The sequence below is a fragment of the Streptomyces sp. NPDC048441 genome (genome assembly GCF_043200235.1).
Lineage (GTDB): Bacteria > Actinomycetota > Actinomycetes > Streptomycetales > Streptomycetaceae > Streptomyces.
Genome location: NZ_JBICXM010000005.1, coordinates 113,987 through 341,912 on the forward strand (window position 1 = coordinate 113,987; position 227,926 = coordinate 341,912).

205 protein-coding genes, 1 tRNA gene, 2 pseudogenes and 2 riboswitches (2 of these 210 cut by a window edge) are annotated in these 227,926 nt (G+C 69.9%); of the genes and pseudogenes, 126 read left to right on the forward strand and 82 right to left on the reverse strand.

Translation table 11 applies throughout. The annotated features are described in order from the left end of the window. Both trpD and ACGFSB_RS14190 read left to right on the forward strand, forming a co-directional pair. Window positions 1-66, forward strand: the 3' end of a protein-coding gene (gene trpD / locus ACGFSB_RS14185) for an anthranilate phosphoribosyltransferase (protein WP_393398280.1). 999 nt of this gene lie to the left of the window's left edge; 66 of the gene's 1,065 nt are visible here — the last part of the coding sequence; its start codon lies off the left edge, out of view; the stop codon is at window positions 64-66. Window positions 67-160: 94 nt separating this feature from the next. Next, window positions 161-277, forward strand: a riboswitch (SAM riboswitch). 181 nt (window positions 278-458) lie between these two features. Continuing rightward, a complete protein-coding gene (locus ACGFSB_RS14190; RefSeq protein ID WP_393398282.1) occupies window positions 459-1,832 on the forward strand; it encodes an aminotransferase class V-fold PLP-dependent enzyme in 1,374 nt (457 codons plus the stop codon). Window positions 1,833-1,847: 15 nt separating this feature from the next. Here the strand turns inward: ACGFSB_RS14190 and ACGFSB_RS14195 are convergent, their stop codons facing one another. Genes ACGFSB_RS14195 through ACGFSB_RS14205 form a run of 3 tightly spaced genes read right to left on the reverse strand, consistent with a single transcriptional unit; the run spans window position 1,848 to window position 4,093 of the window. Beyond that, entirely contained in the window at window positions 1,848-2,129 is a 282-nt protein-coding gene (locus ACGFSB_RS14195; protein WP_361045586.1) for an Lrp/AsnC ligand binding domain-containing protein, read from the reverse strand. 39 nt (window positions 2,130-2,168) lie between these two features. Beyond that, the gene (locus ACGFSB_RS14200) at window positions 2,169-3,455 is read right to left on the reverse strand and encodes a hypothetical protein (RefSeq protein WP_393398284.1); all 1,287 of its coding nucleotides are present in this window, start codon (window positions 3,453-3,455) and stop codon (window positions 2,169-2,171) included. After that, entirely contained in the window at window positions 3,452-4,093 is a 642-nt protein-coding gene (locus ACGFSB_RS14205) for a TetR/AcrR family transcriptional regulator (RefSeq protein ID WP_393398286.1), read from the reverse strand. The genes ACGFSB_RS14200 and ACGFSB_RS14205 overlap by 4 nt, the downstream gene beginning before the upstream one ends. Window positions 4,094-4,218: 125 nt before the next feature. Between ACGFSB_RS14205 and ACGFSB_RS14210 the strand changes: the two genes are divergently transcribed. Then, complete coding sequence (locus ACGFSB_RS14210) at window positions 4,219-5,400, forward strand: cytochrome P450 (RefSeq protein WP_393398288.1); 1,182 nt, start codon at window positions 4,219-4,221, stop codon at window positions 5,398-5,400. On the opposite strand, the gene ACGFSB_RS14215 is transcribed toward ACGFSB_RS14210, so the two are convergent. From ACGFSB_RS14215 to ACGFSB_RS14235, 5 genes are all read right to left on the reverse strand, one after another. Continuing rightward, window positions 5,387-6,766, reverse strand: a complete 1,380-nt coding sequence (locus ACGFSB_RS14215) for a cytochrome P450 (protein ID WP_393398290.1) — start codon at window positions 6,764-6,766, stop codon at window positions 5,387-5,389. The two genes, ACGFSB_RS14210 and ACGFSB_RS14215, sit on opposite strands and share 14 nt — an antisense overlap. A gap of 49 nt (window positions 6,767-6,815) precedes the next feature. Then, entirely contained in the window at window positions 6,816-8,174 is a 1,359-nt protein-coding gene (locus tag ACGFSB_RS14220) for a cytochrome P450 (protein ID WP_393398292.1), read from the reverse strand. 14 nt (window positions 8,175-8,188) lie between these two features. Further along, window positions 8,189-9,106, reverse strand: coding sequence for a terpene synthase family protein (locus ACGFSB_RS14225; protein WP_393398294.1), 918 nt, complete (start codon window positions 9,104-9,106; stop codon window positions 8,189-8,191). After that, the gene (locus tag ACGFSB_RS14230; RefSeq protein WP_393398296.1) at window positions 9,103-10,053 is read right to left on the reverse strand and encodes a polyprenyl synthetase family protein; all 951 of its coding nucleotides are present in this window, start codon (window positions 10,051-10,053) and stop codon (window positions 9,103-9,105) included. The genes ACGFSB_RS14225 and ACGFSB_RS14230 overlap by 4 nt, the downstream gene beginning before the upstream one ends. Window positions 10,054-10,234: 181 nt before the next feature. Further along, entirely contained in the window at window positions 10,235-11,209 is a 975-nt protein-coding gene (locus ACGFSB_RS14235) for a cytochrome P450 (RefSeq protein WP_393398298.1), read from the reverse strand. A gap of 435 nt (window positions 11,210-11,644) precedes the next feature. Here ACGFSB_RS14235 and ACGFSB_RS14240 point away from each other — a divergent pair, with 435 nt between their 5' ends. Then, window positions 11,645-12,796, forward strand: a complete 1,152-nt coding sequence (locus ACGFSB_RS14240) for an acyl-CoA dehydrogenase family protein (RefSeq protein ID WP_393399019.1) — start codon at window positions 11,645-11,647, stop codon at window positions 12,794-12,796. Between the two features lie 60 nt (window positions 12,797-12,856). Here the strand turns inward: ACGFSB_RS14240 and ACGFSB_RS14245 are convergent, their stop codons facing one another. Beyond that, window positions 12,857-13,603, reverse strand: a complete 747-nt coding sequence (locus tag ACGFSB_RS14245) for a rhomboid family intramembrane serine protease (protein ID WP_393398300.1) — start codon at window positions 13,601-13,603, stop codon at window positions 12,857-12,859. Window positions 13,604-13,741: 138 nt separating this feature from the next. Here ACGFSB_RS14245 and ACGFSB_RS14250 point away from each other — a divergent pair, with 138 nt between their 5' ends. From ACGFSB_RS14250 to ACGFSB_RS14270, 5 genes are all read left to right on the forward strand, one after another. Beyond that, a complete protein-coding gene (locus ACGFSB_RS14250) occupies window positions 13,742-13,981 on the forward strand; it encodes a hypothetical protein (protein WP_190081342.1) in 240 nt (79 codons plus the stop codon). Between the two features lie 34 nt (window positions 13,982-14,015). Next, window positions 14,016-15,365 (forward strand): NYN domain-containing protein, encoded by a 1,350-nt coding sequence (locus ACGFSB_RS14255; RefSeq protein ID WP_393398303.1) that lies wholly within the window; start codon window positions 14,016-14,018, stop codon window positions 15,363-15,365. Between the two features lie 292 nt (window positions 15,366-15,657). Then, a complete protein-coding gene (locus ACGFSB_RS14260; protein WP_393398305.1) occupies window positions 15,658-16,689 on the forward strand; it encodes a C40 family peptidase in 1,032 nt (343 codons plus the stop codon). Between the two features lie 232 nt (window positions 16,690-16,921). Beyond that, window positions 16,922-17,953 carry an NlpC/P60 family protein gene (locus ACGFSB_RS14265; RefSeq protein ID WP_393398307.1) on the forward strand — a complete coding sequence of 344 codons (1,032 nt, stop codon included), beginning with the start codon at window positions 16,922-16,924 and terminating at the stop codon, window positions 17,951-17,953. A gap of 38 nt (window positions 17,954-17,991) precedes the next feature. After that, window positions 17,992-19,179, forward strand: coding sequence for a hypothetical protein (locus tag ACGFSB_RS14270; protein ID WP_393398309.1), 1,188 nt, complete (start codon window positions 17,992-17,994; stop codon window positions 19,177-19,179). On the opposite strand, the gene ACGFSB_RS14275 is transcribed toward ACGFSB_RS14270, so the two are convergent. Then, on the reverse strand, window positions 19,136-20,365 hold the full coding sequence (locus tag ACGFSB_RS14275; RefSeq protein WP_393398311.1) for a glycosyltransferase 87 family protein: 1,230 nt from the start codon (window positions 20,363-20,365) through the stop codon (window positions 19,136-19,138). The genes ACGFSB_RS14270 and ACGFSB_RS14275 overlap by 44 nt on opposite strands. A 143-nt stretch (window positions 20,366-20,508) precedes the next feature. Between ACGFSB_RS14275 and ACGFSB_RS14280 the strand changes: the two genes are divergently transcribed. After that, window positions 20,509-21,651 (forward strand): glycosyltransferase family 4 protein, encoded by a 1,143-nt coding sequence (locus ACGFSB_RS14280; RefSeq protein WP_393398313.1) that lies wholly within the window; start codon window positions 20,509-20,511, stop codon window positions 21,649-21,651. 199 nt (window positions 21,652-21,850) lie between these two features. Here ACGFSB_RS14280 and ACGFSB_RS14285 read toward each other — a convergent pair whose 3' ends face one another. Next, window positions 21,851-23,647, reverse strand: a complete 1,797-nt coding sequence (locus ACGFSB_RS14285; RefSeq protein WP_393398315.1) for an AMP-dependent synthetase/ligase — start codon at window positions 23,645-23,647, stop codon at window positions 21,851-21,853. A gap of 328 nt (window positions 23,648-23,975) precedes the next feature. Here ACGFSB_RS14285 and ACGFSB_RS14290 point away from each other — a divergent pair, with 328 nt between their 5' ends. The 6 genes from ACGFSB_RS14290 (at window position 23,976) to ACGFSB_RS14315 (ending at window position 28,894) form a co-directional block, all read left to right on the forward strand. Further along, a complete protein-coding gene (locus ACGFSB_RS14290) occupies window positions 23,976-24,725 on the forward strand; it encodes a metallophosphoesterase (protein WP_393399022.1) in 750 nt (249 codons plus the stop codon). 94 nt (window positions 24,726-24,819) lie between these two features. Continuing rightward, the gene (locus ACGFSB_RS14295; RefSeq protein ID WP_393398317.1) at window positions 24,820-25,257 is read left to right on the forward strand and encodes an SRPBCC family protein; all 438 of its coding nucleotides are present in this window, start codon (window positions 24,820-24,822) and stop codon (window positions 25,255-25,257) included. A gap of 103 nt (window positions 25,258-25,360) precedes the next feature. Then, complete coding sequence (locus ACGFSB_RS14300) at window positions 25,361-26,491, forward strand: ArsA-related P-loop ATPase (RefSeq protein ID WP_393398319.1); 1,131 nt, start codon at window positions 25,361-25,363, stop codon at window positions 26,489-26,491. A gap of 73 nt (window positions 26,492-26,564) precedes the next feature. Continuing rightward, the gene (locus ACGFSB_RS14305; protein ID WP_393398321.1) at window positions 26,565-27,035 is read left to right on the forward strand and encodes a DUF5304 domain-containing protein; all 471 of its coding nucleotides are present in this window, start codon (window positions 26,565-26,567) and stop codon (window positions 27,033-27,035) included. Window positions 27,036-27,089: 54 nt separating this feature from the next. Beyond that, window positions 27,090-28,031 (forward strand): ROK family glucokinase, encoded by a 942-nt coding sequence (locus ACGFSB_RS14310; protein WP_393398323.1) that lies wholly within the window; start codon window positions 27,090-27,092, stop codon window positions 28,029-28,031. 74 nt (window positions 28,032-28,105) lie between these two features. Then, window positions 28,106-28,894: an endonuclease/exonuclease/phosphatase family protein gene (locus ACGFSB_RS14315; protein WP_393398325.1), complete on the forward strand. Its 789-nt coding sequence runs from the start codon at window positions 28,106-28,108 to the stop codon at window positions 28,892-28,894. Here ACGFSB_RS14315 and ACGFSB_RS14320 read toward each other — a convergent pair. Both ACGFSB_RS14320 and ACGFSB_RS14325 read right to left on the reverse strand, forming a co-directional pair. Beyond that, window positions 28,891-29,523: a hypothetical protein gene (locus ACGFSB_RS14320; RefSeq protein WP_393398327.1), complete on the reverse strand. Its 633-nt coding sequence runs from the start codon at window positions 29,521-29,523 to the stop codon at window positions 28,891-28,893. The two genes, ACGFSB_RS14315 and ACGFSB_RS14320, sit on opposite strands and share 4 nt — an antisense overlap. Further along, the gene (locus ACGFSB_RS14325; RefSeq protein ID WP_393398329.1) at window positions 29,516-30,295 is read right to left on the reverse strand and encodes an alpha/beta hydrolase; all 780 of its coding nucleotides are present in this window, start codon (window positions 30,293-30,295) and stop codon (window positions 29,516-29,518) included. Before ACGFSB_RS14325 ends, ACGFSB_RS14320 begins: the two co-directional genes overlap by 8 nt. Before the next feature lie 159 nt (window positions 30,296-30,454). On the opposite strand from ACGFSB_RS14325, the gene ACGFSB_RS14330 reads away from it, so the two are divergent. The 5 genes from ACGFSB_RS14330 to ACGFSB_RS14350 all read left to right on the forward strand — a co-directional run bounded on the left by ACGFSB_RS14330 (window position 30,455) and on the right by ACGFSB_RS14350 (window position 35,441). Beyond that, window positions 30,455-31,210 carry a lysophospholipid acyltransferase family protein gene (locus tag ACGFSB_RS14330; RefSeq protein ID WP_393399024.1) on the forward strand — a complete coding sequence of 252 codons (756 nt, stop codon included), beginning with the start codon at window positions 30,455-30,457 and terminating at the stop codon, window positions 31,208-31,210. Between the two features lie 35 nt (window positions 31,211-31,245). Then, on the forward strand, window positions 31,246-32,466 hold the full coding sequence (macS, locus tag ACGFSB_RS14335) for a MacS family sensor histidine kinase (RefSeq protein ID WP_393398331.1): 1,221 nt from the start codon (window positions 31,246-31,248) through the stop codon (window positions 32,464-32,466). Continuing rightward, complete coding sequence (locus tag ACGFSB_RS14340) at window positions 32,463-33,146, forward strand: response regulator (protein ID WP_393398332.1); 684 nt, start codon at window positions 32,463-32,465, stop codon at window positions 33,144-33,146. The genes macS and ACGFSB_RS14340 overlap by 4 nt, the downstream gene beginning before the upstream one ends. 133 nt (window positions 33,147-33,279) lie before the next feature. Next, window positions 33,280-34,317 (forward strand): 6-phosphofructokinase, encoded by a 1,038-nt coding sequence (locus tag ACGFSB_RS14345; RefSeq protein WP_393398334.1) that lies wholly within the window; start codon window positions 33,280-33,282, stop codon window positions 34,315-34,317. Window positions 34,318-34,433: 116 nt separating this feature from the next. Further along, window positions 34,434-35,441, forward strand: coding sequence for a 2-hydroxyacid dehydrogenase (locus ACGFSB_RS14350; protein WP_393398336.1), 1,008 nt, complete (start codon window positions 34,434-34,436; stop codon window positions 35,439-35,441). Here the strand turns inward: ACGFSB_RS14350 and ACGFSB_RS14355 are convergent. Together ACGFSB_RS14355 and ACGFSB_RS14360 are read right to left on the reverse strand one after the other, a co-directional pair. Further along, complete coding sequence (locus ACGFSB_RS14355) at window positions 35,438-37,300, reverse strand: anthranilate synthase family protein (RefSeq protein WP_393398338.1); 1,863 nt, start codon at window positions 37,298-37,300, stop codon at window positions 35,438-35,440. The two genes, ACGFSB_RS14350 and ACGFSB_RS14355, sit on opposite strands and share 4 nt — an antisense overlap. A 114-nt stretch (window positions 37,301-37,414) precedes the next feature. Beyond that, window positions 37,415-37,558 (reverse strand): trp operon leader peptide, encoded by a 144-nt coding sequence (locus ACGFSB_RS14360; protein WP_393398340.1) that lies wholly within the window; start codon window positions 37,556-37,558, stop codon window positions 37,415-37,417. A gap of 20 nt (window positions 37,559-37,578) precedes the next feature. On the opposite strand from ACGFSB_RS14360, the gene ACGFSB_RS14365 reads away from it, so the two are divergent. Continuing rightward, the gene (locus tag ACGFSB_RS14365) at window positions 37,579-38,931 is read left to right on the forward strand and encodes a class II 3-deoxy-7-phosphoheptulonate synthase (protein ID WP_393398342.1); all 1,353 of its coding nucleotides are present in this window, start codon (window positions 37,579-37,581) and stop codon (window positions 38,929-38,931) included. Between the two features lie 174 nt (window positions 38,932-39,105). Further along, complete coding sequence (locus tag ACGFSB_RS14370) at window positions 39,106-39,345, forward strand: bacterioferritin-associated ferredoxin (protein ID WP_393398344.1); 240 nt, start codon at window positions 39,106-39,108, stop codon at window positions 39,343-39,345. A gap of 16 nt (window positions 39,346-39,361) precedes the next feature. On the opposite strand, the gene bfr is transcribed toward ACGFSB_RS14370, so the two are convergent. Further along, window positions 39,362-39,841, reverse strand: a complete 480-nt coding sequence (gene bfr / locus ACGFSB_RS14375) for a bacterioferritin (RefSeq protein ID WP_351162452.1) — start codon at window positions 39,839-39,841, stop codon at window positions 39,362-39,364. A gap of 165 nt (window positions 39,842-40,006) precedes the next feature. Here bfr and ACGFSB_RS14380 point away from each other — a divergent pair, with 165 nt between their 5' ends. Beyond that, window positions 40,007-40,639, forward strand: a complete 633-nt coding sequence (locus ACGFSB_RS14380; protein ID WP_393398346.1) for a sulfite oxidase-like oxidoreductase — start codon at window positions 40,007-40,009, stop codon at window positions 40,637-40,639. An 18-nt stretch (window positions 40,640-40,657) separates the two neighbouring features. On the opposite strand, the gene ACGFSB_RS14385 is transcribed toward ACGFSB_RS14380, so the two are convergent. From ACGFSB_RS14385 to thiO, 6 genes are all read right to left on the reverse strand, one after another. Then, window positions 40,658-41,185 (reverse strand): DUF4396 domain-containing protein, encoded by a 528-nt coding sequence (locus tag ACGFSB_RS14385; protein ID WP_393398348.1) that lies wholly within the window; start codon window positions 41,183-41,185, stop codon window positions 40,658-40,660. 110 nt (window positions 41,186-41,295) lie between these two features. Further along, entirely contained in the window at window positions 41,296-42,180 is an 885-nt protein-coding gene (locus tag ACGFSB_RS14390) for a deoxyribonuclease IV (RefSeq protein ID WP_393398350.1), read from the reverse strand. 110 nt (window positions 42,181-42,290) lie between these two features. Then, window positions 42,291-44,246 carry a Stk1 family PASTA domain-containing Ser/Thr kinase gene (gene pknB, locus ACGFSB_RS14395; RefSeq protein ID WP_393398352.1) on the reverse strand — a complete coding sequence of 652 codons (1,956 nt, stop codon included), beginning with the start codon at window positions 44,244-44,246 and terminating at the stop codon, window positions 42,291-42,293. Between the two features lie 111 nt (window positions 44,247-44,357). Further along, window positions 44,358-45,152 (reverse strand): thiazole synthase, encoded by a 795-nt coding sequence (locus ACGFSB_RS14400; protein ID WP_393398354.1) that lies wholly within the window; start codon window positions 45,150-45,152, stop codon window positions 44,358-44,360. A gap of 7 nt (window positions 45,153-45,159) precedes the next feature. Further along, on the reverse strand, window positions 45,160-45,387 hold the full coding sequence (gene thiS / locus ACGFSB_RS14405) for a sulfur carrier protein ThiS (RefSeq protein WP_393398356.1): 228 nt from the start codon (window positions 45,385-45,387) through the stop codon (window positions 45,160-45,162). Beyond that, window positions 45,384-46,583: a glycine oxidase ThiO gene (gene thiO, locus ACGFSB_RS14410; RefSeq protein WP_393398358.1), complete on the reverse strand. Its 1,200-nt coding sequence runs from the start codon at window positions 46,581-46,583 to the stop codon at window positions 45,384-45,386. Before thiO ends, thiS begins: the two co-directional genes overlap by 4 nt. Further along, window positions 46,581-46,694, reverse strand: a riboswitch (TPP riboswitch). (Overlaps the previous gene by 3 nt.) A gap of 130 nt (window positions 46,695-46,824) precedes the next feature. On the opposite strand from thiO, the gene ACGFSB_RS14415 reads away from it, so the two are divergent. The 5 genes from ACGFSB_RS14415 to ACGFSB_RS14435 all read left to right on the forward strand — a co-directional run bounded on the left by ACGFSB_RS14415 (window position 46,825) and on the right by ACGFSB_RS14435 (window position 51,162). After that, on the forward strand, window positions 46,825-48,045 hold the full coding sequence (locus ACGFSB_RS14415; protein WP_393398360.1) for an NAD(P)/FAD-dependent oxidoreductase: 1,221 nt from the start codon (window positions 46,825-46,827) through the stop codon (window positions 48,043-48,045). Window positions 48,046-48,112: 67 nt separating this feature from the next. Further along, entirely contained in the window at window positions 48,113-48,478 is a 366-nt protein-coding gene (locus ACGFSB_RS14420; protein ID WP_393398362.1) for an Rv2175c family DNA-binding protein, read from the forward strand. An 88-nt stretch (window positions 48,479-48,566) separates the two neighbouring features. Then, window positions 48,567-49,217: a thiamine phosphate synthase gene (gene thiE / locus ACGFSB_RS14425; RefSeq protein WP_393398364.1), complete on the forward strand. Its 651-nt coding sequence runs from the start codon at window positions 48,567-48,569 to the stop codon at window positions 49,215-49,217. Between the two features lie 89 nt (window positions 49,218-49,306). Beyond that, window positions 49,307-50,227, forward strand: coding sequence for a methylenetetrahydrofolate reductase [NAD(P)H] (metF, locus tag ACGFSB_RS14430; protein WP_393398366.1), 921 nt, complete (start codon window positions 49,307-49,309; stop codon window positions 50,225-50,227). A gap of 44 nt (window positions 50,228-50,271) precedes the next feature. Further along, window positions 50,272-51,162, forward strand: a complete 891-nt coding sequence (locus tag ACGFSB_RS14435) for a hypothetical protein (RefSeq protein ID WP_393398368.1) — start codon at window positions 50,272-50,274, stop codon at window positions 51,160-51,162. A gap of 31 nt (window positions 51,163-51,193) precedes the next feature. On the opposite strand, the gene ACGFSB_RS14440 is transcribed toward ACGFSB_RS14435, so the two are convergent. The 5 genes from ACGFSB_RS14440 to ACGFSB_RS14460 form a co-directional block, all read right to left on the reverse strand. After that, window positions 51,194-52,729, reverse strand: a complete 1,536-nt coding sequence (locus ACGFSB_RS14440; RefSeq protein WP_393398370.1) for a phytoene desaturase family protein — start codon at window positions 52,727-52,729, stop codon at window positions 51,194-51,196. A gap of 45 nt (window positions 52,730-52,774) precedes the next feature. Then, window positions 52,775-53,389, reverse strand: coding sequence for a DUF4126 domain-containing protein (locus tag ACGFSB_RS14445; protein WP_393398372.1), 615 nt, complete (start codon window positions 53,387-53,389; stop codon window positions 52,775-52,777). A gap of 375 nt (window positions 53,390-53,764) precedes the next feature. Next, entirely contained in the window at window positions 53,765-54,382 is a 618-nt protein-coding gene (locus ACGFSB_RS14450) for a TetR/AcrR family transcriptional regulator (protein WP_393398374.1), read from the reverse strand. 50 nt (window positions 54,383-54,432) lie between these two features. Continuing rightward, entirely contained in the window at window positions 54,433-56,517 is a 2,085-nt protein-coding gene (locus ACGFSB_RS14455) for a YhgE/Pip family protein (protein ID WP_393398376.1), read from the reverse strand. Further along, entirely contained in the window at window positions 56,489-57,283 is a 795-nt protein-coding gene (locus ACGFSB_RS14460) for an ATP-binding cassette domain-containing protein (RefSeq protein WP_393398378.1), read from the reverse strand. The genes ACGFSB_RS14455 and ACGFSB_RS14460 overlap by 29 nt, the downstream gene beginning before the upstream one ends. Window positions 57,284-57,466: 183 nt before the next feature. Between ACGFSB_RS14460 and ACGFSB_RS14465 the strand changes: the two genes are divergently transcribed. The 3 genes from ACGFSB_RS14465 to ACGFSB_RS14475 all read left to right on the forward strand — a co-directional run bounded on the left by ACGFSB_RS14465 (window position 57,467) and on the right by ACGFSB_RS14475 (window position 59,600). Continuing rightward, window positions 57,467-57,991, forward strand: coding sequence for an SAV_6107 family HEPN domain-containing protein (locus ACGFSB_RS14465; protein ID WP_393398380.1), 525 nt, complete (start codon window positions 57,467-57,469; stop codon window positions 57,989-57,991). Between the two features lie 147 nt (window positions 57,992-58,138). Then, window positions 58,139-58,915, forward strand: coding sequence for a class I SAM-dependent methyltransferase (locus tag ACGFSB_RS14470; protein WP_393398382.1), 777 nt, complete (start codon window positions 58,139-58,141; stop codon window positions 58,913-58,915). 274 nt (window positions 58,916-59,189) lie between these two features. After that, complete coding sequence (locus tag ACGFSB_RS14475; RefSeq protein WP_393398384.1) at window positions 59,190-59,600, forward strand: DUF3040 domain-containing protein; 411 nt, start codon at window positions 59,190-59,192, stop codon at window positions 59,598-59,600. A 108-nt stretch (window positions 59,601-59,708) separates the two neighbouring features. On the opposite strand, the gene ACGFSB_RS14480 is transcribed toward ACGFSB_RS14475, so the two are convergent. From ACGFSB_RS14480 to ACGFSB_RS14495, 4 genes are all read right to left on the reverse strand, one after another. After that, window positions 59,709-62,141, reverse strand: coding sequence for a DUF3488 and DUF4129 domain-containing transglutaminase family protein (locus ACGFSB_RS14480; RefSeq protein ID WP_393398386.1), 2,433 nt, complete (start codon window positions 62,139-62,141; stop codon window positions 59,709-59,711). Between the two features lie 73 nt (window positions 62,142-62,214). Then, window positions 62,215-63,582, reverse strand: coding sequence for a DUF58 domain-containing protein (locus ACGFSB_RS14485; RefSeq protein ID WP_393398388.1), 1,368 nt, complete (start codon window positions 63,580-63,582; stop codon window positions 62,215-62,217). Next, window positions 63,582-64,601, reverse strand: coding sequence for an AAA family ATPase (locus ACGFSB_RS14490; RefSeq protein WP_393398390.1), 1,020 nt, complete (start codon window positions 64,599-64,601; stop codon window positions 63,582-63,584). The genes ACGFSB_RS14485 and ACGFSB_RS14490 overlap by 1 nt, the downstream gene beginning before the upstream one ends. A gap of 225 nt (window positions 64,602-64,826) precedes the next feature. Next, on the reverse strand, window positions 64,827-65,459 hold the full coding sequence (locus tag ACGFSB_RS14495) for a beta-class carbonic anhydrase (protein WP_393398392.1): 633 nt from the start codon (window positions 65,457-65,459) through the stop codon (window positions 64,827-64,829). 356 nt (window positions 65,460-65,815) lie between these two features. Here ACGFSB_RS14495 and rsmH point away from each other — a divergent pair, with 356 nt between their 5' ends. The 16 genes from rsmH (at window position 65,816) to ACGFSB_RS14575 (ending at window position 83,479) form a co-directional block, all read left to right on the forward strand. Then, a complete protein-coding gene (gene rsmH, locus ACGFSB_RS14500) occupies window positions 65,816-66,772 on the forward strand; it encodes a 16S rRNA (cytosine(1402)-N(4))-methyltransferase RsmH (RefSeq protein WP_393398394.1) in 957 nt (318 codons plus the stop codon). Window positions 66,773-66,794: 22 nt separating this feature from the next. Continuing rightward, window positions 66,795-67,349 (forward strand): hypothetical protein, encoded by a 555-nt coding sequence (locus ACGFSB_RS14505; protein WP_393398396.1) that lies wholly within the window; start codon window positions 66,795-66,797, stop codon window positions 67,347-67,349. A gap of 5 nt (window positions 67,350-67,354) precedes the next feature. Beyond that, complete coding sequence (locus ACGFSB_RS14510) at window positions 67,355-69,316, forward strand: peptidoglycan D,D-transpeptidase FtsI family protein (protein WP_393398398.1); 1,962 nt, start codon at window positions 67,355-67,357, stop codon at window positions 69,314-69,316. A 21-nt stretch (window positions 69,317-69,337) separates the two neighbouring features. Next, window positions 69,338-70,990, forward strand: coding sequence for a UDP-N-acetylmuramoyl-L-alanyl-D-glutamate--2,6-diaminopimelate ligase (locus ACGFSB_RS14515; protein WP_393398400.1), 1,653 nt, complete (start codon window positions 69,338-69,340; stop codon window positions 70,988-70,990). Between the two features lie 4 nt (window positions 70,991-70,994). Then, window positions 70,995-72,407, forward strand: a complete 1,413-nt coding sequence (gene murF, locus ACGFSB_RS14520) for a UDP-N-acetylmuramoyl-tripeptide--D-alanyl-D-alanine ligase (protein WP_393398402.1) — start codon at window positions 70,995-70,997, stop codon at window positions 72,405-72,407. Continuing rightward, complete coding sequence (mraY, locus tag ACGFSB_RS14525) at window positions 72,404-73,474, forward strand: phospho-N-acetylmuramoyl-pentapeptide-transferase (protein WP_393398404.1); 1,071 nt, start codon at window positions 72,404-72,406, stop codon at window positions 73,472-73,474. The genes murF and mraY overlap by 4 nt, the downstream gene beginning before the upstream one ends. Continuing rightward, the gene (gene murD / locus ACGFSB_RS14530) at window positions 73,474-74,898 is read left to right on the forward strand and encodes a UDP-N-acetylmuramoyl-L-alanine--D-glutamate ligase (protein ID WP_393398406.1); all 1,425 of its coding nucleotides are present in this window, start codon (window positions 73,474-73,476) and stop codon (window positions 74,896-74,898) included. The genes mraY and murD overlap by 1 nt, the downstream gene beginning before the upstream one ends. 80 nt (window positions 74,899-74,978) lie before the next feature. Beyond that, the gene (gene ftsW, locus ACGFSB_RS14535) at window positions 74,979-76,301 is read left to right on the forward strand and encodes a putative lipid II flippase FtsW (RefSeq protein ID WP_393398408.1); all 1,323 of its coding nucleotides are present in this window, start codon (window positions 74,979-74,981) and stop codon (window positions 76,299-76,301) included. A gap of 6 nt (window positions 76,302-76,307) precedes the next feature. Further along, window positions 76,308-77,402, forward strand: a complete 1,095-nt coding sequence (murG, locus tag ACGFSB_RS14540) for an undecaprenyldiphospho-muramoylpentapeptide beta-N-acetylglucosaminyltransferase (protein ID WP_393398410.1) — start codon at window positions 76,308-76,310, stop codon at window positions 77,400-77,402. A 24-nt stretch (window positions 77,403-77,426) separates the two neighbouring features. Further along, window positions 77,427-78,224, forward strand: a complete 798-nt coding sequence (locus ACGFSB_RS14545; protein WP_393398412.1) for a cell division protein FtsQ/DivIB — start codon at window positions 77,427-77,429, stop codon at window positions 78,222-78,224. A 274-nt stretch (window positions 78,225-78,498) separates the two neighbouring features. Further along, a complete protein-coding gene (gene ftsZ / locus ACGFSB_RS14550; protein ID WP_393398414.1) occupies window positions 78,499-79,716 on the forward strand; it encodes a cell division protein FtsZ in 1,218 nt (405 codons plus the stop codon). Continuing rightward, window positions 79,713-80,444, forward strand: a complete 732-nt coding sequence (pgeF, locus tag ACGFSB_RS14555; protein WP_393398416.1) for a peptidoglycan editing factor PgeF — start codon at window positions 79,713-79,715, stop codon at window positions 80,442-80,444. The genes ftsZ and pgeF overlap by 4 nt, the downstream gene beginning before the upstream one ends. Window positions 80,445-80,450: 6 nt before the next feature. Continuing rightward, window positions 80,451-81,170: a YggS family pyridoxal phosphate-dependent enzyme gene (locus tag ACGFSB_RS14560; protein ID WP_393398418.1), complete on the forward strand. Its 720-nt coding sequence runs from the start codon at window positions 80,451-80,453 to the stop codon at window positions 81,168-81,170. Window positions 81,171-81,296: 126 nt separating this feature from the next. Beyond that, window positions 81,297-81,941 (forward strand): cell division protein SepF, encoded by a 645-nt coding sequence (locus ACGFSB_RS14565; RefSeq protein ID WP_393398420.1) that lies wholly within the window; start codon window positions 81,297-81,299, stop codon window positions 81,939-81,941. Between the two features lie 70 nt (window positions 81,942-82,011). Then, on the forward strand, window positions 82,012-82,296 hold the full coding sequence (locus ACGFSB_RS14570) for a YggT family protein (protein WP_393398422.1): 285 nt from the start codon (window positions 82,012-82,014) through the stop codon (window positions 82,294-82,296). A gap of 46 nt (window positions 82,297-82,342) precedes the next feature. Then, window positions 82,343-83,479: a DivIVA domain-containing protein gene (locus ACGFSB_RS14575; protein ID WP_393398424.1), complete on the forward strand. Its 1,137-nt coding sequence runs from the start codon at window positions 82,343-82,345 to the stop codon at window positions 83,477-83,479. 191 nt (window positions 83,480-83,670) lie between these two features. Here ACGFSB_RS14575 and ileS read toward each other — a convergent pair whose 3' ends face one another. Together ileS and ACGFSB_RS14585 are read right to left on the reverse strand one after the other, a co-directional pair. Further along, a complete protein-coding gene (ileS, locus tag ACGFSB_RS14580; RefSeq protein ID WP_393399027.1) occupies window positions 83,671-86,811 on the reverse strand; it encodes an isoleucine--tRNA ligase in 3,141 nt (1,046 codons plus the stop codon). A gap of 366 nt (window positions 86,812-87,177) precedes the next feature. Next, the gene (locus ACGFSB_RS14585) at window positions 87,178-87,369 is read right to left on the reverse strand and encodes a DUF1059 domain-containing protein (protein ID WP_087883719.1); all 192 of its coding nucleotides are present in this window, start codon (window positions 87,367-87,369) and stop codon (window positions 87,178-87,180) included. Window positions 87,370-87,683: 314 nt separating this feature from the next. On the opposite strand from ACGFSB_RS14585, the gene ACGFSB_RS14590 reads away from it, so the two are divergent. The 5 genes from ACGFSB_RS14590 (at window position 87,684) to ACGFSB_RS14610 (ending at window position 91,850) form a co-directional block, all read left to right on the forward strand. Then, complete coding sequence (locus ACGFSB_RS14590) at window positions 87,684-88,568, forward strand: TraR/DksA C4-type zinc finger protein (protein WP_393398427.1); 885 nt, start codon at window positions 87,684-87,686, stop codon at window positions 88,566-88,568. Window positions 88,569-88,659: 91 nt separating this feature from the next. Next, complete coding sequence (gene lspA, locus ACGFSB_RS14595; RefSeq protein WP_393398429.1) at window positions 88,660-89,361, forward strand: signal peptidase II; 702 nt, start codon at window positions 88,660-88,662, stop codon at window positions 89,359-89,361. 68 nt (window positions 89,362-89,429) lie between these two features. Continuing rightward, the gene (locus tag ACGFSB_RS14600; protein ID WP_393398431.1) at window positions 89,430-90,371 is read left to right on the forward strand and encodes an RluA family pseudouridine synthase; all 942 of its coding nucleotides are present in this window, start codon (window positions 89,430-89,432) and stop codon (window positions 90,369-90,371) included. Further along, window positions 90,368-90,838, forward strand: a complete 471-nt coding sequence (locus ACGFSB_RS14605; RefSeq protein WP_393398433.1) for a GNAT family N-acetyltransferase — start codon at window positions 90,368-90,370, stop codon at window positions 90,836-90,838. Before ACGFSB_RS14600 ends, ACGFSB_RS14605 begins: the two co-directional genes overlap by 4 nt. A gap of 241 nt (window positions 90,839-91,079) precedes the next feature. Further along, window positions 91,080-91,850: a heparin lyase I family protein gene (locus tag ACGFSB_RS14610; RefSeq protein ID WP_393398435.1), complete on the forward strand. Its 771-nt coding sequence runs from the start codon at window positions 91,080-91,082 to the stop codon at window positions 91,848-91,850. An 18-nt stretch (window positions 91,851-91,868) separates the two neighbouring features. Here ACGFSB_RS14610 and ACGFSB_RS14615 read toward each other — a convergent pair whose 3' ends face one another. Both ACGFSB_RS14615 and ACGFSB_RS14620 read right to left on the reverse strand, forming a co-directional pair. After that, on the reverse strand, window positions 91,869-94,265 hold the full coding sequence (locus ACGFSB_RS14615; RefSeq protein ID WP_393398437.1) for a hypothetical protein: 2,397 nt from the start codon (window positions 94,263-94,265) through the stop codon (window positions 91,869-91,871). Beyond that, window positions 94,262-96,043: a hypothetical protein gene (locus ACGFSB_RS14620; RefSeq protein ID WP_393398439.1), complete on the reverse strand. Its 1,782-nt coding sequence runs from the start codon at window positions 96,041-96,043 to the stop codon at window positions 94,262-94,264. Before ACGFSB_RS14620 ends, ACGFSB_RS14615 begins: the two co-directional genes overlap by 4 nt. A gap of 293 nt (window positions 96,044-96,336) precedes the next feature. On the opposite strand from ACGFSB_RS14620, the gene ACGFSB_RS14625 reads away from it, so the two are divergent. After that, window positions 96,337-97,926 carry a Na+/H+ antiporter gene (locus ACGFSB_RS14625; RefSeq protein ID WP_393398441.1) on the forward strand — a complete coding sequence of 530 codons (1,590 nt, stop codon included), beginning with the start codon at window positions 96,337-96,339 and terminating at the stop codon, window positions 97,924-97,926. A 46-nt stretch (window positions 97,927-97,972) separates the two neighbouring features. Here ACGFSB_RS14625 and ACGFSB_RS14630 read toward each other — a convergent pair whose 3' ends face one another. Continuing rightward, window positions 97,973-99,064 carry a mechanosensitive ion channel family protein gene (locus tag ACGFSB_RS14630; protein ID WP_393398443.1) on the reverse strand — a complete coding sequence of 364 codons (1,092 nt, stop codon included), beginning with the start codon at window positions 99,062-99,064 and terminating at the stop codon, window positions 97,973-97,975. Window positions 99,065-99,094: 30 nt separating this feature from the next. Here ACGFSB_RS14630 and ACGFSB_RS14635 point away from each other — a divergent pair, with 30 nt between their 5' ends. Beyond that, a complete protein-coding gene (locus ACGFSB_RS14635) occupies window positions 99,095-99,670 on the forward strand; it encodes a dienelactone hydrolase family protein (RefSeq protein WP_393398445.1) in 576 nt (191 codons plus the stop codon). Between the two features lie 24 nt (window positions 99,671-99,694). Here the strand turns inward: ACGFSB_RS14635 and ACGFSB_RS14640 are convergent, their stop codons facing one another. The 4 genes from ACGFSB_RS14640 to ACGFSB_RS14655 all read right to left on the reverse strand — a co-directional run bounded on the left by ACGFSB_RS14640 (window position 99,695) and on the right by ACGFSB_RS14655 (window position 104,489). Then, window positions 99,695-101,362 carry an alkaline phosphatase D family protein gene (locus tag ACGFSB_RS14640; protein ID WP_393398447.1) on the reverse strand — a complete coding sequence of 556 codons (1,668 nt, stop codon included), beginning with the start codon at window positions 101,360-101,362 and terminating at the stop codon, window positions 99,695-99,697. A gap of 157 nt (window positions 101,363-101,519) precedes the next feature. Continuing rightward, the gene (locus ACGFSB_RS14645) at window positions 101,520-102,338 is read right to left on the reverse strand and encodes a thioredoxin domain-containing protein (RefSeq protein ID WP_393398449.1); all 819 of its coding nucleotides are present in this window, start codon (window positions 102,336-102,338) and stop codon (window positions 101,520-101,522) included. A 44-nt stretch (window positions 102,339-102,382) separates the two neighbouring features. Beyond that, window positions 102,383-103,069, reverse strand: coding sequence for a hypothetical protein (locus ACGFSB_RS14650; protein WP_393398451.1), 687 nt, complete (start codon window positions 103,067-103,069; stop codon window positions 102,383-102,385). Between the two features lie 79 nt (window positions 103,070-103,148). Beyond that, on the reverse strand, window positions 103,149-104,489 hold the full coding sequence (locus ACGFSB_RS14655) for a DUF2252 domain-containing protein (RefSeq protein ID WP_393398453.1): 1,341 nt from the start codon (window positions 104,487-104,489) through the stop codon (window positions 103,149-103,151). Between the two features lie 247 nt (window positions 104,490-104,736). On the opposite strand from ACGFSB_RS14655, the gene dnaE reads away from it, so the two are divergent. Next, complete coding sequence (gene dnaE, locus ACGFSB_RS14660; protein WP_393398455.1) at window positions 104,737-108,273, forward strand: DNA polymerase III subunit alpha; 3,537 nt, start codon at window positions 104,737-104,739, stop codon at window positions 108,271-108,273. An 84-nt stretch (window positions 108,274-108,357) separates the two neighbouring features. Here the strand turns inward: dnaE and ACGFSB_RS14665 are convergent, their stop codons facing one another. Next, window positions 108,358-108,549, reverse strand: coding sequence for a hypothetical protein (locus tag ACGFSB_RS14665; protein ID WP_393398457.1), 192 nt, complete (start codon window positions 108,547-108,549; stop codon window positions 108,358-108,360). Between the two features lie 246 nt (window positions 108,550-108,795). Here ACGFSB_RS14665 and ACGFSB_RS14670 point away from each other — a divergent pair, with 246 nt between their 5' ends. The 4 genes from ACGFSB_RS14670 to ACGFSB_RS14685 all read left to right on the forward strand — a co-directional run bounded on the left by ACGFSB_RS14670 (window position 108,796) and on the right by ACGFSB_RS14685 (window position 112,750). After that, window positions 108,796-110,049: an NYN domain-containing protein gene (locus tag ACGFSB_RS14670; protein WP_393398459.1), complete on the forward strand. Its 1,254-nt coding sequence runs from the start codon at window positions 108,796-108,798 to the stop codon at window positions 110,047-110,049. 87 nt (window positions 110,050-110,136) lie between these two features. After that, a complete protein-coding gene (locus tag ACGFSB_RS14675; protein ID WP_393398461.1) occupies window positions 110,137-111,171 on the forward strand; it encodes an ABC transporter ATP-binding protein in 1,035 nt (344 codons plus the stop codon). Between the two features lie 40 nt (window positions 111,172-111,211). Beyond that, window positions 111,212-112,030: an ABC transporter permease gene (locus ACGFSB_RS14680; RefSeq protein WP_393398463.1), complete on the forward strand. Its 819-nt coding sequence runs from the start codon at window positions 111,212-111,214 to the stop codon at window positions 112,028-112,030. Window positions 112,031-112,087: 57 nt separating this feature from the next. Next, window positions 112,088-112,750 (forward strand): DUF2567 domain-containing protein, encoded by a 663-nt coding sequence (locus ACGFSB_RS14685; protein WP_393398465.1) that lies wholly within the window; start codon window positions 112,088-112,090, stop codon window positions 112,748-112,750. A 137-nt stretch (window positions 112,751-112,887) separates the two neighbouring features. Here ACGFSB_RS14685 and ybaK read toward each other — a convergent pair whose 3' ends face one another. The 4 genes from ybaK to ACGFSB_RS14705 form a co-directional block, all read right to left on the reverse strand. Then, window positions 112,888-113,391, reverse strand: a complete 504-nt coding sequence (ybaK, locus tag ACGFSB_RS14690) for a Cys-tRNA(Pro) deacylase (RefSeq protein WP_393398467.1) — start codon at window positions 113,389-113,391, stop codon at window positions 112,888-112,890. Window positions 113,392-113,422: 31 nt separating this feature from the next. Next, window positions 113,423-114,163, reverse strand: a complete 741-nt coding sequence (locus ACGFSB_RS14695; RefSeq protein WP_393398469.1) for an LON peptidase substrate-binding domain-containing protein — start codon at window positions 114,161-114,163, stop codon at window positions 113,423-113,425. A gap of 11 nt (window positions 114,164-114,174) precedes the next feature. After that, a complete protein-coding gene (locus ACGFSB_RS14700) occupies window positions 114,175-115,182 on the reverse strand; it encodes a hypothetical protein (protein WP_393399030.1) in 1,008 nt (335 codons plus the stop codon). 137 nt (window positions 115,183-115,319) lie between these two features. After that, window positions 115,320-116,834: an oxidoreductase gene (locus tag ACGFSB_RS14705; RefSeq protein WP_393399033.1), complete on the reverse strand. Its 1,515-nt coding sequence runs from the start codon at window positions 116,832-116,834 to the stop codon at window positions 115,320-115,322. Window positions 116,835-117,060: 226 nt separating this feature from the next. On the opposite strand from ACGFSB_RS14705, the gene hisD reads away from it, so the two are divergent. The 10 genes from hisD (at window position 117,061) to ACGFSB_RS14755 (ending at window position 124,849) form a co-directional block, all read left to right on the forward strand. Continuing rightward, complete coding sequence (gene hisD / locus ACGFSB_RS14710) at window positions 117,061-118,413, forward strand: histidinol dehydrogenase (protein ID WP_393398471.1); 1,353 nt, start codon at window positions 117,061-117,063, stop codon at window positions 118,411-118,413. Continuing rightward, on the forward strand, window positions 118,410-119,516 hold the full coding sequence (locus ACGFSB_RS14715) for a histidinol-phosphate transaminase (RefSeq protein ID WP_393398473.1): 1,107 nt from the start codon (window positions 118,410-118,412) through the stop codon (window positions 119,514-119,516). Before hisD ends, ACGFSB_RS14715 begins: the two co-directional genes overlap by 4 nt. After that, on the forward strand, window positions 119,513-120,106 hold the full coding sequence (gene hisB, locus ACGFSB_RS14720) for an imidazoleglycerol-phosphate dehydratase HisB (RefSeq protein ID WP_361045394.1): 594 nt from the start codon (window positions 119,513-119,515) through the stop codon (window positions 120,104-120,106). Before ACGFSB_RS14715 ends, hisB begins: the two co-directional genes overlap by 4 nt. A 4-nt stretch (window positions 120,107-120,110) precedes the next feature. Next, entirely contained in the window at window positions 120,111-120,275 is a 165-nt protein-coding gene (locus ACGFSB_RS14725) for a hypothetical protein (protein ID WP_202121127.1), read from the forward strand. 17 nt (window positions 120,276-120,292) lie between these two features. Continuing rightward, window positions 120,293-120,934, forward strand: coding sequence for an imidazole glycerol phosphate synthase subunit HisH (gene hisH, locus ACGFSB_RS14730; protein ID WP_393398476.1), 642 nt, complete (start codon window positions 120,293-120,295; stop codon window positions 120,932-120,934). Window positions 120,935-120,951: 17 nt separating this feature from the next. Next, window positions 120,952-121,680, forward strand: coding sequence for a bifunctional 1-(5-phosphoribosyl)-5-((5-phosphoribosylamino)methylideneamino)imidazole-4-carboxamide isomerase/phosphoribosylanthranilate isomerase PriA (priA, locus tag ACGFSB_RS14735; RefSeq protein WP_393399035.1), 729 nt, complete (start codon window positions 120,952-120,954; stop codon window positions 121,678-121,680). Further along, window positions 121,677-122,087 (forward strand): RidA family protein, encoded by a 411-nt coding sequence (locus tag ACGFSB_RS14740; RefSeq protein ID WP_393398478.1) that lies wholly within the window; start codon window positions 121,677-121,679, stop codon window positions 122,085-122,087. The genes priA and ACGFSB_RS14740 overlap by 4 nt, the downstream gene beginning before the upstream one ends. Beyond that, window positions 122,084-122,839, forward strand: coding sequence for an imidazole glycerol phosphate synthase subunit HisF (gene hisF, locus ACGFSB_RS14745; RefSeq protein WP_393398480.1), 756 nt, complete (start codon window positions 122,084-122,086; stop codon window positions 122,837-122,839). Before ACGFSB_RS14740 ends, hisF begins: the two co-directional genes overlap by 4 nt. Before the next feature lie 142 nt (window positions 122,840-122,981). After that, a complete protein-coding gene (locus ACGFSB_RS14750; protein ID WP_393398482.1) occupies window positions 122,982-123,587 on the forward strand; it encodes a helix-turn-helix domain-containing protein in 606 nt (201 codons plus the stop codon). A gap of 14 nt (window positions 123,588-123,601) precedes the next feature. Next, entirely contained in the window at window positions 123,602-124,849 is a 1,248-nt protein-coding gene (locus tag ACGFSB_RS14755; protein ID WP_393398484.1) for an MFS transporter, read from the forward strand. A 27-nt stretch (window positions 124,850-124,876) separates the two neighbouring features. On the opposite strand, the gene ACGFSB_RS14760 is transcribed toward ACGFSB_RS14755, so the two are convergent. Both ACGFSB_RS14760 and ACGFSB_RS14765 read right to left on the reverse strand, forming a co-directional pair. Beyond that, window positions 124,877-125,278: a VOC family protein gene (locus ACGFSB_RS14760; RefSeq protein WP_393398486.1), complete on the reverse strand. Its 402-nt coding sequence runs from the start codon at window positions 125,276-125,278 to the stop codon at window positions 124,877-124,879. Next, entirely contained in the window at window positions 125,278-125,913 is a 636-nt protein-coding gene (locus ACGFSB_RS14765) for a TIGR03085 family metal-binding protein (RefSeq protein ID WP_393398488.1), read from the reverse strand. Before ACGFSB_RS14765 ends, ACGFSB_RS14760 begins: the two co-directional genes overlap by 1 nt. 81 nt (window positions 125,914-125,994) lie before the next feature. On the opposite strand from ACGFSB_RS14765, the gene hisI reads away from it, so the two are divergent. The 11 genes from hisI to lgt all read left to right on the forward strand — a co-directional run bounded on the left by hisI (window position 125,995) and on the right by lgt (window position 134,881). Continuing rightward, window positions 125,995-126,375 (forward strand): phosphoribosyl-AMP cyclohydrolase, encoded by a 381-nt coding sequence (hisI, locus tag ACGFSB_RS14770; RefSeq protein WP_393398490.1) that lies wholly within the window; start codon window positions 125,995-125,997, stop codon window positions 126,373-126,375. Window positions 126,376-126,435: 60 nt separating this feature from the next. Continuing rightward, entirely contained in the window at window positions 126,436-127,938 is a 1,503-nt protein-coding gene (locus tag ACGFSB_RS14775) for an anthranilate synthase component I (protein ID WP_393398492.1), read from the forward strand. Beyond that, complete coding sequence (locus tag ACGFSB_RS14780; RefSeq protein ID WP_393398494.1) at window positions 127,922-128,605, forward strand: TIGR02234 family membrane protein; 684 nt, start codon at window positions 127,922-127,924, stop codon at window positions 128,603-128,605. The genes ACGFSB_RS14775 and ACGFSB_RS14780 overlap by 17 nt, the downstream gene beginning before the upstream one ends. Window positions 128,606-128,732: 127 nt before the next feature. After that, complete coding sequence (locus ACGFSB_RS14785; protein ID WP_393398496.1) at window positions 128,733-128,975, forward strand: HGxxPAAW family protein; 243 nt, start codon at window positions 128,733-128,735, stop codon at window positions 128,973-128,975. Between the two features lie 97 nt (window positions 128,976-129,072). Continuing rightward, the gene (locus ACGFSB_RS14790; RefSeq protein WP_393398498.1) at window positions 129,073-129,531 is read left to right on the forward strand and encodes a DUF2752 domain-containing protein; all 459 of its coding nucleotides are present in this window, start codon (window positions 129,073-129,075) and stop codon (window positions 129,529-129,531) included. A gap of 195 nt (window positions 129,532-129,726) precedes the next feature. Continuing rightward, on the forward strand, window positions 129,727-130,536 hold the full coding sequence (gene trpC / locus ACGFSB_RS14795; protein ID WP_393398500.1) for an indole-3-glycerol phosphate synthase TrpC: 810 nt from the start codon (window positions 129,727-129,729) through the stop codon (window positions 130,534-130,536). Between the two features lie 9 nt (window positions 130,537-130,545). Then, window positions 130,546-130,710, forward strand: coding sequence for a tryptophan biosynthesis modulator TrpM (gene trpM / locus ACGFSB_RS14800; RefSeq protein WP_393398502.1), 165 nt, complete (start codon window positions 130,546-130,548; stop codon window positions 130,708-130,710). Window positions 130,711-130,872: 162 nt separating this feature from the next. Further along, window positions 130,873-132,159 (forward strand): tryptophan synthase subunit beta, encoded by a 1,287-nt coding sequence (trpB, locus tag ACGFSB_RS14805; protein WP_393398504.1) that lies wholly within the window; start codon window positions 130,873-130,875, stop codon window positions 132,157-132,159. Continuing rightward, window positions 132,156-132,971 carry a tryptophan synthase subunit alpha gene (gene trpA / locus ACGFSB_RS14810; protein ID WP_393398506.1) on the forward strand — a complete coding sequence of 272 codons (816 nt, stop codon included), beginning with the start codon at window positions 132,156-132,158 and terminating at the stop codon, window positions 132,969-132,971. Before trpB ends, trpA begins: the two co-directional genes overlap by 4 nt. 63 nt (window positions 132,972-133,034) lie before the next feature. Then, complete coding sequence (locus ACGFSB_RS14815; RefSeq protein WP_393398508.1) at window positions 133,035-133,811, forward strand: DsbA family protein; 777 nt, start codon at window positions 133,035-133,037, stop codon at window positions 133,809-133,811. Between the two features lie 104 nt (window positions 133,812-133,915). Continuing rightward, window positions 133,916-134,881 carry a prolipoprotein diacylglyceryl transferase gene (gene lgt, locus ACGFSB_RS14820; RefSeq protein WP_393398510.1) on the forward strand — a complete coding sequence of 322 codons (966 nt, stop codon included), beginning with the start codon at window positions 133,916-133,918 and terminating at the stop codon, window positions 134,879-134,881. A 63-nt stretch (window positions 134,882-134,944) separates the two neighbouring features. Here lgt and ACGFSB_RS14825 read toward each other — a convergent pair whose 3' ends face one another. The 7 genes from ACGFSB_RS14825 to ACGFSB_RS14855 are packed head-to-tail and all read right to left on the reverse strand — an operon-like array spanning window position 134,945 to window position 142,734. Continuing rightward, window positions 134,945-135,778 carry an HpcH/HpaI aldolase/citrate lyase family protein gene (locus ACGFSB_RS14825; protein WP_393398512.1) on the reverse strand — a complete coding sequence of 278 codons (834 nt, stop codon included), beginning with the start codon at window positions 135,776-135,778 and terminating at the stop codon, window positions 134,945-134,947. 11 nt (window positions 135,779-135,789) lie between these two features. Beyond that, the gene (locus ACGFSB_RS14830; RefSeq protein WP_393399038.1) at window positions 135,790-137,004 is read right to left on the reverse strand and encodes a CaiB/BaiF CoA transferase family protein; all 1,215 of its coding nucleotides are present in this window, start codon (window positions 137,002-137,004) and stop codon (window positions 135,790-135,792) included. Between the two features lie 2 nt (window positions 137,005-137,006). Beyond that, a complete protein-coding gene (rbsK, locus tag ACGFSB_RS14835; RefSeq protein ID WP_393398514.1) occupies window positions 137,007-137,912 on the reverse strand; it encodes a ribokinase in 906 nt (301 codons plus the stop codon). Further along, window positions 137,909-139,339, reverse strand: coding sequence for an ADP-ribosylglycohydrolase family protein (locus ACGFSB_RS14840; protein ID WP_393398516.1), 1,431 nt, complete (start codon window positions 139,337-139,339; stop codon window positions 137,909-137,911). Before ACGFSB_RS14840 ends, rbsK begins: the two co-directional genes overlap by 4 nt. Beyond that, window positions 139,336-140,517 (reverse strand): ADP-ribosylglycohydrolase family protein, encoded by a 1,182-nt coding sequence (locus ACGFSB_RS14845; protein WP_393398518.1) that lies wholly within the window; start codon window positions 140,515-140,517, stop codon window positions 139,336-139,338. The genes ACGFSB_RS14840 and ACGFSB_RS14845 overlap by 4 nt, the downstream gene beginning before the upstream one ends. After that, window positions 140,459-141,730 (reverse strand): ADP-ribosylglycohydrolase family protein, encoded by a 1,272-nt coding sequence (locus ACGFSB_RS14850; protein WP_393398520.1) that lies wholly within the window; start codon window positions 141,728-141,730, stop codon window positions 140,459-140,461. The genes ACGFSB_RS14845 and ACGFSB_RS14850 overlap by 59 nt, the downstream gene beginning before the upstream one ends. Next, the gene (locus tag ACGFSB_RS14855) at window positions 141,727-142,734 is read right to left on the reverse strand and encodes an ADP-ribosylglycohydrolase family protein (protein WP_393398522.1); all 1,008 of its coding nucleotides are present in this window, start codon (window positions 142,732-142,734) and stop codon (window positions 141,727-141,729) included. The genes ACGFSB_RS14850 and ACGFSB_RS14855 overlap by 4 nt, the downstream gene beginning before the upstream one ends. Window positions 142,735-143,005: 271 nt before the next feature. Here ACGFSB_RS14855 and ACGFSB_RS14860 point away from each other — a divergent pair, with 271 nt between their 5' ends. From ACGFSB_RS14860 to ACGFSB_RS14870, 3 genes are all read left to right on the forward strand, one after another. Further along, on the forward strand, window positions 143,006-143,737 hold the full coding sequence (locus tag ACGFSB_RS14860; protein ID WP_393398524.1) for a VIT1/CCC1 transporter family protein: 732 nt from the start codon (window positions 143,006-143,008) through the stop codon (window positions 143,735-143,737). 319 nt (window positions 143,738-144,056) lie between these two features. Next, complete coding sequence (gltB, locus tag ACGFSB_RS14865; protein ID WP_393398526.1) at window positions 144,057-148,628, forward strand: glutamate synthase large subunit; 4,572 nt, start codon at window positions 144,057-144,059, stop codon at window positions 148,626-148,628. Beyond that, the gene (locus ACGFSB_RS14870; protein ID WP_393398528.1) at window positions 148,621-150,081 is read left to right on the forward strand and encodes a glutamate synthase subunit beta; all 1,461 of its coding nucleotides are present in this window, start codon (window positions 148,621-148,623) and stop codon (window positions 150,079-150,081) included. The genes gltB and ACGFSB_RS14870 overlap by 8 nt, the downstream gene beginning before the upstream one ends. A 101-nt stretch (window positions 150,082-150,182) precedes the next feature. Here ACGFSB_RS14870 and ACGFSB_RS14875 read toward each other — a convergent pair whose 3' ends face one another. Next, on the reverse strand, window positions 150,183-150,722 hold the full coding sequence (locus ACGFSB_RS14875) for a cupin domain-containing protein (protein WP_393398530.1): 540 nt from the start codon (window positions 150,720-150,722) through the stop codon (window positions 150,183-150,185). Further along, on the reverse strand, window positions 150,719-151,789 hold the full coding sequence (locus ACGFSB_RS14880) for a type III polyketide synthase (protein WP_393398532.1): 1,071 nt from the start codon (window positions 151,787-151,789) through the stop codon (window positions 150,719-150,721). Before ACGFSB_RS14880 ends, ACGFSB_RS14875 begins: the two co-directional genes overlap by 4 nt. A gap of 239 nt (window positions 151,790-152,028) precedes the next feature. Between ACGFSB_RS14880 and ACGFSB_RS14885 the strand changes: the two genes are divergently transcribed. The 3 genes from ACGFSB_RS14885 (at window position 152,029) to ACGFSB_RS14895 (ending at window position 154,911) form a co-directional block, all read left to right on the forward strand. Next, window positions 152,029-153,333, forward strand: a complete 1,305-nt coding sequence (locus ACGFSB_RS14885; protein WP_393398534.1) for a carboxyl transferase domain-containing protein — start codon at window positions 152,029-152,031, stop codon at window positions 153,331-153,333. Between the two features lie 14 nt (window positions 153,334-153,347). After that, window positions 153,348-153,557 (forward strand): acyl-CoA carboxylase subunit epsilon, encoded by a 210-nt coding sequence (locus ACGFSB_RS14890; RefSeq protein WP_393398536.1) that lies wholly within the window; start codon window positions 153,348-153,350, stop codon window positions 153,555-153,557. 139 nt (window positions 153,558-153,696) lie between these two features. Continuing rightward, window positions 153,697-154,911 (forward strand): cytochrome P450, encoded by a 1,215-nt coding sequence (locus ACGFSB_RS14895; RefSeq protein WP_393398538.1) that lies wholly within the window; start codon window positions 153,697-153,699, stop codon window positions 154,909-154,911. Here ACGFSB_RS14895 and ACGFSB_RS14900 read toward each other — a convergent pair. After that, window positions 154,889-155,908: a DUF1259 domain-containing protein gene (locus ACGFSB_RS14900; protein ID WP_393398540.1), complete on the reverse strand. Its 1,020-nt coding sequence runs from the start codon at window positions 155,906-155,908 to the stop codon at window positions 154,889-154,891. The genes ACGFSB_RS14895 and ACGFSB_RS14900 overlap by 23 nt on opposite strands. Window positions 155,909-156,039: 131 nt before the next feature. Between ACGFSB_RS14900 and ACGFSB_RS14905 the strand changes: the two genes are divergently transcribed. The 4 genes from ACGFSB_RS14905 (at window position 156,040) to ACGFSB_RS14920 (ending at window position 160,029) form a co-directional block, all read left to right on the forward strand. Continuing rightward, entirely contained in the window at window positions 156,040-156,687 is a 648-nt protein-coding gene (locus ACGFSB_RS14905) for a class I SAM-dependent methyltransferase (protein ID WP_393398542.1), read from the forward strand. 190 nt (window positions 156,688-156,877) lie between these two features. Continuing rightward, window positions 156,878-158,179 carry a sugar ABC transporter substrate-binding protein gene (locus tag ACGFSB_RS14910; RefSeq protein ID WP_393398544.1) on the forward strand — a complete coding sequence of 434 codons (1,302 nt, stop codon included), beginning with the start codon at window positions 156,878-156,880 and terminating at the stop codon, window positions 158,177-158,179. Window positions 158,180-158,200: 21 nt separating this feature from the next. Then, entirely contained in the window at window positions 158,201-159,199 is a 999-nt protein-coding gene (locus tag ACGFSB_RS14915) for a carbohydrate ABC transporter permease (RefSeq protein ID WP_393398546.1), read from the forward strand. Continuing rightward, complete coding sequence (locus ACGFSB_RS14920) at window positions 159,196-160,029, forward strand: carbohydrate ABC transporter permease (RefSeq protein ID WP_393398548.1); 834 nt, start codon at window positions 159,196-159,198, stop codon at window positions 160,027-160,029. Before ACGFSB_RS14915 ends, ACGFSB_RS14920 begins: the two co-directional genes overlap by 4 nt. 27 nt (window positions 160,030-160,056) lie before the next feature. Here the strand turns inward: ACGFSB_RS14920 and ACGFSB_RS14925 are convergent, their stop codons facing one another. Then, the gene (locus ACGFSB_RS14925) at window positions 160,057-160,956 is read right to left on the reverse strand and encodes a chitosanase (RefSeq protein WP_393398550.1); all 900 of its coding nucleotides are present in this window, start codon (window positions 160,954-160,956) and stop codon (window positions 160,057-160,059) included. Window positions 160,957-161,079: 123 nt separating this feature from the next. Here ACGFSB_RS14925 and ACGFSB_RS14930 point away from each other — a divergent pair, with 123 nt between their 5' ends. Both ACGFSB_RS14930 and ACGFSB_RS14935 read left to right on the forward strand, forming a co-directional pair. Next, window positions 161,080-161,298 carry a hypothetical protein gene (locus ACGFSB_RS14930; protein WP_393398552.1) on the forward strand — a complete coding sequence of 73 codons (219 nt, stop codon included), beginning with the start codon at window positions 161,080-161,082 and terminating at the stop codon, window positions 161,296-161,298. Window positions 161,299-161,319: 21 nt separating this feature from the next. Next, a complete protein-coding gene (locus ACGFSB_RS14935; RefSeq protein ID WP_393398554.1) occupies window positions 161,320-162,420 on the forward strand; it encodes a hypothetical protein in 1,101 nt (366 codons plus the stop codon). 58 nt (window positions 162,421-162,478) lie between these two features. Here ACGFSB_RS14935 and ACGFSB_RS14940 read toward each other — a convergent pair whose 3' ends face one another. Genes ACGFSB_RS14940 through ACGFSB_RS14950 form a run of 3 tightly spaced genes read right to left on the reverse strand, consistent with a single transcriptional unit; the run spans window position 162,479 to window position 165,349 of the window. Then, window positions 162,479-163,480, reverse strand: coding sequence for an alpha/beta hydrolase (locus tag ACGFSB_RS14940; RefSeq protein WP_393398556.1), 1,002 nt, complete (start codon window positions 163,478-163,480; stop codon window positions 162,479-162,481). Beyond that, entirely contained in the window at window positions 163,477-164,217 is a 741-nt protein-coding gene (locus ACGFSB_RS14945; RefSeq protein ID WP_393398558.1) for an SDR family NAD(P)-dependent oxidoreductase, read from the reverse strand. The genes ACGFSB_RS14940 and ACGFSB_RS14945 overlap by 4 nt, the downstream gene beginning before the upstream one ends. A gap of 1 nt (window position 164,218) precedes the next feature. Next, window positions 164,219-165,349 carry an LLM class flavin-dependent oxidoreductase gene (locus ACGFSB_RS14950; RefSeq protein WP_393398560.1) on the reverse strand — a complete coding sequence of 377 codons (1,131 nt, stop codon included), beginning with the start codon at window positions 165,347-165,349 and terminating at the stop codon, window positions 164,219-164,221. Between the two features lie 117 nt (window positions 165,350-165,466). Between ACGFSB_RS14950 and ACGFSB_RS14955 the strand changes: the two genes are divergently transcribed. Next, the gene (locus ACGFSB_RS14955) at window positions 165,467-166,114 is read left to right on the forward strand and encodes a helix-turn-helix transcriptional regulator (protein ID WP_393399040.1); all 648 of its coding nucleotides are present in this window, start codon (window positions 165,467-165,469) and stop codon (window positions 166,112-166,114) included. On the opposite strand, the gene ACGFSB_RS14960 is transcribed toward ACGFSB_RS14955, so the two are convergent. Next, window positions 166,084-166,599 (reverse strand): flavin reductase family protein, encoded by a 516-nt coding sequence (locus tag ACGFSB_RS14960; protein WP_393398562.1) that lies wholly within the window; start codon window positions 166,597-166,599, stop codon window positions 166,084-166,086. The two genes, ACGFSB_RS14955 and ACGFSB_RS14960, sit on opposite strands and share 31 nt — an antisense overlap. A gap of 152 nt (window positions 166,600-166,751) precedes the next feature. Between ACGFSB_RS14960 and ACGFSB_RS14965 the strand changes: the two genes are divergently transcribed. Further along, complete coding sequence (locus ACGFSB_RS14965) at window positions 166,752-168,410, forward strand: AMP-binding protein (RefSeq protein WP_393399042.1); 1,659 nt, start codon at window positions 166,752-166,754, stop codon at window positions 168,408-168,410. Window positions 168,411-168,552: 142 nt separating this feature from the next. Then, entirely contained in the window at window positions 168,553-169,335 is a 783-nt protein-coding gene (locus ACGFSB_RS14970; protein ID WP_393398564.1) for a 2-keto-4-pentenoate hydratase, read from the forward strand. Here the strand turns inward: ACGFSB_RS14970 and ACGFSB_RS14975 are convergent. Together ACGFSB_RS14975 and ACGFSB_RS14980 are read right to left on the reverse strand one after the other, a co-directional pair. Then, window positions 169,284-169,505 (reverse strand): annotated as a pseudogene (locus tag ACGFSB_RS14975) (hypothetical protein); the annotation flags it as partial. The gene ACGFSB_RS14970 and the pseudogene ACGFSB_RS14975 sit on opposite strands and share 52 nt — an antisense overlap. Then, window positions 169,496-169,723, reverse strand: a pseudogene (locus ACGFSB_RS14980) (RNA-guided endonuclease TnpB family protein); the annotation flags it as partial. The pseudogenes ACGFSB_RS14980 and ACGFSB_RS14975, both read right to left, overlap by 10 nt. Window positions 169,724-169,798: 75 nt before the next feature. Here ACGFSB_RS14980 and ACGFSB_RS14985 point away from each other — a divergent pair. Genes ACGFSB_RS14985 through ACGFSB_RS15005 form a run of 5 tightly spaced genes read left to right on the forward strand, consistent with a single transcriptional unit; the run spans window position 169,799 to window position 174,139 of the window. Next, the gene (locus ACGFSB_RS14985) at window positions 169,799-170,692 is read left to right on the forward strand and encodes an acetaldehyde dehydrogenase (acetylating) (RefSeq protein ID WP_393398566.1); all 894 of its coding nucleotides are present in this window, start codon (window positions 169,799-169,801) and stop codon (window positions 170,690-170,692) included. Further along, window positions 170,689-171,717 carry a 4-hydroxy-2-oxovalerate aldolase gene (gene dmpG / locus ACGFSB_RS14990; protein ID WP_393398568.1) on the forward strand — a complete coding sequence of 343 codons (1,029 nt, stop codon included), beginning with the start codon at window positions 170,689-170,691 and terminating at the stop codon, window positions 171,715-171,717. Before ACGFSB_RS14985 ends, dmpG begins: the two co-directional genes overlap by 4 nt. 11 nt (window positions 171,718-171,728) lie before the next feature. Further along, window positions 171,729-172,901, forward strand: coding sequence for a Rieske 2Fe-2S domain-containing protein (locus tag ACGFSB_RS14995; RefSeq protein ID WP_393398570.1), 1,173 nt, complete (start codon window positions 171,729-171,731; stop codon window positions 172,899-172,901). A gap of 1 nt (window position 172,902) precedes the next feature. Continuing rightward, entirely contained in the window at window positions 172,903-173,136 is a 234-nt protein-coding gene (locus ACGFSB_RS15000) for a hypothetical protein (protein WP_393398572.1), read from the forward strand. Further along, complete coding sequence (locus ACGFSB_RS15005) at window positions 173,129-174,139, forward strand: 2Fe-2S iron-sulfur cluster-binding protein (RefSeq protein WP_393398574.1); 1,011 nt, start codon at window positions 173,129-173,131, stop codon at window positions 174,137-174,139. Before ACGFSB_RS15000 ends, ACGFSB_RS15005 begins: the two co-directional genes overlap by 8 nt. Window positions 174,140-174,160: 21 nt before the next feature. Here the strand turns inward: ACGFSB_RS15005 and ACGFSB_RS15010 are convergent, their stop codons facing one another. Beyond that, on the reverse strand, window positions 174,161-175,057 hold the full coding sequence (locus ACGFSB_RS15010) for an IclR family transcriptional regulator (protein ID WP_393398576.1): 897 nt from the start codon (window positions 175,055-175,057) through the stop codon (window positions 174,161-174,163). Between the two features lie 356 nt (window positions 175,058-175,413). Between ACGFSB_RS15010 and hsaA the strand changes: the two genes are divergently transcribed. The 6 genes from hsaA (at window position 175,414) to ACGFSB_RS15040 (ending at window position 181,426) form a co-directional block, all read left to right on the forward strand. Further along, a complete protein-coding gene (gene hsaA, locus ACGFSB_RS15015; protein WP_393398578.1) occupies window positions 175,414-176,586 on the forward strand; it encodes a 3-hydroxy-9,10-secoandrosta-1,3,5(10)-triene-9,17-dione monooxygenase oxygenase subunit in 1,173 nt (390 codons plus the stop codon). Further along, on the forward strand, window positions 176,583-177,455 hold the full coding sequence (gene hsaD / locus ACGFSB_RS15020; protein ID WP_393398580.1) for a 4,5:9,10-diseco-3-hydroxy-5,9,17-trioxoandrosta-1(10),2-diene-4-oate hydrolase: 873 nt from the start codon (window positions 176,583-176,585) through the stop codon (window positions 177,453-177,455). Before hsaA ends, hsaD begins: the two co-directional genes overlap by 4 nt. Window positions 177,456-177,478: 23 nt before the next feature. Continuing rightward, window positions 177,479-178,375: a VOC family protein gene (locus tag ACGFSB_RS15025; protein WP_393398582.1), complete on the forward strand. Its 897-nt coding sequence runs from the start codon at window positions 177,479-177,481 to the stop codon at window positions 178,373-178,375. Then, window positions 178,363-178,866, forward strand: coding sequence for a flavin reductase family protein (locus tag ACGFSB_RS15030; protein ID WP_393398584.1), 504 nt, complete (start codon window positions 178,363-178,365; stop codon window positions 178,864-178,866). The genes ACGFSB_RS15025 and ACGFSB_RS15030 overlap by 13 nt, the downstream gene beginning before the upstream one ends. Then, entirely contained in the window at window positions 178,863-180,587 is a 1,725-nt protein-coding gene (locus tag ACGFSB_RS15035) for an FAD-dependent oxidoreductase (protein ID WP_393398586.1), read from the forward strand. Before ACGFSB_RS15030 ends, ACGFSB_RS15035 begins: the two co-directional genes overlap by 4 nt. A 113-nt stretch (window positions 180,588-180,700) precedes the next feature. Continuing rightward, entirely contained in the window at window positions 180,701-181,426 is a 726-nt protein-coding gene (locus ACGFSB_RS15040) for a vWA domain-containing protein (protein WP_393398588.1), read from the forward strand. A 12-nt stretch (window positions 181,427-181,438) separates the two neighbouring features. On the opposite strand, the gene ACGFSB_RS15045 is transcribed toward ACGFSB_RS15040, so the two are convergent. Continuing rightward, window positions 181,439-182,386 carry a tyrosine-protein phosphatase gene (locus ACGFSB_RS15045; RefSeq protein WP_393398590.1) on the reverse strand — a complete coding sequence of 316 codons (948 nt, stop codon included), beginning with the start codon at window positions 182,384-182,386 and terminating at the stop codon, window positions 181,439-181,441. A gap of 402 nt (window positions 182,387-182,788) precedes the next feature. On the opposite strand from ACGFSB_RS15045, the gene ACGFSB_RS15050 reads away from it, so the two are divergent. The 3 genes from ACGFSB_RS15050 to ACGFSB_RS15060 all read left to right on the forward strand — a co-directional run bounded on the left by ACGFSB_RS15050 (window position 182,789) and on the right by ACGFSB_RS15060 (window position 186,121). Next, a complete protein-coding gene (locus tag ACGFSB_RS15050) occupies window positions 182,789-182,992 on the forward strand; it encodes a cold-shock protein (RefSeq protein WP_160504463.1) in 204 nt (67 codons plus the stop codon). A 94-nt stretch (window positions 182,993-183,086) separates the two neighbouring features. After that, window positions 183,087-184,682, forward strand: coding sequence for a DEAD/DEAH box helicase (locus ACGFSB_RS15055; RefSeq protein WP_393398593.1), 1,596 nt, complete (start codon window positions 183,087-183,089; stop codon window positions 184,680-184,682). Between the two features lie 614 nt (window positions 184,683-185,296). After that, complete coding sequence (locus tag ACGFSB_RS15060; protein WP_393398595.1) at window positions 185,297-186,121, forward strand: pentapeptide repeat-containing protein; 825 nt, start codon at window positions 185,297-185,299, stop codon at window positions 186,119-186,121. Window positions 186,122-186,146: 25 nt separating this feature from the next. On the opposite strand, the gene ACGFSB_RS15065 is transcribed toward ACGFSB_RS15060, so the two are convergent. Continuing rightward, entirely contained in the window at window positions 186,147-187,097 is a 951-nt protein-coding gene (locus tag ACGFSB_RS15065; RefSeq protein ID WP_393398597.1) for a hypothetical protein, read from the reverse strand. A 247-nt stretch (window positions 187,098-187,344) separates the two neighbouring features. On the opposite strand from ACGFSB_RS15065, the gene ACGFSB_RS15070 reads away from it, so the two are divergent. Together ACGFSB_RS15070 and ACGFSB_RS15075 are read left to right on the forward strand one after the other, a co-directional pair. After that, window positions 187,345-188,142 (forward strand): S1 family peptidase, encoded by a 798-nt coding sequence (locus tag ACGFSB_RS15070; RefSeq protein WP_393398599.1) that lies wholly within the window; start codon window positions 187,345-187,347, stop codon window positions 188,140-188,142. A gap of 415 nt (window positions 188,143-188,557) precedes the next feature. After that, window positions 188,558-191,647: an endo-alpha-N-acetylgalactosaminidase family protein gene (locus ACGFSB_RS15075; RefSeq protein ID WP_393398601.1), complete on the forward strand. Its 3,090-nt coding sequence runs from the start codon at window positions 188,558-188,560 to the stop codon at window positions 191,645-191,647. Window positions 191,648-191,725: 78 nt separating this feature from the next. Here the strand turns inward: ACGFSB_RS15075 and ACGFSB_RS15080 are convergent, their stop codons facing one another. Continuing rightward, window positions 191,726-193,528, reverse strand: coding sequence for a beta-galactosidase family protein (locus ACGFSB_RS15080; protein ID WP_393398603.1), 1,803 nt, complete (start codon window positions 193,526-193,528; stop codon window positions 191,726-191,728). A gap of 137 nt (window positions 193,529-193,665) precedes the next feature. Here ACGFSB_RS15080 and ACGFSB_RS15085 point away from each other — a divergent pair, with 137 nt between their 5' ends. The 6 genes from ACGFSB_RS15085 (at window position 193,666) to ACGFSB_RS15110 (ending at window position 201,616) form a co-directional block, all read left to right on the forward strand. Further along, window positions 193,666-194,574 carry a helix-turn-helix domain-containing protein gene (locus ACGFSB_RS15085; RefSeq protein WP_393398605.1) on the forward strand — a complete coding sequence of 303 codons (909 nt, stop codon included), beginning with the start codon at window positions 193,666-193,668 and terminating at the stop codon, window positions 194,572-194,574. A gap of 11 nt (window positions 194,575-194,585) precedes the next feature. Continuing rightward, window positions 194,586-194,921, forward strand: a complete 336-nt coding sequence (locus tag ACGFSB_RS15090) for a chorismate mutase (protein WP_393398607.1) — start codon at window positions 194,586-194,588, stop codon at window positions 194,919-194,921. Between the two features lie 91 nt (window positions 194,922-195,012). Further along, window positions 195,013-197,526, forward strand: a complete 2,514-nt coding sequence (pepN, locus tag ACGFSB_RS15095) for an aminopeptidase N (RefSeq protein WP_393398609.1) — start codon at window positions 195,013-195,015, stop codon at window positions 197,524-197,526. A gap of 169 nt (window positions 197,527-197,695) precedes the next feature. Further along, window positions 197,696-198,541: an NAD(P)H-binding protein gene (locus ACGFSB_RS15100; protein ID WP_393398611.1), complete on the forward strand. Its 846-nt coding sequence runs from the start codon at window positions 197,696-197,698 to the stop codon at window positions 198,539-198,541. Between the two features lie 244 nt (window positions 198,542-198,785). Continuing rightward, window positions 198,786-200,177 carry a pyridoxal phosphate-dependent decarboxylase family protein gene (locus ACGFSB_RS15105; RefSeq protein ID WP_393398613.1) on the forward strand — a complete coding sequence of 464 codons (1,392 nt, stop codon included), beginning with the start codon at window positions 198,786-198,788 and terminating at the stop codon, window positions 200,175-200,177. Then, window positions 200,174-201,616, forward strand: a complete 1,443-nt coding sequence (locus ACGFSB_RS15110) for a lysine N(6)-hydroxylase/L-ornithine N(5)-oxygenase family protein (protein ID WP_393398615.1) — start codon at window positions 200,174-200,176, stop codon at window positions 201,614-201,616. The genes ACGFSB_RS15105 and ACGFSB_RS15110 overlap by 4 nt, the downstream gene beginning before the upstream one ends. Here the strand turns inward: ACGFSB_RS15110 and ACGFSB_RS15115 are convergent. Next, a complete protein-coding gene (locus ACGFSB_RS15115) occupies window positions 201,606-201,998 on the reverse strand; it encodes a hypothetical protein (protein WP_393398617.1) in 393 nt (130 codons plus the stop codon). The genes ACGFSB_RS15110 and ACGFSB_RS15115 overlap by 11 nt on opposite strands. A gap of 100 nt (window positions 201,999-202,098) precedes the next feature. Then, window positions 202,099-203,910 carry a bifunctional metallophosphatase/5'-nucleotidase gene (locus ACGFSB_RS15120; protein WP_393398619.1) on the reverse strand — a complete coding sequence of 604 codons (1,812 nt, stop codon included), beginning with the start codon at window positions 203,908-203,910 and terminating at the stop codon, window positions 202,099-202,101. A gap of 137 nt (window positions 203,911-204,047) precedes the next feature. Here ACGFSB_RS15120 and ACGFSB_RS15125 point away from each other — a divergent pair, with 137 nt between their 5' ends. Continuing rightward, a complete protein-coding gene (locus ACGFSB_RS15125) occupies window positions 204,048-204,761 on the forward strand; it encodes an SIMPL domain-containing protein (protein WP_393398621.1) in 714 nt (237 codons plus the stop codon). 166 nt (window positions 204,762-204,927) lie between these two features. After that, on the forward strand, window positions 204,928-206,364 hold the full coding sequence (pyk, locus tag ACGFSB_RS15130; protein ID WP_393398623.1) for a pyruvate kinase: 1,437 nt from the start codon (window positions 204,928-204,930) through the stop codon (window positions 206,362-206,364). A 9-nt stretch (window positions 206,365-206,373) separates the two neighbouring features. Here the strand turns inward: pyk and ACGFSB_RS15135 are convergent, their stop codons facing one another. Together ACGFSB_RS15135 and ACGFSB_RS15140 are read right to left on the reverse strand one after the other, a co-directional pair. Then, on the reverse strand, window positions 206,374-207,162 hold the full coding sequence (locus ACGFSB_RS15135; protein WP_393398625.1) for a helix-turn-helix domain-containing protein: 789 nt from the start codon (window positions 207,160-207,162) through the stop codon (window positions 206,374-206,376). A gap of 77 nt (window positions 207,163-207,239) precedes the next feature. Then, window positions 207,240-207,326, reverse strand: a tRNA-Leu gene (locus tag ACGFSB_RS15140). 90 nt (window positions 207,327-207,416) lie between these two features. Between ACGFSB_RS15140 and ACGFSB_RS15145 the strand changes: the two genes are divergently transcribed. Further along, a complete protein-coding gene (locus tag ACGFSB_RS15145) occupies window positions 207,417-208,073 on the forward strand; it encodes an ANTAR domain-containing response regulator (protein WP_393398627.1) in 657 nt (218 codons plus the stop codon). A 110-nt stretch (window positions 208,074-208,183) separates the two neighbouring features. On the opposite strand, the gene ACGFSB_RS15150 is transcribed toward ACGFSB_RS15145, so the two are convergent. From ACGFSB_RS15150 to ACGFSB_RS15190, 9 genes are all read right to left on the reverse strand, one after another. After that, the gene (locus ACGFSB_RS15150; RefSeq protein WP_393398629.1) at window positions 208,184-208,900 is read right to left on the reverse strand and encodes an ABC transporter ATP-binding protein; all 717 of its coding nucleotides are present in this window, start codon (window positions 208,898-208,900) and stop codon (window positions 208,184-208,186) included. After that, on the reverse strand, window positions 208,900-209,766 hold the full coding sequence (locus ACGFSB_RS15155; protein ID WP_393398631.1) for an ABC transporter ATP-binding protein: 867 nt from the start codon (window positions 209,764-209,766) through the stop codon (window positions 208,900-208,902). Before ACGFSB_RS15155 ends, ACGFSB_RS15150 begins: the two co-directional genes overlap by 1 nt. Window positions 209,767-209,769: 3 nt before the next feature. Beyond that, window positions 209,770-211,617 carry a branched-chain amino acid ABC transporter permease gene (locus tag ACGFSB_RS15160; protein ID WP_393398633.1) on the reverse strand — a complete coding sequence of 616 codons (1,848 nt, stop codon included), beginning with the start codon at window positions 211,615-211,617 and terminating at the stop codon, window positions 209,770-209,772. A gap of 5 nt (window positions 211,618-211,622) precedes the next feature. Further along, window positions 211,623-212,552, reverse strand: a complete 930-nt coding sequence (locus ACGFSB_RS15165) for a branched-chain amino acid ABC transporter permease (RefSeq protein WP_393398635.1) — start codon at window positions 212,550-212,552, stop codon at window positions 211,623-211,625. A 154-nt stretch (window positions 212,553-212,706) separates the two neighbouring features. Then, on the reverse strand, window positions 212,707-213,954 hold the full coding sequence (locus ACGFSB_RS15170; RefSeq protein ID WP_393398637.1) for a branched-chain amino acid ABC transporter substrate-binding protein: 1,248 nt from the start codon (window positions 213,952-213,954) through the stop codon (window positions 212,707-212,709). A gap of 254 nt (window positions 213,955-214,208) precedes the next feature. Beyond that, complete coding sequence (locus ACGFSB_RS15175; RefSeq protein ID WP_393398639.1) at window positions 214,209-214,823, reverse strand: Tat pathway signal sequence domain protein; 615 nt, start codon at window positions 214,821-214,823, stop codon at window positions 214,209-214,211. Then, window positions 214,820-215,218: a hypothetical protein gene (locus ACGFSB_RS15180; protein WP_393398641.1), complete on the reverse strand. Its 399-nt coding sequence runs from the start codon at window positions 215,216-215,218 to the stop codon at window positions 214,820-214,822. Before ACGFSB_RS15180 ends, ACGFSB_RS15175 begins: the two co-directional genes overlap by 4 nt. Before the next feature lie 82 nt (window positions 215,219-215,300). Then, window positions 215,301-215,774, reverse strand: a complete 474-nt coding sequence (locus tag ACGFSB_RS15185; protein ID WP_393398643.1) for a PaaI family thioesterase — start codon at window positions 215,772-215,774, stop codon at window positions 215,301-215,303. 46 nt (window positions 215,775-215,820) lie between these two features. Next, window positions 215,821-218,100, reverse strand: a complete 2,280-nt coding sequence (locus ACGFSB_RS15190; RefSeq protein ID WP_393398645.1) for an FdhF/YdeP family oxidoreductase — start codon at window positions 218,098-218,100, stop codon at window positions 215,821-215,823. 168 nt (window positions 218,101-218,268) lie between these two features. Here ACGFSB_RS15190 and polA point away from each other — a divergent pair, with 168 nt between their 5' ends. The 5 genes from polA to ACGFSB_RS15215 all read left to right on the forward strand — a co-directional run bounded on the left by polA (window position 218,269) and on the right by ACGFSB_RS15215 (window position 225,624). After that, window positions 218,269-221,010: a DNA polymerase I gene (gene polA, locus ACGFSB_RS15195; protein ID WP_393398647.1), complete on the forward strand. Its 2,742-nt coding sequence runs from the start codon at window positions 218,269-218,271 to the stop codon at window positions 221,008-221,010. A 160-nt stretch (window positions 221,011-221,170) separates the two neighbouring features. Beyond that, on the forward strand, window positions 221,171-222,163 hold the full coding sequence (locus tag ACGFSB_RS15200; protein WP_393398649.1) for a serine hydrolase: 993 nt from the start codon (window positions 221,171-221,173) through the stop codon (window positions 222,161-222,163). 143 nt (window positions 222,164-222,306) lie between these two features. Then, window positions 222,307-224,016, forward strand: a complete 1,710-nt coding sequence (locus tag ACGFSB_RS15205) for a lytic transglycosylase domain-containing protein (RefSeq protein WP_393398651.1) — start codon at window positions 222,307-222,309, stop codon at window positions 224,014-224,016. 423 nt (window positions 224,017-224,439) lie between these two features. Then, entirely contained in the window at window positions 224,440-224,574 is a 135-nt protein-coding gene (locus ACGFSB_RS15210) for an SPW_0924 family protein (protein WP_393398653.1), read from the forward strand. A 57-nt stretch (window positions 224,575-224,631) separates the two neighbouring features. Next, entirely contained in the window at window positions 224,632-225,624 is a 993-nt protein-coding gene (locus tag ACGFSB_RS15215) for a DUF3068 domain-containing protein (RefSeq protein WP_393398655.1), read from the forward strand. Here ACGFSB_RS15215 and ACGFSB_RS15220 read toward each other — a convergent pair. Further along, window positions 225,614-227,926: the 3' portion of an ATP-dependent RNA helicase gene (locus tag ACGFSB_RS15220; RefSeq protein ID WP_393398657.1), read on the reverse strand. It continues 327 nt past the right edge of the window; only the last 2,313 of its 2,640 coding nucleotides appear in the window; its start codon lies off the right edge, out of view; the stop codon is at window positions 225,614-225,616. The genes ACGFSB_RS15215 and ACGFSB_RS15220 overlap by 11 nt on opposite strands.

Below are 227,926 nucleotides of genomic sequence, written 5' to 3' on the forward strand. Positions count from 1 at the left end.
GATTCGATCGACTCCGGGGCCGCGAAGAAGGCCCTGGAGCGCTGGGTGGCGGCCAGCAACAGGTGAGTGCGGCCAGTAGCGGGTGAGTGTGGTGCACACCGCAGTCCGGATCCCGGACTGCGGTGTGCACCGAGAAGTTCGTGTGGCAAGATGCTGAGCAGGTCATGAGTGACAGCGATTAGGCCCCGGCTCGCTGTCCGGCAACCCTCCGTCCGTGGCGGGGTGCCCCGGGTGAAGACCAGGCCGTACGCAGCAAGGCGTATGGCAAGCGCGGACCCCTGCGCACTCTATGAGTGTCGTACCCCTGGGGTCCTGGTCCTCAAGGGAGCAGTCTCGTGAGCAAGCGAATGCGATAGGGCTTCCCGGCCCCTATTCCGCACCCCCTTTTTCTTTCATCACTGCAGCGCCGTACGAGCGCCCTCGCAGTGAACTCGCCTGCCTTCCCACGGGAGTTCGCCATGTCTGCCACCACCGCTGTCGCCGACCAGACCGTCTGTGCCGCCCCGCTGCCCGTGCTCGGCCGTGACGTCACCGTGCCGCTCGTCACCGGTGGCGAGGTGACCTACGCGGCGCTCGACTACGCGGCGAGCGCCCCGGCACTCCAGCGGGTGTGGGACGACGTGGCCGCGTACGCGCCGTACTACGGCAGCGTGCACCGCGGCGCCGGGTATCTGTCGCAGCTCTCCACCGACCTGTTCGAGAACAGCCGCGTCACCGTCGCCGATTTCCTCGGCTGCCGCGAGGACGACCAGGTCGTGTTCACCCGTTCGACCACCGACTCGCTCAACCTCCTGGCCGCCGCGCTCCCCGCCGACTGCCAGGTCTTCGTCTTCGAGACCGAGCACCACGCCTCGCTCCTGCCGTGGCGCGACGCCCGCGTGACGTACCTGAACGCCCCGCGCACCGCCGAGCAGGCCGTCGCCACCCTGGAGCGCGCCCTCGCCGACCGCGATCCCTACGGTCCCGCCCTGGTGTGCGTCACGGGCGCGTCGAACGTCACCGGTGAGCTGTGGCCCGTCAAGGAACTCGCCGCCGCAGCCCACGCGCACGGCGCCCGCATCGTCCTGGACGCCGCGCAGCTCGCGCCCCACCACCCGGTCTCCATCGACGAGTTGGACGTCGACTGGGTCGCCTTCTCCGGCCACAAGCTGTACGCGCCCTTCGGCTCGGGCGTCCTCGCGGGCCGCTCCGACTGGCTGCGCGAGGCCGAGCCGTACCTCGCGGGCGGCGGCGCGTCGCGCAAGGTCGCGCGGCGTACGGACGGTGGCGTGGACGTCGAGTGGCACGACACCGCCGCGCGGCACGAGGCCGGTTCGCCGAACGTCATCGGCGTGTACTCGATCGCCTCCGCCTGCAAGGCACTGACCGAGGCGGGTTTCGACGAGCTCGTCGCCCGTGAGCGCCACCTCATCGCCAAGGTCCGCGAGGGTCTGGCCGACGTGCCCGCCGTGAAGGTGCTCTCGCTCTTCGGGGACGACGCGCCGCGCGTCGGCGTCATCTCCTTCGTCGTCGACGGCTGGAACAGCTCGCACTTCGCCGCCGCGCTCTCCGCCGAGTACGGCATCGGCGTACGCGACGGCCTCTTCTGCGCCCATCCGCTGGTGCGCACCCTCCTCGGCAGCGACCCGCAGAGCCAGGGCGAGTGCGGCGCCCCCGAGGCCGCGCCCGGCGAGAAGTCCCTGAACGCCATCCGCGTGAGCTTCGGCGCGGGCACCCCGGACGAGCACGTGGAGCGCTTCGTGCGTGCCGTCAAGGAGCTGGTGGCGGACGGCGCGCGGTGGAACTACCGCACGGAGGACGGGCGTTGCGTGCCGGACACCACGGCTGCCTGAGGTGGTGCGGAGGGCTCAGGAGTCGAGGCCGATCGCGAACGCCGCTTCCAGGTCGTGCTGCGAGTACGTACGGAACGCGACATGCGTGTCCGTGCCCTCCACGCCCGGGATCTTGCTGATCTTGCCGGGGATGACATCGGCCAGGTCGTCGTGGCGCCCGACGCGCACCATGGCGATCAGGTCGTACGTACCGGTCACCGAGAAGACCTCGCTGACGCAGTCGAGGGCGGCGATCGACTCGGCGATCTCCGGGATCCGGTCCACGCTGGTCTTGATGAGCACGATCGCGGTGATCACGGTTGACTGTCTCCCTCGGTAGCCGGTGGTGGGCTTCATTCACTCTATGGCCAGATCCGTCAATGCCGCACGCAGGGTCTCGAGCAGCTTCCGCATCTGCTCGGGGCTGTACGTCCAGCTGTCGTACTCGTTCTGTACGAGCAGACGGCCGCCGAAGCTGGCAACGCCGATCTTGGGGGGCATACCCGCCGCGTTGGCCGTACCGCCGAAGCGGAGCAGTTTCATGCCGACCGGCAGGGGGTGGGCGGGGATCCTGCCGACATTGGAGATGCCGTAGCTGACGACCGGCATGGGCATCGCGACGCCCCGAGCGCCCGCCCTGAGCGCGGCCAGCAGGAAGCGCTCGGGGTCACGCCGGTCCAGGGCGCCGGCGACCTGATCGGCCACCTCCCGGCCGGCGGTCTCCGGTCGGTCGTCATGCCCGACGGACAGCGTGGTCTGTAGCCCGGTGATGCAGTTGAGCACGGTGCTCAGAGGCAGCTCGGGCGTGAGGCGGGTACGCAGGTCGATGCCGTGCCCGCAGGTCAACGTCAACGGACCGTGCTCCGGCGCCAGTTGTGCGCGTACGACGGTAAGGACAAGACCCGTGACGAGGCTGTTGACGGTCACCCCGCGAGCTCGGGCGGCGGCCACCACGCTCTGGGTGGTCTCCGGGCTGAACTCCAGCCGGTCCACGACAAAACGGTGTGTCGCGGCCGGCCGGTCGGCGCGCCCCATGCCCTCGGTGGGCAGGGTGGCGGTCTTGGTGCGGTCCGCCGGGGCCTGCGCGATGGCATCGGCCAAGGCGTCGATCTCGGCGTCCGGGAAGGCCCCGGCCAATCGGCTGTCGATCGCCTCGGGGAGCGCCTCGCGCCGCTCCGGGGCGGGATTCGCACCGGCCTCCAAGGCGGCGTAGTACTGCCAGAACTCGTCGAGCAGGGCGAAGGCCGAGCGGCCGTCGGCCACGCCGTGGTGGATCCCGAGCACGACCTGGCTGCGCTCGCCGTCGGTGAGCAGCCAGGCGTGTAGCAGGCTCTCGGTCCAGTCGGGCCGTGAGTTGATCAGTTGGGCGAAGGTCTCCTCGATGCCGTCGAGGACGGTGAGGGGAGGCTGGACCCGGTCGCGCACTTGCAGGAGCAGGCCCTCCGCACCGGACTTCACCTCGGAGCGCAGGATCGGGTGGTGGTCGGTCAGAAGCCGCAGTGCCCGCCGCATCAGATTCGGATCCGGACGGCCGAGCACCAGGGACTCGACGAACTCGGGCATGTCGTACAGCGGGAGGCCTGCGGGCCCCAGATCCAGGAAGTAGACGCTCTCGAAGGGGGATATGGGGCGCTGATGCGTCATGGCGTGGCGTCTCCGGTGTCTGTGGAAGGCGGGTGGCTCGATCCGAGCGGGGGAACGGGCAGCGGGTGAGCGGTGGCCGGGCGCAGGCCGTCGAGCAGCAGGGCCAGGTGGCGGCGCCAGGGGCCGGGCGCGACCGATGAGGCCCGGCCCAGCGCGGCCAGGAGGAAGAGCAGGTCGTCGGTGATGAGGTCGGTCCTGACCGTGCGCTGCTGCTGACCTCGGCGCACCAGTGTCCCAATCGTGCGGCGGTGTTCCTCGTGCAGCGCGTCGAGCGTGGGCACGCCCTGGATGCCGGTGGTCATCAGGTCGCCCGCGCCGCGATTGGCGGCCAGCAGGGTGAAGACGTGGTCGAGGTAGGTGGTGAGCCCGGTCCAGGCGTCGGGGTGGTCGCGGGTCTGCCGGGCCACGCGCAGGACCGGGGTGAGTACGTCGTGGAAGACGGCCTCGATCAACGCGGCCCGGGTGGCGAAGTGGCGATAGAGCGTGGCGTTGCCGACCCCGGCCCGGCGGGCGATGTCGTCCAGCGGGGCGTCCACGCCGCGCTCGGCATAGATCTCCCGAGCGGCGGCGAGCAGCACCTCGCGGTTGCGGCGCGCGTCGCTGCGCCGCGTTGTCGGCCGATCACCGCTGCTGACCATGGGCGGCACCCTAACATCAAACGTGGACTGGTCCCCGTTTCCGCTGTTAGGGTCACGCCGACGACCGGGGGAGTGATCCCTCACGACTGTTTCCGGCCTCTTCGAAGCGAGGAATGCGCGTGTCTGTGACGGGATTTGAAGATCTGTCAGATCTTGGCCAGGGGTTCGTCGACGCCCCGTATCCGGTGTACGAGCGGATGCGTGCCCAGGGCCCGGTGCACCGGGTGCGGACCGCCGCGTCGGGGGAGTTCTCGCTTGTCGTGGGGCACGAGGAGGCGCGAGCCGCGCTGGCCGACGCACGGTTGTCCAACGACATCAGGCACTCGGCCGGCTGGCAGGACGACGGCGGTAACTCCATCGGCCTGAACATGGTGCAGACGGACCCCCCGCAGCACACCCGGCTGCGCAAACTGGTGGCCAAGGACTTCACCCCTCGCCGTATCGAGGCGCTGCGCCCCAAGGTGCAGCTGATCGCGGACGAACTCGTGGACGCCATGCTGCCGTTGGGCCGCGCGGACCTGGTCGAGGCGTTCGCGCTGCCGTTGCCGCTGGCCGTCATCTGCGAACTGCTCGGAGTGCCGGCCACCGACCGCAAGACCTTTCACGACTGGTACCTGGACAGCACCGACTTCACCCGGCCACAGGCCGCTGGAGCCGCCGCCCAGGCCATGACGGGTTACCTCGCCGACCTCGCCGCCGCCAAGCGGAGCGAGCCCGGCGATGACCTGCTGAGCGCGCTGGTCGCCGGCGCGGGCGAGGAGGAACAGCTCTCTCCCGAGGAACTGCTGGGGATGGCCTTCCTCCTGCTGGTGGCCGGTTATGAGACGGCGGCCAACCTGCTGTCCAGCGGCACGCTCGCCCTGCTGCGCCACCGGGACCAGCTGGCTGCCCTGCGCGGCGACTGGTCGCTCCTTGAGAGCGCCGTGGAGGAGATGCTCCGGTATGACGGGCCGGTGGAGACCACGGCGTTCCGCTACGCCAAGGAGCCGGTGGAGATCGGCGGCACGGTGATCGGCGCGGGAGAGTCCGTGGCCGTCGCCCTGGCCGCCGCCTCGCGCGACCCGCGGCGGTTCGCCGAACCCGACCGGTTCGACATCCGCCGCGATGCCCGCGGCCACATGGCGTTCGGCTACGGCATTCATCACTGCCTCGGCGCGCCGCTGGCCCGGATGCAGGGCGCCGTCGCCTTCCGCACCCTGCTGGAACGGTGCCCCGGCCTCGCCCTGGACACCGAACCCGGCGATCTCGTGTGGCGCCCCAGCCTGATGCTGCGCGGACTGCATCAGCTGCCCGTCAGCTTCGGTTGATCGCGGGACTGCGGGGTTCCGGAACCATCGGCAGCGGTCCGGCTGTCAGGCTCATCTCGGCGCGTGGCGAGACCCTGCTGCCGGGCAGCGGACGCAGCCGCCAGCGGGCCGCGAGTGTGGCCAGTGCCAGGGTCGCCTCGGTCATCCCGAAGACGTCCCCGATGCACTTGCGGCTGCCCGCGCCGAACGGCAGATACGAACCGCGGGCGACGTCCTTGGCCCGCTCGGGCAGCCACCGGTCCGGGTCGAAGCTCTCCGGGTGCGGGAAGAACTCCGGGATGCGGTGGATGACGTACGGGCTGATCAGGATGTCCACGCCGGCCCCCAGCCGATGACCGCCGAGCTCGGTGGGTTCGGTGGTCATCCGGGTGTACATCCAGGCGGGTGGGTACAGCCGCAGCGTCTCGGTGAAGATCCGTTGGGTATGGGCGAGCTTCGGGACGTCGGCGTACGTCGGGATACGGCCGCCAAGCACCTCGTCGACCTCGGCATGCAGCCGCTCCTCGGCCTCGGGATGAGCCGCCAGCAAGTGCCAGGCCCAGGTCAGGGCGCTTGCCGTGGTCTCCACACCGGCCAGCAGCAGCGTCATGACCTGGTCGTGGACCTCCTGATCGGTCATCGCACCGCCGTCCTCCTCGTCGCGCGCGGCCAGCAGCGCGGACAGCAGGTCACCGCGGTCCTCGCCGGAACGCCGGTAGTCCTCGACGATGCCTTCGATGAGGACGTGCAGGCGGGTGAGCGCGGACTCGAACTCACGGTTGGCGGCCAACGGCAGCCTGGCCAGCACACCGGTGGGGTCCATCGCCCGGCGGAACGCGCCACGCACCATGACGGGCAGGCTGCGCTGGATCTCCGCGACCGAGTGCGGTGCCATCTCGGTCGAGAACAGCGCGCGGGCCGTCACCCGCGCCGTCAGTGCCTGCATCGCGTCGCCCACATCGACCGGCCGGCCCGCCTGCCAAGTCTCCGCGTGCGCCGCGCACTCCTCGTGCATCACCTCGGCATAGGTCGCGATGCGCGCGGAGTGGAAGGCCGGCTGGACCATGCGCCGCTGGCGACGGTGGTCGGCCCAGTCGGAGGTGATCAACCCGTTGCCCAGGATGGGGCGGGCCTTCTCCTTCACGGGGCCCCCGGTGTCGTAGACCCGCGCGTTGAGCAACACCTGCTGCACCAGCTCCGGATGGCAGGGCAGATAGGTCGGCTTGGTGCCGAGCCGCAGCTCGACCAGGTCGCCGAGGGCGGGCAGCGAGGCCAGGAAATCCAGGGGGCGGCGCGCCAGCTGCAGCGCGTGGCCCACCAGGGGAAGACCACCCGGTGCCTTGACGAACTGCCAACTGCGCCCGGTCGCGTCGGGACGGGTTCTCATGCTGGATGTGCCTTCCGCTGACGGTATGGAGGGAGAGGTGGAGGCGGGGTCAGCGGCGTTCAAGCACCATGGGCAACGGACCCGCCTCCAAGGTGGCCTTCGGTTCCGGACGCAATCGGCTCCCGGGCACCGGGCGCAGCCGCCAGCGTGCGGCGACCGTCGCGATGATCAGTGCGGTCTCGGTGAGCGCGAGTACGTCACCGATGCACTTGTGGCTGCCCGCGCCGAACGGCAGCAGAGCCCCGCGCGGTACCTGCGCGGCCCGTTCGCCTTCCCAACGGCCGGGGTCGAACGTCTCCGGCTCGGGGAAGAGATCGGGGTTGTGATGCAGGGCGTAGGCGCTGTAGAGGATCATCGTCCGGGCAGGGATCACCCGGCCGCCCAGTTCGACGTCCTGCGCCGCGACCCGCATTGCCATCCAGGACGGCGGATACAGGCGGAGCGCCTCGGTGATCACATTGCGGGTGTACGGCAGCGCGGGAAGGTCGTCGTACACCGGTGTGCGCCCCGCCAGCGCCTCGTCCACCTCGGCGAGCACGCGCTTTTCCACTTCGGGCAGCGTGCCCATCAGATGGAAGACGAAGGCCAGGGTGGAGGCGGTGGTCTCGCTGCCGGCGACGAGGAAGGTGACGACCTGATCCAGGATCTGGCCGTCGTTCAGTTTCTCGCCGGTCTCGGGATGCTCCGCTTGCAGCAGGGTGGACAGCAGATCGCCGTGGTCCGCGTCGGACCGGCGCCGGGCGGTGATCATGTCCGCCACGATCTGCCGCAGCCGCGTGTTGGCGTGGTCGTACGCGCGGTTTCCAGGGGTGGGCAGCTTCTCCATGAAGCCCAGCGGGGAGACGGTGCGCTTGTAGATGCCGTGCGAGACCGTCCGCAGACACTGCCGGGCCTCTTCGATGGTGCCCTCGTCGAGCCCGGTGGAGAACAGGGTGCGCGCGGCGACCCGCATGAGCAGCGCGTGCATGGCGTCGCTGATGTCGAGGGTCTGCCCGTCCCGCCATCCGTCGGTGACGGCGCGGGTGTCCGCGGCTACGGCCGTCGTATAGGAGGCGATCTTCGTCGGGTGGAAGGCGGGCTGGATCAGGCGCCGCTGGGATCGGTGATCCTCGCCCCGGGAGACCGACAGACTGTTGCCGAGGAGCTGGCGCGCCTTGTCGAAGACCCCGCCCTTGTCGAAAACGCGCGGGTTGAGCAGAACATGGCGCACCAGCTCGGGGTGCGCCGCGAGATAGGCGCGGCTGGGACCGAGCCGGACCTCGACCAGGTCGCCGTGCGCGGGCAGCGAGGCGAGGAACTCCAAGGGACGCCGCCACAACGCGGGTACGTGTCCCAGGAGGGGCAGGGCGCCGGGAGCGGTGCCGATCCGCCAGGAGCGTTCCGCTGCGGGCGACTTGGGGCTGTCCATGTGTGGGTCCTCCTCTACTGGATACGCGAGTTGACGTCGTTCACCGGAGCTTGATAGCGGCGATCCCGCGTGGTCCACACGAAGTTGCCCTGGAGGAGGTCGAGCAGGATGTCCCGGGTGGTGTCGTCGAACGACCTGATGCATTCCATGTCCTCGGCCATGTCGTCGAGGCGGGCCTGGAAGAAGCTCCGGAAGGCCGCCTCGTCCGTTACGTCGCACAGGCGGAAGCAGTTGGTGATCTGTCCCAGGGCCTGCTCGCGGTCGTAGGAGTAGAAGTCGTTGACTATGGCAAGGCCGCGCGTGGTCATCCGGGCTGCGAGGCCTGTCTTGGAATGTTCGGTCAGCTCGCGGTGGCGGTAGATCGGGTAGGACATCCGCATCCAGAAGTCCACTCCGACGTCAGTGACGCGGAAGCGGAAGTACTGCTCGGGGGAGGTGCCGCACAGCACCTTCTTGAGCAGGGAGTCGCGGAACATGTGGTCGCTGGTGATGAAGGCGCGGGCCCCCTCGTACGCGAACTCCGCGTCCTCGGGGGAGTAGTACCGCTCACACACCGCGCGCACCTGCGGCAGAAAGAGGTCGAAGTCGTGCAGGGCGGCGTCCATGTCGTCCCATACGAACGTCACGCAGTTGAGCACGCAGACGGCCTTGAACGCTTCCATGTCCTTGATGTGCCGGGCACTCTGCGACCAGCGCACGACGTCCATATAGGAGATCCAGCGCTTGTCGGAGACACTCTTGCCCAGCGGGGCGACCGCGGTGTTGCAGGCGGCGATGACCTCACGCAACTCCGCGTCCGTCAGCGGCACTTTCTGTGCTTCGTACCCGACGTGCCGGCCGAACAGGGCGGCGAAGCCGTCGGTGCACTCCTGCCAATAGTGCGCGGCGCCCGCCGAGGCGGCAGTGGCGGGGACGCTGAGCTCCGTGGTCATGCGTTTCTCCTGGTGGCTACGGTGGCGAGGTGCTTGAGGGCGGTGATCGCGTCGGACCTGAAGGGGCTGTCCGCCAGGGCTTGCAGAGCCTGCTGGTAACGGTCACCGATCATGAGCTCGACAGCGTCCCGTGCGCCGGTGGACGCGAAGACCGCGCGGATCTCCTCCGCGCCGGACTCGTCAAGGTCAGGATCTCCGAGCAGTTCGCGCAGCCGGGCGCTCTGCGCGGCATCGCTCGTGCGCAGGGCGAGCGCGACCAGAACCGTGTTCTTGCCCGCCCGCAGGTCGTCCAGGCGGGACTTGCCGGTGTCGCGGACATCGCCGTACACGCCGAGCAGGTCGTCACGGAGCTGGAAGGCTTCTCCCAGCGGCAGCGCGAACGCCGTGCAGGCGGTCAGGGTCTCCGTGTCCGCGCCCGCGAGGGCGGCGCCGATCTGCAGCGGGCGTTCGACGGTGTACTTGGCGGTCTTGTAGCGGTTGACGGTGAGTGCGGCCTCGACGTCATCCGTGAGCTCGCCGGTCGCATGGAGGTCCAGATACTGACCGAGCATCAATTCGGTGCGCATGTCGGTGATGAGAGGTTGCACCGCGGCCGACTGAGCGGGCGTGAGGGCCGCGGTGTGCAGAAGCTGGTCCGACCAGGCGAAAGCGAGGTCGCCCAGCAGCACCGCCGCGCTGATTCCGAAACGTTCGGTGCGGTCGTCGCCGCGTTTTCCGGCGAGCGTCCGATGGATGGTGGGACGTCCGCGCCTGGTGTCACTGTCGTCCATGACGTCGTCATGAATGAGGGCGAACGCGTGAAACATCTCGAGCGAGGCGGCGACGCGTAGGACGGCCGCCATGTCGGTCGTTCCGTCGGCCGCCTGCCAGCCCATCACGGCGAGCACCGGGCGAATTCTCTTTCCGCCCACCATGAATTCTTCGAGCAATTCCACAAGCCTGCTCATCCGCGGATCTCCGGAATCTTTTATTCGAGATTCCAGAAAATCCATGAGCACGGCATCCACTGCGTTTCTTGCCACGCTTGGGTCGAGTATGTCGGGAGATATTGTCCGGGTAGTCATATCGCTGTAATTCATCCCCGTTGGTAGGGCCCGTGGACACCGCACGGGCTCCTGTTGCGGAAGGCTAGGAGGTGAGGTCGACGCGGAGTTCTCTGAGGCCCCGAATGTTGACCTGCGGGCGCCAGGCGATGTCGCCGTGGGTCAGCTGGATATTGCGGTGGCGGCGCAGCAGCTCGGTGAATACCAGGCGCGCCTCGGCTTTCGCGAGCAGTGCGCCGATGCAGTAGTGGGGGCCACCGCCGAAGGACAGCGGGCGGACATCCGTACGCCGTAGGTCGAGGCGGTCGGGATCGTCGTAGCGCAGTGGGTCGCGGTTGGCGGCGCCGAGCAGGATCATCACCTTGGAACCGGCCGGAATGGTGGTCCCGTCAAGATCGATGTCGCCGGTGGTGATGCGGGCGACCAGCTGGATGGGCGCGTCATAGCGGAGCAACTCGTCGATGGCGTTATCGATGAGGCCGGGCTCCTCGCGCAGGATGCGCAGCTGGTCGGGATGGCGCAGCAGGGCAAGTATGCCGTTGCCGATGAGATTGACCGTTGTCTCATGGCCGCCCATGAAGAACATCATGACGTTGGCGATGATCTCGTCGTCGGAGAGTTTCTCCCCGTCGAACTCCGCAAGCAGGAGACGCGAGATGATGTCGTCCTGCGGAGCTGCGCGGCGCCTGTCCAGGTGTTCTGCTATGTAGGCGGCGAATTCCTCAGCCGCGTCGTTCATGACGCGCCGAGTGGCCTCGTCGGCGGCCGGGTCGATGACGTGCCCCAGGGCATCGGTCCACTTGCGGCACAGGTCGCGGTCCTCCACCGGGAGGCCGCCCAAGCCGCAGAAGACCGTCACCGGGACGAGCGCCGCGAGTGACCCGATGAGGTCGACGCCGGGGCCCTCACCCATGTCGTCCATGAGCTGGTGGACGATGCCGTCGATGCGGGGGGTGATCTCCCGGATGGCCCTGGCGGTGAACAGCGGGTTGGCAAGGCCGCGGAGCCGGCGGTGCGCTTCGCCGTCCCGCATGAGCATCCAGCTGCGGGTGGCGCGCACGATCGGACTGTCCTGCCCGCCCCGTTGCGCGGCCCATTTGGCGTCCTGCGGATATTCGCTGGACAAGTTGGGGTTTCGGATGAGTGCGGCGACAGCGCTGTACCCGGAAACCACCCAGTGGCCGTACGGCGTCCGATGAACCGGCTCGACGTCCCGGAGCCGTTTGTAGAGCGGGTACGGATCGGTGCGCAACTGCGGATCGCGAGCATTGAACAGATGTTTACTGCCTGTTGGTTCCATGCCTGTTCCCCCTACTGAAAACGGCAGACCGGCTCCCAGCGCCGCCACGGCGATCATGGGCCCCTGTGGCCGGATAGTAGACACATGGCGGTCCTGGATGACAAGCCAGAACGGCCTGGACTCTGTCCTCAACCCCGTATTAGTGTCGGCTTGTTGGCGATGACGCGAGCCAGAGCTACTAGGGGGATGAAGCGGTTGCGGCGCACTGTTTTCGAGGACGAGCACGAGACGTTCCGGGCTGTGGTACGGGACTTCATCGGAGCGGAGGTCGCACCCTTCTATTCCGAATGGGAAGCGGTCGGCCGTGTGCCACGTGACGTGTATCTCAAACTGGGCAAGCTCGGGATCTTCGGGTTCGGCATACCGGACGAGTTCGGCGGCTCCGGCGAGAAGAGCTTCAAGTTCAACGCGGTAATCGCCGAGGAGTGTGCCCGAGCCGGTGTCACCTTCGGAGGGGCGACTGCGCATCTGGCGCTTCCGGCCACCTTCGTGAAGTACGCGACCCATGAGCAGAAGCAGCGCTGGCTGCCGGGGTTCGTCAGCGGCGACCTGATGACGGCCATCGCGATCACCGAGCCCGGGGCCGGCTCCGACATCGCCGGTCTGGAGACGACCGCCGTGCTGTCCGAGGACGGCGGCCATTACGTGGTGAATGGCGCCAAGGCCTTCGTGTCCGGCGGGGCTCAGGCCGATCTGGTGCTGGTCGTCTGTCGCACCTCCGCCGACCGGAGCGACCGGCGCGGTGGGATGTCCCTGCTCGCTGTGGACACCCGGGCCCCGGGGGTCGCGGTCGCATCCGAGCCGCCCACGCTCGGCCTGCGGTCGTCCGACATCGTCTCAATGACCTTCACCGATGTCCGGGTCCCGGTCGGTGACGTGGTCGGCGGACAGGGTGATGCCTTCGCCTGCTTGGCCGACATCTTCCCGCAGGAGCGCCTGAGCATCGCGGTCGGCGCGTACGCCGCTGCCGCTGCCGCCGTCCACCTCGCCACCGAATACGTCCGGGAACGTACGGCCTTCGGCAAGCCCGTCGCCGCCTTCCAGAACACGAAATTCGTGCTTGCCGACTGCAAGGTCACCGTGAACGCCCTACAGGCGGTCGTCGACCAGGCCGTGGAGGGGTTCGATGCCGGGGAGCTGACCGCGGAGGAGGCGGCCGGGACCAAGCTGTACTGCACGGAGGCGGCGGTACAGGTGCTCGACAAGTGCCTTCAGCTGCACGGCGGCCTCGGCTTCACGATGGACCACCCGATCGCCCGGCTGTACGCGGACAACCGCGCGAGCCGGATCTTCGGTGGCACCAGCGAGATCATGCGGACGATCGTCGCCAAGTCCATGGGGCTCTGAGGCACCGAACGCAGAAGATACGGAGAGGGAGGGGCGTCCGCCACGGCGGACGCCCCTTCGTCATGCCCCGGTGTCTCTTGTCTTCTCTCCTCCGCCACTGGATTCCTGCACCACCACCTCCGTCGGCCGCCGTCCGAACCTCACCCACGCGTACAGAAGCCCGAGCGAGAACCCCACCAAGTGGGCCAGATAAGCCACCCCGGGCCCCTGCACGCCCTGCCACGCGGCAAGCCACTGCAACGCCACCCAGAACGGCAGCACCACCCACGCGGGAAACCGCAGCGGCAGGAAGAAGAGGAAGGGGAAGAGGCTCGTGACGCGCGCCTTCGGGAAGAGGCCGAGGCAGGCGCCGAGCACGGCGGAGATCGCCCCCGACGCGCCCACCAGGGTCTGGTCGGAGCCCGCGTGCGCGATCGCGTAGGCGAACAGGGCGAGATAGCCGCAGCCGACGTAGAAGAGCGCGAACTGGAGGCGGCCCATCCGTTCCTCGACCAGCGCCCCGAAGACGTACAGGAAGAGCATGTTGCCCAGGAGATGCAGCCAGCTGCCGTGCACGAAGAGCGCGGTGGCCGGGGCGAGCAGGGCCCGCGGGTCCCCGCTGAACAGCTGCGAGGGGACCACGCCCCAGCGCTCGAAGTAGGCCTGCTGGGCGGCGAGCAGCTCGTCGCCCGTGCCGTACGCGGGATTGAACCCGGACACCGGGGAGATCAGGAAGACCAGACCACACGCGGCGATCAGGCCGTACGTCACCGGGGCCGACTGCCCCCTGATCATCCGGACCGCCGTCGCACCCCATGTGTTGATCATGAACAGAGCATGACGTAAGCGTGCCAAACCGTACAGACCGCCCCGCCGCGTGGACGGCCGCCGCATGGAGCCCCTTACAGGCCTTAGGGTTACGGGCACTACGCACCATGGAATTCCGAAGGAAAGCGACCAGCCACGATGACGGTTCCTCTGCCGACCGACACCACCCGGTGGCGCTGCACGCTCTGCGGCAATCTCACGCGTTTCGACGTGACGCGTACGTCGAAGGTCGTCGAGTATGTGCATCTCGACCTGGCCGGTGAGTCGAACGTCGAGGAACGCGAGGTGGTCAGTGAGACCATCGAGTCGGTCCGCTGTCGCTGGTGCAACGCGGTGGACCAGGTGGAACTCGTGGACAGGCCGGGCGCCGGCTCCTGAGGGAGCGGGCCCCGCACAGCTAGTGGGGTGACGGATGGTGGAGAGCGCGAGCGGGGAGCCGGACGACGGCACCGCTGAGGTGCTCGACCGTCCGCTGCCCGACGGAGTGCGCCGCAGGGTCGTCCAGATCGTCTCGGACGGCTTCGGCGGCCTCACGGTCAGCGAACTGCCCGCACAACTGCGGCAGTACGCCCGCTTCACGCCGACCCGGCGCACGAAGTTCGCGGGCAACGCGATGGCGGCCGCCGTGGAGAGCGACCCCCTCTTCCGGCAGCGCATCGGCGAACGTCTCAGAGAGACGCAGCCCGAGCTCACCGGTGCCCTGGACGCGGGCTCGCCGCCCCCGGCCGCGGACCCGCTCGATGTGGCGGCCGCGGCCTATGTGCTGCGCCCCACCGGCTGGGTGAAGCTGGTGGCCGCCGCGGGCGAGGAGGCCCTGCGGGCGGACGCGGAGCGCGTCGACGACGAGACGCGGGCCGAGCTCGAACGGCTGCGCGAGGAACTCGCCGCGGCCCGCGGCCAGACGAAGGCCGACACGGAACGGCTGCGCACGGAACTCGAGTCGGCGAAGAAGGAAGCCGAATCGATGCATCGCAAGCTGCGCAGCGCCCTCAGTGACGTCAAGCGCGGCGAGGCGGCGCTGCGCAAGGCGACGGCCGAATTCGATGCCGGACGGGCCGAGGGGCAGGCCCAGGTGTCCGCCGCCGAGAGCGAGTCCCGGCGGCTCAAGGCGCGGCTCAGCGAGGCCGAGGCGGCCCTGGAGGCCAGCCGCAGGGCGGCGCGCGAGGGGCGCAGCGTCGAGGACATGCGGGTGCGGCTGCTGCTCGACACGGTCCTGGAGTCCGCACAGGGGCTGCGCCGCGAGCTCGCCCTGCCGCCCGTGTCGGTGCGGCCCGCCGAGACCGTGGACGCCGTCGAGCCGGGGCGGATGACGCCCAAGGACATCGCCGCCCGCGCGCTCTCCGAGAACGATCCGGCCATCATCGACCAACTGCTCGCGCTGCCCCAGGCGCACATGGTCGTCGACGGGTACAACGTCACCAAGACCGGCTATCCCACGATGCCCCTGGAGAAGCAGCGCCTGCGCCTCCTCGGCTCGCTCTCGCAGCTCGCCGCGCAGACCGGCGCCGAGATGACCTGCGTCTTCGACGGGGCCGAACTCGCCGCGCCGGTGCTGCTCGCGCCACCGCGGGGGGTGCGCGTCCTGTTCTCCAAGCCGGGAGTCACCGCGGACGAGCTGATCCGTCAGCTGGTGCGTGCCGAGCCTCCGGGGCGCCCGGTCGTCGTCGTGTCGACCGACCGCGAAGTGGCCGACGGGATCGCGAAGGCGGGGGCGCGTCCTGTCGCTTCGGTCGTCCTTCTGAAGCGGCTTTCACGGGGCTGACGTACGCCGCTTTCGCGGGGCTAAGGGTGCCTCGGTAACTCCTGTTCCCTATGCCCGAATTGGGCCATCGTTCACGCGACGTAGCGTCAATTGATCATTACCGCCTGTGCGTTATCGGTAAAATATGCGTCCCGCACCCCACTTTTTGCCTGTCAGGATTTGAACTGATCACAAGAAGGTCACTAAGGTCTCGCCTCGAACCTCCGCTCGGTTGATCACCCATCCGGGGTGACAGCGGTGGTACCCGCCCACCGGATCTCGGTAGGCGGCTGGAGGAGAAGGAGCCGCCTTCGTGGCGTCCCACCGCCGACCCAAGCAGCCGAGCCGCGCGCGCGTGACCGTGCTCACCGCGACCGCCGCCGCTGCCGTCGCACTCACCTCCCAGGCGGCCAACGCGGCCCCGAGTGAGAAGCCGAGCAAGGACGAGGTCAAGTCCAAGGTCGACAAGCTCTACGAGGACGCGGGCCGGGCCACCGACCGGTACAACGGCGCCAAGGAGAAGCAGGAAAAGCTCGAGAAGGAGATAGGCGAGCTTCAGGACAAGGTCGCCCGCGGCCAGGAGGGCCTCAACGACCTGCGTGACGGCCTCGGTTCGATGGCCAGCGCGCAGTACCGCTCCGGCGGCATCGACCCCTCCGTCCAGCTGTTCCTCTCGGCCGACCCGGACGACTACCTCGACAAGGCGTCCACCATGGACCAGTTGAGCGGTCAGCAGGTCGAGGCGCTCAAGAAGGTCCAGGAGAAGCAGCGGACCCTCGCGCAGGAGCGCAAGGAGGCTTCCGACAAGCTCAAGGACCTCGCCGACACGCGCAAGGAACTCGGCAAGAAGAAGAAGGAAGTCCAGAGCAAGCTCGGCGCCGCCCAGAAGCTGCTCAACACCCTCACCGCCAAGGAGAAGGCGGACCTCGCCGCCAAGGAGACGCGCGCGAGCCGCGACGCCGGCGACCGCGTGGACCTCGGCAAGGAGGTCCCGGCATCGCAGCGCGGCCAGGCCGCCCTGAGCGCCGCCGCGACACAGGTCGGCAAGCCGTACGTCTCCGGGGGCAGCGGCCCCAACTCCTACGACTGCTCCGGCCTCACGCAGTGGGCGTACAACCAGGCCGGTGTGCAGATCACCCGGACCACGTACACCCAGCAGAACGACGGCACGAAGATCGGCCGCGGCGAGCTGAAGCCCGGCGACCTGGTGTTCTTCAACAGCCTCGCGCACGTCGGCTTCTACGCGGGCAACGGCCAGGTGCTGCACGCCCCGAAGCCGGGCGCCGTGGTGCGCTACGAGTCGATGTCCACGATCGGCTCCTTCCAGTTCGGCGTCCGCATCTGAAACGACCGGCCTGCCGCCCAAACGGGCGAATTCCGGTAACTCCCGCTGACCCCGCGCCCCGTCGGTGACCTGCGTCTCCGGCGGGGCGTCACGTTGTGTGCACGGCCGGGTCTTTGGCCGTGACGTGATCCCACGGCTACTGTCGCGCGCATTCCCCCGACGGATCGGGGGGACTTTCCCCCGGCTCGTCCATTCGTCCGGGGGTCCGTCAGTGGAGGGAGAGCGGCTTCCCGTGGGGTCCCATCGTCGTCTCGCACTGTCCGGCCTCGACCGGAGCACGCGCGTCACCATCCTTTCGGCCGCCGCAGCGGCCACCGCCGCGGCAGCCCTCGGCGCCGCACCGGCGGGCGCCGCACCGCAGGACACCCCGGCCACCACCAAGGCCACGGTGGACCGGCTCTTCGAGCAGGCCGAGAAGGCCACCGAGTCGTACAACAAGGCCGATGAGCGCGCGGACACCCTGCGCGAGCAGGTCGCGCAGGCCAAGGACAGCGTCGCCCGCGGCCAGGAGCGCATCAACACGATGCGCGGCGCGCTCGGTTCGCTGGCCGGGGCCCAGTACCGCTCGGGCGGCATCGACCCCTCCCTCGCCCTGCTGCTCTCCTCCGACCCGGACGGCTATCTGGACAAGGCGGCGGCACTCGACCGCATCGGCGCCCGGCAGGCCGGTGAGCTGACCGACCTCCAGAAGGCCCAGCGCAGCCTCGCCCAGGAGCGCACGGAGGCCGGTCACAAGCTCGCCGACCTGGAGAAGAGCCGCACCGCGGTGGCCCGCCACAAGCGCACCGTCGAACACAAGCTCGCCAAGGCGCGCAAGCTGCTCAACTCGCTGCCCTCGCAGGACCGCGCGGCCTACGACAGGGCGTCGCGCTCCGGACGCGGCGACATGCCGGACCTCGGGAGCGCCGCGCCGTCCTCGCCGCGCGCCGCCGCCGCCATCGCCGCCGCACGGTCGGCGATCGGCCGCCCGTACGTGTGGGGCGCCAACGGACCCTCCGGTTTCGACTGTTCGGGCCTCACCCAGTGGTCGTACGCGCAGGCGGGCGTGGGCCTGCCCCGCACCTCGCAGGCGCAGCGGTACGCCGGACGGCAGGTGCCCCTCTCGCAGGCGCAGCCCGGCGACCTGGTCGCCTACCGCGACGACGCGAGCCACATCGGGATGTACATGGGCAACGGCCAGGTCGTGCACGCGCCCTACCCCGGAGCCGCCGTGCGCTACGACCCGGTGGGCATGATGCCGGTGTCGTCGGTGACGCGGATCTGACCGGCGCCCCGCCGCCCGCTGCCCGTACGATCTGAAACGTGGCTGGTCGCGGGCGTGAGTCGTGGGTGCTGGGGATCTGTGCCGCCCTGCTCGTGGGGTGCGGCGGTCCGACGGCGCCGGACGCCGCGCCCGCAGACGTGCGCAGGATGCTCGACCGGCGGGCGGACGCGGTGCTCGACCGGGACGCGAAGGACTACCGCGCGACGGGGCGGCCCGCCGAAGCCTACGACAACCTCCGTGACGTGCCGCTCCAGTCCTGGGAGTACCGCCTGACCGCCTTCGAGCGGCACGGCGCGCGGGCCACGGCGATCGCCGACCTGCGGTACCGGATCAAGGGCTACGACCGCGAGCCGCTCACCACCACCCGGACGCTCACGCTTCAGGAGCGTGACGGACGGTGGTACGTCGCCGCTGAGCGCCCCGCGAAGAAGGCCACGCAGCAACTCTGGGACCAAGGGCCCGTCGCGGCCGTACGGGGCGCTCACAGCCTCGTGCTGGGTGTCGGGCGGGACGACGAGGAGGGCGCGGTGCTGCGCCGGTACGCGGAGATCGCCGACCGGGCGGTGCCTCGGGTGCGGGGCGCCTGGCCGGGGAAGTGGCCGGAGCGGGTCGTCGTCCTCGTACCGAAGTCCCTGGACGGGATGGCCGGGCTGCTCGGATCGCCCGCTTCCGGCTATCAGGGGATCGCGGCGGTGACCACGGGAGAGGCGGGCGGCTCCGGGTCGGCGCCCGCCGACCGGATCATCGTCAACCCCGAGGCCTACGGCGCGCTCGGCGACTTCGGCAAGCAGGTCGTCCTCACCCATGAGACGACCCACGTCGCGACCCGCGCGCACACCTCAGCGGCGACCCCGCTGTGGCTCTCCGAAGGCTTCGCCGACTGGGTGGGCTACCGCGGCACGGGCCGCACCGCCGGGCAGGCCGCGCCCGAACTGCGGCGCGCGGTCCAGCGGGAGCAGCTGCCCGCCGCGCTCCCCGAAGACGACGACTTCGGCTTCAGCGGGGACGCGGGGAAGCTGGCCCAGGCCTACGAAGGGGCCTGGCTCGCCTGCCGGATGGTCGCGGACCAGTGGAGCGAGGCGAAGCTGACGGCCTTCTACGAAGCGGTCGGCACGCACAAGAAGAGGCCCGGTGCGGTCGAGGACGCCCTGCGGGACGTCCTGGACATCAGCCCGGAGGACTTCACGGCGAGGTGGCGTACGTATCTGCGCGCGGAGCTCGGCTGACGTCGTCCGTCGTCGGTGCGGGCGTCTTCGTTCCGTGGTCCGCCCGCCACAGATTCCGGCAGGCGAGCAGCGTCGCCGCGACGAGCAGGCCGTTGCGTACGAGGAGCAGGGCGAGGCCCAGCGGATCGCTCGCCACCACGTGCGAGAACCAGACGGGGAACTCCAGGAACGTGACGAACGTGGCCGCGAGCACCAGGCGCGCGGGCAGCACCATGCGGCTCGCGCGAAAGGCCAGGCACACGGCGGCCACCCCGACCAGCCACAGGAGGTACTGCGGGCTGATCACCCGGCTCGTCGTCGTGAACAGCAGTACGGCGACGAAGGCCGCGTCCGTGACCGTGCTCGCCGACCAGACACGCGCGCGTCGCCGCCACGCGAGCAGCCAGCAGAAGGCCGCCACGGAAAGACCCTGCGCCACCGTGCTGACGAGCGGGACGTAGGGCCCCAGGAACTCCACCGAGCCGTAGTTGAGCTGCACATCGCCCTGCCAGCCGTGATGGCGTGCGACATGGAAGACGAGCGCGCCGAGCGATTCGACCTCGGTGCCGCGGTCGCGCTGGAAGGTCACGAAGGAGAGCGCGCCGGGCATCGTCAGGAGGAAGGCGAGCGTGAGGCCGAGGGCGGTGGCTGCCGCCGCGCCCCACGACCGGCGGGTGCCGCGCGCGCGTGGAGTGCCGACGAGCAGCAGGACGGGCCACACCTTGAGCAGCGCGCCGAACCCCGCGAGCGCCCCCATCGTGCGCGGATGCCGGGCCCCGGCGAGCAGCGCGGCGACCGCGACGGCCGTCACCAGCACGTCGTAGCGCGCGTACGCGGTCGGCCCGAGCAGCGCCACGCCCACGACCCAGACCCAGGCCCCCCGCAGGGACTTGCCCGGACGGTGGCCCGCGTACAGGAGCAGTCCGCAGACCAGCGCGTCGGCGAGGAAGGCGAGCACGAAGAAGGCCGGCACATAGCCGAGGAAGGGCAGCAGGGCGGGGGAGAGGATCGCGAGGGCGGCGGCGGGCGGGTACTGCCAGGTGACGTCGTCGAGGGGGAAGGTGCCGGTGCGCAGGACCTCGTACCAGCCCTGGTAGATGACGGAGACGTCGCTGGTCACGTCAGGGCCCGGGGCTGTGAGCACCCCGAAGACGCAGAGCAGCAGGAGTGTCCTGGTCAGGCCCCAGACGGTCAGGATCCGTGCCACGCGCACCACGCCCCTTTTCAGCTACTTCATTGTGATTCGGGAGTCATGATGCCGGGCGGAGCTGTGGAAGGGCCAAGAGGCGGGGCCGTCCGGGAGGCGAGGCCGTTCGGCGCTCCGGCGGGCTTTCGGTACTGTCGGCGACGATGCACAAGACCCTGATCGTCACGAACGACTTCCCGCCCAGGCCCGGTGGCATCCAGGCGTTCCTGCACAACATGGCGCTGCGCCTGGACCCCGAACAGCTCGTCGTCTACGCCTCCACCTGGAAGCGCGGGAGCGAGGGCGCCGATGCGACGGCCGCCTTCGATGCGGAGCAGCCCTTCAAGGTCGTACGCGACCCCACGACGATGCTGCTCCCGACCCCTCGGGTCACCCGGCGCGCGGTCTCTCTGCTGCGGGAACACGGCTGTGAGTCGGTGTGGTTCGGGGCGGCGGCGCCGCTGGGGCTCATGGCCCCGGCGCTGCGGAAGGCGGGCGCGAGGCGGCTTGTCGCCACGACGCACGGACATGAGGCAGGCTGGGCGCAGCTGCCCGCGTCGCGCCAACTGCTCCGCAGGATCGGCGATTCGACGGACACGATCACCTATCTGGGCGAGTACACGCGCTCGCGCATCGCCGCCGCGCTTTCGCCTGCGGCGGCCGGGCGGATGGTCCAACTGCCGCCGGGCGTCGATGAGAAGACGTTCCACCCTGGATCGGGCGGGGACGCGGTTCGAGCCCGCCTTGGTCTGACGGACCGGCCGGTCGTGGTGTGTGTCTCACGCCTTGTGCCGCGCAAAGGGCAGGACACGTTGATCCTGGCGATGCCTCGGATTCTGGCGCGGGAACCTGAAGCGGTGCTCTTGGTGGTCGGAGGCGGCCCTTACGAGAAGGAGCTGCGGAAGCTGGCCGCCGAGACGGGGGTCTCCGATTCGGTCCGCTTCACCGGGGCGGTGCCGTGGGAGGAACTTCCCGCGCACTACGGCGCGGGCGACGTCTTCGCCATGCCGTGCAGGACCCGGCGGGGCGGGCTCGACGTGGAAGGGCTCGGCATCGTCTACCTGGAGGCTTCGGCGACGGGCCTTCCGGTGGTGGCCGGTGACTCGGGCGGGGCGCCGGATGCGGTGCTTGACGGGGAGACGGGGTGGGTTGTCCCCGGGGGCTCCCCGGAGGATGCCGCTGACCGGATCGTCACGCTGCTGGGTGACGGGGAGTTGCGTCAGCGGATGGGGGAGCGGGGCCGGGAGTGGGTGGAGGAGAAGTGGCGCTGGGATCTCCTGGCGGAGAGGCTGCGGGAGCTGCTGTAGCGCCTGAGGGGGTGCCGCGGGGGGTTGTCGGGCGACTTCCCCGCCGCCGTGGTTGCTCGCGCAGTTCCCCGCGCCCCTGCCGGGGCTGAGCTGAGCGCCCCTTAAGGGGCGCGGGGAACTGCGCGAGCAACCACAAGAGACCGAGAGCCGCGAAGCAACACAAGCCCCCCCCCCACGGCGAGTGGGCGCCCCGCTACCGCTACCCGCGGTAAATCGCCTCGATCTCGTCGGCGTAGTCCTTGGCGACAACATTCCTCTTCAGCTTCAGCGACGGAGTCAAATGCCCCGACTCCTCCGTGAACTGCGAAGCGAGAACCCGGAACTTCCGCACCGACTCCGCCTTGGAGACCGCCGCGTTGCCGTCATCGATGGCGCTCTGGATCTCCGCCAGGAGCTCCACGTCGTCACGGAGCGACGCCGCCGTGGAGTCCTCGGGCTTCCCGTGGTCCAGGGCCCAGCGGCCGAGAAACTCGTCGTCCACAGTGACCAGCGCCCCCACGAACGGCCGACCGTCGCCCACGACCATGCACTCCGCGACCAGCGCATGTGCGCGGATACGGTCCTCGATCACCGCGGGAGCGACATTCTTGCCGCCCGCCGTCACGATGATCTCCTTCTTGCGACCGGTGATCCGGAGGTAGCCGTCCTCGTCGAGCGTGCCGATGTCGCCGGTGTGGAACCAGCCGTCGGCGAGGGCCTCTTCGGTCGCGCCCTCGTTGTTCCAGTACTCCGTGAACAGGTGCTCGCCGTGCAGCAGCACCTCGCCGTCGTCGGCGATCCGGATGACCGAACCGGGCAGCGGCTGGCCGACCGTGCCGATCTTCTGGCGGTCCCAGGGGTTGAAGGCGGTGGCCGCGCAGGACTCCGTGAGGCCGTAGCCCTCCAGGACCGTGAAGCCGATGCCGCGGAAGAAGTGGCCCAGGCGCTCACCCAGCGGCGCGCCGCCCGAGATCGCGTACTCGCCGCGCCCGCCGAGGACCGCCCGCAGCTTGCTGTAGACCAGCTTGTCGAACGTCTTGTACTTGATCTTCAGGCCGAGCGAGGGGCCGCTCGGGGTGTCGAGCGCGCGGCTGTACGCGATCGCCGTGTCCGCGGCCTTGTCGAAGATCTTGCCCTTGCCGTCGGCCTGCGCCTTGGCACGCGCCGAGTTGTAGACCTTCTCGAAGACGCGCGGGACGCCGAGGATCATGGTCGGCCGGAACGACGCCAGCTCGTCCGTGAGGTTCTTGACGTCGGGCGCGTGACCCAGCTTGATCGGCGCCATCAGCGCGGCGACCTCGACCAGGCGTCCGAAGACGTGCGCGACGGGAAGGAAGAGGAGCACCGAGCACTCGCCGGTGCGGAACAGCGGTTTCAGGCGCTCCACCACGTTGCCGCACTCCGCGAAGAAGCTGCGGTGCGTGAGGACACAGCCCTTGGGGCGGCCCGTGGTGCCCGAGGTGTAGACGATGGTGGCCGGGTCGTCGGCGCCTGCGACCGCGCTGCGCTCGTCGACGGTCTCCTCCGGGACATCGGCGCCCGCGCGGTTCAGCTCTTCGACGCCGCCGCGGTCGATCTGCCAGACGTTGACCAGGTCGGGAAGCCGGTCGCGTACGGAATCGACGGCGGCGGTGTGCGCGTCCAGTTCGACGACGGCGGCCACGGCGCCGGAGTCACCGAGGATCCACTGGATCTGCTCGGCCGAACTCGTCTCGTACACCGGCACGGTGACCGCGCCCGCGCTCCAGATCGCGAAGTCGAGGAGCGTCCACTCGTAGCGGGTGCGGGACATCAGGGCGACGCGGTCGCCGGGGCGCACACCGGAGGCGATGAGCCCCTTTGCCGCGGCGCGCACCTCGACGAGGAATGTCTTGGCGTCGACGTCCTGCCAGGTGCCGTCCACCTTGCGGCCGATGACGGCGACATCCGGGTGCTGTGCGGCATTTCTGCGGACGATGTCGGTCAGATTGCCGTCCGCAGGGACCTCGTACAGGGCCGGAAGGCTGAACTCGCGCAAGACTGCTGCTCCTACATAGGGCGCCGGCGCCACGACGTTGTGCGATGCGACGGTGCGGTCCAAGATCGGGCAGGTGCTCCGTGGGAATGGAGGGAAAGAAGCTGGAGCACTACTGGACTGCCCGGACGTTACCCATGGGTATGGCTTGTTCGGTAGGGGGTCCGGGCCAGATGTTCGGTGCGTCACACGTCGTTGTGTTCTGAACGGCACAGTACGCCACGCCATTCCCGACTCGGAAGTAACCGCAGGTCCGCCCCCTTCTCGGTGCCTCTACCCACGTTTGCCCGCTCGTTCTAGGGTGATCGGCATGCCAGGTTTCAGGGTCAATGTGGTCAGTGACGTGCACGGCAACACCAAGGATCTCGCGCGCGCGGGTGAGGGAGCCGACGCGCTCGTCTGTCTCGGTGACCTGGTCCTCTTCCTCGATTACGCCGATCATTCGCGCGGCATCTTCCCCGACCTCTTCGGTGAGGAGAACGCCGACCGCCTGGTCGAGCTGCGCACCGCGCGCCGCTTCGACGAGGCCAAGGAGCTCGGCGCCCGGCTCTGGGCGGGCATGGACCGCGGGCCCGCCATCGAGCGGGCGGTGCGCAAGCAGTACGCCGAGATGTTCGCCGCCTTTCCCGCACCGACGTACGCCACCTATGGCAATGTCGACATACCGATGCTGTGGCCCGAGTACGCGGCTCCGGGCACCACGATCCTCGACGGCGGGCGGGCCGAGATCGGCGGGCGGGTCTTCGGGTTCGTCGGCGGCGGCCTTCGTACTCCCATGCGCACGCCCTACGAGATCAGCGACGAGGAGTACGCGGCCAAGATCGAGGCGGTAGGCGAGGTCGACGTGCTCTGCACGCACATCCCGCCGGACGTTCCCGAGCTCGTGTACGACACCGTCGCGCGCCGCTTCGAGCGGGGCAGCAAGGCGCTGCTCGCAGCCATTCACAAGACCCGCCCGAGGTACGCACTTTTCGGCCACGTCCATCAGCCGCTGACCCGGCGGATGCGGGTCGGGGCGACGGAGTGTGTGAACGTAGGACACTTCGCGAGCTCGGGCAGGCCGTGGGTCCTGGAGTGGTGAGAGCGGTGACAGCCGCTCGGCCCGTGCGCGATAGCCTTCACGCGTCACACACGTATACACCCCATTCCGGACCGCATCTGGAGGAGCCACAGCGATGGCCGAACACACCAGCTCGAGCATCACGATCGAGGCGGCACCGGCCGAGGTCATGGGGGTGATCGCCGACTTCGCGCGCTACCCGGACTGGACGGGTGAGGTGAAGGAGGCGGAGGTGCTCGACACCGATGACCAGGGCCGCGCCATGCAGGTCCGCCTCGTCATGGACGCGGGCGCGATCAAGGACGACCAGACGCTCGGTTACACCTGGACCGGCGAGAACGAGGTCAGCTGGACCCTCGTCAAGTCCCAGATGCTGCGGTCGCTCGACGGGTCGTACCTCCTGAGGCCCGTGGGCGAAGGCACCGAGGTCACGTACAAGCTGATCGTCGACGTCAAGATCCCGATGCTCGGCATGATCAAGCGCAAGGCGGAGAAGGTGATCATCGACCGGGCTCTGGCGGGCCTGAAGAAGCGCGTGGAGACCGGGGTCTAAGCACCCCGCTGGCGCCCTCGCGCCTATCCGCTGGTTCGTCGTGGCTGGTCGCGCAGTTCCCCGCGCCCCTTAGGGGCGCGGCCTGCCAGTACCGTTCACCCTTATGCGCACCCTCCTGCTCACCGGCCCCGGCGGCTCCGGCCGAACCACAGTCGCCGCGGCCACCGCGCTGAAGGCGGCACGCGAGGGGCACCGCACCCTCCTGATCACCGCCGACCGAGTCGAGACCGGCACGGAGCAAGGCCTCACCGTCCAGCGACCCGCCCCCGGCGACGAGTTCCGCGACGACCTCCTCGCCCTGCAGACCCGCGCAGGGTCCGCCCTTGACCTGCTCGGCGCCGGACGCCTGGAGGGCGAGGAACTCACCCCGCTGCCCGGCAGCGACGAACTCGCCCTGCTGCGCGCCCTGCGCGACGCCGGGCAGAGCGCGTACGACACCGTGGTCGTGGACCTGCCCCCGGCGCCCCGCGCCCTCGCGCTGCTCGCCCTCCCCGAACAGCTCCGCCGCTACCTCCGCAGGCTCCTTCCGCCCGAGCGGCAGGCGGCCCGCGCGCTGCGGCCCATGCTCGGCCGGCTCGCGGGCGTCCCGATGCCCGCCGACTGGCTGTACGAGACCGCGGCCCGCTGGGAGACCGAACTCGCCGCCGCGCAGGCCGTGATCGAGGCCCCGGACACGACGGTCCGCCTGGTCGCCGAGCCGGGCCCCGCGGGCGCCGACGCCGTCCGCACCGCCGCCACCGGCCTCGCCCTCCAGGGACTGCGCACCGACGCCGTGACCGCCAACCGCGTCCTGCCCGATGACACCGCGGACACCTGGTTCGCGGGGCTCATCGCCCAGCAGCGCAAGACACTGGCCGAGTGGCGAGGGACGTACGGCGAAAGCCTGCGGCTGCTCCCGCACCTGGGGCGCGATCCGCGCGGCGCCGACGATCTGGCCGCCCTCGGCGTGCCCGCCCCCGCTGCTGCGCCCGAGCCCGTCCGGTGGCCCGTCGCCGACGCCCTCGCCGACGACGGCGTACTGATCTGGCACATCCCGCTCCCCGGTGTCGTACGCGAAGAGCTCGGTCTCATCAGGCGCGGGGACGAACTGGTCGTCACCGCGGGACCGTTCCGGCGCATCGTCACCCTGCCGTCGGCCCTGCGCCGCTGCACCGTCGCGGGCGCCGGTCTTCGCGAGGGCGAGCTGTGCGTGCGGTTCACGCCCGACCCGGATCTGTGGCCGCGCACACGGTGAACGTGCTACCTCCATTCGGGTAACGTCGAGAGTACGAATCGACAGGTCGACCGTCCGCAGGAGTCAGTCCGTCATGAGCGATGCAACCGAGCGCGAAGTGCCCGAACCTGAAGCGGCCGACAGCGACGCCGACGCCTGGGAGAAGGCGTGCGCGGAGGATCTCGCCGCGGAGAAGGCCCGGCGCCGTGCGCAGTACGGGCCGCCGCCCGGATCGGCGGGCGAGGAGCTGCGCAAGCTCGTCGACGCCGTCTCCGAGAAGCTGACCGGGCTCCAGTCGCCGTTGCTCGGCGCGGTCGCGCAGGGCGCCGTCGAGCAGACCGTGAAGCAGGTCGTCCAGCAGGCGAAGGCCGCCGTCGAACCGGTCATCGAGCGCAACCCCGACGTCTTCGACCACCTCGCCGCGGCGGGCAGCGAGCTGCTCGCCGCCTACCGCTCCGCGGTCGAGGGCCAGGAGGGCCGCTGGACCCGCGGGAGCGACGCCGCGAAGGGCTCCGACCCCCGGGACGAGGGGCCTGGTCCCGGGGAACACATCGACCTGGACTGAATACCCCTCGGGTACGGTTGCCGGTAGCGGGGCTCGACCGAAACTGAGGGACACATGGGACTCACCATCGGCGTCGATATCGGCGGCACAAAGATCGCGGCCGGAGTGGTCGACGAAGAGGGCACCATTCTCGACACCCACACGGTGCCCACTCCGCCGACCGCCGAAGGCATCGTGGACGCGATCTGTGCCGCCGTGTCCGGGGCCGGCAAGGGGAACGACGTGGAGGCCGTCGGCATCGGTGCCGCCGGTTACGTCGACGACAAGCGCGCCACCGTTCTCTTCGCACCGAACATCGACTGGCGCCACGAGCCGCTGAAGGACAAGGTCGAGCAGCGGGTCGGCATGTCGGTCGTCGTGGAGAACGACGCGAACGCCGCGGCCTGGGGCGAGTACCGCTTCGGCGCGGGCCAGGGCCACGAGGACGTCATCGTCATCACCCTTGGCACGGGCCTCGGCGGCGGCATCATCATCGGCAACAAGCTGCGGCGCGGACGCTTCGGTGTGGCCGCCGAGTTCGGGCACATCCGGGTCGTCCCGGACGGGCTCCTTTGCGGCTGCGGCAGCCAGGGCTGCTGGGAGCAGTACGCGTCAGGGCGTGCCCTTCTGCGGTACGGCCGGCAGCGGGCCAACGCGACGCCGGAGGCCGCGGAGATTCTCCTCGGGCTCGGCGACGGCTCGGTCGAGGGCATCGAGGGCAAGCACATCAGCGAGGCGGCGCGGCAGGGTGACCCCGTCGCCGTCGACTCGTACCGCGAGCTGGCCCGCTGGGTCGGCGCGGGCCTCGCCGACCTCGCCTCGCTCTTCGACCCTTCCGCGTTCATCGTGGGCGGCGGCCTCTCGGACGAGGGCGAGCTGGTCCTCGACCCGATCCGCAAGTCGTTCCGGCGGTGGCTCATCGGCGGACAGTGGCGTCCGCACGCACAGGTTCTTGCCGCGCAGCTGGGCAACAAGGCGGGGCTCGTGGGCGCGGCCGACCTGGCTCGCCAGGGGTAGTTCTCACCGATCGTGTACGTGTCCGCCCGCCGCGCCCGCACGGGAGCGGCGGGCGTCCGCGTATCTTGATCCCCATGGTGACGCTCCCCAACTCCCGGACCGAAGATGATGGTTCAGCCGTGGTCCGGGTGCTCAGTTACAACATCCGGTCCATGCGGGACGACACCGACGCCCTTGCCAGGGTCATCGCCGCCTGTGCGCCCGACCTCGTACTGATCCAGGAAGCCCCGCGCTTCTTCCGGTGGCGCAAGAAACTGGCCCGGCTCGCGCGGGCCGCCGATCTGGTGATGCTCTCCGGCGGGGCCACCGCCTCCGGGCCCGCGCTGCTCTGCTCGCTGCGGGCCACGGTCGAGCGGACCGAGGACGTGCTGCTTCCGCTGACGCCAGGACTGCACCGGCGGGGTTTCGCTACCGCCGTCGTACGGCTCGGGGGCGCCAGGCTCGGCGTGCTGAGCTGCCATCTGAGCCTGCAGAGCGCCGAGCGGTACGCGCAGGGCGGGATGCTGCTCGACCGGCTCGCCGGGATGGGCGTGGAGCACGCCGTCGCGGGCGGTGACCTCAATGACGGCCCCAAGGGCCGTACGTTCCGCAGGCTCGCCTCGGCGCTGCGCGACTGCTGGGCGGCCGCGCCCTGGGGTGGCGAGAACACCTCGACGCCGGGCGACCCGCATCAGCGTATCGACGCGATCTTCGCGACGGCCGGGGTCGAAATCATCGGCTGCGGTGTGCCGTTGGAGCTGCCGGGGATCACGGAAGCGGATCTGCGGGCGGCCACCGACCATCTGCCGGTGCTCGCCGCCCTCAGAATTCCCGCAGCTCAGGGGGATACGCGCGCCTGGACCATCGCCGGGCCCGTCGCCTAGACCACCGCGCCGCGCCCCGGATCGTCGTCCTCCTCGTCGTCACCCTTCATCCGCGACACCAGTGTGCCGAAGCCGCCGAGGAAGCCGCCGATGCTGAGCGTCGCCAGCCACCACGTCATCTGCCAGCCGAGCAGCACCGCGAGCAGAAGCAGCACGGGACCGCCGGTCACGGCGAGCCAGGCGAACTTGGCCGTGACGTCACCGCTGGGCAGCGGCGGCGGCTCCGGCGGGACGAAGTGGCCTTCGTCGTCCGCGCCGAGGTCGTCGTCGGACGGCTCGGGTGCGGCATGGTCACGCGGGCCGCCGCCTACGCCGGGGGCGAAGGAGACGGAGCCGCCGAGTGGATTCCTGGGGGCTGAGTCCTTGGCGTTCTTGGGGGCATCGGAGCCGCTGGTCCCCTTGCCGCCCGACTCCGGTGTGCCGTTCGTCTCCGGTTCGAGCAGCGCCAGGTCCTCGACGGATTTGAACGGCTTCGCGCCGGGCGGATCCGCCGGCTCCTCGCCGTACCCCTCGACGATGGCCTTCCAGACGGCGTCCTCGTCCACCGGCACTCCCTCGGGGGGTGCCGTCCTCTCCTCGGGCTCGCGGCTCTCGTCGCCGTCGGGTTCGATTCGGTCCTGCTCAGCCACCGGTGGCCGTCCCTTCCTTACCGACACTGGGGGCGAGCCGGCCGATGAACGCGTAGCTCTCGTCGAAGATCCGGTCCGCATCGTGGTCCAACGTCGCGACGTGGTAGCTCTGTTCCAGGAGGATCTCGGTGACGTCCGTGGAGGACACCCGGCTGAGGATCCTGGCCGAGTCCACCGGCGGCACCACATGGTCCTGCGGGCTGTGCAGCAGGACCAACGGCTGGGTCACCTGCGGCAGTTCACCGTCGACCCGCTGGAAGAACCGGCGCAGGGAGTGCGCGGCGTGCAGCGGAACCCGGTCGTACCCGACCTCGTCCGATCCCTCGAGGGCGATGTCGCTCGCGATGCCCTTCGTCGTGGGCACCAGATGCCGGGCGATCGGCAGCGCGTGCGCCGCGAGGCCGTGCACCTTGTTCCCCGGGTTCACCAGGACGATGCCCCGCACCGCGTCACCGTGCTTCGCGGCGAGCCGCAGCGCGAGCGCGCCGCCCATGGAGAGACCGAAGACGAAGACCTCCGTGCACCGCTCGAGGAGGGCGCGCAGCTCGCGGTCCACCTCGGCATACCAGTCCTGCCAGCCGGTGATCTGCAGGTCTTCCCAGCGCGTGCCGTGTCCGGGAAGCAGCGGGAGCGAGACGGTCAGACCGCGGCCCGCGAGGTACTCGGCCCAGGGGCGCAGGGACTGCGGGGAGCCGGTGAAGCCGTGACAGAGGAGGACGCCGACCTCGCCGCCCTCGTGGCGGTACGGCTCGGCTCCGGGGAGGACCGGCACTTCGGTCTCCTTCGTGAGAGGTGTAGCGGGGTTTCGAGGAGTACTTCACCGTACGCGACCGGACTGACACCGACCAGGGTCGTCGGGCCCTTGGGGCTTACTGCGGGTTAAGGTCTGATCCACACATAACAGGAGGCACTCGGTTTGATCTACGGCGCAATGAAGGTCGCCATCGGAGGGCCGCTGAAGCTCGGCTTCAGGCCCTGGGTGGAGGGCCTTGAGAACGTACCCGCCGAGGGCCCGGCCATCCTGGCGAGCAACCATCTCTCGTTCTCGGACTCCTTTTTCCTGCCCGCGGTCCTCGACCGCAAGGTCACCTTCATCGCGAAGGCGGAGTACTTCACGTCTCCGGGCGTGAAGGGCAAGCTCACGGCGGCCTTCTTCAAGGGCGTGGGCCAGCTGCCCGTGGACCGCTCCGGCGGACGCGGCGCGGGCGAGGCCGCCATCAAGAGCGGCATCGAGGTCCTGGAGCGCGGTGAGCTCTTCGGCATCTACCCGGAAGGCACGCGTTCGCCCGACGGGAGGCTCTACCGTGGCAAGCCGGGCGGCCTCGCGCGCGTGGCGCTCGCCACCGGGGCGCCTGTCCTCCCGGTGGCGATGATCGACACCGAGAAGATCCAGCCGCCCGGCAAGGTGATGCCGAAGCTGATGCGGCCCGGCATCAGGATCGGCAAGCCGCTCGACTTCCGCCGGTACCACGGCATGGAGCACGACCGGTTCGTCCTGCGGGCGGTGACCGACGAGGTCATGTACGAGATCATGAAGCTGTCAGGACAGGAGTACGTCGACGTGTACGCGACCGCTGCGAAGCGCCAGCTCACGGAGGCGGCGAAGGCCGAGAAGGAAGCGGAGAAGAAGGCGGAGAAGGCAGCCGCGGCGGCTGCGGCTGCCGAGAAGGAACGGTCCGGCGCGTAATCGTGTCGGTCAGGGGTGGCCAAGAGGTGGGGGAGATGGCCGAGCGCGTACGCGTCATGAGGATGTCGGTCGAGCAGCCGCTGTGGCGCGCGCTGACCGGCTACCGCGTGCTGACGATGCTCTACGCGATCGGCCTTTTCGTGGCCGCGTACGAGAAGTTCGACCGCCCCTGGGTGGCCATCGCGTTCTACGTGGTGCTCGCCGGGTGGACCATCGGCACCCTGCCCAAGGTCGCGAACGCGGCGAGCTGCACCAAGCGGTTCCTGGTCATCGATCTGACCATCGCGATCGTCGGCATCCTGCTCACGCCGGTCGCCGACGCGCACCAGCGGATCGTCCACGACGGCCCGACGCTGCCGTCGATATGGACGGCGGGCGCGGTGCTCGCGTTCGCGATCAAGGGCGGCTGGCGGTGGGCGGCCTTCGCGTCGGCCCTCGTCGGCGCCGCCAATATCGCGCAGCGCGGCAGGCCCACCCAGGACACGCTGCACAACGTCCTGCTCGTCTGCATCGCGTCCATCGCCATCGGGTACGTCGTCGAGGTGGCCCGCGCCTCCGAGCGCACCCTCGCCCGCGCCCTGGAGATCGAGGCCGCCACCCGCGAGCGGGAGCGCCTGGCCCGCGACATCCACGACAGCGTGCTCCAGGTCCTCGCGATGGTGCAGCGGCGCGGCAGCGCGCTCGGCGGCGAGGCGGCCGAGCTCGGCAGGATGGCGGGGGAGCAGGAGGTCGCGCTGCGCACGCTGGTGGCGGGCGGCCTGGTCCGGACGTCACACGAGTCGGAGGACGCTTCCCTCGGGGCGGTCGTCCGCGCGGTGGAGGAGCCGGACGACGACGTCGAAGACGGAGACAGCTGTGACCTGAGGTGCCTGCTCTTCCCGTACGCGGGCGCGAAGGTGACCGTCTCGGAGCCGGGCGCTCCGGTCGCCCTGGAGCCGAAGGCCGCGCGGGAACTGGCCGCAGCGGTCGGCGCCGCCCTGGACAACGTCCACCGGCACGCGGGCCCGGACGCCGGAGCCTGGATCCTGGTCGAGGACGAGCCGGACGCCGTGATCGTGACGGTGCGGGACGACGGCCCCGGCATTCCCGAGGGCCGTCTCGCGGAGGCCGAGGGGGAGGGGCGGCTCGGGGTCGCTCTGTCGATACGGGGACGGCTGCGGGACATCGGCGGCACGGCCGAGCTGATCTCGGTGCCCGGCCAGGGCACGGAAGTTGAACTGAGAGTCCCACGGGGGAAGGCAGGAAAGGAACGATGAGCGAGCAGCAACAGCAGGACGGCACCGTCAGGGTCATGGTCGTCGACGACCACCCGATGTGGCGGGACGCCGTCGCCCGCGACCTCGCGGAGGCCGGTTTCGACGTGGTCGCCACGGCGGGCGACGGCGAGCAGGCCGTGCGGCGCGCACAGGCCGCCGCACCCGACGTCCTCGTACTGGATCTGAACCTGCCCCTGAAGCCGGGCGTCCAGGTCTGCAAGGAACTCGTCGCCGCCAACCCGGCCCTGCGCGTGCTCGTCCTCTCGGCGAGCGGCGAGCACGCCGACGTCCTGGAGGCGGTCAAGTCCGGCGCCACCGGCTATCTCCTGAAGTCCGCGTCCACCGCCGAGCTGACCGACGCGGTGCGCCGCACGGCCGTCGGTGACACGGTTTTCACGCCGGGACTCGCGGGCCTCGTCCTCGGCGAGTACCGCCGCCTGGCGTCCGATCCGGCGCCCGGCGCCCCGGACGACCCGAAGGCCCCGCAGCTCACCGACCGCGAGACCGAGGTGCTCCGGCTCGTCGCCAAGGGGCTGAGCTACAAGCAGATCGCCGAGCGCCTCGTCATCTCCCACCGCACCGTGCAGAACCACGTGCAGAACACCCTGGGCAAGCTCCAGCTGCACAACCGGGTGGAGCTCGTGCGGTACGCGATAGAGCGTGGCCTCGACGACGAGTGACCCTCATATGAGTGAACGTGCGTGATCAACTCCCTTGTTCCGGCCAGGAATTGACCATCCGCACCGTCCCTGAGTGACCTGGATCACCATTAGCGTGACTCGCATCAGGTCATTGACGCGAAGGGACATCTCCATGCGGGCCAAGAAAATCGGAGTACTGACCGGAGGCGGCGACTGCCCCGGGCTCAACGCCGTCATCCGGGGCATCGTCCGCAAGGGCGTACAGGAGTACGGCTATGACTTCGTCGGTTTCCGGGACGGCTGGCGCGGTCCGCTGGAGGGTGACACCGTCCCGCTCGACATTCCGGCCGTGCGGGGCATCCTGCCCCGCGGCGGTACGATCCTCGGTTCCTCGCGCACCAATCCGCTCAAGGCGGAGGACGGCATCCGCCGGATCAAGGAGAACCTCGCCAAGTACGAGGTGGACTCCCTCATCGCGATCGGCGGCGAGGACACCCTCGGCGTCGCGGCGCGCCTCACCGACGAGTACGGCATCAACGTCGTCGGCGTACCGAAGACCATCGACAACGACTTGTCCGCCACGGACTACACCTTCGGCTTCGACACCGCGGTGGGCATCGCCACCGAGGCGATCGACCGGCTGCACACGACGGCCGAGTCGCACATGCGGGTCCTGGTCTGCGAGGTCATGGGGCGGCACGCGGGCTGGATCGCGCTGCACTCCGGGCTCGCCGGGGGCGCGAACGTCATCCTCATTCCCGAGCAGCGCTTCGACGTCGACCAGGTGTGCGCCTGGGTGACCTCGCGTTTCAAGGCCTCGTACGCGCCGATCGTCGTCGTCGCGGAAGGGGCCATGCCCAAGGACGGCGAGATGGTCCTCAAGGACGGGACGCAGGACTCCTTCGGGCATGTACGGCTCTCCGGCGTGGGGGAGTGGCTCGCCAAGGAGATCGAGGGGCGCACGGGGAAGGAGGCGCGGACGACCGTCCTCGGGCACATCCAGCGCGGCGGGACGCCCAGCGCCTTCGACCGGTGGCTCGCCACGCGCTTCGGGCTGCACGCGATCGAGGCGGTGCGGGACGGCGACTTCGGGAAGATGGTCGCCTTGCAGGGGACGGACATCGTGCGGGTGCCTATCGCTGACGCGACGGCGAAGCTGAAGACCGTTGACCCGGAGCTCTACTCCGAGGTGGGAGTGTTCTTCGGCTGACTCCCGGTGGGCGGGTGCCCTGTACCGCCGCTTCGCGGCAGATTTCTCCCACCCGCCCACCCGCGCACCTGTTTCTCCGCAGTGCCGATTTGCCCCGTCATACCTACACTCGCCGCATGGAGATCCTCGCATTCGGCGTGCAGGCCGACGAGCGGCCGCTCATCGAGAAGGCCTTCGCGGGACAGCACGACGTCCGCTGCCTGGACGTCTTCCTCAGCGAGGACACCGCCCCCATCGCCGCGGGCTACGAGATCATCTCCACCAGCGTCAACGCCGACCTCGGCAACCGCGTCCTGCAGACCCTCGCCGCGGGCGGCACGCAGATGATCGCCCAGCGTTCGACCGGGTTCAACAACATCGATCTCCAGGTCGCCGAGCGCCTCGGCTTCACCATCGCCCGCGTCTCGTACTACTCGCCGTACTCCGTCGCCGAGTTCGCCTGGACCCTGGCGATGGCCGTCAACCGCCGCATCGTCCGCGCCAGCAACCGCACCCGTGACTTCGACTTCCGGCTCGACGGCCTGATGGGCCGCGATCTGCGGGGCCGCACGGTCGGCGTGCTCGGCACCGGGAAGATCGGCGAGGCGTTCACCCGGATCGCGCACGGCTTCGGCATGAATCTGCTCGGCTGGGACGTCGCCCAGAACCCCGCATGCGTCGAGCTCGGCATGAAGTACGTCGAGAAGGAGCAGCTCTTCGCCGACGCCGATCTGATCAGCCTGCACGTCCCGCTGCTCCCCGCCACACAGCACATCATCGGCGCCGCGGAGCTGCGGATGATGAAGGACGACACGATCCTGGTGAACTCGAGTCGCGGCGGTCTGATCGACACCGACGCCCTGGTCGCGGAGTTGCGGGCCGGGCGTTTCGCGGGTGTCGGGCTCGATGTGTACGAGGCGGAGGCCGGGCTCTTCTTCCTCGACAAGTCCCTCGAAGCCGTCGAGGACGACACCCTGGCCCGCCTGGTGACGTTCCCGAACGTCGTGGTCACGTCACACCAGGCGTACTACACCGTGGACGCGGTCGGCCAGATCATCGAGACCACGGTGCAGAACGTCCTGGACTACAGGGATGGCCGCCGCAGCGAGAACGTCCTGGTCCCGGCGGCCCCCACCACGGCCTAGACCAGTACGCCGGACAGCAGTTCGCGCACGATCGCCGTCCCGCGCAGCGAAAGCACCGACTCCGGGTGGAACTGCACCCCCGCGAAACCGGGCCCCCGCAGTGCGTGCACCTCGCCCGTGGCCGTGTCCCTGCTGACCTCGATGCCGTGGGCGGTGAGTTCCGCCGCCGTCTCCTTGTCGCAGTGGGCCACGAAGCTGTTGTAGAAGCCGACCGTCTCCGGCCGTCCGAACAGGTCGATCCGGGTCTGCGCACCCTGGTACGGGACCTCCTTGCGGACGGTCTCCAGGCCGAGCTCCGCCGCGAGCAGTTCGTGGCCGAGGCAGACGCCGAGGACGCCGTACCGGTGATCGCGGATCACCTCGGCGGTCAGCGTGCGCAGGAAGGTCATCTTCGGGTCGTCAGGGTCCGAGGGGTCGCCGGGTCCCGGGCCGAGGACCAGCGGGCCCTCGTGTGCCAAGGCCGCTTCCCGCAGGCCGGGCTCGTCGTAGCGGCGTACGGAGACGGTGAGGCCCGATGACCGCAGCAGATGCGCCAGCATCGCCGTGAACGTGTCCTCGCCGTCGATCACCAGAGCGTGCCCGGTCAGCTCGTCCGTCTGCTCCTGCATCCGCAGCCAGAACGGCGCGAGCCCGGCCCGGCGACCGTCAAGCGCCGCCCGCACCCGTGGGTCGTCGGCAAGGGCGGGGCGTACGTTCTCGGCGCGGGGCCGTCCGGGACGTACCCCCAGGGCGGCGAGCACGCCCGCCGCCTTCGCGTGCGTCTCCGCCACCTCGCTCGCCGAGTCCGAGCCGCGCACGAGCGTCGCGCCGACCGGGACGCGCAACTTGCCGTCCCCGGAGATGTCGGCGGTGCGGATCAGGATGGGAGAGTCGAGGGTCTGCGCGCCGCCCGCGTCGCGGCCGATGAGGGCGAGCGCGCCCGCGTAGTAGCCGCGCCCGCCCGCTTCGTGGCGCTCGATGACACGGCAGGCGTTCTGCACGGGCGAGCCGGTGACGGTCGCCGCGAACATCGTCTCCTTCAGGACCTCACGCACGTCGAGCGACGACTTGCCCCGCAACTCGTACTCGGTGTGCGCGAGATGGGCCATCTCTTTGAGCCTCGGCCCGATGACGACACCGCCCATGTCGCCGACGGTGCACATCATCTTGAGCTCCTCGTCGACGACCATCGACAGCTCCTCGGTCTCCTTGCCGTCGGCGAGGAAGCCGAGCACATCGTCCGCCGTGGGGCCTTCGGCAGGGTAGCGGTACGTCCCGCTGATCGGGTTCATGACGACCGTCCCGCCGGACATCCGGACGTGTACCTCCGGGCTCGCCCCGACGAGCGTCCGGTCACCCGTGTGCACGACGTACGTCCAGTAGGCGCCACGCTCGCCCACGAGCAGCCTGCGGAAGAGTGCCAGGGCGTCCGCCCTGCCGAAGCCGGGGATCTCACCCTCGTACGTACGACGGATGACGAAGTTCGCGCCCTCGCCACGCCCGATCTCCTCGCGAAGGACCCGCCCGACGATCTCCCCGTACGCGGCGTCGTCGACGTCGAAGGCCCCGCTCTCGACGCGTACGTCATGGGCCGGTAGCTCCGACAGGGCTTCGGAGAGCGGGAGTTCGTACGTCTCGTCGGGGGTCAGGACCGCGAGCGGCGTGCCGTCGTCGCGTACGTCGAAACCGCGCTCCCTGATCTGCCGGAAGGGGATGAGCGCGAGACCCTCGTCGGGGATGTCGGCGAGCCGCTCGTAGGTGCCGACCGCGCCGATCAGGACGTCGACCGTGTCGTGGTCATGGCCGGGCGTGCGGCGGCGGAGCACCGCGAACGGGCGGTCGTCGTCGATGAGGTCGAGCAGGGGAGTCGGGGAATGCATCGGTTCTGTTCCTTCTCACTCGGAGAGGAACGGCCCGCCCCGGACCCGCACAGGTCCGGAAAACACTGAAGGCCGCCCCTCGGGCGGCCTTCGCGAGTCTCGATACGCGCAGAATCAGTGGGCCGCCGGATGAGCGGGCCACCACCAGTTACGGGTTGTCTGCGCGTGCATGTCCGGCACACTAGCGCATCGGCGGGCCGACGCCCGGCTGTGTCGGGTCCGTCTCACTTGGTGAGCGGGTGACTGGACGGCGGACATCACCCCGTAATGTTGTGCGCGTGACCGTGAACGCTAAGACCACCCCTTCCGGTGGCAACACCTGGCGAGACCTTCCCGCGGCGCAGCAGCCTGAGTACCCCGATGCCGAGGCTCTGCGCGATGTGATCGCGGACCTCGAGTCGTATCCGCCGCTCGTCTTCGCGGGCGAGTGCGACCAGCTGCGCGCCCGCCTTGCGTCTGTGGCCAAGGGCGAGGCGTTCCTGCTTCAGGGCGGCGACTGCGCCGAGGCCTTCGACGCCGTGTCCGCCGACCACATCCGGAACAAGCTGAAGACGCTGCTCCAGATGGGCGCCGTCCTGACGTACGCGGCCTCCGTGCCCGTCGTGAAGGTGGGCCGCATCGCGGGGCAGTACTCGAAGCCCCGCTCCAAGGGCACCGAGACCCGCGACGGCGTCACCCTGCCGACGTACCGCGGCGACTCGGTCAACGGCTTCGACTTCGACGAGAAGTCCCGCGTCCCGGACCCCGAGCGCCTGAAGCGGATGTACAACGCATCCGCGTCGACGCTCAACCTGGTGCGCGCCTTCACCACGGGCGGGTACGCGGACCTGCGCCAGGTGCACGCCTGGAACCAGGACTTCGTGAAGTCGTCCCCCTCGGGCCAGCGCTACGAACAGCTGGCGCGCGAGATCGACAACGCGCTCAACTTCATGCGCGCCTGCGGGACGGACCCGGAGGAGTTCAAGACCGTCGAGTTCTACGCCTCGCACGAGGCGCTGCTCCTCGACTACGAGTCGGCCCTCACCCGCGTGGACTCGCGCACAGGACGGCTCTACGACACCTCGGCCCACATGGTCTGGATCGGTGAGCGCACCCGTCAACTGGACGGCGCGCACATCGAGTTCGCCTCCAAGGTGCGCAACCCGATCGGCATCAAGCTCGGCCCGACGACGACCGCGGAGGAGGCGCTTCAGTACATCGAGCGCCTCGACCCGGACCGTGAGCCCGGTCGCCTGACCTTCATCGTCCGGATGGGCGCCGACAAGGTCAGGGACAAGCTCCCCGAGCTGGTCGAGAAGGTCACCGCCTCCGGCGCGACCGTCGCCTGGATCACCGACCCGATGCACGGCAACACGTACGAGGCGGCTTCGGGCCACAAGACCCGTCGCTTCGACGACGTGCTCGACGAGGTCAAGGGCTTCTTCGAGGTCCACAAGGCCCTCGGCACGCACCCGGGCGGCATTCACGTCGAGCTCACCGGTGACGACGTCACCGAGTGCGTGGGCGGCGGCGACGAGATCTTCGTCGACGACCTGCATCAGCGCTACGAGACGGCCTGCGACCCGCGTCTGAACCGCAGCCAGTCCCTTGACCTGGCCTTCCTGGTGGCGGAGATGTACCGGGACCAGTAATTCCCTGCTGTACGCACGTGTGGGGCACGGATCCATGTGATCCGTGCCCCACCGGCGTATCCGGGGCTTTTGCGCGCCGGGAACGGCGGGTAAGGTTAGGTTAGCCTCACCGATTCATCGGGACGGGCACCGCTTATCGATCCCGCCTGAGACATCACCGGGGAGGTGAACCGCATGTTCGTCTGCAACTGCTTCGGCATCACCGAGGAACAGGTGAAGAAGCATGCGGGCGACGGCGCCTGTACCCCCCGCCAGATAGCGTCGGCCTGCAAGGCGGGCACGGACTGCGGTTCGTGCGTACGACGCATTCAGGCGCTGCTCGGCCGGGGCGCGTGCCCCACGCGCGAGCTCGTGGCGGACGGCGAGCCTGCGCTGGCTTTCGCCCCCGACTCGGAGCTCCCGGAAGCCGCTTAGCTCTCGGGCTGCTCGATCAGCTCTCGGGCTGCTCGATGAGCTGCGAGATGTAGAGCGGCTCGCCCAGCTTCTCGACCAGTTCGAGCTGGGTGTCGAGATAGTCGATGTGATGCTCCTCGTCCGCGAGGATCGACTCGAAGATGTTCGCGGAAGTGATGTCTCCCTTGCCGCGCATCACCTCGATCCCGCGCTTGAGGCGGTCGATCGCCTCCGCCTCGATCTGCCGGTCCGCCTGGAACATCTCCGTGACGGTCTGCCCCACGCGCACGTGGAAGAGCCGCTGATAGTTGGGCAGGCCGTCGAGGAAGAGAATCCGGTCGGTCAGGATCTCCGCGTGCTTCATCTCGTCGATCGACTCGGACCGGGTGTATTTGGCGAGCTTCGGCCAGCCGAAGTTCTCCTGCATCTTGGCGTGAAGGAAGTACTGGTTGATCGCCGTGAGTTCGGCGGTCAACTGCTCATTGAGGAACTCGATGACCTCGGGGTCGCCCTGCATCGCAGAGGCTCCTTCCAAGTGTGGGACTGGCCAGGTAGCGCGCATCCTTGCACCGGTGTTCGGAAGGCGTCCAGTAAGTGCACGCTTAGTAGGAGTTGCCCCAATCGGCGTCCGGCGGCCGTCGGCTGGTCATGTCCACCGCCCCGGGTCTGTCAGGATGGAGACATGGGTCAGCCGGCGGATCGCGCATCTCGGGAAGCAGTGGAGCCGGAGCTTCCACCGGGGCAGCGACTGCAGCGTGGCTGGCCGGTCACGCACTACGGCCCGGTGCCGAAGTTCCGCCCGGAGCGCTGGGAGTTCAGGGTCTTCGGGGCCACCGCCGACGGCGACAAGCACTGCTGGACCCACGAGGAGTTCTCGGCCCTTCCGTACGCCACCGTGGTCGGCGATCTGCACTGCGTCACGAAGTTCAGCATGATCGGCGCCGAATGGGGCGGCGTGCCGGCCCGCGCGCTGCTCGAACTCGCGCCGCCCGCGCCCGACGTCACCCATGTGATGGTCTGGGCCGAGTACGGCTTCAGCTCGAACCTGCGGATGGATGACTTCGACTCCGACCGCACGATTTTCGCCACGCACAAGGGTGGTGAGCTGCTCACCGCGGAGCACGGCTTTCCGCTGCGGCTCGTGGTGCCTCATCTGTACGCCTGGAAGGGCCCCAAGTGGGTCCGCGGCATCGAGTACATGACCGCCGACCGCCGTGGCTTCTGGGAGGAGCGCGGCTATCACAACGTCGGCGACCCCTGGGCCGAACAGCGGTACTCGTACCAGGAAGAGCCCGGGGACGGCCCCGAGCTCTGATCCCGTCAGTGGTCGTATTCAGTGGTGGTATTCGTGCACCACCGCGTGGCCCTTGCCGCGGCCGATCATCCACTTGTTCACCGGGGTGGTGATCACGAAGGCGGCGGCCAGGGCGATGGCCAGGACCCACCAGAACATGGCGTCCGACAGATGGGCGTCCATCGCTCCGGGCCAGAGCGCGATCACGCCGTTGTCGATCAGCTCCATCACCGCGATGGACAGGGTGTCCGCGGCGAGCGCGACCCGGAACGCGGTCCTGAAATCGACGCCCGCCTTGAGGATGCCGCGCAGGGTCAGGGCGTATCCGAAGAAGAAGGCCAGAATGATCGCCAGGATCATCGTCCGCATGTTGTCCCAGCCGAGCGCGGTGCCGATGATCATGCCGAGAACCTCGCCGATGGCGCACCCCGTGAGGCAGTGCAGCGTCGCCTGAGCCGCCATGCGCCAGCTGACCTTGCCCATGCCGTGCTGCCCGGTGTGGGTGTGATCCTGGTGCGCGCTTTCGTGGTGCGCGTGCTCGGTGTGAGCGTCGTGATCGTGCTGCATGAGAAGCCCCCAGCGGTCGTCGGGCAGCGGTTCCTGCCCTTCTTGCCTTCTGGCAGGAACCCTATACCCCTAGGGGGTATTCCTCAAGAGATCTTCGGGGGCGCTGGCCGCTAGTTGCTCCTGAGCTCCTTCAGGCGCGCCACGTCCGCCGCGTGCCCCTCCTTGCCGCCGGGTGTCTCGATGATCAGCGGTACGTTCTCGGTCGCGGGGTGGGCCATCAGCTCGCGGAAGGGCTCCTCGCCGATGTGGCCGGTGCCGATGTTCTCGTGGCGGTCCTTGTGGGCGCCGACCACGTCCTTGGAGTCGTTGGCGTGCACCAGTTTCAGGCGGCCTTCGCCGACGGTGTCGACCAGCAGGTCGAGGGTCTGCTTCATGCCGCTCGGCCCCGTCAGGTCGTGGCCCGCCGCGTAGATGTGGCAGGTGTCCAGACAGACGCCCAGCTTGGGATGCGAGTCGAGCGCCTCGAAGTACGGGCCGAAGTCCCAGGTGCGGGAGCAGAGCGAGAAGCCCTGTCCGGCGGTGGACTCCAGGAGGAGGTACGGATCGTCCTCGTGCGTCAGCTCGTCGAGCAGCGGCAGCATCCGGTCGCGCACCTGCTTCAGGGCGACGGCGCGGTCCCGGCCGCCGGTCGCCGAGCCGGTGTGCACGACGACGCCGAGCGCCCCGATCTCGCGGCCCCGCCGCAGCGAGTGGCGCAGGGACTCCACGGACTTCTCGGCGGTCGCCTCGGTGTGCGAGCCGAAGTTGATGAGGTAGGGCGCGTGGACGTACGCGGGAATCCCCTCGGCGGCGCAGGCCGCGCGGAACTCCTCATCCTGCTTCGGATTACCGGGCGGCGTCGCCCAGCCGCGCGGGTTGGCGACGAAGACCTGGACGGCCTCGGCGCCCATCTCACGGGCGTACGAAAGCCCTACGGAGGCGAGACCGCCGGCCACGGGGACGTGGCCGCCGACGGGGTTGCGGGACGCTTTACTGGGGGGATTGTCGCTGCTCACGCCCCCAGGGTGGCACGCGCGCGTGGCCGCCTTGTCGGCGGATCCCGGTGGGCCCGCAAGGGGCGCGGGGAACGGCGCGATCAGCTACGGACGGCCCGCAGGGACAGTGGCTACCGGATCTCGATGGTGATCGTGGAGCCCTTGGGCGCGTCCTCACCGCCCTCCACCGACTGGCCCTTCACCGTGTCCCCGAAGAGGCCGAGCAGACCGCGGTCCTTCTCGACGTCGAAGCCCGCGTCCTCCAGCTCCTGCGTGGCATCGTCGACGCTCATGCCCTCGACATCCGGGACCTCGATCATCTCCGGCCCCTTGGAGAGCGTCAGCGTGACCGTGTCACCCTCGGCGAGCTGCCTGCCTTCGACGGGGGACTGCTTGGCGACATCGCCCTTGTCCTCGTCGGAGTAGACCCGCGTCGTCGCGATCCTGGCCTTGAGGCCGGCTTCCTGCAGATCGGCGGTCGCTTCGCCCGCGGACTCGCCCGTCACATCGGGGGTCTCGACCGGGGCGCCCTTGCTGACGACCATCGCGATGGCCGAGTCCGCCTTGCGCTTGGTGCCCGCGCCCGGGTCCGTGCTGATCACGGAGCCCCTCGCGACCTCTTCGCTGAAGGTCTTCGTCGTCATTCCGGGGACGAGCCCCGCGCCCTTGAGCTTGTCCTTCGCCTGCTTCAAGGGCAGGCCCTCGAGGCTGGGGACCTTGACGATCTCGGGGCCCCTGGAGACGGTGAGGGTCACACTGTCGTTGTTACGGATGCGCTCGCCCGACCCGGGGTCGGTGGCCATGACCGTGCCGCGCTTGTCGGTGTCGCTGTAGGCGCGCTTGACTTCCTTCACGTCGAGCCCGGCCTCGTCGAGGCGCTTCTTGGCCGCCGACTCGGTCTTCGCCAGGAGTGGCGGGACCTTGGTGAACTGGCCGGAGTTGATGTACCAGACGCCCACGCCGAGGCCCAGGGCGAGGAGGACGGCCGCGATCAGCACGAACACACCGCGGCGCGGGTTGGTGCGCCTGCGGCTCGGGCCCGCCGATGGGGCGGACGGAGGGGGCGTCGTCAGGATGCTGGTGCGGTTGAGCGGGTCCTGCCGACTCCGCTGGTCCTGCTCGCCGTCCTCGGGGAGCGAAAGCTGTACGGAGCGCACCGCGCGCGGGATCACACTCGTACGGTCGTCTCCGTTGTCATGCTCCGACGTACGCGCCTGCGGCGGCACCGCGTCGAGCTGATCGAGGGAGAGCGCGGCCCGTGCCTCCCTGACCTGACCCAGGAGAGCCACCGCGTCGTACGGGCGGACGTCGGGGGTGCGGGCGGTGGCGGACGCGACGAGTTCGTCGAGCTCGACGGCGAGCCCGGGGACGGCCGCCGACGGGGGCGGCACGTCCTCGTGGAGATGTTGGTAGAGCACCTGGGCGGGCGACTCACCGGAGTGCGGTTTGGCGCCGGTCAGCATTTCGTAGAGCACGACCCCGCACGCGTACACATCGACACGTGTGTCGGCCGTGCCGTGCTCTATCTGCTCGGGTGCGAGATAGGAGACCGTTCCGAGGATCGTGCCGGTCGTGTTCGTGACGGTGTCCACCGCGCGGACGAGACCGAAGTCGGCGACCTTGACCCTGCCGTCGTCCCCTATGAGGACGTTCTCCGGCTTCATGTCGCGGTGCACGAACCCGGCCCGGTGCGCGGCGCCGAGCGCGGCGAGGACCGGCTCCAGGATGTCGAGCGCGGCCCGCGGCTGCAGGGCCCCGCGCTCACGCAGGACGTCACGCAGGGTGCACCCGGCGACGTACTCCATCGCCAGATAGACGTACGCACCGTCGGCACCCTGGTCGAACAGCCCCACCACGTTCGGGTGCGAGAGCCGGGCGATCGACTTCGCCTCGCGGATGAAGCGGTCGACGAACGAGACGTCGGCGGCCAGCGTCGGGTGCATCACCTTGAGCGCGAGCACGCGGTCGAGGCGGGTGTCCACGGCCCGGTAGACCGTGGCCATCCCGCCGACCGCGATCCGTCCGTCCACGCGATAGCGGCCGTCGAGCACCTGGCCGACGAGCGGGTCTTGAAGGGTCGTGTCCACGCAGGGAGTCTACGAGCCACCGCTGACACCGTTGCCCGTCCGGGTGTCCTCGGAGCTCGACTGCAGCCGACCTGTAACAGGCGTGCGGCACTGTGCGGCGCTGTGCGGCACTCAGAACGCGGGCCGCTCCGGATCCAGCCGGGCCAGGCCCTCCGCGGGAGACGACGCCTCGGCGAAGTGCCGCCGGGGAATCCGCCCGGCCCGGTACGCGAGGCGCCCCGCCTCGACCCCGTGCCGCATGGCCTCGGCCATGAGGACCGGCTCCTGGGCCCGCGTCACGGCGGAGGCGAGCATCACACCCGCGCACCCCAGCTCCATCGCGAGCGCCGCGTCGGACGCCGTCCCCGCCCCCGCGTCCAGGATCACCGGCACGCGTGCGTGCTCGACGATCAGCTGGAAGTTGTGCGGGTTACGGATGCCGAGCCCAGAACCGATGGGGGAGCCGAGCGGCATGATCGCCGCACAGCCCACGTCCTCCAGCTTCCGGGCCAGGACAGGATCGTCGTTCGTGTACGGAAGCACCGTGAAGCCGTCGTCGACCAGGGTCTCGGCGGCGTCGATGAGCTCGATCGGGTCGGGGAGCAGAGTGCGCTCGTCCGCGATGACCTCCAGCTTGATCAGGTCACTGCCGAGCGCTTCGCGAGCGAGCCGGGCGGTCAGGACGGCCTCGCCCGCGGTGAAGCAGCCCGCCGTGTTCGGCAGGACCCGGATGCCGAGCCGGTCGAGGACGGAGAGCACCGAGCCCTGCACGCCGGGATCGAGGCGGCGCATCGCGACCGTCGTCAGCTCCGTTCCGGAGGCGACGAGGGACCGTTCCAGGACGTCCAGGCTCGGCGCACCGCCCGTACCCATGATCAGGCGCGAGGAAAGGGTGAGCCCGCCGATGACGAAAGGGTCGTCTGCCATGGTCGGTTCAGCCTCCTTGGACGGCGGTGAGGACTTCGACACGGTCGCCGTCGGCGAGTGCGGTGGTTGACCACCGCGCGCGCGGGACGACGGTTTCGTTGAGCGCGGCGGCGACGCCGGAGGGCGCGACGGTGAGGGTGGCGACGAGGGCTTCGAGCGTGGTGCCCGCGGCCACATCGCGCACTTCCCCGTTGACGGAGACGGCTGTACCGGCTGTATCGGCTGAGAGGGTCATGCGGGCTGCTCCATGAAGCGCTTCGTAAGAGGGGTGCGGACAAAGCGCAGGGGAGTGAACCCCCGCGCCTCGTCGGGCAGTTCACCGGTGGTCAGGGCGTGCGCCATGACGTCGCCGGTGATGGGCGTGAGAAGCACGCCATTGCGGTAGTGCCCGGTGGCCAGCTGGAGGCCGGGGAGCGCGGTCGGGCCGAGCAGGGGCGCGTTGTCCGGGGAGCCGGGGCGCAGACCCGCGCGGGTCTCGGTCAGCGGGAGTTCCGTGATGCCCGGTACGAGTTCGTGGGCGTCCCGAAGCAGCTCGTACACGCCGCCCGCGGTGACCGTCGTGTCCCAGCCGAGCTCTTCGCTGGTCGCGCCGACGACGAGCTCGCCGTTCTCGCGCGGCACCAGATAGACGTGGCTGCCGCGCACGACGGCGCGCACGGTGCGGCTCAGGAACGGCGCGTAACGCTCCGGCACCGTGAGCCGGAGCACTTGCCCCTTCACGGGGCGTACGGGCGGCAGCACGCCCTCCGGGACCCCTGCGAGGCGCCCGCTGAGGCTGCCGCCCGCGAGCACGGTCAGACCGGCCTCCAGGGCGGTGCCGTCGGCGAGTACGACTCCGGTGGCCCGGTCCCGTACGACCGAGAGGCGCTCGGCCCACACGCGGTGGAAGATCACTCCCGCCCGCTCGCAGGCCACCAGGAGCGCGGCGGCGAGCCTGCGCGGGTCGACCTGGTGGTCGCCGTCCACTCGGAGCCCGCCACGGACTCCCGGCGCGAGCATCGGCTCGAGGCGGCGGCACTCGCGCCCGCTCAGCCACTCCGACGTGAGCCCCGACTGCTGCTGAAGGGTGTGCAGTTCGCGCAGATGGGCGCGGTCGTCGGAGTCGAGTGCGACGGCGAGCGTGCCTGACGCGCGGTAGCCGAGATCGCGGCCGCTCGCCTCCGTGAGCTCGGCCGCGAACTCGGGATAGCGCTTCGCGGAGGCGAGATTCAGGCCGAGCAGCGCCTGCTCGCCGTAGTGCAGCTCGGTGACGGCGGCCAACATGCCCGCGGCGACCTGCGCCGCGCCGCCGCCGGGATCCGGGTCCACGACCGCGGTGGACAGGCCGCGCTGTGCCGCGCGCCAGGCCGTGACCAGGCCGATGATGCCGCCCCCGACGACAACGACGTCGTTCGTGCTGTTCGTCGTACGGGGTGATGTACGTGGATGCATGGGCGTCCAGCCCCTCCCTTCGCCGGCATGACCCGGATCAGGTTCGTACGGTCGGAGGCCGTCCCAGCCTCCCTCTCAGCCCGGTGCGTCCGGGCTCCCGCGAGTGTTTCGCACCGGCCACCCTAGCCCGTCGCGTCCGACGACAGTAGGGGAGCTGCCCGCGCACGGGCAGTGACGGTGTGTCAGAGATCTCCTCGTCGCACTCTGAGGCGTGCGACGCCCGCCGCCCTACAGTGATCGGGTGAGTGAGCAGCGGAGGCAGACAGAGCGGCGGATCGTCATCGTCGGCGCGGGGATGGCCGGGGTGCAGACCGCCGTGGCCCTGCGGGACCAGGGGTTCGCCGGTGCGGTCACCCTGATCGGCGCGGAGCCGCACCAGCCGTACGACAGGCCGCCGCTGTCCAAGGCAGTACTGCTCGGCAAGGCGGAGGGCTCCGCCTTCGACATCGACTTCGAGGCGCTCGGCATCGAGCTGAGCCTGGGCCACGAGGTCACCGGCGTCCGTCCAGCCGCCCACGAGCTGGACACCTCGTCGGGGCCCGTGCCCTACGACGTCCTCGTCATTGCCACCGGCGCCCAGCCGATCCTGCTGCCCGGCGCCTCCGGAGTGCCCGGTGTCCATCTGCTGCGCACCCTGGACGACGCCGAACGGCTGCGGCCTGTGCTGGCCGAGCAGCACCGCATCGTGGTCGTCGGCGCGGGCTGGATCGGCGCCGAGTTCGCGACCGCCGCACGCGAGGCGGGCTGCTCCGTCACCGTGGTCGAGGCCGCCGGGCGCCCGCTCGCGGGGGCGCTGCCCGCCGAGGTCGCGGCGCCCATGGCGGCTTGGTACGCGGACTCCGGAGCCGAGCTGCGCACCCACGCGCGCGTGGAGCGCGTCGAGCCCGGCAGTGTCCTCCTGGACGACGGCACACGGCTGCCCGCGGACGCGGTCGTCGTCGGCATCGGCGCCCGCCCCGCCACGGACTGGCTCGGGGGCTCCGGCATCACCCTGGGCGCCCACCGGGAAATCGTCGCCGACGACCACCTGCGTACGTCGGAACCCGATGTGTACGCGGTCGGCGACTGCTCCTCCTTCCCTTCGGGAAGGTATGGCGAGCGACTTCTCGTTCACCACTGGGACAACGCACTCCAGGGCCCGCGCACGGTGGCGGCGAACATCATCGGCGAGACCCCTTCGGCGTACGACCCGGTCCCGTACTTCTGGTCCGAGCAGTTCGGCCGCTTCGTGCAGTACGCGGGCCACCACGCGCCCGCCGACGAGCTGATCCGGCGCGGCGACCCCTCGGGCGCGGCCTGGACGGTGTGCTGGCTCAGGGAGGGCGTACTGGTGGCGGTCCTCGCTGTGGGCCGCCCCAGGGACCTGGCCCAGGGCCGCAAGCTGATCGAGGCGGGCATGCGCCTCTCCCCTGAGCTGGCATCGGATCCCGCGGTGCCGCTGAAGAAGGCAACGCTTCCCTAGCCCTGGGGCAGCCCCGGGGCGCACCCTGTGCCCGGCCGGTGTCAGTGGCCAGCGATACGCTTGACCCGTGACCGAGATTGACGCAAAGACTGATGCTCTCGTCCCCGAGTGGCTCCACCTCCCCGACATCGCAGAAATGCTCGACGTCGAGGTGACGCGTGTGCGCCAGCTGGTCAAGGAGGGCCAAGTGATCGCCGTGCGCCGTGGTGAGAACCGCGCGCTCGCGGTGCCGGCCGCCTTCATCGACGGCGACAAGATCGTCAAGGGCCTGACCGGCACCTTGACGCTCCTGAGGGACGACGGCTTCTCCGACGAAGAGATGCTGGAGTGGCTCTTCACTCCCGACCCGACCCTGCCCGGCACGCCCGCGCAGGCCCTGAGCGAGAATCGCGGCACGGAGGTGAAGCGCCGCGCCCAGGCGCTCGCCGTCTGACCGACACGGAAAACCGTCCGGCGTACGGACCGGCGTGTCCCCAGGGACGCGCCGGTCCGTACGCCACCGACCCCGGGGGGACCTCTCCATGGCCACCAAGCCTGCCCGCGAGCAGCTCGCGGACGCCCGTCTCTACCTGTGCGTGGACGCCCGCAAGCGCCAGGGAGACCTCCCGGAGTTCCTCGACGCCGTTCTCGCGGGCGGCGTCGACATCGTGCAGCTGCGCGACAAGGGCATGGAGGCGGCCGAGGAGCTCGACCACCTCCAGGTCTTCGCCGACGCCGCCCGGCGGCACGGCAAGCTCCTCGCGGTGAACGACCGCGCGGACGTCGCGCACGCCATCGGCGCCGACGTGCTGCACCTGGGCCAGGGCGACCTGCCCGTGCCCGCGGCCCGCGCGATCCTCGGAGATGACGTCCTCGTCGGCCGCTCCACTCATGCCGACACCGAGGCCGCCGCGGCGGCCACACAGGACGGCGTGGACTACTTCTGCACAGGACCCTGCTGGCCGACACCCACCAAGCCGGGCCGGTACGCCCCCGGGCTCGACCTGGTCCGGTACACCGCGTCGCTCGGCACGGACCGCCCGTGGTTCGCGATCGGCGGCATCGACGCGGGAAATCTGGACGAGGTGCTCGAAGCGGGCGCCCGCCGTGTCGTCGTCGTACGGGCCATCACCGAGGCCGACGATCCGGCCGCCGCGGCGGCCGACTTCGCGAAGCGGCTGCGCACGGCCTGATCGGCGATCTTCGGCCATCCTTCGTGGAGGTTGTCCGCAGGATGGACGGGGATTGGCCGGTAGCGGTGCCCCGTCGCTAACCTGCCCGTATGGCCCTAGGCACTGCTTCCACCAGAACTGATCGCGCACGGACCGTGCGCGACATGCTCGCGACCGGCAAGACGACCTACTCCTTCGAGTTCTCGGCGCCGAAGACCGCGAAGGGCGAGCGGAACCTGTGGAACGCCCTGCGCCGGGTCGAGGCGGTGGCCCCCAGCTTCGTCTCCGTGACGTACGGCGCGGGCGGCTCGACACGGGCGGGCACGGTCAAGGAAACGCAGCAGATCGTCGCCGACTCGACGCTCACGCCCGTCGCCCACCTGACCGCGGTCGACCACTCCGTGGCCGAGCTGCGCAACATCATCGGGCAGTACGCGGATGCCGGGATCAGGAACATGCTCGCGGTCCGCGGCGACCCGCCCGGTGACCCTCTCGCGGACTGGGTCAAGCACCCCAAGGGCCTTACGTACGCCGCCGAACTGGTCGAGCTGATCAAGGAGTCGGGCGACTTCTGCGTGGGCGTCGCGGCCTTCCCCGCGATGCATCCGCGCTCGCCCGACTGGGACACCGACGTCCGGCACTTCGTCGACAAGTGCCGCGCGGGCGCCGACTACGCGATCACACAGATGTTCTTCTATCCGGAGGAGTATCTGCGCCTTCGCGACCGGGTCGAGGCCGCGGGCTGTGCGACGCCGATCATCCCGGAGATCATGCCGGTGACGAACGTGCGCATGTTGGAGCGGCTGCCCCAGCTCAGCAACGCTTCCTTCCCCTCGGCTCTCAAAGAGCGCATCCTCACAGCCAAAGACGATCCGGCGGCTGTACGCTCCATTGGCATCGAGTTCGCGACGGAGTTCTGCGCGCGGTTGCTGGCCGAGGGTGTTCCTGGACTGCACTTCATCACGCTCAACAACTCCACGGCGACGTTGGAAATCTACGAAAATCTGGGCCTGCATCACCCGCAGGCCTGACCGGCCGTACCCCTGAGGCGGCGGCCGTGGGGAGAGGGGCGTACATGGGCTGGACGGTCCTCTACATCGCGTTCGGCGGCGTCGCGCTGTGGCTGCTCGGCGAGGTGCTGCTGCAGTACAAGGCGCGGCTGCGCTGGCGGCTGCTCGCCTTCGGCGGCTTCCTCGGTGTGGTCATCGGCGTGCTGATGCCGTCGGTGGTGGTCATCGCGGTCGGTGCGATCGCCTTCGCCACGGGACAGACGTACGTGACGCTGTCGTTCCGCCGCGGCTTCTCGACCGGCTGGGCGCTCGGCGGCCAGCCGGGCCTGAGCAAGCGCCGCAAGACGACGCCGCGGGGTGCCGATGCGGCCCAGGAGCCGACGCTCCAGGTCTCCGACCTCGAGTACGAGCAGGCGGGTGCGATGGGCCCGATGGATCCGATGGGACCGCCTCCGCCTGAGCAGGCCCCGGGCGGTGTCTACGCTCCGGAGCCCCTGCCCGACGACACCGGGCAGTACGGCATCTACAGCGACCCGGCGTACGCACAGCAGCAGGCCGCCCCGGCGGACAGTGGCTACGGCTACGACACGTACTCCAACGCGGGCTATGACCCCCAGCAGCCGTACGCGTACGGCGAGACGGGGCAGCAGCAGTACGCCGCGTACTCCGACCCGTACATCGGGACGCAGACGTACGGCGGCGAGCAGCCCTACGACACGTACGGCGACCAGCAGCAGTACGCGCCCTATCCTGCCGCCGATCCGTACGGCACCGGGGCAGGGACGTACAACGAGACGCCGCCCGGCGGGGTCTGGGTGCCCCAGCAGCGCAGTGCCGAGGACCCGTACGGCCAGTACGGCGGCGAACTCCCGCCGGAGCAGCCGTATCCCTACCAGGGCGAGCAGGCCCAGGGGAACGGGTACGACGCGGGGTACAACGAGCAGTACCGGTACTGATCCCCGGAGGCCCCTGGCTCTGGCCCTCCGCCTACTGCGAGCCCCGGAAGTCCGGCCCCTCCACGATCAGCCCGGCGACCAGCGTGCCCGACATGCCCGCGTGCGGAAGCCCGCCGCCCGGGTGCGCCCAGCCGCCGACCGCGAAGAGCCCCGGCACGCGCGTGCTGTTGGACGGGTGGAGCAGCTTGCCCTCGCCCGCCGCGAGGGACGGGGGCGGGACCGCGCCACCGTCCGCGCCGGTGGCCTCCGCGACGTCGGCGGGGGTGCGGACCTCGTGCCAGAGCAGGCGCTCGCGCAGATCCGGCACCACGGCCTCGGCACGGGTGAGCAGCCGGTCCACGTCCGCCTCGGTGACCTCCGCGTGCGCGGGCACCGTGACCGTCACCGTGACCGCCTCGTGCTCGGCGTCGGGGGTGAGCGCCGGGTCGTCAGGGCGCAGCACGGTGAGAGTGGGTGCGGCGGGCAGTCCGGTGCGGTCCCCGAAGAGCCAGGTGAGCTCGTCCTCGCGGTCGGCGGTATGCAGCACCGTCCGATGAGGCGTCCCGCCCGGCCTCGGGCCGCGCAGTGCGAGCAGGATCGTGAGGCGGCTCGGCAGTCCGGAGCGGGCCCGCACCTCACCCTCCGCCCGTATGTTCACACCGGAAGCGCCGGAGGTGCCTGACATGCCGGATACACCGGACAGCAAGTCGTCCAGGACGCCGGGCGCGACCCCGGCGACCACGAAGTCCGCCTCCTCCGCTGTCCCGTCCGCGAGCTCTACGCCCGCCGCGCGGCCGTCCTTCTCGATGATCCGGGTCACCTGGGAGTCGAACGCGAACTCGACCCGGCGGGCCAGGCACCGCTCGTACACGGCCCGCGCGAGGGCGCGCATCCCGCCGCGCACGGACCATGCGCCGAAGGTGTGCTCCAGGTAGGGCAGGACGGCCGCGCTCGCCGGGGTCGTACGCGGATCGAGGCCGTGCGCGATGGCGTACTGCTCGAGGAGCGCGAGGAGGCGTGCGTCGCCGCCCAGTTCGAGTTCGGCGACCTCGGTGAGGGTGGTCGCTCGGCGCTCGCGGCGCAGGAGGCGCTTGTGCCCCGCCGCGGGGTAGGGCTCGCGGTCGGCGAGGATCTGCCAGTTCGGCCAGAGCGGCTCTTCCAGGAGGGGACGCCGGGTGCGGTCCCACGCCTCACGGGCTCGGTCCATGAAGGCGGACCAGAGGGCGCCCGCGCCGCTGCCCAGCGCCGCGTCCAGGGCCTCGCCGACGCCCGCGCGCGAGGCGTTCGGCAGATCGGTGGCCGTGCCGTCCGCGAAGACATGCCGGACCGCGGGCTCCACCTGGGAGAGCTCGACGCACTTCTCCAGGGGTTCCTTGCCCGTCTTCACGAACAAGTCGCGGTGGACCGCGGGCAGATGGAGCAGGGCGGGGCCCGTGTCGAAGACGAAGCCGTCCCGCTCGACGCTGCCCAGCGCGCCGCCGTACGTCGCCGAGCGCTCGTGCACCACCACCCGGTGGCCCGCGACGGCCAGCCGGGCGGCCGCCGCCATCGCGCCCATCCCGGCGCCGATCACCACAATCCGTGCCATGCCAGGGACTTTATCGGCCACCACTGACAGTCACGCCGGGAGCCCTCAGTCCGGCGGCCGTCCCGCGTGCGCCGCGAGCCGTTTCTCCTCGCGCCGCTGCGCCCTGCGCCGCAGGAACCGCCGGATGCGCGAGACCAGGAAGAACAGCAGCACCAGGCCGGTGACCAGCAGCACGGCCGCGATGGTCGCCGCCGCCTCCGGATAGAACATCGCGAAGCTCACGATCCCGCCGACCCCGAGATCCTCCGCCGTGCTCACGATGATGTTGCTGAACGGCTCGGGCGACGTGTTGATCGCCATCCGCGTCCCGGCCTTCACGAAGTGGCTCGCCAGCGCCGTCGAACCGCCCACCGCGCCCGCCGCCAGGTCAGGAAGCGAACCGCTCTGGCCCGCGAGCAGCGCGCCCACCACCGCACCGGACACCGGCCGGATCACGGTGTGCACCGTGTCCCACACCGAGTCGACGTAAGGGATCTTGTCGGCGACGGCCTCGCAGGCGAAGAGCACTCCGGCGACGATCAGCACATCAGGACGTTGCAGCGACTCGGGCACCTCGTCGGTGATCCCGGTCGCGCCGAAGACACCGAGCAGCAGGACAACGGCGTACGCGTTGATCCCGCTCGCCCAGCCGCTGGTGAAGACCAGGGGGAGTACGGACACGGACGCGATCGTAACCAGTCCGGAAGTCGCCGGTCTGGGGATGAGCACCCAGGTCTGAGTATCCGTACCTAGTACTGGAGATGAGTACCAGCGCGGATGGGTCCCGACCTGCGAAGACGGAAGAGTGAGGGACACGGAGAAGGGCGCAGCGCCCGTACCGCCGACACGGGGCGGCGGAACGGCGCGGCGCCCTTGGCCGCTCCTCCCACCCCACCAGAGGTGGGAGTGAGACACGGGGGACGGGGGCGACCCGGGGGTGACCACCTCGGGGGCCGAAACGGGGGTTTCGGGGGAACACAAAAGCGCCGGTCCGGTGCCGCCTGGAGATCAGGCGGCACCGGACCGGCGCTGTTTCGTACGCGGCTCAGGGCGGGCTCAGCGCCCTCCGCTCACCCGGCCCTGGAGCAGGCGCGAAAGCGCCGAGTGCACATCGTCCAGGGAGCGCTCCGGCTGGAAGGCCTGCCAGTCGAGGGCCGCCACCAGGACCATCCCGACGAGCGCCGCGGCCGTCAGGGGGATGTCGATCTCCTCGCTGAGCTCGCCGTTCTCGACGCCCCCTCGCAGTACGTCCTCGACGACGGCGACCGCCTGCTGCCTGACCACCATCAGGGTGGACTGCCAGGCGCGGTTGGTGCGCCACAGTTCGGCGACGTACAGCTGGGTGAAGGCCGGATAGCGGTCGATGAAGACCAGGCCCGCCCGGATCATCGCGTCCAGGGCGTCGACCTTGCTGCCGCCATGCCCGGCGGTCTTCTCCGCCGCCTCCTTCAAGGAGGCGGTGAGCAGTCCGACGCCATGGCGCAGCAGCTCTTCGAAGAGGACCGATTTGCTCGCGAAGTTGTAGTAGACCGTGCCCTTCGCGACCCCGGCCCGCTCGGCGATCTCGTCGACCGTCGTGGCCGAGAAGCCCTGCTCCGCGATGAGCGTGACGGCCGCCTCGTAGAGCTTCTGCCGGGTGGCTTCGCGCCGGGTGCTGGTTGCGCTGCTGTCCATGGGCTCGATTCTCACAGGTCTTGCCGCGCGCACAGGCTCGGTTCCGGCTCTCACAGGCTCAGCTCCGGGTGCAGCCGGTCCAGGGTCCACACCTGCTTGCGGTGCGCGGAGAGCGCGGTGAGCGCGAGGGCGCCCGCGGTGAAGGCCGTGAGGACCACGCACGCCTGCCAGACGGGGCCGAGCCCGCCGCCCGTGATGAGCCTCCGTAGAGCGTCGACGACGTAACTCATCGGCAAGAAGGGGTGGATCGCGTTGAAGAAGGACGGACTCGTCTGGACGGGGTACGTGCCGCCCGCCGATGTCAGCTGGAGCATCAGGACAGCGAGGACGAGGATCCGCCCGGCCGCTCCGAAGCGTGCGTTCAGCCACTGCACGATCGCGGCGAAGCAGCACGTCACCAGGCAGAGGAAGCCCACTGTCCCGGCCGCCCGCGCCATCTGCAGACCGAGACCCCAGTGCAGGACCGACATCAGGGCCGCCGTCTGGAGCACCCCGAGGGCGGCGACCGGCAGCCAGCCCGCGAACGCGATCCGCCAGGCGGAGGCGCCCGCGGCGAGCGCGCGCCGGTTGAGCGGCTGGATCAGCATGTACGCCACCATCGCGCCGACCCACAGGGACAGCGGGATGAAGTAGGGCGCGAAGCCCGTGCCGTAGTTGGGCGCCTTGTGCATCGACTGGGAGGCGAGCTGCACCGGGTCGGCCATGACGTCGGTGCGCTGGTCGCGGTCGTTCTTGTCGTAGTCGGGGATCTTCTTGACGCCGTCGTGCAGTCCGCCGGACAGCTTCTCGGAGCCGTCGGCCAGCTTGAACAGGCCGCCCTTGAGATCGGTCGCGCCCGTCTTGAGCTTGCCGACGCCCGCGTCGAGGTCGTCGGCGCCTGTCTTGGCCGTGCCGAGGCCCGTGTGCAGCTTCTTGGCGCCCTTGGAGACCTTGCCCGCGCCCGAGTTGAGGTCATTGATCTGGGTGACGGCCTTGTTCAGGTCCTCGTCGAGGTGCGGCGCGCGGTCGGCGAGCGCCTGGGACTTCTTCTGCAGCGTGCTGAGGTGCGTCTTGAGCTTCTTGACGTCGCTGTTCTGGTCCTTGACCAGGGTGTTCATGTCGTCCGCGATGGTCGATACGTTCTCCGCGGACTTCTTGGCCTCCTTGAGCTTCGGGCAGTAGGGATCGGGAAGGGGGGCGTTCTCGCAGCGCTCCGTGTAGAAGTCGCCGATGACCTTGGAGCCGCTCGCCGCGCCCTTGGCCGCCTCTGGCGCCAGCTTCACCCAGGTGTCCAGGTTGTGGCGCAGGGCCTTGGAGGAGTCGGCGACGAGCTGGGCCGTGTCCCCGACGGTCTTGCCGTTGTCCTTCAGGAAGGGCCGCACCTGGTCCGCTGTGCCGTTGACCTTGTCGGCCAGCTTCTGGGTGCCGTCGGAGACCCGCTTCGAGCCGGTCTCCAGTTCACCGGCGCCCTTGTCGAGCTTCTTGATGCCGCCCGCCAGGTCGCTGCTGCCGTTCTTGGCGTCCGTCAGGCCGGTCGCGAGCTTCTTCGAGCCCTTCTTGGCCTCTCCGATGCCGCTGTCGAGCTTGTCGGCGCCCTTGGCTGCCTTCTGGGTCGCCCCGTGGATGTCGGAGAACGAGATGAAGATCTTGTCGAGGAACGATCGTGAGGCCTTGGTGGAAGCCGCCGTGCGCACCTCGGAGAAGACCGTCCGCGAGATCTGCCCGACGATGTAGTTGTTGGCGTCGTTCGTACGGACCTGAAGAGCGCCCGTCTCCGGAGAGTCCCCCGAACTCGACGCGATGCGCTTGCTGAAGTCGGACGGCATCGTGAGCGACAGGTAGTACGTCCCGTCCTCGACGCCCTTGTGCGCCTCGGCGGAACTCACCTCGTGCCAGTCGAACGTCTTGCTGTCCTCGAGCCCGTCGACGATGCCGTCGCCCACCGCGAGCTTCTTGCCCGCGGCGCTCGCGCCCTTGTCGTCGTTGACGAGCGCCACGGGTATCCGGTCGAGACGGCCGTACGGGTCCCAGAACGAGCAGAGGTACAGCGCGCCGTACAGCAGGGGCAGCAGCAGGAGCGCGACCAGCGCCATCCGCGGCAGCTTCCCCCTGCCGAAACGCCTGAGCTCAAGCGAGGCCAGCTTCGGCGAGCGCATCGGCCGTCTCCTTGTCGTCGTCGGTGTCCGAGGTGTCGTCGTCCGACGTGCCGTCGGCGGGCCGCGCGGTCGATATGACCACCGCGTCATCGGGAGCCTCGCTGCACACCGCCACGACGGTGGTGCCGCTGTCGGCGATGGACCTCAACAGGGCCCAGGCCTCGGCCCGTTCGGCGTCCGACAGCTTGAGGTCGACATCGTCGACGCCGAGCAGCCGCGGCCGCCCGATCAGGGCCAGGGCCACGGAGAGCCGCAGCGCCTCAAGGCGTTCCAGGTCGCGTACGGAGGTCCGCCGGCCCTTGGGCAGCGACTCCATGTCGAGCCCCGCCGCGGTCAGCGCGGTGTCGATCCGCAGCCGTGCCTCGGTCTTCCGCTCCGCCCGCGGCTTCAGCAGACCCCGCAGCGAGCCGCCGAACCGCCGCTGCAGGAGCGCCCGTTCGTGCAGATGCTCGGCGACGGTCAGCGCCGGGTCGAGATCCGTCACGCCGGGCACGGGCCCGAGCGCGCTGATCCGGCGGACCGCCGCGAGCTGCTTGGGCAGCCGGAAGCGCCCCACGGCGGCCTCGCCCTCGGTGGGGCGCATCCGCCCGGTGAGTGCGAGCAGCAGGCAGGTGCGGCCGGACCCCGATGGTCCCTCGACCGCGATCAGGGCCCCGGGCTCCGCGTCGACGCCGACCCCGCGGAACGCCCAGCCCCGCGGCCCCTTGAGCCCGAACCCCTCCGCTGTGACGGCGGCTCCCCGCACACCGTCCTTCGGACCGTCCACTGGCTGATCCCCCTCGCATCCTCTGCGCTGTCCGCGCCCTCTTTTGAACTGACTGGTCAGTACAAAAACTAGCGCGAACCTTCGAATGAGGCAAAAGCGCAGGTCAGAGCCGATTGTCAGTGGCGTACTTCACGATGGGCACATACGGCCACCATGCCGTTACGCGACGACAGGAGGTTCGTCATGGCCAGCACTTCCGCAGCAGCCGCACGTCGGCACCGCCCCGTCGGCTCTGCCCCGCTGACCGGCCCCGCGAGCGACGTCCACCCCGTCCTGCGCCGGGCCACTGCCCCGCCCGCCGCCCTCGAACTGCTCGCCCAGGCCCGCGCCGGCATCGAAGAAGCCGCGCACCTGGACACTCCGAACGAGCGCTACGCCACAGCCCATCTGGCCGCCCTGCGCACCGCGGCGGCCGTCCTCGCCGCCCGCGGTCGCCCCGAGACGACCCCGCGACGCAGGCAGCGGATCCGGAGCGCCTGGGAAGTGCTCCCCGAGATAGCGCCCGAACTGGCCGAGTGGAGCGCCCTGTTCGCGTCCGGCGCGGCACGCAGGGCCCGCGCCGAGGCGGGCATACAGGGCGCGGCCACGGTTCGCGACGCGGACGACCTGCTGCGCGACGTGGCGATGTTCCTGCGCCTCATCGAGCGGATGCTCGTGCTGCAGCCCGTGCTGCCCCAGCCCAGGCAGGAGCCGCCGGACGCGGGTTGAGGCGGGTTGAGACGGGTGACGGGGCAGTCGGCCGAAGGCAATAGGGTGGGAGCGCCCGCACCCTCCTCCGTGCCGCAAGAGCAGGCGGAGGGAATCCCCTAGCTCCGCCGCGGACCAAGCGGTGGACGCGCCGAGGAGTCAACTGCCGTGTCGGACCCGATGCGCCCCCGCGCTTCTCTCCGTACCGCCGTGGTCTGGGAGGTCCTCAAGGACGCTCTCGACCGCCGGGTCAAGGCCACGGGCCGGGAGTCACGCTCGCTCGACGTGCTCGACACCGGAGGCGGCAGCGGCAACTTCGCCGTGCCCGTCGCCCGCCTCGGCCACCGCGTCACCGTCGTCGACCCCAGCCCGAACGCCCTCTTCGCGCTCGAGCGCCGGGCAGCCGAGGCGGACGTCGCCGACCGGGTGCGCGGCGTCCAGGGTGACGTACACGGCCTGTTCGACGTGGTGGAGCGCGGTGGGTTCGATGCCGTCCTGTGCCATGGCGTCCTGGAGTACGTGGACGACCCCGCCGAGGGCGTGCGCAACGCGGTCGGTGCGCTGCGCCCCTCCGGCACCCTCAGCCTGCTCGCCGCGGGCCTCGGCGGAGCCGTGCTCGCCAGGGCGCTCGCCGGGCACTTCACCGAGGCCAGGCAGGCGCTCAGTGACCCGGCAGGACGCTGGGGCGACGGCGACCCCGTGCCCCGGCGCTTCACCGCCGAGCAGCTCACCGATCTTGTCGAGAGCGCGGGCGTCCGGGTCGACGCCGTGCACGGAGTGCGGGTCTTCGCCGACCTCGTTCCGGGCGTCCTGGTGGACACCGAGCCCGGCGCGATGGAGGCCCTGCTCAAGCTGGAGGCGGCCGCCGCCGAGCTCGCCGCCTTCCACTCCGTGGCCACCCAGCTGCACGTGCTCGGTGAGACCCGGGATGCCGAAGCGGCCTGACGTTCGCGCTGGCTGCCCCGCTGATCAGCGACGCAACCGCACATGGAGTAGGGCACACACCCCCCGAACGGGCTATGGGCGCCGTATGATCGAGGCAGACCACCCGGAATGCCGGGTCGGCCGCTGGGGAATGCACGCTTCAGTGAGCCGGAGCGGCAGGGTGGTCCGGTTTGGCGAAGTTGGCGCAGAGGGGCGGGTTTCACGGGGGCGATTCCCTGCCTATCCTGAAGGGGACCCCCGGTCGCCCCGGCGACTGCACGATGAGGAGGACTCCGTGCCGCTCTCGGAGCACGAGCAGCGCATGCTCGAGCAAATGGAGCGAGCGCTGTACGCCGAAGATCCCAAGTTCGCGACAGCGCTCGAGGGAAGCGGGCTGCGTACGTACACCCGGCGACGGGTCTACCAAGCGGTCGCGGGCTTCCTTGTGGGTATCGCTCTTCTCATGGCCGGAATGGTCGCCCAGCAGATCTGGGTGAGCGTGGTGGGATTCCTCGTCATGCTGGGATGTGCGGTGCTCGCTGTCACCGGATGGCGCAAAGCGCCCAAGCCAGGTGAACAGCCGGCCGCCGGCACGCCCACGGCACCGGGCGGCGCCCCGGCCCGTCGGCAGACCAGGCAGCGCAAGTCGATGATGGACCGGATCGAGCAGCGCTGGCAGCGCCGCCGCGACGAACAAGGTCAATGAATCAGGACCAATGAATCAGGGCCAATGAATCAGCGCCAATGAATTCTTAGCTTTTCCAGTCATGTGTAAGGGGTGACCGCCAATGGCGGTCACCCCTTACACATGTCCTCAACCCTCCTGCTGCGATGGCTCCGCCGGCCGCGAAGGCCTCCGCAGGGCCGCCCACCGCTTGGCGATCCGCTCGGACCACCGCTGTTTGAACGCTGCCCAGCGGTCCGATGTCGCCCACACCACCCGTGCGGCCGAACGCGGCGCGAGCGTCGCCCGCAGCCGGGCCGGACGGCTTGCCGTGGCCCGCAGTCCGTCACACACGCGGTGCACGTCGTCGGCCAGGCCGGACGTCGGCTGTGGACGCGGCGCGTAGAGAACCTGCTCGACCGCGGCCGCAAGACGATGGACGGCCTCCGCGGGCGCCGCGGTGAGAGAGCCGATCCGTACGATCCGGGCGGCGGCTTTGCGCGGGGTCTGCGAGTCGTCCGGCGTGATCCCGTGGTCCCAGGCCGTATCGGTCACCTCGAGCCAGGCGGCCAGAGTCCGAGCGACGGCGTCCGCCTCCGTACGACCGGAGGAGCCGAGGCGCACCGCGCGGATCCGCTTCCGCCACAGCATCGGAAGGAAGGGCACCGCGAGGACCACGAGCGCCCCGAGGGTCACGGCGATGATCATGCCGATCGGTGGTCCTTCGCCGCCCGAACCGCCCGCGATCGCCGGGGCCGTACTCTCGCAGCCGCCCTGCTTCCGCTGGTCGGCCGGGCAGCTCGTGGAGGCCGACGGCTCGCTGGACGGCGCCGTCGACGAGGTCGGCTCGGGCACCGCCGGGTCGCTCGCGCCGTCGGTCGGGGTGTCCGGGCGGGTGTAGTCCGGCACCGTGCCGCGGTTCGGCGTCGGCTCGAAGCGGGTCCAGCCCACACCTTCGAAGTACAGCTCGGGCCAGGCGTGCGCGTCCCGCAGGCCGACCGACATCGAACCGTCGCCCTTGGCCGCGCCAGGGGTGAAGCCCACCGCCACGCGCGCGGGGATGCCGAGCGTCCGCGCCATCGACGCCATGGCGAACGAGAAGTGGACGCAGAAGCCCTCCTTCTGCTCCAGGAAGCGGGCTATCGCCGCCGGGCCGCTGCCCGCCCGCACCTGCGTGTTGTATGTGAAGCCGCCGTCCGAGGCGAACCAGTCCTGGAGTTTGACCGCTTTCTCGTAGTTGTTCGCCGAGCCTTTGGTGATCCGCGTCGCTTCGGAGGCCACCACGGAGGGCAGCGAGTCGGGCACCTTGGTGAACTCACGCTCTATCTGCGTGGGCGGCTCACCGGCGTCGGCGAGCTGCGTGGCCGTCGGCTGCACGATCAGGCTCTTCACCTCGTACTGCGCACCGCGCGTCGTCTGGCCGCGGTCGCCGACCAGGGCGCGCCCCACGGGCTCGTACCGCCAGCGGCCGTTGATCTTCACCTCGCTCGCCGGATAGGGCATCGGCAGCCAGTTCTGCGCATAGCCGTCGGCGGCGGAGATGTTGGTCTGGATCTCGCTCCTGCGGACGTCGGGGAAGAGGCCGGGCGGATCCTCGAGCCGTGACGGCACGTCCCTGATGCTCCGGACGGTGGTCTTCCAGGTCGTCCCGTCGAACTGGTCGAGGGAGACGATCCGCAGGTACAGATTGTCGGTCTGCTTGGCGTTCGTCTTGTACGAGATGACCTCGCGGTCCTGCGGTTCGTTCAGGCTGTCCTGGAGCGCGACCAGCGGATTCACCGCGGAGATCGTGCCACCGCCGCCCGTCCCGGAGCCGCCGGGGCCACCGGAACCGTCGAGGAGCCCGCCGTCCAGGGCGGGCAGTGCGAGCGGCACCACCAGGGCGATGCCAAGGGCGACCGCGCCGATGCGCCGCCCCGTGCGGACCGGGGCGATGGCACCGCTCTCGGTCTCCAGGCCGCCCGAGATCCGGCCGGGCGCGCGTGCGGCGCCTCCGAAGACACGCCCCCACTGCGAGAGCCGGTCCCGGCCCTCCGCCAGGAGCAGCAGCAGATACCCGGCGGCGGCGAGCAGGAACCACAGCCACCCCGCGCCGTTCGCGGAGATACCGGCGGCGACCGAGTACAGCGCGAGCAGCGGAAGCCCCGCGGGCGCCGCCGTACGGAAGGTCACCGCCAGGGCGTCGACCGCGAGGCCGATCACCAGGACGCCGCCGACCATCATCAGCCGGATGCCGTCGCTGAGCGGCGCCGGGATCGCGTACTGCCCGATGTCGTCGCCACCCGCCTGGAGGAGCAGCCCGAACTCCCGGAAGACGTCGGGCCCGGGGACCACCCCGCCGATCGCCTGCTCACGGGCGAACACCAGGGTGAGGAGCAGCAGCGTCACCAGGGCCTGCACCGCGACGGTCACGGGCCGGGCCAGCGGAACCCGCCGGGTGAGGGCTCCCACACCGCTCTGCAGCGCGAGCAGGATCGCCGCCTGGACGAACCACGTCGCCGGATCGACGAGCGGCAGCAGTGCCCCCGACGCCATCAGCGTGGCCGCCGTGGCACAGAGCGCGAGTCGCGCGCGCCCACTCATGAACGTCCCCCTGTTGTCGTGCCTGTGGTCCTGCGGGGCGGGCCGCATGTGGTCCTGCCGGACGGGCCACCGCTCATCCCCAGCCCCCCGTCGTCGTCCCCGCCACCGGAGCGGGGCCCGTGCTCGCCCGCAGGTGGTCCGCCTGGCGCCACAGGTCCACCAGGGCGACCCCTGGAGGCACCGCCACGGCCGTCCAGCCCGCCTCGCGCAACATCTGGATGCGCTCGTCCCCGGAGCCCGTGGGGGGGCCGCCAGGGCCCTGCGCCCAGGCCGTGCTGTCCAGGACGAAGGCGACGGCGGCTCCGCTGCGCTGGCGCATCTTGGCGGCCACCGTGGCCTGCTCCTCGTCCAGGTCGCCGAGGAAGGCGATCAGCAGGCCTTCGTTGCCGCCGCGCAGGACCTCGTACGCGGGCGAGAGCCCCCCGCCGTCCGAGTGGTCGATCACCGCGAGCGTGTCCATCATCAGCCCCGCCGCGTCCGCCGACTCCTGGCTCGCACCCGCGAAGCCGTCCGAGCCCTCGCCGGGCACGGAGTTGCCGGTGTCGGTCAACAGCCTTACGGAGAAGCCCCGTTCCAGCATGTGTACCAGGGCGGACGCCGTGCCCGACACTGCCCACTCGAAGGCCGAGTCGGGTCCCGCGCCCCGGAAGGCGTGCGCCCGGGTGTCGAGCAGCACCGTGCAGCGGGCCCGCTGCGGCTGCTCCTCGCGGCGCACCATCAGCTCTCCGTAGCGAGCCGTGGAGCGCCAGTGGACGCGGCGCAGGTCGTCGCCGTGGCGGTAGCCGCGCGGGATCACGTCGTCCTCGCCCGCGAGGGCCAGCGAGCGATGCCGCCCGTCGCCGTATCCCTTGGCCTCGCCGGTGAGCCGCACCGCGGGCAGTGCCTCCACGCGCGGGATGACCGTCAGGGTGTCGTGCGTCGAGAAGGAGCGGGTCAGTTCGCACATCCCGAAGGGGTCCGTCAGGCGCAGTTGCAGGGGACCCAGCGGATAGCGTCCCCGCAGGTCCGAGCGGACCCGGTAGGACACCTCCCGGCGGCCCCCGGCCTCCACCCGGTCGAGCACGAACCGGGGCCGTGGCCCCAGGACGTAGGGCACCCGGTCCTGGAGCATCAGGAGCCCCGTGGGCAGCCGCGAGACGTTGTCCATCCGCAGATGGACACGGGCCTCCGAACTGGCGGGCACGCGCGCGGGGGAGAGCCTGCGGCTGCCCGCGACGCGGTAGCGCGTGCGATAGAGCACCGTCGCGCACACCAGCGGAAGCACGGCGAGCAGCAGCCCGACCCGGAGCAGATCACTCTGCCCCAGGACGTACGCGCAGACGGCGGCGGCGATCCCGGCCGCGAGGAACGAGCGCCCGCGCGTGGTCAGCCCCGCGAGCGCCGTCCGAATGCTGCCCTTGCCCTCCTCGGGCTGTGCGGGCTGCGGCCCCCCGGCCGCCATCACAGCCTCCGCGCGCCGGGCGGCTGCTGGCCGAAGAAGCCGCTGTTCGGCTGGGTGGCGGCCGGGACGGGCGTCCGCTGGAGGATCTCCTGGACGACCGATTCGGCCGTACGCCGGTTCAACTGGGCCTGTGCGGTGGGCAGCAGGCGGTGCGCGAGCACCGCCGTGGCCAGCGCCTGCACATCGTCCGGCAGGGCGAAATCACGGCCGCTGAGCGCCGCGGATGCCTTGGCCGCCCGCAGCAGATGCAGCGTCGCACGCGGTGAGGCACCGAGTCTCAGGTCCGGGTGGTTGCGGGTCGCCCCGACGAGCTCCACCGCGTACCGCCGGACGGCGTCGGCGACGTGGACCGTGCGGACCGCGTCGATGAGCTTCACGATGTCGTGCGCGTGCGCCACCGGCTGGAGGTCGTCGAGCGGCGAGACACCGCCGTGGATGTCCAGCATCTCCAGCTCGGCCTCCGCGCTCGGATAGCCGATCGAGACGCGCGCCATGAAGCGGTCGCGCTGCGCCTCGGGCAAGGGGTAGGTCCCCTCCATCTCGACGGGGTTCTGCGTCGCCACCACCATGAAGGGGCTCGGCAGTTCATAGGTCTGCCCGTCGATGGTGACCTGGCGCTCCTCCATGGACTCCAGGAGCGCGGACTGCGTCTTCGGAGACGCGCGGTTGATCTCGTCGCCGATCACGATCTGCGCGAAGATCGCGCCGGGCTTGAACTCGAAGTCCCGGCGCTGCTGGTCGAAAATGGACACACCGGTGATGTCCGACGGCAGTAGGTCAGGCGTGAACTGGATGCGCCGCACCGAGCAGTCGATGGACCGCGCGAGCGCCTTGGCGAGCATGGTCTTGCCCACGCCCGGCACATCTTCGATCAGCAAATGCCCCTCGGCGAGGAGCACGGTCAGCGAAAGCCGTACGACCTCTGGCTTGCCCTCGATCACACCCTCGACCGACCTGCGGACACGCTCCGCTGTGGTGGTCAGATCTGTGAGGCTCGCTCGATCGTCATAGGTCGTCACCCGGCCCTCCTCGGACACGTTCTCCGGGCCGGCACGCCTGTACGCGTCCCGGCCCACCCCGAATCACGGACACCACGCGTGAATGGTTCAGCGTGATGCCCCACCCGCATTCTTGTTGGGCTTACCGGGTTGTGTCACTCGCCTGCGGACAACTGGCGGCGATATGTCAGGTCTTACGGCCTTTTGACCGTCGAGTCGATGCGGAAACCTCCGGCCCGGGGCCGGTCACGCAGGGTCGATCTCCCGCAGCAGACCCGTAGTCACATCGAAGACGAATCCCCGCACATCGCCGGTGTGGAGCAGGAACGGCGAGGTCCGCACGCGCTGCATCGACTGCCGTACGTCCTGGTCGACATCGCGGAAGGCCTCCACCGCCCAGGCGGGCCGCTGGCCGACCTCGAGTTCGAGCTCGTGCCGGAACTCCTCGGTGAGGCTCTCCAGGCCGCAGCTGGTGTGGTGGATGAGCACGACGCTGCTGGTGCCCAGGGCGCGCTGGCTGATGGTCAGGGAGCGGATGACGTCATCGGTGACCACGCCGCCCGCGTTGCGGATGGTGTGGCAGTCACCGAGCTCGAGGCCGAGCGCGTCGTGGAGGTCGAGCCGGGCGTCCATGCAGGCGACGACGGCGACGCGCAGGACCGGGCGGGCGTCCATGCCGGGATCGGCGAAGCCCGTCGCGTACTGGTGGTTCGCCTCGACGAGGCGGTCTGTGACGGTGCCGCCGGTGGCTATGTCACCGATCGGCTCTGCGGGGACGTCGGAGGTACGGCCCGTAGGGGATGCGGAAGTCGACATGACTATGACGGTAGTCGTCACCGATCGCTCGGGCCCGCTGTGAGAAGGGACAAAGAACGTCAATGAGTCTTGTTGTGAGGTAACCCACAGGAGTGCGGCCGGTGCCTCCGAATGGGTGACGGAGCCGGATTCGCGGCCGTGCGAAGGACCTGTCCGCGACGCGCAGGCCAGTTGATTGACCGGGCGACACCGTGGACTAAAGTGACGCGAAGTGGGAGCCGTGACCTGCTCCCCGCTGGACTGTTCACCCGGGGATTCCTGCAATCCCCCCACGTGCGCGGCGCGTACGTACGGCTCGGCCTCCTCCCGCTCCCGGTCGGCTGACGCCACTTCCCCGGCGCCAGCAGGCCATTCCCCTTCTCGAGCGGGCGGGGACCCGGCAGTGCGTACGGACGCCGCGCCGGACCTGAGAGGGCCCTTTGAGCCAGACCCGACATGTCCCGGTGATGCTCCAGCGGTGCCTGGACCTGTTGGCCCCCGCGCTCGCGGAGCCCGGAGCGGTCGTCGTCGACTGCACCCTCGGGCTCGGCGGCCACAGCGAGGCACTGCTCTCCACCTTCCCGTCGGCCCGCCTCATCGGCCTCGACCGCGACAAGGAGGCGCTGCGCCTCTCCGGAGAGCGGCTCGCCCCCTTCGGAGACCGGGCCGAGCTCGTGCACGCGGTCTACGACGAAATCCCCGACGTGCTCGACCGGCTCGGCATCGCGAAGGTCCAGGGCGTCCTCTTCGACCTCGGCGTCTCCTCCATGCAACTCGACGAGGCGGACCGCGGGTTCGCCTACGCGCAGGACGCGCCCCTGGACATGCGCATGGACCAGACGACCGGCATGAGCGCCGCCGAGGTCCTCAACACGTACGCACCTGGTGAACTGGTGCGGATCCTGCGCCAGTACGGCGAGGAGAAGCAGGCCAAGCGGATCGTGAGCGCCGTCGTGCGCGAGCGCGACAAGGAGCCGTTCAGCAACAGCGCGCGGCTCGTCGAGCTGATCCGCGACTCCCTGCCGCAGGCCGCCAAGCGCACCGGCGGTAACCCCGCCAAGCGCACCTTCCAGGCCCTGCGCATCGAGGTCAACGGCGAGCTGAGCGTTCTGGAGGCGGCCATTCCGGCGGCCGTGAAGACGCTCGCCGTCGGCGGCCGCATCGCCGTCCTTTCGTACCACTCGCTCGAGGACCGCCTGGTCAAGCAGGTGCTCGCGGCCGGTGCCGCGACGACAGCGCCGCCCGGCCTGCCCGTCGTCCCCGAGCGATACCAGCCCCGGCTCAAGCTGCTCACGCGCGGCGCGGAACTCCCCACCGAGGAAGAGGTCGCCGAGAACCGCCGGGCGGCCCCGGCACGGCTGCGGGGTGCGCAGCGCATCCGCGAGGAGACCCCATGACCGGCGTCCGTGCGGAGGCCCCATGAGCAAGAAGCCCGAGCTGCGCGGGCGGGCCGCCCGGCTCGCGCGGCTGCTGCCCTCGGGCCCGAGCCAGGCCGCGCGCACGCCCTTCGTGCTGCTCGTCGTGCTGCTGCTCGGCGGCGGCCTGATCACGCTCCTCATCCTGAACTCCTCGCTCAACGAAGGCTCGTTCCAGCTGAGCGAGCTCAAGAAGGGGACGACGGAGCTCACCGACCAGGAGCAGGAGCTCCAGCGGGACGTGGACGCCTACGCGGCCCCTGACGCCCTCCAGCGCCGTGCCCGCGAGCTCGGCATGGTGCCCGGCGGCGACCCGGCCTTCCTGAACCCGGACGGCACCGTACGCGGCGTTCCCGGCGCCGCCTCTCAGTCCTCCGCCCTCGGGCAGTCCGAGCCACGCCCGCAGGAGGTGGCATCCCCGGCGCCGTCGATCTCGGTCCCGGCACCGCCCACGCCGTCGCCCTCGCCGCCCCAGGCATCACCGGCCCTCTCCGCCACTCCCTCGGACGCCACGCCCACCCCCTCCGCGAAGCCCGGCCCCACGACCTCCGGCAGGTGACGTAAGTGACGGACCGCCAACCCCCGCGACGCAGGGTCCCGGGCCCAGCGCGGCCCTCGCGCCCCGCCCGCCCCGGTCAGCAGCGCCGCCCGGGACAGGCGGCCCGCCCCGCCGCCCGCCGCCCGCGCCCCGCGGCCCCCAAGGCCCGCACCATCCGGCTCGGCAGCCCGCGGCCCCGGCTCCGCATGGTGAGCCTCGGCCTGACCCTGGTGATGCTGGCCTTTGTCGTACGCCTCCTCCAGGTGCAGGCGGTCGACGCGAGCGTGTACACCACCAAGGCCGAGAAGAACCGCTACTTCAGCCACACCCTGGCCGCCGAGCGCGGCGGCATCACCGATCGCAGCGGCGTCGAACTCGCCGCCAGCGTGGACGCGTACGACATCACGGCCGACCCCACGATGTTCACCGCGAAGGAGATGGGCATCAAGGACGGGCCCGAACAGGCCGCCGCGCTCCTCGCCCCGATCCTCGACAAGGACGTCGACCGGCTCACCAAGCAGCTCAAGACCCCCAAGACGCGCTACGTCCTGCTCGCCCGCAGGCAGACCCCGCAGGTCTGGAAGCAGATCAAGGACCTGCGCGGCGCGCTCGACGACAAGGCGCGCACCGACACGAAGAGCGCCAACGTCCTCGCGGGCGTCTTCCAGGACCCCAGCAGCAAACGCGTGTACCCGAACGACACCCTGGGCGCCGGGATACTGGGCTGGGTCAACGCCGAGGGCAAGGGCGCGGGCGGTCTTGAGCAGCAGCTCGACAAGGACCTCGCGGGCAAGGACGGCAAGATCAGGTACGCCCAGTCCGGCGGCCACCAGGTGCCGACCGCCGGCAGCACGGAGACGCCCGCAGTGCCGGGCTCGGACGTCGAGCTCACCATCGACCGCGACATCCAGTGGGCCGCGCAGAACGCCATCACCAAGCAGGTGGAGAAGTCCAAGGCGGACCGCGGCTACGTGATAGTGCAGGACAACAAGACCGGCGAGATCCTCGCGATGGCCAACTCCCCGGGCTTCGACCCGAACGACCTCTCGCAGGCCGACGGCACGGCGATGGGCAACGCGGGGCTCCAGGACGCCTTCGAGCCCGGCTCGACCGCCAAGATCATGTCCATGGCCGCCGTCCTGGAGGAGAAGGCGGCCACGCCGGGCACCCATGTGACGGTCCCCAACCGGCTGCACCGCGGCGACCGGCTCTTCCAGGACGACATCGACCACCCGACCTGGCACCTCACGCTCAACGGCGTGCTCGCCAAGTCCAGCAACATCGGCACGATCCTGGCCACCGGCGAGCTGGGCAAGACCCAGCGGGAGGCCAACAGGTCGCTCTACTCGTACCTGCGGAAGTTCGGTATCGGCAGGGAGACCGGGCTCGGCTTCCCCGGCGAGACGTCCGGCATCCTCGCGCCGGCCGACAAGTGGTCCACCTCGCAGCAGTTCACGGTCCCGTTCGGCCAGGGCTTCTCGATCAACGCGATGCAGGCGGCCTCCGTCTACTCGACCATCGCCAACGACGGCGTACGGATCGAGCCCTCGCTGGTGCGTGGCACGAAGGGTCCCGACGGCCGCTTCACGCCCGCGAAGAAGCCCAAGAAGACCCGTGTCGTGAGCGAGAAGACCGCCAAGACGGTGTCGCACATGCTCGAGTCCGTCGTCGACGACGAAGAGGGCACGGGCGCCAAGGCCCGCATCCCCGGCTACCGGATCGCGGGCAAGACGGGTACGGCCAACCGGGTCGACCCGCAGACCGGCAAGTACAAGGGCTACACCTCGTCGTTCGCCGGTTTCGCACCCGCCGACAAGCCGCGCGTCACCGTCTACTGCGCGATCCAGAACGCCACCAAGGGCAGCTACTTCGGCGGCCAGATCTGCGGCCCCATCTACAAGGAAGTCATGCAGTTCGCCCTCAAGACGCTCCAGGTCCCGCCCACCGGCAAGGGCGCGGCCAGGCTCCCCGTCACCTTCGAACCCTGAGCCCCCTACCAGGACAAACCCGTGACAACGATCACCCCGAAGCCGGGGAACCGGCCCCCGCCACACCGCCCGCTTCGCCCTGAGCCGGGTGCGCCCGGTACGCTCACCGCCGTGCCACACGCTGATCAGTCCCAAACCACCCAGAAGGGCGTTCCCGTGACATATCCGGGACCGCCACGGCCGGTCCAGGTCTCCGCGACCCCGCTCGCCAGGATCGCCGATCAGCTGGGCGTCGCCGCCCCGGGCACGGGGGAGGTCAGCGGCATCACGCACGACTCCCGCGCGGTCCGCCCAGGTGACATCTACGCCGCCCTGCCCGGCGCCCGGCTGCACGGCGCCGACTTCGTCGCGCAGGCCGCCGACCTCGGCGCCGCCGCGATCCTCACCGACCCGACGGGCGCCGAACGCGCGGCCGTCACCGGCCTGCCGGTCCTGGTCGTCGACAACCCGCGCGGCTCCATGGGCGAGCTCGCGGCCACGGTGTACGGCCACCCGGGGCGCGATCTGCTCCAGATCGGCATCACCGGGACCTCCGGCAAGACCACCACGGCGTATCTCGTCGAGGGCGGCCTCAAGGGCATCCGGTCGACCGGCCTCATCGGCACGGTCGAGATGCGCATCGGCGACGAGCGGATCAAGTCGGAGCGTACGACCCCTGAAGCGACCGACCTCCAGGCGCTGTTCGCGGTGATGCGCGAGCGCGGCGTCGAGGCCGTCGCCATGGAGGTCTCCAGCCATGCGCTCGTGCTCGGCCGGGTGGACGGCTGCGTCTTCGACGTCGCCGTCTTCAACAACCTCAGCCCGGAGCACATGGAGTTCCACTCCGGCATGGAGGACTACTTCCAGGCCAAGGCGCAGCTGTTCACCAAGCTGCGCTCCCGGCTCGGAGTGGTCAACTTCGACGACGAGTACGGGCGCAGGCTCATCACCGAGTCAGAGGTCCCCGTCACCACCTTCTCCGCCGAGGGCCACCCCGACGCCGACTGGCGCGCCGAGGACGTCGAGGTCACGCCGTTCGACTCCACGTTCGTCGCGGTCGGCCCCAAGGGGGAGCGGATCACCGCGAAGTCCCCCCTCGCCGGTCCTTTCAACGTCGCCAACACGCTCTCCGCGATCGTCTCGCTCGCCGTCGCCGGGATCGACCCGCAGCAGGCCGCGGACGGCGTCGGAGCGGTGCCCGGAGTGCCGGGCCGCCTGGAGCGCATCGACGCGGGCCAGCCCTACCTCGCGGTCGTCGACTACGCCCACAAGACGGACGCCGTCGAATCGGTCCTGCGCGCCCTGCGCAAGGTCACCGAGAACAAGCTGCACATCGTGCTCGGCTGCGGCGGCGACCGGGACAAGACCAAGCGGATGCCGATGGGCGCCGCCGCGGCCAGGCTCTCCGACACCGCCGTACTCACCTCCGACAACCCCCGTGGCGAGGACCCCCTCGCGATCCTCGCCACGATGCTCGCCGGCGCGGCCGACGTGCCGTCCCACGAGCGCGGCGAGGTCGCCGTCTTCGAGGACCGCGCCGCGGCTATCCGCGCGGCCGTCGCGCGCGCCGAACCGGGCGACACGGTGCTCGTCGCGGGCAAGGGACACGAGCAGGGACAGGACATCGCCGGGGTGGTACGTCCCTTCGACGACCGCCAGGTACTTCGCGAAGCCATCGAGCAAACCCAGGGATGAATCTGTGATCGCCCTCTCCCTCGCCGAGATCGCCACTGTCGTCGGCGGGCAGACCTACGACATACCGGATCCGTCCGTCCAGGTCACGGGACCGGTCGTCAGGGACTCCCGTGAAGTGGAGCCCGGCAGCCTCTTCGTGGCCTTCGTCGGCGAACGCGTCGACGGCCACGACTACGCCTCCGCGGTGGTCGAAGCGGGCGCCGCCGCGATCCTCGCCTCGCGCCCTGTCGGCGTACCCGCCATCGTTGTCGACGACGTGCAGGCGGCGCTCGGCGCCCTTGCGCGGCACGTCGTGGAGCGGCTCGGCGCGACCCTCGTGGCGCTCACCGGATCCGTCGGCAAGACCAGCTCCAAGGACCTGCTCGCCCAGGTCCTGCGGAGCAAGGCACCCACCGTCTGGACGCCGGGCTCGCTCAACAACGAGATCGGCCTGCCGCTCACCGCCCTCAGCGCCACCGACGAGACGAAGTTCCTCGTCCTGGAGATGGGCGCGCGCGGAATCGGCCACATCCGCTACCTCGCAGGACTCACCCCGCCGAAGATCGGCCTCGTACTCAACGTCGGCACCGCCCACATCGGCGAGTTCGGCGGACGCGAGCAGATCGCAGAGGCGAAGGGTGAACTCGTCGAGAGCCTCCCCGCCGACGGCACCGCCGTCCTCAACGCCGACGACCCGCTCGTCCGCGCCATGGCTTCGCGCACGAAGGCGCGCGTCCTGCTCTTCGGAGAGGCCGCCGACGCCGACGTCCGCGCCGAAAATGTCCGGCTCACGGAGAACGGACAGCCTGCCTTTACGCTGCACACACCCTCCGGGTGCGGTGACGTGAACCTGCGGCTGTACGGTGAGCACCACGTGTCGAACGCGCTTGCCGCGGCCGCCGTCGCCCATGAGCTGGGCATGTCCGCAGACGAGATCGCCCGCGCGCTCTCCGAAGCGGGCACGCTGTCCCGCTGGCGGATGGAGGTCACCGAGCGCCCGGACGGCGTGACGGTCGTCAACGACGCCTACAACGCGAACCCCGAGTCCATGCGAGCCGCCCTGCGCGCGCTCGCGTCCATGGCCAAGGGACGTCGTACGTGGGCGGTGCTCGGTCATATGGCCGAGCTCGGTGACGAGGGGCTCGTCGAACACGACGCGGTCGGACGGCTCGCTGTCCGGCTGAACGTGAGCAAGCTCGTGGCAGTCGGGGGCAGGGAAGCGTCCTGGCTCCAACTGGGCGCATACAACGAGGGTTCGTGGGGTGAGGAGTCGGTGCACGTGTCCGACGCACAGGCGGCGATCGACCTGCTGCGCAGCGAGCTGCGCCCGGGAGACGTCGTGCTGGTGAAGGCTTCCAGATCGGTCGGTCTCGAGCGGGTCGCCACGGCGCTGCTCGATGACTCCGCGTCAACCGAGGGGCAGGTCGCCGGCCGATGAGGCAGATCCTCTTCGCGGGTGTGATCGGGCTCTTCCTGACCCTGGTCGGAACCCCGCTCCTTATCAAGTTCCTGGCCCGCAAGGGCTATGGCCAGTTCATCCGGGACGACGGCCCGCGCGAGCACCACAGCAAGCGCGGTACGCCGACCATGGGTGGTATCGCCTTCATCCTGGCCACGCTCATCGCGTACTTCCTTACGAAGGTCATCACCGGCACGGAGACCACGCTCTCCGGTCTCCTGGTGCTCTTCCTGATGGCGGGCATGGGCCTCGTCGGCTTCCTCGACGACTACATCAAGATCGTCAAGCAGCGCTCGCTCGGCCTGCGGGCCAAGGCGAAGATGGCCGGACAGCTGATCGTGGGCATCGGCTTCGCCGTGCTCGCGCTGAACTGGCCGGACAGCCGCAACCAGACCCCGGCCTCCACCAAGCTGTCGTTCGTCACGGACTTCGGCTGGTCGATCGGCCCGGTGCTCTTCGTGGTCTGGGCGCTGTTCATGATCCTCGCGATGTCGAACGGCGTGAACCTCACCGACGGCCTCGACGGCCTCGCCACCGGCGCCTCCGTGATGGTCTTCGGCGCGTACACCTTCATCGGTGTCTGGCAGTACCAGGAGTCCTGCGCCAACGCCGTCACACTCACCAACCCACAGGCGTGCTTCGAGGTCAGAGACCCACTCGACCTCGCCGTGGTGGCCTCCGCGCTGATGGGCGCCTGCTTCGGCTTCCTGTGGTGGAACACCTCGCCCGCCAAGATCTTCATGGGTGACACCGGCTCGTTGGCCCTCGGCGGCGCGCTCGCAGGACTCGCGATCTGCTCCCGCACGGAGCTCCTCATCGCGCTCCTCGGCGGCCTGTTCGTCCTGATCACCATGTCCGTCGTGATCCAGGTCGGCTCCTTCAAGATGACCGGCAAGCGGGTCTTCAAGATGGCGCCATTGCAGCACCACTTCGAACTCCAGGGGTGGTCCGAAGTCCTTGTGGTGGTCCGCTTCTGGATCATCCAGGGCATGTGCGTGATCGTCGGACTCGGCCTCTTCTACGCAGGATGGGCAGCCAAGAAGTAATGACTTGGGCAGGCAAGAACGTCACCGTCGCCGGTCTCGGCGTCTCCGGGATCCCGGCGGCCCGCGTGCTGCACGGCCTCGGCGCGGTCGTCACGGTCGTGAACGACGGCGACGACGAGCGCTCCCGTACGCAGGCCGCGGACCTGGAGGCGCTCGGCGTCACCGTCCGCCTCGGTGACGGCGCGACCCTGCCCGAAGGCACCGAACTCGTCGTCACCACCCCCGGCTGGCCGCCGGACAAGCCGCTCTTCGCGGCGGCCGCCGCGGCAGGCGTCGAGGTGTGGGGCGATGTCGAGCTGGCCTGGCGGCTACGCGGTCCCGACGCGCCCCCGTGGCTCGCGGTCACCGGCACGAACGGCAAGACCACGACCGTACGGATGCTCGCCTCGATCCTGGAGGCGGCCGGTCTGCGCACCGCCGCTGTCGGCAACATCGGGGTCTCGCTCCTCGACGTGGTCACCGGCGACGAGACGTACGGTGATCTCGATGTACTCGCCGTCGAACTCTCCAGCTATCAGCTGCACTGGGCGCCCTCGCTGCGCGCCCACTCCGCGACCGTCCTGAACCTCGCGCCCGACCACCTGGACTGGCACGGCTCCATGGAGGCGTACGCCGCCGACAAGGGCCGCATCTACGAGGGCAATCAGGTCGCCTGTGTCTACAACGTCGATGCCACCGACAAGCCGTCGACCGAGGACCTGGTCCGCGGCGCCGACGTCGAAGAGGGCTGCCGCGCCATCGGTTTCACGCTGAACGCGCCCGCGCCCTCGCAACTGGGCGTCGTGGACGGCATCCTGGTCGACCGTGCCTTCGTGCCGGACCGTCAGAAGCAGGCGCAGGAGCTCGCCGAGGTCTCCGACGTACAGCCGCCCGCGCCGCACAACATCGCCAACGCCCTGGCCGCGGCCGCTCTCGCGCGCGCCTACGGAGTGCCCGCGACGGCGGTACGCGACGGCCTGCGCGCCTTCCGTCCGGACGCCCACCGCATCGAGCACGTCGCCGACGTCGCCGAAGTGGCGTACGTCGACGACTCCAAGGCCACCAACACCCACGCCGCGGAAGCTTCGTTGGCGGCGTACGAATCGATCGTCTGGATCGCGGGCGGGCTCGCCAAGGGCGCCACCTTCGACGAGCTCGTCACCAAGTCGGCGAAGCGCCTCCGGGGTGTCGTCCTGATCGGCGCCGACCGCGCGCTGATCCGCGAAGCCCTGGCGCGACACGCGCCCGAGGTCCCGGTCGTCGACCTCGACCGGACCGACACTGGTGCGATGTCCGAGGCGGTACGGCAGGCGGCACGGCTCGCCGAGCCGGGGGACACCGTACTGATGGCCCCGGCCTGTGCGTCGATGGACATGTTCACCAACTACAACAAGCGTGGTGACGCGTTCGCGGACGCGGTCCGCGAACTCGGCGCGAGCGCCTGACACGGACCCTGTGGTCCGGGGGCGCCCGGCACCCTTAGGAGGGCACGTGGCAGCGTCGTCGTGGCTGGGCGGGGGTCTCGATGGCCGGGAGTAGCGGGCGCGCGCCCACCCGGACGGCCAAGCGGCCCGCGCCGGTCCGTTCCGCGGGCACACCACGCCGGCCGCGGGAGAGCGGTGTACGGCGGTTCTACACCCGCCTCAAGCGCGCCTGGGACCGGCCGCTGACCGCGTACTACCTCATCTTCGGCAGCAGCCTCCTGATCACCGTGCTCGGCCTGGTGATGGTCTACTCCGCGTCGATGATCCAGGCGCTGCAGCTCGACCTGCCCGCCGCGTACTTCTTCCGCAAGCAGTTCGTCGCGGCCGTACTCGGCTCGATCCTGCTGCTCATCGCCATGCGGATGCCCGTCAAGCTGCACCGGGCGCTCGCGTACCCGATGCTCGCGGTGACCGTCTTCCTGATGGTGCTCGTGCAGATCCCGGGGATAGGGCGCAGCGTCAACGGCAACCAGAACTGGATCTATCTGGGCGGCCCTTTCCAGCTCCAGCCCAGTGAGTTCGGCAAACTCGCGCTCGTCCTGTGGGGAGCGGACCTGCTCGCCCGCAAACAGGACAAGCGCTTGCTGACCCAGTGGAAACACATGCTGGTGCCGCTCGTCCCGGTCGCCTTCATGCTGCTCGGGCTGATCATGCTGGGCGGCGACATGGGCACGGCGATCATCCTCACGGCGATCCTTTTCGGCCTGCTCTGGCTCGCGGGGGCGCCCACGCGGCTCTTCGCCGGGGTGCTCTCGGTCGCGGCCCTGCTCGGTGTGATCCTCATCAAGACCAGCCCCAACCGCATGGCGAGACTGGCCTGTATCGGGGCGACCGATCCGGGGCCCGGCGACCAGTGCTGGCAGGCCGTGCACGGGATCTACGCCCTCGCCTCCGGCGGATTCTTCGGTTCCGGGCTCGGCGCGAGTGTGGAAAAATGGGGTCAACTGCCGGAACCCCACACCGACTTCATCTTCGCCATCACGGGGGAGGAACTCGGCCTGGCAGGGACACTGTCGGTGCTCGCTCTGTTCGCGGCTCTAGGCTATGCGGGTATCCGCGTGGCCGGACGCACGGAGGACCCCTTCGTAAGGTATGCCGCGGGAGGCGTGACCACCTGGATCACGGCGCAAGCCGTGATCAACGTCGGTGCGGTGCTCGGTCTGCTGCCGATCGCCGGAGTCCCCCTCCCGCTGTTCTCCTACGGGGGCTCAGCCCTGCTGCCGACCATGTTCGCCATCGGACTCCTCATCGCCTTCGCGCGACAGGACCCGGCGGCAAAGGCGGCCCTGGCCATGAGGCAACCTCGGGTGAGATGGAACACGATGAGACGGCGCGTCAAGGCGCGTTCGTCCGGAGAGCGGTGAATTTCGGTGCATGTCGTACTCGCCGGTGGGGGGACCGCCGGTCACATCGAGCCCGCGCTCGCCCTCGCGGACGCCCTGCGGAGGCAGGACCCGACCGTGGGCATCACGGCCCTGGGCACGGAGCGTGGACTCGAGACCCGACTCGTACCCGAGCGGGGCTACGAACTCGCGCTGATCCCTGCCGTACCGCTGCCGCGCAAGCCCACCCCTGAGCTGATCACCGTCCCGGGACGGCTGCGCGGCACGATCAAGGCGGCCGAGCAGATCCTGGAGCGTACGAAGGCGGACTGCGTGGTCGGCTTCGGCGGCTATGTCGCGCTGCCGGGGTACCTGGCGGCCAAGCGGACCGGGACGCCGATCGTCGTGCACGAGGCCAACGCGCGTCCTGGCCTCGCCAACAAGATCGGTTCGCGGTACGCCCACGGGGTGGCCGTCGCCACGCCCGACAGCAAGCTGCGCAACTCCCGCTACATCGGCATCCCGCTGCGCCACACCATCGCCACGCTCGACCGGGCCCGGGTCCGCCCGGAGGCGCGCGCCGCCTTCGGCCTCGACCCGAACCTGCCGACGCTCCTGGTCTCGGGCGGCTCGCAGGGCGCACGGCGGCTCAACGAGGTCGTCCAGCAGGTCGCTCCGATCCTGCAGCGCGCCGGGATCCAGATCCTGCACGCCGTCGGCCCGAAGAACGAAATGCCGTACGTCGAGAACATGCCCGGTATGCCGCCCTACATCCCGGTACCGTACGTGGACCGGATGGACCTCGCGTACGCCGCGGCCGACATGATGCTCTGCCGCGCGGGCGCGATGACCGTCGCCGAACTCTCCGCCGTCGGGCTCCCCGCCGCCTACGTCCCGTTGCCCATCGGCAACGGCGAACAGCGGCTGAACGCCCAGCCGGTGGTCAAGGCCGGCGGTGGACTCCTCGTGGACGATGCCGAACTGACGCCCGAGTGGGTTCAGGGCAATGTGCTCCCGGTGCTCGCCGACCCGCACCGGCTCTACGAGATGTCCCGCGCGGCATCGGAGTTCGGCCGCAGGGATGCCGACGACCTCCTCGTCGGCATGGTGTACGAGGCGATCGCGTCACGACGTAACGGCTGAGCAGGCAAGAGAAGGCAGGGGACCGTGGCCGGACCGACCACCGCCGAACGGCAGAAGGCTGCTCCTGGTGGGTCCCGCCCGCCCCGCCCCCCGCGCTCCCGCGTACACATGCCGCGGCCCCGCACCCTGATCCTCTCGCTGATCGCGTTCGCGCTGCTCGGTGCGGGAGGCGTCTGGGTGCTCTACGGCTCGCAGTGGCTGCGCGTGGAGCGTGTGACGACTTCGGGGACCCGGATTCTGACGCCCGACGAGGTGCGGGAAGCCGCGGCCGTACCGGTCGGGGCGCCCCTGGTCTCGGTCGAGACCGAAGCCATCGAGGACCGGCTGCGCAAGAAACTGCGGCGTATCGACTCGGTCGACGTCATCCGTTCCTGGCCGCACGGAATCGGTCTGAAAGTGACCGAACGCGAGCCGGTTCTCCTTATCGAAAAGGGCGGAAAGTTCGTCGAAGTGGACGCCGGGGGAGTGCGATTCGCCACGGTCGGACACAAGCTGAAGGGCGTTCCGCTGCTGGAATTGAGGCCGGATCAGGAGAACGCGGCGGCTAGTCTGCGCCGTTTCGACTCGGCCCGCTTGCGCCGCGAGTCCGTACGGGTCGCCGGGGCACTGCCCGACGCGGTGGCCCGAGATACCCGCACGGTCAAGGTCCGCTCGTACGACTCGATCTCGCTGGAGTTGAGTGGCGGGCGCACCGTAGCGTGGGGCAGCAGCGAGAAGGGGCGTACGAAGGCGAGCACACTCACTGCCCTGATGAAAGCCGCGCCCAAGGCACGGCACTTCGATGTGAGTGTTCCCACCGCCCCTGCGTCATCGGCGAGTTGACGCATATCTTCGCAGGCCAGCACCCTGGTTCGGCAGCGCTACGGCTGATCACATAGGGTGAAAAGAAAAACGGGAGGTTCGGCGTGTTCGTTGAACGTGCGCCACTTGTCGACTTAGTGTCCTGTTCGGAGAGTCCAAGGAACAGACACACTGGTAACCCTAAACTTCAGCGTTAGGGTTCGGGTCGGCGTTCGGACCGTCCCATTCGGCATCAGTCGTCGCGGCGCGAGACCGCGAGGCGGCGACACGTAACTCGAGGCGAGAGGCCTTCGACGTGGCAGCACCGCAGAACTACCTCGCAGTCATCAAAGTCATCGGTGTCGGCGGCGGTGGTGTCAATGCCATCAACCGGATGATCGAGGTCGGTCTCAAGGGCGTCGAGTTCATCGCCATCAACACCGACGCGCAAGCCCTGTTGATGAGCGACGCAGACGTCAAGCTTGACGTAGGCCGTGAACTCACCCGAGGACTCGGCGCCGGAGCCAACCCGGCAGTCGGCCGCAAGGCGGCCGAGGATCACCGCGAGGAGATCGAGGAGGTCCTCAAGGGGGCCGACATGGTCTTCGTCACCGCCGGCGAAGGCGGTGGCACCGGCACTGGCGGCGCACCTGTCGTCGCCAACATCGCTCGCTCCCTCGGCGCCCTGACCATCGGCGTCGTCACCCGTCCGTTCACCTTCGAGGGCCGTCGTCGCGCCAACCAGGCCGAGGACGGGATCGCGGAGCTGCGCGAAGAGGTCGACACCCTCATCGTCATCCCCAACGACCGGCTCCTGTCCATCTCGGACCGTCAGGTCAGCGTTCTGGACGCCTTCAAGTCGGCGGACCAGGTCCTGCTCTCCGGTGTCCAGGGCATCACCGACCTCATCACGACCCCGGGTCTGATCAACCTCGACTTCGCCGACGTCAAGTCGGTCATGTCCGAGGCAGGTTCGGCCCTCATGGGCATCGGTTCGGCGCGCGGCGACGACCGCGCGGTGGCCGCCGCCGAGATGGCGATCTCCTCGCCCCTGCTCGAGGCGTCCATCGACGGAGCGCGGGGAGTCCTGCTCTCCATCTCCGGCGGATCCGACCTCGGCCTCTTCGAGATCAACGAAGCGGCCCAACTGGTCAGCGAGGCGGCCCACCCCGAGGCCAACATCATCTTCGGCGCCGTCATCGACGACGCCCTGGGCGACGAGGTCCGGGTCACCGTCATCGCGGCGGGCTTCGATGGCGGACAGCCGCCGTCCAAGCGGGACACCGTCCTCACCGCGTCGTCGGGCAAGCGTGAGGAGCAGCCGGCCGCGAGCCGGCCCGCCGAATCCCGCTCGCCCTACGGCGGTCTCGGCAGCGTCACGTCGCACGAGGAGTCGTCGGCCCCGGAGCCCATCGAGGCCGCCCCGGTCAACGAAGCCCCGTCCGCGCCGGCGTCCGCGCCGCACGTCCCGCCGGCCCGTCCGTACCAGGACAGCCAGGCCGAAGAGCTGGACGTGCCGGACTTCCTGAAGTGATAGACCGGCACAGCACTGTGAGCGGCGCGCACTTCGCCTTCACCGACAGGTGGGGCGGGGTGAGCGCCGTTCCGTACGAAGAGCTCAATCTCGGCGGCGCGGCCGGTGACGATCCGGAGGCCGTGCGGGAGAACCGTGCGCTGGCCGCCAAGTCGCTCGGCCTCGACGCGGCGCGGGTCGTCTGGATGAACCAGGTCCACGGCAACGACGTCGCCGTGGTCGACAGTCCCTGGGGCTCCGACGCCGAGATCCCGGCCGTCGACGCCGTGGTGACCGCCCGCCGGGGCCTCGCCCTCGCGGTCCTCACCGCGGACTGCACGCCGGTCCTGCTCGCCGACCCGGTCGCCAAGGTCGCGGCGGCGGTACACGCGGGGCGGCCCGGCATGATCGCCGGGGTCGTCCCCGCCGCCGTCGAGTCGATGGTGAAGCTCGGCGCGGACCCGGCCCGCATGGTCGCCCGCACCGGGCCCGCCGTCTGCGGGCGTTGCTATGAAGTGCCTGAGGCAATGCGCGCCGATGTCGCCGCGATCGAGCCCGCGGCGTACGCCGAGACGAGCTGGGGCACTCCGGCGGTCGATGTGACCGCGGGGGTGCACGCTCAGCTGGAGCGGCTCGGGGTGCGCGACCGGGAGCAGTCGCCGGTGTGCACCCGGGAATCCGGTGACCACTTCTCGTACCGCCGCGACCGGATCACCGGTCGTCTCGCGGGCTATGTCTGGCTGGACTGATAGGGCATGACGGACCGTAAGTCTCAACTCGCCGCAAACCTGGCGAACGTCGAAGAGCGCATCGCCGCGGCGTGCGTGGCGGCCGGGCGCAAGCGGGCGGAGGTGACCCTGATCGTGGTCACCAAGACCTACCCCGCGAGCGATGTGCGGATCCTGTCGGAGCTCGGTGTGCGTCACGTCGCCGAGAACCGCGACCAGGACGCGGCTCCCAAGGCCGCTGACTGCTCAGATCTGCCCCTTACTTGGCACTTTGTCGGTCAATTGCAGACCAACAAGGTCCGCTCCGTGGTCAGTTATGCCGATGTGGTGCAGTCTGTGGACCGCCCCAAGCTCGTCACGGCCCTCTCGACGGGTGCCGTGCGCGCGGGGCGGGAGTTGGGCTGCCTGCTTCAGGTGGCGCTGGATGCCGAGGAGAACGGGCGGGGTGAGCGTGGGGGCGTAGGACCTGGCGGAATCGAGGAGTTGGCCGGACTCGTGGCACAGGCTCCCGGACTGCGGCTCGACGGTCTGATGACCGTCGCACCGCTCACCGGGCCGTACGCGGGGCGGCAGCAGGCGGCGTTCGAGCGGCTGATGGAATTCTCAACCCTCATGCGCGCGGCTCATCCGGCTGCGAACATGGTGTCGGCAGGGATGAGTGCGGACCTCGAACAGGCCGTGGCGGCCGGGGCGACACATGTGCGCGTCGGTACGGCGGTACTCGGAGTCCGTCCCGGGCTCGGGTAACGTCGCCAAGAAGTCGGACCACAGCAGAAAATATGGTCATTCTCGCTGTTGGGCGGGGATACCTCGTGGATCGCGGGCAGTTGGTGACACGACAGCCGATCCACCACAGAGCGGAGGACTCAGAGCATGGCCGGCGCGATGCGCAAGATGGCGGTCTACCTCGGCCTCGTGGAGGACGATGGGTACGACGGTCCGGGGTTCGACCCCGACGACGAGTTCGAACCCGAGCCGGAGCCCGAGCGGGACCGCAGGCGGCATGAGCCGTCACACCAGTCGCACCAATCCCGCCAGGCGCACCTGTCAGAACGGGACGAATCGGTACGAGTGGTACAGCCCCCCGCACAGCGTGAGCCGGTCGCCCATTCCGCTTCGCTACCCGCGGAATCCGGACGTCCGGCACGTATCGCCCCCGTGGCATCCATCACACCTGAACGTCAGAGCCTGGAGAAGAACTCACCGGTGATCATGCCCAAGGTCGTGTCCGAGCGGGAGCCCTACCGCATCACCACGCTGCACCCGCGGACGTACAACGAGGCCCGTACCATCGGGGAACACTTCCGCGAAGGCACTCCGGTGATCATGAATCTGACCGAGATGGATGACACGGATGCGAAGCGACTTGTCGACTTTGCCGCCGGTCTGGTGTTCGGTCTCCACGGCAGCATTGAACGAGTGACGCAGAAGGTGTTCCTGTTGTCGCCTGCTAACGTCGATGTAACGGCGGAGGACAAGGCTCGCATCGCAGAGGGCGGGTTCTTCAACCAGAGCTGAGACGCAAGTGACGCAGTAACGCAGAACCGGCAAACGAAGCACGAGTAACAGGGGAGAGGGAACCGCCGACATGAGCGTGGTCTTGCAGGTGCTTTACATCGCGCTGATGTGCTTCCTCATCGTGCTGATCTTCCGGTTGGTCATGGACTACGTCTTCCAGTTCGCCCGCTCATGGCAACCCGGCAAGGCGATGGTGGTCGTTCTGGAGGCCGCCTACACTGTCACTGATCCACCGCTCAAGCTTCTGCGGCGGTTCATTCCGCCGCTGCGTCTCGGGGGCGTGGCGCTCGACCTGTCCTTCTTCGTATTGATGATCATCGTCTACATCCTGATCACCGTCGTGAGCGGCTTGTGAACGATACGGTCTTGCCGAATGCCGACGACTACGTTGAGGTGAAGAGATGCCGTTGACCCCCGAGGACGTGCGGAACAAGCAGTTCACGACCGTCCGCCTCCGAGAAGGCTATGACGAGGACGAGGTCGATGCCTTCCTCGATGAGGTCGAAGCCGAACTGACTCGCTTGCTCCGTGAGAACGAGGACCTGCGCGCCAAACTGGCCGCCGCGACCCGCGCCGCTGCGCAGAACCAGCAGCAGGGCGGTATGCGCAAGCCTCCGGAACCGCAGGACCAACGCGGTCCCGGTGCCCCCGTGCCCGCCGCAATATCGGGCCCGCAGCCGGTGCCGCCGCAGCAGCAGCACCCGCAGCAGCATCCGCAGCACCAGCAGATGGGCGGTCCGCCGCAGCTGCCCGGTGGCGCGCCGCAGCTCCCCGCGGGACCCAGTGGGCACGGCCCGCAGGGTGGACCGCAGGGTCAGGGTCCGATGGGCCAGGGCCAGATGGGCCAGAGCCCCATGGGTCAGGGTCCGATGGGCGGCCCCATGGGTGGTCCCATGGGCGGCCACGGTCCGCAGATGCCGCAGCCCGGTCAGGGCCCCGGCGGCGACAGCGCCGCGCGTGTGCTCTCCCTTGCTCAGCAGACTGCCGACCAGGCGATCGCGGAGGCCCGTTCCGAGGCCAACAAGATCGTCGGAGAGGCCCGTTCGCGTGCCGAGGGCCTCGAGCGTGACGCCCGTGCCAAGGCCGACGCCCTGGAGCGGGACGCGCAGGAGAAGCACCGCGTAGCGATGGGCTCCCTGGAGTCCGCCCGCGCCACCCTCGAGCGCAAGGTCGAGGACCTGCGAGGCTTCGAGCGCGAGTACCGCACCCGTCTGAAGTCCTACCTGGAGTCGCAGCTCCGTCAGCTGGAGACCCAGGCCGACGACTCGCTGGCTCCGCCGCGGACCCCGGCCACGGCTTCCCTTCCGCCGTCCCCGGCGCCTTCCATGGCACCGGCCGGCGCGGGCGCCCCGTCGTACGGCGGCCAGCAGTCGATGGGCGGCAACCAGCCCACCGCGGGACCGTCCTACGGCGGCCAGCAGCAGATGTCCCCGGCGATGACCCAGCCGATGGCGCCGGTGCGGCCGCAGGCCCCGCAGCCCATGCAGCAGGCTCCGTCGCCGATGCGTGGCTTCCTCATCGACGAGGACGACAACTGACGGCCGTTTCCACGCCTTAGGCGTCGGCAGCGTTCAGGGCGAGGCCCCCAGTTCTTCTGGGGGCCTCGCCCTTTGTGTGTCCCTTGCCGAGGCGAGTGCAGAAACGTTCATCTGTGCGTGGGCACGCAACGCCGAAGGCCCGGTCCCGCCAAGATCTTTGGCGGGACCGGGCCTTCGCCGGTTCTCGGTGGCTACGCCTTGCGGAGGCGGAACGTCAGGGACAGGGGCTCGTCCGTGAACGTCTCGCCGTACGTGTCGTCGGCCTCGCCCTGTCCGAAGTCCGTGGCGAGGACCTCGTCCCCGATGAGGTCGGCGTGGTCGGACAGGGCCGTGATCACGGCCGGGTCCGTGGAGGTCCAGCGCAGGGCGATCCGGTCCGCGACGTCCAGGCCGCTGTTCTTGCGGGCCTCCTGGATCAGGCGGATCGCGTCACGGGCCAGTCCTGCCCGGCGCAGCTCCTCCGTGATCTCCAGGTCCAGGGCGACCGTGGCACCGGAGTCGGACGCCACCGACCAGCCCTCGCGCGGAGTCTCCGTGATGATGACCTCATCCGGGGCCAGCGTCACCGTCTCGCCTTCGACCTCGACCGAGGCCGTGCCCTCGCGCAGGGCCAGGGACAGCGCGGCGGCGTCCGTGTCGGCGACGGCCTTGGCGACCGCCTGGACGCCCTTGCCGAACCGCTTGCCCAGGGCGCGGAAGTTGGCCTTCGCGGTCGTGTCGACCAGTGAGCCGCCGACTTCGGAGAGCGACGCAAGGGAGGAGACGTTGAGCTCCTCGGTGATCTGGGCGTGCAGCTCCGGGTTGAGCGACTCGAAGCCCGTGGCCGCGACCAGGGCGCGCGACAGCGGCTGGCGGGTCTTCACGCCCGACTCCGCGCGCGTGGCGCGGCCGAGCTCCACCAGGCGACGTACGAGCACCATCTGCCGGGACAGGTCCGGGTCGATCGCCGACAGGTCGGCCTCGGGCCAGGACGTCAGGTGCACCGACTCCGGGGCGTCCGGAGTGACCGGCACCACCAGGTCCTGCCAGACGCGCTCCGTGATGAACGGAGTCAGCGGGGCCATGAGGCGGGTGACCGTCTCCAGGACCTCGTGCAGGGTGCGCAGGGCCGCCTTGTCGCCCTGCCAGAAGCGGCGCCGGGAGCGGCGTACGTACCAGTTGGAGAGGTTGTCGACGAACGTGGACAGGAGCTTGCCCGCCCGCTGGGTGTCGTAGCCCTCCAGGGACTGCGTGACCTGGTCCGTGAGCGCGTGCAGCTCGCTGAGCAGCCAGCGGTCCAGGAGCGGGCGGTCGGCGGGCGCCGGGTCGGCTTCGCTGGGGGCCCACTTCGACGTGCGGGCGTAGAGGGCCTGGAAGGCGACCGTGTTCCAGTACGTGAGGAGCGTCTTGCGGACGACCTCCTGGATCGTGCCGTGACCCACGCGGCGTGCCGCCCACGGGGAGCCGCCGGCCGCCATGAACCAGCGCACGGCGTCGGCGCCGTGCTGGTCCATCAGCTGGATCGGCTCCAGGGTGTTGCCCAGGTGCTTGGACATCTTGCGGCCGTCCTCGGCGAGGATGTGGCCGAGGCACACCACGTTCTCGTACGAGGACTTGTCGAAGACCAGGGTGCCTACCGCCATCAGCGTGTAGAACCAGCCGCGGGTCTGGTCGATGGCCTCCGAGATGAACTGCGCCGGGTAGCGGCTCTCGAAGAGCTCCTTGTTCTTGTGCGGGTAGCCCCACTGCGCGAACGGCATCGAACCGGAGTCGTACCAGGCGTCGATGACCTCGGGGACGCGCGTCGCGGTCTCCTGGCAGGTCGGGCAGGGGAAGGTCACCGCGTCGATGAACGGGCGGTGCGGGTCGAGCTCCGACTGGTCGGTGCCCGTCAGGTCGGAGAGCTCGGCGCGCGAGCCCACACAGGTCAAGTGGCCTTCCTCGCAGCGCCAGATGGGCAGCGGGGTGCCCCAGTAGCGGTTGCGGGACAGCGCCCAGTCGACGTTGTTGTTCAGCCAGTCACCGAAGCGGCCGTTCTTGACCGACTCCGGGAACCAGTTGGTCTTCTCGTTCTCTTCGAGGAGGCGGTCCTTGATGGCCGTGGTGCGGATGTACCAGGACGGCTGCGCGTAGTAGAGGAGCGCCGTGTGGCAGCGCCAGCAGTGCGGGTAGCTGTGCTCGTACGGGGTGTGCCGGAAGAGCAGACCGCGGTCCTGGAGGTCCTCGGTCAGCTTCTCGTCGGCCTTCTTAAAGAAGACACCGCCTACCAGCGGGACATCCTCTTCGAAGGTGCCGTCGGGACGGACCGGGTTCACGACCGGGAGGCCGTACGCGCGGCAGACCTTGAGGTCGTCCTCACCGAAGGCGGGGGACTGGTGGACCAGACCGGTGCCGTCCTCGGTGGTCACGTAGTCGGCGTTGACCACGTAGTGCGCGGGGGCGGGGAACTCCACGAGCTCGAAGGGGCGTTGGTAGTTCCAACGCTCCATCTCGGCGCCGGTGAAGGTCTGGCCTGTGACCTCCCAGCCCTCGCCGAGCGCCTTCTCGAGGAGCGGCTCGGCGACCACGAGCTTCTCTTCACCGTTCGTCGCGACGACGTACGTGACGTCGGGGTGCGCGGCGACGGCGGTGTTGGAGACGAGGGTCCACGGAGTGGTCGTCCACACCAGGAGGGCCGCCTCGCCGGCGAGAGGGCCGGAGGTGAGAGGGAAGCGGACGAAGACGGACGGGTCGACGACCGTCTCGTAGCCCTGCGCAAGCTCGTGGTCGGAGAGGCCGGTGCCGCAGCGCGGACACCAGGGGGCGACGCGGTGGTCCTGGACCAGGAGGTCCTTGTCGAAGATCTCCTTCAGGGACCACCAGACCGATTCGATGTACTCGGGGTTCATCGTGCGGTACGCGTCGTCGAGGTCGGTCCAGTAACCCATGCGGGTCGTGAGGTCGGCGAAGGCGTCGGTGTGCCGGGTCACGGACTCGCGGCACTTGGCGTTGAACTCGGCGATGCCGTACGCCTCGATGTCCTTCTTGCCGTTGAACCCGAGCTCCTTCTCGACCGCGAGCTCGACCGGGAGGCCGTGGCAGTCCCAGCCGGCCTTACGGGCGACGTGGTAGCCCCGCATGGTGCGGAAGCGCGGGAAGACGTCCTTGAAGACGCGGGCCTCGATGTGGTGGGCGCCCGGCATTCCGTTGGCGGTCGGCGGTCCCTCGTAGAACACCCACTCGGGGCGCCCCTCGGACTGGTCGAGGCTCTTGGCGAAGATCTTCTGCTCGCGCCAGAAATCGAGCACGGCGTGCTCGAGGGCGGGCAGGTCGACCTGGGCGGGCACCTGGCGGTACTGCGGCTGCGTATTCAACGGCTGCGTGTTCAACGCGCTTCCTCCGGCGGACGATTCCGTTCCGTCGGAGGGACGAGAGCCGCTTGTCGCGCTCCCGCGGTACCACCCTCCTTGGCCTTCCGTGCGCGTGTGGCACACGGGAAAGCCCCCTCATTGGGGTCGCGATGCCGGGTCTACTGGCCCGCCGCGGGCCTGAGGGCCCGCTGCCGGTCGTTCTTCCGGCGGCTCCGGGGTGATCTTCGCGTCGCGCCTGCCCCCGGGCTCACACCGTCCCCGGGTCGCTCATGGCCGCATACGCCGCTACTCGTCCCCATCCACGCTTCTCGCTCCGCCAGTGTACGGGGCCGGGGCAGAGGGGGCCGACCGGTTATTCGGGCTCTTGGCTCAGGCGTGCTGGGGGACCTCGTCCCTGAGGGAGTCGCGGACCATCTTCCGCAGCTCCGGGCTGTCGGTGTGTCCGTGGACGGACACGGCGTGCTCGCTGGCGGCGCGCACCACTTCTTCCTCCTCGCCGGAGATGGCGAGGGTGCAGTTCGTCTCGCTCGGGAACTCTCGGCAGTCGGCTGTCTTACGCATGGCGCACCTTCTCGGGTCATGTCATCATGTCCCATTTTATGCCTGGGGTTCCGTCTTGACATGGGCTCGCGCCCGATGTCGTAGGGGCGGCGGGGACTGACCCGAATGGCCATATGCGGGGTGTCGGGATCCTGGCCCGGTGTGAGGGGCGGATTACCCGGCGGAGAGCTGGGCACAACGCTTGCATGCTTGCCGCGCGGCACCCGTGGGGCGGGCGAATCAGGCGGCGTGCCCCGTTGCCGCGGGCTCTGAGTCGATTTATCGTCCCAGCACGATTCGCGAGCAAGATCACAATATGTGAAGGGGCCGCGGCCATGGTGGCGAAGAAGACCGCCGTACAGCATTCGGCGTCGAGTAGATCCACGGGCGCGGCCACGCACGGAGCCAATGGGACGCACGGTTCTCATGGCAGTTCTCGCGGCGGTTCTCAGGGCGCGCACGGGGCCGAAGAGACCACTGCGAAGAAGGCTCCTGCGAAGAAGGCGACTGCCAAGAAGACGGCTGCCAAGAAGACGGCCACCAAGAAGGCTGTCGCGAAGAAAGCGATTGCCGAGACGATCGCGGCGGGGGACAAGAAGGCCCCTCCGTCGAAGAGGACAGCTGCCAAGAAGAGCCCCGCTAAGAAGAGCACAGCCAAGAAGAGCACAGCCAAGAAGATGGCCGCGACAGCGGCCGATGGTGCGGCTCAGGCCGCGGAGACGACGGGAGCCACGACAGTGGTCGCGAAGAAGACTCCGGGTACGGCGACGGCAGCGAAGAAGCCGACCGCGGTGCCCAAGGCGCGTGTCGCCGCCGCGGAGCCCGGTGAGCTGGCCGTCCGGCCTGGCGAGGACCCCTGGACCCCGGAGGAGGTCGCGGAGGCGCGCGCGGAGCTCCAGAGCGAGGCGCTGCGGCTCGGCAGCGAGATCACCTCTTCCGAGGACGCCCTCGCGGGCCTGATGCGGGACTCCGGAGACGGCGCGGGCGACGACGATGCGGACACCGGCACCAAGAACATCACGCGGGAACACGAGATGTCGCTGGCCGCCAACGCGCGCGAGATGCTCGAGCAGACCGAGCGCGCCCTGGAGCGGCTGGACGCGGGGACGTACGGCATCTGCGAGAACTGCGGCAATCCCATCGGCAAGGCGCGGATGCAGGCCTTCCCTCGCGCGACCCTGTGCATGGACTGCAAGCAGAAGCAGGAGCGGCGCTACTGAACGGCGCTACTGAACGGGGCCTGGCCGCCTGCTGTCGTATGCCTGTGCCGTACCCTCGTCCCCAGTCAGGTACCTAGGTTGAGGGACTCACGTGGCAGAGGCGGAGCGCATCATCGGTACGCCGGATATTCCTGAGGCGGCTGGGGCCGAGTCGGAGCAGTCCGCCTCGGGCTCCGACGAGGCGGCGGGTCAGGACGGGCAGGCTCCGAAGGGTGAGCAGGCTCCGAAGAGCGAGCAGGTTTCGTCGGCCGACGCGCAGGTTTCGTCGTCGGACGAGCAGGCCTCCTCGGACGAGTCGAAGCCCAAGGGCAAGCGCAAGATCCTCGTCCTGTTCGCGGTGGCCGTGTTCGCGTACGCCCTGGACCTCGTCAGCAAGACGATCGTCGTCGCGAAGCTGGAGCACCACGAGCCGATCGACATCATCGGCGACTGGCTCCGGTTCAACGCCATCCGGAACGCGGGCGCCGCCTTCGGGATCGGTGAGGCCTTCACCGTGATCTTCACCTGCATCGCGGCTGCCGTGATCGTGGTGATCGCCCGCCTGGCCCGCAAGCTCTACAGCCTGCCGTGGGCGATCGCCCTCGGGATGCTGCTCGGCGGCGCCCTGGGCAACCTCACCGACCGGATCTTCCGTGCCCCCGGGGTCTTCGAGGGAGCGGTGGTCGACTTCATCGCGCCGAAGGGCTTCGCGGTGTTCAACCTCGCGGACTCGGCGATCGTGTGCGGTGGCTTCCTGATCGTGATCCTGTCCTTCCGCGGCCTGGACCCGGACGGGACCGTCCACAAGGACTGAGCGCGGCCTGAGCCCTCGGCGAGGGCTCGTGGTGCGGGAGTGTCAGTGGCCTCCTGCATACTCAATGGGTGAGCACGATTCCCGAGATCCGTACCCTGCCCGTGCCGGACGGCCTGGAGGGCGAGCGCGTAGACGCCGCCATCTCCCGCATGTTCGGTTTCTCCCGCACGAAGGCCGCCGAGCTGGCGGCGGCAGGCAAGGTGATGGTCGACGGCAGCGTGGTCGGCAAGTCCGAGCGTGTGCACGGCGGCGCCTGGCTGGAGGTGGAGATGCCGCAGGCGCCCGCCCCGGTGCAGATCGTCGCCGAGCCCGTCGAGGGCATGGAGATCATCCATGACGACGACGACATCCTGGTGATCGTCAAGCCGGTGGGCGTGGCCGCGCACCCGAGCCCCGGCTGGACCGGCACGACAGTGATCGGCGGCCTCGCCGCGGCCGGCTATCGCATCTCGACCTCCGGCGCCGCCGAGCGCCAGGGCATCGTGCACCGCCTCGACGTGGGCACCTCCGGTCTGATGGCGGTCGCCAAGTCGGAGCGCGCATACACCTCCCTGAAGCGCCAGTTCAAGGAGCGCACGGTAGACAAGCGCTACAACGCGCTGGTGCAGGGCCACCCCGACCCGATGAGCGGCACGATCGACGCCCCCATCGGGCGCCACCCGAACCACGACTACAAGTGGGCGGTCACGGCCGAGGGCAAGCCCTCCGTCACGCACTACGACCTCATCGAGGCGTTCCGGGCGGCCTCGCTGCTCGACATCAAGCTGGAGACGGGGCGCACGCACCAGATCCGCGTGCACATGGCGGCCCATCGGCACCCGTGCGTGGGCGACCTGACGTACGGCGCCGACCCGACGTTCGCCAAGCGGCTCGGTCTCACGCGCCAGTGGCTGCACGCGGTGCGGCTCGGCTTCGAGCATCCCGGTGACGGGCAGTGGGTGGAGTTCGAGAGCACGTATCCGGACGACCTCCAGCAGGCTCTCGACCGGGTGCGGGCAGAGAGCGAATGAGCGCCGGGGTCACCTGCCGGGTAGCGGTCGAGGCCGACGACCTTGAGGCCTGTTTCGGGGTCCGCAAGGAAGTCTTCGTCGTCGAGCAGCAGGTCCCCGAAGACCTGGAGTACGACGAGTACGACGCCGGGGCGGTGCATGTCCTGGCCGTCCGTGATGACGGGCTGCCATTGGGCACGGGCCGCCTGCTGTCCGGTGCGGCGGCCGCGGCGAAGAACGGCGGGGACGCCGAGGTGGGCGCGCTCGGCCGCCTCGCGGTGACGCGGGCCGCGCGCGGACTCGGTGTCGGTGCGGCCCTGGTGCGGGCGATCGAGGACGCGGCACGCGCGCGTGGCCTCACCGCGGTCGACCTGCACGCGCAGACGCATGCGATGGGGTTCTACGAACGGCTGGGATACGTGGCCTATGGGCCGGAGTTCCCGGACGCGGGGATTCCGCACCGCGCGATGCGGAAGGCGCTGGACTAGGTGCGGGGCTAGGCGCAGGATCAAGGGCTGGGCTGGGGGGCGACGCGGATGCGTTGGGCCAGCAGGTCCGGGCTGGATCAAGCAGGTCCCGGGCCGGATCGTTAGGAAACTTTCCAATCGGTCTTGACGGGCGCCTTGAGTCGCCCCTACGTTCGCGCCATCCCCACCTCCCCCACCCACGGAGCTCGTGATGCGCACCGCAGTACCCAGGAAGCACCGTAAGAGCCGAACTGTCATGGGCATGGCCACCGGGATCGTCGCGATCGGCGCGCTCGGACTCGCCGGGACCTGGCATGCGTCCGCCGGACAGACCGCGGCCGCCACGCCCAGGGCACCGCTCTGGCAGGCCGACCCCGCCAAGGGCACCAGCGTCTTCGAAGGCGTGGAGACCAAGCCGGGGACCGTCAGCGTCGTGGACGACCCCAAGGGGCAGTACGGCAAGACGTACAAGCTCTACACATCGGGCGACAAGACCGACCCCGATGAGCGCGTGCGCGTCGAGACCCGCGGTCACAAGAAGCCGGACGGCACCCGGCTGCGCTTCGCGGAGGGCGACACCGTCTACGTGGGCTGGCGCGCGATGTGGAACCCGCTGCCCACCCACGCCGGGGACTGGGTCGCTCTGTGGCAGCTCAAGGACTACGGCAGCGGCGCGGCCACGCCGCCCCTGTCGATGAGGGCGCGCGGCAACGGCACCATCGACCTCGAGTACGCCGACCCCGACCTCAAGACCACTCAGCTGTGGAACACGCCCCTGAAGACCGGTGAATGGCACCACTTCGTAGTCGGCATCAAGGTGTCCGACGACCCCTCGAAGGGCTCCGTCCAGTTCTGGTACGACGGCAAGCAGCAGGACCTGAAGGGTGGTTCGACCTTCAAGGGTGCCACCCTGCGCGCGGACTGGGTCACCGACAAGTGGGGCGTGTACCGCTCCGACGGAGTCACCGGAGCGGCCACGGCCTACCTCAACGGGGCCAAGGTGGGCAGGAGTTACGAGGACGTCGCACCCTGACCCGGCCCGCCCTGCAGGTCAGGCGGGCAGCCCCCAGCGCGTCCACGCGCCCGATGAAGGCACGTCACGGGGGCCCTTGCGTGCCTCACCACCGCGTGGGGTGACCACCGCGGTCGCCCCACGCGGGAGGCGTACGGAGATCCGGCCCGCCGCCACCTCCTTCCACGGCAGCGCGCGGCCCCGCTCGTCGTGTACGGAGATTTCCCCCGCGATGCCGTGCTGGAGCGTCAGCGGGGCGCCCGCCTCGCTGTGGACGCGCACCCACCTCGTGGCGCCGCCCGAGCGGTCCGCGTCGATGAGGAAGGCGCCAGGCACGCGCAGGGACGCGATGGAGGCGTCCGGCCAGCGGGCGGAGACGGAGGGGAAGGCCTTCACCACGCCGTCGTGCCCCTGGACAGCCATGTCGAGCATCGACTGCGCCGCCGAGAGCGGACTCTCCAAGGCGAAGTTCTTGCCCTCCCGGTACATGGTGTTGACCGTCATCGCGCAGTCCGCGACCACCTTCAGATCGGTGAAGAACGTCAAGTAGTCCAGGGCCTTCTCGGGCTCCTCCATCACCGAGTACATGGAGGACGCGGTCGCGTAGCTGTAGCCGTGCCACAGGTTCTGCATCGACACCCAGTGGTCCATGCTGCGCCGCATCACGTCCCGGTCGGCGGCCTTGTCCCAACTGCGCTCGCGGAGCGGGTAGAGCCACAGCAGGTGCGAGTGGTGGCGGTGCGATTCGGCGAGCGGGACGTCCTTGCCGATCATGACTCCGGCGGCCGGGTCCTCGGCGTACGGGGTCAGGCGCGTGGCTATGTCCTGCCACTCCCGCGCGCGTGGGTGGTCGGTTTTGAGCAGGCGGGCCGTCTCCAGGAGGGTGCGGGCGCCCCACCGGATCAGGGAGAGGTCGTACGTGCAGTCCGCCGCGTTGGCGTACTCCGGAGAGCGCGTCTCCAGGAGGTGCAGTGTGCCGTCGGGGCCCTCGTGCAGGAATTGGGCGTAGAAATTGATCGCCTTCGCGAGGATCGGGAAGAGGACGTCCCGCAGGATCGCCTTGTCCATGGAGTGCTGGTAGGCCTGCCAGACGTTGTGCATGGCCCAGGTCAGGTTTCCGAAGTTGTCGGAGATGTGGTCGCTGCCCGGCGCGCCGACGTCGTATGTATCGCCCGCGCGCAGCTGCCAGTCGGAGGGGTGGCCGAGCGCGTAGCTCTCGCCGTCGCGGTACGCGGCAGGGACCGAGGTCGGCAGGTTCTTCTCGAAGCGGGCGAACGTGCTGGTGACCGAGTCGAGTTCGGGGTGGTTGGAGCCGTGGACGGGAGCCATGCCGATCTGGACGTTGAGGTTCCACCACACGGCGGTCCAGTTGTTGCCGACCTCGGGGAACCACGGCCCCCACTCGGAGATCGTCGGGCCGCCGGAGCGGGTGGAGGCGGCCAGCTTGTAGAGCTGGGCGAGGTAGAAGGCTTGCAGACGCTTGTCGGGTACGGAGAGGAAGCTGCGCCGGTAGTAGCCGTGCCACCAGCGGCGGTGACGGGCTATCAGGTCGTCGAGGTCCGCGGAGAGCGTCCGCTCGACCTGGCGGCGGGCGTCACGGGTGGCGTCGGACACGTCGCCGGGGGAGCGGTAGGCGAGATGCGCCGCCAGCAATCTGCCGGTGCCTGAGCGCAGTTCACGCCAGGCGGTGGTCCAGCCGCCGCCCGCGAGCAGCGGTTGCTGGACGTATCGAACAGATCCCGAGCCGACCTCGGGGTCGGGGTTCGGGGTGTACTCAGGGGGCTTCCCGGATGTGCGGGTGGTGGCGGCGGGCAACCATTGGAATGTCCAGGCGGAGTCCTCCTCGCCGGCACTTGGCCTGGTCGACACGAGCAGCGCGCCGCTGTCGTTCTGCACGAGCGCCGTGAACGCCACACTGCCGCGGGTGGTGGTCACGGTGCCGCGCAGTTCGGCGTCATACAGGTCCAGAGTCCAGTCGACGGAGGTGATGTCCCCAGCGAGAGTGAGCGTGAAGTAGCCGATGGGCAGCCGCGAGTAGCCGATGCCGCCGCGCCACTGACCACGCCTGTCCTGCACCTGCGTGTGGCTCAGCATCAGCTTGAGGGTGTTGGCCGTCTTGCCCGCGTACAGCTGGGCGCCCAGATACCCGTTGGCCAGGAAGGGCCCTTCCTGCCAGCCGGTGGGCAGCCGCCGCCACACCATGGCGGCGGCCCGCACGGTCTCCTCGTAGGGGTCGGCCTTGCCTTCGGTATCCGTGTGCGCAGCGGATGCCGGGAGCGGGGCGGCCCATGCGGTGGCGGACGACGCGGTCCAGAGCGCGGTGCCCGCGGTCGCGGCGACGGTCGCGGCGGCCGTGGTGGAGACGAAGCGTCTGCGGGAGAGGGCGTGGTGCTCAGGCAGGGCTTCGGGCGAGGGCTGGTGCTCAGGGAGGTTCATGCGGCGAGCTCCTTGCGGTAGTGGTCGACGGAGGGGCCCATGCCGTGGTCGGGGTCGGCTTCGTAGACGCCGTCCGCGTCCTTCTTGCCGAAGCCCAGAGGCTGGTAGAGGGTCGCGCAGGAGGGGTGCCGGTCGGCGAGGCGCTGCCAGGAGGTCCAGGTCGTGTCCCAGGCCTTCACGTGGGTGCGCATGGTGGCGCTGCGCTCGCCCGTGTAGCCGCGGAGCATGACCTGCCAGCCGTGGTGGATCGCGGAGTACAGGTGGAGTCCGTAGCGGGCCGAGACCTGGAGGTGGCGGCGGTCGGCGCGGTCGCGCAGCGGGATGCGGTCGGCGAGTCCGGTGACCTCCTGCCAGATGCGGGCCGCTTGGGCCTTCTCCGCGAGGGCCTGCTCGACCAGGCCCGCGGCGGCTATCGCGTCGTAGTCGGGGATCAGGTCCTTGTCGCTGCCGCCGAGGAACTGGTCGCGGGTCCAGGTCAGGCGTTTCACAGGGAGCAGGGTGCTGTAGTGGCCGCGCAGGGTGCCGGCCGCGGAGAGGAGGGCGAGACGACGGAAGCGGTCGACAGCGGCGCCGGAGAGACCGGCGCGGTGGGCATAGGCGCGGAACGCGCCCTGTTCGCCGAGCGCGGTGTCGCGGGACCAGCGGGCCATCACCCACATGTTGAGGTCGCACCAGAGTTCGCTGGAGATGTACGGGCCGCGCCAGCCGCCGCCGCGGGACCAGGTCCACACCCCGGCGAACAGGGGGTTGTCGACGAGGTCGGAGAGGCCGCGGGGGCCGGTGCCGGTGCCGGTGGGGTACTCCTCGAAGCCGTTGATGACGCCGTCCGCGATGTAGTCGGGGCAGGCGCCCTTGGCCTCGTACTCGCGGGCGCACTGGACCTCGGCGATCTGGCGGTGGCGGCCGATGCCGAGGGTGGGGTTGAAGGGGACGGTGCGCCAGAAGTCGCTGGCCGTGTGCTTGATGGAGAACAGGAGCTTGTCGTGGGGTTCGATCTTGTCGGTGACGGCGCGGTAGTAGGCGGGGTCGTCGCGGAGACGGTCGCCGCCGGTCGACCAGGTGCGGAAGAACAGGTGCTTTCCGGCACGGACGCAGACCTCGTCGCGGAGCAGCCGGAGGAGGAGGTCGTGGCTTGAGGCGCCCTCGGTGATGGGGTTGTTGCCGGTGTGGAAGGGGACGTTCTGGAGGTAGGTCTCGCCGGTGCGGATCACCAGGCCGTCGATGCCGGGGAAGCGGGCGAAGACCTCGCGCAGCATCAGGCGGTGGATCTCCAGGGTGCGGGGGCGGTGCAGGCTGATGCGTCCCTCGGAGTCCAGGAGTTCGTCGCCGTACAGCTCGATGAGGCGCTTGGGGAGCACGATGATGTCGGTGAAGAAGTAGGAGCCGATGCCCGCGGCGTGGGCGCGGGAGATGTGGTCGTCTATGCGGCGCGCGTTGTCCTCGACCCAGGCGCGGGCCTCGGAGCCCGCGGGGAAGGTCCGTTCGTCGACGGTGTCGAAGGTGACGGCGGTGTGCGGGGGACGGAACTCGTTGATGACCTGGCCGTCGTAGTCGTACGACGCGAGGGTGCGCGGGTCGTTGTAGCGGGACTCGGTCATGGGCTCGCCGGGGTTGGCGTGGACCATGTCGAGGAGGAAGGGGAGGCGTCTGCCGGCGGCGTATGCGGAGGGGGCGAGGCCGAGCGTCAGGGCGCCGGCGGCGAGGCCGCTGCCCGCGCCGAGCACGGTGCGTCGGGAGGGACCTGCCGGGGGGCCGGGAGTGCGGTGCGAGGCGGGCATACGGGCTCCAGACATATATGTGTTGAAGGTTCTCGTCCCTGAATCCCTCCGCATGGTGCCTGGGGAGGAGGGGAACCGGAAGGCTTTGCGCGCCGCCTTCTACTCATATTCATCCGAGGACTGTTCATCCACATGAACCCGGAGGTCATCGCCGCGAGGGGGAAGGGGGGAGTGCATTGGCCCGGTTCAAGGGGAATGCGTGGCAGGGTTGAGGTCTTGATCGTCCGAGTCTCGGTCTGTCTCGGACTGTCTCGAACCGCCTCGAACTATCTCGAACCGCCGGAGGGCGCACCGTGGACCAACTGGCGCTGCTGCTCGTTCTGTTGCTCGGCGCCGTGCTGACGGTGCCGCTGGGGGAGCGCCTCGGGCTGCCCGCGCCCGTGCTCATGACGCTGGCCGGGATCGTGCTCGCCTTTGTGAGCTGGGTCCCGAACGTCGAAGTCCCGCCGGACTACATCCTTCCGCTGGTCCTTCCTCCCTTGCTGTACGCGTCCGTTCAGCGCACCTCCTGGCGGCAGTTCGCGGCCAACAAACGCCCTATCTTTCTGCTCGCGGTGGCGCTCGTCTTCGTGACGACCGCCGCGGTCGGGGCGATCGCCAACTCGATCGTCCCTGGGCTGCCGATCGCCGCGGCCGTGGCCCTCGGCGCGCTCGTGGCGCCGCCCGACCCGGTTGCCGCGACCGCCGTCGCCGGGTCGCTCGGGCTGCCGCGGCGGCTCGTGTCGATCCTGGAGGGGGAGGGGCTCTTCAACGACGTCACGGCGATCGTGCTCTACCACGTGGCGATCGCGGCGGCGGTCAGCGGGACTTTCTCGTGGCCGTCGGCGGTGGGGCAGTTGGTGCTCTCCGCGGTGGTCGCCATCGCCGTGGGGTTCGCGCTCGGCTGGCTCACCAACAAGCTCATGGGGCTGCTCGGCGACGCCACCCTGCAGACCGGCATGACACTGCTCGTGCCCTTCGTGAGCTATGTGCTTGCCGAGGAGTTGATGGGCTCCGGCGTGCTCGCCGTGCTGACCACCGCGCTCTACCTCGCTGAGCACGCCGCCGACGCCGACGACGTGCTCGGGCGGATCACCGGGCAGACGTTCTGGCAGATCGTCGACACCCTGGTCACCGGCGTCGCGTTCGGGCTCATCGGGCTCGAACTGCACAACGTCTTCGGCACGGCGAACGGCCGCGAGATGCAGATGCTCGGCTGGGGCGCCGCGGTCGCCGGGGTCGTCATCGGCGTACGACTTCTATGGCTGCTGCCCGCTACCTGGGTCGCCAAGCGGCTGCACAAACTGCGGGACTACGACGAGGACATCCCGACCACGTGGCGCGAGACCGTCGTCGTGTGGTGGGCCGGGATGCGCGGGGTGGCATCGGTCGCCCTTGCCCTCGCCATTCCGCTGAAGACGGAGAACGGAGATCCCTTCCCGGCCCGTGACGAGATCATCTTCGTCGCCTTCTGCGTCATCATGGCGACCCTCGTCGTCCAGGGGCTCACCCTGCCCTGGCTGGTGAAGAAGCTCGGGGTGCGCGCGGACACCGACGCCGAGCGGGCCGTCGAGCGGGATCTCGCCATCCGGGCGGCCAAGGCGGCCAAGCGCCGCCTCAAGGAGATCGAAGAGGTCGAGGAGCTGCCGGAGGACCTCTCGGAGCGGCTGCTGCGCGGGGCGTTCGACATCGGCGCCAGGATCAGCCCCGACATCGTCGACGACGAACGGCGCGAGCGGTACTCGAAGCGCGCCGACCGTCTCAAGGCCGTCCGGCGCATCCAGCGCGACATGATGTCAGCCGCGCGCCACGAGGTGCTTGCCGCGCGCAGCGAGGTCGGCTCCGATCCCGAGATCGTCGACCGGGTGCTCCACCAGCTCGACGTACGCAGTCTGCGGTCCTGAACATCGAGGCTCGAATCTCGAATCCCGAGTCTCCGGAAGGGCGGGTTCAGCCCCGGCCCGTGCGCGGGACGACCGGCGGGGGCGGATGCGGATGGTCGTCCTCGGGCGGCAGTTCGGCCCAGGCGGTGTTGACCCGCGGCAGTGCGTAGGCATGGTGCTGTGTCAGCCAGCGGATCAGCTGCTCGCGCACCGTGACCCGCACGGTCCAGATGTCGTCGGCGTCCTTGGCGGTGACCAGGGCGCGCACCTGGATCGTGTTCGGCGTCGTGTCCGTGACCGCGAGGCCCCAGTCCCTGCCGTCCCAGGCGGGGCACTCGCGCAGGACGTCCCGGAGCTGCTCCCGCATCTCGAGGACGGGCGCCGTGTGGTCCAGGTGGAAGAAGACGGTGCCGGTCATCTGGGAGCCGCCGCGCGACCAGTTCTCGAAGGGCTTCGAGACGAAGTACGACACCGGCATCGTGATCCGGCGCTCGTCCCAGGTCCGCACGGACAGGAAGGTCAGTGTGATCTCGTCGACCGTGCCCCACTCGCCGTCCACGACGACGGTGTCCCCGATGCGCACCATGTCCCCGAAGGCGATCTGCAGCCCCGCGAAGAGATTGGCGAGGGTGGACTGCGCGGCGACGCCCGCGACGATGCCGAGAAGGCCCGCCGAAGCGAGCAGTGACGTCCCGGCGGCCTGCATGGCGGGGAAGGTCAGCAGCATCGCGCCGACGGCCACGACGCCGATGATGGCGGTGACCACCCGCTGGATCAGCGTGACCTGCGTACGCACGCGGCGGACCCGGGCCGGATCGCGGTGGGCGGCGGCGTAGTGGGCGTACGAGGACTCGACGACGGCCGCCGCGATCCGGACGAGGAGCCAGGCCATGGACCCGATGAGCACCAGGGTCAGCGCTCTGGCGATCCCCTCCGAATGGTCCTCGGCGACCTTCGCCTGCTCGTACGAGCCGCGTAGGAGGGCCGCGCACAGGACAAGTTGGAGCGGCAGACGGCAGCGCCGCAGCAGGCTCCACAGCGGGACGGCGGGGTGTCGTTCGCCGGCCCGGCGCAGCAGCACATCGGCCAGCCGCACCACGGCCAGCGTGAGCACGACCGAGCCGCCGACCACGATCAACGGACGCAGTACGTTCTCCATGCCTCCGAGGGTAGGTGGCACCATGGCCTCATGAACATCATGCTTTTCCACTCGACGCACGGGCTGCGGCCCGCGGTGCACGCGGCCGCCGACCGGCTGCGCGCCGCGGGGCACGAGGTGTGGACGCCCGATCTCTTCGACGGTCGCACGTTCGACACCGTCGAGGAAGGCATGGCCTACAGGGATGAGCTCGGCAAGGAGGAGCTCCTGAAGAGGGCCATTCTGGCCGCCGCGCCTTACTCCGAGCGGGGTCTCGTCTACGCCGGTTTCTCGTTCGGCGCCGCCACCGCGCAGACGCTCGCCCTCGGCGACGACAAGGCGCGCGGCCTGCTGCTCCTGCACGGCACGTCCGACATCGCGGAGAACGCGACGGTGGACGAGCTGCCGGTGCAGCTGCACGTCGCCGAGCCCGACCCGTTCGAGACGGACGACTGGCTGAGCGCCTGGTATCTGCAGATGGGGCGGACCGGCGCCGACGTCGAGGTCTACCGCTACGCGGGCGCCGGGCACATCTACACCGACCCCGACCTGGACGACTACGACGCCGATGCGGCGGAGTCGACCTGGCGGACGGCGATCGGCTTCCTCGAGACGCTCAGCGAGTAGCACCGGCCCCCCCCCGTGACCCGGTCAGCGCACAGGGGCGTCCGCCCGCTCGACCTGCTGGGTGCCGCTGAGCGTGCGGTACGAACGCGCCCACGACGACGTCGCCTTGGGGTCCTTGCGGTCGGACAGGACGTAGTAGTCCATCTGCGAGCGCTCGGCGGTCACATCGAGGACTCCGTAGCCGTGCGAATCCATGTCCAGCCACTTCACATGGCGGTTGGCCGCCTTGATCGCGCCCACGGCGACGAGCGAGAGCGTGTGCGGGGCGACGTGCAGCATGTCGTCCACGTTGTCGGAGGTCACGGACGTGACCACGAACTCCGTGGCCGCCGAGGGCGTTCCGGGGTACGTGGCGGCCTTGACCGGTACGTCGTTCGCCCAGGCCATGTGGATGTCGCCGGTGAGGAAGACCGTGTTCCGGACGGCCTTGTCCACCAGGTGCGAGATGAGCTCCTTGCGGTCGTCGGTGTAGCCGTCCCACTGGTCGCCGTTGATGGCGAGGCCTTCCTTGGGGAGGCCGAGCAACTCCGCGATGGGCTCGAGCAGATGGGCAGGCACGGAGCCGAAGGCCACCGGCGAGATCATCACCGAGGTGCCGACCAGCTTCCAGGAGGCGTCGGACGACGCGAGGCCCGCCTTCAGCCAGTCGAGCTGGGCGCGGCCCGTGATCGTACGGTCCGGGTCGTCGACGTCGCCGCTGCCGAAGCCCGCCTGCTCGGAGCGGAAGGAGCGCAGGTCGAGCAGGTGCAGATCGGCCAGCTTGCCGAAGCGGAGACGGCGGTAGACGGTGCCTTCAGTAGAAGGGCGTACGGGCATCCACTCGAAGTAGGCCTGCTTGGCTGCCGCCATGCGCTGCGCCCAGCCGCCCTCGGTCTCCGGGGAGTGGTTGACCGCGCCGCCCGGCCAGGCGTTGTCGGCGAACTCGTGGTCGTCCCAGATGGCGATCAGGGGGTGCGTCGCCTGCATCGCCTGGGCGTCGGGGTCGGTCTTGTGGATGCCGTGCCGGGTGCGGTAGTCGGCGAGCGAGACGATCTCGTGCTTCGGCTCGTGCTGACGCACTCCGTACTCCGCTGCCGGGTACTCGCCGCTCTTGTACTCGTAGATGTAGTCGCCGATGTGCAGGACCGCGTCGAGTTCGGTGCGGGCCGCGAGATGGCGGTAGGCGGAGAAGTATCCGGCCTCCCAGTTGGCGCAGGACACCACGCCGAACCGGACGCCGGGCGCGGCCGCTTCATGGGCCGGGGTGGTGCGGGTGCGGCCCACGGGGGAGTGCACGGGGGTGCCATCGCCTACGGAGAAGCGGAAGTAATAGGTGGTGGCAGGGCGCAAGGCCCTTACGTCGGCCTTGACCGTGTGGTCGGCCGAGGCCCGCGCGGTGGTGCTGCCGCGGCCGACGACCTGGGCGAAGCTCTTGTCCTTGGCTATCTCCCAGCTCACCTTGGTGTCCGGCCCCTTGCCGGATCCCGGCGAGGCCTCCGGTATCGGCGTCACACGGGTCCACAGCAGCACACCGTCGGGCAGCGGGTCACCGGAAGCGACTCCGTGGTGGAACGCGGGCCCTTCGGCGGCGTGTGCGGAGGGGGCGGCGGCGAGCGGTGCGAGGGCCGCGGTCGCGGCGGCGGCCTTGACGACCGTGCGGCGGCGCGGGGCCGCGGAGTTGAGCGGCCTTGAGGTGCTGATTCGACTGGTCACGGGCGATTACCTTACTGGCCAGTAATCGCCAAGAGCGGGCGACCTGTGAAAAGTTCGCCCGCTCTTCCGCTGCGTGCCGTTCAGTGCGCGATTTTCATGCGGCTTTCATGCGGCTTCCATGTGATTTTCGTGCGGCTTGCGTGCTGGTTCAGGCTGTTCAGCCCTTGAGCGCCGCGTCGATGGCGGTCTTGTAGTCCGCGACCGTTGAGGGAGCGTTCTTCTTGTCGGAGCCGGTCAGCTTCTTGCCGTCCATGACGAAGGAGGGCGTGCCGTCGACGTCGTCCTTGTTGTCGTCGAACTTCTTCGACATCTCCAGGGCCCAACGGTCGTACGTGCCGTCCTTGACGTCCTTCGTGAAGGTCTTGCTCTTCTTGAGCTCGGGGACCTCGTTCGCGATCTTGAGCAGCACCGAGTCCTGCTTGAACTTGTCTTCCGTCTCGGTGGGGTGATTCTCCTTGGAGAACAGCGCCTTCTTGTAGTCGAGGAAGGCCTGGTCGCTCACGTTCAGGGCGGCGCCGAGCGCGCTGAGCGCGTTCTTGGAGCCCTCACCCGTCAGGTTGCGGTCGAGGAACGAGGCACCGATGAACTGGATCTTGTACTTGCCGTCCTTCAAGTCCTTCTCGACCGTCGGTCCTACGGTCTGCTCGAAGCTGGCGCAGACCGGGCAGCGCGGGTCCTCGTAGACCTTGAGGGTCTTCTTGGCGCTCTCCTTGCCGAGAACGACGGTCGTGCCGTCAGTGCCCGAGGAGTTCGCGGGCTTGACCAGCTTCTCGTCCTTCGCGGCGTCCCAGTGGCTGGGCTTGTTGGACTGCATGACGGCGTAGCCGACACCGCCCGCGATCGCGAGGACCGCGACGATGGAGACGCCGACGATCATCGACCGCTTCCGCTTCTCCCGCTTGCGCTCGGCTTCCTGCTGGGCGCGGATCCGCTCGCGGGCCGCCGACTTGGCCGCCTGGCTGTTGCGCTTGCTCATGATGCTGTTCTCCGTAGGGGTGACATGCGTGGGGACGGTCGTACTCAGGCGAAGACGGCCGAGCACGGCGGTCCACGCCGTCCCACGAAGTGCACGAGCAGTCGCGTACGCGCGGCCCGCGCCTGGGGCGCGGGGCGCGGCAGGCGGCGTACGGGCCGCAGGCAGATGCCCACCGCGGCGACCGCGATGAGCAGCGGCCGGAAAGTGGAAGCGGCCACCGCCCGCAGGAGCTGGGCCAGGGCGCGCTCGCCGCGCCGCAGCCAGGCCGCCGCGAGCAGGCCGACCCCGATGTGCGCGCCGAGCAGCAGCCAGGCGGCGCCCGGCTCAGCGTCGGCGAGCAGCACGGCGGCGCGGTGCCCCTCGCCGCCGGTCATCCGGGCCAGCGGGGTGCCGACGCTGCCGCCGCCGCACAGCACGTCGAAGCCGACGGAGCGCAGCGGGCCCGCGACGGGGCCGCCCGCCTGGCCGTAACAGACGTGCTGCCCCGCGGTGAAGACCGTGTCGGCGGCCAGTTCCAGCGGGATCAGGAGGGCGGCGATCCGGCCGTAGCCACGCTCGCGCCCCGCCAGTGCATAGGCGATGACGAAGACCGCCGCGGCGAGCACGGCGACGGTGGCCAGCGGCAGCGGCGCACGGGACAGCAGGACGTGCGACGCGGCGGAGAGCGTCACGACGAGCGCCGTGAAGAGCGCCGCGCGCACGGTTCTGAGCTGGGTCCCGGATATGTCCATCGCGCAGCCGAGTGTGCCACGTGCTCCTGTAAGGCAGCCCTAAAGGGTGCCTATGAGTTATGCGTGAGTTACGCGTGAGCTACGCGCTGGCGTGCAGACCCGGAATCCGGCCGTTACGGAACAGGTCGACGAAGATCTGGTGGTCCCTGCGGGCGCGTGCGCCGTACTCGTGCGCGAAGTCCACGAGCAGGTCACCGAAGCCCTCTTCGTCGGCCGCGATGGCGGCGTCGATCGCCCGCTCCGTGGAGAACGGCACCAGGTCGGAGTGACCGCTCTCGTCGTCCGCCGCGGAGTGCATCGTGGCCGTGGCGCGGCCCAGGTCGGCGACGACCGCGGCGATCTCGTCCAGGTCGTCGATGTCCGACCAGTCCAGGTCCACGGCGTACGGAGAGACCTCGGCGACCAGCTGCCCAGCGCCGTCCAGCTCGGTCCAGCCGAGCCACGGGTCGGCGTGCGCCTGGAGTGCGCGCTGCGAGATGACCGTGCGGTGGCCCTCGTGCTGGAAGTAGTCACGGACCGCGCTGTCGGTGATGTGCCGCGAGACGGCCGGGGTCTGGGCCTGCTTGAGGTAGATCACGACGTCGTTCTCCAGGGCGTCGCTGTTGCCCTCAAGGAGGATGTTGTACGACGGCAGGCCCGCGGAGCCGATGCCGATGCCGCGGCGCCCGACGACGTCCTTCACGCGGTACGAGTCGGGGCGGGTGAGGGAGGACTCGGGCAGCGTCTCCAGATAGCCGTCGAAGGCGGCGAGCACCTTGTAGCGCGTGGCCGCGTCGAGCTCGATCGAGCCGCCGCCCGAAGCGAAGCGCCGCTCGAAGTCGCGGATCTCCGTCATCGACTCCAGGAGCCCGAAGCGGGTCAGCGAGCGGGCGTCACGCAGCGCGTCCAGGAGCGGACCCTGGGCGGTGTCCAGCGTGAACGGCGGCACCTCGTCGCTCTTGGCGCCGGTCGCGAGGTCGTGGATCCGCTCGCGGTACGCCGCTGCGTAGACTCGCACCAGGTCGGTGATCTGCTCGTCGCTGAGCGCCTTCGTGTACCCGATCAGGGCCACGGAGGCGGCGAAGCGCTTGAGGTCCCAGGTGAAGGGCCCGACATACGCCTCGTCGAAGTCGTTCACGTTGAAGATCAGGCGGCCCTGGGCGTCCATGTACGTGCCGAAGTTCTCCGCATGCAGGTCGCCGTGGATCCACACCTGTCCCGTGCGATCGTCCAGGTAAGGACCGCCGTGCTGCTCGCGCTCCAGGTCCGCGTAGAACAGGCAGGCCGTGCCGCGGTAGAACGCGAAGGCGGAGGCCGCCATCTTCCGGAACTTCACCCGAAACGCCGCCGGGTCCGCGGCGAGCAGCTCGCCGAACGCGGTGTCGAAGACGGAGAGGATCTGCTCGCCGCGCTGCTCAGCGGTGGGCTGCGGGTCCGACATCGCGGGGTGCCTCCAGGTACAGGTGGTGCCAGGTGGTGCATGACATTTTGGACAGGTGTTCCGACCTGTCCAACGCACGACGGTACCCCCGAGTGCCCGCCCGCCCGTCACCCGACCACCACCCCTCATCGAGACGCTTCGCGTCGCCGTATCAGTCCTCGATGTCAGTGCTCCGGATTAGACTTCCACGCTGTCCCCCCAGACTGCCCGCAGCCTGTCGCCAACCGTTCTCCGGAGGCCTCCCGCCGTGACCAAGCCGCCCTTTACGCACCTCCACGTCCACACCCAGTACTCGCTGCTGGACGGTGCCGCGCGGCTGAAGGACATGTTCGATGCCTGTAATGAGATGGGCATGTCGCATATCGCCATGTCCGACCACGGCAACCTCCACGGGGCGTACGACTTCTTCCACTCCGCGCAGAAGGCGGGCGTGACGCCGATCATCGGCATCGAGGCGTATGTGGCCCCGGAGTCCCGGCGAAACAAGCGGAAGATCAAGTGGGGTCAGCCGCACCAGAAGCGCGATGACGTGTCCGGTTCGGGTGGTTACACCCACAAGACGATCTGGGCGTCGAACAGCACCGGCCTGCACAACCTCTTCAAGCTGTCCTCGGACGCGTATGCGGAGGGCTGGCTCCAGAAGTGGCCGCGCATGGACAAGGAGACGATCTCCCAGTGGTCGGAGGGCCTGATCGCCTCCACCGGCTGTCCCTCCGGAGAGCTCCAGACCCGCCTGCGCCTCGGCCAGTACGAGGAGGCCCGCAAGGCGGCGGGCGAGTACCAGGACATCTTCGGCAAGGACCGCTACTTCCTGGAGCTCATGGACCACGGCATCGACATCGAGCGCCGGGTCCGTGACGACCTCCTGAAGATCGGCAAGGAGCTGGGCATCCCGCCCCTGGTCACGAACGACTCCCACTACACGTACGCCCATGAGTCGACCGCGCACGACGCCCTGCTCTGCATCCAGACCGGCAAGAACCTCTCGGACCCGGACCGGTTCCGTTTCGACGGCACCGGCTACTACCTGAAGTCCACGGACGAGATGTACGCCATCGACTCCTCGGACGCCTGGCAGCAGGGCTGCGCCAACACCCTCCTGGTCGCCGAGCAGATCGACACCACCGGGATGTTCGAGAAGCGCGACCTCATGCCCAAGTTTGAGATCCCGGACGGCTTCACCGAAGTCACCTGGTTCCAGGAGGAGGTCCGGGTCGGCATGGGCCGCCGCTACCCGGCCGGTGTCCCCGACGACCGGCAGAAGCAGGCCGAGTACGAGATGGACATCATCATCCAGATGGGGTTCCCCGGGTACTTCCTCGTGGTCGCCGACTTCATCATGTGGGCCAAGAACAACGGCATCGCGGTGGGCCCGGGGCGTGGCTCCGCGGCCGGCTCGATCGTCGCGTACGCCATGGGCATCACCGACCTGGACCCGATCACGCACGGGCTGATCTTCGAGCGGTTCCTCAACCCCGAGCGCGTCTCCATGCCCGACGTCGACATCGACTTCGACGAGCGCAGGCGCGTGGAAGTCATCCGGTATGTGACCGAGAAGTACGGCGCCGACAAGGTCGCCATGATCGGCACGTACGGAAAGATCAAGGCGAAGAACGCCATCAAGGACTCCGCGCGCGTGCTCGGATATCCGTACGCGATGGGCGACCGCCTCACCAAGGCGATGCCCGCCGACGTCCTCGGCAAGGGCATCGACCTCTCCGGCATCACCGACACCAAGCACCCGCGCTACAGCGAGGCGGGCGAGATCCGGGGGATGTACGAGAACGAGCCGGACGTCAAGAAGGTCATCGACACCGCAAAGGGTGTGGAGGGCCTGGTCCGGCAGATGGGCGTGCACGCGGCCGGCGTCATCATGTCCAGCGAGCCGATCGTCGACCACGCCCCGCTCTGGACGCGGCACACGGACGGCGTGACGATCACGCAGTGGGACTACCCCCAGTGCGAGTCGCTCGGCCTGCTCAAGATGGACTTCCTGGGCCTGCGCAACCTCACCATCATGGACGACGCCGTCAAGATGGTGCGGAACGACAAGGGCATCGACCTGGAGATGCTCGCCCTCGAACTGGACGACCCCAAGACCTTCGAACTGCTCTGCCGCGGTGACACCCTCGGCGTCTTCCAGTTCGACGGCGGCCCGATGCGCTCGCTGCTCCGCCAGATGCAGCCCGACAACTTCGAGGACATTTCCGCCGTCTCGGCCCTCTACCGGCCGGGCCCGATGGGCATGAACTCGCACATCAACTACGCGGAGCGCAAGAACGGCCGCCAGGAGATCACGCCGATCCACCCGGAGCTCGAAGAGCCCCTGAAGGAGACGCTGGGCCTCACCTACGGCCTGATCGTGTACCAGGAGCAGGTACAGAAGGCCGCGCAGATCATCGCGGGCTACTCGCTCGGCGAAGCCGACATCCTGCGCCGCGTGATGGGCAAGAAGAAGCCCGACGAGCTGGCGAAGAACTTCGTCCTCTTCCAGGAGGGCGCGAAGAAGAACGGCTTCTCCGACGCCGCGATCCAGGCCCTGTGGGACGTCCTGGTGCCCTTCGCCGGATACGCGTTCAACAAGGCGCACTCCTCGGCGTACGGCCTGGTCACCTACTGGACCGCCTACCTCAAGGCGAACTACCCCGCCGAGTACATGGCCGCGCTGCTCACCTCGGTGAAGGACGACAAGGACAAGTCGGCCATCTACCTCAACGAGTGCCGGCGCATGGGCATCAAGGTCCTTCCGCCCAATGTGAACGAGTCCGTGCACAACTTCGCCGCGCAGGGCGACGACGTGATCCTCTTCGGCCTGGAGGCCGTCCGTAACGTCGGCACGAACGTGGTCGAGTCGATCGTCCGGTCGCGCAAGGCGAAGGGGAAGTTCGCCTCGTTCCCCGACTACCTCGACAAGGTCGAGGCCGCCGCCTGCAACAAGCGGACCACGGAATCGCTGATCAAGGCGGGCGCCTTCGACACCATGGGGCACACCCGCAAGGGTCTGACCGCTCAGTACGAGCCGATGATCGACAACGTCGTGCAGGTCAAGCGCAAGGAAGCGGAAGGGCAGTTCGACCTCTTCGGAGGGGGCGACGAAGGCGGCGACGAGCCGGGCTTCGGGCTCGACGTCGAGTTCTCCACCGACGAGTGGGAGAAGACGTATCTGCTCGCCCAGGAGCGGGAGATGCTCGGTCTGTACGTCTCCGACCACCCGCTCTTCGGCCTGGAGCACGTCCTGTCCGACAAGGCCGACGCGGGCATCGGGCAACTCACCGGCGGTGACTACTCGGACGGCTCGATCGTCACCATCGGCGGCATCATCTCCGGCCTCCAGCGCAAGATGACCAAGCAGGGCAACGCCTGGGCGATCGCGACCGTCGAGGATCTCGCGGGCTCCATCGAGTGCATGTTCTTCCCGGCGACCTATCAGCTGGTGTCCACTCAACTCGTCGAGGACGCCGTGGTGTTCGTCAAGGGACGCCTCGACAAGCGCGAGGACGTGCCGCGCCTCGTCGCGATGGAGATGCAGGTCCCCGACCTGTCGAACGCGGGCACCAACGCGCCCGTACTGATCACCATCCCGACGGTGCGGGTGACCCCGCCGATGGTCAGCCGGCTCGGCGAGATCCTCAGCCACCACCGGGGCAACAGCGAGGTGCGGATCAAGCTCCAGGGGTCGCAGAAGACGACGGTGCTGCGGCTGGACCGCCACCGGGTGCAGGCGGACCCGGCGCTCTTCGGGGACCTGAAGGTGCTGCTCGGGGCGTCCTGCCTGGCCGGGTAGGTCAAGACCCGGTCCAGACCCAGCGGAAGGGGCGCACCCGGAATTCCGGGTGCGCCCCTTCACGCATATACGCCTGCGTACGCGTCAGTTGTGGCCGAAGCGACGCTGGTGCTTGCGGGCGACCTCGGCCGGGCTGCCGGGCGCCTGCGACTGCACACTGGACTGCATCCGCTCCTCGGCCTGCTCCGCGGACGACTTGGCCTGCTCCTGCGCCTGCTCCGCGGCCGAAGCGCGGTTCTGATCGCCGCCCTGCTTACGGTGCTTGTTCTTGGCCATATTGATCTTCCTCCTGAAGGAAATCTGGGGGCCAGGACGCGACCAGATTCACATATGGCGACAAGCTGCGCATTTCGTAGAATTACCGTGCGTAATAAGCCCTGTCGGCGAGTGGAGCCGAGATACGCCACGCCGAAGATCGAGTTCCGGCCGTTAACCTCCGCAGGGTCGGGCAGACTCGAAGGAAACCCGAACCATTGCTTCCAGGGAATCTCCAGGAATCTCCAGGGAAAGAGGGTGGATCGCGTGGACCGTTGCATCGTCCTGGTGGACGCCGGGTATCTGCTGGGTGCGGCCGCGAGTCTCCTCGCGGGCGAGCCGTCCCGGTCCCGGATCACCGTCGATCACACCGCCCTGATCCAGGGCATCCGTGAGCGCGCCGAATCCGACACCGAGCGCCCACTGCTCCGGATCTACTGGTTCGACGGCGCCCCCGACCGCGTCCCGCAGCCCGAACACCGCAGGCTGCGGGTCATGCCGCGGGTGACGGTCCGCCTCGGTGCCCTGACCCGGAGCGACGGGCGGTGGGCCCAGAAGGGCGTCGACGCCGCCATGCACGCCGAGCTGACGGAGCTAGCCCGCAACCGCGCCTGCTCGGACATCGTGCTCATCACCGGCGACGGGGATCTGCTGCCCGGCATGATGGCCGCCAAGGAGCACGGCGTCGCCGTACACCTGTGGGCCGTGCAGGCCGCCGACGGGGACTACAACCAGTCCGAGGACCTCGTAGCCGAGGCCGACGAGCGCCGCGTCCTGGACCGGGCCTGGATCACCAAAGCCGTACGCCCCAAGGAGCTCACCGGCGTCTGCGCGCCCCCTCCCGTGCCGCGCCCTGAGATCGCCGCGATCCTCTCCGCGCCGCTGCCGGAGTCCGCGCTCGCGGCAGGCGCCCAGCGAGCCGCCGACGAGGCCCGGCACGGACAGCACGCGGAGCACGCCGAGGCCGGGGTCAACGGCGAGGGCGGCGACACCCACCACAGCGCCCCCGGCAAGGGCGTCCCCACCCCCAAGGACCTGGCCGCCCTGCGCGGCCCTGGCACCCAGGCCGCCGCCCCGCACCCCACCAACGCCACGCTGCGGTGGTCGTCCGACAAGGGCTGGGTCGAGCGCCCCGGCGGCGCCGCCGAGAGCCCGGAGGCCGCCGCCCTGCCCACGCTCGCCCAGCTGACGACGGCCGAGCAGCGCTGGGCCGACCGCGAGGAGGACATCACCACCGTCGGCGGTGACCCCTTCGAGGTAGGGCAGGTGTTCGCACGCCGCTGGATGGCCCGACTGCCGGAACAGCACAACTTGCAGAAGCTCTCGACGATGTACCCGCGCATCCCGCACCGCGTCGACGGCGAGCTCCTGCGGTACGCGGCCCGCTTCGGCCTGCTCGCCCACAAGGACGACCAGATCGACGAACACGACCGGTATGCGATCCGGGCGGGCTTCTGGCGCGAGATCGACGTCCACACGGCGGTGGAGCACGCGCCGGTGGGAGACCGGTCCGGCGAGTGACCGAACACGTACGCAGATGACTGATACGGGGCGTACAGGGCGCCCCGGGCGCCATGACGGGCACACGACCCCGTACCCTCGTCCTTCGTGAGTACGCGCTCGGCACAGGCAGTCCGACAGGGGCTCCGACAGGGTCACGGCAGCGGTGCCGTCTGCGCGGTGCGCGACCTCGTCAAGACGTATCCCGCCGCCAAGGGCAGGCGCGGCACACCCGGCACACCCGAGGTGCGCGCCACCGACGGCATCAGCCTCGAGGTCCGACGCGGCGAGATCTTCGGCCTGCTCGGGCCCAACGGCGCCGGCAAGTCCACCCTCGTACGCCAGCTGACCGGCCTGATGCGGCCCGACAGCGGGAGCGTCGAGATCCTCGGGCACGACATCCTGCGCCACCCCGAGCGGGCCGCGCGGATCCTCGCCTATCTGGGCCAGGAGTCCACCGCGCTCGACGAACTGACCGTCTCCCTCGCCGTCGAGACGACCGCGCGGCTGCGCGGCCTCGATGTGCGGGTGGCGCGGGCCGAGCGGGACGCCGTACTAGAAGAACTCGCGCTCACCTCTCTCGCCTCGCGCCCGCTGAAGAAGCTCTCCGGCGGTCAGCGCAGGCTCGCCTGCTTCGCCACCGCCCTGGTGGGGGAGCGGCCGCTGCTCGTCCTCGACGAGCCGACGACCGGCATGGACCCCATCGCGCGGCGCGCGGTGTGGGGCGCGGTCGACCGGCGCAGGGCAGAGCGCGGGACGACGGTGCTGCTCGTCACCCACAACGTCATCGAGGCCGAGACGGTCCTCGACCGCGTCGCCGTCCTCGACCACGGCAAGGTCATCGCCTGCGACACCCCGCTGGGTCTCAAGGAGCAGGTCGCGGGCGAGGTGCGGGTGGAGCTCGTCTGGCGGGAGCGGGCGCCGCTTGACGTCCCCGAGGTCGCCGCGCTGCGCTCGTCCGCGGTGGAGTCCGGGCGGCGGTGGTCCTTGCGGCTCGCCCCGGACGAGGCGCGGGCCGCTGTCGCCGCGGTCACCGGCGGGGCCGCCTTCGCTTCGCTGGATGACTTCACCTTGGCCACGCCGAGCTTGGAGGACGTGTATCTGGCCCTGGGCGGGAACGGGGAAGGGCTGGTGAAGGCGTGACCTTCGCCGGGTGGATGAAAAGCAACAGGAGGGTCGTTCGGTGAGTGCCGTTCCCCTGGAAGCCGCTGTGCGGGCCGACGACATTGAGCGGCAGCCCGACGCCGCCGCGCCCCTGGGCCCCCGCGCGCGGCTGTTTCCCGCGCTCGCGGCCGTCTACCGGGCCCAGCTGTCCCGGGCGCGCGTCGCGCGGATTCCGCTGCTCTTCGTGGCGACCTTCCAGTCCGTCGGGATCATGATCCTGATGCGGGGTGTCGTCGACGGGGGCGATGAGGCGCGTGCCGTCGTCGCCGGGTCCTCCGTGCTCGTCGTCGCGTTCGTCGCGCTCAACCTGCTCGCGCAGTACTTCGGGCAGCTGCGGTCCGACGGCGGCCTCGACCACTACGCCACCCTGCCGGTGCCGCCCGCCTCCGTGGTCCTCGGTGCCGCGGCCGCCTACGCCTCGTTCACCGCGCCCGGCACGCTCGTCACCGCGGTCGTCGGGTGCGGCCTCTTCGGGCTTCCGATGGCGAATCTCTGGGTGCTCGCCGCAGTGATCCCGCTGGCCGGTGCCGCGCTCGCGGGGCTCGGCGCGGCCCTCGGGCTGCTCGCACCCCGGCCCGAACTGGCCACCCTGCTCGGCCAGTTGGGCATGTCCGCCGCGCTCCTGCTCGGCGTGCTTCCGGCCGAGCGGATGCCTGACTTCCTGCAGTACGCGCGTGACCTGCTGCCCTCGACGTACGGCGTCGAGGCGTTCGCCCGTACCTTCGGGCCGCATCCGGACTGGGCGGCCGTGGCGCTCGACCTCGCGGTCTGCGCGGGGGTCGGCGTCGCCTCGCTGGCGGTCGCCACGTGGGCGTACCGCCGTGCGGCCGTGCGATGAAGCCGTCCTTCGCTGTGCGGTGAAGCGGTCCTCAGTCAGTACTGGCACCATGTGTGGGTGACTGCACCGCTGACGCCCTCCCAGCCGCCCCACGACCAGCCCTCGCACGACCCCTGGCAGCAAGCCGCTCAGCCGTCCGGCGCCGTTCCCCCGCCGGCGTACGAGGAGGACGGTCCCGGCATGAAGACCGAAGTGCGGCAGGCCGCGGTGATCGCGGTCGCGGTGGCTGTCAGTGGCGTACTGCTCGGCCTGCTGTGGCTGTGGTTCGCGCCGCATGTGCCGTTGATCGCGGACAGCGGTGCGGTGTACCTCAAGGACACCGAGGGGGAGCAGGCGGTCGGGGTCGACGGAACGTTCACTCTGCTCGCGCTCGTGTTCGGAGTGGTCAGTGGGATCGTCGTCTTCCTGCTGCGCAAGAAGGGCGGGATTCCGCTGGTCGTCGGGCTGACGGCCGGCGGCCTTCTGGGGGCGGTGCTCGGGTGGCGCCTGGGAATCCTCTTCGGCCCCGAGACCGATGTGGTCGCCCATGCGAAGGCCGTGGGCAAGGGTGTGGTCTTCGACGCGCCCCTGGAGCTCAAGGCCAAGGGCGCGCTCCTCGCCTGGCCGGTGGCGGCGCTGCTCGTGCATCTCGGGCTCACCGGGCTCTTCGGGCCGCGGGACCCCGAGCCCTACCCGCTCGCCTACGGGGAGCCCGAGCGGCCCGAGTCCGCGGGGGCGTGAATCCGTGAATCCGTGCGGGCGGCTACGCCGGGCGCCTGCCGTGGTTCGCTTTGCCCTTCTTGACCCGCCACTTCCGCTTACGTGTCTTCTTTGACATGGGGTTGGTACTAGTCGAGGACCCCGGCCGCGTCGAGGGTCTATTCACGCCCGATCGGGGCCAGCGCCGCACCCGTGAGGCTCACCAGGTCGGCCGGGGCCAGTTCGACCTCCAGGCCACGGCGGCCCGCCGAGACGCAGATCGTGGCGTGGGCCGACGCCGAGTCGTCGAGGACCGTGCGGAGCTTCTTGCGCTGGCCGAGCGGGGAGATTCCGCCTCGCACGTACCCCGTGGTGCGCTCGGCCGCCGCCGGGTCCGCCATCACCGCGCGCTTGCCGGAGACCGCCGTGGCCAGGGCCTTCAGGTCCAGCGTGCCCGCCACGGGGACCACGGCCACGGTCAGTTCGCCGTCGACCTCCGCGACGAGGGTCTTGAAGACCCGCTCGGGGGAGACGCCCATCGCTTGTGCCGCCTCCTCGCCGTACGAGGGGTGCGCGGGGTCGTGTTCGTAGGCGTGGACCGTGTAGTCGGCACCCGCCGCGGTGAGGGCGACCGTCGCGGGGGTGCCGCCCGTACCCGACTGCTTCTTCTGCTTCTTCGCCACAGCGCAAGCGCCTTACGTCAGTTGAGTCACGTCAGTTGAGGCTTGTGGTGCCGCGCGTGAGGTCCGTCGCGGGCAACGACGGCAGATTACGGATGATCGCCGTCTCGGCGCGAAGGAGTTTCAGCTCTTCGTGCAGCCGCGACGCCGTGTCCGGCGCCTCCAGGAGCCGCTGCTTCGTGGGGGTGTCGAGGACCGCGGCCGCCGCGACCAGATACGACACCACGGACGGGTCGTCCGGCAGCTCGGCGCCCGTGGAGAGGGACCGCTCGCGCGCCCCCGCGAGCCGCTTCTGATAGGCGCGGAACGCCCGCAGGACGCCCGACGACAGCGTGCCCGCCTCCTCGCCCGGCTCCTCGGGCAGTTCCTCGACCTCCGCGGTCAGGAAGGCGCCCGACGCGTCCACCGAATGCAGGCGTACGCGTGAGGTGCCCGTGGCGAGGACCTCGAAGCCGCCGTCGGCGCGCTCCCGGATCGTCGCCGCGTCCGCCACGCAGCCCACCGCGTGGAAGGCCTTGAGCGGGTCGTCGCCGAAGCCGGCGGTCGGCCCCTGCTCGGGCTGAGAGGTGGGGTCGGGGAGGCCCGGAGCGCTCGGCGCCACCTCGAGGCCGTCGCGGATCGCGACGACCGCGAAGAGGCGCTGCTCCTCGTCGGGAGTCTTGAGCAGGTCGCGCATCATGGCGCGATAACGCTCCTCGAACACGTTCAGCGGGAGTACGAGTCCCGGGAACAGCACCGAGTTGAGCGGGAAGAGCGGAAGCCGGACGGTGGTCACGAGCCTCAAGCCTAATGGGCGCCGGAGCGCGGACGTCCGCGACCGCCTCCCAGCGGGGTCGTGGACGCCACCTCGATGCGCACGCCGTCGCGCAGCTCGAGGAACTGGCCGAGCGGATCGTCGGCCATGCGGTCCCAGGGGAAGGACGTCGCGTAGGGGCCGATGAGGCGCAGTTGTCCGAGGGCGTCGCTCCAGCGCTCCAGGCGCACCAGGACGTACGTGAGGAGGTTGCGGACCTCAGCGGGCCAGGGATCCCCGGCCGCGTACTCCTGGGACAGGGCGATCCCGAGGTCGGCGGCGGCGTCCAGGCGCTCGCGCGGCACGCTCCCCGACGCGCTCGTCAGGTAGGCGAAGGCGGCCCGCGCGGGCAGCGCCTGGATCAGCGATCCCGGCAGCGCGTCCCGCGCGGCGCGCTCGGCGAAGTCGAAGCACTGGCGGTGCGAGCCGTACCAGGCGGCCGAGAGGTACTGGAGAGCCGACGCGTGGCAGCCGTAGTGGTGCGACGAGCGGTGCACCGCCTCGGCCCAGATCTCGTCGAAGGCCGTCTGCGGGGCGTGGGTGCCGCGCGCGTGGTCCAGGGCGATCCGCCACGGCACGGGGTCGCGCGGGTCGGCCTCCGCAGCGGCGGTGAGCAGGGGAGCACTCTCGCGCAGGAGCTCGGCGCGGGCGGGCGACTCCCAGCCGCGTACGACGGCGAGTTCGGCCTTGACGAGCTGCGCGTCCGGGTCGTGCGGGGCGGCGGCCTGCCAGTTCTCGAACCACTCGGAGCGGGAGCGGGCGAAGGTGGCGAGGCGCGTCGTGTAGCGGTCGCGGTTCTCCCACTCGTTGCCCTCGCGGGTGGTGGCGAGCAGTTTGGCCGCGGGGTCGTAGTCGCCGCGGCCCGCGGCGACCAGGGCGGGGCCGAGCCGGTCGTCGGGCACGTCGAGGAGCACGTCGTCGTCGGGGGTCAGGTCGGCCGCCAGGAGCGGGGTGTTCCTGACCATCCGTGCGGTGCGGATCATGGCGCGCAGGAGTGGCATGGTGTTCATATTGAAAACCGCAGGTGGGGGCAGTGCCAGGGGGTAGCCGGTGAAGCTTTTGCATCGGTCGTTCGGTTGCCTGGGGCTCGGTCAAGAGCAGGCAAAACATCCACCCCCGGGGGTCGCCTCAGCCCTCTTCAGTTCCTCCGCAGCAGCCGCGTCGCACCCGCCGCGACCGTCGTCGCCAGGACCCAGCCGAGCAGGATGAGGATCGCCGAGAACCACTGCCAGCCGCCGTTCAACTGCCAGTAGCTGTCCTGGCCGAGGTTGATGACCGGGAGCAGCAGGTCGAGGGAGAAGAGCGCGGGGTTCCAGTTCGGGTGCTCGCCCGGTTTGATCGCCGGATGGTCGGCGTGGGTGAAGGCCACCGCGCTCGCCGCCCAGAGCACCGCCATCCACAGGGCGGCCCGGCCTGGCCGGTAGCCGTAGGCCACCGTCCAGTCCTGCGCGAAGCCCCAGAGTTTCGCCGCGAGCGGCAGCGTCTCGCGACGTCGGCGCTGCTTGGCGAGCAGCACCTCGCGGGCGTCGGCGTCCTCGCCGCCGTCACGCAGGACGGTGGCCAGCCTCTCGTACGGCTCCGGGCTGTACTCGGCGGTCGCGGCCGCCACCCAGCTCAGCCGCCGGGAGAGCGGGAAACTGCCCTGCGGGACGAGGGTCTCGTAACTGAAGCCGCCCATCTGGAGCCCGCCGGGGCCCGGCCAGCTCGTCGCCCTGTCGATCAGGGTGACCACCTTCGCTCCGGAAAGGACGATCTTCCCGCGCTGCGGCGCCTCGCCGAGGAAGCGCAGCTCGGGGGTCTGGACGCGGCGGAGCGACACCTCCTGCTCGTTCTCCAGGGTGAAGCGGGCCTGCGCCATGTCCACGGCGTCCCCGAACCGCCCGTCGTCGAGCCGGATGCCGCCCTGGCACTCGAAGCGCTGGACGCGGGTGCCGCGCGGGGGCGTCATGCCGCTGCTCATGGGGGCATCGCCAAGGGCGGACGGCGTCATGTAGAGCGTGCGCTCCACGGTCATCTGCGGGGCGTTGAGCGCGCGGGGGCCGTACGGATTGGCGAGCTTGCTGCCGCGCAGGCTGAAGGAGACGCCGATCTTCGCGCCGCGCAGGCTCAGCTGGCCGTGCGACTCCATCATGTCGGCCTGTAGGTCCTGCCCGACCGAGAGCCCGTCGGCCATGATCGAGTACCCGCGCCGGTCGCGGTAGACCACGGCCTGGCTGATCAGCAGGTCGGTGCCGATCTGTGCGTCCGTGAGCCGCATTCCGTTGTGGATCCGGCAGCGCGGCAGATGCAGATCGCCCTCCGTGTGCACGCGGGCCGCCTCCACGCGCGGGATCGAGCAGTTGACGATGCGCAGCGTGGTGAACTTGGCCTCCGGGATCAGCACTTCCTTCTCGAAGCGGCAGTGCTTCAGCTCGGCGTAGGGCAGGACCTCGCCGCCCGCCAGATCGAGCACGTCCGTGATCTGGAGACCGGAGAGCTTCAGCGACGAGACCCGGCCGGAGAGCGCGGGCGGCCCCTCGAGGAGCAGCCAGCACACGATGCGCGCGCGCACGCTGCGTTCCGGGCCCCAGGGGTGGCCGCCGTGCGGATCGTCCGCCATCGCGTCCCCCGACCGGAGGTCGTAGACGCTGCCGTTGCGGAATGCCTGCCACATGCCGATCTCGGCGGCTGTCAGTCCGTCCGGCGGGTCCCCGATGCCGGTGTCGTCCACCACTGCTGTTGTCCTCCCCGTACCGCACGATGCGTCCGCGCCTCGTACACCTGTTCATGCCCGCTCGGTGACGGGCTGAACGCTAGTGGTGAACGTGATCTCCCGGGATCTATATCAGCCACTGATACGGGCCTCCGACCGAGAATGACGGTCTGAGAGAATTGGCCATGTGATCTCCCGAATCGACCTGCGCGGCGACGCCCTCCCCGAGGGCCCCGCCCTGCGCGCCCTGCTGCCCCGTGCCGACTTCGACGTCGCGGCCGCCCTGGAGAGGGTGCGGCCCATCTGCGAGGCCGTGCATCATCGTGGCGATGCGGCGCTGATCGATTACGCGGAAAAGTTCGACGGAGTACAGCTGGCTCGGGTCCGTGTCCCCGCAACCGCCATCGCCGATGCCCTGACCGGCCTCGACCCGCTCGTGCGCGAGGCCCTCGAGGAGTCGATCCGGCGCGCCCGCATCGTCCACCGCGAGCAGCGCCGCGCCCCGCACACCACGCAGGTCGTGCCCGGCGGCACGGTCACCGAGAAGTGGGTTCCGGTCGAGCGCGTAGGCCTCTACGCACCGGGCGGCCGCTCCGTCTACCCGTCCTCCGTGATCATGAACGCGGTCCCGGCGCAGGAGGCGGGCGTGGAGTCGATGGCGCTCGCGTCCCCGCCGCAGAAGGATTTTGACGGGCTTCCGCACCCCACGATCCTCGCCGCCTGCGCCCTCCTCGGCATCGACGAGGTGTACGCGGTCGGCGGCGCCCAGGCCGTCGCGATGTTCGCGTACGGCACCGAGACCTGCGCCCCGGCCAACATGGTCACCGGACCCGGCAACATCTGGGTCGCCGCCGCCAAGCGCTACTTCACGGGACGCATCGGCATCGACACCGAAGCCGGGCCGACCGAGATCGCGGTCCTCGCCGACGACACGGCCGACGCGGTGCACGTCGCATCCGACCTGATCAGCCAGGCCGAGCACGACCCGCTCGCCGCCGCCGTCCTGGTCACCGACTCCGTGGCCCTGGCCGACGCCGTCGTCAAGGAACTGGAGCCGCAGGTCGCGGCGACCAAGCACGTCGAGGACCGGATCGTCCCCGCCCTGGCGGGCCGCCAGTCCGCGATCGTCCTGGTCGACGGCCTGGAGGAGGGCCTGCGCGTCGTCGACGCGTACGGCGCCGAGCACCTGGAGATCCAGACCGCGGACGCCGCCGCGGTCGCCGAACGCGTGAAGAACGCGGGCGCGATCTTCGTGGGCCCCTGGGCCCCCGTCTCGCTCGGCGACTACTGCGCGGGCTCCAACCATGTCCTTCCGACGGGCGGTTGCGCCTGCCACTCCTCGGGGCTCAGCGTCCAGTCCTTCCTGCGCGGCATCCACATCGTCGACTACACGCGCGACGCACTCGCCGACGTAGCCCGGCACGTGGTGACGCTCGCCGAGGCGGAGGACCTGCCCGCGCACGGTGCGGCGGTCAAGGCGCGTTTTGCCGAAGGCGAACAAAACTGGCACAGCGAGTGGAAGGTGCCGGAGAGCAAGTGACCCACATCGACGATCTTCCTGTACGCGACGAACTGCGCGGCAAGTCCCCCTACGGCGCGCCCCAGCTCGACGTCCCCGTACGCCTGAACACGAACGAGAACCCCTACCCCGTCCCCGAACCGCTCGTCGAGCGCATCGCCGAGCGCGTGCGCGAGGTCGCCCGCGACCTCAACCGCTACCCCGACCGTGACGCCGTCGAGCTCCGCACCGAGCTCGCCCGCTACCTCACGAACACCGGCGGCCACGAGGTCACCCTCGCCAACGTCTGGGCGGCGAACGGCTCGAACGAGGTCATCCAGCAGCTCCTGCAGACCTTCGGCGGGCCCGGACGCACCGCCATCGGTTTCGAGCCCTCGTACTCGATGCACGGCCTCATCGCGCGCGGCACCGGCACGGGCTGGATCTCGGGTCCCCGCCGCGCGGACTTCACGATCGACGCCGACGCGGCGGCGCGGGCCATCGCCGAGAACGAGCCGGACGTCGTCTTCATCACGACGCCCAACAACCCGACGGGGAACGCCGTCTCGGCCGAGACCGTCCTCGCGCTCTACGAAGCCGCGCAGGCCGCCAAGCCCTCGATGGTCGTGGTCGACGAGGCGTACGTCGAGTTCAGTCACGGCGGCTCGCTGCTCCCGCTGCTCGCGGGGCGGCCGAACCTCGTCATCTCCCGCACCATGTCGAAGGCCTTCGGAGCGGCCGGGCTCCGCCTCGGCTATCTCGCCGCCGACCCCGCGGTCGTCGACGCCGTACAGCTCGTACGCCTGCCGTACCACCTGTCGGCCGTCACCCAGGCCACCGCGCTCGCCGCCCTGGAGCACACCGACACGCTTCTGAAGTACGTCGAGCAGCTGAAGCGGGAGCGCGACCGTCTGGTGAGCGAGCTGCGTGCGATCGGCTACGAAGTGACCGACTCGGACGCCAACTTCGTCCAGTTCGGGCGATTCGAAGATGCCCACGCGGTGTGGCAGCGGATCCTCGACCGGGGCGTCCTGGTCCGGGACAACGGAGTACCGGGCTTCCTGCGGGTCTCCGCGGGAACGCCGGAAGAGAACGACGCGTTCCTCGATGCGGTACGCGAACTGAAGAAGGAGCAGCAGGCATGAGCCGCGTTGGACGGGTCGAACGGACCACGAAGGAGACGTCGGTCCTCGTCGAGATCGATCTCGACGGCACCGGCAAGGTCGAGGTGTCGACAGGCGTCGGCTTCTACGACCACATGCTCGACCAGCTCGGCCGCCACGGCCTCTTCGACCTCACGGTCAAGACCGAGGGCGACCTGCACATCGACACCCACCACACCATCGAGGACACCGCCCTCGCCCTGGGCGCCGCCTTCAAGCAGGCGCTCGGCGACAAGGTGGGCATCTACCGCTTCGGCAACTGCACGGTCCCGCTCGACGAGTCGCTCGCCCAGGTGACCGTCGACCTGAGCGGCCGCCCCTACCTCGTGCACACCGAGCCCGAGACCATGGCGCCGATGATCGGCACGTACGACACGACGATGACCCGGCACATCCTGGAGTCCTTCGTCGCGCAGGCCCAGATCGCCCTGCACGTGCACGTGCCCTACGGCCGCAACGCCCACCACATCGTGGAGTGCCAGTTCAAGGCTCTCGCCCGCGCGCTGCGCTACGCATCGGAGCGCGACCCGCGCGCCGTCGGGATCCTCCCTTCCACGAAGGGCGCGCTGTAAAGCCATGACCGGACTCAACACCATCCTGATCGTCGTCGGACTCTTCCTGATCGGCGGCATCATCTCCTTCGTCAAGCAGGGGATGCCCAAGAGCCTGATCACGCTGCTGTCCATCGGCGCGGCCATGTGCATCGTCGCGGGTGTCATGCGGCTCGACTACTGGAACTGAGGGGAGCTGATCCACGTATGACCGCTCCCAAGAAGGTCGTCGTCTTCGACTACGGCTTCGGGAACGTCCGTTCCGCCGAGCGCGCACTCGCGCGCGCGGGCGCGGAGGTCGAGATAACGCGTGACTACGACACGGCCATGAACGCCGACGGCCTCCTCGTCCCCGGTGTCGGCGCCTTCGACGCCTGCATGAGAGGGCTCAAAGAGGCGCGCGGCGACTGGATCGTGGGCCGCAGGCTCGCGGGCGGGCGCCCGGTCCTCGGCATCTGCGTCGGTATGCAGATCCTCTTCGCGCGCGGCATCGAGCACGGCGTGGAGGCCGACGGCCTCGACGAGTGGCCCGGCACCGTCGAGCCCCTCAAGGCCGACATCGTCCCGCACATGGGCTGGAACACGGTGCGGGCGCCGGACGGCTCCCAGCTGTTCGCGGGCCTCGACGCCGAAGCCCGCTACTACTTCGTGCACTCGTACGCCGTGCACCACTGGGACTTCGAGGCGGGCAACCCCGCCTTCCGCGCCCCCAAGGTCGCCTGGACCACGCACGGCGAGCCCTTCGTGGCCGCCGTCGAGAACGGCGCACTGTGGGCCACCCAGTTCCACCCCGAGAAGTCCGGCGACGCCGGCGCCCAGCTCCTCACCAACTGGATCGGAACCCTCTAGGGATGTCAGGGATTTCTGTGAGCAAGCTCGAACTCCTCCCCGCCGTCGACGTCCGCGACGGCCAGGCCGTACGCCTCGTGCACGGCGAGTCCGGATCGGAGACCTCCTACGGCTCCCCGCTGGAGGCCGCCCTCTCCTGGCAGCGGTCGGGCGCCGAGTGGCTGCACCTGGTCGACCTGGACGCCGCGTTCGGCACCGGCGACAACCGCTCGCTGATCGCCGATGTCGCCGCGGCCATGGACATCAAGGTCGAGCTCTCCGGCGGCATCCGCGACGACGCGTCCTTGGAGGCCGCGCTCGCCACCGGCTGCACGCGCGTGAACCTCGGTACGGCTGCCCTGGAGACTCCGGAGTGGGTCGCCAAGGTCATCGCGTCGCACGGCGACAAGATCGCGGTGGGCCTCGACGTACGCGGCACGACCCTGCGCGGCCGCGGCTGGACCCGCGACGGCGGCGACCTCTACGAAACCCTGGCGCGACTCGACGCCGAGGGCTGCGCCCGCTACGTCGTCACCGACATCGCCAAGGACGGCACGCTGGAGGGACCGAACCTGGAGCTCCTGCGGGGCGTCTGCGCGGCCACGGACCGCCCGGTCGTCGCTTCGGGCGGCGTCTCGTCGCTCGACGACCTGCGCGCGATCTCCGAGCTCGTCCCGCAGGGCGTCGAGGGCGCGATCGTCGGCAAGGCGCTGTACGCGAAGGCGTTCACCCTCGAAGAGGCGCTCGCCGCGGTGGCGTCGTCATGAGTGACAACGGGGACGTCGTACGCCGGGTGAGCTCGGGCGGACCGTGGGAGGAGGCCATCGGCTATTCCCGCGCCGTCGAGCTGCCCAACGGCCTTGTCCTGGTGTCGGGTTGCACGTCGGTGGTGAACGGCGTCATAGACGCGGGCACCCCGTACGAGCAGGCGGCCAACGCCTTCCACGTCGCCGTCGAGGCGCTGAAGGAGCTGGGCCTCGGCCGGGAGCACGTCGTACGCACCCGCATGTATCTGACCCACGCGCGGGACGTGGAGGAGGTCGGCCGGGCCCACAAGGAGCTCTTCGACGACGTCCGCCCCGCGGCGTCGATGCTCATCGTCTCCGGCTTCATCGACCCGAGCCTGGTCGTCGAGGTCGAGGTGGAGGCGTACCGGGGAGCTGAGACGTCATGACCCTGGCCGTACGAGTCATCCCCTGCCTGGACGTGGACAACGGCCGGGTCGTCAAGGGCGTCAACTTCCAGAATCTGCGCGATGCGGGCGACCCCGTCGAGATGGCCAAGGTGTACGACGCCGAGGGCGCCGACGAGCTCACCTTCCTGGACATCACCGCGTCGTCCGGCAACCGCGAGACGACGTACGACGTGGTCCGCCGCACCGCCGAGCAGGTCTTCATCCCGCTCACGGTGGGCGGCGGCGTCCGCACGGCCGACGACGTCGACAAGCTGCTGCGGGCGGGCGCGGACAAGGTGGGCGTGAACACGGCCGCCATCGCGCGCCCGGAGCTGATCCGGGAGATCGCGGAGCGGTTCGGGCGGCAGGTGCTCGTCCTGTCGGTCGACGCGAGGCGGACTCCGTCCGGGGGCTTCGAGGTCACCACCCACGGTGGCCGCAAGTCCGCCGGGATCGACGCCGTCGAATGGGCGCACCAGGCCGCCGAGTTGGGAGCGGGCGAGATCCTGCTCAACTCGATGGACGCGGACGGCACCAAGGACGGCTACGACATCGAGATGATCGCGGCGGTACGCCGTCACGTCACCGTCCCTGTCATCGCCTCCGGCGGCGCGGGCCGCCTGGACCACTTCCCGCCCGCGATCGCGGCGGGCGCGGACGCGGTCCTTGCGGCATCGGTCTTCCACTTCGGGGATCTGCGGATCGGCGAGGTCAAGGACACCCTTCGGGAGGCGGGCCACCCGGTTCGCTGAGCGGCACTTCGTGTCTTCGTGTCTTCGTGTCTTCGCGTAAGCCCTGGTCACCGGGTGGCCAGGGCTTTTCGCCGTCCAGTCAGGAAAGGAAACTTGCGCAATTTATATTGCGCAAGTTTCCTTTTGTATCTACGGTGAAGGCATGAACGACAAGCAGCCCAAGCCCAGCAGCGAGGCCCGCCGCATCACCGACGTCGGCACGCTCAAGGCGTTCGGGCATCCGCTGCGTCTGAAGATCTACAGCACCTTGCGGGTGGCGGGCCCGTCGACCGCGTCGCAGCTCGCCGGGCAGGTCGACGAAGCGGTTTCGCTCGTCAGCTACCACCTGCGCAAGCTCGCCGAGCACGGCCTCATCGAGGAGGCCGAGGTGCAGAGCGAGGACGCGCGGGAGCGGTGGTGGCAGGCGGCGCAGGAGACCTTGAGCTTCCGGCACGAGGACTTCAAGGACAGCCCTGAGGGGGTCGCGGCGCACGCGGCGGTCATCCGCCGCCTGATCGCGCACCGCAGGGAGCAGTACGAGACCTACCTGGACCAGCAGACGGCCTGGGGCGCCGAGTGGCGCAAGGCGGCCGACCAGTCGGACTTCCTCGCCCGCCTGAACCCCGCCGAACTCACCCGGCTCAACGCCGAGATCCACGCCCTGATCAAGACGTACGAGGAGCAGGGCAAGGCCGCGGAGGCGGCGGGCGACACGGAGGGGCGCGAGAACGTCGCCGTGCACCTGGCCAGCTTCCCCTTCCGGATCTGAGAGGGCTGCCCCACATGACCAGCACCGGCTTACGTACAGCTCCCGCCCCCGAGGAGCCCGCGCACCGGGACGGCAACGTCCTGCGCTGGCTCAGCGCCTACACGGCGTCGATGGTCGGCGACAGCATCTACTTCGTGGCCCTCTCCTGGGCCGCCACCCGAGGCGGCAGCCCCGCACAGGCCGGGCTCGTCCTCGCTGTCGGCTCCGTGCCGCGCGCCGCGCTCATGCTCGGCGGCGGTGTGATCGCCGACCGCTTCGGGCCCCGCAGGGTGGTCATCGGGAGCGACGCGGTGCGCTGCGCGGTGATCCTCGCCGTGGCCGTACTGCTCCTCATGACCGCGCCCGGGATCTGGCTCCTGGTCCTCGTCGCCCTGGTCTTCGGCGCCGTCGACGCGCTGTTCCTGCCGAGTGTCGGCGCCCTGCCGCCGCGCATCACCACGCCGGGGCAGCTCGGCCGGGTGCAGGGAATGCGGGGGTTCGCGCAGCGCGTCGCCACGGTCGCCGCCGCACCGCTCGGCGGACTCGCCGTGGCGCTGGGCGGGCCCGCGGCGGGCTTCGGTGCGGCAGGGGTGCTCTTCGCGCTCTCGCTGGTGCTGCTGATGGCCGTACGCGTCCGGGAGCTCCCCCCGGACGAGGAATCAGGGACGGGCGAAAGCCCCTGGCGCCAGCTCGTGGACGGCCTGCGATACATCCGGGGCCACCGGGTGCTCGCCCCGCTGCTCCTGGTGGCGGCCGTGATGGAGCTGGGCTTCGCAGGGCCCGCCAACATCGGTGTCGTGCTGCTCGCCGATCAGCGGGGCTGGGGAGCCGCGGGCATGGCGTGGATCGTGGGGGGCTTCGGCGTCGGAGCCGGTGCGTCGGCGCTGCTGCTCGCGGTGCGGGGGCGGATAGGGCGGGCCGGAGCCGTGCAGTCCTGGGGAGTGGTGGCGGGCTCCGTCGCGCTTGCGGCGATCGGCTTCGCACCCTCGGTCGGCGCCGCGGCGGCTGCCGGGCTCTGCGTCGGCCTGTGCACCGGGCTCGGCGGCGCGCTGATCGGCGCCATGCTGCAGACGGTCACCGAGCCCGCCTACCTGGGCCGCGTCACCTCGGTGGCGACGCTCTTCACGATGGGCATCGCCCCCATGATGTTCCCCGTGGTCGGCGCGGCGATCGGCGCCTGGGGCATCGAGCCGGTGTTCGCCACGAGCGCGGCGGTGAGCGCGGCGGGCGGGGTGCTCGGCCTCTGCTCCCGCGCCCTGCGCCGCGCCGAACTGCCGCGCTGAGGGGCTACTTGGTGGATGTGGCCCGGATCAATGCGCGGACGCGACCTGCATCAACTGCACCAGGTTCCCCACCGTGTCATCAAGCACCGCGGTGATCACAGGCCCCTGCTCCTCAGGCCCCTGCGTGAACCGCACTCCGAGGCCCACGAGCCGTTCATGCTCGGCCCGCACATCGTCGACCCCGAAGACGATGCACGGGACCCCCGCCTCGTGCAGCGCCTTGCGATAGGGCTCGGCGATGGGCCCCTCGCCCGGTTCGAGCAGCAGCTCCAGGTCCGGCTGGGCCCCCGCCGCCCCCACCGTGACGAAGACCGCCCCGCCCATCATGTCCACGTGATGCCGGGTCTCGAAGCCGAGTACGTCCGTGTAGAAGGCGTGTGCCCTCGCCACGTCATCGACGTACACACCGGTCATCGCGACCCGGATCATCAGATGCCCAGTTGCTTGGTCTCGTGCAGTTTGGCGATCGAGTCCTTGTCTCCGTCAAGATCCACGTTCGCCGCGTCCTGCCGCCCGAACGCGAACATCAGCAGCTCGGCGGGCTCCCCGGTGACCGTCACCACCGGAGTACCCCGGTGCGCCACGGCCGTCTGGCCGTCCCGGCGGCGCAGGACGAGGCCCACCGGAGCCTTGCGGCCCATGACGCGGGCCATCCGTTCGAGGCGGGACCACAGGGTGTCCGAGAAGACCGGGTCGAGCTCGCGCGGCGTCCAGTCGGGCTGGGCGCGGCGCACGTCCTCGGTGTGGACATAGAACTCGACGGCGTTCGACGCCTCGTCGATCTGCTTGAGGGAGAAGGGCGAGAAGCGCGGCGGTCCCGTCCTGATCAGCTGGATCAGTTCCTCGTACGGCTTCGCGGCGAACTCGGCCTGCACCCGTTCGAGGCGGGAGGCGAGCTGCTTGATCAGAAGCCCGCCCGCGGCATCCGCGCGGCGCTCGCGGACCACCACATGGGCCGCGAGGTCACGGGTGTTCCAGCCATCACAGAGGGTGGGCGCGTCAGGGCCTTCCGCCTCCAACAGGTCGGCGAGGAGAAGTCGTTCACGCTTTGCATGGGTCGACATACAGCCAGCCTACGACCCGGTAGCCGGTCCGCCCAGTGGACGAGGTCCTGCGGGGTGCCGGGGGCGCGGCACAATGGCCGTATGACCGCCACGCCCCCGCCAAGCAGCCTCGACCCCGAGATCGCCGCCCGCCTCAAGCGCGGCGCGGACGGACTCGTCCCGGCCATCGCCCAGCAGTACGACACCGGCGAGGTCCTGATGCTGGGCTGGATGGACGACGAGGCGCTGCACCGCACGCTCACGACCGGGCGCTGCACCTACTGGTCCCGCAGCCGTCAGGAGTACTGGGTCAAGGGCGACACGTCCGGGCACTTCCAGTACGTGAAGTCCGTGGCCCTGGACTGCGACGCGGACACCGTCCTCGTCCAGGTCGACCAGATCGGCGCCGCCTGCCACACGGGCACCCGCACCTGCTTCGACTCCGACACCCTCACGGTCTCCTTCACCGGCACCGGAGCATGATCGTCTCGCCGGGCGGTCATGGACACAGCCGCCCGCCCGCACGGCCGTAAGCTCCTCCCCATGGATCTCGAGACCTTCCGCAAGCTCGCGACCGACCGCCGAGTGATCCCCGTGAGCCGCAAGCTCCTCGCGGACGGTGACACTCCCGTCGGGCTCTACCGCAAGCTCGCAGCCGAGCGGCCCGGCACGTTCCTCCTGGAGTCCGCGGAGAACGGCCGATCATGGTCTCGCTACTCCTTCGTCGGCGTCCGCAGCGCCGCCACCCTCACCACCCGCGACGGCGAGGCCCACTGGCTCGGCACCCCGCCCGTCGGCGTCCCCACCTCCGGTGACCCGCTCGACGCCCTGCGCGCCACGGTCCAGGCCCTGCACACCCCGCACGACCTGGCGTCCGGGATGCCGCCCTTCACCGGAGGGATGGTCGGGTATCTCGGGTACGACATCGTGCGGCGCCTGGAGAAGATCGGCCCCGGCGAGCGGGACGACCTCCAGCTGCCCGAGCTGACCATGCTGCTCACCAGCGATCTCGCCGTCCTCGACCACTGGGACGGGTCCGTGCTCCTGATCGCCAACGCGATCAACCACAACGACCTGGAGACCGGGGTCGACGAGGCGCACGCCGACGCGGTCGCCCGGCTCGACGCCATGGAGGCCGACCTGTCGCGGGCCGTCTCCCAGCCCCCCGCCGCGCTGCCGCCCTCCGAGCTCCCGGAATACACCGCGCTGTGGGGCGGCGAGCAGTACCAGGAAGCCGTCGAGGACATCAAGGAGCGCATCCGCGCGGGCGAGGCCTTCCAGGTCGTCCCCTCGCAGCGCTTCGAAACCCCTTGTGACGCAAGCGCGTTGGACGTCTACCGCGTGCTGCGGGCCACCAACCCGTCGCCGTACATGTACCTCTTCCGCTTCGACGGCTTCGACGTCGTCGGGTCGTCGCCCGAAGCTCTCGTGAAGGTCGAGGACGGGCGCGCCATGGTCCACCCCATCGCGGGCACCCGGCCGCGCGGCGCGACCCCGCAGGAGGACCAGGCGCTCGCCGACGAGCTGCTCGCCGACCCCAAGGAGCGGGCCGAGCACCTGATGCTGGTCGACCTCGGCCGCAACGACCTGGGGCGGGTCTGCCGGCCAGGGTCGGTCGAGGTCGTCGACTTCATGTCCATCGAGAAGTACTCGCACGTCATGCACATCGTCTCGACGGTCACCGGACAGGTCGCCGAGGGACGCACCGCCTTCGACGTCCTCACCGCCTGTTTCCCCGCGGGCACCCTCTCCGGAGCCCCCAAGCCCCGCGCGATGCAGATCATCGACGAGCTCGAACCCTCCCGGCGCGGCATCTACGGCGGCTGCGTCGGCTACCTCGACTTCGCGGGCGACTCCGACACCGCCATCGCCATCCGCACCGCGCTGCTGCGCGGCGGCACGGCGTACGTCCAGGCGGGCGCCGGTGTCGTCGCCGACTCCGACCCCGTGGCCGAGGACACCGAGTGCCGCAACAAGGCGGCCGCGGTCCTGCGCGCCGTCCACACGGCGAACCGGCTGCGGCGCCCCGATGGACGTGAGGGATAGTGGAGGGGTGACTTCTGCCGTACCACCGCCCCGCACCCAGGCTGCCGACGCCGCCGAGCCCGAGACCCGGGCCCAGCGCACGGGCCGGCGCAGCATCGCCGTCGCCCTGTCGCTCGGGGCGGTCGGCGCGGCCCTCACCCTGCTCGCATCCCGCCAGACGTGGGCCAACGGCACCGCGACGGTGGCGGGCGGCGAGCTGCCGCTGAGCGCCACGGGCAGCGATGTCACGGGCGTGCCCGCGGCCCTCGCCATAGTGGGCCTCGCCTCGCTCGTCGCCGTCTTCGCCGTCCGCAAGGCAGGGCGGATGCTCGTCTCCCTGCTGCTCGCGCTGAGCGGCGCGGGCACCGTGGCCTCGGCGCTCCTCGCCGCCAATGACAGCGGAGCGCTCGACGAGAAGGCCGCGGAGGCCTCCGGCGACGCCGCCGCCACGATCGGTGATCTCAGCCACACCGGCTGGCCGTACGCCGCGGCAGCCGCGGGCGCGCTGATCCTGGTCGCCGGTCTGCTCGCGCTGACGTGCGGCAAGTCCTGGCCCGCGATGTCGGGGCGCTACGAACGCGACGGCGCACCCCGCCCGCGCAAGGCCGCCCCCGTGGTGGACCCGGATCGTCCCGAAGACCTGTGGAAGGCCCTCGACCGCGGCGAGGACCCGACGCGCGAGGCATGAACCCCCGACAGTCCGACACCCCGCACCCCCGGCACACACCCCGGGTGCGCGTACGGGACAATGGAGTGGTGAGCGCACCGCTCACCCCACGCATCACCACCACGCACACAGCAACGAGGAGCAAGTCATGGCGGGCAGCAGCCACGGACACACCCCGGCCGCCTGGACCGGTGCCATCATCGCCTGCATCGGTTTCTGCGTATCGGGTGCCTTCATGGTGATGGCCAATCCGCTCGGCTTCTGGGCCGGCCTGGTCGTCATCGCCGCCGGTGGACTCGTCGGCCTCGCCATGCGTGCCGCGGGCCTCGGCCAGGCGAAGCGCAGCCCGCAGCCGCAGCCGCAGGGGCAGCTCGCGCACTCCGACGTCTGAGTTCTCGCAGACCTACGTGGGAGGCCGTACCGGCAGGAGCCGGGGCGGCCTCCTTTCGCGTTTCCCTGCCGGGCGGCCACCGGCGCCGAGGGGCAGAATGCGTCGGGTGAACGCTGAACCCGAGAGCGCTGAACCGCAGAGCGCGGCACCACTCGTCGGCCCCGCACTGCGTCGGCTCGTCGTGCCCGTCAGCGTGCTCGGCTCGGTCGTCGCCGCCTTCGCCTACGTGGGCTCGGTCGACCCGAACGAGCCCGGCCACTACCCAGCCTGCCCGCTGCTCCGGCTCACCGGGATCTTCTGCCCCGGCTGCGGCGGACTGCGCAGCGCCCACGCCTTCATCCACGGCGACATCGCCGCGGCACTAGGCGCCAACGCGCTCGCGGTCGTCGGGTACGGCGTCTTCGCGGTCGTGTGGACCCTCTGGGCGGTCCGGGCGGCGCGCGGGCAGCGGCTGCGGATCGAGTTGGGGTCGGCGCAGCTGTACGCCGTCGGGGCGCTCATCGCGGTGTTCACCCTCGTACGCAATCTGCCGTTCGGGGCATGGCTGCATCCTTGATGTTCCGCTTATGTGCCACGAAACCCCAGGCCGGAGGGGTGAAGAGTGTCCAGGACGTGGGACTGGCGTCAACCGGATGCGGGGCCTTCGCCCTCCTGCGGATATCATCGCAGTGACCATCGGAATGCCTGATGAGGCAGCCGAACAGCTTGAGGTTCAACAGCAGCTTCACCGTCAGGGAAGGGGGCCGCTCGCGTGAGTGTGCTCGACGAGATCATCGACGGAGTCCGTGCCGACCTCGCGGAACGGCAGGCGCGCGTCAGCCTCGACGAGCTCAAAGAGCGCGCGGCGAAGGCTCCTGCGGCCAAGGACGGGGTCGCCGCACTGCGTGGCGACGGCGTCAAGGTCATCTGCGAGGTCAAGCGCTCCAGCCCGTCCAAGGGCGCGCTCGCCGCGATCGCCGACCCGGCCGGGCTCGCCGCCGACTACGAAGCGGGCGGCGCCGCCGTCATCTCCGTGCTCACCGAGGAGCGCCGCTTCGGCGGTTCGCTCGCCGACCTGGAGGCCGTCCGGGCCAAGGTCGACATCCCGGTGCTCCGCAAGGACTTCATCGTCACCTCGTACCAGCTGTGGGAGGCGCGTGCCTACGGCGCCGACCTCGCCCTGCTGATCGTGGCCGCCCTCGAACAGCCCGCCCTGGAGTCGCTCATCGAGCGCGCCCACTCGATCGGCCTCACGCCGATCGTCGAGGTGCACGACGAGGACGAGGCCGAGCGGGCCGTGGACGCGGGGGCGCGGGTCATCGGCGTCAACAACCGCGACCTCAAGACGCTGAAGGTCGACCGCTCCACCTTCGAGCGGGTCGCGGCCGAGCTGCCCGACAACGTCGTCAAGATCGCCGAGTCCGGTGTGCGCGGGCCGCACGACCTCATCGCGTTCGCCAACGCGGGCGCCGACGCGGTGCTCGTGGGCGAGTCCCTGGTGACCGGCCGCGACCCGAAGAGCGCGGTCTCCGACCTCGTCGCAGCGGGCGCGCACCCGGCCCTGCGGCACGGGCGGAGCTGACCCTCACCCATGTCCATCGCCGTCCGCCTCGCACCCGGTTGCCGCCCTCGCGGCTGCCGGGCGCCCGCGCGACGGGTTCATGGGCGCCGGGTCCGGTACGTGATCGGTGACGAGCCCGGTCAGGTCAACGGGATGCGATGGCAGAGCGGCGCCTTGACCGCCGCCGCGAGCTGAGAAGCGCCCGTAAGGGGCGCGGGACTGTTTCGATTTGCGGCTCCGCCGCGTGGGCGCGATCAGCCCAAGACGGGCCGCAGTCGCGATAGAACCTGACCAGCCACGGCGCCAAGGCGTACTCACGTCAATAAACGCCAGCGCCAGCCTTAGCGAGGTATCGCCATGCCCAGCCAATTCTTCATCCCGGACCCCGAGGGTCAAGTCCCCACCGCCGAAGGCTACTTCGGCGCGTTCGGCGGCAAGTTCATCCCGGAGGCCCTTGTCGCCGCCGTGGACGAGGTAGCCGTCGAGTACGACAAGGCGAAGAGCGACCCCGCCTTCGCCGCCGAGCTCGACGACCTGCTCGCCAACTACACCGGCAGGCCCAGCAGCCTCACCGAAGTGCCCCGCTTCGCGGAACACGCGGGAGGCGCACGGATCTTCCTCAAGCGCGAGGACCTGAACCACACCGGCTCGCACAAGATCAACAATGTGCTCGGCCAGGCCCTGCTCACCAAGCGCATGGGCAAGACCCGCGTCATCGCGGAGACCGGCGCAGGGCAGCACGGCGTCGCCACCGCCACCGCCTGCGCGCTCTTCGGCCTCGAATGCACCATCTACATGGGCGAGATCGACACCGAGCGCCAGGCCCTGAACGTGGCCCGTATGCGTATGCTCGGCGCCGAGGTCATCGCCGTGAAGTCCGGCAGCAGGACCCTGAAGGACGCCATCAACGAGGCGTTCCGCGACTGGGTCGCCAACGTGGACCGCACGCACTACCTCTTCGGGACCGTGGCAGGACCGCACCCGTTCCCGGCCATGGTGCGTGACTTCCACCGCGTCATCGGGGTGGAGGCCAGGCGCCAGATCCTGGAGCGCGCCGGACGTCTTCCCGACGCCGCCGTCGCCTGCGTGGGCGGCGGCTCGAACGCCATCGGCCTCTTCCACGCCTTCATCCCGGACGCGGATGTCCGCCTCATCGGGTGCGAGCCCGCGGGCCACGGCATCGAGACCGGCGAGCACGCGGCCACGCTCTCCGCGGGTGAGCCGGGAATCCTGCACGGTTCGCGGTCGTACGTCCTCCAGGACGAGGAAGGGCAGATCACCGAGCCCTACTCGATCTCCGCCGGACTCGACTACCCGGGCATCGGCCCCGAGCACGCCTTCCTCAAGGACAGCGGCCGCGGCGAGTACCGCGCGGTCACCGATGACGCGGCCATGCAGGCCCTGCGCCTCCTGTCACGCACCGAGGGCATCATCCCGGCCATCGAGAGCGCCCACGCACTCGCCGGGGCGCTCGACGTCGGCAAGGAGCTCGGCAAGGACGGGCTGATGATCATCAACCTGTCCGGGCGCGGCGACAAGGACATGGACACGGCCGCGCGCTACTTCGGCCTGTACGACACGGACGCCGCCGTCGAGGCGGACGCGGGCAACGGTGCCGCGGAGATCGAGGGGGACGCCAAGTGAGCGGCAACATCCAGCTGTTGGGCGACACCCTCGCCGCGGCCAAGTCCGAGGGCCGCTCGGCCCTCATCGCCTACCTTCCCGCCGGGTTCCCGACCGTCGACGGCGGCATCGCGGCCATCAAGGCCGTCTTCGATGGCGGCGCCGATGTCGTGGAGGTCGGTCTCCCGCACAGCGACCCCGTCCTCGACGGCCCCGTCATCCAGACCGCCGACGACATCGCGCTCAAGGCGGGCCTGAAGATCGCCGACGTGCTGCGCACGGTGCGCGAGGCTCATGAGGCAACAGGCAAGCCGGTGCTCGTCATGACGTACTGGAACCCGATCGACCGCTACGGCATCGAGCGCTTCACCGCCGAGCTCGCCGATGCGGGCGGCGCCGGATGCATCCTGCCCGACCTGCCCGTCCAGGAATCGGCGACCTGGAGGGAGCACGCCGAGAAGCACGGCCTGGCGACGGTCTTCGTCGTCGCGCCGAGCAGCAAGGACGAGCGGCTCGCCACCATCACGGCGGCCGGTTCCGGCTTCGTGTACGCGGCCTCGCTGATGGGCGTCACGGGCACCCGTGCGTCTGTCGGGGAGCAGGCGCAGGAGCTGGTGCGGCGCACCAAGGCCACCACGGACCTGCCGGTCTGTGTCGGCCTCGGTGTCTCCAACGCCGCCCAGGCCGCCGAGGTCGCGGGCTTCGCCGACGGCGTGATCGTCGGCTCCGCCTTCGTCCAGCTGATGCTGGACGCCGAGGACGAGACCGCGGGCCTCGCCGCCGTCCGCGCGCTCGCCGCCGATCTCGCCCGGGGAGTTCGCGGCACCGCGTAACTCGTACGGGTGGACCTGGGACCGGGGAGGCACGCTCGTGCCTCCCCGGTTCGTTGGCGGGGTGTGAGTGAGAAGAACAGTGAGGGAAAGCGCGCGGCCCGCGAACGGCTGGCGGAAGAGCGGGAGCGGCAGAAGTCGCGGGACAAGCAGCGCAGAGTGCTGATCGTGAGTGCCGCCGTCGTGGGCGTGCTCGCGCTGGCCGCCGTGGTGGGCCTGGTCGCGGCCAACTCGGGCGACGACAAGGACACTTCGGGCCCCTTGTCGGTCCCCAAGGGGGCGAGCGGCAAGGATCAGCTGGCGATCCCCGTCGGCAAGGACAGCGCCAAGTCCGCCCTCACCATCTGGGAGGACTTCCGCTGCCCCGCCTGCAAGCAGTTCGAGGACACGTACCGCACGACGATCCATGACCTCGTCGGCAAGGGCCAGCTCAAGGTCCAGTATCACCTGGCCACGATCATCGACGGGAACATGGGCGGCAGCGGCTCCCTGCGCGCGGCCAACGCGGCGGCCTGCGCCCAGGACGCCGGGAAGTTCACGGCGTACCACGACGTGCTCTACAAGAACCAGCCCGCGGAGACCGACGACGCGTTCAGCAAGAACGGCAAACTGATCGACCTCGCGGGCGAGGTCGACGGGCTCGTCGACGACTCCTTCAAGAAGTGCGTGAACGACGGCAAGCACGACAGCTGGGCCACCAAGTCGAACAAGGCCTTCCAGGCATCAGGCCTGAAGGGCACGCCGAGTGTGCTGCTCGACGGCAAGGACATCTTCGGCGATCAGAAGAATCCGCTGACCCCGGCGAAGCTGAAGGCGAAGGTGGAGGCAGCGAACAAGGGGTAGCGCGGCCCCCTGGTGCGGAGCGCCCGCCTCGGGGCGCTTGTTATGGAGACGTAGCCGGGCTGGTTGCCCCGGCCTCCACCCGGCACGATAGCGTCGGACCTGCCATGGACCTTGCCTTCATTCCCAGCCCGTCGCGCGGAGTGGTCGAACTCGGACCCATTCCGTTGCGCGGCTACGCGTTCTGCATCATCATCGGCGTCTTCGTCGCCGTCTGGCTCGGCAACAAGCGGTGGATCGCTCGCGGGGGCCGGCCAGGCACCGTGGCCGACATCTCCGTCTGGGCCGTGCCGTTCGGCCTCGTCGGCGGGCGTCTCTATCACGTGATCACGGACTACCAGCTGTACTTCAGCGAGGGCCGTGACTGGGTGGACGCCTTCAAGATCTGGGAGGGCGGCCTCGGTATCTGGGGCGCGATCGCGTTCGGCGCGGTCGGTGCCTGGATCGGCTGTCGCAGGCGCGGCATCCCGCTGCCCGCCTGGGCCGACGCCCTCGCCCCCGGTATCGCCTTCGCCCAGGCGATCGGCCGCTGGGGCAACTGGTTCAACCAGGAGCTGTACGGCAAGGCAACGGATCTGCCCTGGGCCCTGAAGATCACGTCGGCGGAGGACGGGCGCGTGCCCGGCACCTACCACCCGACGTTCCTGTACGAGTCCCTCTGGTGCGTCGGCGTCGGCTTCCTGGTCATCTGGGCCGACCGCCGCTTCAAGCTGGGACACGGCCGGGCGTTCGCGCTGTACGTCGCGTCGTACTGCGCGGGCCGCGGCTGGATCGAGTACATGCGCGTCGACGACGCGCACCATGTGCTGGGCCTGCGCCTGAACGTCTGGACCGCCATCGCGGTCTTCGTGCTCGCGGTCATCTACCTCGTACTGTCCGCGAAGAAGCGCCCCGGCCGCGAGGAGATCGTCGAGCCGGTGCCTGCCGGCGAGGAGCCCGCGGACGGTGCGTCGTCCAAGGACGAGGCTGAGTCGGAGTCTGAGGCCGAATCGTCCAAGGACGCCAAGGACGCCAAGGACGCCAAGGACGCGGACAAGGACAAGGACGGGGCCGGGTCAGCCAAGAAGGGCTGAGGCACTCTCCACCTTTCGTACGTCGATGGGGCCGCCGGATCGGTTGATCCGGCGGCCCCATCGCTATCCCCGCCGCCCGGCGAGGTCCAGGACCCGCCGCGCCCCCTCCACCACCGCCTTGTCCACGAACGTGCCGTCCGGCAGGGCCAGGGCACCCGCCTCCGTAGTGGCCGCCTTGACGATCTGCTCGGCGTGTTCGATCTCCTGAGGGGTGGGGAGGTAGGCCTGTTCGATGGCCGGGAGCTGGCGGGGGTGGATCGCGGCTCTGCCCAGAAAACCCAGGGTCCGGCCGTGGGCGCAGGACGCCCTCAGGCCGTCCAGATCTCTGATGTCCGGGTACACCGACTGCGCCGGTGGCGCGAGCCCCGCGGCCCGTGCGGCCACCACGACGCGGGCGCGTGCCCAGTCGAGGCCCGCGTCGTCACGTACTCCCAGGTCCGCGCGGAGATCCGCCTCGCCGATGGAGAGCCCGTGCAGGGCCGGGTGCGCGGTGGCGATGGCGAAGGCGTGCTCCAGGCCGATGGCCGATTCGATGAGGGCGTGCAGGACGGGGGCGCCACCGTCCGCGGGGGCCGACCGTTCCGCGACGCGGACGACGTCGGCCGGGCAGGTCACCTTGGGCAGGCGCAGGCCGAAGACCCCGGGGAGGTGCGCGATCGCCCGGAGGTCGGCCTCGGCGAGGGGCCCGTCCAGGGCGTTCACGCGGACGTGGACGGGGAGGGGAGGGGGCTCTGACAGGAGCTCGGCCGTCGCCGATCTCGCGTACTCCTTGCGGTCGGGGCCTACCGCGTCCTCCAGGTCGATGATGACGGCGTCGGCGCCCGCGAGCAGGGCCTTCGCCACGATGGACGGGCGGTCGCCGGGCGCGTACAGCCAGGTGAGAGGCGCTTCTTTCATGGCCCGTTCCTTCATAGCGCGCCCTCCTCGCGCAGGCCCACGATCTCCCGTTCCGTCAGGCCCAGTTCGGTCAGGACGGCCTCCGTGTCCGCTCCGTGCGGGCGGCCCGCCCAGCCGATCGAGCCCGGTGTCTCGGAGAGGCGGAAGAGGACGTTCTGCATCCGCAGCGGGCCGAGCTCCGGGTCGTCGACCGTGGTGACGCTGTCCAGGGCCGCGTACTGGGGGTCCGTCATGACGTCGCGTACGTCCTGGATGGGAGCGACCGCCGCCTCCGCCTTCTCGAAGGCCTCGATCACCTCGCCGCGGGTGTGCAGGGCGATCCAGCCGCCGACCGCGTCGTCGAGCACGTCCGCGTGGGCCGCGCGCTCCGCGCCCGTCGAGAACCAGGGCTCGGAGATCAGCTCCGGGCGGCCCACCAGACGCATCACGCGCTCGGCGATCGACTGGGCGGAGGTGGAGACCGCGACCCAACTGCCGTCCGCCGTACGGTAGGTGTTGCGGGGCGCGTTGTTGGTGGAGCGGTTGCCGGTGCGGGGCTGGACGTGGCCCAGTTGGTCGTACCAGAGCGGCTGCGGGCCGAGGACCGTGAGGATCGGCTCGATGATCGCCATGTCCACGACCTGGCCCTTGCCGGTGCGGTCGCGGGCCGCGAGCGCCGTCATCACCGCGTACGCCGTCGCGAGCCCCGCGATCGAGTCGGCGAGGCCGAAGGGCGGCAGGGTCGGCGGCCCGTCAGGATCGCCGGTGATCGCGGCGAATCCGCTCATCGCCTCGGCGAGGGTGCCGAAACCGGGGCGGCGGGAGTACGGCCCGAACTGACCGAAGCCGGTGACGCGGGTCAGGACGAGACGGGGGTTGGCCGCGCTCAGTTCCTCCCAGCCCAGGTCCCACTTCTCCAGGGTGCCGGGACGGAAGTTCTCGATGATGACGTCCGCGGTGGCGGCGAGACGCAGCAGGGTCTCACGGCCGCCGGGTGTCGAGAGGTCGAGCGTCATCGTGCGCTTGTTGCGGCCGAGTAGCTTCCACCAGAGGCCGACGCCGTCCTTCGAGGGGCCGTGTCCACGGGACGGGTCGGGCCTGCCCGGATGCTCGACCTTGATGACCTCCGCGCCGAAGTCGCCGAGCATCGTGGCGGCGAGGGGGCCCGCGAAGAGGGTCGCCACGTCGAGGACGCGGAGGCCGGTGAGGGGTGCGGGGGTGAGGGGGGCGGGGGTGGGGGACTGCATCGTCATGACGCGGCTCCGTTCGCCTGGGTGTCGATCTCGGAGCGGTACGGCATGGACGCCGAAGCCCCCGGACGCTGGACGGAGAGGGCCGCCGCGGTCGACGCCCAGGCGAGCGCCTCAGGCACGGAGCCGCCCTCGCCGAGGGCCACCGCGAGGGTGCCGACGAAGGTGTCGCCCGCTCCTGTCGTGTCCACCGCCGTGACATGCGGGGCCTCCACCATGACCGGCTCGGCGCCCCGGGCCGCGTACAGGCTGCCGCGCGAGCCCAGCGTGACGACGACTTCGGGGACCTGGGAGAGGAGGGCTTCGGCAGCGGCGTGCGGGTCCGTGAGGCCGGTGAGGGCGGCCGCCTCGTGCTCGTTCGGGACCAACAGGTCGGTGGCGGCGAGGAGTTCGGGGGGCAGGGGCTGCGCGGGTGCGGGGGTGAGGACGGTGCGTACGCCGTGGCGGCGGGCGGCCTGCGCGGCGGCGAGCACCCCTTCGACGGGGATCTCCAGCTGGAGCAGAAGGAGGTCGGCCGAGGCGATCAGGCCTTCGTCGCCGGGGGTGAGTGCGGTGAGGGTGCCATTGGCGCCGGGGATGACGACGATCGCGTTGCCGCCCTCGTCGTCGACCACGATGTGCGCGGTGCCGGTGGCCGTCTCGACGGTGCGCAGGAGGTCGGTGTCGACGCCGGAGTGGCCGAGAGCGGCGCGGAGCTGACTGCCGAAGGCGTCGGCGCCGACCGCGCCGATCATCGACACGGCGTCGGCGCCGGCGCGGGCCGCGGCGACGGCCTGGTTGGCTCCCTTGCCGCCGGGGAGGGTATGGAACTCGCGCCCGGTGACGGTCTCTCCGCGCTGTGGGGCCTTGGCGACGTACGCGACGAGATCCATGTTCATGCTGCCGAGTACGGCGATGTGGGTCATGGGCGGTGTGTCTCCTGGATCTCCGGGATCACATGGATCTCATGGGTCTCATGGGCGAGTTCGGTGGTGAGGTCCGCGAGGGTGTCGAAGCCGATGCCGTCGAAGCCGGGGATCGAGGTGGCGATGCGGTTGTCGAGCGGGGCCGTCCAGCGGTCGGGGAGCGCGTCCGGGTGACCGGCGAGCAGGCCCGCGATCGACCCCGCGGTCGCGCCGTTCGAGTCGGTGTCCCAACCGCCGGACACCGCACGGGTGATGGAGCCGGTGAAGTCGCCGTCGGCGTGGGTGAGGGCGGCGGACAGGAGGGCCGCGTTGGGGATGACGTGGACCCAGTGGTGGTGGCCGTGGGCCGCGTGCAGCTGGTCGACGACTTCGTCGAAGTGCTTTGTTTCGAGGGCCAGTTGGATGCCGTGGCGGATCGCTCGGGCCAGCCGCGAGTCCTGCGGTACGACGGTGAGGCCGGTGCGGAGGCAGTGGTGGACGTCTCCGGTGCCTGCCGCCGCCTCGGCGATCGTGGCCGCCGCGAACATCGCGCCGTACACGCCGTTGGCGGTGTGGCTGAGGCGCGCGTCGCGGTACGCGCTGTCGGCTGCCGCCGTGGGGGCGCCGGGGTTCGTCCAGCCGTGGACGTCGGCGCGGATCAGGGCGCCGATCCATTCGCGGAAGGGGTTGTGGTGGGTAGCGGTGTGCGGGGGCTCGATGCCGTTGAGGAGGTTGCGGTAGGCGATGCGTTCGGCGGTGAAGGTGCGGGCCGCGGGGAGTTCGTCGAGCCAGAGCCTTGCCACGTCCGTGGTGGTGAAGTCTCTGCCGTGGTGTTGGAGGAGGCGGAGGTTGAGGAGGGGGTAGTTGAGGTCGTCGTCCTCGGGCATACCGTTGATGTTTTCGGCTAGGGAGGTCTGCGCGGAGCGCTTGTTCCAGGGGTGGGCCTGCTGGAGCTCCCGGGGGAGGCCCTTCTCTGTGAACCAGGTGCTCAGGGGCCAGTTGCCTGTTGCTTTGGCCAGCTGGCGGATGCCGGTCAGGGGGAGCTTCTCCACTGGTTTGCCCAGTAGGCAGCCTGCTGCTCTGCCCAGCCAGGCGGCGTGTAGGCGGTGGCGTAGGGTCTCGCATTGCCGTGCGGCCCGGGGGGTGGCGTTGTGCCCACCCTTCCCCAAGCTCTCGGCTTCGCTCGACCAGGGGAGACCCCGATCGCCCTGCGGAACGCCTGCCCACGACGCGGGCGGCTGGGACAGCTCGGCCAGTAGCTTCTCCGCGAGGGCTCGTAGCTGCGGGGAGGGCGGGGCCGGGGACGCGCCCGCTCTGGCAGGGGCCAAGTGGCCGCCTGCCGCTAGCCAGCGGGAGCGTACGGAGCTGGTGTCCTTGCCCTCCTCCTCCGCCTGGCGGAGTTCGTGGCCGATCAAGTCCTCCGGCTGGACCCAGGTGAGGCGGATCATGGGGCGGCCGTCAGGGTGGCGTATGCCGACTCGTGGGTGCGGCGGCGGCGTACGTCGCGGGTGAAGATCTCCTGGGTGACCTCCGTCAGCGTCCTCGCCGGGGCATGCAGGTCCAGGCGGCTGGCCTCCGCGACCGCCTTGGCCCACTCCGGCGGGGCGCCCGAGCCCAGGGCGCCGGCGATCGCGCCGCTCATCGTCGCGATGGAGTCGCAGTCACGGCCGTAGTTGACCGAGCCGAGGACCGTATGGCGGTAGTCGCCGTCGCTCACCAGGAGCATGCCGAGTGCGATGGGGAGTTCCTCGATGGCATGGACGCGGGAGGGGCGGCGGGCGCCGAGGGAGGGGGCGCGGTAGTCCGGGCCCACCGTGTCGAAGGGGGTGATGGCGGCGCGGAGGGGGGACAGGGCGGACTCGAAGTCCCGGTGGTGCGACGCCGCTTCGGCCACCGCCTCGATCGCGGCCCGCGTCCCGTCCTTCGCGAGGGAGAGGGCGGTGTCGATCACCGAGACGGGCGTCGCGCCCGGTACGCACGCGGCGGACACCGCCGCCGCGAAGACTCCCGCGGCCTCACGTCCGTACGACGACTGGTGTGCGCCCGCGATGTCGAGGGCCTCGGCGTACGCGGCTGCCGGATTCGCCGCGTTGACGAGGCCGACCGGTGCCATGTACATCGCCGCACCGCAGTTGACGATGTTTCCGGTGCCCGCCTCGCGCGGGTCGACGTGACCGTAGTGGATGCGGGCGACGATCCACTTCTCCGCGAGGAAGATCCGCTGGAGGGGGAGGGCCTCCGATTCGAGTTCCGGGATCCAGCGGGGGGTCGTCATGAGGTCGGGGACCAGGTGGTCGGCGACCGCGTAGGCGTCCAAGTGGTCGCGGACGGCGGCGTACACGCGGATGAGCGCGTGCGTCATCAAGGTGTCGTCGGTGATGTGTCCGTCGCCCTTGTGGTACGGCGCGATGGGGCGGGCGGTGCGCCAGTGCTCGGCGTTCCAGGGGCCGACGATGCCGTGTACGCGGCCGCCGTGCCGTTCGACGATCTGCTCGGGGGAGTAGCCCTCGACGGGGCCGCCGATGGCGTCGCCGACGGCTGCTCCGACCAGACAGGCGGTGATGCGCTCAGCGAGAGCTGCATCCGTTGGTTCCATCGCTTCTTTTGGTTCCGTTGGTGGCGTCATGTCGGGATTGTCCTCCCGAAGTGGTGAGTTCCGTGGCTGCCAGGTGCCCGGCGAGTTCCACCAGGTCGGTGCCCGCGAGGCGGGGGAGAGCGCAGCCGGAGAGGGTGCGGCAGGCGTCGCGCCAGGATTCGGGGATGGCGGCGGCGGTGCCGAGTACGCCGGTCAGCGCGCCGGTCAGGGCGGGTGCGGAGTCGGCGACGCGGGAGAGGCAGGCGGCGGCGGGGACGGCATCGCGGATGCGGCCGCGGGCCGCGGTGGTCAGGGCGAGGGCCACCGGAACCGTCTCGGCGGCGGCGATTCCGTAGCTGTAGACGTGGTCGACGATCTGATGCTCGAGGAGGGGGACGAGGCCGAAGGCGCCGTCCTCCTCCGCCTGGGTGCGGGCGAGTTTGACGGCGTGCCAGGCGTTGCGGCCGATCTCGGTGTGCTCGGGAAGCTGGGCGAGGGCGGCGTCCACGGTCGCGTCGACGTCCGCGCCGCCGAGCGCCGCCGCGATCGCCGCGGCCATCGCGCGGGCACCGTGCACGCCGTCGCCGTCCTGGGTGTAGCGGGCGTCGAACTCGGCGAGGGCGGCGGCCAGTTCGGGGTCGCCCTGGTGGACCAGGGCGAGGACGCAGGCGCGTACGCAGGCGGCGTCGTCGAAGAAGTGGGGGTTGTCGTGGCCGGTGGCGGGTGGGCGCAGGCCCGCGGCGAGATTGCCAAGGCCCGCGCGTACGGAGATGCGGGCGCGCAGGGGGAGTACCGCCGATTCGACCTCGGGCGCGCGGGCCGCTGCCGCGGCGATCTCGCTGGCGAGGGTGTTCCAGGCGAGGTCGAGCGCGGCGCGCATACGTCGGTCGGGGCTCAGCGTGGCGCTGAGGGTGCCGTCCGCCGCGCGGAGCACGGATTCCGCGGCGAAGGCGGCCCATTCGGCGTCGTCGGACGGGCCGAGGCGGAGGGGTTCCGGGGGTTGGTTGAGCGCGATGGGGACGGGGAGGGTGGTGGTGGCGTTCTGCTCGGCGAAGGTGTCGAGTTCGCGGGTCAGCCTGCGGGTCCATTCGGGCATACGGGCCGCGCGGTGCCGGGCGGCGGGCCACCCGGCGGCGTCACCTGCCGCGAGTCCCAGGAGGAGGCCCTCGATGCGACTACCCACAGCACCGGGAGCCACTACGGGGTAAACGGGTGGATGGGATGGAGAGATCCGCCGCGAAGCGGCGGCCTTGTCCGTAGTCATGACAGCTCCGGAGCCGGAGTGAGCAACTCCGCGACGTCCAGCACATGATGCCCCCGCATCGAGGGCAGGCAACTGCCCCGCGCAGCCCCGATCGCAGCGGCCCACAGCGACGGAATCGCCGAGGCCCCCCACGTCGCACCGGCCAGCGCCCCCGCCACCGCCGCGGTGGTATCCGCGTCCCGCCCCATGTTGACGGCAGTCAACACGGAGTCCGGAAAACGCCCCGCCGCCGAGGCGTACGCCCCGAAGGCAAGACCCACCGCCTCAGGGGCGAGGTCGGTCCACGGGTAGCCGCCGATCACCACGGCGGACCGCACCGCCCGCTCCCCCCGGTGCGCCACAGCCACAGCCCGCCGCAGCGACCGCGAGGTCCAGCAGTCCATCGGGATGACGGACAGGGCCGCGGCCACCACGGAGTTCACCGGCGCCCCGCCCATAGCCGCCGCGACCCCCGCGGCGACCGCCTGCCCGCCGTAGATGCCCTCGCCGTCATGGCTGACCGAGCCGTCGATCGCCACGAGCCGGGCCGCCTCGGCGGGCTGCCCCGCGGCGAAGACCCCGAAGGGAGCGGCCCGCATCGCGAGCCCGTCGCTCCACGCGTGGCGATGCTGGGCGGAAATGGGGGCCGCGAGGCCACGGCGGAGGTTCTCCAGGGTGCCCCGCTCGCTGAATCCCGCACCCCGGAACGGGCCCTCGTCGAGGTCGGCGATCCACTCGTGCCAGGCCGCTTCGACATGCCTGATGGTGAGGGCCGAGCCGTGCCGGGCGAGGAGGAGCCCGGAGAAGATCGCGTATTCGGTGTCGTCCGTGCCTGCCGGATGTTCGGCGACGTATCCGGTGATGCGTCCCCAGCGGCGGCGGATCTCCGACGGCTTCATGTTCTCGGCGGGCGCGCCGAGCGCGTCGCCGACGGCCAGGCCGAGAAGCGAGCCACGCGCCCGCTCTCTCAGGCCGATCACTCCGGTCGTTCCGGTTGCTCCAGTCACACCGGTCAAGCTCGTCATGCTGTGCCTCCCTGGTGCCGAGACGTGTGCCCGCGTCGCTGGCTGCGGCTGCGGGTGTCCCTGTCTGCATCCCTGCCACGCGGCACCCCCGACGCGAGCATCCGTAACCCCGACATCACCCCTCCGACATATGCGATCACCGGTTCGAGGAACCCACGTTCCCGTCCATGTCCGCACCCGCGTCCGCGCAGGTAAGTACGGCCTTCCTTGCTGGCGAGAGCGATTTTTCGCGCGTACTTTCGAGATCGACCAAGCACTGAGGGGGCCCACCATGGCGATCATCGAGACCGAAGCCGCGCTGCACGAGGCGCACCGCGACAACCACACCCACCGTGATGTGAACGGTGGCTGGCTGCGTCCCGCGGTCTTCGGCGCGATGGACGGTCTGGTGTCCAACCTGGCCCTGATGACCGGTGTCGCCGGCGGAGCCGTGTCGCAGCAGACCATCGTCGTCACGGGTCTGGTCGGCCTGACCGCGGGAGCCTTCTCCATGGCCGCGGGCGAGTACACCTCCGTCGCCTCGCAGCGCGAGCTCGTTCAGGCCGAACTCGAGGTGGAGCGGCGGGAGTTGCGCAAGCACCCGGCGGACGAGGAGAACGAGCTCGCCGAGCTGTACGTGTCCCGTGGCGTCGAGCCGGTGCTCGCCCGCGAGGTGGCCAAGCAGCTGTCCAAGGATCCCGAGCAGGCCCTGGAGATCCACGCGCGCGAGGAGCTCGGCATCGATCCCGGCGATCTGCCGTCGCCGACCGTCGCCGCGGTCTCCTCCTTCGGCGCTTTCGCGCTCGGCGCCCTGCTCCCCGTACTGCCGTATCTGCTCGGGGCCGACACCTTCTGGCCCGCCCTGCTGCTCGCGCTGATCGGCCTCTTCGGCTGCGGTGCTGTGGTGGCGAAGGTGACCGCGCGGTCCTGGTGGTTCAGCGGGCTGCGGCAGCTGGCGCTCGGCGGGGCGGCGGCGGGTGTGACGTACGCCCTGGGCAGCTTGTTCGGTACCGCCGTAGGATGAGTTGTTGCAGTCCTATGCGGGACCTTGCATAAGTAGCCGTTACTCGGCGGTTTCGAGTCCTTAACCACGGGGCATGAGCCGTAAGCGCCGCGGGCAATGAGGCTCGCGCCGCTTTCGGGCCTTAGGTCATTGATCTGTCCGTATAGGTCCCGTAGGTTCCCCTCCTCGCCGCTCCCCACACTCATGGGCGGTGTCCACATGGTGGAATGAGCTATCCGCTTTTCGAGAAGCGTTCCATCATGTAACCTGCACGAAATTTCGCCTGGGCCAACGTCGTCCCTCGCTTTTTGCCTATGCCACGACGACGACGGGAGAGCCAATGCGTACGCACGCCTGGTCGCCCATGGACGGTCGCCCCGCCCCCCAGGGCATGTACGACCCCCGTAACGAACACGACGCCTGTGGTGTCGGGTTCGTGGCCACCCTCACCGGTGTAGCCAGCCATGAGCTGGTCGAACAGGCGCTGACCGTACTGCGCAATCTCGAACACCGTGGTGCCACCGGCTCCGAGCCCGACTCCGGTGACGGCGCGGGCATCCTGCTTCAGGTGCCGGACGCCTTCCTGCGCGAGGCCACCGGCTTCGCGCTCCCCGAGGCCGGTTCCTACGCCGTCGGTATCGCGTTCCTGCCGGTCGACACGGCCGGGACCACCGACGCCGCCGTCTCACGCATCGAGACGATCGCTTCCGAGGAAGGCCTGACGGTCCTCGGCTGGCGCGACGTTCCCGTCGCCCCCGAGCTGCTCGGTGCCACCGCCCGCTCGACGATGCCGGTCTTCCGGCAGATCTTCGTGGCCGACGGCGAGAGCACCGGCCTCGAGCTCGACCGCAAGGCGTTCGTGCTGCGCAAGCGCGCCGAGCGTGAGGCAGGGACGTACTTCCCCTCGCTCTCCGCCCGGACCATCGTCTACAAGGGAATGCTGACCACCGGCCAGCTCGAGCCCTTCTTCCCCGACCTGTCCGACCGCCGTTTCGCCACGGCCGTCGCGCTCGTCCACTCGCGCTTCTCGACGAACACGTTCCCGAGCTGGCCGCTGGCCCACCCGTACCGCTTCGTCGCGCACAACGGCGAGATCAACACGGTCAAGGGCAACCGGAACTGGATGCGGGCGCGCGAGTCGCAGCTCGTCTCCGACCTCTTCGGCAACAGCAAGGAGCTGGAGCGGGTCTTCCCGATCTGTACGCCGGACGCGTCGGACTCCGCGTCCTTCGACGAGGTGCTCGAACTTCTCCACCTCGGCGGACGTTCGCTTCCGCACTCCGTCCTGATGATGATCCCCGAGGCGTGGGAGAACCACGGCTCGATGGACCCGGCACGCCGCGCCTTCTACCAGTACCACTCCACGATGATGGAGCCCTGGGACGGCCCGGCCTGTGTCACCTTCACCGACGGCGTCCAGGTCGGCGCCGTTCTCGACCGCAACGGCCTGCGTCCGGGCCGCTACTGGGTCACCGACGACGGCCTCGTCGTCCTCGGCTCCGAGGTCGGCGTCCTGGACATCGACCCGGCCAAGGTCGTCCGCAAGGGCCGTCTCCAGCCCGGCCGCATGTTCCTCGTCGACACCGCCGAGCACCGCATCGTCGAGGACGACGAGATCAAGGCAGGACTCGCCGCCGAGAAGCCGTACCAGGAATGGCTGGAGGCCGGCGAGATCGAGCTCTCCGACCTGCCCGAGCGCGAGCACATCGTGCACACGCACGCCTCCGTCACGCGCCGCCAGCAGACCTTCGGCTACACCGAGGAAGAGCTGCGCATCATCCTCGCGCCGATGGCCCAGAACGGCGGCGAGCCGCTCGGCTCGATGGGCACGGACACGCCGATCGCGGCGCTCTCCGAGCGCCCCCGGCTGATCTTCGACTACTTCACGCAGCTGTTCGCGCAGGTCACGAACCCGCCGCTGGACGCCATCCGCGAAGAGCTCGTCACCTCGCTGCACTCCTCGCTCGGCCCGCAGGGCAACATCCTCGAGCCGACCGCCGCGACCTGTCGCAGCGTCACGCTGCCCTTCCCGGTGATCGACAACGACGAGCTGGCCAAGCTCATCCACATCAACGCCGACGGCGACATGCCCGGTATGAAGGCCGCGACCCTGTCCGGTCTCTACCGCGTCAGCGGCGGCGGCGACGCCCTCGCCGCCCGGATCGACGAGATCTGCTCCGAGGCCGACGCCGCCATAGAGGCCGGCGCCCGCCTGATCGTGCTCTCCGACCGGCACTCCGACGCCGAGCACGCGCCGATCCCCTCGCTGCTTCTCACCGCGGCCGTCCACCACCACCTCATCCGTACGAAGCAGCGCACCGAGGTGGGCCTGCTCGTCGAGGCGGGCGACGTCCGCGAGGTCCACCACGTGGCCCTCCTCATCGGCTACGGCGCCGCGGCCGTCAACCCGTACCTCGCGATGGAGTCCGTCGAGGACCTCGTCCGCGCGGGCACCTTCCTGCCGGGTATGGACCCCGAGCAGGCCATCCGGAACCTGATCTACGCGCTCGGAAAGGGCGTCCTGAAGGTCATGTCCAAGATGGGCATCTCGACCGTCGCCTCCTACCGCGGCGCGCAGGTCTTCGAGGCCGTCGGCCTCAAGGAGGACTTCGTCGCGAAGTACTTCGTCGGTACGACGTCCAAGATCGGCGGACTCGGCATCGACGTCGTCGCGGACGAGGTCGCCGCCCGGCACGCCAAGGCGTACCCGGTCTCCGGCGTCGCCTCCGCGCACCGCGCGCTCGACATAGGCGGTGAGTACCAGTGGCGCCGCGAGGGCGAACCGCACCTCTTCGACCCGGAGACGGTCTTCCGCCTCCAGCACTCCACGCGCAACCGCCGCTACGACATCTTCAAGAAGTACACGGACCGCGTGAACGAGCAGTCCGAGCGCCTGATGACGCTGCGCGGCCTGTTCAACCTGAAGTCGGACCGCCCTTCGATCTCCATCGACCAGGTCGAGTCGGCAGCCGACATCGTCAGGCGGTTCTCGACCGGCGCCATGTCGTACGGCTCGATCTCGCAGGAAGCCCACGAGACCATGGCCATCGCCATGAACCAGCTGGGCGGCAAGTCCAACACCGGTGAGGGCGGCGAGGACGCGGAGCGCCTGTACGACCCGGCCCGCCGCTCGTCCATCAAGCAGGTCGCGTCCGGCCGCTTCGGTGTGACCAGCGAATACCTGGTCAACGCGGACGACATCCAGATCAAGATGGCGCAGGGCGCGAAGCCCGGCGAGGGCGGCCAGCTGCCCGGCCACAAGGTGTACCCGTGGGTCGCCAAGACCCGGCACTCCACCCCCGGCGTGGGCCTGATCTCCCCGCCGCCGCACCACGACATCTACTCCATCGAGGACCTGGCCCAGCTGATCCACGACCTGAAGAACGCGAACCCGCAGGCGCGGATTCACGTGAAGCTGGTCTCCGAGGTCGGCGTCGGCACGGTCGCCGCGGGTGTCTCCAAGGCGCACGCGGACGTCGTCCTGATCTCCGGCCACGACGGCGGCACGGGCGCATCGCCGCTCACCTCGCTCAAGCACGCGGGCGGCCCCTGGGAGTTGGGCCTGGCGGAGACCCAGCAGACCCTCCTCCTCAACGGCCTGCGCGACCGCATCGTGGTCCAGACGGACGGTCAGCTCAAGACCGGCCGTGACGTCGTCATCGCCGCGCTGCTCGGCGCCGAGGAGTTCGGTTTCGCGACCGCGCCGCTCGTCGTCTCCGGCTGCGTCATGATGCGCGTCTGCCACCTGGACACCTGCCCGGTCGGCATCGCCACGCAGAACCCGGCGCTGCGCGAGCGCTTCTCCGGCAAGGCCGAGTACATCGTCAACTTCTTCGAGTTCATCGCCGAAGAGGTCCGCGAGATCCTCGCCGAGCTCGGCTTCCGCACCATCGAGGAGGCCGTCGGCCACGCCGAACTCCTCGACACCGAGCGGGCCGTGAACCACTGGAAGGCGCAGGGCCTCGACCTGGAGCCGCTCTTCCACGTGCCGTCGCTGCCCGGCGGCGCCGTGCGCCACCAGATCGCGGTCCAGGACCACGGCCTGGAGAAGGCGCTCGACAACGAGCTGATCAAGCTCGCCGCCGACGCGCTCTCCGCCTCCGGCGCGAGTGACGCCCAGCCGGTGCGCGCACAGGTCGCGATCCGCAACATCAACCGCACGGTCGGCACCATGCTCGGCCACGAGGTGACGAAGAAGTTCGGTGGCGCGGGCCTGCCCGACGACACCATCGACATCACCTTCACGGGCTCGGCGGGCCAGTCGTTCGGCGCGTTCGTGCCGCGCGGTGTGACCCTGCGCCTGGAGGGCGACGCCAACGACTACGTGGGCAAGGGCCTTTCGGGTGGCCGCGTCATCGTCCGCCCGGACCGCGGCGCCGACCACCTCGCCGAGTACTCGACGATCGCGGGCAACACCATCGGGTACGGCGCCACGGGTGGCGAGCTGTTCCTCCGTGGCCGCACCGGCGAGCGGTTCTGCGTCCGCAACTCCGGGGCGACGGTCGTGTCCGAGGGCGTGGGCGACCACGGCTGCGAGTACATGACCGGTGGCCACGCGGTGGTCCTCGGCGAGACGGGCCGTAACTTCGCGGCCGGTATGTCGGGCGGCATCGCGTACGTCATCGACCTCGACCGGGACAACGTCAACCCCGGCAACGTGGGCGCCGTAGAGGCCCTGGACGACTCCGACAAGACGTGGCTGCACGATGTCGTGCGCCGCCACGCGGAGGAGACGGGCTCGACGGTCGCCGAGAAGCTCCTCGCCGAGTGGCCCGCCTCGGTGGAGCGCTTCAGCAAGATCATCCCCAGCACGTACAAGGCAGTGCTCGCCGCCAAGGACGCCGCCGAGCGAGCCGGTCTCTCCGAGACCGAGATCACCGAGAAGATGATGGAGGCGGCGACCAATGGCTGATCCCAAGGGCTTTCTGAACCATGGCCGCGAGGTCGCGCAGACCCGCCCGGTCGGCGAGCGCGTCCAGGACTGGAACGAGGTCTACGTTCCCGGGTCCCTCCTCCCGATCATCTCCAAGCAGGCGTCGCGCTGCATGGACTGCGGTATCCCGTTCTGCCACCAGGGCTGTCCGCTGGGGAACCTGATCCCGGAGTGGAACGACTTCGCGTACCGCGAGGACTGGTCGGCCGCCTCCGAGCGGCTGCACGCCACGAACAACTTCCCGGAGTTCACCGGCCGCCTGTGCCCGGCTCCCTGCGAGTCGGCGTGCGTCCTCGGCATAAACCAGCCCGCCGTCACCATCAAGAACGTCGAAGTCTCGATCATCGACAAGGCGTGGGACACCGGCGACGTGCTGCCGCAGGCACCCGACCGCCTCTCCGGCAAGACGGTCGCCGTCATCGGCTCGGGCCCGGCGGGTCTTGCCGCGGCCCAGCAGCTGACCCGGGCGGGCCACACGGTCGCTGTCTACGAGCGCGCCGACCGCATCGGCGGCCTGCTCCGCTACGGCATCCCCGAGTTCAAGATGGAGAAGCGCCACATCAACCGCCGCATCGAGCAGATGCGCGCGGAGGGCACCAAGTTCCGTACGGGCGTGGAGATCGGCCGCGACATCGACGCGAAGAAGCTGCGCAAGCGGTACGACGCGGTGGTCATCGCAGCGGGCGCCACGACGTCACGCGACCTCCCGGTCCCCGGCCGTGAACTCAAGGGCGTCTACCAGGCAATGGAGTACCTGCCCCTGGCCAACAAGGTCCAGGAGGGCGACTACGTCACCACGCCCGTCTCCGCCGAGGGCAAGCACGTCGTGGTCATCGGCGGCGGCGACACCGGCGCGGACTGCGTGGGCACGGCCCATCGCCAGGGCGCGGCTTCGGTCACGCAGCTGGAGATCATGCCGCGTCCGGGCGATGACCGGAACGCGAACCAGCCCTGGCCGACCTTCCCCATGCTGTACAAGGTCACGTCCGCGCACGAGGAGGGCGGCGAGCGGGTCTACGCCGTCTCGACCACCCACTTCGAGGGCGACGAGGACGGCAACGTCCAGTTCCTGCACCTCACCGAGGTCGAGTTCATCGACGGCAAGCTGACCCCGAAGCCGGGCACGGAGCGCAAGATCCCCGCCCAGCTGGTCACCCTCGCGATGGGCTTCACGGGCACGGACCGCGAGAACGGCCTGGTCGACCAGTTCGCCCTGGACCTCGACGCGCGCGGCAATGTCGCCCGCGACGACGAGTTCCACACGAACGTGCCGGGCGTCTTCGTGGCCGGTGACGCGGGCCGCGGCCAGTCGCTCATCGTCTGGGCGATCGCCGAAGGGCGCTCGGCCGCGCGGGGCGTGGACCGTTTCCTGACCGGTGCGAGCGACCTGCCGTCGCCGATCCGCCCGACGGACCGTTCCTTGATGGTCTAGCGCCCGCCCCCCCCCAATACGTCCCGTACAACGGCGTACGGAACTGAGCGACGCCCGCCTTGTCCCCGACCGGACTTGGGCGGGCGTCGTGGCGTTCGACTCTATGTACGCCGCATGTGCCGCAGTGGCGTCAGCTGTTCGATGTCGTAGCGTGCGCGCAGCGCCTCGATCGCGGCGTGATCGGGAGGGCCGCCGGACGCGAGGAGCTCGAGGAGCTCCTCGAAGTAGCGCTCGTGATCGGGCGGTGGAGAAGACTGGAAGAACATCTTCGCCTCCGTCCCGGTCGGGTTCGCGAAGGCGTGCGGGCACCCGGCGGGTACGAGGATGACCGTGCCCGGTGTGGCCCGGACCACGCGCTTCCCCGAGTGGGACTCCCACTCGCGCCAGCTGTCCAGGGTGCGTACGAGTGGCTCGAAGGCAAGGACGTCCAGCTCGCCTTCCAGGATGTAGAAGAGCTCCTCGCTGCGGGTGTGGACATGCGCTCCCACGTCGAAGCCGGGTGGTACGACGACCTCGAAGCTGGAGGCCGCACGGGAGTGCTCTCCCGTGACTTTGAACGTCACCTGCTGGGCCGCGGTGCGCAAGGTGCGGCCACTGCCGGAGGGCACGAGGTGTCCCTCGGGCGGCGCGAGGTGAGTCATCCGCGCCCGCCCCTCGGCCCCTGGGTCGACCATCGGCCGAGAGCCATCTCGGCGGTGATGCCCGGACCGAAACCGGCGAGCAGTCCGCGTGCGGTCTCGTGTGCGCCGCCTTCGTCGAACATCCGGCGCAGGGCGTCCAGGACGACCGCGCTCGCGATGTTGCCGCACTCGGTCAGCGTGGCCCGGCTGAAGCGGAACGCATCCGGCGGGACCTGAAGGAACTTGCTCAGATCGTCGAGGATCCGCGGCCCTCCGGCGTGAATGATGTAGAAGTCCAGGTCTGCCGCGTCCCAACCGTGCTGGTGCGCCAGCGCCTTGAGGACCGGAGCCAGCGGTTCCATGGTGGTGGGCACGCGCTTGTCCAGCAGGAAGTGGAACCCGGTGTCGCGCACCGCGTAGGCGATCCAGTCCTCTGTGTTCGCAATGAGATGGGACCCGTTGTGTTCCAAGGACATGCCGGTGCCTCCGCTGCCCCGTACGACCGCGGCCGCGACGGCATCGCCGAAGAGACCGTTCGCGAGCAGGGATCCGACATCCAGGTCCGTGGGCTGGTAGCACAGGGAGCAGAACTCGCAGGACACGATGAGCACGTTGGCCTCCGGGTAGGCCGTACAGAAGTCGTGGGCGCGGTTGATCGCCGCTCCGCCCGCCGCACAGCCGAGCTGGGCGATCGGCAGCTGCCGGGTGTCACTGGAGAATCCCATCGTGTTGATCAGCCAGGCGGTCAGCGACGGCATCATGAAACCGGTGCAGGAGACATAGAGGATCAGATCGATGTCGCGCTGGCGGAGCTCCGCGTCGTCGAGCGCGCGCTGGATCACGGGTGGTACGCGCCTCTTGGCCTCCACCTGGTAGAGAGTGTTGCGCGCCTCGAAGCCGGGATGGCGCAGGGTTTCCTCGATGGGCTGAAGGATGTGCCGTTTCCGCACGCCCGTGTTCTCGATGAGCCGCAGTGCGAGCGGCAGGTCGGGGTGGTCGGCGTGCAGCGACCGGGCGAGGGCCAGTGTGTCGTCGATGGTGATGATGTGCTCCGGCACAGAGACCGCGGGCCTGCACAGAGTCGCCATGGGTCGCATCCTTCGGTAGGGCCGCGCGCCGGTGTGATGTGTGCCTCCACGGTCATGCCTGACCGGTTCCTGATCCACTTGTGGTGCGCCAGTGCGGTGATGCGGCCACGGGCGAAGCCTCCCGCCGTCCGCGCGGTTCACCGCACTGGGCGCACGTGCGTGCCGTACGGATGCAGACGCACGCACCGCGGCGGAGGATCGAGATCTGCCCGCCGACGTTCCCGTGAGGAGGCCCCGCCATGCCGGAGCTGGTCGATGCCGGTATGGGGTCCTCCGACAGGGTCCAGGAGGTGCGGCAACCCGCATGGACGCAGACCCCGGCCGGGCCGGGGACCACGTCGGCCCTGGTCGGCGAGGTCTTCGACGAGGGCACCTTCGTCGCCATGGGCCCACGGCGCGGAGGTTCGCGCTCCACGCACGGGGAGCGTGCGGTCATCACAGGTTCGGGCACCGTCGAGGGACGGCGGGTCTTCGCGTACGGTCACGACGCGTCCTGGGCCGCGCACGGTCTCGGCGCCGGCCAGGTCGCGAAGATCAGCAGGCTGATGGACCTCGCGCACCGCACGGGTGCCCCTCTGGTCGTCCTCTGCGGTGCCGACCGTCCGCGGGTCCCGGTCGATGCCGCGCCCTCCGCCGCCGGTGAACTGGTGGAGTTCGGCCGCCTGCTGCGCAGACATGCGCGCACATCAGGGGTCATCCCGCAGATCGGCGTCGTACTCGGCGCGCACGCGCCGCCGCAGTACGCGCTCGCCGACTTCGTCTTCACCCTCGCCGACGGCCCACGCCACGAGGGTGCCATCGTCCACGAGACCAAGGCGTCCCTTCTCACCGACGTACGCAGGCTGCTGTCCCTCCTGCCGTCCAACAACTGCGAACAACCCCCGGACGAGATCACGTTCGACCCGCTGGACCGACGCTGCCGGGCTCTGGCCGACGCCGCACCGGCGGACACCGACGACACCCACGACATGCGTCGTGTCATCGGCGACATCGCGGACGACGGCACGGCCTTCGAGGTTCATCAGGGGTGGGCAGGCAGCGTCATGTGCGCCCTGGTCCGAATCGGCGGCCGTGTCGTCGGAATCCTGGCCCATCAGTCCGAGCGCCCGGCCGGACCTGTCGGTGCGTGGGCACCGGGCCGGGCCGCACGGTTCGTGACGCTGTGCGATGCCTTCAGCGTCCCGCTCGTCACCTTGACGGACACGGCGGGACACCTGCCGTCGTACGGGAGTACACAGGGCGCACAGGGGAGCGGCGAACAGGCCCGGCTCACCTACGCCTACGGCAGCGCGACGGTCCCCAGAATCTCCGTCGTACTCCGGGGACCCGTCGGTCATGCGCTGCTCGCCACGGGTGCCTCAGGCGCGGATCTGACCCTGGCCTGGGCGAGCGGCGCTCGCGCGCTGTCCGCCGCCGAGCAGGGCCTCGTGGACGAGGTCATCGATCCCGCCGACTCACGACGAGCGCTGATCCGCGCTCTCGCCATGCTCCAGACCAAACAGGCCGAGCCGCCGTTTCGCAAACACGGAATCCCGCCGCTGTGAGGGTGAAGGGCGGGGTGGGAGACGCGGACGGACCGCCGGTGACACTGCGCATCGTGCGCGGCGCTCCCGACGCCGACGAACTGGCGGCGCTCACCGCCGTGCTGAACTCCCTGACCCGTGCCGCGGTGCGCACGGTGGTCAGCAGGCCCACCACCCGACGGGCGGACTGGCACCGCTCACGGCGGCCCGGATACGGCGCACCGGGATCCTGGCGCAGGCCGTAGCCGGAGCAGCCGCCCGGACGACGTGGGCCGGACGGCCGAACGCACCCGCGTCCTGCGGATGCAGGCACCACATGGGCGTCCTACGCTCGGTCCCGTTCCCACTACATCCTGGAGTACCCGAAACGCCCTGGAGTGCCCGATGCCCGCTCCCGACTTCGCCGCCACGACCTGCCCCTTCGACTTCAACGAAGGCCTGGAGTTCGACCCGGTCCTCGCCGGCCTCAGCTCCCAGGGCCCCGTCACCCGGATCCGCCTCCCCTACGGGCAGGCGGAGGCATGGCTCGTGACCAGCTACAACGGAGTACGGCAGGTCACGACCGACCCCCGGTTCAGCCGGTCCGCGATCATCGGGAGCGACTACCCGCGGCTCACACCCGAGCCCATCGTCTCGCCCGAGTCCATCAACGTCATGGACCCGCCGCACAGCAGCCGCATCCGCCGCGTGGTCGCGCAATCGTTCACACGGCCACGCGTGGAGCGCATGAGGCCGGCCATCGACCGCGTCACCAACGAGCTGCTCGACGAGATGGTCGGCCACGGCCGGCCCGCCGACCTCGTACAGCACCTGTCGACACCGCTGCCCCACCTCGCCATCTCCGAGATCCTCGGCGTCCCCGAGGCCGACCGTGACCGACTGCGCGACTACACCACGCAGATGCTCACCACCGCGCCCGACACCAAGGAGACCGCAGCCAACGCCAAGGCCCAACTGCGCTCCTACTTCGCCGACCTGATCACCGACCGCAGGCGCGCGCCGGGCGACGACCTCCTCAGCCTGATGGCCACCGCGTCCATGGCCGACGGCGAACAGCCGCTGACCGACGCCGAACTGGCCGTACTCGCCGTGACGCTCATCCTCAGCGGCAACGACACCGCGACCTGTCAGATCAGCAACATCAGCTACACGCTGCTCACCCACCCCGAGCATCTGGCCACGCTCGCCCGCGACCCCGAGAGACTCCCGCAGGCGGTGGACGAGCTGCTGCGCCACATCCCGTTCCGCAAGGGCGTCGGCATTCCGCGTATCGCCCTGGAGGACGTGGAGATCGCAGGCACCACCATCCGCCAGGGCGAGTACGTACACGTCTCCTACCTGACGGCCAACCGCGACCCGTACGTCTTTCCCGCACCCGACACACTCGACTTCGGCCGTGCGCCCCACGCCCACATGACGTTCGGCTGGGGAGGGCACCACTGCCCCGCCGCCCCGCTGGCCACAGCCCAGCTCCACAGCGCCCTCCGCGCACTCCTCGTCCGCTTCCCGCACCTCCGTCTGGCCGTCCCCCCGGCAGAGGTGCGGTGGGACAGCCAGACGATCCGCCGCTTCCCCGTCACCCTGCCGGTGGCTTGGTAGGCACGGGAACAGCCCTGACATTGGTCGCGTCCAGGGCGGGCCGCAGGGCACGAGCGATGGAGACGGCGTCGTCGACCGCCCAGATGTGGGTGAAGAACAGGCGCGGCTCGTCCTCCAGGAGGTGGTTGTGGAGCGAGACGAGGTTCATGCCGCCGCGTCGCAGGGCGGACAGTACGTCGTCGACCTCCCCCGCGACCATGGCGAAGTCGCCGTGCAGTGCGGCGCGTCCCCTGCCCAGCGGAAGCAGGTTGAACGCGGTGGTGGAGCCGAGCCCCCGGGGCAGGACCTGATGACCGTCGACGATGGTCTCGCGGCGCGCGAAAAGAACCTTGTAGACGCCGTCCTCCGAAAAACCCTTGACCCGCAGCGCCTTGTCGATGCCCGCGGTGTCCAGGTCGAGGCGCGCCCGCACGGCCGGAGCGGCGGGCGGGGTGCCGGTGCGCTTCAGCGCGGCGCGCAGGCCGCGGGCGAGGCGCACCGGGTCGTGGCCGTGCCCGTGGACGTGCATCCACCAGACGTCGGGGTCCTGGGCGAGCAGGTGCTTGTGGATCGAGGTCTGGGTGAGGCCGTGCTCGTGCAGGGCATCGCTCACGTCCTGCAACTCATGCTCGGCGATCACGAGATCGCCCATGAGCAAGCTGCTGCCGTCTTCGTAGCGTACGAAGGCCACATGGGATCCGAGGGCGAGCCCCGCGGTGACGGTGATGCCGTGCGAGACCACGCGCAGGTCATCGCGGGGAAAGGCGGTGTGGTAGTACACGCCACCCTTGATGTCCCCGGCTCGGCCCAGAGCCCGCGCGACCTCCTTCCAGTCGGCGAGCCCACTCGGCCTCGGCTTCACCGCGTGCCTGCCTGACCGCGCTGCGGCCTCGCCGCCCGGAAGAGCGACCGCTGCCCCTGCGCCGAGCACCGCCGGTGCCGCCACGGCCGAGGCCAGCAGGTGACGCCGCGGCATGGCCGCCGATGCGGGCGCGGGATTCCCTCTTTGTCCGTTCATGTCGCCATCCCAACATGCGCAGCGATCCGTACCAGCGGCGACGTGACGCGTGGCGAGGGATACCGCCTTCGTGGGCGAACGGACTTGGGCGGGCGCCGTCGCGTTCGTGGCGGGCAACTATTGTCGCGAGCATGGCCGAACACGATGCTCTCGGTGCCACCCGCGAGTCCTACGACGCCCTTGCCTCCACCTACGCGGAGCTGTTCCGCGACTCGCTGCGTGACAGTCCCCTGGACCGCGCGATCCTGGGCGTCTTCGCCGAGGCGGTCCGTGCGGGCGGGGGCGGCCAGGTCGCGGACGTGGGATGCGGGCCCGGCCATGTCACCGCCCATCTGGGCCAGTTGGGCCTCGCGGCGTTCGGCGTCGATGCCTCTCCCGCGATGGTCGAGATGGCCCGGCAGGACTGTCCGGGCCTGCGGTTCGACGTGGGCTCGCTGGCCGCGTTGGACATCGCTGACGGCGCGCTGGGCGGCGTACTCTCCCGCTGGTCCGTCATCCACACGCCGCCGCAGGAACTCCCGGTCGTCCTTGCGGAGTTCCACCGCGTGCTGGAGCCCTGCGGCCACTTGCTGATCGGCTTTTCGGCGAGCGACGATCCGTCAAGACCGACGCAGGTCTGGGATCACGCGGTCGCGCCGGCCTATCGCTGGTGGCCCGATCACCTCGCCGCGATGCTGCGTGAGTCGGGTCTTGCCGAGGTGGCCCGGATGGTCCGCCAGCCTCAGCCGACCGACCGACGGCAGTTCCAGGAGATTCAACTGCTGGCCCGTAAGGCCTGAGCGAGGCCCAGCCAAGGGCTACGCACCGTTGCGAGCCGCGCAACGCGCGTTGTGCATTGCGCCGCACGCAATGCTCATTACGGTTCGGCAGCGGGCCCAGATGGGTCTAGACCGCCCGTAGTCCATGTGGCCACAATCACTCCACAACGGATCGGCGCAGGAACCAGCACGAACCCATGAGGGGGCCGGTATGAAGCGACGGGTCATCGCGGCAGGTATCGCCATGACGCTCGGACTGACCGCGACGGGATGCGGCAGCGATGACGGGAGCGACAGCGGCGACAAGGCGACGGACGGCAAGGGCAAGACCCTGACCGTATGGATCATGGAGGGGACCAACCCCGACGCCAGACCCTTCTTCAAGGAAGCCGAGAAGGCGTTCCAGAAGAAGACCGGCGCCAAGATCCACGTCGAGTACCAGCAGTGGGCCACCGCACAGAAGAAGTTCACCACCGCGATCGAAGGCGGCGAGGACCAGGTCCCGGACGTGGCCGAGGTCGGTACGACCTGGGTGCCGCAGTTCGCCGAGACCGGCGCGCTCGTCGACGTGACCGACGACGTCAAGAAGTCGGGTCTGGGCAACGACCTCGTCGAGGGACTCAAGGACGCGGGCACCCTCGACGGCAAGCAGTACGGAATGCCCTGGTACGCGGGCGTACGCAGCATCGTCTACCGCAAGGACATCTTCGAGAAGCACAACCTGAAGGCCCCGACCACCTGGAAGGAGCTTCAGTCCGCGGCCAAGACGCTGAAGGACAAGGAGCCCGGGATGATCCCCTTCCCGGTAGCGGGCGGCGCCGAAATGTTCGCCACCCCCTTCATCTGGGGCGCCGGAGGCGAACTCGCCACCGAGCAGGGCGGCAAGTGGAAGTCCGGCATCAACTCCCCCGAGTCCGTGAAGGGCATCGAGTTCTATACAGGGCTCGCCACCAAGGACAAGGTCTCCCCGGCCAAGGTGAACACCTGGACGGAGAAGGAGGTCGGCGACGCCTGGAACAAGGGCCAGATCTCCATGGCCGTCGGCGGCAACTGGACGCCCAAGGCCATCGTCGACGAGAACCCGGACCTGAAGGGCAAGCTCGCGGCCGTGCCGATCCCCGGCCAGACCGGCGGCATGAGCAAGTCCTTCCTCGGCGGCTCCTACCTGTCCACGTTCGACACGGACAAGAAGGACCTCGCCTGGGAGTTCGTGAAGATGCTGACCACGGGTGACTTCGCGGCCAAGTGGGCCGAGCAGACCAACTACTTCCCCGGTCAGAACTCCGAGCTGAAGAAGATCGAGGCGAAGAAGGACCCGCTGGTCGAGCCGTTCGCCAAGCAGATGCTGGAGGCCGGCGCGACCGTCCCCAAGACCAAGGCGTACGGCGAGATCCAGGCCTCGAAGGTCATCCCCGGCATGGTGCAGTCCATCCTGACCGGCAAGGCGTCCGTCCAGGAAGCGGCGGACAAGGCCGCCAAGGACATGGACGCGATCTTCGCCAAGGACAAGTAGGGGCGAGGGCGAGTCAGCACCGTGAAAGACACGCTTGTCGACGGCGGGCCCCAGGCCAAGGAAGACACCTCGGCCCGCCGCTCCACCCCCCGACCGGAACACGAAGCCGCCCTTCGTAAGAAGAGGCTCGTCAACGTCGCCCGGCCGTGGCTGCTCCTTGCGCCGTCCCTCGTCGTCCTCGCGGGCCTGCTGCTCTGGCCGCTGATCCAGGTCGGCAAGCTCTCGATGCAGGACTACGTCGTCAAGTTCGGCGGCGGAGTGGGCACGTTCACCGGCTTCGACCACTACACCGATCTGCTCGGCAGTGAGCTCCTGTGGAAGACGGTCCTGCCCAACACGGCGTTCTTCGCGATCGCCTGCGTCGGCCTCACCGTCGCCATCGGCACGCTCGTCGCGCTGCTGCTCAACCGCCTCGGCCCGGCATGGCGGCTCATCTGCTCCATCGCGATCCTCGGCGCCTGGGCCATGCCCGCCGTCACCGGGACGTACGTCTGGATCTGGCTCTTCCAGCCGCAGGACGGCATGGTCAGCCAGCTCGCGGGCTCGATGGGGCTCATCGACCCGGAGACCACCAACTGGTTCACGGAACGCGGGCCGTTCTACGCGATCGCGACCCTGAACGTCGTCCACCACGGCTTCCCGTTCGTCGCCATCACCGTCCTCGCGGGCCTGATGACGATCCCCAAGGAGCTCTACGAAGCGGGGGAGCTGGACGGCGCCAACGCATGGCAGCGGTTCTGGAAGATCACGGTGCCGACGATCAAGCCGGTCTTCCTCGTGGTGACCATCCTCTCCACCATCTGGGACTTCAAGGTCTTCACCCAGATCTATCTGATGCCGGGCGGCGACGGCGCCAATGAAGAGGTCTACAACCTGGGCGTCTTCTCGTACATCCAGGCCTTCGCCAAGAACGACTACGGCACGGGCGCGGCAGCCGCGGTCCTGCTGACCCTGCTGCTCCTCGCCATCACGATCGTCTACATCCGCACGCTGTTCCGGCAGGGGGAGGAGGACCTGTGAGCGCCCGCCACACCACTCGCGCGGGGCGCGTCGGGCTGCCCGTCGCGGTCGCCGCGCTGCTGCTCTTCGCGCTCTTCCCCGTGTACTGGATGATCTCCACGGCGCTCGACCCGAAGGCCGTCACACGCGGTTCGGACGTGCTGCCGAGCGGCATCAGCTTCGAGCACTTCACCTATGTGTTCGAGAAGGGCAACTTCGGTACGTATCTGCTGAACTCGGCGCTCGTCGGCTTCGGCACGATCCTGGCGGCCGGGGTGCTCTCGCTCTTCGCCGCCATCGCGGTGGCCCGCTTCAAGTTCCGGTTCCGCACCTCCGTACTGATCATGGTCCTGATCGTGCAGATGGTGCCGCTCGAGGCGCTCGTCATCCCGCTCTTCATCCAGATGCGGGACTACGAGATGCTCAACTCGCTGATCGGCCTGACGATCGTCTACATCGCGCTCTCGCTGCCCTTCGCGATCTGGACCCTGCGCGGATTCGTCCAGACGGTGCCGAAGGAGGTCGAGGAGGCGGCGTACATCGACGGGGCGTCCTGGTTCCGGATGTTCCGGTCGGTGCTGCTTCCACTCGTGGCGCCCGGACTCGTCGCGACCTCGATCTTCGCCTTCATCACGGCCTGGAACGAATTCGTCTTCGCGTACACCTTCATGAAGGGCAGCGACAAGTACACGGCAGCCGTGGGCATTTACCAGTTCTTCGGTGAGAACTCCACGGCCTGGGGTCCGGTGATGGCCAGCTCCACGCTGATCACCGTGCCGGTGATGATCTTCTTCGTGATCGTGCACCGGAAGCTGGGCTCGGGCCTGGCGGCAGGAGCGGTGAAGGGCTGAGGGAGGCCCGCCGGAAGGTGTACGGGCCTACGGAACCTTGAACGTCTCCCCGTACACCTTCCACCGCAGCGGTGTCTTCAGGCTCAGATTGCCGTCGTACAGGAACTGTCGCTGTGCCGTGTCCACGCGCGTCGTGTCGCGGTGCGACTTCTCGGACTTCATCGCCGTGCGGCGGATGTCCAGGAAGATGTCGAGGTACGCCTTCTCCTTGCCGCCCTGCGCGGGAGTGTCCGCCTCCTTCAGGGTCGCCTCACGCAGACCGTAGAAGCCGCGCGGTCCGGTGCCGGGGCCGTGCAGGACCATCGCGTCGTAGTAGACGAACTGCCCGAGCGTGCCGAGCCCGTCCAGCTTGGCGAGGCGCACCGCGGGGTCGAAATATATGCGGTCGCGCTCGCTGTTCTGCGCTTTGCGGAAGGCGGGCTCATTCGCCTCCGCCTTCCAGGCCTTGGTGAAGCCGGGGTCGAGCCCTTCGTGCGAATCGCTGCCGTCGACCTTGCGGAGGGCGGGCAGATAGCGGGCGAGGCCGTTGTCCGGGTGGGCCTTCGTGTACCGCTCGACGAGGGTGAGCAGATCGTGCGTGCCGGTGCAGAAGCCTATGATCCCGGCGGTGTAGCCGTGCCCGTCGTCTATGTCTTCCACGTAGCCGTACTGCCCGCGCCAGTTCAGCGTGGAGTTCTCCGCGCTGGCGATCAGCTGCTGGGCCAAGTCCTTCTTGGCGGGCGCCGCGAGGCCCGGGGGCAGGTCCGCGATGAGCTCGTCGTCGGCCTCGATCTCGGACTTCGACTTGTCCTTGTCGTAGGGCCGCTGAGTGCTCGGCGCCTGCTGGCCGGCCCCGGAGTCACCGCTGTCCGAGTCGCCACCAAGGAGGTAGACGGCGACCGTGGCGACCGGGGCGACGGCGAGAAGAAGGAGGCCTGCACGTTTCATTCGGCCAAGATTACGTGCGGTGCGGCGGTAGCGCGCCTTCCGCTTGGAACCGGACCCGACCCTATTGACTAATAGTCAATTTCGTTCCAGTCTCGGGAACCGTACCCAGCCAGGGGAGGCCGGATGAGCACCGAAGCGCGGGAGCAGCTGAGCAAGGAGCTGCGGGACGAACCAGCGGAATCCTTCGGGCAGTTGACGCCCGAGCAGCTCGCGTTCCTTGCCGACGCGCTGAAGCGGGAGCGCGAGAGCCGGGCTTCGGGCCTGAACGAGGCCGCCGAGGAGGCGCTGAAGCTGGTGCCCGCGCTGGCCAGGGGCCCCGTACGCCGAATTCTGTTCCGGTAGGGCATGGGAAGGGGACGGGTCATGGATGAGCTGCGGAGCAGGGCGGAGACCCTGAAGATCGCGCGTCTGCTGGATGTGGAGCCGGACGGGCTCACCTTCCTGCGGACGCTTCCCGTCGAGGACGTACGCCGCTTCCGCGAGAGCTGCGTCGCGGCGCTCTTCGACCGTACGCCCGACATGCTGGACCGGATCGCGTCCGCGACGAAGCTCGTGCCTGCCGGGGTCGCCGCCGCGATCTCGCAGAAAGCACTCGGCCCGCGGCTCGCCGCCGGGGTCGCGGGGCGCCTCGAACCGACGCGGGCCGCCGACATCATCGAGAAGCTGCCGGTGTCCTTCACGGCGGAGTCGTGCGGGCATCTCGACCCGCGCCGGATCAAGGGCATCGTCGACCGGCTCGACGAGGGCCTCGTGGTGCGGATCGCGGTGGCCCTTGCCGAGCGGGGCGACTATCTGACGATGGGCCGGTTCGTCGGCTATCTGCCGGACTCGGCGCTGCGGCGGATCCTGCCGCAGGTGGACGACGCGGCCGTACTGAAGGCGGGCTTCGCGATCGATCTGCCCGAACGGCTCGGCCAGATCATCGAGTTGATGGGCGCGGAGCGGCTCGCGTCGGTCATCGCGTCCGCGTCGGAGGGAGAGCTGTGGCCCCAGGCGCTGGCCGTGGCCGGGATGGTGACGGGGGAGCAGCGGGGGCGTATCGCCTCGCTCGCCGCCGCGCGCCCGCCGGAGCAGCTGGACTCCCTGGTCGCGACGGTGGCGGAGCAGGACCTGTGGGAGTCACTGCTGCCGCTGGTCGCGCTCCTTGGGGACGAGGAGCGGCGGGCGGTCGCGGTGCTTCCTTCCCTGCGGGACGCGGGCGTGCTCGGCGGGGTGGTGCGGGCGGTGGTGGTTACGGGGTTGTGGGCGGAGTTCCTGCCGTTGGTGGAGTTGCTGCCGGGGGAGTCCCGCAAGGTCGTCGCCGACGCCGCCGGGGCGCTGCCCGCGCCTGACCTGGACGCGCTCGCCATGGAGGTGGACAAGCGGGACCTGTGGGAGCTGGTGATGCCGCTGGTCGAGTTGATGGACGACGACGCGAAGACGCGGATCTTCGAGCTGCCGGCGTTTCAGGAGCAGGCGGGGTAGCGGGCGGGGTGGCGGGCGGGGTGGCCCTTCCCTGTGGTGACGTTCAGTGTGGTGACGTTCAGTTGGTCCGCCCTTCGAGCCACCCCGCCATCGACTCCAGCGCGGCCGTCGCCTCGGGAAGCACGCCGACCGCCCCCAGGAACCCGTGGAACACCCCTGGAAACAGCCGCACTTCGGCCGGTACGCCGACCTGTGCGAGACGGCGGGCGTAGGCGAGGCCCTCGTCGCGCAGCGGATCGCAGTCGGCCAGGATCAGCAGCGCGGGAGGCAGCCCGGAGAGATCGGGTGCGAGGCCGGGGGAGGCCGCTACGGGGTCGCCGTCCGGGCCCAGGTACTGGTTCCAGTACCACCGCATGTGAGCGGTGGTGTGGAAGTGGCCCGTCGCGTACGACGACGCCGACTCACCCTCCAGGCGGTGATCGAGGACGGGGTACATGAGGAGTTGCGCGGCGATCGGCGGGCCACCACCCGTGTCACGTGCGCGCAGTGCCGTGGCCGCCGCCAGGTTGCCCCCGCTGGAGTCGCCCGCCACGACCAGACGCGCGGGATCGCAGCCGAGTTCGCGCGCGTGGTCAGCGGCCCACTCCGTCACGGCGTACGCATCGTCATCGGCGGCCGGAAAGGGGTGCTCCGGCGCCCGCCGGTAGTCGGCGGAGACGACCACCGCGCCGGTGCGTGCCGCCAGTTCGCGGCAGAGTCCGTCATGGGTGTCCAGGTCGCACAGCACCCAGCCACCGCCGTGGAAGAAGACGATCAGCGGCCGGTCCGACGGGCCCGGATCGGGATCGGGGCCCGGACCCGGACCCGGACCCGGATCGTAGATCCGTACCGGCAGCGGAGTCAGCCGCTCGGTGACCGAGTGGACCTCAGGGCGCCGTGCGCCCACCCCCACGCCCGCCCGCGACGCGGCCCGCAGCGCCGCCGCCTCCAGCGGTCCCGCCGCCGGACCGGCATCGGGGAAGCCCGCGGACATCGCGTCGCACACCTTGCGGGCGAGGGGAGTCAGCGCGTCCGGCGGCGCGTTCGGTGGCGCGGCCTGCGGCTCGGGAGCGGCGCTCATCCCGTCGTCGACCCCCCGTCCACCGTGAACTCCGTCCCCGTGATGTACGACGACGCGTCCGACGCGAGGAACAGGACCAGCTCCCCGACCTCCTCAGGCCGGCCGATCCGGCCCAGCGGCAGATGCGACCAGTCCTTGCCGGGAGCCCCGGAGACGCGGGAGATCATCGGGGTGTCGATCGCCCCCGGATGCACGGAGTTGACCCGGATCCCGTACTTCGCCAGGTCGAGGGCGGAGGACCGAGTGAGCCCCCGGAGGCCGAACTTCGTCGACCCGTAGGCCGCGTGCCCCGGTATCCCGACGAGGCCCGCGGTCGACGAGACGTTCACGATGGAGCCGCCGCCCGCCTCCTTCAGCGCGGGAAGCACTGCCTGGATCCCCAGGAAGGGGCCCAGGAGGTTGACCCGGATCAGCGTCTCGAAGTTCTCGTACGTCTCGTCCTCCACCGACGCCGTGCGCCACAGCGCGGCGTTGTTGACGAGCGCGTCCAGGCGGCCGAAGGCCTTGAGCGCCCCCTCCACGGCCGACGCCCAGCTCTCCGCGTCCGTGACGTCATGGCGTACGAACACCCCTTGCCCGCCCAGGGAATCGGCGACCTCCCGGCCCTCCTCCTCCCGTACGTCCGTCACCACGACCCGCGCCCCCGCCTCGGCGAAGAGCCGCGCCTCCGCCGCGCCCTGGCCGCGCCCCGCGCCGCTGATCAGTACCGTCTTGCCGTCCAGCCGATTCGAGTTCATCTCAGGCCTCCTGCGCCCTGAAGTGCGGGATGACCTTCTCGCCCCACTGGCGGATGGTCTCCATGCACGCCTCCTGCGGCACCGTGCCCATCTGGATCAGACACATCACCTCGTCCACACCGATCGCGCGGAGCTGTTCGACGTAGGCGATCGCGGTCTCGGCCGTGCCGTAGGCGTGTTCGGCGTTGTACGTGCCGGTGTCCACCGGGCGGGCCGGGATGTTCGCCTCGTGCAGCTTGGCGACCAGCTCCTCGCGGTCTTTGGCCAGGGCCGCCACATGGGCCGCCGCGTCATCGGACTCGGCGTACGACGTCGGGGCCGGGCCGTTGCCGTACCAGTGCGCGATCGACTCGGCGAAGAAGCGCTGTCCACGAGTGCCGAGCCGCAGGGCCAGGTCCGCGTCGTCCAGGACGATCGTCGGGCAGAGGGCCGAGAGGTGGTTGTTCACCTCCGTCGACACGAAGCGGTCACCGGTGCGGGTCGCGATGGCCTCGTCGTACACCTTGCGCATCTCGCGTACGTCGTCCGCGCCCGCGAAGCCCATCACCAGGGCGCCGATGCCGAGTTCGGCGGCGAGCTTGAGGGTGTCGTGCTTGGAGCAGGCCATGAAGAGGGGCGGATGCGGGTCCTGGACCGGGCGCGGCAGGATCGCTCCCGGGCCGATGTCGATCGAGCCGTGCCACTCGAACTTCTCCTCGCGCCAGGCCGAGGAGAAGATCCGCAGGGCCTCTTCCATCTGCGGGTACGTGTCCTCGGGGCGGACGCCGTACATCGACATCTCCTGCTTCGTCGCGCCGCGCCCCGCGCCGATGTCCACGCGGCCGTCCGAGAGGACGTCGAGCATCGCGGCGCGCTCGGCGACACGCACCGGGTGCTGGTAGCCGAACGGCATCGTCACGACGCCGTGCCCGATGCGGATCTTGGACGTACGCGCGGCGACCCACGTCAGGAAGATCTCGGACGCGCTCATGTGCGCGTACTGGGTGAGGGAGTGGTGCTCCACCGCCCAGAGGCGGTCGAAGCCCATCTCCTCGGCGTAGACGGCCTGTTCGACGCAGTCGCGAAGGACCTGGCGCTCGCGTTCGGGGGTGGGGTCGGCCAGCTGGGCCTCGAAGATCATGGAGAACTTCATGGAGTGTCACCTCTCGTCAGTGACTTGACTATTTCTAATAGGAATACTTCTAGCAGGCATACGTGGGTGATGTGAAGGGGCCCGTAGACTGCGGGCGTGGTGGAGAAGACGGAGAAGGTGGAGAAGCCGGAGAAGAAGGCGGCTGCGGGTGACGGCAGCGGGCTTCCCGCGCTGCCCGCGACCAGCTGGGCGGTGCTCGGACTGCTCTCGTTCGGCGAGGAGTTGTCCGGTTACGACCTCAAGAAGTGGTCGGACTGGTCGCTGCGCTTCTTCTACTGGAGCCCGTCCTTCAGCCAGATCTACAGCGAGCTGAAGCGTCTCGAGAAGGCCGGATTCGCGACCTCACGGATGATCGCGCAGGAGACGGGCTCCCGCGACAAGCGGGTCTACCGGATCACCGACGAGGGGATGGACGCCGTTCGTACGTGGGCGCGCGAGGCCCCCGTCGACCCGCCCGTCCTCAAGCACGGCCCGATGCTGCGGCTCTGGCTCGGGCACCTCCTCGAACCGGAGCAGATGCGCGAAGTCCTCGCAGGGCACCGGGAGTTCGCCGAAACGATGCGGGTGCGCGCCGAGGTCGACATCGAGGGTGCCAAGGGTGAGGCGGCATGGGCGTATCCCACGCTCACCCTCAAGTGGGCCGAGCGTTACTACCGGTCCGAGCGCGATCTGGCCGACGACATGCTGGCCGACATCGAGGAGCTCGAGCGGCGTGAGCAGCCGGGGAGCGGCCGTCAGCGCGGTGCGCGCGGCACGCGTCCGTAGGTGCGGCGGAAGTAGACGAGCGGGTCGGTGGCCGTGCGGTGTGCGGCGAGGGCGGTGACCCTGCCGAGCGCGATCGCGTGATCGCCGCCGTCGAGTACGTCGTCGAGGTCGCACTCGATCGTGGCGAGCGCCCCGTCCAGCAGGGGCGCGCCGTGCGCGCCCGGCGTCCAGCGGACCCCCTCGAACTTGTCGCCGCCCGTCACCGCGAACTGGCGGCTGAGCGGCTCCTGTCCCGCGCTGAGGATGTTGACCGCGAAGCGGCCCGCCGCGCGGATCCTCGGCCAGGTCGACGAGGTGTGCGCCGGGCAGAAGCAGATCAGCGGCGGGTCGAGCGACACCGAGGAGAAGGACTGGACGGCCATTCCGGCCGGGCGTCCGTCATCGGCGACGGCCGTGATCACGGCGACTCCCGTGCAGAAGCTGCTCAGGGCCGACTTCATGGCCGTGTCGTCCACGGGGTTCGTGAGGGGACTGAGGGTCGTCATCATGCCTCCGATGCATGTTGTTCCTACTAGGTATATGCCTAACAGAAACACCTGTGATTGGATACCGGCCACGCTCGCACGTCAAGCAGGGAGGGTTCGTGACCAGCCCACAGCCAGTGCCGCCCCATCAAGTGCCGCCCCCGGCACCGCACATGACGCATCCCACGACGCATCCCACGACACTCGCCCGGCTGCCGGAGTACGCGGCAGCCGCGTACGGAGCTCTCGAAGCCCTGGCCGACGGTCAAGTGCGCTGGAACTTCCGGCAGTTGTGCGCGGAGATCACCGCCGCGGGACGCGCGGCCATCGCGCACGGCATACGCCCGGGGGACCGCGTCGCCCTCTGGGCGGCCAACAGCCGTCAGTGGATCACGGCAGCGCTCGGCGCGGTCAGCGTCGGAGCCGTCCTCGTCCCGGTGAACACGCGCTACAAGGCCGCCGAGGCCGCCGATATCATCCGGCGCAGCGGCACCACCGTCCTCTTCACCGAACGGGGCTTCCTCGGCAACGACTACGTGGCGATGCTGCACGAGTCCGGCGAGGACCTGGGCGCACTGCGTTCCACGGTCGTCCTGCGTGGGGAGGCGGGGGCGGGCACGCTCGCCTGGGACGAGTATCTGCGCCTGGGGAAGTGGACCACCGAGGAGGAACGGGCCGCGCGCACGGCATCCGTCGGCCCGGACGACCTTTCCGACATCATCTACACCTCGGGTACGACGGGCCGCCCCAAGGGTGTGATGATGACCCACGGCCAGAACATCCAGGCCTACCAGGAGTGGACGGACGCGGTCACCCTCGCGCCCGGCGACCGCTACCTCCTCGTCAACCCCTTCTTCCACACCTTCGGCTACAAGGCCGGCATCATCGGCTGTCTGCTGCGCGGGGTCACGATGCTTCCCGAGGAGGTGTACGACGCCGACCGCATCCTGCGGCGGATGGCGCGGGAGCGGGTCACCTGTCTGATGGGACCCCCCACCGTCTTCCACGGCCTGATCCATCACCCCCGACGGCACGCGTACGACCTGTCGGCCCTGCGCCTCGCGGGCACCGGGGCGGCCACCGTCCCGACGGCGCTCGTCGAGGAGATCCGCACCGAACTCGGCGCCGCGCAGGTCTTCACGGCGTACGGCCTGAGCGAGACGGGTGGTGTCGTCACGGTCTGCCCGACGGACGCGGACGCGTGGACGCTGGCGCACACGGTCGGCGTACCGACACCCGGGACCGAAGTGCGTATCGCATCCCCGACAGGTGACGCACTGCCCGCCGGGGAGCAGGGCGAGGTGCAGGTGCGCGGCGGCCAGGTCATGCTCGGCTACCTCGACGACCCGGCGGCCACCGCCGATGCCGTGATCGACGGCGGCTGGCTGCGCACGGGCGACATCGGCGTCCTGGACGAGCGGGGGTACCTCTCCATCACCGACCGGCTCAAGGACATGTACGTCGTGGGCGGCTTCAACGCCTACCCGGCGGAGGTGGAGAACGTCCTGCTCGGGCACGAGTCGATCGTGGACGCGGCGGTGGTGGGGGCGCCCGACGAACGGCTCGGGGAGGTGGGAGTCGCGTTCGTGGTCATGACGTCGGGCACGACATCAGACACGACATCAGACACGACATCAGACGTGACATCAGACGTGACATCAGACGTGACGTCCGACGTGACGTCAGATCAACTCACCTCCTGGACAAGGGAACGGCTCGCCAACTTCAAGGTGCCGCGGAGATTCGTGATCGTCCCCGAGCTGCCGCGCAACGCGGGCGGCAAACTGCTCAAGGGGGAGCTGCGGCGCGTGGCGAGGGGCGAGGAGCGGTGAGGAATTCCCGCTCAGCGGGATTCCGGGCTCCCGGGCGCCGGGCGGTGCGACCTACGGTCGGGCCCATCACCCATCACCCATCACCCGTCACCTATCGCTCATCATCCATCGCTCATCCCCCGTAGCCCCTGGAGGAGCCACCATGCTCACGGACCACCGGAGGCAGGACGCCGCCGCGATGCTGCGGACCGCCGAGCACAGCCGGACGCCGGTCGCACCGCTCGGCGGTGTCTTTCCGGGGATCGGCACCGAGGACGCGTACGAGATCCAGCTGATCAACATCCGGCGGCGCATCGCCGGAGGCGCCCGCGTCAACGGGCACAAGGTCGGCCTCTCGTCCCCGGTGATGCAGCGCATGATGGGCGTCGACGAGCCGGACTACGGCCACCTGCTCGACGACATGGAGCTGACCGAAGGCCACCCCGTGCCGGTCGCCCGCTACTGCGCGCCCCGCGTCGAGGTCGAGGTCGGCTTCGTACTCGGTGACGATCTGCCCGGCGAGGACTGCACCGTGGCCGATGTGCTCGCCGCCACCGAGCGCGTCGTGCCCGCGCTCGAGCTGATCGACAGCCGGATCGCCGACTGGCGGATCACGATCGCCGACACGATCGCCGACAACGCCTCGTCCGCCGGATACGTCATCGGGGAAGGGCGCGACCCGCGCGAGCTCGACCTGCGGGCCATCGAGGCCCGGCTGACCTGCCGGGAGGACACGCTCGCCGAGGGGCGCAGTGACGCCGTCCTCGGGGACCCGACCGCCTCCGTGGCCTGGCTGGCCCGTACGGTCGCGCGCTTCGGAGTGCCGCTCCGCAAGGGGCATGTCGTGCTGCCCGGCTCCTGCACGCGGGCGGTCGACGTCGAGGCCGGCCGCACCTACACCGCCGAGTTCACCGGGCTCGGCGCCGTCTCCCTCTCTTTCTGCTGAGGTACGTATGACTTTGAATCCTCCCCCTCCTGACGGAGGGGGATTCCTGGCTCACGGCGGCTGCGGACCGGCGGTCCGGCAGCTCTTACACGATCAGCACCAGCCGGGTTGAGACCAGCCCGGACCAGCATCACGCGTGCGGAGTTCTTATCCCTGGGGGATACGGCCCCGCGGCGCGGGCCTCGGTCAGCATCTTGTCCAGCCGCGCCGGTCCGCACTTCTCCTCGTCCTGATGGGCCTTCTTCGAACGGGCAACGCACTCGTTCCAGATCCACCGGCACCGTGCCCATTCCGCGCACAGCGCGGAACGGGCCGAAGACGACAGCCGCAGACGGTAGGTGTACCGGGCATGCCCGGTCTCCTCCGTTTTCTTCGGTTCCGTCGTCATGACAGCCAATCTAACCGGGAGGTATGACAGTTGAGAGCTCTTACGTCGTCTGGGGGGCATCCTCGGAGGAATCCGGTGAAGAAGGCGACCGCCGCCATCGTCGGCTCCGGGAACATCGGAACCGACCTGATGTACAAGCTCCAGCGGTCCGCGTACATCGAGCCGCGCTGGATGATCGGCGTCGACCCCGGAAGCGAAGGGCTCGCGCGGGCCCGGAAGATGGGGATCGCCGCAAGCCACGAAGGCGTCGACTGGCTCCTGGAGCGGGACGAGACGCCGGACATCGTGTTCGAGGCGACGAGCGCGTACGTCCACCGGACCAACGCCCCCCGTTACGCCGAACTCGGCATCAAGGCCATCGACTTGACGCCCGCGGCCGTCGGCCCCGCCGTCGTGCCGCCCGCGAACCTCACCGCGCATCTCGACCAGGACAACGTCAACATGATCACCTGCGGCGGGCAGGCCACCATCCCCATGGTGTACGCCGTCTCGCGCGTCGTCCCGGTCGCGTACGCGGAGATCGTGGCGTCCGTCGCCTCCGTGTCGGCGGGGCCGGGAACCCGCGCCAACATCGACGAGTTCACGCGGACCACCTCGCGCGGCATCGAGGAGATCGGCGGCGCCGAGCGCGGCAAGGCGATCATCATCCTCAATCCCGCCGAGCCACCCGTGATCATGCGCGACACCGTCTTCTGCGCGATACCGCAGGACGCCGACCGGGACGCCATCGCACTCTCCATCAAGGAGATCGCGGAGAGCGTCGCCACCTACGTACCGGGCTATCGGCTGCGCACCGAGCCGCAGTTCGACGATGGGTCGCCCATGAACGGCGGGATGGCGCGCGTCGCGATCTTCCTGGAGGTGGAGGGCGCGGGCGACTTCCTGCCGCCCTACGCCGGGAACCTCGACATCATGACCGCCGCCGCCACCAAGGTCGGCGAGGAGTTCGCGAAGGGAATGCAGGCATGAACGGTCCGTACTCCGAGGCGCTCGACATCCGCGTCACCGACTCCTCGCTGCGCGACGGCTCGCACGCCAAACGGCACCAGTTCACGGGCGAGGACGTGCGGTCCGTCGTCGGCGCGCTCGACGGCGCGGGTGTCCCCGTCATCGAGGTCACGCACGGCGACGGGCTCGGCGGGTCCTCCTTCAACTACGGGTTCTCCAGGACGCCCGAGCAGGAGCTCATCAAGATCGCCGTCGATACGGCACAGCAGGCAAGGATCGCGTTCCTGATGCTGCCGGGACTCGGCGTGAAGGACGACATCCGGGCGGCGCACGGCAACGGCGCGAGCGTCTGCCGGATCGCCACGCACTGCACCGAGGCGGACATCTCCCCGCAGCACTTCGGTCTGGCGAGGGAGATGGGCCTGGAGACCGTCGGCTTCCTGATGATGGCGCACTCCACGACGCCCGAGAAGCTGGCCGCGCAGGGCCGGATCATGGCGGACGCGGGCTGTCAGTGCGTGTACGTCGTGGACTCGGCGGGCGCGATGGTGATGGACGACGTGACCGAACGGGTCGGCGCCCTCGTCGCCGAACTCGGCGGCGACGCGCAGGTCGGCTTCCACGGGCACGAGAACCTCGGCCTTGGGGTGGGCAACTCGGTGGCGGCGGTCCGCGCCGGGGCCCGCCAGATCGACGGCTCGACCCGCCGGCTCGGCGCGGGCGCGGGCAACACGCCGGTCGAGGCGTTCGCCGCGGTCTGCCACAAGATGGGCATCCGCACCGGCATCGACGTACTGAAGATCATCGACGCGGCCGAGGACGTCGTGCGCCCCGTCATGGACGACGAGTGCCTGCTCGACCGGATGTCCCTCCTCATGGGCCACGCGGGCGTCTATTCCAGTTTCCTCAAGCACGCCTATCGCCAGGCCGAGCGGTACGGAGTCTCCGGTGCCGACATCCTGCTGCGGGCCGGGGAGCGGCGCCTGGTCGGCGGCCAGGAGGACCAACTGATCGACATAGCCGTCGAGTTGGCGGCGGGAAAGTAGGGGGAGGACCCATGTCTGTATCGCACACCGAGAGAATGCGGGCCACCGAAGACGTCCGCGTCATCGAGGCCGCCGCCCCGCCCGCCCGGTTCGCCCGCGGCTGGCACTGCATCGGGCTCGCCGAATCCTTCAGAGACGGCCAGCCGCACGAGATCGAGGCGTTCGGCACCAAGCTCGTCGTCTTCCAGGGGGAGGACGACGGACAGCTGCACATCCTCAACGCCTACTGCCCGCACATGGGCGGCAACCTCGCCCACGGCACGGTCAAGGGCGACGCCGTGGCCTGCCCGTTCCACGACTGGCGGTGGGCGGGGAACGGGCGGTGCGCCGGAATCCCGTACGCCCGGCGCGTGCCGCCGCGTGCGAGGACGCGGGCGTGGAACTCCCTCGAGCGCAACAAGCAGTTGTACGTCTGGAACGACCCGGAGGGGAATCCGCCGCCGCCCGAGGTGACGATCCCCGAGATCGAGGGCATCCACGGCCCCGGCAGCGGCGAGTGGAGCGACTGGACCTGGAACTCCCTGCGCGTGGAGAACTCCAACTGCCGCGAGATCGTCGACAACGTCGTGGACATGGCGCACTTCTACTACGTGCACTACGCCTTCCCCGAGTACTTCAGGAACGTCTTCGACGGCCATGTGGCCACCCAGTACATGGAGTCCACCCCGCGCCCCGACATCGACCTCGGGACCTTGTCGGCCGAGGGCGGGCTGCGCTCCGACGCCTCGTACTACGGCCCCTCCTACATGATCGACAAACTCTGGGCGGACGTGGGCGGCGGCGTGGAGATGGAGTCGGTGCTCATCAACTGCCATTACCCCATCGACGAGAACAGCTTCATGCTGATGTACGGCGCGATCGTCAAGAAGCTCCCCGGCATGACCGACGAGCAGGCCGCCGACGCCGCGCGCCTCACCTCAGACGGGCTCGCGGTCGGCTTCGAGCAGGACGTGGAGATCTGGCGGAACAAGACCCGCATCGACAATCCGCTCCTCACCGATGAGGACGGGCCGGTCTACCAACTCCGGCGCTGGTACGAGCAGTTCTACGTGGATGCCGCCGACGTCAAGGACGAGATGGTGCGCCGCTTCGAGTTCGAGATCGACACGGAGCGGGCCAACGCGGCCTGGCGCGCCGAGGCCGAGGCGAACCTGGCGGCGCGCGCCCGTCGCGAAGGCTCCTGACATGTGGCGGCCCGTGCGGTGCGGGACCTGCGGAAACCAGGTCCTGTGCGAGAAGTTCAGCCCCGCGCACACGCAGGTGCAGTGGACGGACGAGGCGGCGGCGGTCTGCCCGCGGATCGGGGAGCGCGTCGCCGCGGGGGAGCTGAGCGCCCAGGTGCGCTCGTGCGAGGCGCTGCGGGAGAGCGTCGCGGAGTCCTTCGCCTCCGGGGCGCTGGAGGTGGCCGACCGTGGCTAGCTCGCTGACGGTGCGGGTGGCCGAGGTCGTACGGGAGAACGCCGACGCCGTCTCGCTGGTCCTGGACTGCCAACTGCCCTACCGGCCAGGCCAGTTCCTCACGCTCCGGATCCCGGGCGGGGCCGCCCGCTGCTATTCCCTCGCCAGTTCCCCGCATACCGGGGAGCCCATGAAGGTCACGGTCAAGAGGGTGGCCGGAGGGCTCGGCTCCGGCTGGGTCTGCGACCGGGTGTCGGCCGGCGACGAGCTTGAGGTGCTCCCGCCGGCCGGCACCTTCACCCCCGGTGACCTGGGTGCCGACCTGCTGCTCGTCGCGGGCGGCAGCGGCATCACGCCGGTCGTCTCGATCGCCAAGTCCGCCCTCGCCGCGGGCGGCGGCCGGGTGACCCTGCTGTACGCCAACCGCGACCAGGACTCCGTGATCTTCCGCGACGAACTGCGTTCTCTCGCTGAGGAGTTCGCCGGGCGCCTCACGGTGCTCCACTGGCTTCAGACCTTGCAGGGCCTGCCCACGGCCGCACTGCTCGCCCCGGCCCTCGCGCCGTACGCGAACCGGCCCGCCTATCTGTGCGGCCCAGGCCCGCTGATGGACGCGGCCGAGCAGGCGCTGCGGGCCACGGGCTGCCGGAGCATCCACCGGGAGCGGTACTTCTCACTGTCCGACGACGTCTTCGATGTCGTCCCCGATGTCGTCCCCTATGCGTCGGAGGTGACCGCCGCCGCCGACGGTTCGGTGACCGCCGAGATCAGCCTCGACGGCGCGTCCCACGAGGTGAGCTGGGGTCCGGACACGCCACTCCTGGACGCGATGCTCGCCGCGGGCCTCGACGCCCCGTATTCGTGCCGGGAGGGCGCATGCAGCGCGTGCTGCTGCCGGGTGGTGTCGGGCGAGGTGAAGATGGTCCGCAACGAGGTCCTGGACGAGGAGGACCTGGCCGAGGGGTACGTCCTGGCGTGCCAGACCCTCCCGCTGAGCGAGCGGGTCGGCATCACGTACGAGTGAGGTCAGGTCAGGGGCCTGAGGTCACATCCACTCGCTGGTCCGCAGCCAGCCCATCATGTTGTCCATGGCCTGTGCGGAGACGGCGGGGCGGCTGCTCGGAGGCGGTGCGGAGGCGGTGCGGCGGGCGGCGTGCCCGGCGCCGTACAGCTCGCGCCACACGGCACGCGTGCAGGCGAGGACGGCCGGGGCGAACCGTTCCAGGTCCCGGTGAAGTCCCTTGCCCGACACGGAGACCGCGGCCACCGCGCGCCCCGCTCCCCGCAGCGGAACCGCCACGCAGGCCACGCCCCGCACGCTCTCCTCGCGGTCGCAGGCGAACCCGCGGTCGCGTGCCGCCGCGAGCTCGCCGCGCAGGGCGATGGGGTGGACGAGTGAGCGGGGGGTGCGCGGACGCAGCCCGTGGGCGATGACCTGCTCGGCCGCCGATGGCTCACTGAACGCGAGGATCGCCTTGCCCGACGCCGTGCAGTGCGCGGGCATCCGGCCGCCCAGGCGGGACGGTACGGAAGTGTCGTCCAAGCCGCCGATCCGCTCCAGGAAGACGACCTCGGGGCCGTCGAGCACGGAGAGGTGGACCAGGTGGCCGGTCGATTCGTGCAGGGCGTGCAGATGGGCGATGGCGGCGCGACGCAGCCGGTTGTGGTGGGCGGCGAGCGCGCCGAGCTCCAGGATGCGCATCCCCATGCGGTAGTCCCGGCCTTCGCGGTCCAGCCAGCGCAGCTGGACCAGTTGGTCGAGGATGCGGTGGGCGGACGAGCGGGGAATCCCTGAGCGCCGGACCACCTCGGTGAGGGAGAGCCGGGGCTCCGGGCCGTCGAAGGCGCCGAGGACGAGGGCGGCCTTCTCCAGGAGCGAGGGTGGCGTCGGCGTATCCATGGCACGTGCCATCTCGGCGACGGTGACGGTCGGCTGGGGCATGGCGGAGCTCCCACGGGACAGTGCGCATCCGCGACATTGCGGGCGCGTTGGCGGCCTCGGGGCGACCTTGCCACGGTCTCGCCGGGGGAGGGAAGAGCCGGGAGGCAGTTATTTCTTTTAGGCATATCTTGCGTACGGTTCCGGGGCTCGGTTCCGTGGCCCGGCCTCGGGGCCCGGATGGGTTTCCCGCGCTTCCCGCTCAGCGGGAAGTCGCTGTTTCGCGGCGCCGGACCGTGCGCGTACGTTCCTCGAACCCACCCGAAGAACCACCCGAAGCCCCCCTCGAAGAACCCACCCGAAGCCCTCTCGAAGAACCCACCCGAAACCCGACCTCACCCCCTCCGGAAGGGGCCCGCATGAGTCAGCCCGAAGACGTCCTCGCCGCCGTCCGCGCCCTCGCCCCGGCGTTCCGCGAACGCGCCGCCGAGGTCGAGGCGGCACGCAAGGTGCCCGAGACGTCCGTCAAGGAACTGGCGGAGGCAGGCTTCTTCCGCCTCCTCCAGCCCAAGGCGTACGGCGGTCTCGCCGCCGACCCCACGCTCTTCTACGCCGCCGTCAAGGAGATCGCCAAGGCCTGTGGCTCCACCGGCTGGGTCGCCTCAGTCGTCGGCGTGCACGCCTGGCACGTCGCGCTCTACGACCCGCGTGCCCAGGAGGAGGTGTGGGGCGCCGACCCGACGGCCCGCGTCTGCTCCTCGTACGCCCCGACCGGCAAGGTCACCGCGGTCGACGGCGGCTTCACGATCAGCGGCACCTGGCGCTTCTCCTCCGGCTGCGACCACGCCGACTGGGCGCTGCTCGGCGGCCTGGTCGCGGACGCCGACGGCCGCCCCGTCGACATGCGGACCTTCCTCGTGCCACGCTCCGAGTACCGCATCGACGACGTATGGGACACCGTCGGCCTGCGCGGCTCGGGATCCAACGACATCGTCTGCCAGGACGTGTTCGTGCCCGAACACCGCGCGCTCAGCTTCGGCCCCGTGACCGCCCTCGACGTGCCGGGCCACGAGATCAACCCCGAGCCCCTCTACCGCCTCCCGTACGCCACCGTCTTCACCACCACTATCGCGACCCCCATCGTGGGCATCGCCGAGGGTGCGTACGAGGGCTATGTGGCCGCCACCCGCGAGCGGTTCCGCGTCTCCTACGGACAGCAGGTCGCCGAGGACCCCTTCGCTCAGGTGCGGATCGCCCGTGCGGCCGGCGACATCGACGCGGCCTGGCTCCAACTCTCCCGCAATATAGGCGAGTTGTACGACCTTGCGGCGCGGGGCGAGGAGCTGCCGATGCCGCTGCGTGCCCGCGCCCGGCGCGACCAGGTCCTCGCCACCGAGCGCGCCGTGGGCGCCGTCGACCTGCTCATGGAGAACGCGGGCGGCAGCGCGATGCGCACCGGACCGCACGTCGTCCAGCGCGCCTGGCGCGACGTCCACAACGGCCGCGGCCACGCCGCCAACGACCCCGAGCGCGCCCTCGTCCTCTTCGGGCAGAGCGCACTCGGCCTCGACGTACAGGACACGATGCTGTGATCACCACTTCGGCGCAGGTGACGTACGAGAACACCTCCCGCACCGCCAAGGCCGGCGGGCTCACGCTGCACTTCCACGAGGCGGGCCCCGCGTCCCCCGACGCCCCGGTCGTGATCATGCTGCATGGCGGCGGCCCCGGCGCATCGGGCTGGTCCAACTTCGGCGGCAACCTTCCCGTCTTCGCCGAGCGCTTCCGCACGCTCCTCATCGACCAGCCCTGCTACGGCAGATCCGACAAGCCCGAGCCCGACCAGGACTTCTTCTCCTACGCGGCCGACAAGATCGCCGCCCTGATGGATGAACTGGCCATCCCCCGGGCCCACTTCATCGGCAACTCGCTCGGCGGCGGCACCGCGACCCGGATGGCACTCGGCCACCCGGACAAGGTCGCCAAGCTGCTCCTGATGGGTCCCGGCGGCATCTCGCTCAATCTCTTCGCACCCGACCCGACCGAAGGCATCAAGCGGCTCTTCGAGTTCAGCCTGAGCGAGGAGCCGACCCGCGAGCAGATGCGGACCTTCCTGACGACGCTCGCGTACGACCCCTCGATCGTCACGGAGGAACTGGTCGAGGAGCGCTACGCGCAGGCCACCGACCCCGAAGCCCGGCTCGGCAACGCCCGCATGGGCGCGTCCTTCGCCAAGTGGCCCCAGGACACCATGCTCTGGCGCGAGGCCCACCGCATCACGCAGCCCACGCTGCTCACCTGGGGCCGTGAGGACCGCGTCAACCCGCTCGACGGCGGTCTCCTCGCCCTGAAGGCCATCCCCGACGCCCGCCTGCACGTGTTCCCGCACTGCGGCCACTGGGCGCAGACCGAGAAGGCGGACGAGTTCAACCGCCTCGCCATCGACTTCTTCACGCACTGAGCCACCAGGCAGGAGCCGCACCCATGGACATCCGCTCTCTCGGATATCTGCGCATCGAGACCGCCGGGCTCGACGCATGGCGTACGTACGTACTCGACCTCCTCGGCATGGTGACGGCCGAAGACTCCACGGAGTCGGTCCTGAACGTCCGCATCGACGACCGGATCCGCCGCCTCTCCTTCGTCGGGGGAACCCAGGACCGGCTCCTGGCGGCGGGCTTCGAAGTGGCGGACGCGAGCGCGCTCGCCCAGGCCGCCGCCGAACTCGAAGCCGCAGGCATCGCCGTAAAACCCGCCGACGACGCGACCCTCGCCGAACGCCGCGTCCAGGGCCTCATCCACTGCACCGATCCGGCGGGCAACCCGCTGGAGCTCTACTGGGGGCAGGCCCAGGACCACACCCCGCTCGCCGCGCCGTACGGCAACCGCTTCGTGACCGGCGACCACCTCGGCCTCGGCCATGTCGTCCTGCCCGCCCCGGACATGGACGCGGCCGTCGACTTCTACGAGAACCTCCTCGGCTTCCAGCTGCGCGACCGCATGAAGCTGCCGCCCGCCGCCGTGCCCACCGGCGAACCCGGCCGCGACTTCTACTGGATGAACTTCCTCAGCCCCAACCGGCGCCACCACAGCCTCGGCCTCTATCCGGGCGCGCTGCCGCCCGGCATCGTGCACTTCATGGTCGAGGTGGAGCGCCTGGACGACGTCGGCTTCTGCCTGGACCGCATGAACAAGGCGGGCATCCCGATCGCGTCCTCGCTCGGCCGCCACTCCAACGACCACATGGTGTCCTTCTACGCACAGGCCCCGGGCGGCTTCCAGGTCGAGTACGGCTGGGACGGTCTCATCGTCGACCCGGCCACCTGGACGGCGAAGGAGATCACCTCCGACAGCTTCTGGGGACACCAGTGGAACGGCTGAACTCCGCCGAATCCACCGACTCCGCCGGCTTCCGGGAGGTGCTGGGCCGCTTCGCGAGCGGCGTCACCGTCGTCGCCGCGCTCGACGAGCACGGCGAACCGGCCGGCCTCGCCTGCCAGTCCTTCGCCTCGCTCTCCCTGGACCCGCCCCTCGTCATGCTCTGCGTCGGTACGACGTCGTCGAGCTGGCCGAAGATCCTGCGGGCGGGCAGGTTCGGCGTCTCGGTCCTCGCCGATGACCAGCGCGACGTCTGCGCCGCACTCGGACGCAAGGGCGCGGACAAGTTCGCGGGAGTGGAGTGGGAGACGTCCGCGCACGGTGCCGTGCGCGTCGCGGGAGCCCTGGCCACCCTCGACTGCGCACCCCACGCGATCCACGAGGCGGGCGACCACTACGTAGTCACCGCACGCGTGCTAGGCCTGACCGCCCGCGAGGACGGCAGACCCCTGCTCTACTACCGCAGCGACTACGCCACCGGAGTCTTCGCATGAGCATGAGCAAGACGCACTCTGACCACTGGGACCACTGGGACCACTGGGACCACTGGGACCACTGGGACCACTGGGACCATGAGTACGACGTCGTCATCGTCGGCTCCGGCGCCGCGGGTCTCGCCGCCGCCGTCACCGCGGGACTGCGCGGCCTGAGCGCCCTGGTCGTGGAGAAAACAGAGCTCTACGGAGGCTCGACCGCCCTCTCCGGAGGCGCGATCTGGGTACCGGGGAACTTCCACCTCGACGCGGCGGGGCTCGGCGACACCCGCGAGAAGGCACGCGCCTATCTCGACGCGACGGTCGGCGACCGCGTCCCGGCCGAGCGAAGGGACGCCTACCTGGAGCAAGGCCCGCGCATGGTCCGGGAGTTCCACGACAGGACCGACGTCCGCTTCATGTACACACCCGGATACGCGGACTACTTCCCCGAGGCGCTCGGTGGCATGGCGCAGGGCCGCTCCATCGAGCCGTGCATCGTCGACTTCAAGAAGCTGGGCCCGCTGCGGCACTCCATGCGCAGGGCAGGACTGCCCACGTACGGGCTCACCATGACGTCGTACGACTTCCGGTTCCTGAACATGGTCAGCCGCACCTGGGCGGGGCGGCGGCGCTCCCTGCGGGTCGGCGCGCGGGCGGCGAAGGCGCTGGTGTCAGGGCAGAAGCTGCTCTCCCTGGGCGAGGCGCTGATCGCCCGCCTGCGGATGTCGGCGGAGAAGCTCGGCGGTGACCTGTGGCTCGGGACCCCGCTCACGGGATGGGTTCAGGATGACGCGGGCCGAGTCACCGGCATCCGCGTCACGCGGGCGGGCAAGCCCCTGGCCATCCGCGCGAAGGGCGGCGTCGTCCTCGCGTCCGGCGGCTTCTCGCACGACCAGGAGCTGCGCGAGAAGCACCTCCCGGCACCCACCTCCACCGCCTGGACCCACGCCTCGGAGGGCCAGGTCGGCGACGCCCTGCGCCTCGCCGGTGAACTGGGCGCAGCCACCGACCTCCTTGACAAGGTCTGGGGCGCCCCGTCGCTCTGCCCACCCGATGAGAAGCCGTTCTTCCTGGTGGCCGACCGCGGCATCCCCGGCATGGTGATCGTGAACGCGGCGGGGGAGCGGTACGCCAACGAGGCCGCGCCCTACCACGCGTTCGTGGACGCGATGCACGCCGCCGACAAGGAGGAGGCGACCACCGTCCCCTCCTGGCTGATCCTGGACGCCAGGTCCAAGGCCCGCTACATCTTCGCGGGCCTCTTCCCCGGCCAGCCCTTCCCCAAGAGATGGGCGCAGAACGGCTTCCTCCACCAGGCGCCGACCCTGGAGGAACTGTCCACGAAGCTCGTTGCGCCCCAACTGTCCGCCACCGTCCGCCGGTTCAACGGCTTCGCCGTGACCGGCAAGGACGAGGACTTCGGCCGAGGCGACAGCGTCTACGACCGCTACTACGGAGACCCCACCCTCCTCAACCCCAACCTGGCCCCGCTGGACAAGGGCCCGTTCTACGCGGTGCCCGTGCACCCCGGCGATATCGGCACCAAGGGCGGCCTGGTGACCGACGCCCACGCGCGCGTGCTCCGCGAGGACGGCACTCCCATCGCGGGCCTCTACGCCTCCGGCAACTGCTCGGCGGCGGTCATGGGCGAGACGTATCCGGGCCCCGGCGCGACGATAGGACCTGCGATGACGTTCAGCTGGGCGGCGGTCAACGACATCGCGGCGGCAGCCGGCTGACGTACCGCCGCCGTGCCGCTCCGCTCTTCCGTACCCTCGGCCTCCCGTATCCTCGGCCTCCAGAACGGGCCCGCCCACTGCGAGGGCCGACCGACGGGGGAGCGGAGCGGCACATGGAACCGGCGATCAGCCTGCGCAAGGTGGAAGAGACGGCGCCCGCCCTGGTCAGCCTCTACAAGTCCGCCGGGGTCAGCCTCCGCAAGCACGGCCTGGAGGGCGAGCGTGCCGCCGTCTATCTCGTCGTCGACTACTCCGGCTCCATGCGGTCGTACTACAAGAAGGGCAGCGTCCAGGCCCTCGCCGAGCGCGTGCTCGGCCTGTCCGCGCACCTCGACGACGACGGCATCGTGCCCACGGTCTTCTTCTCGACGGACGTCGACGCCGTCACGGAGATCGCGCTCGACCGCCACCAGGGCAGGATCGACGAGATAGTCGCCGGGCTCGGCCGCATGGGCCTGACCAACTACCACGTGGCGATGGACGCCGTGATCGACCACTACATGGACAGCGGATCCACCGCCCCTGCCCTGGTCGTCTTCCAGACCGACGGCGCGCCCAGCAACAAGACCGCCGCCGAGCGGTACCTCTGCAAGGCGGCGAGTCTCCCGCTCTTCTGGCAGTTCATCGGCTTCGGCAACGAGAAGAGCACGCAGTTCGACTACCTGCGCAAGCTGGACGAACTCGCCGTCCCCGACAAGCGCGTCGTCGACAACGCGGGCTTCTTCCACGCGGGGAAGAAGCCCCACAAGGTCCCGGACGAGCACCTGTACGACCAACTCCTCGGCGAGTTCCCGGCCTGGCTCACGGCGGCGCGGGCGCAGGGGATCGTGTCCCACTGACCACGGTGCGGCCTAGCCGACCATCCGGTCCCGCAGCGCGAGAATCGTCCGCGCATCGAGCCCGAGCCCCTTCCTCAAGTAGCCATTGACGCTCCCGTACCTGTCCTCCACCTCGTCAAGTGCCGCCCTCAGATAGCCGGTGCGGACCTCCTGGAGGGGGACAAGGAGATCCGGGTTCTGCATCATCCCGCTCTGCTTCAAGCCCTCGCGCACCTTCGCGTCGTACGCGGCCCGGTAGGTGTTGGACGCCAGATAGTCGCCCGCGGCGGTGTGCTCGGGAACGCCGATCGCGCGGAGCAGCAGATAGCTCGTCCAGCCGGTGCGGTCCTTGCCGGACGTGCAGTGGTAGAGCAGCGGTGACGCGGCGTCGCCGTGCGCGATGTCGCGCAGGGTCGCCGCGAACTGTGCGCGGTTCGAGCCATCGGTGACGAAGGTGCGGTAGACGTCGCGCATGAAGGCGTCCGCCTTGCCGTTGCCGAGCATCTCCTCCTGCTTGACCGGGTCCTTGGAGCCGATCGCGGTCATCAGCATCGTGAAGAGGCCGTTGTCGCTCACCGAGCGGGACGTCGCGGTGAGCCCGGCGGGCAGCCGGTCGGCCCCGTCGTACTGGACCTCGGCGGGCACCCGGTAGTCGACGACCTTCTTCAGGCGGAGCTTGCCGAGGGTGGCGACATCGGCATCGGTGAGCTTCGCGAGGGCGTCGGCGCGGAAGACCTGGCCGTAGCGGACCTGTGCCCCGTCGTAGGTGCGGTAGCCGCCCAAGTCCCGCACGTTCACGGCCCCTTGGAGGGGGATCTGGCGTACGCCGTCGGATGCCGGGCGGGGATGGTGCGGGGCGTGCCTGGCCGTGCCGCGTCCGGGCGCTGCGGGCTCGGCGTGGGCCGCCCAGGCGGGCAGGGTGCCCAGGGCGAGCGCGGAGATCGCGACTCCGGCTGCCGTACGTGTGCGGGTGATGCGCATCGGGCCGCCTTCACTCGGTAGCGGTCGCCATGGCCACTCGTCGTTCAACCAAGCGATTGTTTGGTAGAAGGTAGCGGGGCGCCCCGGCAGGAGGAAGGTGTGTGCGACAGGTATCTCGCACCTGGCCTCGGCGGGGCCCGGCCCGGCCGGTGTGGCGTTTGGAGTAAGGAGATCCGCCCCGCCCTGCGCGCCCGGCGGAGACCCGGGAACAGGGGGTCCCTCGTCCGTGTTAGGCTTATGCGTCGCAGTTTTGGTACCCATGAACTTTATGTGCGCCTGACGGGAATGTTCCGAAGGCGCATTATTGTTTTTTTCCGGTCTCTCCGGGATGGGGGTCATTGCAGCGCTTGGAATCCACAATTCCGTGGTTTTCCTTACTCTGCCCCTGTTGAGGAGATTGACATGGCAACTGGCACCGTTAAGTGGTTCAACGCAGAAAAGGGCTTCGGCTTCATCGAGCAGGACGGCGGCGGCCCCGACGTCTTCGCCCACTACTCGAACATCGCGTCCTCGGGCTTCCGTGAGCTCCTCGAGGGCCAGAAGGTCTCCTTCGACGTCACGCAGGGCCAGAAGGGCCTGCAGGCCGAGAACATCGTTCCCGCCTGATCGTCGTAGCACGCGAACCTCTTAGCCGGGGCCCGCACCCGAGCGGTGCGGGCCCCGGCTTGTGCTGTCACCAGGTCCAGGAAGGCATTTCCGTATGAATCGCTCCGACCGCCCTGCACGTCCTGCCCGCGGGCGCTCCACGAACGCACGCGGAAAGGCCCCGGTGGCCGGCGGCGGCCAGGCGAAGGGCGCCGCGAAGAAGCCCGGCCGCGCCAAGGCGAGGCCCGTAGGCGGCGAATTCGCGCTGCCCGAGAGCATCACGCCCGCGCTGCCCTCCGTCGAGGCGTTCGCCGACCTGGACATGCCCGAGGCCCTCCTGAAGACGCTGGCCGCACAGGGCGTGACCGAGCCCTTCCCGATCCAGGCAGCGACGCTCCCCAACTCCCTCGCGGGCCGCGACATCCTCGGCCGCGGTCGCACCGGCTCCGGCAAGACCCTCGCCTTCGGCCTCGCGCTCCTCGCCCGTACGGCGGGCCGCCGCGCCGAGCCGCGCTCGCCGCTCGCCCTGGTCCTGGTCCCTACGCGTGAGCTCGCACAGCAGGTGACGGACGCCCTTACGCCGTACGCGACGTCCGTGAACCTCCGGATGTCGACGGTCGTCGGCGGCCTCTCCATCACCAAGCAGGCGGGCACGCTCCGCCGCGGCGCCGAGATCATGGTGGCGACCCCGGGCCGTCTCAAGGACCTCATCGAGCGCGGCGACGCCGACCTCTCGCAGGTGCGGACGACGGTCCTCGACGAGGCCGACCAGATGGCCGACATGGGCTTCATGCCGCAGGTCACCGCGCTCCTGAAGCAGGTGGAGCAGGGCGGCCAGACGATGCTGTTCTCCGCGACGCTCGACAAGAACATCGACCGCCTGGTCCGGATGTTCCTGACGGACCCGGTCGTCCACTCGGTCGACCCGTCCGCGGGCGCCGTCACGACGATGGAGCACCACGTTCTGTACGTGGCCGACGAGACCGACAAGAAGGCAGTCGCCCTCCGTATCGCCGCCCGTGAGGGCCGGGTGATCATGTTCCTGGACACCAAGCGCGCGGTGGACCGCTTCACCAAGCGGCTGCTCGCCAACGGTGTACGGGCCTCCGGCCTGCACGGCGGCCGCTCGCAGCCGCAGCGCAACCGGACCCTGGACCAGTTCAAGACCGGCCAGGTGACGGCGCTCGTCGCGACCAATGTGGCGGCTCGTGGCATCCACGTCGACGACCTCGACCTGGTCGTGAACGTCGACCCGCCCACGGACCACAAGGACTACCTCCACCGCGGTGGGCGTACGGCCCGCGCCGGTGAGTCCGGCAGTGTCGTCACGCTCGTCCTGCCGGACGAGAAGCGGGAGATGACGCGTCTGATGTCCGACGCGGAGATCGCCCCGAGGACGGCGCGAGTGAAGTCCACGGACGAGGAGCTGTCCCGCATCACCGGTGCGCGGGAGCCGTCCGGGGTGCCGGTGATCGTCGACGTCCCGCAGCAGCAGCAGGCTTCGCCGCAGCGGGGCCGGCGTCGCCCGGCGGGGGCCGGCGGCGGCCAGGGCCAGCGCCGGTCGCGCCCTCAGGGGCAGGGCCAGTCCCAGGGCCAGTCCCAGCCCCGCTCCCAGTCGCAGGGAGGCGGCGGCCAGGGCAGGCCCTCTGCCAACGGTGCCGGTGGCGGTGGCCGCCCCCGGCGCGGGGGCGCGGGGCGTCGGGCGGCGTAGCGGTACTCGGTGCGCCGGTGCCGGGGCTTCATAACCCCCGGCACCGGCACCGGCACCCATCCCCCCCCATCCCTCCATCCCATTCACCCCGCAGAGGGGCGGGCGGCCCGTAAGTGGGAGTGGCGGGTGGGGCGGTGAACGCGCCCGCAGAGGGTGAACTCGCCCGCAGAGGGCGAACGCGCCGCTGGCGTGGGGGCTCGGCCCCGATGCACCTGGACCTGCGGTCGGCCTTCCCGGCAGCGGGCGGACGTGCCGCTGCACCGGAGCGTTGTTTCCCCACGATGTAGCCGCTGTCGGCAGCGCTCGCGCGGGGTCGTGTCGGTATTTCCGCCCGGAGCACGGTTCCCAGAACTCCGGTGCCGCAGCACCCACGCGCCCAGACCGTGATGGCGAGGACGGACATACCGGCGCGGCCCCGCTGCCACCGACGAACCGATGCCGCGTCGCCAACCCCCACCCAACGAGCCACAGGCGCCGCAGGCCTCCCCACCCACACACCCGCACAGGCACCCACACACCCGCACACCCGCACACCCGCACACCCGCACACCCGCACACCCGCACACCCGCACACCCGCACACCCGCACCGATCAAGGCCCGAGGAATGCCCCTGATGCCCGAGCGTGAAGTCGGCGACGACCGCCAAGCCCTGCGCGCAGACTGCGGCAACTGCTTCGGGCTCTGCTGCGTAGCCCTCACCTTCTCCAAGTCCGCGGACTTCCCCGTCAACAAGGCCGCAGGCACCCCCTGCGCCAACCTCCAGCAGGACTTCCGCTGCGGCATCCACCAGAACCTGCGGCAGAAGGGCTTCTCGGGCTGCACGGTCTACGACTGCTTCGGCGCGGGCCAGCAGGTCTCGCAGTCCACGTTCAACGGCACCGACTGGCGCCAGGACCCCGAAACCGCCCGCCAGATGTTCGACGTGTTCCCGAAAATGCGCCAACTCCACGAACTGCTCTGGTACTTGACCGAGGCGCTGGCCCTCCCGAAGGCCCACCCGATCCAGGCGGACATCCAGAGCGCGCTGGAGAAGACCCAGCATCTCACCCAAGGCACCCCCGCCGAAGTGGCCGACACAGACGTGGCCACGCACCGCGAAGACGTCAGCGCCCTCCTCCTGCGCACCAGCGAACTGGCCCGCGCGGACGTCCGCCGGAAGAAGAAGGACCGCCGGGGAGCCGACCTGTTCGGCGCCCGCCTCAAGGGCGCCGACCTCCGAGGTGTCACCCTCCGCGGCGCCTACCTCATCGCAGCCGACCTCCGCGGCGCGGACCTCCGCCAGGCCGACCTGCTGGGCGCGGACCTCCGGGACGCGGACCTGCGAGGCGCGGACCTCACGGGCAGCATCTTCCTGACCCAGTCGCAGGTGAACGCGGCAAAGGGCGATGCCGACACGAAGCTGCCCCCGGCCGTGGCGCGCCCGTCCCACTGGGGCTAGCCCAAACCCGGCCCAAGCTCAGGGCTTACGTATCGCACTCCAGCACAGTCCGGCACAGCCCACACCGCGCCCGCATCCGCCCCCTGGCAGGCAACCGGATCCGCTGCTGACACGTAGGGCAGGGGAACGAAACCCGCAGAGGCTCGGCCCCGCCTGATTCGCGGGAGAACGAGTACGCCCCACCCCGGGGTGACGATTCCGCTCCAGCTCCAGCTCCAGCTCCAGCTCCCGCTCCAGTTCCCGCTCCCGCCCCACCGGCCACCGCGTACCGCCGATCCTTCGCGTACCGCCGCCGCCCCGCCCACCCCGCAGCCGTCAGCGGCGGCTGCTGCTCGTCGCGCCGGGCCAGCGCGAGCCCCTTCGTGTACGCGGTGTACGCCTGCGCGCTGGTGAACCAGGTCTCCGGCGCCTCACCGAAGGCGATGGCCCGCTTGGCGAGTACGTACCCGAACTCCTCCGGTGTGAGATACCCCAGCTTCTGAGACGAGGCACCGTCTTCTCGATAGGCGTCTAGTAGGAGCCACCCCGCCCCCAGATAGGTAGTGGCGGTATCTGTGAGGATTTCGTTGTCGCGGGTGCCGGGGAACGCCAAATCAAGCCGGTGCAGATAGACGTGCATGACCTCGTGGGCGAGCGCCGCGCCGATGTCCCTGCGGTGTGTACGGAACCGGTCGTTGAGTTCGATGAAGTACTCGGGCCCGGCGGCGAGTTCGACGTACGCCGCATGGTCCATCTCGCGGAAGCTGACGATCATGCGGGCGTCGGGCAGACGGAGGTGCCGCACCATCTCGCGGGCCACGCGCTGCACGCCCAGATGCAGATCGTCCTGGTCGCAGAAGGCGACGTCGGCGGGGGCGACGCTGGTGTCGAAGGTGTGGACGGTGTCGTACGAGAGTCGCTTGTAGAGCGCGGTGATCGCGGAGCGCACCGTCTCCAGATGGGGGTAGCCGTGCACCACCGGCCCGCCGTCAGCCACGCGCACACCCCCTGAAACGGTCCGAGTTCGGCTCAACTCGGTCCCACTGTAGGGCGCGTCCCCGTGTTCGGAACCAGCCCGCGCAGGGCCCCTGGCTGAAAACCGCCCCTTGCTCTATGCGGACACCGATCTCCATAATCCGCAACAACGCTTTGGCGGGCTCATGCCATTCTCGTGTTCCTGCGGGGAGGGAGTGGGCCCGCGGACGCGTGCAACCCCCCACGAACCCCCCACGAAGGGAAGCCCGTTGAACACCAAGCTGCGTGGAGTCAAGAGAGCCGCCACCCTCGGTGCCATCGCCCTCGCCGCCGTCAGTCTCCAGCCCGTCGCCGCGTCCGCGGCCCCGCACCCCGGCCCCAACCCGGGTGAGCGGATCGTCGGTGGAACCCCCGCCGAGCAGGGCGAATTCCCGTTCATGGTCCGTCTGTCGATGGGCTGTGGCGGCGCGCTGTACGCCAAGGACATCGTGCTGACCGCCGCCCACTGTGTGGACGGTTCGGGCGACAACACGAGCATCACCGCCACCGGTGGTGTCGTGGACCTGGAGAGCCCGGACGCGGTCACCGTGAAGTCCACGAAGGTTCTGCAGGCGCCGGGTTACAACGGCAAGGGCAAGGACTGGGCGCTCATCAAGCTCGAGAAGCCGATCGACCAGCCCACGCTGAAGATCGCCAAGGACGACAAGCTCAACAACGGCGACTTCGACATCGCCGGTTGGGGTGCCGACAAGGAGGGTGGCGACCAGCAGCGCTACCTCCTCAAGGCGAACGTCCCGTTCGTGAGCGACGCGGACTGCGAGGCCGCGTACGGTGCGGACCTCACGCCCGGCGAGGAGCTGTGCGCCGGAAAGCTGGCGGAGGGCGGCACGGACACCTGCCAGGGTGACTCCGGTGGCCCCATGTTCCGCAAGGACGAGGCCGGCGAGTACGTCCAGGTGGGCATCGTCAGCTGGGGCAACGGCTGTGCGCGGCCGAAGTTCCCCGGGGTGTACACCGAGGTGTCGACGTTCGCCGCCGACATAGAGAAGGCGGCTTCGGGGCTCTGAGCCTCAGCCATACGGCATGAACGCGGGGTCGGACCATTCGGTGGTCCGGCCCCGCGGCCCGTATGTGGGGATGCCTGCGGCGCCTGTTTCGGTTGGGTGGGGGTTGGCGACGCGGCATCGGTCTGTCTGTGGCAGCGGGGCCGCGCCGGTATGTCCGTCCTCGCTATCACGGTCTGAGCGCGTGGGTGCTGCGGCACCGGAGTTCTGGGAACCGTGCTCCGGGCGGAAATACCGACACGACCCCGCGCGAGCGCTGCCGACAGCGGCTACATCGTGGGGAACAACGCTCTGGGGCATCAGGATGGGGGTCCCCCTGCCGCGTTAGTCCAACACCTGTCCCCCCTTTGTCCATGGGCGCACAACTCCCTCCCGGCGCAGGGTAACCGCACCGAGAGATCCCCCACGGAGGAGTGCCATGCTGCCGACAGACACGTCCGGGCCGAGCCGCAGAACCGTTGTTGCCACGGGCGCGCTAGCCGGTGTCGGCGTCGCCGTCGGCCTGGGCGGCGGGACCGCCGTGGCCGGGCCCGCGACCGCAGGCGAAGCCGTCCTGCGCTCCGCCGATCTGGAGGTCCGCGTCGCCACGGACTTCCCGCGCGTCGTGTCGTACACGGACCGCGCCACCAAGGCAGTCCTTCACGCACAGTCGGAAGCCGTCACCACGCTCCTGGTGGACGACGTGACGCACACCCCGAAGGTGACCCACACCGCGGGGGACGACCGGATCGCGTACGTCCTGACCCTTGACGACGGCGCCGCCACCATCGACGTCGAGATCGCCGTCAAGGGGCGTCAAGTGCACTGGCGCGTCACGGAGGTCGCCGACACCGATGCCCTGCGCGTCGGCACCCTCCGCATCCCCGGGCTCGCCCTGCTCTCCGTACGCAGTGATCAGCCCGGTGCCACCCTCCTCGCCGCCAAGGTGCAGCTGGACAAGGCCAAGAGCGGGGACACCGAGGTCAAGCCGGCCCCGGGCACCGCCGCGGAGGCGGCCACCGGCTGCGCCTACGCCGTCGTCGCGCACGACGCGCTGGGCGGTGCCGTCGAGACCAACACCGTCTACGACAAGCCCACCACGGAGGCCGGAACGACCTGGGAGAACGGCAGGCTCTGGCGGGAGACCGTCAAAAAGGACGGCTACGTAGAGGCCCGGTTGGCCCCCGGCCAGTGGACGCACCGGGCGGCCACCGCAGGCGTCGGTGACACCGAGCCCCTTCCGTACGCCACCGTCATCATCACCGGTGACCGCAACGGCGACGGCAAGGTCGACTGGCAGGACGCCGCCATCGCCTTCCGCGACATCATGGTGAAGCCGCTCGGCGCGGACGAGCAGTACTTGCGTGTCGTCCCGCACATCCCGTTCAACTTCGCCTCGCAGGCAACGAATCCGTTCCTCGCGACGCTCGACAATGTCAAGCGTATCCACCTGGCCACGGACGGCTTGCGGCAGTACACGCTGCTCAAGGGGTACCAGTCCGAAGGGCATGACTCCGCGCACCCCGATTACGCGGGGAATTACAACAGCCGCGCCGGCGGCTTGGACGACCTCAACACCCTGGTCAGGGAAGGAAAGAAGTGGGACAGCGACTTCAGTGTGCATGTGAATGCCACGGAGTCCTATCCCGTCGCGCAGTCGTTCTCCGACAAGCTTGTCGACAAGGAAAATAAGCAGTGGGACTGGCTGGATCAGAGTTACCGCATCGATCAGCGACGCGACCTGGTGTCCGGCGACATCATCAAGCGTCTCGGCGATCTGCGGAGCGAAGCCGACGGTGCGCTCAATACCCTCTACATCGACGTGTTCCGCGAGTCGGGGTGGACCTCTGACCGGCTGCAACGCGCGATGCGTGAGCAGGGCTGGATCGTCACCAGCGAGTGGGGGCACGGCTTCGAGCGTTCTTCCGTCTGGTCGCACTGGGCGACGGAGACGGATTACGGTCCCGATACCTCCCGTGGTATCAATTCCCGGCTGATTCGCTTTGTTCGCCATCATCAGAAGGACGTTTTCGCCGACAAGTGGCCGACCCTTCTCGGTATCGCCCGCATGGGCAACTTCGAAGGGTGGGTCGGCAAGACCGACTGGACGTATTTCTACGATCTGATCTGGACCGACGCGCTGCCCGCCAAGTATCTCCAGGCGCATCCCATCAAGAGCTGGGGCGAGCACGAGATCAGCTTCTTCGGGGAGGGCGGGACGACCGTTTCCGACTCGGGCGGCACGCGTCGGATGGTGACGGACGGCCGTGTTGTCTATGAGGGCGGCAGCTATCTGCTTCCCTGGGAGCCTCGTAAGGCCACCGATCCCGCCAAGCTTTATCACTACAACCCCAAGGGTGGCAGCGGGAGTTGGCAGTTGCCGCGGGGGTGGGCAGGTCTTGCCGAGGTCGCGTTGTACCGGCTCACCGATCAAGGGCGGGTCTTTGTCGCTGACGTGCCCGTGCGCGGCGGCAAGGTGACTCTCGACGCCAAGGCCAAGCAGCCCTACGTCCTCTATCGCTCGCGCACCGCCGCGGTGCCGGACCCCGAGTGGGGGCAGGCCACCCCCCTCCACGACCCCGGCTTCAACTCCGGTTCCCTGGACGGCTGGAAGGTCTCGGGCCCGGCCTCCGTCAAGCTCAGTGCGACGGGCGACTACGAACTCGTCATCGCATCGGGCGGCGCGGCCGCCGTCGGGCAGCGGCTGCGACGTCTGAAGGCCGGAGCGTATGTCGCCTCCGTGCAGGTCGAGGTGGGAGAGAAGGCAGGCGACGAGCGGAAGGCCACCCTGGAGGTGCGCACCGCGGACGGTGTCACCGCGGCCAACTGGACGCGGACCTCCACGGCGGGCAACTACGTGGCGTCGGACCGCAAGCAGGGCACCCGCTTCCAGCGCATGTTCGTGCCCTTCGCCGTTCCCGAAGGCGGTGGCCCGGTCGAGCTGACGCTCCGGGCCGACAAGGGCCACGCGCGCGTGCGCTTCGACAACGTACGTATTGTCGACTCCGTGCGCGCCGGTGCCCCCGAAGAGGGGCGCCTCGCCTCCGAGGACTTCGAGCACGTGCCGCAGGGATGGGGGCCCTTCGTGAAGGGCGACGCGGGTGACGTCACCGACCCGCGCACGCACATCGCCCAACGGCACGCCCCCTACACGCAGCGCGGCTGGAACAGCAAGGCGATCGACGACGTCGTCGACGGCTCGCAGTCCCTCAAGTCCCGCGGCGAGAACACCGGGCTCGTCTACCGCACCGTCCCGCACACCGTGCGCTTCGAGCCCGGCAAGCGCTACCGCGTCTCGTTCCGCTACGAGAACGAGAAGGCGGGGCAGTACGCGTGGATCACCGCAGCTGATGAGCCCACGGCCCGGGAGATCGAGCGCAAGGAGCTGCCTGTCGCGACCGAACCGACTGTGATGGCGTACGAGTTCACGGCTCCGGCCAAGGGCGAGGCATGGGTCGGTCTTCGGAAGAGCGGGGACGACGGTACGGCGGAGTTCGTCCTGGACGCCTTCGAGGTGCGAGAGGCCTGATGTCGCGCCGGGCGGGCTGATTCTTCAGCCCGCCCGGCGCTTGAGGACGAATTCGGCGAAGCCGGTGATCGACGGTGCCTACTGGCCGGCGGAGCCAGTATCGGGAAGGGGCGGGATGGGGAAGAGGGAAACTGCCCCTGCCTCATCCGCCCCTTCCAGCTCAAGCACCCACACCTCGTTCTTGCCCGCCCGCAGGGCCGGGCCGGGAACGAACAGCGATGTCTGCGGGCCCACCGACCAGTAGCGGCCCACATTGAACCCGTTCACCCACACGAACCCCCGGGTCCAGGAGGGGAGTTCGAGAGTGGCGTCGCCAGGAGCGCCGTGCACTTCGACCGTGCCGCGATACAGGCCGGGCCGCCCCGATGACGCCTCTGAGGCCGTCGGAACCCCCCGCACGGCCTCCGCCGAGGAGAACGCGTCGAGTCGCAAGCCGCGGGCCCGCACCCCGTGCAGATACTGCCGCTCATGCAGCAGCCCGCCGGTGATCCCCTTGGGCTCGCCGGTGCGTGGCCCGTAGTTGACCCGCCCGAGCGACTCCACCCACAGCTCCACGCGCGCGTGCCCCGCGACGGGCTCGGGAAGGGTCGGTTCCTCCTCGGTGAGGACACCGGCCCGCGACCCGTCCACGTACACCACGGCCCGGTCCCGCAGCCCGCGCACACTCAGCGGGTAAGGCCGCCGCGGGCCCGGCACGGTCAGGGTGTACTGGACCAGGCCGCGGTCCACATCGAGCTCTTCGAAGGTGGGCGGTACCGCGTACTCCGCCACAGGGCCGCCGAGCGACTCCATGACGGCGGACAGCGGCGCCCACTCCGCGAGCGCGAGCTCCACCGAAGCGCGTGCCCCGAGCGAAGGCGGCGGTGCGGGCAGCTCCGGCAGCGGCCCCTGCGCGTACCGCGCGAGGATCTCCCGGAAGAGCCAGAACTTCTCCGTGGGGCGGCCGAACTCATCGATGGGCGCGTCGTAGTCGTACGACGTGACGTCCGGTTGCAGTACGCCGTCGTGCAGCGCGCCGCCGCCCCGGTTCGCCCCCGACCACCCGGCGAAGTTCGTGCCGCCGTGCGCCATGTAGAGGTTGACCGAAGCCCCGCACTCCAGGATCTCGCGCAACGCGTCCGCCGCATCCGCCGCGTCCCGCACGACATGATCCGCGCCCCAGTGGTCGAACCAGCCGCACCAGAACTCCATGCACATCAGCGGCCCCTTGGGGCGGTGCCTGCGCAGCGTCTCGAAGCTCGCGCGGGCCTGTGAGCCGAAGTTGGCGGTGGCCAGGACACCGGGGACGGAGCCGCCGGTGAGCATGTGGTCCTCGGGGCCGTCGGACGTGAACAGGGGGACGCTCACGCCCCTCTCGCGGAGGAGGTCCGCCAGGTGCTTGAGATAGACCTGGTCCGAGCCGTAGCTGCCGTACTCGTTCTCCACCTGCACCATGATCACGGGGCCGCCCCGGTCGTGCTGGCGCGGCACGACCTCCTCCATGAGGCGGCCGAACCAGCGGTCCACGTGACCGAGGTACTCCGCGTCACGGGTACGCGCGCGTACCCCCACCGCGCCCGTCACCCAGTGCGGAAGTCCGCCGTTCTCCCACTCGGCGCAGATGTACGGGCCCGGTCTGACGATCGCCCACAGGCCCGCCTCGCCGGCGGCGTCCAGGAAGCGGCCGAGGGCCTGGACGTCGTGGTGCTCCCCGGGGCGCGGCTCGTGCAGGTTCCACGGGACGTACGTCTCCACGCAGTTGAGCCCCATCGCGCGCAGCATCGCGAGGCGGTGCCCCCACTGCGCCTCGTGCACCCGGAAGTAGTGCAGCGCGCCGGAGAGCAGCCGCACGGGTCTCCCGTCCAGTTCGAAATCGTCCTCGCCCACCCTGAACCCGTTCATCGCGTCCCTGTGTCCCTCTCGCTCACGTGCGGCTCCGCCACGATCACCTCTGGCGGGCAGCAGGGTCCATGGACAAAGATCTAGGTGGGTTGGACGCAGCGAGCGTTCGGGTGCCCGGACGGAAGGGGCGTACGCGGATGTACCACACGTGGATGCGGTATTTCACGCCGAGCCCGGCTCACCACCGCCTCGGTCTCGCCTGCCTCGGTGTCGGCCTCCAGCACGGCGTCCTGCCGACCGTGGGCCCGCGCACCCTGGACCACCATGTCGCCGTTGTCGTGAGCGCGGGCGGCGGCTGGTTCCAGGGGCCCGACGGCCGACGTACGACGGTGACGGCGCCCGCGCTGATCTGGCTCACCCCCGGAGTGCGCCACCACTACGGCCCCGACCAGGGGAGCGGCTGGGACGAGTGCTTCGTCGACTTCACGGGCCCCGCCACGACGACGTACACCGAACTCGGCTACATCGAACCCACCCGGCCCGTGGTGCCGCTCTCCGACGCGGCGGGCGCGCGGGCCGTCGTCGGGCGCATCGCGCGGGCGGCGCGGCGCGGCAATCCCCTCCTGGAGGTGGAGACGGGCGCCGCTGTGCACGAGCTCCTCGTCGCACTGCGCAGGGCTCGCGCCGACATCGCCCCCGACGGCGACCCGGTCCTCCAGGCCCTGGCCCGCGATGCCTTCCAGCCACTTTCCGTCGCCGGGCACGCGGCACGGCACGGCATGACACCCGCGGAGCTGCGGACGGCGGTGCGCAGGGGTGCGGGCTGTAGTCCCAAGGACTATCTCCTGGGTATCCGCCTCGGGCGCGCCAAGGAACTCCTCGCCGCCACGGAACTCCCGGTCGCGGCGGTCGCGCGCCGCGTCGGCTACGACGATCCCGCGTACTTCTCGCGGCTGTTCACGCGCCGCGTGGGGATGGCCCCTGTGCGCTTCCGTGAGCAGCAGGGACGCGCGGTCCCCGGTGGTTGGTCGCAGCAGATTCCCGACCCCGACCACCCGCCGATTTTGCGCTCTTCCGCCGTCGGCGGCGCGGGGCCGGCAACGTAGGCTCGTGGACCATGACCACCAGCCACACAAGTGACGCGAACGGCGCCGGGGCCGCGGACGAGGCCGCGCGTGTCGAGCTGTCCCGCCTGCGCGACAGCATCGACAACATCGACGCGGCCGTCGTCCACATGCTCGCCGAGCGCTTCAAATGCACCCAGCAGGTCGGCCATCTCAAGGCCAACCACCATCTCCCGCCCGCCGACCCGGCCCGCGAGGCCCGCCAGATCGCGCGCCTGCGGGAGCTCGCGGAGAACGCGAAGCTGGATCCGGCGTTCGCCGAGAAGCTGCTGAATTTCATCATCGCCGAGGTCATTCGCCACCACGAGACGATCGCCAAGTCGTCGTGACCGTGCCGGGGCCGCCCGGTATCGCTCAGGGCTGAGCCCCGATATCCGGGCACCCGGCACCGTTGTCAGTGGCATCAGGCAGCATGGAGCCATGCCCGTACTGACGCGCGACGAAGCGCAGACCCGAGCCCAGCTCCTCGACGTCCAGCGGTACACGATCGAGCTCGATCTGACCCGGGGAGCCGAGACCTTCGACTCCCGCACGGTGATCCGGTTCACGGTTCTCGGGGATCGCGCCGCCGCGGTGGACACCTTCGTCGAGCTCAAGCCCGCCGAGCTGCGCTCCGTCACCCTCGACGGGCAGCCGCTCGACCCGGAGGGTCTCGTCGACAACCGGCTCGCGCTCACCGGGCTCACCGCGGGCGAGCACGAACTGCGCGTCGACGCGGCCATGAGCTACTCGCACACGGGCGAGGGCATGCACCGCTTCACCGACCCCACGGACGGCCTGGTGTACGCGTACACGCAGCTGTTCATGGACGACACGCAGCGCGTCTTCGCCGCCTTCGACCAGCCCGACCTGAAGTCCGTCTTCGCGCTGACCGTCACCGTCCCGGAGGGCTGGACCGTCCTCGCGAACGGCGTCACCGAGCATGTGGGCGGCGGGAAGTGGCAGGCCGCGGCCACCCCACTGATCTCCACCTACCTCGTGGCCGTCGCCGCGGGCCCCTGGCACTCGGTCCGCACCGAACACCGCGGGCTGCCCTTCGGCATCCACTGCCGCCGCTCGCTCGCCCCCTTCATGGACGCCGACGCCGACGAGATCCTCGACGTCACGCGCGCGTGCTACGACCGGTATCACGAGAAGTTCGACGAGCCCTACCCCTTCGACTCGTACGACCAGGCGTTCGTCCCGGAGTTCAACGCCGGAGCCATGGAGAACCCCGGACTCGTCACGTTCCGCGACGAGTTCATCTACCGCTCCGCCGTCACCGAGACCGAGCGGCAGACCCGCGCCATGGTCATCGCCCACGAGATGGCCCACATGTGGTTCGGCGACCTGGTCACCCTCAGGTGGTGGGACGACATCTGGCTGAACGAGTCCTTCGCCGAGTACATGGGCTTCCAGATCACCGCCGAAGCCACTCGCTTCACCGACACCTGGACCGACTTCGGCGTCGCCCGCAAGGCCTGGGGGTACGACGCGGACCAGCGCCCCTCCACCCACCCCGTCGCTCCCGACCCGGACGCCGTGCCCGACACCGCGTCCGCGATGCTCAACTTCGACGGCATCTCGTACGCCAAGGGCGCCTCCGCCCTGCGTCAACTCGTCGCCTGGCTCGGCGAGAAGGACTTCCTCGCAGGGATCAACACCCACATCACCCGGCACAAGTTCGCGAACGCCACCCTCGCCGACTTCATCGAGTCCCTCGCGCACAACACCGACCGCGATGTGCACGGATGGGCCGATGCCTGGCTGCGCACGACCGGCGTCGACACGCTCACCTCGACGGTCACGCACGACGCCAGGGAATGGACCCTCGCCGTCGACCGCGACGGCAGCCGCCCCCACCGCGTCGCCGTGGGGGTGTACGACCGCGATCTCACCGACTCCCAGGGCCTGGTCCTGCGCGAGCGGTACGAGAAGGACGTGCCGGACTCCGGGCCCTCGGTGCCGCGTGACGGCGGACGTCCCGCCCTGATCGTCCCGAACGACCAGGACCTCACGTACGCCAAGATCCGCTTCGACGACGTCTCCATGGAGACGGCCCTGCGCAGCCTCTCCCGCGTCCCCGACGCCCTCACCCGCGCCGTCCTGTGGAACAGCCTGCGCGACATGGTCCGCGACGGTGAACTGGAAGGCATCACCTACCTGGAGACGGCCCGCGCGCATCTGCCCGACGAGACCGACCTCGCCCTCGTCCAGGGCGTGCTCGCCTTCGCCACCACCCACGTGGCCAACCGCTTCCTGCCCCCGGCACTGCGGACCGTCGCCCTCACCACCCTCACCGAGCTCTGCAGGGACCTGATCCGGCGCACGGAGGACGGCTCGCACCCGGGCCTGCGGCTCACCGCCGTGCGCGGCTTCATCGACGCGGCGACGCGGCCCGACCCCCTCCAGGAGTGGCTCACCGAGGGCACCGTCCCCGGCGGCCCCGAGCTCGACCCGGAGCTGCGCTGGCGCGCCCTGACCCGCCTCGCCGTCCTCGGCGCCGCCGACGAGGCCGCGATCGCCGCCGAGCTGGTGCGCGACCCCAGCGCCACCGGGCAGGAAGGCGCGGCCCGCTGCCGTGCCGCGCTGCCCGACCCGGAGGCCAAGCACCGCGCGTGGGAGGCCATGTTCACCTCCGACGACCTGTCCAACTACCTCCTCACCGCCACCGCCCAGGGCTTCTGGCAGCCCGAACAGGCCGATCTCGTACGGGAGTACATCCCGCGCTACTACGAGGACGCGGTCACCGTCGCCGCCCGCCGCGGCCCCGCCATCGCGGACGTCGCCGGACGCTGGGCCTTCCCCGTCTTCTCGGTGGACGCCGAGACGCTCCGCCTGGGCGAGGAGTGCCTCCGTGACGCCGCGCCCATCCCGGCGCTGCGCCGCAAGTTGGCCGATCAACTGGACGACCTCGCACGGGCGTTGAGGGTCCGGGAGGCGGCATCGTCCTGAGCAGGCGGTATTTCCCGGCCAACCGGCCACCGGCCCCTTCGCCCGGCGTGAGAACTAGGTCCGCGGACCTAGTCCCGGCCGACGAGGACCTGGTACCAGCCGACGATCCCCGCGGCGTGTGCGCCCGCCTAGGCTCGAAGATCCAGCCCGAGATCCCTAGGAGCCTCCCGTGATCGTCGCCACCGGTGCCACCGGAAACGTGGGCCGCCCCCTCGTCACCCAGCTCGCCGCCGCGCAGATACCCGTCCGCGCGCTGACCCGCGATCCGCTGCGGGCCCAGCTGCCGCCGGGTGCCGAAGTGGCGCGCTTCGACCCCGCCGCCGAACCGGCCGCCCTCGCCCCGCTGTTCGAGGGCGCGTCCGCGCTGTTCCTGAACAGGTCGGCCGTCGGCGAGCACACCGACGCGATCCTCGCGGCGGCCCGCAAGGGCGGCGTCCAGCGCGTCGTCATGCTGTCGTCGGGCATCGTCCAGGACGGCGCCGACGAGACCCACCCCATCTACGTCCTCCACGCGGACCTCGAGAAGCGCGTACGCGAGAGCGGCCTCGACTGGACCGTCCTGCGGCCCAACGCCTTCGCCACGAACGCCTTCCAGTGGGCGGAGCAGATCCGCGCGGGCGACACCGTCCGCGGCCCCTTCGCGGGAGCCCTGACAGCGCCGATCCACGAGGCCGACATCGCCGCGGTCGCCGTCCGCGCACTCCTGGACGACGGTCACCATGGCACCGTCCACCGCCTCACCGGACCGACCGCGGTGTCGACCGACGACCAGATCCACGCCATCGGCCAGGAACTCGGCCGCGACCTGCGGTTCGTCGAGGTGCCGCCGGAGGAAGTGACCCAGGAGATGTTCCCGCACGTCCCCGCGGCGATGCTGCCGGCCCTCCTGAAGTCGTTCGCCGAGACCGTCGGAGTAGCACCGGAGATCACCACCACGGTGGAGTCGGTGACAGGCAACCCGGCCCGGACGTTCACCGAGTGGGCAAGGGACCACAAGGACGATTTCCGGGCCTGAGCCACGAGCGCCCCAAAGGGGCGCGGGGAACGGCGCGACCAGCCACGACGCACCCGCGGACACGGAGCCGCGCACCCCGCGGAGTTCCTAGCATCCCCGCCCACGGCAACACGCATTCTCCGCACGGCAGTACCACTTTCGGGTTCGGATCCCCCCGCTCCCCGGGCGTGCCGTCCACTCGGCAGACAGGCTGAGGGTCCAGCCCAGGCTGGACCCTCAGCCTCGCACCCGAAGGACGTCGCCCATGAGCACTCCGCCGCCCCTCGCCGGAGGAGCCCAGGGACCCGACGCGCTGGGGCCGTTGCTCGCCGCCGCTCTGGACGCCCTGCGTACGGGGGCCGCGGCGCGTGGCGGCCCGCTCCCGTCGGGTGGCCCCACCGCCGTGGCCGCCCGGGTGCGCGAGGCCACCGGCGAGGTCCTGCCCGCGCGGGGCGAAGGCGCCGAGCCGGCCCTGCGCACGCTGGTCCACGCCCTCGCCGAGGGTGCCGCGGACCCCGCGGACGCCCTCTGCGCCGCCCACCTCCACTGCCCACCGCTGGCCCTGGCCGTCGCCGCCGACCTGGCCGCGTCCGCGCTCAACCCCTCCATGGACTCCTGGGACCAGGCGCCCGCCGCCTCGGAGGTCGAAGCCCTGGTCACGGAAGCGCTCGCGGCGCAGGTCTACGGAGCCGGCAGGGGAGACGCCCTCGTCACCACCGGCGGCACAGAGTCCAACCAGCTCGCCCTCCTCCTCGCCCGCGAGCGCGCCGCCGCGCACGGCCCCCTCCAGCTCCTCATCGGCGAAAACGCCCACCACTCGCTGAGCCGCGCCACCTGGCTCCTGGGAATGCCGGAACCGGTCACCGTCCCCGCGCCCGCCGGTGTCCTCGACCCCGCCGCGCTCGACGAGGCGCTGGCCGAACTGGCGGGACCGCCCGGCTCGTTCCTCGTCGCCGCCACCGCGGGTACCACCGACGCCGGGCTCATCGACCCCCTCGACCAGATCGCCGGCCTCTGCGCGAACCACGGCGCCCGTCTGCACATCGACGCCGCGTACGGCGGCCCGCTGCTCTTCAGCGACGTACGAAGAGAGCTCCTGCGCGGCATGGAGCGGGCCGACAGCATCACCTTCGACCTGCACAAACTCGGCTGGCAGCCCGTCGCCGCCGGACTGCTCCTGGTCCGCGACCCGCAGGACCTCGCGGCGCTCGGCCACCACGCCGACTACCTCAACGCGGGCGACGACACCGAAGCGGGCCTCCCCGACCTCCTCGGCCGCTCCCTGCGCACCACGCGCCGACCCGACGTACTCAAGATCGCCGTCACCCTCAAGGCCCTCGGGCGGCAGGGGATCGGCGCGCTCGTCGACCGAGTCTGCGACCAGGCACAGGAGTTCGCCGAGCTCATCACCTCGCACCCCGGCTTCGAGCTCTACGACCGGCCCGCCATCAGCACGGTCCTCTTCCGGCCCGTCGGCGCCGACGACGACCACATCGCGTACGTCCGCAGGGAGCTGCTCACCCAAGGACGCGCCGTACTCGGCCGGGCCCACATCGACGGACGCCGCTGGCTCAAGGCCACCCTGCTCAACCCGCACACCCGGCCCGGCGACCTCGCCGAGCTCCTGAAGCTCGTGGAAGGAACCACCCCCCGATGACCGGCCAGAACGCCCGACCCGCACCGCCGCTCACCACACCCGAGGAACCCCGGGACCTGGTCGGCATCGGCATCGGCCCCTTCAACCTCTCCCTCGCCGCCCTCGCCCAGCCCCTGGCCGGAGTCGACGCCGCCTTCTACGAACAGCGGCCCGGCTTCCACTGGCATCCGGGGCTCCTCATCGACGGTGCGAGCCTCCAAGTGCCCTTCCTCGCCGACCTGGTGACCCTCGCCGACCCGGCAAACCCCTGGTCCTTCCTCAGCTACCTCAAGACCCGTGAGCGGCTCTTCCCCTTCTACTTCGCCGAGCGGTTCCACATCCAGCGCGCCGAGTACGACGCCTACTGCCGCTGGGTCAGCGAGAACCTGCCCGGCCTGCACTTCGGACACCAGGTCGACGCGGTGCGCTGGAATGCCGAACGGGCCCTCTTCGAAGTCGACTTCACCGAGCTCGACGCCGAGGGAGAGGCGGAGGCGCTCGGCCGGACGTACACGAAGAACCTCGCCGTCGGCATCGGCACCGCGCCCCACATCCCCGAGCCCCTGAAGCCCCTCGCGGACGCCCCCGCCGTCCCCGTGATCCACGCCGCTGACTACCTCCTGCACCGCGACCGGCTGCTCGCCGCCGATCACATCACCGTCATCGGCTCCGGCCAGTCCGGCGCCGAGGTCTTCCTCGACCTGCTCAAACACCGCCCCGCGGGCGCCGAGAAGCTCCACTGGCTCGCCCGCACCGAGGCCTTCGCGCCCATGGAGTACTCCAAGCTCGGCCTGGAACACTTCACACCGGACTACACCCGCTACTTCCACGCCCTGCCCGAGTCCGTACGCGACGGCCTCGTCCCCCGCCAGTGGCAGCTCCACAAGGGCATCGACGCCGACACCATCGCCGCCATCCACGACGAGCTGTACCAACGCACGCTGCACGGCGGCTGGCCCGACGCCGTCCTCACCCCGGGCGTCTCTGTACGCACCGCGGGCCGCGTCGCCGCCACCCGCGTGGAACTCCACCTGGAACACCTCCAGCAGGGCACCCGCTCCCGCCTCACCACCGACGCCGTCGTCCTCGCCACGGGCTACCGCGAGCGACCCGTCGACCAGCTGCTCACGGGCCTCGACGCCTACATCCGCCGGGACTCCGCCGAGCGCCCCCGCATCGACGAGCAGTACCGCCTGGTCCTCGACCCCTCCATCACCGGCCACGGCAGCAACGTCTACGTACAGAACGCCGAGCGCCACACCCACGGCGTCGGCGCCCCCGACCTGGGGCTCGCCGCCTGGCGCAGCGCCACCATCCTCAACACCCTGACAGAGAGCGACCCTTACCCCCTCCCACGGCGCACCGCGTTCACCAGCTTCGGCCTCCAGGAACCACAGGGCCGCGCGGCCCCCGGCGCGATCGGCGAGCAGCGCGGCACCCTCGTACGCCTCAAGAGCTGAGAGGCTGCCCGGACAGCTCGCCGATCGGCCCGACAGCCTTCCGCGTCCGCGGACACGACCACATCGCCACACCCCGCTCCACCCCCGCCTCCAGCGGATGGCTGTCGGGATGGGCGGGACACTCGGGCCACACGGCCGGTTCCCGCGCCGAGCAGAGCGCCTCCACGGCCCAGTCCTGTGCCTGGTCCGCGAGATGGGCCGTCTGCTCGGCCGGGCTCGCGCCGAAGCTCAGCCCGAGCCCCGCACCCGAGCCGTCCGGCTCGTACAGGACGACCCATTCGACGCCGTCGTGGGTCTCCTCCCGGACGTCGGGGCGCACCGCACAGGTGGCCTTCAGGTCACGGAGGACCGGGGCGAATGCGGTGGCGAATTCCTCGTTCATGAACGGATTGTCACCCGGTGGGCAGCACCGGGCCGAACGGTTTTGTCCGGCCCGGCAGCAAGCACGGCCCGTGGTCGTGTCAGAACACCGGAGTGCCGTCTCAGAACACCGGAGTCCCGTCCCGGGTCAGCTTCCAGTCCACCGACGCGAACTGGGCCGGGTCGACCGTCCCCTTCGCCTGCACCCACTGGATGATCGTGTTCCGGATCTCGTCCGAGTTCGCCCACAGCTGCTTGGCACCCGGCACATGCGGGAAGTTGCCGCCGCCGCTCGCGCGGTAGTTGTTGACCGCCAGCACGAACTCGGCCTTCGGATCGATGTCCTTGCCGTCGAAGCTCAGCTTCGCGATACGCGAACCGGCCGGCTTGGCGATGTCGATCTCGTACGTCACGCCGTACAGCGCGTCGTAGTTGTAGTCCGGCGTGTTGTCCGCGTTCGTCAGCTTCGCCGGGTCCACCGGGGCGCCCGCCGCCGTCTGGACGTAGTAGCGCGCCGAGAACTCCAGATAGTCCTTGAGCTGCGCGCCCGTGACGAGCCGCGCCTCCAGGGTGTTCTCGAACGGGTAGAGCCCCGCCGCGTCCTTGATGGTCACCTCGCCCGCGGGGATGCCCGCCGTACGCGAGAAGCACGACGCCTGCGACAGCACGGGGAGCGCCGCGTACTGGCCGCCCTTGAGCGCCTCCTTGACCGTCTCCGCCTGGACATGGCTGATCAGGTCGATGATCGCGACATCCTTGTACGGGCCTTCGGCCGTGCTCATCGCCTGCGTCGATGTGCCGATGACCTGGTTGACGTACGCGACGACCTTCTTGTGCTCGTCCGCGAGGAGCCTGGTGACCTTCTTGTCCTCCGCTGCCGTATTGGAGTTGAGGACCTTCGCGCCGACCTTCTCCACCGTCCAGCGGCCTTTCGACCACACCAGGTCGAAATCGAAGAGCGTGAGCCGCTGACCCCACTTCAGCGGCTCGGACAGGACGACCTTCTTGCCGGTCTCCTTGTTCTCCACGAAGTACTCGGGGATCTCCGTGTGCGCGTGACCGACCAGGATCGCGTCGATGCCGGGCACCTGCTCGGCCACCAGACCCGCCGCGTTCTCGATGTACGGAAGCTGGTCACCGTACGAGGACGTGCCGCTCGAACCCGAGTGCGCCGAGACGATCACGACGTCCGCGCCCATGGACCGCAGCTTCGGCACCCACTTCGCCGCCTGCTCCTCCAGACCCGGGAACGTCATCTTGCCCTGGACGTTCGCCTTGTCCCAGATGGCGATGCCGGGGTTGGTCAGGCCGAGGACCGCCACCTTCACATCGCGGCCGTGCGGGGTGCGCACGCGCTTCATGAAGTACGGCGGGAAAGCGGGCTTCTGCGTCTTCGCGTCGAGCGCGTTCGCACCGAGCAGTGGGAACTCGCACTGCTCCTCGAACTTCCGCAGGACCGGAATGCCGTAGTTGAACTCGTGATTGCCGAGCGCCGCGGCGTCGTAGCCGATGCGGTTCATCGCCTGGGCCATCGGATGGACCGGGCCGTGCTCGGCGGTGATCGGGTCGATCTTGGCGTAGTAGTACGAGAGCTGGGTGCCCTGGATGGTGTCGCCCGCGTCGATGAGGAGCGTGTTGCGGCGGCCTCTCTCCTCGCGGATCTCGTTCACGAGGGTGGAGATCTTCGCCAGGCCCACGTCGTTGTGGTCCTTGTCGTCGAACTCCTTGTCCGTGAAGTAGTCCCAGTTGAAGACATTGCCGTGCAGGTCCGTCGTGCCCATGACGGTGAACGAGTACCGCTTCTTCCGCTTGGCGGGCTTCCCCTGGACCTGGACCTGGGCCTCGGCCGGCGCGGCGGCCGCACCACCCGCGAGCGCCACGCCCACGCCCGTGGCTGCGGACTTGCCCAGGAACTTCCGGCGGTTCAGCGGCATTTCGTACTCCCCTTGGACCTTTGGTCGACCGATGTAACGCGCGTAGATTCTGACCCCGACCACCCCACCGGCAACAGACCCCGCAGGTTTCGATCCGATGACTGTCCGGTGCCGCCGCCCAGTGCGAGAGTGGCCGCATGGACGAGACCACCCCCACCGCGGCCCCTTTCGGCACCCCGGACTCACCGCGCCTGGCCGTCAAGGGCGAGGCGCATCTCGAAGTCGATCCCGAGATTGCCCGCATCGGCATCACCGTCAGCGCGCGCGGCACCGACCGGCGCGACGCCCTGAACGACCTCACGCGCCGCAACGCCAGCGTCATCGACCTCGTCAAGACGTACGGCGAGTCCGTCGAGAAGCTGGAGACCGGCGCCTTCTCCATCAGCCCCGAACTGACCAAGCACGGCCGCGGCGAACGCGTCCGCGCCTACCACGGCCGGGTCCACATCACCGCCGAACTCACCGACTTCACCGCGCTCGGCGAGCTCACCACGCGCCTCGCGGACCTCGACCTCACCCGCGTCGACGGTCCTTACTGGGCCCTGCGGCCCGACTCGCCCACGCATCGTCAGGCTCGCCAACAGGCGGTCAGGGAAGCGGTGCAGCGGGGTCGGGAGTACGCGGAGGCGCTCGGGACCGGCCTCGCCGCCCTCGTCGAGCTCGCCGACATCGGCGCCGAGAACGCCCAGCCGTACGGCTACGGAGGCCCGACACCCGCCATGCGCACCGTCGCGTACGGAGGCGCGGCCGACATGGGCCAGGAAGCCGCGCCCCTGGACCTCGAACCCGAGCGGCAACACGTCTACGCACAGGTCAACGCACGCTTCACGATGACACCGCCGCAGCTGTAGCCACCGGAGCCACGGAAGGGCTCGACACCGCGGGGCGTCCGGTAGATCGCTCATCAGAGCAGCGCCCCGCCCAATTCAACACTTGTCAATAACCTTTCACACAAAGGTTGTTGAGTAGTCATGCCCAGCCAATTCTCTACCGGCCGGTAAGGCCTAGGCTCGAAACATGCGCCGAGCAAAAATCGTCTGCACCCTGGGCCCCGCCACCGACTCGTACGACCAGATCAAGGCACTGGTCGAAGCCGGAATGGACGTGGCCCGATTCAACCTGAGTCATGGCACGTACGCCGAGCACGAGGAGCGATACCAGCGGGTACGGAAGGCTTCCGACGAGACCGGCCGCAGCGTCGGCATCCTCGCCGACCTTCAAGGCCCGAAGATCCGCCTCGGTCGCTTCAGTGAAGGCCCTGTACTCCTTGAACGGGGCGACGAGTTCACCATCACCGTCGAAGAGGGCATCGAGGGCGACCGCCAGACCTGCGGCACCACGTACAGCGGCCTCGCCGGAGACGTCACCGCCGGTGAACGCATCCTCGTCGACGACGGCAAAGTGACCCTGGAGGTCACCGCGGTCGATGGTCCCCGCGTCACCACCACCGTGGTCGAAGGCGGCATGGTCTCCGACCACAAGGGGCTCAACCTCCCCGGCGTCGCCGTCTCCGTCCCCGCGCTCTCCGACAAGGACGAGGCGGACCTCCGCTGGGCCCTGCGTTCAGGGTTCGACGTCATCGCCCTGTCCTTCGTCCGCAGCGGACGCGACATCGAGGCCGTCCACCGCATCATGGACGAGGAGGGCCGCCGCCTCCCCGTCATCGCCAAGGTGGAGAAGCCGCAGGCCGTAGAGAACATCGACGACATCGTCGCCGCCTTCGACGCGATCATGGTCGCCCGCGGCGACCTGGGCGTCGAGATGCCCCTCGAGCAGGTGCCGATCGTCCAGAAGCGCGCCATCAAGCTCGCCAAGCGGAACGCGAAGCCGGTCATCGTCGCCACCCAGATGCTCGACTCGATGATCGACAACTCCCGCCCCACGCGCGCGGAGGCGTCGGACGTCGCGAACGCCGTCATCGACGGCACGGACGCGGTGATGCTCTCCGGCGAGACCAGCGTCGGCAAGTATCCGATCGAGACGGTCCGCACGATGGGCCGCATCGTCGAGGCCGCGGAGGAGGACATCCTCGCCAAGGGCCTCCCGCCGCTGACCGAGCGGAACAAACCCCGCACACAGGGCGGAGCCGTCGCCCGCGCCGCCGCCGAGATGGGCGACTTCCTGGGCGCCAAGTTCCTCGTCGCCTTCACCCAGTCCGGCGACACGGTCCGCCGCCTCTCCCGCTACCGCTCACCGATCCCGCTCCTCGCCTTCACCCCGGACCGGGCGACGCGCTCGCAGCTGAACCTCACCTGGGGAGTGGAGACCCTGCTCGGCCCGCACGTGGACTCGACCGATGCCATGGTCAACCAGGTCGACGAGCTGCTCCTGAAGAGCGGACGCTGCGAGAGGGGCGACGTCGTGGTCATCACGGCGGGGTCCCCGCCCGGAGTCGCGGGCTCCACCAACCTCGTACGCATCCACCACATCGGCGAGGACGACAGCCCCAAGTAGGCGGTTCCGTCAGTACTTGGGGCCTACGTGGGCGTCCATGAGGGCTACTGAGGCTTTGCGGGCTACTGAGATGTTGTACGGGTTGCCGTGGCGGGTGCAGTGCTTCCACTCGACGCCGAGTTTGTCGAGAGTGTCCGTGTAGAGCCTCCGGATGTCGTCCGAGACGTTGGTGAACCAGTACCGGGGATACTCGTAGCGCTTGCGCTCACCACTGACCAGACGGGTCGTCCAGTTGATGTTCCGGCACCCGTCGGAGTGGATGAGACCACGGACGAAGTCCCATGGGTGGGCGTCGACGATCTCTTGCTGCCACGGCTCCAGGATGATCCGGCGTTCGTGCTTCCGGCCCGCTCCGTGCTGCGGGAACATGCACCACAGGTGGTTTGAGTAGACCTTGACGTTGCGGCAACCGGTCCTGCGGACCCGGCAGACGGAATTGTCGGGGAAGACGTCGCGCATGGCCTGCTCGCAGGAGTCCATGAGGCCAGGCCACGACTCGGTGCAGGTGATCATGAGGCTGGGGACGCGGTGGCCCGAGTACTGGATGATGTGCCCGTCCCCGAGGTAGAGCCCCAGCAGGTACGAGTAGGCGGCCTCGTCGAGCAGGCGCCCGTCGCACCGCGGACACTCGGGGTCGGGTCGGCCCGGACACTCGCCCCGCTTGGCGCGGTCCATGTGCAGCCAGTAGCCCACGGTACCGACGGGGACATCTAACCGACGGGCGACCTCTGCGTTCCTCGTGCCGCCTCGGAGCAGCGTCAGTGCCCTCTGTCGTACCTCTGTGCCGTGGAAGTTCATGCGGCCACTCTGTGGCACTGATCGTGGCCGAGAGTAGCAAGAAGCGGAGGTCCACGAGAACGTGAACCTCCGCTTTCTGGTGCCGGGTACGGGATTCGAACCCGTATGTCCTTTCGGACAGATGTGTTTGAGACATCCGCGTAAACCGATTCCGCCAACCCGGCTGGGCTCCCCAGAGTGTACCGGGTCACCGCGCAGCCTCGCAGCTAGGTAGGCTGCGAGGGCAGTGCACCTGCCCTGATCAAGGAGCCCCCGTGACTTCCCCCGAGTCGCCCCAGCCCGTAGCCGATGACGACGACAAGTCGCACGTGCCTCCGCTGACGACCCGTGTCGTCATCGCCGAGGACGAGGCTCTCATCCGGCTCGACCTCAAGGAGATGCTCGAGGAAGAGGGTTACACCGTCGTAGGCGAGGCCGGTGACGGTGAGAAGGCCGTCGAGCTGGCCCGCGAGCACAAGCCGGACCTGGTGATCCTGGACGTGAAGATGCCCGTCATGGACGGCATCTCGGCGGCCGAGAAGATCGCCGAGGAGAGCATCGCCCCGGTGCTCATGCTGACCGCGTTCTCGCAGCGTGACCTGGTCGAGCGGGCCAGGGACGCCGGCGCGATGGCGTACCTGGTCAAGCCCTTCAGCAAGACCGACGTGGTGCCCGCCATCGAGATGGCCGTCTCGCGCTACACGGAGCTCAAGACGCTGGAGAGCGAGGTCGCGGACCTCACCCTGCGCCTGGAGACGCGGAAGCTGGTGGACCGCGCGAAATCGATCCTGCAGACCGAGTACGGCCTGACGGAGCCCGCCGCGTTCCGCTGGATCCAGAAGACGTCGATGGACCGGCGCCTTTCGATGCAGCAGGTCGCGGAGGCGGTCATCGAGGACGCCGACGAGAAGAAGGCGTCGAAGGGGCAGTAGTCGAAGGGGCGGTAACCGCCCCCGATTCGCATACGAGAAGGCCCGCACCCCGAAGCCGGGGGTGCGGGCCTTCTCGTACACCTGGAGTCTCGTATGCCTGGAGGAAGTGCTCAGTCCTCTCCGAGGTACGCCTTCCGCACGGACTCGTCGTGCAGCAGGTTGTGCCCTGTCCCGGACAGGACGATCTTGCCGACCTCCATGACATGACCGTGGTCGGCGAGCGAGAGCGCGGCCTGGGCGTTCTGCTCGACGAGCAGGATGGTCGTGCCGTTGGACTTGAGCTCGGCGATGGTCGCCATGATCTTCTGCATCATGATCGGCGAAAGGCCCATGGAGGGCTCGTCGAGCATCAGCAGTTTCGGCTGGGACATGAGGGCGCGCCCCATGGCGAGCATTTGCTGTTCGCCGCCGGAGAGCGTGCCCGCCGCCTGCTTTCTGCGTTCCCCGAGAATGGGGAAGAGCTCATAGGCTCGCGCGATGTCCTTTTCGATGGCGGCCTTGTCGCTGCGCAGATATGCGCCGAGGCGCAGATTGTTTTCGATCGTCATGCGCGGGAAGATGTGCCGGCCCTCGGGAGAGTGGGCCAGGCCGAGTGCGACGATCTGGTCGGCGCGGTATTTCCGCAGCGGTTTTCCATCGAATTTGATGGTGCCGCCGACCGGTTTGAGCAGGCCGGAGAGGGTGCGCAGCGTGGTGGTCTTGCCTGCGCCGTTCGTGCCGATCAGGGTGACGACCTCGCCGGCCTCGACCTTGAAAGAGATGCCTTTGACGGCTTCGATCTTGCCGTAGGCGACTTTGAGGTCCTCGACCTCGAGCAGTGCGGTCATCAGCTGTTCTCCTCGTGGCCCGGACGGTCCTCCGTGCTGCTGTCGGGGGCTCCTTCGAAGGGCTCGCCCAGGTAGGCGGCGATGACGCGGTCGTCCTGCTGGACGGTCTCGCTGTCGCCCTCGACGAGTTTCTCGCCCTGGACGAGTACGGCCACGCGGTCGCACAGGTTGAAGATGAAGCGCATGTCGTGCTCGATGACGAGTACGGCGATGCCCATGTCCCGGATGGCGAGGACGAGTTCCTCGGTGGCGCGGGTCTCCTGCGGGTTCATGCCCGCGGTCGGCTCGTCCAGGAGGAGCAGGCCGGGCTCGCTCGCGAGGGCCCTGGCGATCTCCAGCTTGCGCTGCTCGCCGTAGGGCAGATTGCGGGAGAGGTGTTCCGCCTTCTCGGCGAGGCCGACGAACTCCAGGAGCTCCAGGGCGCGGGCCTTGGACTTGGCCTCGGCCTTGTGGAAGCCGGGGCCGCGCAGGAGGGCCGACCAGAGGCCTTCCTTCGTACGCGTGTGGCGCCCGACGAGGACGTTCTCCAGGACCGTCATGTTGGCGAAGAGACGGATGTTCTGGAAGGTGCGTGCCACGCCGGCCGCGGTGACCTTGAACGACTTGCTGGGCAGGACCTTGCCCTTGTACCGGACTTCGCCCTCGGTGGGGATGTAGAGGCCGGTGAGGCAGTTGAAGAAGGTGGTCTTGCCGGCGCCGTTGGGGCCGATGAGGCCGACGATCTCGCCGCTGTTGACGGTGAGGTCGACGGAGCGCACGGCGGTCAGGCCGCCGAAGCGCATCGTGACGCCCCGGGCGTCGAGGACAGTCTCTCCGGCCGGTGAAGCGGCGGCGCTGTCCTTGCTTGTGGTGGTGTCGGTGGTCATGGCTCAGGCCCCTGTCTTGCTGAGGACTGTGGGTGGCGGCGTGTCGCCGGGACTCAGCTTGGCCTCGTGGAACTCGAGCTGGCGGCGGCGGTTGGGGATGAGGCCCTCGGGGCGGAAGCGCATGAGGAGCACCAGTGCGAGGCCGAAGGCGAAGAGCTGGTAGTCGCCGAGGAATGACAGCTTGCTCGGGATGAGGTAGAGCAGCGCCGCGCCGACGAGCGGTCCGCTGATGGTGCCCATGCCGCCGAGTACGACCGCTGCGAGCAGGAACGCCGAGTTGGGCGGGACCGTGTTGGCGAACTGGTACTGCTCGGGGGTGACCGTGTAGGTGACGTGCGCCTGCACCGTGCCCGCGAATCCGGCGAGCGAGGCGCCGAGTGCGAAGGCGATGAGCTTCACGCGGAAGCCGTTGATGCCCATGGCGAGCGCCGCGGTCTCGTCCTCGCGGATGGCGACCCAGGCGCGCCCGATGCGGGAGTCGCCGCTGCGCCGGAAGACGAGGACGACGACGAGGGTGATGAGCAGCATCAGGAAGAAGTAGTTCGCGAAGCGGCCGATGGTGAAGCCGCCGATGCTGTGCTCGACGCCCAGGTCGAACCCGAGGATCTTGAGGTTCGGGATCGAGGAGATGCCGTTCGAGCCGTTCGTGATGTCGGGCCCCGACGTGCCGTCGGAGTTCATCGCGACGAGCCGGAAGATCTCTCCGAAGCCGAGGGTGACGATGGCGAGGTAGTCGCCGCGCAGCCGCAGTGTCGGGGCGCCGATGAGCACACCGAAGACGAGTGACGCGCCCGCGCCGACCAGGATCGCGCCCCAGAACGGCAGATGGACATCGAAGGGCGAGGACGGCGATCCGGAGACCATGGACGCCGCGTAGGCGCCGACGCCGAGGAAGGCGACGTATCCGAGGTCGAGGAGCCCCGCGAGGCCGACGACGATGTTCAGGCCGAGCGCCACGGTCGCGAAGATCAGGATGTACACGCCGATGGTGGCGTACTGGTCGTCGCTCTGCGTGAACGGGAACGCGGCGGCGGCGATGAAGGCGCCGATGAGCGTGATGTTGCGGTGCCGCGTGGTGTACGTGGAGACCTGGGCGACGAGCCCCGCCTTGGTCAGCGCCGCGAAGCAGAACGCGACGGTGACCAGGAAGCCGATGAAGAGCTCGTCGTACTCGGTGCCGATGCCGTAGGTGAAGACCAGGAGGCCCGTGGCGAGTGCGGCGATGATGATGAGGATCTCGACGTAGCTGGACAGCTTGCGCGGCGTGGGCGGGGCCTCGGCGGCGAAGGCGCCCTTGAAGATGGTCATCGCGTTGCGCGCGCGGTGCTTGAACTGCTCGCTGCCGCTGTCCTCGGGGTCGACCGCGTAGGTGTGCGGCCGCTGGAAGGGCAGGGCGAGGGCGCCGGCGAAGGCCGCCAGGGTTGCGACGGCGGCGACCCAGCCGCCGGGCTCGAGGTTGGCGAGACCGCCGAGCTGGTAGCTGATCGAGAGGATCGTGTACCAGGTGGTGGCGAAGGCGGCGAGCGCCGCGTACTTCAGCGCCGCGTCGGCTCCGCCGGGGGCGATGGCGCGCACGCCCTTGACGCCGTACGAGGCAAGGCCCAGGAGCGTCGTGAGGGCTCCGGCGATCAGGACGAGGACCTGGAGGCCGCCGGGGTAGCCGTAGACGGTGAGGTCGCCGGGGAATGCCGCGGTCCAGGTCCAGGCGAGGAACGCGGAGATGATGGTGAGGGCGCCGCCACCGGTGGCCAGTGCGCGGGCGGGGCCCACGGGGATGGGGAGGAGACCGGTGGGAGTGCTGTGGTCCTGCTTGGGGTTCGGCGCGTCGGCCGCGGTGGTCTGTGTGGTCATGGTTGTCACGCCCTGTCCGCGACGCGTTCGCCAAGGAGCCCTTGTGGCCTGACGAGGAGTACGACGATGAGGAGTACGAAGGCCCAGACGTCGGCCCAGGACTGCCCGCCGAGCTGGCCCATGCCGGGGATGTCGTTCATGTAGGCAGTGGCCATGGCTTCGGCGATGCCGAGGACGAGGCCGCCGATCATCGCGCCGTAGATGTTGCCGATGCCTCCGAGCACGGCCGCGGTGAAGGCCTTGAGGCCCCAGAGGAAGCCCATGCGGAACTGGACTTCTCCGTAGCGGAAGCCGTAGGCGACGGCGGCGATACCGGCGAAGGCGGCGCCGATCGCGAAGGCCACGACGATGACGCGGTCGGTGTTGACACCCATGAGCTTGGCGGTGTCGGGGTCCTGCGCGGTGGCCTGCATACCGCGTCCGACGCGGGTCTTCATCACGAACCAGCCGAGGGCGAACATGCAGATCGGTGCGGTGATCAGCAGGAAGATGTCGCCGGGCTGGATGGTGACGGAGCCCAGGTGGATGGAGTCGCCGGGTATCTCGGGGAAGGTGCGGGACGACTTCGCGTTGGGGTACCAGGCCCAGACGGCCTGCTGCAGGGCGAGCGAGAGGCCGATGGCGGTGATGAGGGGTGCGAGGCGTGGTGCGCCGCGCAACGGGCGGTAGGCGAAGCGTTCGGCTCCGACCGCGATGAGGGTCGAGACGATCACGGCACCTATGAGCATCAGCGGCAGGGCGAGCCACATGCTGGTGCCGCCCGGCAGCCAGAGCCAGACGGTGAGGGCGCCGAAGCCGCCGACCATGAAGATCTCGCCATGGGCGAAGTTGATGAGCTGGACGATGCCGTAGACCATTGTGTAGCCGATGGCGATCAGGCCGTACATGGATCCCAGTAGCAGGCCGTTGACCAGCTGTTGCGGCAGTTCGTGCACCGCAGGTCCTCCGAGTCTTTCGGTGTCGTGCGGCCTGCGTGCGGGGGTGGTGGGCCTCGCGGTGGCCGAACGGCTTAGGTGACGGATGCGACGCCGCGCGGGGCGCTGTCAGAGGCAGCGACCCGCGCGGTGGTGTCGTGGGCTGCGGGGTGGATCAGCCGGTGAAGGTGCCGGACTTGACTGGCTTCCAGCCCTTGGCCGGGTCCTCGGTGGACTTGACCTCGTACACGGTGAGTTGCTTGTTGGTCGCGTCGCCGTACTTGTCGAAGGCGACCTTGCCGGTCACACCGTCGAACGAGACGCCCTGCATGGCCTCGACGATCTTGGCGCGAGCATCGTCGGGCAGCTTGCCGTCGTTGTCGTCGACGACCTTCTTGACCGCTTCGATGATCGACCAGGCCGAGTCGTACGAGTAGCCGCCGTAGGCCTCGTAGGCCTCCTTGTAGCCGGCCTTCTTGTAGTTCGCGATGAACTCCTTGGCCGACGGCAGGTCCTCGACGGGCTGGCCGATCGAGGTGGCCATGTCGCCCTTGCCCTGCGCGCCCGCGAGCTTGACGAAGTCGGCGCTGTAGATGCCGTCACCGCCGACGAGCGGGATCTTGGCACCTGCCTTCTTCATCTGCTTGCTGAGCGGGCCTGCCGCGGGGTACTCGCCGCCGTAGTAGACGACGTCGGCGTCAGAGTTCTTGATCTTGGTGGCGACGGCGCCGAAGTCCTTGGTGTCCGGGTTCACGTGCTCGGTGCCGGCGACCTTGCCGCCGAGCTTGGTGAACTCGTCCTTGAAGGTGGCGGCCAGACCGGCGCCGTAGGTCTTCTTGTCGTCGACGACGAAGACCTTCTTCTTCTTGGCCGAGTTGTACAGGTACTGCGCCGCGAACGGTCCCTGGACGGCGTCCGTGGTGGCCGTACGGAAGTAGGCCTTGTACGGGCGAACCTTCTTGCCGCCGTTCCAGTCCTGGCCCTGGGTCATGGCCGGGTTGGTGTTGGCGGGGGAGACCTGGACGAGCTTCGCGTCGTCGAAGACCTTCTGCATCGACTCGCCGACGGAGGAGTTCAGAGGGCCGACGGCGCCGAGGATTTCCTTGTTCGCGACGAACTTGGTCGCGTTGGTCTGGCCCGACGCGGGCTGCCCCTGGTCGTCGGCGGGCTCCACCTTGAAGGTGATGCCGTCGACGTACTTCTTCTCGTTGGCCTGCTTGGCGGCGAGATCCACGGAGTTGCGGATACCGAGGCCCAGCGCGGACAGGTCGCCGGTCAGCGGCGCGTCGACGCCGATGACGACGGTGGTTCCGCCGCCCCCGGCGTCATCCTTGTCCTTGTCGTCGCGTGAGCCACAGGCGGTGAGGGTGAGTGCCCCCGCGGTGAGTGCAGCGGTGATGGCTATGAGCGAACGTTGACGCACGATCAGTCCTTTCCCCTGGCACGGCCGTCCCTTGTTGGGTGGCCGAGTCGAGCGCGGAACCGAACTGACAGGAATCCGGTGGGCGCGGTGACTGGCCGTGACTCTAAGGGCCGCTTTGTTCCTGGTGGAGTGGCCGGGCAAAGGTGTGACGCTCTTGTTATGCCACGGAGTATTCCGTGCTGGAACTCGAGGGGCGGTTGTGGCGGAATACGTACCCTTCGGCGCATCCCGCATGGTGAGAACTTGCAGGACTGTCAGGGTGTTTTACTCATGACATCAGTGTTCGGGGGGCATGCGCCTGTCAGGGCCTCGGAAAGATCTTTCGCGTACGCCGATCCGAGGATGAAGCTCTGCGTCTGCATTGCGCGCACATTACGCAGGGTTACGTCCAGGAAAGGGAGTCCGGCATTCCGTGGCACTTTTCCACATTCGCGAATGTGCATGGTGATGCGTGCCGTTCTGGGGGTTCCCTTTTTCACCGTGAATGGGGTATGGGGGGCCACGGTGACCGAAAGCGCCGCTGATGGCTGGCCGATCCGCCTGACGGACACCGGCGGCCCCGAGGCCTGTACGAGGCTGATGTCGAAGCTGAACGTGGCATCACCGGCCCGTGGATGCGTCATCCCGCCCTCGTACGTCACGGACACGGTCTGCGACGGATAGAGCGGGGGCGGCGGTGCGGGGGGTCTGGGGCGCGTCAGATAGAGCGTGAGCCCGGCGGCACCGATGACCGCCGCGGCGGCGAGGGCCAGGGCGGTGCGGCGGTGCCGGGTGAGGGGCGGACGGGGTCTCACGGGGTGGACGGCGGCCTGGTCCTCGTAGGCCCTGTAGGTGTCGTCGCCCGGCTCGATCGGGCCGATGGCGTTCACACCCACGGCCCGCCGCTCGGACCGCCGCCGCGGTAGCGCTTCTCGCACCGCTCACGGGCCTGCTCGGCGATCAACTCCCGCCCGGCGGCGGCGCCGTGGCGTTTGCGCTCGGCGCGTGCCAGGTCGAGGGTGTCGCGCAGGATCGCGTACTGCCCGTTGGAGAGGCCCATCGACTGGTAGTCGCCGTACGTCTCCTTGTCCGAGTCGTAGATCTGCCGCCCCCATTTGACGATGAGGGTGGTGCAGAGGTCCTCGGGGGAAGTCGTGGCGGGGGAGGGGGCGGGAGTCTTGCTGTGGGCGTCGGTGGAAGGGGAGCTCCCGCATCCGGTGACACCGGCGGTGGTGGCCAGGAAGGTGGCGAGGGCGAGCGCACAGAGCTGTTTCCGGTGCCTCATGCACAGAAGCTAGACCGGGTCCGCCGCTCCGACAATGCGTGGGGCGCCTGAACCCGCGAGGGTGCGCCCGCCCTCAACCGCCTTATCCGGCGGAGTCGTTGGGCTCCAGGTCCCGCAGCAGGCAGGTGAGGCGCGCCGTGCACACCCGCTTGTCCTGCTCGTCGGTGATCACGATCTCGTACGTCGCCGTGGAGCGGCCCCGGTGCACGGGCGTCGCCACGCCGGTGACCAGGCCCGAGCGCGCGCCGCGGTGATGCGTGCAGTTCAGGTCGACGCCGACGGCGAGCTTCTTGCTCCCGCCGTGCAGCATCGAGCCGACCGAGCCGAGGGTCTCGGCGAGGACGGCGGACGCGCCGCCGTGCAGCAGGCCGTACGGCTGGGTGTTGCCCTCGACCGGCATGGTGCCGACGACGCGCTCGGCGGAGGCCTCGACGATCTGGACGCCCATCCGGGTCCCCAGGTCACCCGCGGAGAAGAGCGCGGGCAGGTCCATGCCGAGCGCCGCGTACTCATCGATGACCTCTTGCGGGAACTTCACGCTGTGCTGCTCGCCCATGGGGCCCGGCTCCGTTCGTCGTCCTCACCTGTCGCTGAGCGAACGCTCAGTCGGTCCCTGATTGTTCCAGGCGTACGACGACAGACTTGCTGGCGGGGGTGTTGCTGGTGTCGGCGGTCGCGTCCAGCGGGATCAGCACGTTCGTCTCCGGGTAGTACGCCGCGGCGCAGCCCCGGGCCGTCGGATAGTGCACGATCCGGAAGCCGGGCGCGCGGCGCTCGACGCCGTCCTTCCACTCGCTCACGAGGTCCGCGTACGACCCCTCGGCGAGGCTCAGCTCACGGGCGTCATCGGGGTTGACCAGGACGACCCTGCGGCCGTTCTTGATGCCCCGATAGCGGTCGTCCAGGCCGTAGATCGTGGTGTTGTACTGGTCGTGCGAGCGCAGGGTCTGCAACAGAAGACGGCCCTTCGGCAGGTCGGGGAACTCGACGGGCGCCGCGGTGAAGTTGGCCTTTCCGGTGGCCGTGGGGAAGCGGCGCTCGTCGCGCGGGGCATGCGGCAGGGCGAAGCCCGCAGGGTCCGCCACCTTGGCGTTGAAGTCCTCGAAGCCGGGGATCACCCGCGCGATGCGGTCGCGCACCGTCGCGTAGTCCTTCTCGAACTCCTCCCAGGGCGTGGCCGATTCGTGGCCGAGGACGCGGCGGGCGAGTCGGCACACGATGGCGGGCTCAGACAGCAGATGAGGGCTCGCGGGCTCCAGACGGCCCCGCGATGCGTGCACCATGCCCATGGAGTCCTCGACGGTCACGAACTGCTCTCCGCCACCTTGGAGGTCCCGCTCCGTACGGCCGAGCGTCGGCAGGATCAGCGCCCGCGCGCCCGTGACGGCGTGCGAGCGGTTCAGCTTCGTCGACACGTGCACGGTCAGACGGGCCTTGCGCATCGCCGCCTCCGTCACCTCCGTGTCCGGCGAGGCCGCGACGAAATTGCCGCCCATCGCGAAGAACACCTTCGCGTCGCCGTCCCGCAGCGCCCTGATCGCGCGGACGACGTCCAGGCCGTGCTCGCGCGGCGGCGCGAAGCCGAACTCCTTCTCCAGGGCGTCGAGGAAGGCGGGCGCGGGCCGCTCGAAGATGCCCATCGTGCGGTCGCCCTGCACATTGGAGTGCCCGCGCACCGGGCACACGCCCGCGCCCGGACGGCCGATGTTGCCGCGCAGCAGAAGGAAGTTGACGACCTCGCGGATCGTCGGCACGGCGTGCTTGTGCTGGGTCAGGCCCATCGCCCAGCACACGACGGTGCGCTTCGAGGCGAGGACCATGGCGAGGGCTTCCTCGATGCGCTCGCGGCCGAGGCCGGTCGCCGCGAGGGTCTCGTCCCAGTCGGCTGTGCGCGCGGCCTCGGTGAACTCCTCGTACCCGTGAGTGTGTTCCCGGACGAACTCCTCGTCGACCGCTCCCTCGGTCTCCAGGATGAGCTTGTTCAGGAGACGGAACAGGGCCTGGTCACCGCCGAGCCGGATCTGCAGGAAGAGATCGGTCAGCGCGGTGCCCTTGACCATGCCCTGCGGGGTCTGCGGGTTCTTGAAGCGCTCCATGCCCGCCTCGGGCAGCGGATTGACCGTGATGATCTTCGCGCCGTTGTTCTTCGCCTTCTCCAGGGCGGAGAGCATCCGCGGGTGGTTCGTGCCCGGGTTCTGACCGGCGACGATGATCAGGTCGGACTTGTAGAGGTCTTCCAGGAGGACACTGCCCTTGCCGACCCCGATGGTCTCGGTGAGCGCCGACCCCGAGGACTCATGGCACATGTTCGAACAGTCGGGCAGATTGTTCGTGCCCAGCTCACGCGCGAACAACTGGTACAGGAACGCCGCTTCGTTGCTGGTGCGCCCGGATGTGTAATAAACGGACTCGTCCGGGCTGTCCAGGGCGGCCAGTTCCTCGGCGATGATGTCGAAGGCTCGCTCCCAGGGCACGGCTTCATAGCGCTCGGCACCCTCCGCCAGATACATCGGGTGGGTGAGGCGGCCCTGCTGTCCCAGCCAGTACCCACTGCGGGTGGCGAGGTCGGCCACGGGGTGCGCGGCGAAGAAGTCGGGGGTGACGCGGCGGAGGGTGGCTTCCTCGGCGACCGCCTTCGCGCCGTTCTCACAGAACTCCGCCTTGTGCCGGTGCTCCGGCTCGGGCCAGGCACAGCCGGGGCAGTCGAAGCCGTCCTTCTGATTGACCCGCAGCAGGGTCAGCGCCGTGCGGCGCACGCCCATCTGCTGCTGGGCCATGCGCAGGGTGTGCCCGATGGCGGGAAGGCCCGCCGCGGCGTGCTGCGCCTCCGCGACCTGCGGTGCGTCCTGGACCGGATCACCCTTCGGTGACTTCCTTGCCATGGTCGGCTCCCCTTCGAGCACGTGCGTGAACTACGTCTTCGATCCTCCCACGCGCCGGTGACAGCGCCGTGGCGGGTGAGGTCGTGGCCTGTTCGCGGGTGGAGTCGTGGCCCGGCCGCGGGTGAGCGCTGGGCCTGAGTGTCAGTGGGGCGTGGCAGGATCGGGGACGTGGCAGAAAAAGCAGCGAAGAAGAAGTCCGAGACCGCGACGAAGCCGAATGGCGAGCAGCGTCCGCGCCTGCTCCTCATGGACGGGCACTCCCTGGCCTACCGGGCGTTCTTCGCGCTGCCCGCGGAGAATTTCACGACGGCGACGGGCCAGCCGACGAACGCGATCTACGGCTTCGCGTCGATGCTGGCGAACACCCTGCGCGACGAGGCGCCCACGCACTTCGCGGTGGCCTTCGACGTCTCGCGCAAGACGTGGCGCTCAGAGGAGTTCCCGGAGTACAAGGCGAACCGCTCCAAGACCCCTGACGAGTTCAAGGGCCAGGTCGAGCTGATCGGCGAGGTGCTCGACGCGATGCACGCGGTGCGCTTCGCGGTGGACGGCTTCGAGGCGGACGACGTCATCGCCACGCTCGCCACCCAGGCGGAGGAGGCCGGTTTCGACGTCCTGATCGTCACCGGCGACCGCGACTCCTTCCAGCTGATCACCGACCACGTGACGGTGCTGTATCCGACGAAGGGCGTCTCCGAGCTGACGCGCTTCACCCCGGAGAAGGTCGAGGAGAAGTACGGCCTTACGCCCAGCCAGTATCCCGACTTCGCGGCCCTGCGCGGCGACCCGTCGGACAACCTCCCCGGCATCCCCGGCGTCGGTGAGAAGACCGCCGCGAAGTGGATCAACCAGTTCGGTTCCTTCGCGGACCTCGTGGAGCGCGCCGAAGAGGTCAAGGGCAAGGCCGGGCAGAACTTCCGCGACCACCTGGACGCGGTGAAGCTGAACCGCCGCCTCACGGAGATGGTGCGCGACGTCGAACTCCCCAAGGGGGTCACCGACTTGGAGCGCGCTCCGTACGACCGCACGACCCTCGCCCTGGTCCTCGACACCCTGGAGATCCGCAACCCCTCGCTGCGCGAGCGCCTCCTCGCCGTCGACCCCGGCGCGGAGGAGGCCGAGCAGACCCCGGCCGAGCCCGGCGTGGAGCTCGACGGCACGGTGATCGGCGCGGGTGAGCTCGCGCCGTGGCTCGCCGAGCACGGCAATGCGGTCCTCGGCGTGGCCACGGTCGACACCTGGCAGCTGGGCACGGGCTCGGTGACCGAGGTGGCGCTCGCGGCGGCCGGGGGAGCCGCGGCCTGGTTCGACCCGTCCCGCCTGGACGAGGCCGACGAGAACGCGTTCGCGGCCTGGATCTCCGACCCCGCCAAGCCCAAGGTCCTGCACAACGCCAAGGCCACGATGCGGGTCTTCCCGGAGCACGGCTGGACGGTCGGCGGCGTCGCCATGGACACCGCCCTCGCCGCGTACCTGGTCAAGCCGGGCCGCCGCTCCTTCGCCCTCGACGCCCTGTCCCTCGAATATCTGGGCCGCGAGCTGGCACCCGCCGGTGAGGCCGACGGACAGCTCGCCTTCGGTACAGAAGAGGACGACCAGGCCGAGGCCGACGCGCTGATGTCGCAGGCCCGCACCATCCTCGACCTGGGCACGGCCTTCGGCGAGAAGCTCCAGGAGGTCGGCGCCGGCGATCTCCTGAAGGACATCGAACTGCCGACGTCCATCCTCCTGGCCCGCCTGGAGCGGCACGGCATCGCGGCGGACCGCACCCATCTCGAGGCGATGGAGCAGCAGTTCGCGGGTGCGGTGCAGCAGGCGGTGAAGGAGGCGCACGAGGCGGCCGGGCACGAGTTCAACCTCGGCTCGCCCAAGCAGCTCCAGGAAGTCCTCTTCGGAGAGCTGAACCTCCCCAAGACGAAGAAGACCAAGACCGGGTACACCACGGACGCGGACGCGCTCGCCTGGCTCGCCGCCCAGACCGAGAACGAACTGCCGGTCATCATGCTCCGCCACCGTGAGCAGGCGAAGCTCCGCGTCACGGTCGAGGGCCTGACCAAGGCGATCGCCGCGGACAACCGCATCCACACCACCTTCAATCAGACGGTCGCGGCGACGGGCCGTCTGTCCTCCACGGACCCGAACCTGCAGAACATCCCGGTCCGCACGGACGAGGGCCGCGCGATCCGCCGCGGTTTCGTGGTCGGCGAGGGCTTCGAGTCCCTCATGACCGCGGACTACAGCCAGATCGAGCTCCGCGTGATGGCGCACCTCTCCGAGGACGAAGGCCTCCTCGAGGCGTTCACGTCCGGCGAGGACCTGCACACGACCGTGGCATCCCAGGTGTTCGGCGTGGAGCGTTCCGCCGTCGACGCCGAGATGCGCCGCAAGATCAAGGCCATGTCGTACGGCCTGGCGTACGGCCTCTCGGCGTTCGGCCTCTCCCAGCAGCTGAACATCGAGGCGGGCGAGGCCCGTGCGCTGATGGACACCTACTTCGAGCGGTTCGGCGGTGTACGCGACTACCTGCGCCGAGCCGTCGACGAGGCCCGCGCGACGGGCTACACCGAGACGATGCTGGGTCGCCGTCGCTACCTCCCCGACCTCAACAGCGACAACCGCCAGCGCCGCGAGATGGCAGAGCGGATGGCCCTGAACGCCCCCATCCAGGGCACGGCGGCGGACATCGTCAAGATCGCCATGCTGAACGTCGACACGGCCCTGACGAAGGCGAAACTGAAGTCGCGCATGTTGCTCCAGGTTCACGACGAAATCGTCCTGGAGATCGCCCCGGGGGAGCGCGAGAAGGTCGAGAAGCTGGTCCGCGAGGAGATGGCGGGAGCGGTGACGCTTCGGGCTTCGCTGGATGTGTCGGTGGGCGTGGGGGACGACTGGGAGTCGGCGGCGCACTAGCGGCCGCGCCGGACGGGCTGGATCTGTATCCAGCCCGTCTGTGCCCGTCTGGGGGCCCCTGCTCTTTAAGAGCTTGGGAGAGTTTGAGGAGGACCCCCGCTCTCACCCACGTGGCCCCCGCCCCCGAGCCCCGCAAAGCCACCCCCGTCACGATGACCGCATGGCCTCTCACCTGCGGAAGTACCGAATAGCAATAGCTACGGCACTAGCCACCACCCTGCTCACCCCACTACCCGCAACGGCGGCCACAGCCAGCGCAGCGAAACGCGCGGCTCCCTGCACAGCCCTCCGGGACCCCGCCCTCGCCACCCAGCTGTCCCGCGACATCCGCGCGGCCCTCGCCGCCAGGCGAGGCACCGTCTCCGTAGCCGTCCACGACCCCGCAACGGGGCTCAGCTGCGCCCTCGGCAGCAGTCACCGCTACGACACCGCGAGCATCGCCAAGGTCATGATCATGGAGGCCGCCCTCCGCCGCGCCCAGGACTGGGGCCGCGGACTCACCGCCTGGGAGCGCCGCAAGATCCGCCCCATGATCACCCGCTCCGACAACACCGCGGCCCGCCGCCTCTGGGACGACCTGGGACAGCCCTACGTCGCCCGCTTCCTGGACCGGGCAGGCACCACCGCCACCACGCTCAACCCCTACGGCCTGTGGGGCCTGACCCGCACCGGCGCGGCCGACCAGCTCCGCCTGCTCGGCGTCCTCACCGGAGCCAGGGCCCGCGCCCTGCTGAGCCCGAGCTCACGCGCGTACGGCCTGAAGCAGCTGAACGAGGTGCGGCGCGACCAGCGCTGGGGCGTGCCCGCCGGGATGCCGCGCGGCACCAAGGCCTACCTCAAGAACGGCTGGCTGCCCCGGTCCACACACGGCTGGCGGGTGCACAGCATCGGCGCGTTCACCGGACCTGGACCGGGGCCCGACCGCAACCGCACCTATCGCATCGTCGTCCTCTCCCACGACAACCCCACGATGAAGTACGGAGTCCGTACCATCGAACGCGTCGCGCAGGCCGTGCACCGCGCTCTCAACAAGGGCCGTGTCGCAGGGCAGGAGTCCACGCCGGAGAACGAGATCAGCGAAGTGTCCGACGGCTCGGTCCCGCCCGAAGCCCCGCCCGAAGCCTCATCCGAACAGGACTCGGCCAACCGGTGAAAATCGGGCACGAACGGGTGCCTGGGCGCCACAAGTTGTCGTAGTGTCGCCTGAGTCGGCCCGCTGGGGAGCGCAAGCACAACGGGGAGCACAACAGAGCGGGCGTCGACAGGCACAGTCGTCAAGGGGAGGGGCTTACGGTCATGGCGGCGGTATTCGGCAGGCGGTTGCGCAGGGGAGCGGTGACCACAGCGGTGGCCGCGGCGGCGGTGGCGGCGCTCGCGGCGTCCCAGGCCCCGGGCGTGACGGACGTCCCTCGCGACGAGCGGGCGGGGGCCTCCGGCGCCACGCCACCGGCCGAGGACTCCGCGACCGGCAACTCCCCCTACTACACCGACCTGCCGCCCCTGAACACCCCGGTCCCGCCGACCGGTGCGCCGAGCGGCGGGACCGACGAGGCCGAAGCGGGCCTCCCGGCGACCGTCCTCGACGCGTACAAGAAGGCCGAGGCGTCCCTCGCCACCTCCAAACCGGGCTGCAACCTCCCCTGGCAGCTGCTCGCCGCGATAGGCAAGGTCGAGTCCGGCCAGGCGCGTGGCGGTCGCGTGGACGCGAACGGCACGACGCTCACGCCGATCCTCGGCCCCGTCCTCAACGGCAACGGCTTCGCGAAGATCACCGACACCGACAACGGCGCGTACGACAACGACACGACGCACGACCGCGCGGTCGGCCCCATGCAGTTCATCCCCTCGACGTGGGACACCTGGGCGCAGGACGGCAACGCGGACGGCAAGAAGGACCCGAACAACGTCTACGACGCCGCGCTCGCCGCGGGCCGTTATCTCTGCGCGAGTGACCGCGACTTGTCCGTAGAGGGCGATCTGCACAAGGCGATCCTGAGCTACAACCACTCGACGGCCTACCTGAACACGGTCCTGTCGTGGCTGGAGTACTACCGCAAGGGCACCCACGAGGTTCCCGACGGCAAGGGCATCCTGCCGGACGACCGCAGCGACACCCCGGGCGCGAGTCCGAGTCCGAGCCCGACGCCGGGGGCGTCCGGTTCGCCGTCGACGAAGCCGTCCAAGCCCGGTGGCAAGCCGTCCGGGCCCGGCAGCGGCGGTGGCAGCGGCAGCCCGTCGCCGTCCACGCCGCCGAGCGGTGGCGGCTCCGAGAGCCCCGACCCCACCCCCACCCCCTCGCCCACCGACCGGGTCGCGAGCCTGGAGGACGCCGGCACCGGGAAGCTCTCCGCGACGGCGGGCGACGCCTTCGCCGCGCGCGTCGCGGTGCGCACGGAGTCCGCGTCGGGCTCGTCCGTGGCCAAGGCCAAGGTGAAGTTCGCGATCGTCGGTGATACCGACGCACGCTTCCCGGGCGGCGCCACCAGCGCGACCGTCACCACGAGCGCCACCGGCAAGGCCACCGCTCCGGTGCTCAAGGCGGGCGAGAAGACGGGCGAGTTCACGGTGCGCGCCACGGTCGTCGGCCGTTCGCTGCCCGGCCTCGACTACACGGCGACGGTCGGCGCACGCCAGGCCGACGCCCTCGCCAGGACCAGCGACAAGGCGCTGACCTGCGAGCCGGGCAAGGAGTTCGCCGACCAGGTGGAGGTCAAGGCGACGTACAAGGGAGCGGCAGCCGACCGTGTAGCGGCCTCCGCCACCATGATCAAGTCGGCGGCGAACCCGACGGCCAATGACAAGGGCCCCTACTTCAAGGACGCGGACGGCAAACCGGTCCGCACGCTCAAGACCCTGAAGACGGACGCGAACGGCATGCTCAAGCTCCCGAAGATGTACGCGGACGACGCGGCGGGCACGTATCTGCTGCGCATCAGCACCGCGGGTGGCGCGACGCTCACGGTCGAACTGAAGGTGGCGGCTGCGGCGACGGCCCCAGCGGCCTAGGGCGCTTCTGATGGATCTCCGCGGTGTCGCGACGCCCGGCACGCACCCTCAACGCACGGTGTGAAGGGACAGGTGGCTCCGCCACATGACCCTTCACACCGCGCTCCCCCAAGCTCTTCGAGCAGGGGGACCCCCAGCGCACGCACCGAACGCCGCTCCTTCTCCCACGGAGATCCATCAGAAGGGCCCTAGCCGCACGCACCACGCCCCGCACGTACGGGACGTACGTACGCCACGTACGTACGTCCCGCTCATGTCTCGCGAGCAACGCCCCTGCGCCCACCCGGCGCAGGGGCGTTCCTTGTGTGTGCAACGTGTTCTCATCTCGCCGCCGCGTTGCTACGGTGCCCCAGCCCTGACGACCTGTCAGTTAATGGTCGGCGTCCTCGACGCCATCAGCATTCCCGCCTCGGGAGGATCCGCATGCGCGCTCTCATCGCCGCCGCGACCGGTCTTGCCGTCGCCTTCGCCCTGATCCTGACGATCACGGCGATCGGAGCCCCGCCCGGCGAGACATCGCCGAAACCGCTTCTCACGACCGTCCCCAAGCACCCATGACAGCCCCCAAGCACCCATGACCGTCAACCGCCCGTCTTCGTAGGGAGGGCCGCCGCGATGCGCCGCAAGGCCAGCCTGATCCTGCTCGCCTTCGCCGTGTTCTTCGCGGCGATGTCCCCGCTGATGCGCTGGTACGCGTTCCCGCGCCTCGCCAAGATCCCGCCGAACCAGTATCAGGAGGCGGTCCTCGAGGCGAAGAACCCGACGCTCATCGACTACGGCTCGATGCGGGCCAAGAAGGTCGACAAGGTCACCATCGTGCAGACCCTCAAGGGCAATGTGGAGGCTTCGGAGAAGGTCGAGAAGAGCGCGGACCGTGACGTCGTCGTCTGGGACGCCCTCTCCTACGTCCAGGACGCCGACGGCAAGATGGTCTCCAAGATCCCCGAGCGCTACATCTTCGACGCGCACAGCCAGGAACCGGTGAACGCGAAGGGGTCGACGGTCGACGGGGACCCGGTCAAGCGTGAGGGCATCGAGTTCAAGTGGCCCTTCCTGACCGAGAAGCGGGACTACGAGTACTTCGACGCCCAGGCCCGCGTCACGAAACCCATCCACTACAAGGGCACGCAGACGTTCCGCGGCGTCAAGGTCTACTACTTCGAGCAGACCATCCCCTGGACCAAGGTGCCCTTCCCCAAGACCATGCCGGTCAAGGGCATCACTCCGGAGTCCCTCGACAAGACGGGCACCACACGCTGGTACACCACGGTCCGCAAGTTCTGGGTCGACCCGACCACCGGGGCGCCGGTCTACGGCGAGGAGATCCAGAACAACGAGCTGCGCGGCGGCACGCTCCTCGGCGGACGCGACAAGGTCACCGTGTTCGAAGGCCACGTGAAGATGCGCGAGGACTACATCAGGAGCACGGTCGACCTGGTGAAGTCCCAGCGCGTCCTGGTGCTCCTCCTGACGTCCTATCTGCCCTGGGGCTTCCTGGGCCTCGGCCTGCTCCTGCTCGCGCTCTCCCTCTGGCTCGAGGCCCGCAGCCGCAGGCCCGGGGATCCGGAGCCCACGGCGGCGCCCGAGCCGGAGCCGGTCAACGCCTGAGGCGCGCGTTCGTGAACCGCGTGGGCTGCGCCGCCGCCGGATCCTCCGGCCACGGATGCTTCGGGTACCGCCCGCGCAGTTCGGCCCGTACGGCCCGGTAGCCGTCCCGCCAGAAGGACGCCAGATCGGCGGTGACGGCGGCGGGGCGCCCCGCGGGCGACAGCAGGTGCACGAGCAGCGGCACTTCGCCGCCCGCGATCCGGGGGGTCTCGGCGAGCCCGAACATCTCCTGCAACTTCACGGCGAGTACCGGCTGTTCGGGGTCGGCATAGTCGATCCGGATCCTGGACCCACTGGGTACCGCAACGCGCTCGGGAGCGAGCGCGTCGAGGCGCGTGGCCTCCCCGGTCGCCCAGGGCAGCAGCCGGTTGAGTGCCTGCCCCGCGTCGATGCGCCGCAGGTCAGCCCGGCGCCGCGCCTTGGACAGCTCGGGCTCCAGCCACTCGTCCACGCGCGCGTGCAGGGCGCGTTCCGACACGTCGGGCCAGGGCGCTCCGAGATGCAGGTGCAGGAAGGCGAGCCGCTCGCGCAGCTCCTGGGCGCTCTGGGACCAGTTCAGGAGCGAGGTCCCTTCGTCCCGAAGCCCTGCGAGCAGCCCTTCTCGTACGAGACCGGGGGCGGGCTTCTTGAGAGGCCGCACCGTCAACTCCACGGCCCCGAGCCGCTCGACGTGCCGCGCGACCAGGTCACCGTCGGCCCAGGCGACCTCGTCCCCCTCGCGGTACAGCGGTGCGGCAGCCCTCCGCGCGACGCCCTCGTCGATGTGCCCGCCGAGCAGCACGCGCGCGTGCCCCGCACCGACGGGCCGGTCGGCGACAGCCACGGCGATCCACTCCGCCCCGGTGAGCGCGGACCCCGGCCGCGCCTCGGCCCGGGTCCCGTTCACCATGAGATACGTCCCGTCCCCCACGCGCCGGGCAACCCGCTCAGGAAAGGCGAGCGCGGCAACGAGCCCCGCGACACGGTCGTCGTCACCGCCGGCCTCGCGTACCGCCCGTCCCCCAGCTCCACCACCGGCTGCGGCGCCGCCCTCTTCCCGCCCACCCAGCTGACCATTCCGCGCCGGAGGCGCGGGCGCCGCGGCTTCCGGGGGCGGTGTGCCGGCTCCCGGCGGCGACGCCCCCGCGGCAGCGGTAAGGCGCCGTACCTCCGTGCGCCACCGCGCCGCGTATCCGTCCGCGCCCCGCCGCGCAGCGCGCCACGCCGCCGCGAGGTCGTCCCCGTACTCACGCGGCGGCTCCTCGCTCAGGAGGGCCACCACCTCCGCGGCACGGCGCGCTCCTACTAGGGGAGCCGCATCCAGCAGGGCCCGCGCCAGGCGGGGGTGCAGCCCGACCCGCGCCATCCGCGCACCCCGCTCCGTGACCCGCCCCGACTCCGGGGAAACCGCCCCGACCGCCGTCAGGACGCCCCGCGCCGCCGCCATCGCGCCACCCGGCGGGGGGTCGAGCAGGGCGAGCCCAGAGGCGTCAGGATCGCCCCAGCAGGCCGCCTGGAGGGCGAACGCGGCAAGGTCCGCCAGCTTGATCTCCGGCGCCGGAAAGCGCGGCAGGCGCCCGTCCTCCGCCTCCGCCCAGCACCGGTACACGGCCCCCGGCGCCTCACGCCCCGCACGGCCCGCCCGCTGCCGGCCCGCCGCCTGCGAAGCCCGTACCGTCGCAAGGGCGCTCAGCCCACGCGCATGGTCGACGCGCGGCTCACGCGCGAGCCCCGAGTCGACGACGACCCGAACGCCGGGCACCGTCAGGGACGACTCGGCCACCGACGTCGCGAGGACCACCCGGCGCGCGCCTCCCGCCGAGCCCGCGAGGACCGCGTCCTGCACCGCGGCGGGCGCCCTCCCGTGGACCTGGAGGATCTCGGCGGGCGCGTCCCCCAACTGCCCCGCCACGCGCGCGATCTCACCGACCCCGGGCAGGAAGCACAGCACGTCCCCGTCCCGCTCGGCGAGCGCCCGCCGCACCACCGATGCCACATGCGTGAGCAGCGCGGGGTCCACCCGCATCCCGTGCGGCGGCCGCACCGGGCGCACGGGCGGCGTCCAGACGACCTCCACGGGGTACGAGGTTCCGTGCGCCTCCACCACGGGAGCGTCCCCGAGGACGCGCGCCCACCCCTCCGCGTCCGTCGTCGCGGACGCGGCGACAAGGCGCAGCTCGGGCCGGAGCGCGGCCCGCACATCGACCAGGAACGCCGCCACGGTGTCCGCGTCCAGATGCCGCTCATGGCACTCGTCGATGATCACCACATCGACACCGGTCAGTTCCTGGTCCCGCTGCAACCGCTGCAACAGGACACCCGT

Excerpts from the sequence above, each read along its gene's own strand:
- ACGFSB_RS14190 (WP_393398282.1), top strand. The coding sequence starts at position 459 with ATGTCTGCCACCACCGCTGTCGCCGACCAGACCGTCTGTGCCGCCCCG.
- ACGFSB_RS14200 (WP_393398284.1), bottom strand. The coding sequence starts at position 3,455 with ATGACGCATCAGCGCCCCATATCCCCCTTCGAGAGCGTCTACTTCCTG.
- ACGFSB_RS14205 (WP_393398286.1), bottom strand. The coding sequence starts at position 4,093 with ATGGTCAGCAGCGGTGATCGGCCGACAACGCGGCGCAGCGACGCGCGC.
- ACGFSB_RS14215 (WP_393398290.1), bottom strand. The coding sequence starts at position 6,766 with ATGAGAACCCGTCCCGACGCGACCGGGCGCAGTTGGCAGTTCGTCAAG.
- ACGFSB_RS14220 (WP_393398292.1), bottom strand. The coding sequence starts at position 8,174 with ATGGACAGCCCCAAGTCGCCCGCAGCGGAACGCTCCTGGCGGATCGGC.
- ACGFSB_RS14225 (WP_393398294.1), bottom strand. The coding sequence starts at position 9,106 with ATGACCACGGAGCTCAGCGTCCCCGCCACTGCCGCCTCGGCGGGCGCC.
- ACGFSB_RS14230 (WP_393398296.1), bottom strand. The coding sequence starts at position 10,053 with ATGAGCAGGCTTGTGGAATTGCTCGAAGAATTCATGGTGGGCGGAAAG.
- ACGFSB_RS14245 (WP_393398300.1), bottom strand. The coding sequence starts at position 13,603 with ATGATCAACACATGGGGTGCGACGGCGGTCCGGATGATCAGGGGGCAG.
- ACGFSB_RS14250 (WP_190081342.1), top strand. The coding sequence starts at position 13,742 with ATGACGGTTCCTCTGCCGACCGACACCACCCGGTGGCGCTGCACGCTC.
- ACGFSB_RS14255 (WP_393398303.1), top strand. The coding sequence starts at position 14,016 with ATGGTGGAGAGCGCGAGCGGGGAGCCGGACGACGGCACCGCTGAGGTG.
- ACGFSB_RS14280 (WP_393398313.1), top strand. The coding sequence starts at position 20,509 with ATGCACAAGACCCTGATCGTCACGAACGACTTCCCGCCCAGGCCCGGT.
- ACGFSB_RS14295 (WP_393398317.1), top strand. The coding sequence starts at position 24,820 with ATGGCCGAACACACCAGCTCGAGCATCACGATCGAGGCGGCACCGGCC.
- ACGFSB_RS14300 (WP_393398319.1), top strand. The coding sequence starts at position 25,361 with ATGCGCACCCTCCTGCTCACCGGCCCCGGCGGCTCCGGCCGAACCACA.
- ACGFSB_RS14305 (WP_393398321.1), top strand. The coding sequence starts at position 26,565 with ATGAGCGATGCAACCGAGCGCGAAGTGCCCGAACCTGAAGCGGCCGAC.
- ACGFSB_RS14310 (WP_393398323.1), top strand. The coding sequence starts at position 27,090 with ATGGGACTCACCATCGGCGTCGATATCGGCGGCACAAAGATCGCGGCC.
- ACGFSB_RS14315 (WP_393398325.1), top strand. The coding sequence starts at position 28,106 with ATGGTGACGCTCCCCAACTCCCGGACCGAAGATGATGGTTCAGCCGTG.
- ACGFSB_RS14330 (WP_393399024.1), top strand. The coding sequence starts at position 30,455 with ATGAAGGTCGCCATCGGAGGGCCGCTGAAGCTCGGCTTCAGGCCCTGG.
- macS (WP_393398331.1), top strand. The coding sequence starts at position 31,246 with ATGGCCGAGCGCGTACGCGTCATGAGGATGTCGGTCGAGCAGCCGCTG.
- ACGFSB_RS14340 (WP_393398332.1), top strand. The coding sequence starts at position 32,463 with ATGAGCGAGCAGCAACAGCAGGACGGCACCGTCAGGGTCATGGTCGTC.
- ACGFSB_RS14345 (WP_393398334.1), top strand. The coding sequence starts at position 33,280 with ATGCGGGCCAAGAAAATCGGAGTACTGACCGGAGGCGGCGACTGCCCC.
- ACGFSB_RS14350 (WP_393398336.1), top strand. The coding sequence starts at position 34,434 with ATGGAGATCCTCGCATTCGGCGTGCAGGCCGACGAGCGGCCGCTCATC.
- ACGFSB_RS14355 (WP_393398338.1), bottom strand. The coding sequence starts at position 37,300 with ATGCATTCCCCGACTCCCCTGCTCGACCTCATCGACGACGACCGCCCG.
- ACGFSB_RS14360 (WP_393398340.1), bottom strand. The coding sequence starts at position 37,558 with ATGTCCGCCGTCCAGTCACCCGCTCACCAAGTGAGACGGACCCGACAC.
- ACGFSB_RS14370 (WP_393398344.1), top strand. The coding sequence starts at position 39,106 with ATGTTCGTCTGCAACTGCTTCGGCATCACCGAGGAACAGGTGAAGAAG.
- bfr (WP_351162452.1), bottom strand. The coding sequence starts at position 39,841 with ATGCAGGGCGACCCCGAGGTCATCGAGTTCCTCAATGAGCAGTTGACC.
- ACGFSB_RS14380 (WP_393398346.1), top strand. The coding sequence starts at position 40,007 with ATGGGTCAGCCGGCGGATCGCGCATCTCGGGAAGCAGTGGAGCCGGAG.
- ACGFSB_RS14385 (WP_393398348.1), bottom strand. The coding sequence starts at position 41,185 with ATGCAGCACGATCACGACGCTCACACCGAGCACGCGCACCACGAAAGC.
- ACGFSB_RS14400 (WP_393398354.1), bottom strand. The coding sequence starts at position 45,152 with ATGGCAGACGACCCTTTCGTCATCGGCGGGCTCACCCTTTCCTCGCGC.
- thiS (WP_393398356.1), bottom strand. The coding sequence starts at position 45,387 with ATGACCCTCTCAGCCGATACAGCCGGTACAGCCGTCTCCGTCAACGGG.
- thiO (WP_393398358.1), bottom strand. The coding sequence starts at position 46,583 with ATGCATCCACGTACATCACCCCGTACGACGAACAGCACGAACGACGTC.
- thiE (WP_393398364.1), top strand. The coding sequence starts at position 48,567 with ATGGCCACCAAGCCTGCCCGCGAGCAGCTCGCGGACGCCCGTCTCTAC.
- metF (WP_393398366.1), top strand. The coding sequence starts at position 49,307 with ATGGCCCTAGGCACTGCTTCCACCAGAACTGATCGCGCACGGACCGTG.
- ACGFSB_RS14435 (WP_393398368.1), top strand. The coding sequence starts at position 50,272 with ATGGGCTGGACGGTCCTCTACATCGCGTTCGGCGGCGTCGCGCTGTGG.
- ACGFSB_RS14440 (WP_393398370.1), bottom strand. The coding sequence starts at position 52,729 with ATGGCACGGATTGTGGTGATCGGCGCCGGGATGGGCGCGATGGCGGCG.
- ACGFSB_RS14450 (WP_393398374.1), bottom strand. The coding sequence starts at position 54,382 with ATGGACAGCAGCGCAACCAGCACCCGGCGCGAAGCCACCCGGCAGAAG.
- ACGFSB_RS14455 (WP_393398376.1), bottom strand. The coding sequence starts at position 56,517 with ATGCGCTCGCCGAAGCTGGCCTCGCTTGAGCTCAGGCGTTTCGGCAGG.
- ACGFSB_RS14465 (WP_393398380.1), top strand. The coding sequence starts at position 57,467 with ATGGCCAGCACTTCCGCAGCAGCCGCACGTCGGCACCGCCCCGTCGGC.
- ACGFSB_RS14480 (WP_393398386.1), bottom strand. The coding sequence starts at position 62,141 with ATGAGTGGGCGCGCGCGACTCGCGCTCTGTGCCACGGCGGCCACGCTG.
- ACGFSB_RS14485 (WP_393398388.1), bottom strand. The coding sequence starts at position 63,582 with ATGGCGGCCGGGGGGCCGCAGCCCGCACAGCCCGAGGAGGGCAAGGGC.
- ACGFSB_RS14505 (WP_393398396.1), top strand. The coding sequence starts at position 66,795 with ATGAGCAAGAAGCCCGAGCTGCGCGGGCGGGCCGCCCGGCTCGCGCGG.
- mraY (WP_393398404.1), top strand. The coding sequence starts at position 72,404 with ATGAGGCAGATCCTCTTCGCGGGTGTGATCGGGCTCTTCCTGACCCTG.
- murD (WP_393398406.1), top strand. The coding sequence starts at position 73,474 with ATGACTTGGGCAGGCAAGAACGTCACCGTCGCCGGTCTCGGCGTCTCC.
- ftsW (WP_393398408.1), top strand. The coding sequence starts at position 74,979 with ATGGCCGGGAGTAGCGGGCGCGCGCCCACCCGGACGGCCAAGCGGCCC.
- ACGFSB_RS14560 (WP_393398418.1), top strand. The coding sequence starts at position 80,451 with ATGACGGACCGTAAGTCTCAACTCGCCGCAAACCTGGCGAACGTCGAA.
- ACGFSB_RS14565 (WP_393398420.1), top strand. The coding sequence starts at position 81,297 with ATGGCCGGCGCGATGCGCAAGATGGCGGTCTACCTCGGCCTCGTGGAG.
- ACGFSB_RS14570 (WP_393398422.1), top strand. The coding sequence starts at position 82,012 with ATGAGCGTGGTCTTGCAGGTGCTTTACATCGCGCTGATGTGCTTCCTC.
- ACGFSB_RS14575 (WP_393398424.1), top strand. The coding sequence starts at position 82,343 with ATGCCGTTGACCCCCGAGGACGTGCGGAACAAGCAGTTCACGACCGTC.
- ACGFSB_RS14585 (WP_087883719.1), bottom strand. The coding sequence starts at position 87,369 with ATGCGTAAGACAGCCGACTGCCGAGAGTTCCCGAGCGAGACGAACTGC.
- ACGFSB_RS14590 (WP_393398427.1), top strand. The coding sequence starts at position 87,684 with ATGGTGGCGAAGAAGACCGCCGTACAGCATTCGGCGTCGAGTAGATCC.
- ACGFSB_RS14605 (WP_393398433.1), top strand. The coding sequence starts at position 90,368 with ATGAGCGCCGGGGTCACCTGCCGGGTAGCGGTCGAGGCCGACGACCTT.
- ACGFSB_RS14610 (WP_393398435.1), top strand. The coding sequence starts at position 91,080 with ATGGCCACCGGGATCGTCGCGATCGGCGCGCTCGGACTCGCCGGGACC.
- ACGFSB_RS14615 (WP_393398437.1), bottom strand. The coding sequence starts at position 94,265 with ATGAACCTCCCTGAGCACCAGCCCTCGCCCGAAGCCCTGCCTGAGCAC.
- ACGFSB_RS14620 (WP_393398439.1), bottom strand. The coding sequence starts at position 96,043 with ATGCCCGCCTCGCACCGCACTCCCGGCCCCCCGGCAGGTCCCTCCCGA.
- ACGFSB_RS14630 (WP_393398443.1), bottom strand. The coding sequence starts at position 99,064 with ATGGAGAACGTACTGCGTCCGTTGATCGTGGTCGGCGGCTCGGTCGTG.
- ACGFSB_RS14635 (WP_393398445.1), top strand. The coding sequence starts at position 99,095 with ATGAACATCATGCTTTTCCACTCGACGCACGGGCTGCGGCCCGCGGTG.
- ACGFSB_RS14645 (WP_393398449.1), bottom strand. The coding sequence starts at position 102,338 with ATGAGCAAGCGCAACAGCCAGGCGGCCAAGTCGGCGGCCCGCGAGCGG.
- ACGFSB_RS14650 (WP_393398451.1), bottom strand. The coding sequence starts at position 103,069 with ATGGACATATCCGGGACCCAGCTCAGAACCGTGCGCGCGGCGCTCTTC.
- ACGFSB_RS14655 (WP_393398453.1), bottom strand. The coding sequence starts at position 104,489 with ATGTCGGACCCGCAGCCCACCGCTGAGCAGCGCGGCGAGCAGATCCTC.
- ACGFSB_RS14665 (WP_393398457.1), bottom strand. The coding sequence starts at position 108,549 with ATGGCCAAGAACAAGCACCGTAAGCAGGGCGGCGATCAGAACCGCGCT.
- ACGFSB_RS14700 (WP_393399030.1), bottom strand. The coding sequence starts at position 115,182 with ATGCCACTCCTGCGCGCCATGATCCGCACCGCACGGATGGTCAGGAAC.
- ACGFSB_RS14705 (WP_393399033.1), bottom strand. The coding sequence starts at position 116,834 with ATGTGGCAGGCATTCCGCAACGGCAGCGTCTACGACCTCCGGTCGGGG.
- hisB (WP_361045394.1), top strand. The coding sequence starts at position 119,513 with ATGAGCCGCGTTGGACGGGTCGAACGGACCACGAAGGAGACGTCGGTC.
- ACGFSB_RS14725 (WP_202121127.1), top strand. The coding sequence starts at position 120,111 with ATGACCGGACTCAACACCATCCTGATCGTCGTCGGACTCTTCCTGATC.
- hisH (WP_393398476.1), top strand. The coding sequence starts at position 120,293 with ATGACCGCTCCCAAGAAGGTCGTCGTCTTCGACTACGGCTTCGGGAAC.
- ACGFSB_RS14740 (WP_393398478.1), top strand. The coding sequence starts at position 121,677 with ATGAGTGACAACGGGGACGTCGTACGCCGGGTGAGCTCGGGCGGACCG.
- hisF (WP_393398480.1), top strand. The coding sequence starts at position 122,084 with ATGACCCTGGCCGTACGAGTCATCCCCTGCCTGGACGTGGACAACGGC.
- ACGFSB_RS14750 (WP_393398482.1), top strand. The coding sequence starts at position 122,982 with ATGAACGACAAGCAGCCCAAGCCCAGCAGCGAGGCCCGCCGCATCACC.
- ACGFSB_RS14755 (WP_393398484.1), top strand. The coding sequence starts at position 123,602 with ATGACCAGCACCGGCTTACGTACAGCTCCCGCCCCCGAGGAGCCCGCG.
- ACGFSB_RS14760 (WP_393398486.1), bottom strand. The coding sequence starts at position 125,278 with ATGATCCGGGTCGCGATGACCGGTGTGTACGTCGATGACGTGGCGAGG.
- ACGFSB_RS14765 (WP_393398488.1), bottom strand. The coding sequence starts at position 125,913 with ATGTCGACCCATGCAAAGCGTGAACGACTTCTCCTCGCCGACCTGTTG.
- hisI (WP_393398490.1), top strand. The coding sequence starts at position 125,995 with ATGACCGCCACGCCCCCGCCAAGCAGCCTCGACCCCGAGATCGCCGCC.
- ACGFSB_RS14775 (WP_393398492.1), top strand. The coding sequence starts at position 126,436 with ATGGATCTCGAGACCTTCCGCAAGCTCGCGACCGACCGCCGAGTGATC.
- ACGFSB_RS14780 (WP_393398494.1), top strand. The coding sequence starts at position 127,922 with ATGGACGTGAGGGATAGTGGAGGGGTGACTTCTGCCGTACCACCGCCC.
- ACGFSB_RS14785 (WP_393398496.1), top strand. The coding sequence starts at position 128,733 with ATGGCGGGCAGCAGCCACGGACACACCCCGGCCGCCTGGACCGGTGCC.
- ACGFSB_RS14790 (WP_393398498.1), top strand. The coding sequence starts at position 129,073 with ATGCGTCGGGTGAACGCTGAACCCGAGAGCGCTGAACCGCAGAGCGCG.
- trpM (WP_393398502.1), top strand. The coding sequence starts at position 130,546 with ATGTCCATCGCCGTCCGCCTCGCACCCGGTTGCCGCCCTCGCGGCTGC.
- trpB (WP_393398504.1), top strand. The coding sequence starts at position 130,873 with ATGCCCAGCCAATTCTTCATCCCGGACCCCGAGGGTCAAGTCCCCACC.
- lgt (WP_393398510.1), top strand. The coding sequence starts at position 133,916 with ATGGACCTTGCCTTCATTCCCAGCCCGTCGCGCGGAGTGGTCGAACTC.
- ACGFSB_RS14825 (WP_393398512.1), bottom strand. The coding sequence starts at position 135,778 with ATGAAAGAAGCGCCTCTCACCTGGCTGTACGCGCCCGGCGACCGCCCG.
- ACGFSB_RS14830 (WP_393399038.1), bottom strand. The coding sequence starts at position 137,004 with ATGCAGTCCCCCACCCCCGCCCCCCTCACCCCCGCACCCCTCACCGGC.
- rbsK (WP_393398514.1), bottom strand. The coding sequence starts at position 137,912 with ATGACCCACATCGCCGTACTCGGCAGCATGAACATGGATCTCGTCGCG.
- ACGFSB_RS14840 (WP_393398516.1), bottom strand. The coding sequence starts at position 139,339 with ATGATCCGCCTCACCTGGGTCCAGCCGGAGGACTTGATCGGCCACGAA.
- ACGFSB_RS14845 (WP_393398518.1), bottom strand. The coding sequence starts at position 140,517 with ATGACGCCACCAACGGAACCAAAAGAAGCGATGGAACCAACGGATGCA.
- ACGFSB_RS14850 (WP_393398520.1), bottom strand. The coding sequence starts at position 141,730 with ATGACTACGGACAAGGCCGCCGCTTCGCGGCGGATCTCTCCATCCCAT.
- ACGFSB_RS14855 (WP_393398522.1), bottom strand. The coding sequence starts at position 142,734 with ATGACGAGCTTGACCGGTGTGACTGGAGCAACCGGAACGACCGGAGTG.
- ACGFSB_RS14860 (WP_393398524.1), top strand. The coding sequence starts at position 143,006 with ATGGCGATCATCGAGACCGAAGCCGCGCTGCACGAGGCGCACCGCGAC.
- gltB (WP_393398526.1), top strand. The coding sequence starts at position 144,057 with ATGCGTACGCACGCCTGGTCGCCCATGGACGGTCGCCCCGCCCCCCAG.
- ACGFSB_RS14870 (WP_393398528.1), top strand. The coding sequence starts at position 148,621 with ATGGCTGATCCCAAGGGCTTTCTGAACCATGGCCGCGAGGTCGCGCAG.
- ACGFSB_RS14875 (WP_393398530.1), bottom strand. The coding sequence starts at position 150,722 with ATGACTCACCTCGCGCCGCCCGAGGGACACCTCGTGCCCTCCGGCAGT.
- ACGFSB_RS14880 (WP_393398532.1), bottom strand. The coding sequence starts at position 151,789 with ATGGCGACTCTGTGCAGGCCCGCGGTCTCTGTGCCGGAGCACATCATC.
- ACGFSB_RS14885 (WP_393398534.1), top strand. The coding sequence starts at position 152,029 with ATGCCGGAGCTGGTCGATGCCGGTATGGGGTCCTCCGACAGGGTCCAG.
- ACGFSB_RS14895 (WP_393398538.1), top strand. The coding sequence starts at position 153,697 with ATGCCCGCTCCCGACTTCGCCGCCACGACCTGCCCCTTCGACTTCAAC.
- ACGFSB_RS14900 (WP_393398540.1), bottom strand. The coding sequence starts at position 155,908 with ATGAACGGACAAAGAGGGAATCCCGCGCCCGCATCGGCGGCCATGCCG.
- ACGFSB_RS14905 (WP_393398542.1), top strand. The coding sequence starts at position 156,040 with ATGGCCGAACACGATGCTCTCGGTGCCACCCGCGAGTCCTACGACGCC.
- ACGFSB_RS14910 (WP_393398544.1), top strand. The coding sequence starts at position 156,878 with ATGAAGCGACGGGTCATCGCGGCAGGTATCGCCATGACGCTCGGACTG.
- ACGFSB_RS14925 (WP_393398550.1), bottom strand. The coding sequence starts at position 160,956 with ATGAAACGTGCAGGCCTCCTTCTTCTCGCCGTCGCCCCGGTCGCCACG.
- ACGFSB_RS14930 (WP_393398552.1), top strand. The coding sequence starts at position 161,080 with ATGAGCACCGAAGCGCGGGAGCAGCTGAGCAAGGAGCTGCGGGACGAA.
- ACGFSB_RS14935 (WP_393398554.1), top strand. The coding sequence starts at position 161,320 with ATGGATGAGCTGCGGAGCAGGGCGGAGACCCTGAAGATCGCGCGTCTG.
- ACGFSB_RS14940 (WP_393398556.1), bottom strand. The coding sequence starts at position 163,480 with ATGAGCGCCGCTCCCGAGCCGCAGGCCGCGCCACCGAACGCGCCGCCG.
- ACGFSB_RS14945 (WP_393398558.1), bottom strand. The coding sequence starts at position 164,217 with ATGAACTCGAATCGGCTGGACGGCAAGACGGTACTGATCAGCGGCGCG.
- ACGFSB_RS14950 (WP_393398560.1), bottom strand. The coding sequence starts at position 165,349 with ATGAAGTTCTCCATGATCTTCGAGGCCCAGCTGGCCGACCCCACCCCC.
- ACGFSB_RS14960 (WP_393398562.1), bottom strand. The coding sequence starts at position 166,599 with ATGACGACCCTCAGTCCCCTCACGAACCCCGTGGACGACACGGCCATG.
- ACGFSB_RS14965 (WP_393399042.1), top strand. The coding sequence starts at position 166,752 with ATGACGCATCCCACGACGCATCCCACGACACTCGCCCGGCTGCCGGAG.
- ACGFSB_RS14970 (WP_393398564.1), top strand. The coding sequence starts at position 168,553 with ATGCTCACGGACCACCGGAGGCAGGACGCCGCCGCGATGCTGCGGACC.
- dmpG (WP_393398568.1), top strand. The coding sequence starts at position 170,689 with ATGAACGGTCCGTACTCCGAGGCGCTCGACATCCGCGTCACCGACTCC.
- ACGFSB_RS14995 (WP_393398570.1), top strand. The coding sequence starts at position 171,729 with ATGTCTGTATCGCACACCGAGAGAATGCGGGCCACCGAAGACGTCCGC.
- ACGFSB_RS15000 (WP_393398572.1), top strand. The coding sequence starts at position 172,903 with ATGTGGCGGCCCGTGCGGTGCGGGACCTGCGGAAACCAGGTCCTGTGC.
- ACGFSB_RS15010 (WP_393398576.1), bottom strand. The coding sequence starts at position 175,057 with ATGCCCCAGCCGACCGTCACCGTCGCCGAGATGGCACGTGCCATGGAT.
- hsaA (WP_393398578.1), top strand. The coding sequence starts at position 175,414 with ATGAGTCAGCCCGAAGACGTCCTCGCCGCCGTCCGCGCCCTCGCCCCG.
- ACGFSB_RS15025 (WP_393398582.1), top strand. The coding sequence starts at position 177,479 with ATGGACATCCGCTCTCTCGGATATCTGCGCATCGAGACCGCCGGGCTC.
- ACGFSB_RS15035 (WP_393398586.1), top strand. The coding sequence starts at position 178,863 with ATGAGCATGAGCAAGACGCACTCTGACCACTGGGACCACTGGGACCAC.
- ACGFSB_RS15040 (WP_393398588.1), top strand. The coding sequence starts at position 180,701 with ATGGAACCGGCGATCAGCCTGCGCAAGGTGGAAGAGACGGCGCCCGCC.
- ACGFSB_RS15045 (WP_393398590.1), bottom strand. The coding sequence starts at position 182,386 with ATGCGCATCACCCGCACACGTACGGCAGCCGGAGTCGCGATCTCCGCG.
- ACGFSB_RS15050 (WP_160504463.1), top strand. The coding sequence starts at position 182,789 with ATGGCAACTGGCACCGTTAAGTGGTTCAACGCAGAAAAGGGCTTCGGC.
- ACGFSB_RS15055 (WP_393398593.1), top strand. The coding sequence starts at position 183,087 with ATGAATCGCTCCGACCGCCCTGCACGTCCTGCCCGCGGGCGCTCCACG.
- ACGFSB_RS15060 (WP_393398595.1), top strand. The coding sequence starts at position 185,297 with ATGCCCGAGCGTGAAGTCGGCGACGACCGCCAAGCCCTGCGCGCAGAC.
- ACGFSB_RS15075 (WP_393398601.1), top strand. The coding sequence starts at position 188,558 with ATGCTGCCGACAGACACGTCCGGGCCGAGCCGCAGAACCGTTGTTGCC.
- ACGFSB_RS15080 (WP_393398603.1), bottom strand. The coding sequence starts at position 193,528 with ATGAACGGGTTCAGGGTGGGCGAGGACGATTTCGAACTGGACGGGAGA.
- ACGFSB_RS15085 (WP_393398605.1), top strand. The coding sequence starts at position 193,666 with ATGTACCACACGTGGATGCGGTATTTCACGCCGAGCCCGGCTCACCAC.
- ACGFSB_RS15090 (WP_393398607.1), top strand. The coding sequence starts at position 194,586 with ATGACCACCAGCCACACAAGTGACGCGAACGGCGCCGGGGCCGCGGAC.
- pepN (WP_393398609.1), top strand. The coding sequence starts at position 195,013 with ATGCCCGTACTGACGCGCGACGAAGCGCAGACCCGAGCCCAGCTCCTC.
- ACGFSB_RS15105 (WP_393398613.1), top strand. The coding sequence starts at position 198,786 with ATGAGCACTCCGCCGCCCCTCGCCGGAGGAGCCCAGGGACCCGACGCG.
- ACGFSB_RS15110 (WP_393398615.1), top strand. The coding sequence starts at position 200,174 with ATGACCGGCCAGAACGCCCGACCCGCACCGCCGCTCACCACACCCGAG.
- ACGFSB_RS15115 (WP_393398617.1), bottom strand. The coding sequence starts at position 201,998 with ATGAACGAGGAATTCGCCACCGCATTCGCCCCGGTCCTCCGTGACCTG.
- ACGFSB_RS15120 (WP_393398619.1), bottom strand. The coding sequence starts at position 203,910 with ATGCCGCTGAACCGCCGGAAGTTCCTGGGCAAGTCCGCAGCCACGGGC.
- ACGFSB_RS15125 (WP_393398621.1), top strand. The coding sequence starts at position 204,048 with ATGGACGAGACCACCCCCACCGCGGCCCCTTTCGGCACCCCGGACTCA.
- pyk (WP_393398623.1), top strand. The coding sequence starts at position 204,928 with ATGCGCCGAGCAAAAATCGTCTGCACCCTGGGCCCCGCCACCGACTCG.
- ACGFSB_RS15135 (WP_393398625.1), bottom strand. The coding sequence starts at position 207,162 with ATGAACTTCCACGGCACAGAGGTACGACAGAGGGCACTGACGCTGCTC.
- ACGFSB_RS15150 (WP_393398629.1), bottom strand. The coding sequence starts at position 208,900 with ATGACCGCACTGCTCGAGGTCGAGGACCTCAAAGTCGCCTACGGCAAG.
- ACGFSB_RS15155 (WP_393398631.1), bottom strand. The coding sequence starts at position 209,766 with ATGACCACCGACACCACCACAAGCAAGGACAGCGCCGCCGCTTCACCG.
- ACGFSB_RS15160 (WP_393398633.1), bottom strand. The coding sequence starts at position 211,617 with ATGACCACACAGACCACCGCGGCCGACGCGCCGAACCCCAAGCAGGAC.
- ACGFSB_RS15180 (WP_393398641.1), bottom strand. The coding sequence starts at position 215,218 with ATGAGGCACCGGAAACAGCTCTGTGCGCTCGCCCTCGCCACCTTCCTG.
- ACGFSB_RS15185 (WP_393398643.1), bottom strand. The coding sequence starts at position 215,774 with ATGGGCGAGCAGCACAGCGTGAAGTTCCCGCAAGAGGTCATCGATGAG.
- ACGFSB_RS15190 (WP_393398645.1), bottom strand. The coding sequence starts at position 218,100 with ATGGCAAGGAAGTCACCGAAGGGTGATCCGGTCCAGGACGCACCGCAG.
- ACGFSB_RS15200 (WP_393398649.1), top strand. The coding sequence starts at position 221,171 with ATGGCCTCTCACCTGCGGAAGTACCGAATAGCAATAGCTACGGCACTA.
- ACGFSB_RS15205 (WP_393398651.1), top strand. The coding sequence starts at position 222,307 with ATGGCGGCGGTATTCGGCAGGCGGTTGCGCAGGGGAGCGGTGACCACA.
- ACGFSB_RS15210 (WP_393398653.1), top strand. The coding sequence starts at position 224,440 with ATGCGCGCTCTCATCGCCGCCGCGACCGGTCTTGCCGTCGCCTTCGCC.
- ACGFSB_RS15215 (WP_393398655.1), top strand. The coding sequence starts at position 224,632 with ATGCGCCGCAAGGCCAGCCTGATCCTGCTCGCCTTCGCCGTGTTCTTC.